Consider the following 230686-nt stretch of genomic DNA (forward strand, 5'->3'; position numbering starts at 1 on the left):
TGGTGGGGGTGAATTCGGGAACCCGCAAAGGCGAGTTCGAACACCGAGAGGGTCAGCTTTGGCAAAGCCTGACCTACCGACGCCGGTAGGTCGGTGTTTCGCCGAAACCGACCCCTGAGATCTCGTCCGTTGAGGGTGGGCTCATTCGCCTGCGATTGTTGGATTCGAGCGCGGGTTGGTGGGGGTGAATTCGGAAACCCGCAGAGGCGAGTTCGAACACCGAGAGGGTCAGCTTTGGCAAAGCCTGACCTACCGACTGACGCCGGTAGGTCGGTGTTTCGCCGAAACCGACCCCTGTGATTCCGTCCGTTGGGGATGGGCTCATTCGCCTGCGATTGTTGGATTCGAGCGCGGGTTGGTGGGGGTGAATTCGGGAACCCGCAGAGGCGAGTTCGAATACCGAGAGGGTCAGCTTTGGCAAAGCCTGACCTACCGACCGACCGGTTCATCGCCGTTGGCCCGCTGGGATTACTTTTTTGAGCTTGTCCTTAAAAAGGGCACCGACAGCAGCGCGAGCATCACGACGACAAGTCCCAGCACACTGAGCAGATACCACGGATGGGGGCCGAGGTGATCGTAGAGGGAGGGGTTCTCGGGCTTGTGCATCACGAAGGCATAGTTGGTGCCGAGTGCGCTATTGATGGCGAACACGGTCAGCAGATAGCCGCAGATGATACCGAAGATCTTGGCGGTGGTTCGGAGGAGGGGGCGGCGGGGTTTCCATCCCATCCCGAGCGGCAGCAAAAGCGCGGCGATGACGACGAAGAGATGGAGTTGAAAGAAGGAAAAATAGGTGGGGTGGGGAAAGTCGTAGTGCAGGTTGGGGGTAATGAGCCCTTGCAAAGTCCCTCCCAGCCCGAGGTAGTAGGTCAACTCGCAGAGCAGGGGCTTCCGCGTATAAAGAGCGGCTGCTGCCACAAGAGAGGTGAGGTCGCAGAGATGCAGGGGCAGCACATGGTTGAGGTCGGTGACCCGCCCGGAAAAGTAGTGGGAGGCCGAGGTGTGAAACACCGAGGTGAGATTGGCGAGAATGATGAGCCAGACCGCCCCGCGAGCGAGCTTCCCCTCGGAGGCGCGACGTTGGGCAATAATGGCTACCACGAGGACCACCAGACCAAAGAGGAGCGCCATCCCATGACTGGTGGATCCCAGAGTGAACTTTGAGGCGAGGAGAAAGGGCATGAATATGAGCCTGCTTAGGCAATGAATCAGAGTCACTTCCAAAAAATCGATTCCGCTTGCCCCTCGGGGAGAAAGCGGCACCTTTTTCGCGTGAACGACAAGCTTGGCCGCCCCCTGCGCGATCTCCGGATTTCGGTGACCGATCGCTGCAATTTTCGTTGTCGTTATTGCATGCCAATCGAGGTGTTTGGGCCGGGCTACAAGTTTCTCGACCGCGAGGAGATTTTGTCTTTCGAAGAGATTGTGCGGGTCACTCGCGCCGCGGTGGAGAGGGGCGCGTGCAAAGTTCGGCTCACAGGAGGTGAGCCTTTGCTGAGGCGCGGAATCGAGGATTTGGTCGGCCTGCTTGCGGCGGTGGATGGCGTGGAGGATCTCGCGTTGACTACCAATGGAGTGCTTTTGGCCCACCATGCCGAGGGGCTGAAGCTGGCAGGGCTCAATCGGGTCACGGTCAGTCTCGACGCTCTCGATAGTGAGGTTTTTGCCCAGATGAATGGGGTGGGGGCGAAGGTGGAGCGCGTGATGGCCGGCGTCGATGCGGCGTTGACCCATGGCCTGCCGGTGAAAGTTAATGCGGTGATTCAACGCGGGGTCAACGAGCAGGAGATTCTTCCTTTGATCCGTTGGGGGCGGGACTACGGCGTGACGGTGCGTTTCATCGAATACATGGATGTGGGCGAGACCAACGGCTGGAAGATGGACGAGGTGGTGTCCGCAAAAGAAATTGTGGAACTGGTGGCCAGCGAATTTGCGGTCGAACCGGTTCAAGCTGGCTATCGGGGGGAAGTGGCGGGACGCTGGCGCTTTGCCGATGGCAAGGGCGAGTTCGGAGTCATCGCTTCGGTGACCAAACCCTTCTGTGGTGATTGCACGCGAATGAGGCTTTCGGCGGAAGGACGGATTTTCACCTGTCTCTTCACTGGGGAGGGACGCGATTTGAAGAAGGCGCTTCGCGAGGGAGCGTCTCAGGCTGAGATCGAATCTCTTCTAACAGCCAGTTGGCAGAGTCGTACTGATCGCTATTCTGAAGAGCGTGGTAAAGTCGCGGTGAAGAAAGCCGAAATGAGTTACCTGGGCGGTTGAGCCAGCACTACGTGAGTTCTGTAGCCTTCTCGGAGTGCGGATAGCTTGCTTCCGCTTTGGTGGGGATAGGGAGAGTTGAGGGAGGAACCCGGGGCCGGGCAAAGCTTGCTTGCCCGCCCGTTTGCAGACGTCGATCGCGGGAGGGGAGATGGGGAAAAAGTCGAAGAGCTTTCGAAGCATCTCCTCGATTCGAACGAAGAGTATCTCGGAGGTTGATGGGCGGTTCGGTTGTCTCCTCTCCACGAGTCCGCAGATCCAAATAGCTCCGAGCAAGCAAGCTTTGCTCGTCACGGGAGCGTCTTTAGCGAGGAAGACATCAACCCCAGAGCGGAAGCTGCGCTGTCCGCGCTCCAAGAGATCCTCCCGCAAAACAGGACGCGTGATTTTGTCGCAGAGAGTTCTGTAGCCTTCTCGGAGTGCGGATAGCTTGCTTCCGCTTTGGTGGGATAGGGAGAGTTGAGGGAGGAACCCTGGGCCGGGCAAAGCTTGCTTGCCCGCCCGTTTGCTGACGTCGATTGCGGGAGGGGAGATGGGAAAAGGCGAAGAGCTTTCGACGCATCTCCTCGATTCGAACGAAGAGTATCTCGGAGGTTGAAGGGCGTTTCGGTTTTCTCCTCTCCACAAGTTCGAGGATCCATACAGCTCCAAGCAAGCTTTGCTCGTCACGGGAGCGTCTTTAGCGAGGAAGACATCAATCCCAAAGCGGAAGCTGCGCTGTCCGCGCTCCGAAAGATCCTCCCGCAAAACAAGACGCGTGATTTTGTCGCAGAGAGTTCTGTAGCCTTCTCGGAGTGCGGATAGCTTGCTTCCGCTTTGGTGGGGATAGGGAGAGTTGAGGGAGGAGCCCTGGGCCGGGCAAAGCTTGCTTGCCCGCCCGTTGGGTGACGTCGATTGCGAGAGGGGAGATGGGAAAAAGTCTAAGAGCTTTCGAAGCATCTCTTCGCCTCGAACAAGGAGTATCTTGGAGTTTGCTGGGCGATTTGTCGATCTCCTCTCCACGAGTTCGTAGGTCAAAGAAGCTCCGAGCAAGCAAGCTTTGCTCGTCGCGGGAGCGTCTTTAGCGAGGAAGACATCAACCCCAAAGCGGAAGCTGCGCTGTCCGCGCTCCAAAAGACTCATCTAACAAGACAAAACCCGAGACCTTGCGGCCTCGGGTTTTGGGGGTGGGGGAGTGCGTTGAATCTTTATTCAACCGGCAACTCGATCAGCGCATACTCACCGTCTTTGCGACGGTAGACGAGCTGGTTGATATTGCGGCGGGCGTTCTTGAAGAGAACGAAAGGTTTCTCGGAAAGCTCGAGCTCCATGATGGCTTCTTCCTTGAACAAGGTGCGCAAGCGGTAGCCCTCGCGGTGCACGATAAGGGGCTCGGGGTCGATGGTGGATTCCTCCGGGTGGTCCAGGACGGCATCGTTATACCACTTCTCCTCGAGGTGTTTGATGGTGTTCTCCGGCTTCGGACGGTGCTTCTTCAGAAGGCGGGTCTTGTGCTTGCGCATGCGACGGGCGATCTTGTCGATAGTGAGGTCGATGCTCTTATACATATCCTCGCTCTCACTCGAAGCCTCGATGACGATATGGTCGGCGCAAAAGAGAAGGATCTCCGCGATATGGCGGTTCTTCTGAACGTCGAGAATGGCCTTGGCCTCGATGATGCGGGGGTAGTCCAACGAAAGTCCGTCAATCTTGCTAGTGGCGTATTCCCGGAGGGAATCGGTAGATTCTTCGTGACGGACGGTTACAGTTACGGGTGCATCAGCGTTTGCAGTTTTCATGAATTACGTTCTACGGATTAAAAATCCACTCCGAACCTAGATCACGTTTCGGGGTTCCGCCAAGCATGAGTTTGGAAAAGTGCATTTTTCCTGATTTTCAGGGGCTTAGGGGAGGAAGTTTTTTGACTTGGAGGGGCTGTCAGGGGCCTTCCAAGGAGCGAAAGATTGGGAATTCACGATTTCGGACCCTCACCCCTCGATAGCCTTGCCCCAGCGCTGATTTGGGTCAGAGTAGAGGGGTAATGTCACGACGACGGAGAGAGCGGCGACAGGCAACTGCGCCAAAAAAAGCCAGTCCTTCCCGCAAGCCAACCAAAGCCTCAAAAAAGGCGGCGAATGGGTGGCTGGGCAAGGGAGTGTTGGTGGCTTTCGCGCTTCTCTTGCTGGCATTTTTAGGCGGATACTTGTGGGTGCAATCCTACCTGCGCAGTGATGAGTTTCGCCAGCAATTGGCTCAGCACATCGGCAGCGCGGTGAAGGGAAAGGCTACGGTGGGCGAGATTGAGTGGCAGGGCGCGGCCATGGAGGTCGAGGAATTGGGCCTGCTCAGTCGTCAAGCGGGAGACTGGGAGATTGCCGATGTCTCAACGAAGATCGACCTCGGGGGCATTTGGAATCGAACGTGGTTGATTCCGGAGATTCGAATGCGTGAAGCGACCAGTCGTTGGGACTTTCGCCAGGAGATTGCAAAGCCGGATGAACCGGTCGCCAAGCCCGCAGTGGCCAAGACGACCTCCGCAGGGAAAGGGAGTAGGCTACTGCCCAATCGCACCGAAGTCCACCAGGTGCGGGTGGATGACTACGCAGGAGAAGTTCTAACAGATGGCGGTTCTTACCGGTGGAAAGGGATGACTCTGGAATGCGAACCCCGGCAACAGCTCTCCACGCTGGTGACTCTAAGAGGTGGTCGATTGCTGACTCCGCACAAGGGCTTTGAAGAACTGGAACTGAAGTCGGCAGACCTCGCGATTCGCAAGGATGGTATCGAGATGACGCGGAGTGACTGGTCGGTGGATGGCATGGGGGAGTTAGGTCTAACAGCTGGCGTCGATGACGAGGGGAGAAAGCTCAAGGCTGAGTTTGAGGACTGGCAGTTTATCCAGATGTTGCCGCCTGAGTTGGCTCCTTTTTTTGCCGGCACCCTCAATGGAGAAATTCTCTGGATGCAAAACCTCGATTCGGAGCGCGATACGGTCTTTGGTGGGGTGGAGCTGAAGGATGGAGTGATTCAGGGAGTTCCGTTCATGAACCGTCTCGCGGCCTACGCCGGGAGCGCGCGTTTGCGCAAGCTGACTCTGGAAGAAGCCCGAGCCACTGTGCACAAAAGCGGCGACCGTTGGGAGGTGAAAGACCTCGTGCTTTTTGACAAAGGCCTTCTCCGGGTGGAAGGGCAGTTGACGACCGAGGGGGAGGCTCTCTCGGGGCGACTGCACCTTGGGGTTCCTCCGGGGCTGTTAGCCCACATCCCGGGAGCGGAGGAGAAGGTCTTTCTCCGTGAGAACCAGGGGCTGCTTTGGACTCCGGTGGAAATTTCCGGAACGCTCAAGCACCCGAAAGAAGATTTGAGCGAGCGCATGATTCGAGCGGCAGGGGAGCGGATGTTCGAGATGATTCCCGAGACTGGATTGTGGGCTCTTCGCTACGGAACCCAAGCCATGGATGAGAGCACCGCAGTCTTGTTAGAAAATCAGGGGCTCATTCTGGAAGAAGGAACCCGCGCAGTGGAAGAGGTCATTGAGCAAGGAAGTGGCGTGGTGGAAGAAGGAGTAAGAACCGGCTTCGGGATTCTCAACGGGATTCTTGGAGGGGAAGAGGAATAAAACTCTGCTTGCTGAACTTCAGGCTCTCTATCGTGTCCGCTCTCAAACGGTAGCCAATTCGTGGCTGTTAGAGTTCTTGATTCAGTATCAGTCAAAGATGGTGCGGATCAAAAAAGCGACCCCTCGGGAGGGGCCGCTTCTTGAAAAATTTGAACTAAATCGGTCTGTGGTGAGCGCCTAGTTTCTCAGCTGAAAACTACGCCGAAGGGGTGTCTTCCTCTGGAGGGGAAGTCTTAGGTTCTTCGGTTTGCTCGGCTGGGGCTGGTGTGGCCTCGGGCGCTTTTGCTTCAACCGGTTGTTCCGCTGTCTGAGCTTCCTCGCTTTGAGGGGCAGCTTCGGGCTTTGGTGCCTCTTGAGTCTCCTCCGCTTGGGGTGCCTTCTTCTCCTCTTTCGCCTTTTTGGGCGCTTCAGGTTTGGGCTTGTTCTTGGCGAGGTGAATGGTGCTGTCGGCCATCAGGAGGACGAAGCCTTGATTGAGAAGCCAGTGCAAATCGTGGTAGTAGCTGCGCTTGGTGTCGGCATCAGCATCCTCGGGCAAGAAGACCTTCCAGAAGTCTTCGAGATTCTTTCCGCTGTTTTCCTCGATCCAAGAAAGCATCTTCTTGGGACGCTCGGCGAGGGTCAGATCTTCGGGGACCGCGTGCGGGCGGGCGGGGCCAGCCTTCAGCTTTTTCTTCCACTTGAACACCGCGAGATGGCGACCAGATAGCTGGCGGCACAGGATGGGGGTCAGTTTGGAAGGGTAGCGGCGCTCGTCTGCCACTGTCGCCTTCAAGAGAGTCAGAAGGGCAGGGGAGAGGAGTTTGGCCGGAACGTTGCCGGGCACCCAAGCGCGGTCGACTTCGGCGAATATGTGCTTGAAGTGATGGTCGGCAAAGTGGCGTTCGACATCGCGGCGTGTTTCGAGCAACTCGACTTCGGCAGCGGGCTCGGCTTTCTCTGCTGCTGGCTCTTCGGCTGCTTCGGCAGGAGCTTCCTCGCTATTTGCTTCGGGCTCGGGAGTTGGCTCCCCAGTTTCAGCGGCTTCTTCGGCCACGGGTTCAGCGGGAGCATCCGTCGCAGTTTCTTCTGCGGGACTTTCGCTCGGGGTTTCATCGGCCGCGGGCTCGCTGACGCTTTCGGCGGGAGTTTCTTCTTTAGCAGCTTCGGCTTGTTCTGCTTTTTTCTCCTCGGCGGCAGCGGCTTTCCGTTTTTCGCGGAGTTCGAGAATCTCTGCGGTCGAGAGGGGACGGAAGCGGGTTTGCTTGGTCTGGCTTTCCAACCAGGCGGCAACGACTTCTTCGCCATTTTCCACCCGGATGCGACGCTTGTAGTCCTCGAGCGACATGTGGGAAAAGCGCTCGGCGTGAAGCTGGGCGATGGAGGCCTGATAGCTGTGATAGTTGGGCGGCGCGAGCCATTCGCCGGAGAGACCGCACTTGGCAACCGAGGTGAAGTTGCCCTTCGGCGGGTCGACTTCGGTTTCGATTTGCTCGTAGAGTTCGGAGAGGAGCTCGGCGTCCCAGAAGTGGCGCACGGCTTCGTCCTTGGTCAGCCACACGGAGCCATCGCTCTTGCAGCGGAAAAATTTGGTGCCTTTGGGCGCCTCGAAGGTCACGTTGAAACGCTCGCGAGCGCCCATTACAACGCGGGCCAGGTCAAAGACGGAGTAGGTCCGGCCACCGCCTTGGATTTCTTTGGAAAGATTGTCGAGTCCCTCTTCCACCGGCATGACACCACCGACAAAGCCCTCTGGAGCAGGGACTTCAACACGGGGTTCGCGATGCTGGTTGCGGCGGTCACCACCCCGGCGATCCGGTTGGCGGCGATCTCCCCGCTGGTCGTTGCGCTGATTGCGGCGGTCGTTGCTTTGGCGGCGATCGTTGCGACGATCTCCACCGCCACCGCCACCTCCTCCAGAGCGGCGGGGGCCACTGCCACGGCGGTCACGACCCTCGCGAGGACCGACCTCCTTGGAGTAGTCGCGGGCAGGGGTTTTGTCTTTTGCCCAAGCTGGGCCAAAATCCAAACCGGTCAAATCGAGGGGGCTTTTTTCCGCATCACTCATAAGGGAAGCATCTGGCTACCAGAAAACCGGGCTTTGACCAATCTTTCTCAACCGGAAATTCACGCTAGCCCATGGGATAGCGGATTTCGGTGCTGACTTCGTCAATTTTGGAAAGGACTTCGGGACTCAATTTCAGGCCCGCGGCGGCCAGGATGGGGTCCAGTTGATCGGCGTTGCTGGCTCCGATGATGGTGGAAGCGACGAAGTCGTGTTGCTTGCTCCATGCGGTGGCTAGAGTAACAGGCTCGATACCAGCCTCTTGGCCAATTGCCATGAAGCGGCGGGTGCTTTCCAGCGAGCGCTCGTTGACGAACCGGGCAGCCATGGCGGCTTGGCGAGGCCCGGCTTTCAGATAGGCGGAGAAGCGCGCGTTGTCCGGGGTGCCGTCGTTGTATTTGCCGGAGAGCACTCCACCGGCCAGGGGCGAGTAGGGGAGCAGGCTCACTTTCTCGCGACGACAGATTTCTGCCAGTTCGTCTTCGAAGCGTCGGTTGTTGAGCGAGAAGTTGTTCTGGATGGTGTCGTAGCGCGCAAAGCCGTGCACGTCGCTTTTCCAAAGCCCTTTCATGAGGCCATACGAGTCCTCGTTGCTGATGCCGATGACGCGCACTTTTCCCTCGCGGACGAAGTTGTCCAGCTCCTCCAAGGTGTCCTCCGCGCGCATTCCGTGGTCGGGCCAGTGGACCTGATAGAGGTCGATGTAGTCGGTTCCCAGACGACGCAGCGAGCCCTCCAGCGCCTTGCGCAAATGCACGCGGTCCAGCGCGGCCTTGTCATTGCGGATGGGGGGATTGAACCAGCCGTGGGCCGCTCCCGCGATCTTGGTGGCGATGATGATGCCTTCGCGGGGCTTGTCCTTCATCCACTCGCCCACCCATTGTTCTGTTAGACCGGCCAGTTTGGCGGTGGGAGGGACGGGGTAGACCTCGGCGGTGTCGAAGAAATCGATTCCGGCATCGACGGCCTTGTCCATGATTTTGAAGCTCTCGTCCTTATCGGCCTGGGTGCCGAAGGTCATGGTGCCGAGACAGATTTCGCTCACCACTACTCCACTTTCTCCGAGTCGTCGTTTTTCCATAGGGAAAGACTAAAGGGGCGCAGGGAGATTTTGCAATCTACAAGGCGGGAGAGGGGGCGGAGTTTTCGGAACGGAGGAATAAAGAAAGCCCCGGTAGGTCATGCTTTGCCAAAGCTGACCCTTTGAGTGCTCGGGCTTGCCTTTGCGGGTTGTCGAACGCTTGTTCGGGGCGAACCGGTGTTGGGAGCCTGGAATCGGATGTGAAAGAGCCCACCCTTGAACGGACGAGATCACAGGGGTCGGTTTTGGCGAAACCCGACCTACCGTGTTCACCGTTCCGGTCGGTAGGTCATGCTTTGCCAAAGCTGACCCTCTTGATGTGGGAACTTGCCTTTGCGGGTATTCGAATGGTGGTGGGGGAACCGGTGTCAGGGGCTTGGAATCGGATGTGAAAGAGCCCACCCTGAACGGTCGAGATCACAGGGGTCGGTTTCGGCGAAACCCGACCTACCGGGTTCGCCGTTTCGTTCGGTAGGTCATGCTTTGCCAAAGCTGACCCTTTGGGTATTCGGGTTTGCCTTTGCGGGTATTCGAATGGTGGTGGGGGAGCCGGCGTCCGGAGCCTGGAATCGGGGGTGAAAGAGCCCACCCTGAACGGACGGGATCACAGGGGTCGGTTTCGGCGAAACCCGACCTGCCGGGGTTGGTTCACCCGGCATTTGGTAACCACCTCTTGCCAAGTGAAATCCTCCTTCAGCATTCTTTCCAGCCAAGGGTCGGAGGCGGGAAGTTGGGTGGCTCTAGCGATGGCTTGGGGGGAGGTGATGCGGGTGAAAAGGACGCGCTTGCAATCCGCGCGTGGCACCGACTTTTCGCCGAAGCCGCCCGGCTGGTTGCTGGACCAGAAGCGCACTGTCAATTGGTCGTGGCCGAGGTAGACCACGTGATGGCCGCGCTCTTTGCCGCCGATTTCGTTCGTCCACCAGATTTTGAGAAAGTCGCCCGGACGCGCGCTTTCCCAGGAGGTGAAATTGACTCCGCAGCCCAGGTCCGCAACCAGCTTGGCGCATCCTGGGCCATTCGCATTCCAGCGTCCGAAGATGCCATGCCCATCCTTCTGATCGGGAGCGACTACCAATGTCTTGGCCAAGGCGGGCGATGGGCGGTGGCTCTCTTGGAGGGCTTTGAGAAAGACCAGATAGGTGGCCCCCGAGCAAAAACTAGGTCGTGCCGCTGTGGGGGAAAAAGACAGGCCGCCATCGGTCGCCGTGCAGGCGAGGGTCAGCTTGTTTTTGGTGGCATCGCTTCCCGAGTAGCCTCCGCCGGTGGGCATGTCGTTGATAGCTGTTAGAGTGAGGGTGTTAAAGTCGTGTGCGGGACCGGTCTGGGACGGGGCGGAGCAAGCGAGCAAAAGAATGGGGAAGAGGGGAAGGAGCGCTTTCATCATCGGGCTGTCCCACCTTGGCACAAAATTAGAGCGCGACAATTCCCGAGCTGGCGTATTCTCTCGCCGAGATGGAGCCAAGACGAGGACGTGTCGCAGAGGTCGAGATCGTAGGACGGGGATCAACGGGGTCGCCGGGCCGACGCTATTCCCGCCAAGTCTCCCGCCCGGGCTGCGGGCTGCTGCTGGGGATCGTGTTCATCGCGTGGGGAGTGGAGATTGCGGATGTAATCTTGCGCAATATTGGTCTTCCCTTGGACTCGCTGGGAATTCATCCCCGCCGGCTCTTTGGACTCATTGGGGTCTTTTTCTCTCCTTGGCTGCATGGGGACTGGGGGCATCTCATCAACAATACGGTGGCGTTCCTGGGGTTGGGATTCGTGATGCTGATGGCGGAGGGAAAGCGCTTTCTGCACACCACCTTTTTACTGGTGCTCATCAGCGGCTTGGGGACTTGGTTGATTGGACGCGGGGGCAGTGTGCATATTGGGGCCAGCGGCTTGATCTATGGCTACTTCGGCTACCTCATCCTGCGCGCGTGGACCGAGCGTCAGCCGCTCTGGATTGCGGTCGGCGTCATCGTGGCACTCTTCTATGGGGGAATGGTATGGGGAGTCTTGCCCACGGACCAAGGCGTCTCCTGGGAGGCCCATCTTTGCGGATTCCTGGGTGGTCTTTGGCTCGGTCGCAACCACGGCCTTTTATCCCAAGCCAGACGGTAAGAAAGAAAGCGGGCGTGCCCGCAAACTGCTTCACTGCACCTGCTCGCGCAGAAGTTCGCCCAGCCTCACGATGGCTTTTGGAATCCGTTCATCGGAAGCAAAGCCACAGTTCAGCCGGAGGAAGTTGCGCAGGCCTTCCGAGGCCGTGAAGATGGTCCCCGGGGCCACGCTGATGTCCTCGTTCAGCGCATCTTTCGCCAGCTGTTCACAGTCATATTGGAGCGGCAGCTGCACCCAGAGGATAAAGCTCCCCGTCGGGGCATTGACACGGGTTCCTTCCGGGAAAGCAGCGAAGACCGCCTCCCTCATTTTCATCGCCTGGTCCTGATAGAGTTGCCGCACTTTCCGCAAGTGTCGATCGAATCCGCCGTCGGCGAGAAAGCTCGCCACCACGATTTCGGAGAGCGTTGAACTGGCGCTGAACGACACGCTTTTGACCGCCTTCAGCTCCTCATAATATCGCTTGCTCACCAGCCAACCTACCCGCAGGCCCGGGGACAGGCTTTTCGATACTCCGCCGCAATGGATCACCCGTCCGTCCTTGTCGTGGGCGAGCAGGGAAGTGGGGCGTTTGCCCTCGTAGACCAAGTCGCCATAGAGGTCGTCTTCGATGATGGCGAACTCCCTTTGCGCCGCCAGAGTGGCCAACCGTTCGCGGTCCGCCCGTCCCATCACCGCGCCGGTGGGATTGTGGAAGTTCGGCTGCACCACGCAGGCCTTAATCTCGTGTTTGGAGGTGACCTCGTCCAGAAAGTCCATGTTCATGCCTTGGATCGGACAGACCGGCACCTCCACGACCTTGAGCTTGAGCGACTCGATGATGCGCAAAATCCCGAAAAAAGTGGGCATCTCCACCGCCACCAGATCACCGGGTTCGGTCACGGCGGAAAGAGCAACCACCACTGCCTCGGTCACGCCCGTGGTGGTGATTACTTCGTCCTCCGTGACATTGGCGCCCGAGCTCAGGAGTCGATGCGCGACCTGATGCCGCAGGTCCGCGCGACCGGGGCAGATGGTGTAGCGAAAGATTTTGGCCCCATGCTTGCGCAGGGCGGCGTTGGTCAAGCGGGCGAGGGTCTTTTCCGGATAGACCTCGTCGCTGGGGATGGCGCAACCCAGCGGAATGATTTCGGGATCGTTGATCGCGGTCATCACTTCTTCGTAGAAGTCCGGTCGCTCCACCCGTGCCGCGCGCTTGCGGCCCTGCTGCATGGAAGGAAGGCGTTCTTCCACCCGAATCCGCGGGCACACGAAGAACCCGGAACGCGGGCGGGCCTCGATCAGACCCCGGTTCTCCAGCACTTCGTAGGCGCTCTGAACAGTGGTCAGACTCACCCCGCGGTCGGTGGCAAGCTTGCGCAAGGAAGGCATCCGATCACAAAGACGCAGCGTCTTTTTCTCGATGAGCTTCTGCAGGTCATCGGCCAACTGGCGATAGGTCGCTTTCTCCGGTTCCGTTTTCATAAGGTCACTATAGTCCCGAAAGGGTGGGGTGGACAGATACAGATAAGGCCAGATCGAACCATAACAGATTCAACTGTCATGGTGAAATTTCAATTCTTCTGCATCTGTGCAAGCGGGAAAAGACGCGCCATAGTTTATCCGATGAAAGCAACAAAATCCCATTCCCCGTTTCAAACCTTCGCCAACGCGCTGAAGACCTTTGCCAAAGCCTACTTCCGCACCCCCTTCGGCTGCGCCCTCTACGCCGAATACTATGCCCGGGAGCGTGGTTCAACTTGTTAGCGGAAGAGGGTCGTCCGTCCAACTTCCGGCGGTGTGAAACTGTGGAGAAAGGTCTGCCTTCTTGTCTTCGAAAGAGGGACGAGTTTTCTTCCCTTGGAGTTGGTTGCGGGGTCGTTAGACTGCGAGCATGTCCGACGGTTCCGTTATCGCCATGCAGCCGATTGCCTACCTCCGCTCGCCTTGGGTAGAGAAGTTCGGGGTACCCCGGCAGCCGGGATTGATTCGCGAGGCTTGGGGAGAAGTGGAGTTTGTGGAGGAGTTTGCAAAGCCGGAGGCTCGCGAGGGCTTGGAAGGGTTTTCCCATCTTTGGGTCACCTTCTTGTTCGACCGCGTGCCGCCTGACGAGACTCGTCTTCGGGTGAGGCCTCCTCGCTTAGGAGGGAACGATAAGATTGGGGTCTTCGCCACCCGGTCACCCTTTCGACCCAATCGCATAGGTCTCTCCGTGTGCGAGATCGAATCGGTCTTTCCGACTCTTCGCTTGCGTGGCGTCGATATCGTGGATGGGACGCCTATCTTGGATATCAGGCCCTACGTTTCCTACGTGGACGCGGTGCCGGATGCGGTGGCGGGCTTTGCTCCCGATCCGCCCTTGCGGGTTCCTGTTTCGATCAACCCGATGGTCGCTGAAACCTGGAATGCGATGGATGAGGAGGAGCAACGCCTCATCGAAGGAATGATTTCCCTCCGCCCGGGCCCAGCCTACCAAACGGGTTCGACGCGAGTCTATCGAGCTCGCATCGGGAGCCGTGAGGTGGCGTGGGCAATGGGGGATGAAGGGGCGGAAGTGAGAGAGCTCACTTAGACTTGGAAGTGCCAAGCCGAGGAGGACTTGATGTCCTTCCACTTGGGCTGACGGCCGAGCGCATCCTGGAATGCCTTGACCCGCTTCATGCCTGCTGTGCGTAAAAAGTTCTGGGTGTCGACTTCGATGATCTCGAGGCCCATGTAGTAAAGATTTTTCAGGCTTCTCACCGCTTCGCAACCGAAGGCGGCACCCAAGTGGGCGCGCAGAAGGCCAGCCTCGTGATGTCCCAAAAAGAGGAAGGCCGGAGTGCGACCGACCGCCGACTTGGTGGTGATGAGATTGCGGATGGCCGCGGTATCCCACTCGATCCCGAGTTCCAGCTCGGAGGAAACCTCTTCCTCTCCGATGGGGTCGTTGTCGTGCCAGCGGGGGGAAAGGTTATTCTCCAAGGGTGGGAGATCGTCCTGGGGTTGAACGCGGACTTTTTCGCCATCAATGGCAAGAAGGTGCTCGGCGTCCTCTTCCTGAACCTTGAGGCCCAGATAGTAGGTGTCGGTGAAATTGTTGGGAATGGCGCCTTCGAAGTTGTCTCCGAGGTAGCGGCGCAACGCGCCTGCCTCACAGTGACCTAACAACAGACGGCTGGGGTGATGGCCTTCCATTTGGGCCTTCTGGATCAAATTACGAACTGGTGCGGGTTCCCAATCGATGGGGCAGTTCTCGATGATGTATTTCATTTGGGGTGATGTCTTTGGACAAACGGCCCCTAGCAGCTGGCAGGCCAGCGTTAGAAATCAACGGAAATTGAAAGTGAAATTTGGAGGTTTCTAGCAGTTCTCAGAAGTGTAACTTATTAACTGAGAGAGGTTTTTCTTTTTCTTCTTAAAATGCCTAAAAAACAGCCCAAACCGGCGAGGAGGGCCGAAGATGGCTCGGGGATAGCGCCGATGGCAAAGGAAAGGGAGTCCCCAATCGGGATGGCGTTGGACCCTGAGATTTCGAGCGTGAGAGCGGTCATCCCAGTGTTGGGAAGCTGGAACCAGGCAAGGCCCGAGTCGTTGCTCGTTCCACTGGAGACGGTGAGGGTGTTCGTTCCGGCGTTCCAATTGAGAGGCGTGTCGTAGGGCGAGAATCCCGCATCCCAGCTCCGCTCTTGGAGGAAAAGCAGAGGGGTTGGCAAGGGCGAGGCCGTGGCGTCAATGGGGAGAATCCGAATCGTGGTGTCGGTAAGGGGGGAAAGATTGCCGATGGCAAGATGCGCGTTGTTGAGGTGGGTAGAAGAGATCGTCAGCGTGTAACTGAACCCCGAAGCAGAAGGAACTGCGAGGAAGTCGTAACTGGGGAGGGTGCTGTCGGCGAGGCTGCTATCGATGAACTCCGAGGGGCTGTTCCAATAGCTGCCGTTGTAGGGGTGGGCGAGAGGGTGGGCGGAGGAGAGCTCGCCCTCGGTCGCAGTCAGGCTGTAGGTGCCGACGACCGTGTTGGCATCGTCGAAGAGTTCGCCGCCGGTCATGCTCCACCAGTCAATGACGGTCGCAGCCGGACCCTGAGCTACTAGAGAGATAGTAGCCAGCAAAGCAGAAAGAATGACGGACGCGCGCATTAGGGTTGTTGGTATTCGGGAAGAGGAATGCTGTTCAGGCGATAGAGACCGGATTCGGATTCTGCCGGAGCGAGAAGCTGTAAGATGATTTGCTGGGTCCCCACGTCGTCATCATGGTCTCCCTCGGGATCGACAAGAGGTTGATACTGCCAGGCGGGCACCTCGTCCCAATTGATCATGTCGGGAGAGAACTCTGGGACAATAGTCACAAACTCCGAGGCGTCCGGGTGGCGTAAGAATTCCAGCAAATAGACATTCCAGAACGGATCCACTTCGTCCAACTTGGAGAATTCCACCGGCGTAAAGTCAGCCACGAGTGGATCGCGCAGGAAGATGAATTCATGCAGGTTGTTGGCGTCGTCGCCGTCGGGGTTTCCGAACATGCCGTAGTCCCCGGGGTCGGTGAGACCCGAGAGATTGTTCGCCGCCCACTCGGAAAACGGGCTAACCTGATCGACGCGGATGGTCAGGGTCGCCGAGGTGGTTTCGCCCGGAGTCTTGGCCGTGAGGGGAATGGTATAGATGCCCGACGGAACTCCGGAGAGTGTCCACTGGAAAGTGCCTTCGCCGCTTCCTGCCGTGGCGGTGAAGTTCGCGAGACCCGGCAGCCCGCTCGTGACAGCGCTGAGGGTCACGGGAGTGCCATCGGGATCCGAGGCGCGCAGGGTGAGGCTGTGGCTCGAATTGCTGAGCCAAAGGTAAACTGGCAAGGTTTCGAAAGTGGGCGGCCCCAAAGGAGTCTCGCTCACGGTGACGAGGAAGGTGGCGGAGCTTTGGCTGTTAGGGCTTCCATTGTCGGTGACCACCACTTCGGGTTGATAGCTCTGGCCGCTGTCACTGGCTTCAGGAACCCAGGAGATAAGACCAGTGGCTGCGTCGATGCTCATCCCGGCGGGGGCACCGGCTCCGAGGGAGTAGGTGAGGGTCTGCAGGGGGAAGTCTGGGTCGGTGGCCTTCACCGCGACCCCGGCGGATTCGCCCACGCTGACTTGCAAGGGAGTAATGTCCTCGATTTGGGGAGCTTCATTGAGGCCGGCAACACTCACGCGCAGGGCGATGCTGGAGGTCGCGCTCGGGGTGGCTGCGTCGGTGGCGGTGAGGTTGACATTCACCACCCGGCCCGCGTCGGAAGAGCTGGTCAACCAAGTGATGAGGCCGCTCTGGGGATTGATGGACATCCCCGCCGGTTGGCCGCTGAGGGCGAAGCGCAGCAAGTTGTCCGGCCCGTCGGGGTCAGTGGCCTGAGCCTGATAGCGGAAGGCGGAACCTTCGACCACGGTTTGGTCGCTAATCGGGGTGACGATGGGGGCGGCATTGGCGAGGGTCGCTACGGTGCTGGCTTCTGCAGCAGCAGTTTTGCTTTCCACGTTTCCAGCCAAGTCGGTGGCGATGCTATAGAAGCGGTAGCTGACTCCGTCGCTGCCCTCGAAGATGGCGGAGGTGCGCTTGGTGTCATTGAGCCAGAGCTCCCACGGTCCGTCATTCGCCGAGGCAAACAAGTCGTAGGAGGCAATCCCCGAGCTGGTGTCCTGGCCACTCCAGGTGACCGGAAAGGCGAGGGGAGAACTGGCTGCGAGACTGGCCACGGAGCTGGTGGGTAGGTCGAGGTCACTGTCCGGCTTGGGCTGGAAAGTGATTTTGTAGGTGTAAGGAGTTCCCGAGGTGTTGCAGTCGAGCAGGTGGAGAATGTTCTCGCGACGCGGGCGCTTGCCCAACCCTTCGAAGGTGCGGTCGGTCAGCCAGACATTGGTTCCGGCCAAAAGGTCGAGTCCGTCTTCGCAACGCTCGGCCGCGGTCAGGAAGTAATCCCCTTCGCCGGGATCGAGAATGCGCAGGTAGGACCAGCCCGAGGTGGACAGCTCCGCTCCAATGGTGGCCTCGAACCCACCCCCAGGCAGGGGATTGGAGGTGATGTAGGTGACCTGCTGATAGAGATTGACGTCCTCGCTGCCACCGTCCGAGAAGTGAATGGTGTCGGGGAAATCGTTGAAATCTTCGATGTCGTTGGTCAGGAAGTCGGGGAGGCCGTCGTCCTTGTCGCCAAGGGCTTGCACGAGGTGATTCATCTCGAAGATTTCCACTTCCTTCAGCAAAGACAGACGGGGGTCGTTGAAGCTGTCGAGGTGCTCGAAGGACGCTTTGTAATCAATGAAAAGACCCTGTAGGCTGGAGGTCAGGGACCAAATCGCGATTTCGCTGGCCCCTGGTGCGACTTCTCCAAAGTTGGCGCTGAGGTCCGGGGTCTGATTCTGTCCCGCGACCTGGGTGGAGATCACTTCGAAGTCGATGAGGGCGCCTTTGTCGTTCTCCACGATTTCCGGCTGGGCGGAAGTGATGGAAAGATTTCGTGCGGAACCCGCGCCCCGGTTTTCGACTAACACGGCGAGCTTGTAGGGGATGCTGGGCTCGACCTCGGGAGTGAAAGGGTCATCCGAAAAGACGTCGCGCTGGTGGAAATACTTGAGGTGGAGTTGGGCATCGGGGCGGACAGTGATCTGGACGTTGTCGACCGGGATGGTGAACTCGACCCCATCCTGCAGATAGCGGATTTGCCCTCCAACAGTGTAGGTGGTTTCGGCCGTGGGAGCTGCGGTATCGCGGGGGATGAGGCTCCACTGCACCGAGCCGGATTGATTGGGGCCGATGGAACCCGAGCCGCCGATGTCACCCAATCCCGTGAGCCGATCCACCCGGATATTGAAGTGCTCGTCGGCGGGAGTGCCTGCGAGGTCGCGAATGTCGAGGTCGAAGGCGATCCCGGTTAGCGATTTGCTCTCCTGCTTATTCGCGAGTTCCAGATTAGCGCGGAAGGCACTGCGGGTCATCACCGCACTTTGCGAAAGCGAGATTTTCACTTTGGCACACACCCCATTGTTATTGAAAAGCTCCTGGTAGTTCTCGAAGAGCACTTGGGCATCCGACTTGATGAAGTCGTTCATGGGATAAATGTCAACGATGGGGTCAGGGATGTTGACGTCTTCAACCTTAGCTCCTTTGCCTGATTTTTTCCCGCTGAGCCCAGAGGCCTTTCCGCCGCAGCCCACGCTGTATTTGGGAAGTTCCAAAGAACCGCCCACCACTTTCTCGTCGCCATCGGCATTCTTGAGGGTGAATTTGAGAGTCGCTTCGGGTTCCAAGCTACCGCAGGCCGTTAGCTTGAATCCGCCATTGCTACAGCCGCTGGCGGTCACACTGGCAGTGCCGTTGATGCCGAGCTTTCCAACGGCTTCTCCCGAGTAGTCAATGAGGTCACCGCCCGGGCCTTTCAATTTGGCGGAAGCTTCACCCTTGATATCGACTCCGGCAAAGCCTTCCAGCTTGAGCGAACCGGTGGCGCACACGACCCCTTCGTTGAGGCAGAAGGGCTTGTCGAAATCAACTTTGACCGAGCCCGTGATGGTGGTTTTGGCTCCCGCGAGAGCCTCGATGGATGCGGAGACTTCGGTCCACTCGGGCGAGTTGATGGTGGGCTCGCCGCTGCCCGAGAGACCGGCCACGAGGTCCACCGTCACGGTGGCGGAACCGGTGCCTTTTCCTTTCAAGCCATACTCCCCGTCTTCGCAGCACACGCAGAGTCGGCCTCCGCCACTGAGGTTGACCTTTACGGAGTCGACTTTGATGTAGGAGGGCAGGACTTTGCCGAGTTGGGAGGCGATGAGGCTGGCGAGCGCTCCCACTTCCGCCTTCTTGCTGCCGTTGACGCAGAGCTGACTGAAGAAGGGGCAGTCACAGGTGGTCGGGGTGGCGAAGGTGACGGTCTGGGCGACGGGGACGGTTCTCCGGTAGGGTTCGTCCACTGCGGTGCCAAAGCCCCGGCTGGGCTTGGGATCGCCATCGAGATCGGGATGGGTATTGGTGACACTGTGGCCATTCAGCACGGGGCAGTTTCCCTGCACATTGCTGGCGGGGATGGGTATGTTCTTCTCCACGTCGTTCTCTGCGCAGAAATATCCGTAGTTGTAGTTCCCGTTGAGAGCACAGGGAACTTCCGCCGAGCTCTTGAGCTCCTTGCTGTTTTTACTCTTAATTCCATTGGACTTGTTCCCCAAAGTGACGATTTCGCCGTTGCTGTCGAAGACCCCGATGCGGGTGACGACCACGGGGACGACGAGTTTGGATTTGGCGGGAAGAACGCCGACCTCGCTGATGAGTGGTTCGATTTTATAGAAGGGGTGTTCGTCCCAGCTGAAAGCCCCCGAGGAGGTGCCGATGAGCCCATGGTTCTCGAGCGTGATGTTGATGACTCGGGTTTGACCGAGAGCGTCCAGCCCCTCCAGTTCGAGCTTGGCCGGGGAGGCTGTAACTACCGGAGCGGGCACGTTGACCTCGAACTCGGTCTCGACCGTGATCTCGTAGCGGTCCTCGATTTCGACCTCTTGCACCGTCCAGGTGTAGGTCACCAGATTGCGGGAGATGAAGATTTGCGCCGGAGTGGTGGTGCCAGCATTGACGAGGAGGTTACGTCGTTCGAGGCTATGGTTGGGGCTTGAGACCTCGACCTGATAGAAGGCTTCGGGTAGGCCCGCGAAGACAACCGAGCCGCTTTCGGGGGTGGTGGCGCGGGCGATTTCTTCGGCCGTGATGGGGTCGCGGATGATGACGAGGGCATCGGCTACTTTGGGAGCGTCCTCGGTATAGAAGAAATATTCGTCCACGACCTCGACTTCCAAGTCGCCGGTCAGATCGCTCACCACCCGGAAGGCGAAGGGGATTTGGCGGTCATCGCCTTGGGTGGGGCGCAGCACGAGATTGCCGGTCGTTTGGGTGAGGGCCTGGGTGCTACTGGGTTGCAGGAGGAGGGAGACGCGGGTGCTCTCGCCTGGTTGCAAAGAGGGAATCGCCTGTGAGGAAAGACGACTGATCCAGCTGAAAGACGGCAGGATGACGTCGATGGGGCCGGTCTCGGAGCCGCCGGTATTTTCCACCAGGAAGGAAGTCAGTTTCTGGGAGCCGCGTAGAACAGAGCAGGTGAGGGACTCGGGATTGACGGTGAGCTCGGGATAGAGGCGCAGCACTTCGATCTCGACTGGGATGGTGACCGAGACCCCTTGCTCGCTAGTGGCCTGAATGTTGATGATGCCGCCACCGGCAAAATCAGGAGCGGCCCCGATCTCGAAAGTCAGGTCGAAGCTTTGCCCGCCGGGCAGGGTGGTGTCGGGGAGGGTGACATTGAGGGTGAGCCCGTCGGGAAGGTCGATGGCCTCCAGAGTGATGTCGGTGAGGGCGAAGGAGGTGGGGTTGGAGAGCTTTCCAAAGAAGTTGGTGGAAGAGCCTTCGTTGAGAAGAATGGAGGTGTTTGCAAAGTCGTTCTCAAACGTGAGAATGGAAAAAGTGTCTTGGGTAGGTGCCTGCGAGACCCCGGGATGAACGGCGCCCACCTGGTAGTCTCCGCCTTCCCCGGGAAGGGGAATGAAGGTGGTGGCGAAGTTGCCGACCGCGTTGGTGATGGCGGAAATGATGCGCTCCGTTTCTTGGGTGCGGACATGGATGTTCACGGGGACAAAGGCCGCGGGCTGGGAATTCGGTCGGCTGGCGGAACCAGTCAGTTGAATGGGTGTGCCCACTGGAAAGGCGTCCAGAGTGGCCGCCACGGTGGCGGTGTAGGCCGGGCTGATAACAACCGGGAGGTCGTAAATCACGAGGTTGTTGTCCTCCGAGATTTCGTTGACTGCTCCGCTGCTGTCGGTCACCGCGAGGAGATGGAAGGTTCCGGTCTCTGTGGGGGCTCGCAGGGTGAGAGTGCGGTCAAAGTAAGCTCCTTCCGCGAGAATGCCGGGAGAGGGGCTTTCGCGCAGCAGGGTGTCCTCGGGATCTAACAAGGTGTCCTTTGAGAGGTAGAACGACTGGGTGAAGGAGACCGGGGTGTCGGCGCGCCCTTGGTTTTCGACCTGATAGGAAATCTGGAAGTTCTCGTTGGAACGCAACTCGACTTCGGAATTGAGGTTGTTGATGACGAGGTCGGGGAGAGTCTGGTCGACGACCAGAATGGGGAGCTGCGCCAGCGAGTGGTCCGTAGCTGTAGCGGTGATAGTCACCGGAATGGAATCGAGCGCTTCTTCATCGATGGGCGACTGCAGGTTGGCAATTGTCGAGGGGAGGTTGGCTGGAATCGAAACCAGGGTATCGACGGTGAGCTCGCTCGCGTCGGAGGAAGTCAGCGTGACCTCGAGCGGCACGGTTTGGTCGCCGCCCAAGCGGGTGACGGTGAGGAGGTCGCTTTCGCCTTCGAGGAGATAGGACTTGTCGAAGGCGAGTCGGAGAGCCGGGCCTTCGTCATCGGTGACGGTCAATTGCAGGGGATTCGATTGCGCGGCTACTTGACCCGAACTCAGGATGAGGGAGGCGCGCACCTCGGCGGTCTGGGTGCCGTCGATCTCCGAATCATCGACCGTCGCCACGGGAATGGTGACACGGTTTTGCCCGGCGGCGAAGGTGGCTTCGGCAGGCAGGGTGAGGGCGGTGATGTCGCTGTTAGAAAGCGCCACCTTGAGCTGGTCGGTCCCGATGTCACGCGTCAGCACCAAGTTGAAGGCTCCTTCGCCCGCGCCTTCGGAAGCTGCGGTTTGGGTGCTGGTGAGGGCGAGCACGGGGATGTCATTGTCCAGCAAGGTTCCGCTGGTCCGCCGGGGAGTCGCGCGGGGCGCAGAGGCTTCGATTTGGAAGGAAAGGGGAGCCTCGATGCGCTTGTCTTCGATGCCTTTGATGAGAAAGGAGGCGGAAGTGCTGCCCGCCGGAATGGTGACCGGGGGACCGGCATCGACCTCGTTGGGACGGGTGCTGGACAGGGTCACGATCAGATCGTCGGGAAGAGAGCTCTGCAAGGTGACGGTGCCCGCGAGGTCTTCATTTTCGATCAAAGTCGAAGCTGCCAGACTGATCCCCAACACTGGGGTGCGGCGTTCGCGGGTGACGACTGCCGGAGCGGAGGGCGCGCTGACCCCCGCCCGGTTGGAGGCCGTGGCGGTGAAGGTGGATTCGCCCAGAGGCAAATCGGCGGTGAAGGTGAGAGTGGAGCCATTGGCGGGGCGCCCGGAACCGAGCAGTGATCCATTCTGATAGAGTTTGACCAAGGTGCCATCCGCGGCCTGAACCCGGACGGTCTGGGTGAGGTTCTCCGTGGTGTTGGTTCCGGTGGGAGAGGTGATCACCGGCGGCATGGGGAGGTCCAGCGCCACGGTGACGTTGTAAGTTTGCTCAGTAAAGTTGGCCCCGTTGTAGAGGCGGGCGGTGAGCTCGTAGTTGCCATCGGGAACCTGCGAAATCGGCCAGGTGGCAGCCAGGCCGTTGGCGGTGCGGGTGTCTTGACCCAGCACCGTGAAGTCAGCGGCGCCCGCTCGGCGATAGGCGAATTCGGCCGACCCGATGCGCGAAAAGTTGTCTGCCGAAACCGCCAGCGCCACGTCGCTGCGGAAGGTTTCTCCGCCGGAGAGCTCGACCCCATTGGCGGTGAAAGAGTTGATCGCGGGGGGGAGAAAAATGTTTTCCACCAAACAGATATTGTCCAAAGCCACAAAGCGCGCGGTGGTGGCAGTGTTGCCAGAGGAGGTGTAGCGAAAGGCGACCCGAACATTGGATCCATCGACCCCCGAGATGGTGAGACCGGGGATGCTGTGCCAAGTGTTCTTGGACAGGCTGGTGAGGTTGGAGGGGGTGATGTCGGTCCAGCTCACTGCATTGGGATCGCCGCTGCTGTAGCTGTTGCCAACCAAGACCGTGAGCCCGTTGTCGACATCGCTTTGGCGGTGAAAGTAATCGAAGTTGAGAGTGAGATTTTCCCCAGCAGGCACACTGGTGGGGGAGCCGATGAGCCAGCTCTCGGTGGACCCGGTGCCGTCTCTGCCGTCGATGCGCACCGCGTTCTGGGAGGCCACCACATCTAGTCTCCAGTCCGCACCTGTTAGAGAGTTGGCTGCAAAGGGGGCCAAGTCGCTTTCGAAGGTTCCTTCGCAACGGTCGATGACGACCGACGGGCTGGCAAAGTGCGTGGCCATTCCCGTGGTGACATTGGGGCCCGATCCATTGATGTGCACCGTGGTCGGTGGGGAGGAGGCGTAGACATTGCGTCCCCGTTCGCTTTCCTCGAAGCCCAGGCGATAGACCGATGGCGTGGGATTGCTGGCGACAATATCGTGCCCCACCGAGGTGTACGCGAAGGCCAGGTTCTCGGCAAAGAGAAGAGGCTTGTCACTGGCGTCGTTCTTGTCGGTGCCCACGCTGTCTTCGTAGGCATCGCTGAAACCGTCGCTGTCGGAGTCCAGTGCGAGGGCGTTCGTCAAGAACAGCACTGGGGCAAGCAGCGAGAAAAGGATCGGGCGGTAGGTTTTCATGAGTCCGGATCGGCTCAAAGGATCAACGCGTCCAAGCATCCACCCGGGTGGAGGTGCCTGCTGGAATCTGCACAGTCACCGAGCCGCTGGTCGTTCCGCCAGCGGTGTTGTCGATGGTGGTGTCGTAGGTCGCCTTTTCCCCTTGTTCGGGAGTGACGGTTACGCGGAGAGGAACCACGGTTCCAAAGTCGGAGACTGAAAGGGTGACCGTTTGTTCCGAGGGCGCGCCTACGGGCAGCAGGACAAAGACGGGGTCGGTGACTTCCGGGGCAATGGTCCGTCCCGCGGCCTCGGTGATTCGGATGGAGGGCTGCTCGGGGGGGAAGACCACCAAGTTGTTCCCGAAAGTGATGTAGGAGTTGCTGTTGCTGGCGGCGAGGCTGAATTGGCTGGGATTGAGTGAGTCGATTCGCGCCCGACCATAGCCGGCATAGCTCGTGTTTCCTCCGGACAGGTTGAAAAGAGCAGTCCCGCTGACATCGGGGGCCACCAATCTCACCGCGCCACCGCTACCCGAACCCGTTCCTGAATTGCTCGCGCCGCCAATGGCATAGAACAGGGGAACTTGGTAATAGCTATTCCAATTGCAAGTGATCTTGGTGGTGGAAGCGATACAGATGGCACCTGCTCCTCCCGCGCCGCCAAAACCATTGGTCGAACCTCCTCCGCCTGAACCGCCAATCAGTGGGATGAGAAGAGGATTGCCATAGATTTCGCCATTGGTGGTCAAAGTTTGAGCTACCGTCCCTCGGGAGGCGTAGCTTCCGCTTCCACGATAGACCGAACCGCTCCCTTCCGTGCCTCCTTTTCCTCCGCCGGGGCCGAGCCCGTCGCCGGGGTTCTCACCGCCCGTTCCGCCCGCAAAGCCTCCGCCTGGTGCGCCCAAGCCAGCTTGGGGCCGGTTCATGTTGCTGGGCGCCGAGACATGAATCCTCCCTCCCAGATTGACATCGCCTTCCGCCAGAATGTAGATGGGCGTATTGGCCCGATTGGCGATGAAGTAGAGGTTGGAGCGAGCTCCCAGGGTAACGGTTCCAAAATTAAAGATACCGTCTTCCGGCACCTGCAGGGTTCGACTCGAGTCCGTGCCCAAGCTCAAGTCCCCGTCGGAGCCATCCGAGCCCGAGGTGAATTCTTGAGAAAAGGCGAAAGAAGAAAGACCGACTAAAAGAGCGGCAGCTAGTTTCATATGTTTGAGCGTTGTTGTTGGCTAAACGCTGAATGAATGGCTCGTCGGTAGTCAAAAACTTTCCACGAAAAGTCCGCCCCGTATGACTTTCTGATTACTTACTAAGTTAAAGAAGAGTTAAGGGTTTTGCGGTGTTGCTAGAATGCTGTCTCTGAGTATGTTGCGCTTCTCACCTGTTCGGGGGAGGCGTGGGATCACATCTCGAGATAGGGGCCGGTTCGCTGAGAATTCATATTGGAATAGCCTCTCGCCATCAGCAAGGTGCTGTAGGTTTGATTTCCTTCGCGAGCAATTCCGACTCCGGCATAGTTATAGGATCCCACTAGATTTTTGCGATGGGGAGGAGACTCAATCCATTGACGGACAATTTTTTCCGCGCTTGGATTGTCGCTCCAGTAATGGTGTAGGTTTTCGGACATCGCTGGCAATTGATACTTCTTGTTGGCATAGGCGGCCCGACTCTCGAAACCGAAATGCTCCATCTCACCACGCTTTAGCATCGCTAGCGAATGCTCTTCGGCCAGTTTCTTGAGACCCGGATGGCTCTTGAATTCGATGAGTCCCTTGGAGTCGCGGAACCCATTGACGTAGTAGAAGGTCTCGTTTTCCAACTTGGCAGTGCTCTTGCTCGTGGCGGGAGAGCTGCCGCTCGCCGGAGGCGAAGAGGTGGGGGACTGTGAACTACAGGATACCAAAAAGAGAGAAAGGAGGCCAATGAATGGAAAAGAGAAGACGGGGGACTTCATGCAGGAATAGAGAGAGAACAGGGTTGGGATTGGGGTGTTGAGTTGAATGAGACGGTCTTAAATCCGGTCTTCGCCGGGTTGGAGTTGGAGCTCTTTCTCCAAGGTCTCAAAGGGCAGGGACAGGTCGTCGTCCGTCCACAGGATCTGGTCCGGTCCGACGGAACGAATGTCCATGGCCTTCGTGGTGAGAGGGTGAAAGATGAAGGGGCTGCCCCAGCGATCCAGCAATTCATTCTGGGAGGAGAGGGCAGGGCTATCGGGGGAGAGAAAGGCGATTCGCTTCGGATTCTCGCCCAGCAGTTGAGCCAGAATTTCGGCGTTTTCGCTCCCAAACGGCTTTTCACGAAAGACCTGAAGGTAGTGGGTGAGAATATCGGCAACGATTTCCAAGTCCCGCTGCGGGTCGGCATCCTGATAGAGTTTCTTCGCTCGGTCGGCGGACGCGTTCAGGACTGTTCTTCCATCTGCCAGGCGGGTGATTCGAGGATCGACGGTTGGCTTGGGTTCGTCGTTTTGTTCGACGGTTCCCTCGGCGGGTGGAGTCGAGGGTTGCTCGGCAGTATCTTTGGCGTCCGGCTGAAATCTTCCGCTGAGAAAGGTGAGGACCACGAGGAAGACCACGGCGGCAGCGACGGCGATTCGTTTGTTGGTATTCATCGATTTAGAGAAAGTTGAGACCGCTTCCGGCGGAGAAAGGATCGGCGAAGCGATCGAGGTTGGGTAGAATGACTCCCATCTGAGTGCTCGCCGCCGGGACGCCGAACCAGTTGGCGAGCACCGCACAGTATTGGTCGACGGCGGTGGTCGGGATCCAGCGACCTCGACTGCCGCTGGGCACATCGACCAGACCGCCCACTGCCAATTCGGGAAAGGTTCCGTAGATTTGTCCGCCGTTTACCGCGCCGCCAAAGAGGAAGGTGTGCGTGCCCCAGGCGTGGTCGGTGCCCGCGGTGGTGGGGTCGGCGCTGTTCGGGGTCCAGGTGCGGTTGAAGTCCGAAGCTTGGAAAGTGGTGACCTTGTCGTAGGCAAAGTCGGAGTCGACCAAAGCGAGGGCTTTGAGCGCTTCGTTGAAGGCCCCGATGGCGTTGTCGAGATTACTCAGAAGGCCACCCAAGTCCGCGTTGATATCCTGATGGTTGTCGAAGCCGCCGTAGTCCACAAAGAAGATTTGGCGCTTGTTCCCCAGGCATTTGCGACCCGCGATGAGCTTGGCAATGGCCTTGAGCTCGTCGCCGATGCTGCTGTCGGCATTTTCGAAAAGAGCATCGAGGTCCAACCCGAGTCCCGTGGCCACTTCCGAGGCTTCGGTGACGATAGCCTCGTTGTCGCGCGCGCGTTCCACCACCGTGTTGTAACCGTCCTCCAGGATGTTGGCGTGACTGTAGGCCATGATGCGCTCGAGGGCTTTCAGGCGATTGCCAGTGGAATTGGTGCGATAGCTGCCATCGCCTTCCAACGCTCCGCCGTAGGGAGTCCCACCACTGCTAAAGCCCGCCAAGCTGATGGCACCGGCGGAGGTCACCGAATATTGGGCCAAGCTGCCGCCATTCAAAAACTGGTTGTTGCCCGCCGCGGTGATGAGCATGGAGGTCTGGCTCTGGGGATTCCAGTTGGCATGATAGAGATCCGCCACGCGCGCACCCCAGCCGGAGCGATAAGGTTGGTCGGCGATGCTGGACATCCACTCGGTCACTTGGTCGGAGTGGGAGAAGAGCTGTCGGGGGAGAGAGGCACTGGTGTAGGTGGTCGGGGTGGTGGGCTCGGCGAGGGTACCCACATTGCTCACAAAGGCCGCCTCGTTGGCATTAAACATGGTCTGCAAGTTAACCAGCGAAGGATGCAGACCGAAGGGGTCACCTGCGGCGGTGAGGGGCAGGGTGTCGTTTTCGCCCGCAGGATTCAGCACGGAATCGACCACCCCATTCCGAACTCCCACCACATTGCGATCGGCAGTGTAACCGGCCGCTTGGGGATTTCCAGCCACGGGGATGAGCACGTTGTTCATATCGCAACCGCCCCGCAGAAAGATGCAGACCAGCGCCTTGTAATCGTCGCCAACCACATCGCTTCCCCCGGGCCCCGAGGCGGCTGCTGCGGAGTTGATGAGTTGAAGTTGCGCCAGGGTGTTGACCAGCGAGCCGATGCCCATGGCCCCGCAGGAACCGGTGGCGAGGAATTTGCGGCGGGAGAGTTGATAGGAATCGGACATGGAACAGAGCGGCTACTTTTTAATCTGGAACTCGGGGCTGACACTGAGGAGGTAAAGGGCGTCGATGAGTTTGCCCCGCTTGTCGCTCTCATCGTTGTTCCCGCTGTAAGGATTGCCGTGGCCATCGGTGATGGCGTCGATGATGAGCTCGCGGGGATTTTTCAGAAAATCATCCTCTCCGGCGCTGTTGGGGTCATCGTCATCCGACGGGTCGTAGGGATATTTGGCTTTCAAAAAGCCGTAGGTCAACCGCCGGTCCAGCTCGTCAACCAGTTGCTCGTCCGCGAGGGATTCCGAGCTGCGGGTATCGGTGGCGAGGGGCTCGCTTGCGGGGTAGAGGAGAGCGACCCACTTGTCGCGGTCGAGACGAATGTTGTCGTTGTTGTTGACTGTCTCATCGGAGCCCAGGGCGTATTGTTGGGTCGCGCTCGATCCTCCCAGTGAATCCACGTAGAGACCATTGCCGCCTCGCAGAAGGTATTGCAGATAGTTGATGTTGCGGATGACGTCCGGCTCGTTGGCCAGCTGAAGCTCTGGCGCCACCAGACCGGCATCCGAGATGGGCCCGCTGGGGGAGTAGTCGGGGAGATACCAATTGAAGACCGTCTCCTGGCGGAAGGGGACCATCTGCAAGCCGGTCGTGCCTGAGGTGATGGTGTTGTTCTGCAGGAAGCGATGATTGCGTTCTTGGTTAGCCAGTTGCCCGGCGGAAAGACCAAAGTTGTCGAGGAACAAGTCGCTGTTGCTAAAATCACCGGGAGCGGTGTCGAAAGGATATTCGTTGGCGGGATCGACCAATGGGAGGTAGCTGACCACTTCCAGCGAACGGGCGAGTTGCAGGTAGGATTCCAGGGGAGAGCGCTTGAGTCCGAAGGTGGAGTTGGTGGGATCAAGTTGCCGCGCTTCGGGGTCTAACAGGATCGCTTTAACCGTTGCTGCCAGATCTCCTTCTCCCTCTTGAAAGGCAGTGGCTACGCGATGCAGGTAGTTGCGGGAGGGATTGGAGGTGGTGAAGCGTTGGATGAGGCGCAAGGAGATGAAGGCGGGCGTACTGCCATGGCTGTGGACCATGTCGAAGTCCGGATTTCCGTCCCCGGGCGTGCCCGCCAGCCAGTCGAGGGCGTCCTCGATGTCGGCGATTCCTTGTTCGGTCGGATCGGTGAGATCGGTGTTGTCGATGGTGACCCCGGCAAAGCTCTTGACCGAGCGGTCGTGGTAGTCCCCGAACATTTTCATCGGGTAGTTGTATTTGATCTCGAAGAGGCCGGCCTGATTCTGGTTGCGGGTGAAGTTGGTGTTTTCTTCCAGACTCTCGAAGGGGACTCCTCCCCAGGGCACTTCCCGGTCGTTGTCCACGGAAAAGCTCTGGCCGGTGAGGACCTTGGCGAACTCGCGAATGTCGTCGTTGTTGTAGGTATTGTTCGGGGCCCCGTCTGGACCCAGTCGCAGGGTTCCGTCGGGCCAGAGATTGAAGAGCCCGATGGAAAAGAGCTGCATGTTTTCGCGGGCGAGGTTTTCATCCGGCGAGATGTCGTCGGTGCCATCTCCATCGATATCGAGTCCTTTCTGATTGCCCAGACTGGAAAGCCATTTTCCCATGATGGGGCTCCAGTTCACATATCCAAGAACATCCCGATAGGGCCTAAAGGCGCGGGTGTTGAGCTGGTCCTGATAGTTGCTGGCCGCGTAGGGGCTGTTGCGGATGGCGGTGAGCTCAGCGCTGACCACCACAATCTGCTGGAGGGCAAAGCCGGTCTTTTGCCGCAGCTGGTCGCGGGCATTCAACATCATCTGCCAATGGGCGTGACGGCGTTCGCGGTTGTTGGGCTCCACCCGCAACTCATTGGCTTCCGCGAGCCGGACGTCGTCACGGGTGAGTGGGTAGGGACCACTGAGATGCCATTTCTCGGGGTCCGGATTGCTGCGATCGACGGTGGGCCAACTGGCGGGGCGGCTGGGGGTGGGGTGGGCTTCGACGGGGGGATTGCGCTCGGGGTCAAAGGCTCCGTTGAGCGCCATGAACTGGAAGTCCGTCGCCAGGTGATAGTCTAACAGATACGTCTGCTGCAGGCTCATCTGGTTGTCGATCCAGTCCTCGTAGGCGGTGGCCCGGTGATAGCTTGCGTCAGTCAGGCGGGCGGTCTCGATGATGGCGACCAAGTCCGCGACTTGCGCATCGGTGGCCCCAAAGGTGGCTTGATTGAGGAAGCGGCGCACCTCGGCTTCCAGCTCTTCGCCGAAGAGTTGAGGGTATTCGGTCGAACCGGCCAAGGCTGCCTCAGCGGGCGCTTCGGGGTCGGAGATGGAGCCTCCGGTGAGATTGAGAAAGGCCCAGATTTCGCCCGCAGGATTGTCGACGGTGTGGATGTTCAGGTAGAGCGGGGACTCGCCGTTCTGGGCAAAGAGGGAGTCGATGATGACTTGTTTGGAAGCGGCTCCTCCCGCAGTGGGAACCGCACCCGACGATTCGGTGAGGTCCCATTCGTAATCTGTTAGAAAGCCCAAGTAGGGGTCGGAAGCCGGGGCAGGAAGCGACTCCCCTCCGGGTTCGTTGGTGATGGAGTAGATGATGTCCCCGGGCGCTGGTCCGGAATTGGACTTGTGAACGTGGGAGTCCTGCTGGACGGAGGTCAGGTTGGAAAACTCGTTGGTGAGAAAGAGCTTGGTGCGGGGCCCATTGAGAATCGCGGTGGTGAAGCCCGAGCCCTGGGTGGCGACGACCGCGTTCCCATCCTGGCTAAAGCTGCCGGTGAAGATGGCGTTGTTGGCGGGATTGTCTGCGAGGTCGAAAAGCTGAATCGAGGCTCCGTTGAGAGTCTCGGAAATCTCGTAGCTGGCGTCCTCGCTGGGCGCGACCGCGAGGTTGAGGGTTTCGGGGTATTCGTTGAGACTATCCGGAGTGGCAACGACGGTGAGGGTCCTGCTCATTTCGCCCAAGGCAAAGTTCACGGTGTCGGTGACGAGATTGCCTTCGGCGTCGAGAAGGCGGTAGTCCTCGACCTCCGCTTCTTCATCGCCCGCACTCCCGACGAGGGAACAGCAGGTGCCATCGCAGACGGTCGCGGTGCCTCCGGTATTTTCCAAAGGAGCGACACAGAGCTGGATGGTCACCGGAGCCAAGGTTCCGGTTCGGGTGAGGAGAATTGAGCCGTGGTCTTCGCTGGTGTTCGGGCTGTTGTCCTCGAAGGCGGTGGTGTCGGAGGCCGCCAGCGAGATAACGGGAGTTCCGGTATTGTTAGCGAGCAGCGAACTCATCGCGGCGGAATCAGAAACTCCAGCGGTGGTCTCGGTATCGAAGAAAAGGAAGGGCTGGTGCTGGGCGAGGAGTTGTTCTTCCCAATCGCTCAAGCCATCGGCGTCCTGATCTCGGTCGTTGATTTGAAGCTGAAAAAACTGGCGCTCGGCAGCGAGGGTGAAGTCCGGGATGTTGCTTCGCAAAATGCCATTGCCCGCAATCTTGCCATCGGTGATTTCCCACGAATCCACCACGATGTTCGGGGTGCTCACTCCCACCGCCCGCATCCGGTCCATCGAGGTGATGACGTTTTCACCTTCATCCCGAAAGGTGAGGCCCAGCTCGCTGCCAACTAGTTTTCCCGTTGTGGTGGTAACATAAATGTCGAAGGTATCCGGCGCGACTGTTCGGGTGGAGAGGCCTTGTTGATAGGTAAAGGGGGTCTCGAGCGAGGCCACCAGTTCGACCCGATAGGTAGTGTCGAAATCGACCTCGATCTGCCGGACCCCATAGCTGCCTCCCGCGCGAACCGCGACGGTGGTGAAGTCGTTGCGCTCTTCCATATTGACGCGCGGACCTTCCTGGCTGGTGTCCGGTCCTTGGAAGAAAAGGTGCACGTCGTCATGGCCGGTCCCCATCCGAAAAAGCCAGGTGGCATAGAAGTGGTCGGTGACTGGTTGGGGGAAGAGAATGGATTCGGCGGCGAGGTTCCCCGGGTCATCGAGAATCTGTTCGGCATTGCCCTCCATGCCAGCGGGGGCGGGGACGATGCTGGTGTTGGCAGGCCAGAGGGGGCCGGTCTGGGTGTCGTAGTCGTGGAGGATAAGGTCTTCCCGACTGCTCGGTGCTGGAAGCAGCGGGAGAGCTGCTAAATAGTCCGAGGTGATGACTGCTGTTGCGGTGATTCCCGGGCCCGTCCACGCCAGTTGACAATGGTCCTCCGGCGCGAGGGAAAGGTGATGAATTTCCACCAAGTAGCTCTCGCCTGCCGTCAGAAGAACCGGAGCGGAGCGCTGCGAGGAATAGCGGTCCCACTGGTTGGGCAGGATGTCGTCTTGGGCGGGAAAAACCTCGGCCAAGTCCGCGAACTGGTTGGAATCGGTGCCGCTGCTCAGGTAGGCCTTGGCTGGGCTTCCGGCGGAAAGGGAGAAGGTGTAGTTCCCCGTTTCGGGCGGCGTCACCAGCGCCTGCAAGCGAACTCCGAATCCACTCCCTTTCACCGCTTGGGTTTCGAAGGTCGATCGCTCGTTGTGTCCATCCGGTTGTTCGGGAAAGGTGGGGAGGTCGGTGAGGGTGCTCAGCTCGGTGCCGCTGAGATTCGACCAAAAGCTCTGGAGGACCCGGCCCGAGCTTGTCGAGGGAGCGAGCCTTTGCAAAGTGACCGATTGCGCTTCGCCATCTCCCGCAATGGCAGGGCCAAAGGGGCGAAAGCTCAGCAGGTCTTCGGATTCGGTTAGCTGATAAAATTTTCCCGCCTCAGTCGGAAAGTCAAAGGAGAGGGGACTGCCGCCGGGGGCGATGCGGAAGGGGCCGAGGTCGGGGAAGCTGGTAGCGGAAAACGGGTCGGTGCCTGCGAGCGACTCCTCGGCGTTGGAGTAGCCATCGCCATCGGGGTCACCGTTGGCGGGTTCGTCTTCAGCCCCGAAGTTGAGCTCCCAAAGGTCGGAGAGCCCGTCGCCATCGAGGTCGACCGCCGAGGTATTCAAGCTTGTCACCAGCAGCATTCCCGCCGGAAGTCCAAGGTGTCGAAAGTTGAATCGCGTCTTCATAGGCCTGCGTCACGAAAAAAGCGCACCTAGCTTTAGCGCCTTGGCAAGCCGAAGGGAAAACCGGAAATCCCTTTTTTCTGCGTTATAGCCTAACTTTCTTTAGGTTGTCTTGAAAGTCGAAATTTCCGTGTTTCTCCCTCCGAGTTTCGGATGAAGATGCCGCGAGTCTCCATTTGGGGAATGTTTACGATATCGTAATTCTCTAAGCGAGAATAGGTTTCACGATGTCTCCGTGGACGTCGGTGAGTCGGAAGCGGCGGCCTTGGAATTTGTAAGTGAGGGCGGTGTGGTCAAGACCGAGGAGGTGCAGCATGGTGGCCTGAAGGTCGTGCACGTGAACCGCATCCTCGGTGTAGTGGTGCTTGGTGGGGGAAATGGGCACCCCATCGGCATTGACGATGTTGTAGCCGTAGTCATCGGTTTGCCCGTAAGACATCCCGCCTTTCACCCCGCCGCCAGCCATCCACATCGTGAAACAACGAGGATGGTGATCGCGACCGAAGTTATCTCCATTGAGCTTGCCCTGGGAGTAATTGGTGCGGCCGAACTCTCCGCCCCAGACGACCAGCGTGTCCTCCAGCATTCCGCGCTGCTTGAGGTCTTGCACCAAGGCAGCGGAGGGCTGGTCGGTTTCTCGACATTGACGGGTGATGCCGCCCTTCAATCCACCATGTTGATCCCAGCCCTGGTGATAGAGTTGGATGAACTTCACCCCGCGCTCTGCGAGGCGGCGGGCTAACAAGCAGTTGGCGGCAAAGGAACCGGAGTTTCGGGCTTCTTCTCCATAGAGATCGAAGGTCGACTGGGGTTCGTCGCTCATGTCCGCGACCTCGGGCACGCTGGACTGCATGTTGAACGCCATTTCATACTGCTGGATGCGGTCGAGAATGGCTTGTTCTTCGGCGAGGGCATGTTGATGGGAATGGAGGTCGGAGAGACGGTCAAGAAGCTGTCGGCGAGCTTGGGGCGAGACGCCTTCGGGGTTGTTGAGGTAAAGTACTGGGTCTTTGCCCGAGCGGAAACGAATCCCTTGATATTCGGAAGGAAGAAAACCCGAGCCCCAGAGCCTAGAGACGAGTGGTTGCCCGCTCTTGTTCTTGGTGACAAGCACCACGAACGCCGGGAGGTCTTCGTTGGTGGTTCCCAGTCCATATTGGGTCCAGGCACCCATGGAGGGGCGGCCCGCAATCTGGGAGCCGGTCTGGAGATAGGTCACGCCGGGGCCATGGTTGATGGCCTCGGTATACATGTTTTTAATCACGCAAATGTCATCCGCGATTTTCGCAGTATGCGGCAGAATTTCGGAGAACCACTGACCAGATTGACCGTGCTGAGCGAACTTGAAGGGGGAGCCGGCGAGGGGAATGGAGGATTGGTTGCCCGACATGCCTGTCAGACGCTGACCACCGCGGACGGAATCTGGAAGTTGCTCGCCGTGGAGCTTGTTGAGCAGAGGCTTGGGGTCCAGGAGGTCGACTTGGGAGGGGCCCCCTGCTTGGAAAAGGAAGATCACGCGCTTGGCCTTGGCCACCAGGTGGGGGAGCTTGTTGGGCTGGCTCTCGGCAGCAAGCATCGAGTTCAGGGCAAGGCTTCCAAAGCCCATGGTGGTGTTTCGAAGGAGTTCGCGGCGGTTCATGATTGGCTGGGTGGCGCGGCTTGGGAAGTCGCGGAATATTCTGAGGAAATGGGAGTCGTTTGGTTTTTGGAGTCGATGGGGAACTTATGATTTAATGTTCACCTCGTGCAGATTCATCAGGGCTTGCGTCAGAGCGGTCAGCGCTGCGAGTTCGGGAGTTGCTTCCCGGGGTTTGGCCTGACCTTGGTGGAGGAAGCTTTTGGCTTCATCGGGATGTTTGCGGTAGTGGGCGAGCTGCTCCTCGTAGAGTTGAGTCAGGATCTTGACTTCGGTCTCGTCCGGCTGGCGGGAGGTCAGAGTGAAGAAGATTTTCTTTACCCCTTCGGCGAAATCGGGTTCTTCCGCAAAGACGGTTTCCGCCAGATGGCGGGCGGCCTCGACGAACTGGGTTCCGTTCAGGAGCACGAGTGCTTGCAGGGGGGTGGAGGTGGTATCGCGCTTGGCGGCGCACACATCCCGCTTGCCGGCATCAAAGGCGGACATCGCGGGGGAGGGGGCGGTGCGTCGCCAGTAGGTGTAAAGCGAGCGGCGGTAAAGGCCTTCACCCGTGTCAGGCTCGTTCGGCTTAAAGGACTCGGAGAGGTCATAGGGCTTCACCGGCGGGCCACCCAATTTTTCAACTAACAACCCTGAGGAGTAAAGGGCCTGGTCACGAATGACCTCTGCGGAGAGACGATGACGTGGACCCCGGGCAAGCAGTTGGTTCTCAGGGTCGCTTTCCAATTCCGCAGCGCTGGCGAGTGAGGCCTGCTGGTAGACTTTGGAGGACACAATCTCTTTAACCAGTGCTTTGAAGTCCCAACCAGATTGGATGAAGCGGGCGGAGAGTTCATTGAGGAGCTCGAGATACTCCGGATACTCGCCCTGAATGCCAAAGTCTTCGGGAGTTCCGACGAGGCCGCGTCCAAAGAAGGATTGCCAGATTCGGTTGACGTTCACTCGCGAGGTCAGTGGGTTGTCGGGATGGGTGGTCCATTCGGCCAAGTCGAGGCGATTGAGAGGCTTGTCGGCCGGAGGTTCGATTCCCAAACTGGGGAGAAAAGCCGGGAAGGCCGGGTCCACGGGTTCGCCCCGATTGCTGTATTCGCCCCGATTGAGAATGTAGGCTTGCTTGGGCTCGGGCAGCTCAATCATGGTCATGATTTCGACCACCGAGTTTTGGGCCTGATAGAGTTCTGCGCGGGACGTCTGAAGTTCAGACAAAGCGGTCTGGTATTCCGGGGTGCGCGCGAGTTGAGTCTCGTGGTCCAGCGCAATCGCTTCGGTTCGTGCCAAGGCCGAGATTTCCATGGTAGTCAACTGGCGGTCGAATACCCGAAAGTCGTCGACGAGGCCTTTTTTGAATCCCCGATCGCGCATTCGTTCCCCAATGTGAATGTGGGGATTGCCGCCTCCCTTGATTTCCTTGGTTAGCTGGTCGCGAATGATTTTCGTTTCAGCAGCCTGGCCATCAATGAAGACCTGGAGTCCGGCCGCCTTTGAACTGCCATCATTGGTGACAGTGACGTGATACCATTGATTGGGTTCAAGTGCTTGTTCGGTCTTTACCGAGATCGCATTGCCGGGCCAGTAATGGATGAGTGACCATTGCAAATGATTGTCGATGAGGAGCAGTTCATAGCCTCGTGACGCCGCGTCGGTCCACGCCTTGGAACGGGAAAAGATGACCGCGCGCTCCTTCACGTCGGGAGTTTGTATCCAAGTGGAAACGGTAAAGGGTTGTTCGCGTGAGAAGTCTCCAACCTGAGTGGTGAAGGCATCATCGCCGGTGAGCTGAATCGCGTTCTGGTTCTTTCCCGGAACGGAAGAATTGGCACCTACCGTCTTGGGATCGTCGAAGGTGAGATGTAGCAGTTCATTGGGGAGGGGGAGCTGGATTGGATTACCGGGAGCCTCGGCCAATGATTGCGACTGAAGGGCGCTCACTTTCTCCTCTGCAGAACGCACGGCTGCTTCCAGGGCCGCCATCTTCTCTTTTTCTTCCTCCGTCAAGAGGGGGAGAGCGGGAGTGGGCACTGCTTCGGGGTTGAAGTAGGAGTAGAGTCCCGCCTCGTCGATATCGTCGAAGAAGGCGAAGAGAGAGTAATAGTCCTTGGCGGTGGTGGGATCGTATTTGTGATCGTGGCAGCGCGAGCATTCCATGGTGAGACCGAGAAAGGCGGTGCCGTAGGTCTGCAAGCGGTCTGCGATGTATTCTACCCGGAACTCTTCTTCGACGGAACCACCCTCGACCTTTTGCTGGTGCAGGCGGGAGAAGGCGGTCGCGAGACGGCTCTCATGGTCGGCATCGGGCAGAAGGTCTCCGGCGATTTGCTCGTGGATGAAGCGGTCGAAGGGTTTGTTCTTATTAAAGGCCTCGATGACGTAATCGCGATAGGGCCAGACAAATCGATCAAGGTCCTGTTGGAAACCGTAGGTGTCAGCATAACGGGCGATATCGAGCCAAGGCACCGCCATGTGTTCGCCAAAGCGGGGGCTAGCCAAGAGACGGTCGATGGCCTCCTCGACCTTGTTCGGGTCAAAGGCTTCAATCTCTTCGGGGGTCGGTGGGAGACCGGTGAGGTCGAGGGTGAGGCGGCGCAGGAGGTGATGCGGGTCGGCCTGGGGCTTGAGCTTCAGTCCTCTTTCTTCCAATCGATGCTCCACGATTTCATCGATAGAGCGTCCAGTGGGCTCGGGGAGGGGGGTGAAGGCCCAATGGTCGGAGTATTCCGCTCCCTCGCGAATCCAATTCTCCAAAAGGGTGATTTGATCGTCGGTCAGGGTGCGGTGAGAGCTCTTGGGAGGCATCAGATCCTCATGATCGGGGGCCAGACGCATGCGACTGACAATTTCCGACTTGGAGGGATCTCCCGGCACGATGGCACCGGCTTCGATGGCATCGTCGCGGATGTCCAGACGCAGATCGGCTTCGCGATGCTCGGGATCGGTGCCGTGGCAAAAGTAGCAATTCTCGGAGAGTAGCGGTTGGATATCGCGACTGAAATCGATCTCGGCGCCGACAGGGCTGGCGAGGGTCAATGAGAGCGGCCACAACTTGCAAAGTTGCTTGGCCCGGGTCTGTGAGTGAAATGAAAACAAAGCGAAAAACACGGGTGGGGTGGTATACAGGTATACGTCTCCAAAGCCGTGATTTTGCCATTTTAAGCACGTGTATTTCGCTAGCCTCTTGAAGTGAGAGGCTAGCGTAGGGCTGAAAATCAGTCTTTCGCGGCCTAGTTGGCCACGATGTTGACCAGCTTGCCGGGGACGATGATGACTTTGCGGATGGTCTTGCCGTCGGTGTGCACTTTCACTTTTTCGTCGGCGAGGGCCGCGCTCTCGAGGTCTCCTTTGCTGAAGTCAGCGGGGACTTGCAGCTTGGAGCGGAGCTTGCCATTGACCTGCACGATGATGGTGATCTCGGACTCGACGAGGAGAGACTCGTCATATTGAGGCCAAGTCTGCTCGCTGAGGAGCTCGGTGCCGCCCAGCTTCGCGTTCAGTTCTTCGCTCAGGTGGGGGGCGAAGGGGTTGAGCACTTTCAGGAAGTCGAGGAAGAGATCCTGCGGGATTTCCTTGGCACTGGTGTAGGCGTTCACGCACTCCATCATGCTGGAGATGGCGGTGTTGAACTTGAGGGCTTCGATATCCTCGCCCACTTTTTTGATGGTGGCGTGGGTGATCTTGGCGAGGTCGGGGGCTTTCTGATTCACAGGCGGGACGCCTGTGCTCCTTGAGACCTTGTCCTGCAAGCGCCAGACTTTGGCCAAAAAGCGGGAGACGCCTTCGACGCCTTTCATGGACCAAGGTTTGACCTGCTCGAGAGGCCCCATGAACATTTCGTAGAGACGCAGCGAATCTGCTCCGTAGAGTTTGACCACTTCGTCAGGGTTGACGACGTTGCCGAGAGATTTGGACATCTTCTGCCCGTCCTCGCCCATGATGAGGCCTTGGTTGACGAGCTTTTTGAAAGGCTCGTTGGTGCTCAGGTAGCCGAGGTCGTTGAGAACCTTGTGCCAGAAGCGGGCGTAGAGGAGGTGGAGAACGGCGTGCTCGGTGCCGCCGATGTAAAGATCGACGTGGGCGTTCTCGCCGCTCCAGTATTGCTCGGCTTCTTGAGATAGAAAGGCTTGTTCGTTCTTCGGGTCGCAGTAGCGCAGATAGTACCAGCAGGAGCCGGCCCATTGCGGCATGGTGTTGGTTTCGCGCTCGAACTCGTCGGAGTAGTTGATCCAATCGGTGGCGCGCAGCAGTGGCCCACGGGGATCGCCGGTGGGCTTGAAGTCTTCCATCTCGGGCTGGAGCAAAGGCAGTTCGCTTTCGGGAAGAGGGGCGTGGTCGCCGGTCTCCTTGTTCCAAAGCAGGGGGAAAGGCTCACCCCAGTAGCGTTGACGGGAGAAGAGCCAGTCGCGCAGCTTGTATTGAATCTTGCGCGTGCCTTTGCCTTCGGACTCGAGCCAATCGATGATTTTCGCTTTCGCTTCTTTAGTGGGAAGACCGTCGAGGAAACCGGAGTTGACGGCGAAGCCATCACCGGAGGTAGCCTCAAGGAGCGCGGGCGTCTCGCCTGCCGCAGGGTCATCCTTGTATCCGCCCTTCAAATAAACCTCCATTCCTTTCGCTTCCAGTCCAGCTGCCTTTGGGTTTGCCCAAATGTAGCTACGGACATTCCCCAAGTGCTCAGGCCCGCGAATAATTCGGTCAAAAACTTCTTCCTGCCAGAGCTGACCTTCCTGCCCGAGAACCTTGTTGATCGCTTTTGCGCTGAAGCTTTTCCAAGAATGGAGAAGCTTGGAAAGGTCTTCATCAGGGAAAAGTCTGACCGCGACATGAACATGGTTGGGCATCACGACGTAGCCCTCGAGTTCGTAGCGTTCGCCATCAAAATGCTTGAGGGCATCGGCGACTATTTTTGAGATTTCTTGATTTTGCAGGCAGCAACTTCCAGCTCCTTCATCAAGCCATTGATCGACTTTTTGAGAGAAGAGTTTGTGGAATTCTTGTTCTTTTTCCGGTGAGAGTTCGCCGGGGTTCTCCTTGAGCCAATCCGCGCGCTTGGTTTTGAGCTCGTTGAGTTTGTTTTGGGGCAAACTGTCTGCGAGACGCCAAGTGAGAAAGTAGTAGCGTCCGTCTTGTTGCCAGTGAGGGAGGTTGCGGGTGTGGGCTTTTGTTTCGGTGCGTTCAGGTTTGGGATCGTAGTAGGGATTGGTAGAGGCTGGTGGGTTCACAGGCGGGACGCCTGTGCTCCTTGCGCTGACCACTTGGGTGATGGGGAGGTCGAACTTCTTGGCGAACTCGAAGTCCCGCTCATCGTGTGCGGGGACGGCCATGATGGCACCGGTGCCGTAGCCCATCATCACGTAGTCCGCGATCCAGATGGGGATGGCTTCTCCGTTGACCGGGTTGATGGCGTGGGCGCCGGTGGCAACGCCGGACTTGTCCTTGTTCAGGTCGCCCCGCTCCATGTCGGACTTGCTGGCGCAGGTTTCCTGATAGGCTTTGACTGCGTCGGCTTGTTCGGGAGTGGTGATGTCGGCAACCAGCGGGTGCTCGGGAGCGAGGACCATGTAGGTGGCTCCGAATAGAGTGTCGGGACGGGTGGTGAAGACGGTGATGGGCGTGCCTTGCACGTCGAAGGTCACCTCGGCACCTTCACTGCGCCCAATCCAGTTGCGCTGCAGGGCCTTGATGGAGTCGGGCCATTCCAGGGGCTCCAGCTCGTCGATGAGTCGCTGGGCGTATTTGGTGATGCGCAGCATCCACTGGCGCAGCGGGCGGCGTTCGACGGTCTCGCCTTTCGCTTTCCATTCCTCCACTTCTTCGTTGGCCAGCACGGTGCCCATGCTGGGGGACCAGTTGACGGGGGCTTCGTGGATGAAGGCGAGACGGACCTCGTCGATCTGCTCGGCGGTCCAGCCTTTTTTCTCCAGTTGGGAGACGGGCTGGGCCTTCTGGGTTTCTTCGCAGAAATAGGATTTGTAGAGCTGCAGGAAAATCCACTGGGTCCACTTCACGTAGCCGGGGTCGGTGGTATTGACCTCGCGGTCCCAGTCGTAGGCAAAGCCCAGCGCCTGCAACTGGCGGCGGAAGTTTTCGATATTGGCCTCGGTGGTGACGCGGGGATGTTGGCCGGTCTTGATGGCGTATTGCTCGGCGGGCAGGCCAAAGGCATCCCATCCCATGGGGTGCAGGACGTTGAAGCCGTTCATGCGCTTGTAGCGACCGATGATGTCGGTGGCGGTGTAGCCCTCGGGGTGGCCGACGTGGAGACCGGCGCCGGAGGGGTAGGGGAACATGTCGAGGACGAAGTACTTGGGCTTGGAGGCATCAAAGCCTTCTTCGCCAGGACCGGCGGTGCGATAGGTCTTCTCATCGGCCCAACGCTTTTGCCAGCGGGGCTCGAATTCGTCGAAGGGGAAAGGTTTGGAGCGTTCTTCAGACATGTTGCGGGGGGAAGAAACCAGAAACCCGCGACCCGAGTCCAGACTTATGACCCCCGATTCAGTCCCAGGAGGGATTTTTGCCCACAAAAAAGCCGCTGGTCAGCGAGGACCGGCGGCTTTTGGGGGAAATGTGGGGAAAGTCGGTTAGTAGATTTCGCGTTTTCCGTTCGATCTCTGCTGGGATTGGGCCTTCCCGCTGGACCTCGAATCGCGTTTGCCTTGAGAGGCACTGGGAGACCTTCTCTGCGGAGTCTGCTGCTGTTTGGGGGAGGGTGCTGGCTCGCGCCGCTGCGGTCTTTGCTGCGGCTGGGTTCGGGTGCTCGGCACCGTTTGGCGAGGAGTGACCTGAGTGCGGGTTTGAGGAGTAATGGTAGGTCGACTCCGTCCCTGGGGGGCAACTTGGTCGCGGGTTGACTGGCGGGCCGAGCTGGACCGGGAGGTTTGACCGCGTTGGAAGATGGAGGGCTGGTTCGTCACGTTGGAACGGGTCCGGTAGCTGGGCGCGGTTGGAGCCGACCGATTGTAGGTGCGGGTGTTCGGGCTGGGTGCTTGATAGCGGTTGCTGGAACTGGAGCGCTGACTGCGGTAGTTCGTGTTCGAACGTTGATCCCGGGAGCGGTCGTGGGAGCCAGATGAATGACCTCGGTAACTGACATAGGGGAGGTTGGAGTGCAGTTGGACGGGCGAGCCCGAGCGGTGATTCCTGGGGTAGGAAGGGGAGGAGTAGCGCTTGGGTAGGGAGTTGTAATAGCTGCGGGAGGACGTGTTGTAATAGCGCTTGGTATGATTGTCGTAATAGCAGCGGCGGTAGGGATCATAGGCCCAGCGCGAGTTGCCGGTGCTTACGAAGGTGACGGAAGGCCGGGTGTAGCGGGTGCTCAAATAAGGAAGATTGTTCGGGCAACGCAGGGTCGAACCCCGACGGTAATAGCTTGGATAGTATGGCGAGTTGTAGCGGGTGGGTAGGCTGGTGTAATAGCGTCCGCGGTTGAGATCGTAATATTGTCCCAGGGAGTAGTCGTAGTAGGAGCGATAGTAGGGATCGTAGCCCCATCGCGAGTGGGAAGTGGAGATGATTCCCACGCTTGAGCCGTAGCTGGAAGCGGAACTGTAGCTACTTCCATAATATCCCGGGCTCACGCAGGATTGGAAGAGGGGGAGGGCTGCCAGAGCGAGCAGCAGGGCGAAATACTTTTTCATGACAGGAGGTAGGACCCGGAGGGGAGGTCTCTTTATTCAATAAAAAATGAGCCCAATTGCAAGAGAACCCTTCAGGCAAAAAAAGACCCCTGCTGAGGCCGAGGGGGCACTCAGAGGGGTTGGGTTCGCGTTTCAGGGGAAAATCTCTATTTCTTTGCCGACTGAATGTGGCTCAGGAATTTCTCAACCGTAGGGTGGGCGGAGGCAAAGAAGCGTTCGTATTCTTTTCCTTTGGAGTCGAAGAGAATTACGGTGGGGAAACCTTCGATTTTATACTTTTCAGCGTAGGGCTCGTTTTTCTTTTTGAGCTCTTTGTCGCCATTGGGGAAGTCCAGTTCCACGAGGATGAAGTCCTCGCCAGCCTTCTCGATAAACTCCTTCTTGGTGAAGACGTTCTTGGCCATCATTTTGCAGGGAGGGCACCAGTCGGAGCCGGTGAACTCGACGAGAACGGATTTCTTTTCTTTCTCGGCCTTCGTAAAGGCGGCTTCCAGATCGGTCGTCCAACCTTCTTTTTCCGCGAAGGCGAAGGTTGCAGTGAGAAATAAGGCGATTGTAGTGAGGATTGCTTTCATCCCCATTGAGATGGCTGGAGGGACGTTTTTATTTCCCAAAAAATGAATCTTCTGGTTTGAGAGTCTCCGTGGAATCTCAAAAGCAACTGACTAACAGGCTCATCGTAGCAACACGGAACCGGAAAAAAACTGTCGAGATTCGTGCGATGTTAGAAGGAATCTGTGAGGTCGTGGATGTCAACGAGCTGGAGGAAGAGGGGACCATTTTGCCCGAAATCGAAGAGACTGGAACCACATTCTCCGAGAACGCGACCTTGAAGGCGACCGGAATTAGCAAGGTGGTTGCCGGCTTGGTGCTGGCCGATGACTCGGGGCTCGAGGTCGATGGGCTGGGCGGTGAGCCCGGGGTCTGGTCGTCGAGTTATGGAGGGGAAGAAGGCAATCACGTGAAAAACAATGCCCGCCTGGAGCGCGAGCTCCCAGCTGTGCCGGAGGAAAAGCGCACGGGGCGTTTCCGCTGTGTGATGGTTTTGGCGCGGGACGGTAAGGCTTTGGCCGAGTTCGCGGGAGCGGTGGAGGGCCGCCTGATTGACAAACCTGCGGGGGAGGAAGGCTTTGGCTATGACCCTTACTTTATCCCCGAGGGATACGAAAAGACCTTCGCCGAACTAGGCGCTGAAGTTAAAAATGGGATGAGTCATCGCGGGCGGGCTTTGGCGCAGGTGGTCTCGTGGCTTGCCGAAAAAGATTTGGAGAAGGGGTGAATAAAATCCCGGGCTGGCGACTCCTAGAACCATGCAAGTTTTCATTCGCTTTGCCTTGGTAGCCGGATTTCTCTGGTGTTGGGCCTCTGTGGCCCAAGGGGAGACCAAGCCCGGTTCATCGCTCGTGACCATCGATGGCAAGGGCTTGGCCGTGGTCGCCAAGGACGCGCCAGAGATTGTGAAAAAGGTGGTGCAAGCGGCAAACAAGATTGTGGGAAAACCCTACAAGTATGGGGGTGGGCACGGATCGGCGAAGGACACCGGCTATGACTGCTCGGGCGCGGTGAGCTTTGTTTTGCGCGAGCTGGGCCATCTCGATTTTGCCCTGTCTTCGGGTGGCTTTTTGACCTTTGGCGAAAAGGGAGAGGGCGAGCACCTCACGGTCTGGGCCCGGAAAGGGCACGTCTTTCTCACTGTAGGAGGGGTCCGTTTCGATACCCAAGGGCAAGACGAAGAGGACGGGCCCCGCTGGACGGAGGAGAAGCGTTCAAAGGAAAAGTTCCAAGCCCGTCGGCTGAAGGCTAGTTAGTGGCCGCTTCTTCTTTTTTCTCAAGTCCCAGGTAGGCGATAAAGTCCTTTCCGGTGGTCCCAGCCTCGGTGATGACCTTCTCAAGAGCGGCGATCTCAGTGACCAATCCCTTGCTCTTGGCTGCAGTCATTTTGGCTTCAATTTTGCGGATGAAGGCCGCGCGGAGCTTTTCTGCCGCTGCTTCGCGCTCTCCTTCGTAGCGAACTTGATTTTGATAGTGGCGGGTGAGAATCTCGGCGCCTTTTTCAGGAAAGGAGACTTCGACCTCGTCCGGGCCGGGCAGATAGATGGCCTCGGGAGAGATGGAATTCTCGTAGAGGGCATAATTCCGCTCGAAGCGTCCGGCGTTCTCTCTCGGAATGCTGCGCAACCACTGCCGCATCGCCATTCCCTGGGCGGCGGTGTTGTCTTTCAAGCGCTTGATCAGGGTGATGTTGTCTTTCTCTAACAGGCGAACGGCCATGGCCTTTAACTCGCCAACTTCTCCGGTGTCGCGTCTCATGGAGCCTTCCTCCATAGGGGGCGCGTCCTTGGCATCGTCAGACCACTCGATGATGAAGCCGGAAGCGTCGCGGTCAGGATCCTGGTTGACCCAGCCCGAGGCGGTGATGGTCAGGCCGGACAGGTCAGGGTCCTCAGCGGGAGAGTCCTCGGCCCAGCGGGCAAAGTCCCAGCTTTCATTGGTCAACCAGCGCCATTGGCCATCGAAGTTTCTGCCACCCAGCCAGAGAGTCGGCAGACCTGATTCCGTCGCAATGTCGCGCAGGAAAGAAGCTTCCAGTTCGTCCGAAGCCACTGCCAGAACGCCTCCGGACTCGCGGGCGAGATCCTGGGCTTCCGTTTGGGAAAGCGGCTTGGCCAAGATGAGGTAGCGCTTTTCGTCCAAGGTGAGGGTGCCGGGGGGCCAGAGGGGGGCTTCCGAGTCCATGGTCTCGGCAATTTTGGCCAAGTGGCTGTCGCGCTGACCTGTCTGCGAGCCGTCGTCTTCCCATTGGATGAAGAAGGGCAGTGCGAGTTCCGGCTTGCGGGCTTTGATGATTCCGAGGCTGGTCACCATGGCAGCGGTGCCGGTGCTGGTGCGGGGCTGGGGAAGTTCGAACTCCACATCGCGCACGAGCCAAGCCCAGTCATTGCGGGAGATGGTGCCCGCTCCGAGCCAGACCTCCTTTTCATCGGGAATTTCAGATGACAGCCAAAGAACGTCGTCCTTGCTGGGAGTGATGGCTAGGTGACCACCGTGTTGTTCGGCGAACTCGATTGCCTCGTGCCAAGTGAGGGCTTCGTCGACAAAGAAGAAGTGGGAGCCGCCTCGCTTCAGGGAGCCGGCAGGGAACTTCTCTCTTTCGCCGGCCAACAACGCGGGGCGGAGCTCTTCGAGTTGTTCGCGAGGAGAAAGCGGGCTGGGTTCCTCGGGTTCGGGGGCCTCTCTAGTAGGGGAAGGGGCGGAGCCCAGTGTGATTTGCGGGGTCGTGGAGGTCAGGCCCGCGGCATCCCGTTCTGCTTGGGCGCGGGCTGCGGCGGCCGCGCGCTTGCGTTCGGCACGCTCTTTCAACTTATTCTCTTCCGCTTGTGCCTTTTCTTGCTCAGCGGTCTTTTGTTGCAGGGCGGTCCACGTGCCCCAGATGGCAAGGAGGAGTCCTCCGATGATGATGAGGTTGCGTATCAGGGCAAAATCCGTTCCGCCGGATCGCCGGACGCCTTTGCTTGCTTGCGGGGGAGGGCTGGAGGTTCCTGCGTGGGCCTCCCCTGTGGTCAATACGGCAGCTGATTTCGGCTCGCTGGATGCTGGTTGGGTGATGAGGGATTTGGCCTGGGTCGGCTGCACCTTCAGGGTCGCGGCGCCCGAATGAGCGCCTGAATTGAGAAGTCTGCGCCGGGGGGCTGCCTTCATGCTGTCACGGAGATTTCGCAAAGCGTCCGCCAACTCGGCCGCTGTTGCATAGCGCATCTCCGGATGAGGTTGGATCGCTTTGGCTATGACGGGATCAATCCGAGGGTCGGCCTGCACGAGCCGGGAAGGGGGCTGATATGGGTCGGAGGGAAGTTGGGTGGTGAGGAGTTCATATAGCAGCACTCCAATGGCAAAGATATCGGCCTTTTCGTCGGCAACCTCCGGATTGGCCATTACTTCGGGAGCGGTGTAGCCGGGCGTGCCAAAGACCAGGTTATCTCCAACGGCCCGTTCTCCTTCCTCCGCCAGGCCAAAGTCACCCAGCTTCGGGGTCCCATCTTGATTGAGAAGAACATTGGCCGGCTTGATGTCGCGGTGGAGAATTCCGTTCTGGTGGGCGTGGGCCAGTCCGTCGGCAACTTGTAGACACAATTCCACCGCTTTGTTTTCCTCCATCGCACTGCCATAGGCATGTTGATAGAGAGTTTCCCCCTCAACAAATTCCATAACGAGATAGAGCAGTCCTTCAACTTCTCCAAAATCGAAAATACTTACTAAATTCGGGTGATTGAGACGTGCCATGGCTTTCCCTTCCGCAACGAAGCGGAGGCGGAAAGACTCATCAGAACCAAACTCCTGCGGTAGAATCTTGATAGCTACGGGACGGTCGAGCGTAGTTTGCACTCCCCGATAGACAGCGGCCATACCCCCTTGAGCGAGAAAGGATATTTCGCTGTAGGAGGGCAGGAGGCGGGCGATTTCTTCCGCAGGAAGAAGCTCGAATGGAGAGGCATGTTCAGACATAGGCAAAGGTAAGTAGAGATAGAACGTCGCGGATGAATTGATTCTTTGGTAATTTGGTCGATATCACAAACAGTTCCGTCTTGCTGTCTTGTAAATCTTCTGTCACTGGCGAAAGTTGACTTACCAAGGGGTGAACTCCCCCAAAATGCAATCATGGACGAGGAAAAAATTTGGAGTGAGATTGGGCCTGATGGATTTGAACGGATCACAGCTGCCTTTTATCAGGGGGTGAGACGGGATTCCCTCTTGGGGCCCATGTACCCTGCTGATGATTGGGAGGGGGCCGAGCATCGTTTGGCCCTGTTCCTCAAGTTTCGTTTCGGCCAGGATCAAACCTATTTGGAGGAAAGGGGACACCCCAGATTGCGAATGCGCCATATGCCGTTCCAAATCGGGGAGGCAGAGCGCGATCGGTGGCTGGATTTGATGGCATCAGCGCTTGAGAGTGAAAATGTTGCGCCAGATACCAGGGAGGCGATGATGACTTTTTTCTCTGGAGTGGCGGACTTTATGCGCAACCGTTGAGAAATCCTTCGCAAATTTGATTAATTTTTTGATTCTGCCCGTATTTGGGACATCTTCAAACAGCTATGAAAACACTGATGATTGCAACCGGAGTTGCCTTGGCAGCCCAAGTATCGATGACCTTCGCCCAAGACGCGGCTACGAAAGAAGCCCCCGCGGCGGAAGAGGCAAAGAAGGCTGATGTCGAGGTCACTATCGAGGGCAACGACACCATGCAGTTCGACAAGAAGGAATTCACCGTCAAGGAGGGGCAAACAGTAGCCCTGACCTTCAAAAATGTCGGCAAATTGCCAAAGGCTGCGATGGGCCACAATGTCGTTATCGTGAAGCCCGGCACTGTCATTCCATCCTTTGCGATGGACTGTATGCCAAATGCCCAAACTACTGGTCTGCCCCAGAAGCAGGAGTATAAGGACGCTGTGGTGGCCTCCACCAAGATCCTTGGACCTGGCGAAAGCGAGACCGTAACTTTCACTGCTCCCGCACCGGGAAAATATGACTACATCTGCACCTTCACCGGTCACTTCGGTGTGATGAAGGGTGTGATGACTGTTGAGGCCAAATAAGGTCTAACAGAGATAACTTTTAGAGAGAAAAGGCGGCCGAACGGTCGCCTTTTTTTGTCTGTGAATGCTCGTGCGAATGACGTGTGGACGTAGTTCCTGGGGCGAGTGGGGCCAATCACGGTCGCGGCTTGCCATTATTTGCGGAACTTCGCGTAGGCTTCTTTCCCCATGTAGCGCGACAAAATCGCGGGCGGGGCGTCGTGTAGGTCGACGAGGATAAGCGCGTCGAGACAGTTCGAGAAGGCGGGGTCCAAATTGAACTCTAACAAGGTGGCATTGAGTTTGAGATATTGTTTCAGCAGCACGGGAATTCCTTTGCCATCGTCTTCTGATTCCGCAATGCGGGCCGAGACCTGATCGATGCTTTCCAGATGAGGAGATATCTCCGGCGATCCCGGAAAGGGATTGAGCGGGCGCACCAGAGGGCCCAACTCGCGGTTCCACTTGTTCTCACGCAGAAAGCGCACGATGAGGTCTTTGGAGAGGGGAGTGTAATCCTGTGAAATGCTCACGGGGCCAAAGAGGCGGTGATACTTGGGGTTGCGGGAGACGAAAGTGGCAATGCCTTTCCAGAGAGCGAGCAGAGGGGCGAGCGACTTTTGATAGGCCGGGGCGACAAAAGAGCGCCCGAGCTCCAAGGCGGGATTGAGATGCTCGAGAAAGGGCGCTTCAAACTGAAAGAGGGTCGAGCAATAGAGTCCCTCGGGACCTTGGCTGGCCATGACCTGATCGGTTGGCGCGAGGCGGTAGGCCCCCGCAATCTGGTGCTGGGAGCGATCCCAGAGAAAGAGATGCAGATAGTGTTGGTCGAAGCGATCGAGATCGATCTCTTGGCCGGTGCCTTCTCCCACGGCTTGAAAGGAGACTTCGCGCAGCCGGCCGATTTCGCGCAGGATGTGGGGAATCTGGTCTGCGGTGGCCAGGTAGACCTCGAGGTCGCCTTGTTCAGCAAGACGGCTCGCTTCAGGGAGCTCCGTGAGCTCGCGCAGGTAGTTGGCAGCGGGGGGCGCAATCATGCAAGGGATGGGATGGGATTAGGCCGAAAGCGCGGAACGGTGCCGAAGGGTGGAGGGGGCAATGCCGAAGCCATCCTCCAGCTCGATTCCCAGCTCGCGGCAGATGCCGCCAATCATGGCGAAGTGATGGACGGTGTGGCTGACCAGGAACTGCAGTTCACGGCCCGGGGAGGAGGGTTGCCAATCGTTTTCGCGGAATCCGCAATCCATCTTGACCTGCAGGGTGCCGGGGAGGGCGTCGCGGGTCACTTGTTGAAGACCCTCGCGGATTTCCGAGGTCTTGACCAAGGCGCTCGCGGTCTGGCTCTCCAATTCGGGCAGGCGCATGCGGGCGTCGTAGTCGACTTTTCCATCTGGTAGTCCGGTGATGAAAGAGTCGTAGTGGTCGAGGCAATGCCGGAGGTGACCGCCAATGGTTGAATGGTAAAAGCCGGCCGCCGAACGAGTGAAGGCCCCATCGTCCAGAAGCTCGAGAAGACGCTCTGCTTGGGCGAGGTAGGAGAGATTGGCGTCAATCAGAGGGGTCATAGCAGGCTTCATACTTTTCATGGGAGGGCTGTGGGGTCGATTTTATTTCGCGTCGCTTTGTTCTCCCCGGTTGGCGAGCTGCAGAACGTGCCTGCGAACAGTGTGGGTAAAGGCAAGGGGATCAAGTGGCAGATCGTCACACTTCAGAGCCCGGCCCGTCCGCACCGGGATGGTGTGGCCTCGCAAAGAAAGAAAAGCCCGGGGCAGGGCGAGTAGCCGCAAGGTGGGATGCAGGGCTCCGGGGAGATGGAACCACAAAGGATTCTCTCCGGGGAAAGCCAGAGGCAGGATCTGGGCCTGCGATTTCTGCGCCAGCCTGGCCAGATGGGTGGTCCACTGGCCTTCCTCGATGCTGAGGCGCGGCCATCGCCAGCGTTCGACTTCCCCTGCGGGAAAGATGAGCACGCAGCCGCCATTTTTGAGGTGAAGAAGGGCTCGTCGCATACTTTCCAGATTCAGCCGCCGGGCGGCAGGCGATTCGTCGAGAATTTCGAGGGGAAGAAACCACTCGCGATGAACCGGATGGGCCAAGACCGCATTGCCGAATACCAGAGTATCGGGCCGGGCGGCCAATGTGAGGTCGGACGCGATGAGGGCGTCCAGCGCACCATAGGGGTGATTGGCCACCACGAGGACGGGACCGCTTTTCGGTATTTGATTGGCAAATTCCCCGGCTCCTTCGATTTCGACATCCATGAACTGGCGTCCCGCCAGGTAGGGATTGCGATGGCCGATGGGGATGCTGGCGGGCATCTCGCTCAAGCCTGCCAAGCCGAGCCAGCGGTCCAGTCGAGCGGCCAGCTGCAGTCGACCGGGGCTCTTCGCAAACGCCGGATACTGTTTGGCGAGCGCAAAGAGCGGATCGGGGGATTCCGGGGCGAAAGGCTGGAGCACGGGGAATCCTGCGAGAAAAGAGCGTGCTTGGGAATCGCGAAGATTGCAGGCGGGCCGCGCACTTGGAGGAAAAGGATTACTCCTGAGCATTGGGCTTGCTCCAATCGAGTTCCTCGAAGGCGGCGCGTAGCCTTTCGCCCCGGACCGGATGCAAGCTCGCGATCCAAGCAATGCGGCCTCGCAAGTGGGCTTGGAAATCGGGGTGATGGGAGTGGTTTTGGCTGGAGACACCGTGCTTTCGGCAGTTGTGGAGAATCGCCTTCAGGGTATCGAATTCCCGGCGGGGGACATTGAGCTTTTGGTTGAAAACGAGACCGGCGGCGGCCTGTCGCTGACTGGCTGCCATACGGCGGGTTTTGCGGAAGTTGATCTCGAGGCCTTCTTCGCGCGTGATGATGATGACCCGGTTTTCGAAGCGATGGAGGCCACGTGCCAGCTCTTCGGTTCCTGAGAACAGCAGGTCGTCGGCGTATCGCGTATAGGAAGCGCCCGCGGATTTCGCCAGACCTGCCAGCCTGCAATCGAGGCGAAAGGCCGCCAAGTTGGCGAGGGCGGGAGAGGTCGGCGCGCCTTGGGGCAGATGATAGCGGGAATAGAGTTCTTTCTCGGTAAAAGTCAGGTCGGGGCTCGCGCTGCGGTGAGTTGTGAGAACGGCGAGAGCCAAGGCCACGCCTTCCCGATAACCCAAGGACATGAACAACCGTTTGATACGGGAACGGCCGAGAGAGGGGAAGAAGTTGGCCAAGTCCATTTTGAGAGCTATCGACTTGTTCGCGTGGGGCTGGGCAAAGTCCACGATGCTATGGCCGGCCCGGAATCCGGTGGCGCATTCGTGCGGCGGCACTTTGTCGAGAAGCTCTCTCAGCAGAGTTCGTTGAACCTGTTTTAGCAGCGGCTTGGGGCTTTCCAACAGACGGCGTCCGCCTTTGCGTTTGGGTAGCCACTGTTCGTGATAGTGCTGGGCCTTCGGGCTCAAGAGCCATCCCAAGTCATCGGGTTGCAGCGCGAAAAAATCAGCCAAGTCTCCCACGGTCGCGAGTTCGGGCAAGTGCCAGGCTGAGGTATCGAGAACTGGAGTTGCGGGGCCGACTATGAGGGCCGGGGGCAAGGGCGTGCGGGTCGCATACCATTTCCGCTGCCAATTCCAAAAGCGGCGGTTCTCGCGAAAGATTTGCTGGAGCTCACGGTTTTCCAAGACCGTCCGGGTCTTGGCGACCTTCCAAACCTCGCGGGTGATAATGAGAAAGTTGCGGCGTGGTTTGCCGGGAATGACTTTGCGGATGAGGGCGAGCCATGCGTCCAGCTGTCGCTCCTCCTCCAGCAACAGAGTTGATAGATTTTTGAGCCATAGGGTTGTTGGAGTCATGACCTGGCGGCATTCGCAGCGGGCTATTTTTTAGGAGAAAAGTAAGGGGAGCCGCCCATCCTGCAACCAGTCTGGTCATGCCTCGGGCAGCCTCACGGTAGGCCGTGAAAAGGCCCGAGGCCTCGAATCGGTTCGGTTTTTCTAGTCCCCGGGGTAGCCCCGGAGCGGTCATGGCTGACGCCACTCCCTGTCTTGCAAACGAACGACTCCTTGCTTCAAGACGATGATTCCCCCAGAGCGCGGGTCAAGCCAGGAACGGCTGGGGCTCAAAACTCTTTGTCTGCAAAGACGAACCAAGAGACCAGAGTGTAGGTCACCAGATAGGCGAGGGCCAAACCGACGACCTTCAGCGCGACCAGACTCGGAATAAACGTGCCCGCAATGGCAGCGTCGGCGAGGCCGAAAATGGAGAGATCGGGAAAGATGAGGGAGAGCAATTGGACCGCGGCTTTCCCGATGAAGGAGTCTCCCAAGCTGGTGGTCTGCAGCCAGTACTCCCGCGCTTGCCCCATGAAGAAACCGATGAAGTAGACCAGGATGGTGCTGATGATGGTGAATAGTGTCGAGGAGCTGAAGGTGGAGATCAGCAGCGCCACCGCCGCAATCACTGCGGCCTCCAGAAAGATGCCCAGGATGCCGTATTGCAGCGAGAGGGTGGGCCCGTGGCGCCGCACCTCGGCAACCTCAATGGCGATGTCGGACTCGGAGTAGTTGATACTCTGTAGGAAGGCCACTCGTTCCGCTTCCACCACTCCGGTGCGGTGATGCAGGACTGCGGTCATCAAGAGATCCATCGCGAGAAGGGCCACGAAGGTCAGCATCAGCACCCCTAACAGCTTGCCAATGAGGTAATCAAGGCGCGGAACGGGTTTACAAAGAATGGTGTAAAGAATGCGATCCTCCAGGTCGCGTGGAATGAGCAGGGCGGTGGCCGCGAGCGAGAAGATGATGGCAAAGAGCTTCATCAATCCGATGGTGCCCGACTTCCACAAGCGGAGCTCCTCCGCTGCGACTGCCTCTGGGCCGACATGATGCGGGAGTCGAAAGAAATTGAGCGCAATCGCGAGCACCACAAAGATGGCGAGAAAGTAGAAAACTTTCATCCGCACGAGCTGGGTAAAGGTGCCTAGGGCGATGGTGATGATTCGATGCACGGGGAGAAGCTAAACCCATCTGGCGGTGGAGTTGAACCGAAATTCCCAGCCAGTTCTCATTTCGGGTCGCTAGGGGCTGATGACCAGTCGGAAAAAGGAGCCGGCAGGGAAGCTGTCTCCGCTAAATCGATAGAGGTCCCATTCGGAGTCTAGCGACGAATGCAACTCGGCGGGAGCTTCGGTCCAGTGTGCGAGGTCGGTGCAGAACTCAAGTCGATAGCTGACCCCCAAGTTCTTGGCTGCTTTGTTGACGCGGAATTCTGGCACGCGGTCGGCACCGAGGATAAGCGCGGGTTCGGTTGTCGTGTGGGAGGAGGCGTCCTGTGGATCCGAGCCGTTGATGAACTCGACAAAGTTCGAAACCCCGTCCCCATCCGCATCGCTGTCGGGGTTGGCGGCCGAACCTTTGACCCCGCGCCGTATCATTTCGAAGGTCAGGAGAGAGGAGTCGTCCACGATAGGATTTCGAAGCAAAAGATAGCTGCTAGGACCGAAAAAGTCGTCACGGACAATGAAGTCCACGTCACTATCGCCATCAAAGTCCGCGAGAGCCCCGGTTTCTTCCTGTAAAGGGTAGTCGTTCGTGAAATTGTATTCGGCCGAGCTCTCGGGTCCGTGGGTGCTCGGGGCGAGGTAGCCCGTGAGGGAGCAGAACTCGAGTAGTCCGTCTCCGTTGAAGTCGTTGAACTCGGGGTGAAAGGATGGGGTTCGAGAGGGGACTTCGAACAGTTCAGCCGGCAAAGGATTGGTCTCTCCCTGACTATAGACCAGCACTCTTCCAATGATGCTCGGGTTTCCGTAGGCGTTCCGAGAGACGTCGGGCCCAAAAATATCGGCGAGTCCATCGAGATTGAGGTCAGCCAAACCAGTGCCTCTCAGAAAAACCGGGTTGCCGAAGGCATCAGAAAATGCCACCGAGATGGGGACTTTGATAGGAGCTGAGGGGCTTTGGGGAAAGCGATTCAAAACAACCACTCCGTAAGTTCCAGTAAACGCTCCGAACTCATACTCGGCTCCTGCCAATGAAGAATATAGGTCGGGAAAGCCATTGCCATCGATATCGCCGAATGAAAGAGCCGTTGGAGAAAGGGTGACGTTTCCAAAGGCGTCAGAAACAGGAACTCCTGGGGAGGCTAGATTTCGCGAGCTAGAACTGAAGTTCCCCTGACCATCGTTTTCCCTCCAACCAACGCTGGAATCAATCATGTCCAAGTCTCCATCCTGATCCCAGTCCACGAGAGCCACCGCACAAGTTTCTCGGGCCAGAATCCCACTGATAAAAAATTCGGGCAGCTCGGCCGGATGTTCGAGTAAAAGCTCTCCCTGATTGAGGGCTGTGACACACACCGCGCGGTCGTTCCCTGCGGAGAGCGGATCCGGGACGAGGTAATCGATGACGAAATCCGGTTCGTTATCCCCATTCACGTCTCCCATGACCATGTTGTTGATCTCCAGACTGGGGAACTCAGCCAGATAGCGCTCGGGAATCAGGTCGAGCTCCTGCCATGACCCGAACCCTCCGCCGCCATCATTTATGCGAACCCAATAAGCTCCCAGAACATCGGGTCCGATCACAAGGTCTGGAAAGGAGTCTCCGTTGAGATCTTCGGGCAAGAATTGGGGTGAGGAGAAGGATGGCGGAGAAATGATCTCATAGGAGGTGTGGATGTCTTCGGGACTCCAATGAACTTTGGCCAGATGGTAGCCCGTTTCCAAATACCGCCGGCCATCGGAATTGAACTTCAGGTAAAAGGTCACCCCATCGTCACCTACCATAGGGCTAGTTCGAAAGCCCGCATCCAGAAAGCTGGTGGTTCCTCGATGTATCGAATACGGCATGAAAGCCTCTTCCTGAATCTCGACGCGGGCTTGGGGAGAGGAAGGATTGCGGAGGCCTTCTTCGAATTGAAGGCTGGCCAGATGCCAGCTCTGAGAGGCCCGGTCTAATTGCAAAAGAAGAATCGTCGCGGTTTGGTTATCACCTGATGGAGTGGCTCCCAGAATGGTGGCTTCGTCCAGCAGGGGAGAATCGATCGAGCCGTAGTTGTGAAAGCTCTCTCCATCGGATCTTCGGATGAGAAGTTCGAGGTCGGTGTCGGAGACTTGGAATTCGGAGACCCAGAGATCGTCCAAGCCGTCTCCGTCGAGATCATCAACTCGAAGTGGTCGGTTGGAGCTTTGGAAAGCGCTGTCCCAACTGGGCGCCGCTGCAAATGCCGAATCACGAGTCCAGATGATCACTTTACCCTGATCTGCCGGAATCGCTAAATCAGGTTGACCTTGCCCATCGAAGTTTCCCCAAACGGCTTCGTCCAGTGCTAGCTGATAGATGCCATATGCCAGAGGGCTGGAGGCTAGGATTTCCCCAAACTCATCTCCCGGGGTAGCGTTGGTAATTTCCAGAATCTGAGTGTCGTCTTCGTCCGAAGCTTGTCGGGTGGAGAGGAGATAAAGCTGTTTCCCGTCTGAACTGGCGGTTCCAGAGCGTGGGAAAATCAGGCTCTCCGAAGGTTCTCTCGAATAAGTTCCTTCGCCGTCCGAGTGATAGGTTTCCAAAACGAGGCGATACTGATTGAAGGCATACTCTTCACTAACCACCCGCATGGGATCCAACCAGCCATCGCCATTGCAATCGCGCAGGGCCACGGAGCCCTGAGCACTTGACCGATTGTTGAGAAGAAGCAGTTTCGGCTCGCCTAAGGAACCGTCGGGCAATCGTTCAAGATAGTAGGAGATTCGATTAACGTTACTACTCGAATTGTTAGAAACACTGACCAAGTCCTCGTCGCCGTCGTTATCGAGGTCGAGAAGGCGAAGCTCGCCTCCTTCGTTTACCGTCAAATTGATTGTGAGGGCGTCGAAGCGGATTTCCGACTGGGCGGAGAGGAGAGGCGCGAGAGCAAATTGAGCGCTGAACCAAAAAGTAAACAGGCGATTCATCTCGCCGATGCTCGGTTAGATCGAGGGCATCGGCAAAACAAATTGCGAGCGACTTCTTGGACTTTCTGGACTCGCCGGAGTGATCTTTATCCTCCTTGAGCAAAGGAAGGATAGGCGGTCATTCCTCCATCGGCAAAAATTGTGGTCCCGGTGAGATAGCTCGCGGCGTCCGAAACGAGGAAGGTGGCCATCCGGCCAATCTCATCCGCGGTCCCGAGTCGGCCCTGTGGGATTTTTTGTAAGAGGTCTTCAAGGGAGTCGGGGTCTTTCCAGACATCCTGATTGATGGCGGTTTGAATCGCTCCCGGCGCGAGGTTGAGCACGCGAATCCCACAATCGCCCAATTCGAGGGCGAGGGAACGAGTGAGAATCGCGATTCCCGCTTTGCTTGCGCAGTAGGCCGCTTGCCCGGCCCAAGGGACGGATTCATGGACCGAGGTCACGGAGAGAATTACCCCACTCTGCTGAGTTTTCATTCTTCGAAGCGCAGCCTGAATCGCTCGAGCCCCGCCGGTGAGATTGATGGCGACTACCTTTTCGAACTCGGTGAAGTCGATTTCGGAAAGCGGACATTTTTTACCGTCAATCCCCGCATTGTTGACGAAGATGTCGAGGGAAGGGAATTGTTTGTCGAGTTCAGTGAAGCACTTTGCAATGTCCGCAGGCTTCGATACGTCACCTTGCAAGATGAGGGGAGGAGGACCGTTTATCTCCTGGATCCGGCGAGCTGTTTCTTTGGCGCCAGCCTCGTTACTGCGATAGTGGACCGCAACCCGGGCACCTGCTTGAGCGAGGGAAAGGGCGACCGCTTGTCCGATGCCGGAGCTCGAGCCCGTCACGAAAGCGCACTTGTTGGAAAGATCGATTTTCATGAGGAGCGGAGAGCTTCAATGAGTTCATCTTTAGTCATTTGTGAACGGTTTTCGATATCAAGCTCTTGAGCCCGGTCGTAGAGTTCATCCTTGGTCCACTTTTCATAGGGAGAGGATTTGCCACCTTTGCGCCCGGTTTTTTGCCGGTCGCCACCGTTGGCATTGGCAATGGCAGCTGCTTTTGATTTCGGCATGCCATCTTCTCTGAGCGCCTCGTATTGTTCGTTGTCTTTGATACTGGGTCCGTGGTCTGACATAGGGGAATGAATTCGCAATTTTCCGGCCAGAATCGGGGCTGGGAGCTAAATACAAAAAAGCCGTGCCTCGGGGAGGCACGGCTTTTGAAAATAAGTTGAGTCAGGACGCTTACTTGCGCTTGGCCTCTTCGCGCTCCTTGGCGTCCGCGATCACCTTCTCGGAGATGTTCTTCGGACAAGGGGCGTAGTGGTCGAACTCCATGGAGAACTGGCCACGACCGGAGGTCATGGTGCGCAGGTCACCAATGTAGCCGAACATCTCGGAAAGAGGCGCGTCAGCCTTGATGCGAACACCGGTAGGAGTCGGGTCCTGGGTCTTAATCATGCCGCGGCGACGGTTGAGGTCACCGATGACGTCACCGACGTGGTCTTCGGGAGTGAAGACGTCCAGCTTCATGATGGGCTCGAGGATCTGAGGACCAGCTTTTGGCATGGACTGGCGGTATGCGGCGCGAGCAGCGATTTCGAAAGCCACAGCCGAGGAGTCAACCGCGTGGAAACCACCGTCGGTCAGCTTCACCTTGATGTCGAGAAGGGGATAACCAGCAAGTGGTCCCTTGTCGATGGAGGTGCGGAAGCCTTTTTCAATCGCGGGGAAATATTCCTTGGGAACGTTACCACCAACAACCGTCGACTCGAACTCGAAGCCAACACCGGGTTCAGCGGGCTCGATGGTGTAGTCGATCTTCGCATACTGACCGGAACCACCGGACTGCTTCTTGTGAGTGTAGCTGTCGGTGACGGGCTTGGTGATGGTCTCGCGGTAGGCCACCTGGGGAGCACCTACGATGACTTCGACACCGTGAGTCCGCTTGAGAATGTCGACCTTAATGTCGAGGTGAAGCTCACCCATTCCCTTGAGGATGGTTTCGCCGGAGTCCTCGTCGGTTTCAACGCGGAAGGAAGGATCCTCTTTCACCATCTTGCCAATGGCAACACCCAGCTTTTCAGCCTGGCTCTTGTCCTTGGCCTCGACGGCGATGGAAATCACGGGATCGGGGAAGACCATTGGCTCGAGGGTGGCAGGATTGTCCTTGTCGGCCAGGGTGTGGCCAGTCTGGACGTTCTTGAGACCCACGAAGGCGATGATGTCACCAGCGGAGCAACCGTCGCGCTCTTCGGCGTTGTCGGCGTGCATTTCCACGATACGGCCGATGCGCTCGTTCTTGCCGGTGAAGGTGTTCACGACCGTGTCGCCCTTCTTGAGCGTTCCGGAGTAAACACGGATGAAGGTCAGGGCACCGAAGCGGTCGTCCATGATCTTGAAAGCCAAGGCGCGGAAAGGGCGGCTGGGGTCGACGATGGCGAATTCGCCAGTCTCGTTACCTTCCATGTCCACTTCGGGCTGAGGCTTCACTTCAGTTGGGGAAGGGAGGTAGTCCACAACGCCGTCGAGGACGTTCTGCACACCCTTGTTCTTGAAGGAAGAGCCACAGTAAGTGGGGAAGAAGTCGAGGGCGATGGTGCCCTTGCGGATGCACTTCTTGATGTCCTCGATGGAAGGCTCGTTACCTTCGAGGTAAGCTTCCATGAGGTCGTCGTCCTGTTCCACGGCGGTCTCGATGAGCTCGGCACGGTACTCTTCGGCTTTCTCCTGCATGTCGGCAGGGATGTCGGTGATTTCGTAGTTCTCGGGCTGACCGGAGTCATCCCAGATCCAAGCCTTCATGGTGAGAAGGTCGACGATGCCGGTGAAGTTTTCCTCGATGCCGATGGGCAGAACCATCACGAGAGGCTTGGCTGCGAGAACGTTCTTCACCTGGTCAACGACGCGGTAGAAGTCCGCACCCATGCGGTCGAGCTTGTTGACGTAGATGATACGAGCCACCTTGGACTCGTTGGCGTAGCGCCAGTTGGTCTCGGACTGGGGCTCAACGCCACCGGAACCACAGAAGACCCCGACACCACCGTCGAGGACTTTGAGAGAACGGTAAACTTCGATGGTGAAGTCAACGTGGCCGGGAGTGTCAATGATGTTGAAGCGGTGAGGCTCGAACTGCTTGTCGGAGCCAGCCCAGAAACAAGTGGTCGCTGCAGACTGAATGGTGATCCCGCGCTCAGCTTCCTGTTCCATGAAGTCGGTAGTCGACTCACCGTCGTGAACCTCACCTGTCTTGTGGATCTTTCCAGTGAGCTTGAGAATGCGTTCGGTAGTGGTCGTTTTTCCCGCATCCACGTGCGCGAAGATACCAATGTTACGGTATAAGGAGAGGTCGGTGGCCATGTTCTATTAAGGTTTCGGCGGGGGGTTTGGCTCAACAAAGCGGTTTTGTCGAGAATTGAGGGAGTTTTTTTCGAGAAAAATGTGGACATGAAAAAGGGAGCCGCATGGGCTCCCTTCGAAAATGAGTTCAGCTGGAGGAGCGTTTATTTCAGCTTTTCGAGGATAGCTTTGAGAGTCGCCTCGATGGATTCGAGCTTCTCGAGCACCTCGGCGCAGTTGCCGCATTCGGAGTCGCAAGACTTTTCGCAATCGCTACAGCCCTTGCCGCAATCCTTGCCGCACTTTCCGGCAGCTTCTTTCTTGCAGGCACCGTCCTTGCAGCACTCGCCGTCTTTGCCGCAGCACTCACCAGGCTTGCACTCGCCTTTTTCGCAAGCGCTCTTGGCCTCGTCGCAGGCTTTTGCACACTTTCCGGCAGCGTCTTTTTTGCAGGCACCGTCCTTGCAGCACTCGCCGTCTTTGCCGCAGCACTCACCAGGCTTGCATTCGCCCTTTTTGCAAGCGCTCTTGGCTTCGTCGCAGGCTTTCTCACACTTCTCGGTCGCTTCCTCCTTGCAAGTGCCGTTCTTGCAGCACTCGCCGTCTTTACCGCAGCATTCGGCTTTTTCGCCATCTTTTGCCTTGGCTGCGGCAGCGTGGTTGTGACCTTCCTTGGAGTGGTCATGGCCGTGATCGGCTTTCTTGGCGGGAGCGGCGGCCTTGAGGGCGGCGGCGCGGGAAGTGGGGCAACAATCTTTGGGTGCCTGGGCGCTGGCAGCTGCTTCGTTTGACTTATTCTCCTTCTTTTCAGCAGGAGCGGCCTTGGCCTTTTTCTCGTCGGCTTTCGCGATCTTAACTTCAACAGGCTTGGAAACCGCTACCGGCTTCTTTTCTTTGGATTCTTCCGAGGCGGGCTTGCTGGCTTCTTTAATCGCAACGGCCTTGGAGACCGCTTTCGCAGCAGGGGCGCTTTTTTCTGCAGCTTCTTTCTGCGGTTTGGCTTCGACGGGCTTGCTCGCCGCAGCAGCTTTCTTTGCTTTGCCTTCCTTGGCTTGCAACTGCTTCATGCGCGAGCGGATCGCTTCGGCTTCGCGGTCAGAGCCGGCCGCTTCGAGGTGGTCGGCGGCAGCGAGCCATTGTTCAATCTTGGCTTCAAGGGTTTCCGCTTTGTCCGTATTGGTGGGGTGGTCTGCGAGCAAGCAGCCGGCAGAGAGGGTGAGAACGGCAAGGAGGTTTCGGATTGCTTTCATAGGGGTGTAGTCGTTCGTATGCGAACTGCCTTTAAAGATGGCGGGATACGGCTCGTTTTCAAGGAAAAGCGGGTGTTTGCAGCGTTTTCTTTCCTAGCAATCTGGCGGCATAGAGCCTTACTTCAGGATAAAACGAGAGGAAGTGTTTCTCGAACTCTTCACGCTGTTCGGCGAGGTCCAGCACGCCGTTTCGGATGGGGTCGAAGCGATGGGAACGGCTCGCGACCCGCCCCAAGGTTAGGTTCAGACCTTCGAGGCTGCCGTAGGAAGCCAGCCAGTTCTCCGCCCGAAGCAGGGGGACGAGCGGGCCGAACTGTCTGCCCAGCCATTCCGGGCGGCGCCCGAAGAGTTGGTAAACTTCTTCAATAAAGTCCGTGACCGTTCCCGGGTGAAAGCGCTCCCAATGTTCATTGAGAAAGTGATCGAAGAAGATGTCCACGATGATGCCGGCAAAACGCCGCCGTTCGGGCGCGAGGAGAAGTTTGGTTTGGAGAAAAGCGGGGTGGTCGTCGGTGAAGCGGTCGATGCGTCGATGCATCATGATGCCGTCGACAATGGGGGCGGGCAGTCTGGCGCGAATGGAGTCCGGGGTGCCTTTCTCGAAGTCGCCCAGAATGTTGCCGATGCGGGAGGCGTCATCGGGACCGGCGAGCGCGAGGTGGGCGAGGAAGTTCATTTTTTGGCGAGATGGCCGCAGCGAAACGCGCTATAGCTGGCCACCGACAAGATGATGGTCTGGCTGAATGGTGAATGGAAGGAGGAAGGCGCGGCGTGTCTGGCAACCGACGATGGCGCTTTCCTGCGCGGGGAAGGGGTCTTCGAGACGATGCTGTCGCGCGGGGGAAAGGTCTTTGAGCTGAAAAAGCACTGGGCGCGACTGGGCGAGGGGTGCGGACGCTTTGGGTTGGGCCTGATGGGGGAAGGTGAGGCGGAAACGATTTGTGAAGAGTTATTACGGCGAAATTCTTTCACGAGCTCGGAGGAAAGGGTTCGGGTGAGGGTGACGCGCAGTGCGGATCACCTCTTGTTTACCGCAGCCAATGGCGGGAAGAGGGACGGGGGGCTTCGGCTGATGGTTTCTCCTTACCGGCGCAATGAGCACAGCGCTCTCGCGGGGATTAAGGCGATCTCCTATGCGGAGAATTCCCTCGCTCTCGCCGAGGGCCGTCGGGCGGGCGCGGATGAGGTGCTCTTTGCCAACTCTCAAGGTGAGTGGTGCGAGGGTGCTTGGAGCAACATCTTCGCGGTGGAAAAGGGGCGCGTTCTCACCCCGCCGCTAAGCAGTGGTTGCTTGCCGGGAGTGACCCGGGAGCTCGTGATTGGTTTGGCGAGGGCGCAGGGGCGGGAGGTCGTTGAGGTCCCGCTTGCAATCGAGCGGGTGGGAGAGGCTGATGAGCTGTTTTTGACCAGTAGTCTGCTTGGAATTGGGGCGGTCCAGCGGTTCGGTGAACAGATTCTTGCTGCAGGAGAGGTGACTTCTGCTTTGAAGGAGGCTTTGGCCAAATATGAAAAGGCTTCTCTCGGTTGCTAGGGCTCTAGCCGCTGGTTGCCTTGTAGTATTTTCGGTAGGCGGTCGGGGACATGTGCATCACCGAGGTAAAGGCACGGGTGAAGGATGCGTGCTCGTTGTAACCCAGCGATTCCGAGATTTCGCTGATAGTCATCGGGGTTGCCAGCAAGCGGTCGCAGGCCGCGGCGACCTTGGAGTGGAGGATGAAGCGCTTGGGCGAGGTGCCGAGGTGGGACCGGAAGCGGCGTTCGAGAGTAGAGACCGACATTCCAGCCAATTTGGCCAGCTGATCGACCGCGAGGGGCTCGGAGACGTGCTCGTGAACGTATTCCACCAATTTGGACATGGCGCGGTAGGGGGCCGGCAGGGGGTGTCCTTCCCGTTGGTCGAGGCGCCGGGAGACTCCAGCGGTTCCGATGAGCTCGCCGCTTTTGCCGTAAAGAGGGATTTTGGAGGTCATGCGCCACTCCACACCGCCGGCCTTGCGGGTGACCAACTCCATCTTGTTGTGCATGGGCACACCAGTCGATGAAACCTCCTCATCGTCTTGCATATAGACGCGGGCCAGTTCATCGGCATTGAGGTCGGCGTCAGTTTTTCCCACAAAGTATTCCGGCGGATGCCCCCAGAGCTCTCCGTATGCCTGGTTGACGAAAAGAAAGCGATGTGACCGATCCTTGATCCAAAAAATCACGTCTGGCAGGGCTTCGAAGAGTCCCAGCGCGATCTGGCCGGGTCTCATCTCTTTGACGAAATCCGAGAAGACTGACCAGTCCTGGGTTGCTTTCTTTACGGTGCGGTTATTCATGAGGAAGTGCCTGCCATTGGTATAACTGAGACAGTTTTGTGTATTAAATCAATTCAAAGCCGACTTCTTTACAGAATGCTCAATTTTGTTAATTATGAGCCGGAATTTTTCATAGTCAGTAATGTTTTTACCCGCTAGCCTTTCCGCCCGACGGTCCTTTGGCGACCTGACGAGAAACAACAAATACATTCATGGCTGAATTCTTTCCCAATGTCCCTAAAATAGTCTACGAAGGTCCCGGTTCCGATAACCCGTTTGCCTTTCGTCATTACAATCCCGATGAAGTTGTGGCGGGCAAGTCGATGCGTGAGCACCTCAAGTTCGCGGCCGCTTACTGGCACGTGATGCGCAATGAGTTGTCCGATCCTTTCGGTGCTGGCACGGCCTTGATGCCTTGGGATGATGGCTCCGATTCGATTGAAAATGCTCTCGCCCGAGTTCCGGTCTTTTTCGAGTTTTTGGACAAGATTGACATCGATCTCTACTGCTTCCACGACCGCGATATCTCGCCCGAGGGTTCGAGTCTGGCGCAAACGCACGAGTATTTCGGCAAAGTGGTCGACGAGCTTGAAAAGCAGCAGAAGGCGACTGGAAAGTCACTCCTCTGGGGGACTGCCTGCCTCTTTGGACATCCTCGCTACGCGCAGGGCGCTTCCACTTCGCCACAGGCTGATGTCTTTGCCTATGGAGCGAGTCAGGTGAAGCACGCGCTGGAGGCTACCCACCGTCTGGGTGGCACCGGATACGTCTTCTGGGGAGGTCGCGAGGGCTATGGCTCTTTGATCAATACCGACATGAAGCGGGAGGTGGATCATTTGGCACGCTTCCTCCACATGGCAGTGGATCACGCCAAGAAGATTGGCTTCGAAGGGCAGTTCTTTATCGAGCCCAAGCCCCGTGAACCGTCTACCCACCAGTATGATTCCGACGCGGCCGCATGTTTGAACTTCCTGCGGGAGTATGATTTGCTCGACCACTTCCAGCTCAATATCGAGACCAACCACGCGACCCTCGCTGGTCACACCATGGAGCACGAGTTGCAGGTTGCGGCGAATGCGGGAGCGCTGGGCTCCATTGATGCCAACCGGGGTGACGAGCTACTGGGCTGGGATACCGACCAGTTCCCGACTGACTACTATCTGGCAACCAAGATTATGGTTGAAGTGCTCAAGATGGGTGGCTTCACCAAAGGTGGGTTGAACTTTGACGCCAAGCGTCGCCGCGAGTCCCATGAGCCGGAAGACCTCTTCTACGCGCACATCGGCGGAATGGATGCCTTTGCCCGCGGGCTGAAGGTGGCGGCCAAGATGGAGGCCGACGGCAAGTTCAACGACTTCATCAAGGCGCGTTATAGCAGTTTTGATAGCGGAGTCGGGGCTGAGATCGAGTCAGGAACCGCGACTTTGGATTCCCTCGACGCGTATGCGCAGGGTATCGAGCCTCCCAAGTTGGAGAGCGGCCGTCAGGAGCGTCTCGAGAATCTTCTCAACGACTACCTCTAGAGGGAAACCTCCAGGCAAAAAAAGAGGCACGGAGGTCGAGGTGGAAAAACCCATGAAACCACTTTTGACCCCCGTGCCATTCAAGCAACACGGCATCGTATCGATAGCATCGCTCGTGCCAATTAAACGCCACAACTCGGTTTATTTTTACTAGAAAATAACAAAACCTCTTAAAAAGTCAGAAATTAAGGTGATTTAAGGGGGTGGCCCAACTAACTGTAATTGCAAAGTATATAGCATGTCTCTGATTTTAGGTTTGGATTCTTCCACGCAAAGTTTGTCCGCTTTGATAATTGATCCGGAAAGGGGCCAAATCGTGGCCGAAGAGAGCGTCAATTTCGGAAAAGACCTGCCCCAATTTGGCATGGAGTCCGGTTTTCTCGCCGGTGGAGTGGAGGGGGAAGTGCATTCCAACCCTCAAATGTGGCTCGATGCTTTGGACTTGGTTTTTCAGCGCCTGAAGGACGCTGGAGCTCCCTTGGACCAAATTGAAGCTGTTTCCGGCTCCGGCCAGCAGCATGGGAGTGTCTATTTGAAGGAAGGCTTTGGCCAGGCACTGGCTGAGCTTCGTCCTGATGCCTCCCTCGCCGACCAGTTGGCATCTATTTTTTCACGGTCCAGCTCTCCAATCTGGATGGATACCTCCACCGGGCAGCAGTGCGCGGAGATTACGCAGGCCGCCGGCGGGGCGGAGGAGGTCTGCCGCCGAAGCGGATCGATTGCCATCGAGCGGTTCACAGGCCCACAGATTCGCAAATTTTCGCAGATTGAGCCCGCGGCCTATGAGGTCACAGGGGTGATTCACTTGGTGAGTTCGTTTCTGGCCAGTGTGTTGGCGGGTAAGTCAGTGGCAATTGACACGGGGGATGGTGCGGGAATGAATTTGATGAATCTCGCCACAGCCGATTGGGACGAGGTTCTTTTGGGTGCGACTGCTCCGGACCTGAAGTCCAAGCTGCCACCCGTCGCCCCGGCGTCGTCGGTCGCGGGGACGATTTCCACCTATTTTTCCGAAAAATTTGGGCTAAACCCGGAATGTCAGGTCGTTCTTTGGTCTGGCGACAATCCTTGCAGCCTGGTTGGCATGGGAGCGTCCCAGCCCGGGAAAGTTGTGATTAGTCTAGGAACCAGCGATACTCTTTTCGCCGCAATGGCGGAGCCTCTCACCGATCCGCGTGGATACGGCCATGTCTTTGGCAATCCGCTGGGGGGAAATATGAGCCTCATTTGTTTCCGGAATGGTTCGCTGGCTCGCGAGGCGGTGAAAGACCGTTTTGAACTCTCTTGGGCGGACTTCGATGCCGAAGGGCTCGCCCGCACCGAGCCTGGCAACGGGCAGAAGGTGATTCTTCCCTTTGTGGGGGACGAGATCACCCCGCGTGTCTCATCGCAAGATTTCGTCCCCGTGGGATGGGCTGGCGAGCCGACTCCCGATGAGTGGGTCCGTGGGGTTCTGGAAGGGCAGTTTCTGAATATGAAGCGTCATTCCGATTGGTTGGGCGTGGAGACCGAGGAGGTGCTCCTGACCGGGGGAGCCTCCGAGAATGATGGGATTGCACAGATTGCAGCCGACGTTTTTGGGAAAAAGGTGCGCCGATTGTCGGTGGCAGGTTCCGCCGCGCTGGGGGCGGCGATGAGAGCCGCCGTGGCCATGGGGGCTGATATCGATAAGCTCGAAGCCGCCTTTTCCGCGCCAGCCCTGGGTCGTGACGTCCTTCCACGCTCCGAAAATGCCGAGACCTATCGGGATTTGGAGAAAGTTTTTGCACAAGCTCTTAAGAATAGCTTCAACCTCGCGTAGAACTTTTCTAGCATCAGACCGCAACCAACACAAATCAATGCCAAGACCTGTAACTCTATTCACCGGCCAATGGGCCGATCTTCCTCTCGCTGAACTCCTGCCCAAGGTCCATGATATGGGCTACGATGGAGTCGAGCTGGCCTGCTGGGGCGATCACTTTGAAGTTCAGCGCGCTCTCAAGGAGGAGGGTTACGTGGAAAGCATCTGGGACCAGCTGGCTGCCAACAACTTGGTCTGCTACTCCATTTCCTCTCACTTGGTGGGACAAGCGGTCTGCGACCTCATCGACGAGCGCCACAAGGCGATTCTCTCACCGGAAATCTGGGGTGATGGCGATCCCGAAGGAGTGCGCCAGCGTGCCGCTCAGGAAATGATGGACACCGCCAAGGCCGCCCGCAAATTCATGGATGCTGGGAAAAGCTACATGGCGGACAAGGCCCGGGGGACGGGGAATGTGGTTGTGAACGGCTTTACGGGCTCGAGCATCTGGCACGCGCTCTATGCCTTCCCGCCAACTGATCAGGCTTTTCTGGAGAAGGGTTATCAGGATTTCGGCAAGCGGTGGACGCCAATTCTCGACGTATTCGAGGCGGAAGACGTTTACTTCGCGTTGGAAGTGCACCCCACGGAGATTGCCTTCGACATCGCTTCCGCAGCCCGGGCTCTTTCTTCTTTAAACAATCACAAGCGTTTCGGCTTCAATTACGACCCCAGCCACCTTGGCTATCAGGGGGTGGATTACGTGCGCTTCATCCGGGAATTCCCAGACCGAATCTTCCACGTTCACATGAAGGACGCGTGGTGGGGACATGGAGACGGAACTGTAGGCGTTTTCGGTGGTCACACGGATTTCACCAATCCCGGGCGTTACTGGGATTTCCGTAGTGTGGGTCGGGGCGATACTGACTTCGAGGAAATCATCGTCGCGCTCAACGACATCGGCTACTCGGGACCTCTTTCCGTCGAGTGGGAAGATGGCCGGATGGAACGCTTCCACGGTGCGACCGAGAGTTGCCAATACGTGCGTTCGGTGGATTTCCCCCGCAATGAGGGGGGGATGTTCGACTCTGCTTTCGATAATGATAACCAGTAATTGATTAAGATTATGAGTTTGAAAATCGGAGTAATCGGAGCGGGCGGAATGCTGCAGTATCATGGAGCTGGCTTTCTGCAAGCTGGAGCCGAGGTTGCGGCAGTAGCGGATATGAATTTGGCTGCGGCAGAAGCTGCTGCGGCCCAGTGGGGTGGGGGAAAGGCTTTCGCCTCTGTGGAGGAAATGCTCGAGAAGGGGGACATCGATGCGGTGAGCGTCATTGTGCCGAACAAATTCCACGCTCCTCTTGCGATTCAATGTCTCGATGCCGGCAAGCACGTGTTTTGTGAAAAGCCTCCGGCATTGAATGCCAGTGAGGTGGAGCTGATGATCGCGGCTGCCGAGAAGTCGGGCAAGCGCCTGATGTTCAACTTCAACAACCGGGCTCGTCCCGAGTCCCAGGCGATGATGGGTTACGTGCGGGACGGGAGCGTGGGCACGATCAACTCGGCGCAAGCCCAGTGGGTGCGTCGCACGGGGATTCCCGGCTTCGGCGGTTGGTTTACGACCAAAGAGCTCTCGGGAGGTGGGCCGGTCATCGATCTGCTGCACATGATTGATTTGGCTCTCTACTTCATGGGCTATCCCGAGCCTGCCCACATGCTGGCGCAGACTTTTGACGATTTCATCACGAACAAGGATTTCAAGGGTCCGTGGGGAATCCCGGATCGGGCGGATGGCGTCACGGATGTGGAGGCTGCAGCTCATGGCTTCGTGACCTTCAAGACCGGTCAGGTGTTGAGCTTGCGGAATTCCTGGGCGGAAATGATCGAGCGCGAAACAGTTTCGGTCGTCTTCCAGGGCACCAAGGCTGGTGGTAAAGTGGAGCGCCTCTTCAATGTGGATGGATTCGACGAGACTGCGGTCGACACCTGCGAACTCTACGTGCAGGAGCAAGGCCAGTCAGTGGACCGGACAATCAAGACCCTGCCCTGCGAGGACATGGGGCGTATTGCTTCCGCTGCGAATTTCGTCCAAGCGGTCGAAGGCACCGCGGAACCTCTGAACTCGCCGCACGAAGCCCTGGTCCTGATGAAAATCATCGATGGCCTTTACCAATCAGCAGAAACAGGAGCGCCTGTTTCTTTTTAATTTTTTCAGAGAAAGTAGAATAAGAGAATGGCCGTGAAACGGAAATTGAGGATGGGTATGGTTGGCGGAGGTCGCGGGGCCTTCATTGGAGGAGTGCACCGCATGGCGTCAGCGCTTGATGGGCAAATCGAATTGGTGGCAGGAGCGTTTTCTTCTGATCCTGAGAAAGGTCGCCTGTCTGGCGAGGACTTTTTTCTCGATCCTGAGCGTGTTTACTCGAGCTATGCCGAGATGGCCGAGAAAGAAGCTGCTCGCGAGGATGGGATCGACTTCGTTTCCATCGTAGTGCGCAACGACCTCCACGCCGAAGTCGCCATCGCATTCTTGGAGGCTGGAATCAACGTCATCTGCGAAAAGCCCCTGTCCTATTCTTTGGAAGAAGGAAAGCGCATCGCCGAGGTGGTGGAAAAGACGGGGAAAGTATTCGCCCTGACCCACAACTATACGGGTTATCCGATGGTGAAAGAGGCCCGGGCTATGGTGCAGGCGGGCAAGTTGGGGCGCATTCTCAAGATCGTGGCGGAGTATCCCCAGGGTTACGCCATTAGTTCGCTCAAGGAAGCGTCCGAAGATGGATCTATCTCCAATTGGCGGATGGACCCTTCGGTGTCGGGAATTTCAAACTGCATCGGTGATATCGGAACTCATGCCGAGAACTTGGCGAAGTATATCACCGGCCTCGAGATCGAGGAACTGGCAGCGGAGCTCACGGCCTTCATCCCCGGGCAGGAGCTTGATAGCGACGGCAATATGCTGATTCGTTTCAAAGGCGGAGCGAAAGGCATCCTCTTCGCCTCACAAATCTCAACGGGCGATGAGAATAATCTCAATATCCGGATCTACGGAACCGAGGCTTCCTTGGAGTGGCATCAGGAGCATCCCAACGAACTGACCGTGAAATATGCTGATGCTCCCCGCGAAATTCACCGTCGCGGAAATTCATATAACGGGGAAGTGTGCGGGCAAAATACTCGTCTGCCATTCGGCCATCCCGAAGCCTTTATCGAGGCCTTTGCGAACGTTTATCTCAGTGCCGCTGAGGCGATTCGTGACGAAATCGAGGGGAATTACCCGCGCGAATCGGGCTATGACTTCCCCGGAATTGAGGAAGGCCTCGAAGGAATGGCCTTTATTGAAGCCGCGGTTGCCTCTTCAAAGAACAACGCGGCTTGGACCAAGCTGGGCTAGTCCGCGTTCTAAAGAAACGAGCAAACGTAGTGGCAGGGCTCGCCGTCAACCGTGATGGTGAAGCCCGAGTTCGCCGGGACTTGAAAGGAAGACCCGGCGGCGACGGCTACTGATTCTTCGCTGCCGTCGAGGACGTAGGAGCAACTTCCCTCTACGATTTCCATAATCTCTGCGGCTTCGGTGCCAAAGTGGTATTCCCCGGGCAAGATGACGCCGAGCGTCTTTTTTGCGCCTTCGGCGGTTAGAATGGCGTGGGAGATGACTTTGCCGTCGAAGTAGACATTGCCTTTGACCAAGGCGGTAACGTTGGAGAATTCCATGGCGATGATGTGATTTCCCCAAGGTCAATTGACAAGCGAAATGACCGCCATGGTGCCGCGATTCGGACTAAAGCTGCACATTGGGATCGAAGGTGTTCCCCTGATTGGGATCGCCAGATTTCAAGCCCTTCATGAACCAGCGCAGGCGCTGCTCGGAGGTGCCGTGGGTGAAGGAGTCTGGCCGAACCCTTCCGTTTGCCTGGCGTTGGAGAGCATCGTCCCCGATAGCTTGGGCCGCCCGCATGGCTTCTTCCACATCGCCTTCCTCGAGAAGGGGGACCCCATCTGTTGCCATCATCCGCTTGTTGGCATGGTGAGCCCAGACTCCTGCCAGAAAGTCGGCCTGAAGCTCGAGCCGGACCGAGAGATCATTGTATTGGCGCTGGGAGACTCGGCCGCGCTGGCCGTGGACCTTGTCGGTATACCCAAGCAGCTTTTGCACATGGTGGGCGACTTCATGCGCGATCACGTAGGCGGGAGCAAAGTCGTAGTCGCGAGTGCGGTCGCGGGCCATTTGCTTCAGTTGGTAGAAGAATTGGGTATCAAGGTAGATCGTCTCTTCCGCGGGCAAGTAGAAAGGGCCAGTTGCCGCTTGGGCCACTCCGCCTGTTTTCATCCGGGTCTGTCCGGAATAGTTGATCAGCTTCGGGTCCCGGTATTGCAGGCCGTATTTCTGGAAGATTTGGCGCCACTCGTCTTCGGTCGAGCCGACCACAGCCCTGACGTATTCGGCCATTTCGTCACTTTCCGCCGATGTCGGAGTTCCCTGGGTTTGCTGTGTGGGCGCCGTTTCCAAACCTCCCTGACTGAGCAGTTCCAGGGGATTGACCTTGAAGAGCAAGGCCAACACGAGAAGTAGAACCAATCCGCATCCACCGCCGGCAGCGGCGGGACGGCGCGTCACCGCCTGCCCTCTTCGGTCCTCAACATTGTTGCTTCTTCGTAATCTTTCCCAACGCATGGAGTCATTGTGCCGATTCAGGGTATTGAGGAAAAGAAATTTGCGAATACACGGGAGATCGTTCCGACTGCGGAGGTTCGGATTTCGAGTGGATTACAATATTCCAGTCCTTGTTTTATAAAAATAAATGAGATTTTAGCGGTTTTTGCAAAATATTTTAGTTTTGTTAACTGGTTTTCCTGTGCTGTTAGAGGGTGCGCAACATGCTGTAGGTATTGATTTTGCAGTATTCTTGATAATTTTCGTTAAAAGTTAGGAAGCTTAAATTGAAATTATTTCCGGAAAATTTATAAAAAGAGGCGTCCAGTAACTCTTGATTATGAAAGTCACCCAATCACTCATATTAGCTTCCCTCGCTCTCGCTGGCGGTGTTTGCGGGGAACAAGTTCCAGTCGTCCCCACCGGTTTTCTCGATGCTTCCGCCTTGATGGTCCGAGCCGAAACCAACGTCGATCTCAATTGGAAGGTCAATATTCCGGCAACGAAGGTCGAGGAGTTGATCGAGATTCCCGATGACGAACCGACGATCATCGCCAAGGAAGACGTTGCCTTCGAGGTGCGCATGCTTGGAGCGGAATACGCTTGGTCCGGCAACTACGTTCTAGCCTATGGGCAATACACCTATGGGGACTCGCCTTGGTATACCTTTTTCTGGGGTTATGGTGATGACGCCAATGCGCTAACCAAGAAGACCTGCGATATCCTTCGCAAGGGTGAAGAGCTTCAGTTCGGCTTCCGCGGCTCCAAGAACGGCTTCCGCAATATGCCTTGGCAGCACCGCAAGTGGCACAACTACCGTTGGACTGGCACTGGTCCGTCTTGGTATCAAAACGACAACCCGGCAATCATTCTGAAGGACGGGGACAAGTTGCCCAAGCGTGCCACTCCCGACAGTCAGGTGGACATCTCGACCTTTCTCGCCCCGTATTTGGACGAGTCCGGTAAGAAAGTCGATATCGGTCCCAAGGATCTCATTATCCTTGCCGAGTTGAATCGTGACTATGGGGACAAGGAGGCCGACTATCAGGATTTCGTAATTCTCGTGACCTTCACCGAGGCGGAGAACAGCACCTGCACCCGGCGCTGGAATGGACCTCCACCACCGTCTCCTCCTTCCACCCCTTCGACTCCCTCGGAGCCTGCGCCCATCCCTCCCAAGCCAACTGTTCCTGGCATCCCAGAGTAATCAAATTTCAGCAGCCCCCCCAATTTCAATTGCTACCCACTTCCTTTGCTATGAAGATTTCCGACTATCACTTCCTATCCCTCCTAGTCCCCGTCACCCTCGGTGCGCAAACCGTAGTTCCTGTCGATCCCAACTGCTGTGGCAACGATCCCGAGGGAACCGTGCTCGAGATTCGTCAATCCGCCACTGCGGAAGCCGTCAATGCTCGGCGGGTCGCGGCGGCAGAGAAGGGATACCAGGCAGCCAGCGTCGAACAAGCTGATGAGAAGGTCTCTATCCGAAGCGAAAAGAAGAGTTTTCTGGCGGGAAGCGAGTTTCTTGTCGGAGCCCATGGTTTCGCCATCGTTCCCAAGGGGAGCACGGTGACTCCCGGCCGCGGGCTGACTGTAGCCAGCGAGGCTCCCACCGGCACCAAGCTGCAATCTTGGATGGAGTTCCAGCACAGCAATCCTTCGGTCTTGCGCCTGCTTCCGGTTACCGAAGCAATGTTGGCAGGTGATGAAGAGGCACTGGAGACCCTGGCTGCAAAGGTAAAGGCCCTGCAAACGGGGGGAATTGCCTACGTGACTAGTTTGAATGGAAACCCTGTTTGTCTGCCTTCCTTTGGCTCTCTGGCTGCCAACTAATCTTAATCCCTCAATACGAAAACGATGCGTTTCCCATTTTTGTTAAAAGGTCTTCTGGCTGGAGCGGTTATCACTACCAGTGCTTCAGCGGACGATGAGTGGACGGTGACCTTGGTCCAGAAGCACCTTGAGTCCTCCGGAGTTTTTCAAGGCTCCGTCGCCCGCGAAGGGAGTCGAGTGTCCTTCGCCCCCATCCCCGAAGGCGGTTCCGAATTCAACCTGTGGGCCTACCGGAATGGTCCCTTGGGCTTGGAAGAGCATCTCGTGGATACCGAGACCGTTGGAGCGTATTTGCCGAAAGGAACGCTCTGGATCACTACTGCCGATCCTTATGCCGGGGGGATTCCCCGCACCCGTATCGATCAGGGCTTTACCTTGAACTTTGAGATAGAAGGCTTGCGGAAGGGGGGAGATGCTCCCAAAGCGGCCAAGAAGGTTCTGTTAGACCACAATGTTGCCGCAGCAACCGGAGATCCGAAGACCTCGAATCTCGGTCCGGAGGAAGACTTTGGGCAAAGCTTTCTGACCCGCAATGGGACCGGCGCGATCAATTTTTCCGCGAGTAATATTCCCGGCACGGACCCCTATAATGATTCAGGAGTCGAGACCTTCCGGCTCTTTGCTCTTCCCGATGGACAAACTGCCGAGCTGGAGCTCTCCAAAGCTGAAGTGCAAGTTTGGCCAATGAGCAAGGCTACTATCTCCGGGGTGACCAAGTCATCCTATACCATCGCTCCGGAGGTCACTGTTGATCTCGTCAACCTTTACCCCGAGAGCGAAACTTGGGTTCAGGTCTATCCGGGCCCGGAAAGTGTTGGCACCAACGGAACGCGTCTGACGGAATCCTTTGCGCTTGTCAGTGATGTGAAGCCTCGCGATAGCGTTCTGCGTTTTACCAAATTGGACTCGGTTCTTTTGGACTCCGGCGAGTGGACGTTGGAAGTAATTACCCGGACTCCGTTTGGTATCGAGCGCATTGCCCATACCAGTATCAATATCGACCGTGATTTGGCCTTGCGGGGATCCTTTCAAGCGCTCTCTGATCAATAGAAAAATTTGTTACTACAACCCCCCCCGAAAAGCCGCACCCCTGTGAACGCAAGGTGCGGTTTTTCTATTTTGAAAAAGAGGTCTCAAAGTTCGACCAAGCACGGGACGCGGGTAAAGAGAAGCCGGGTTTTGACCTGGGCTGTCGGTAGGCCGAAGAGGAGTGCAGCCGCCGCCCGATAGGTATCCATCTGATCGCGATACTTGCTTGCGCGGTCCTGTGCGTCCTGTTCGGTCTCTACTTGGTCGGTTTTGAAATCCAGCACTTCGGCAGCCACGACTTTACCCGTGGAGTCAGAGTGGAGGGTCACACGGTCGAAGGTGCCCGAGGTCCAGTGGTCGTCCAAGAGCACCTCGAAGTCCTGCTCCCGCCAGACCTTGGCCGGACTAGAGGGCTGTTTGAGTGCCAATTGACAAGCCGGATCGGAAAGTGTTCCCTCGACCTGTTGCAGGGCTTCCCGCGGGTAGTCTGTTCCCGCAGGCAGTTCGAAGCCGGGTTGCCACCATTGGATTTGCTTGAAAAGGCTGTGAACAGCTGTTCCGAGCTCGAGGGCCGAGCTCTCTTGACGGGAAAAGAGTTGGCGAGCATTGCTCCAGTCCGCCTTGCGAGATGGGGTGCGCCGGGCGGGGCGCGGGCGTGGGGTGGGAGTCGGGCGTTCAGGTTCGATTATTGGGATCTCGTCAGGCTCCTCTTTTTTCTGAAGATGCTTCCACCAGTCCTCGCGGGTGTGGGGGCAGCTGCTCTCATAGGCGACATTGAAGCTGACGTCGCCGAGCGATTTTTTAGGTGCATCCTCTTGTTCCAATGTGTCCTCCAGGAGCTTGATGAAGTTCTTTTTCCGCGACTTGGGACCTTGCACGGGCGCGATGAGGTAGTTGGCGTAGCGCGCCCGAGTCAGCGCGACATAGAACTTGCAAAGCTCCTCATAACCGGCTTCGGCTTCCAGTTCAGTGAGATAGTTGCGCAAGGTTTCGTCGGCTTCGGTAATCGCCTTTCGAGGAGTGTCGAAAACCCATTGGACCGACCGATTGACAGGGGAGCGCTTCACGCCGATCGCGCGCCTGGGATTGCTCAATGAGTCTCCCCCCAATTGCGGCAGAATCGCCATGTCGAAGGTCAGGCCCTTGGATTTGTGGATGGTCATGACCTGAACCGCGCTGCTCGAATTCGGCTCGCGCAATGTGTAGGACCTTGCGAATTGGAGAAAGCGATCAATGGAAAGTTCTCCCGACTGGTCGAAGAGGCGGGCGGCAAGGGCGAGCTCTTGCAACCGTTGCTTGGAGAAAGCATCGTCCAAGAGATTCAGTTCCTCGGTCGCTTCGACCCAGTGGCGCAAGGTGCTCTCAAAGCCCTCTCGATGAACCTGGGTCAGAATCCTTTTAGAGAGACCACCGGTTGATAGCTTCTGAGAAGCCATCACTTTCGCAAGGGGAGAAATCTCGAGATGTCCTTTTGCAAAGTCATCTCCGGGATGCGCCGCCAATTGGAAGAGGCTAAGGAAAGCCAGGGTCACGGGGTTGTCCATCGCGATGGCAATGTCGCTCTCCGATACGACCGGGATGCGCGAGGGAGAATGAGCGCGGATGTAATCGACGACTTCTCGACCGGCCTTGTTGTCTTGCACCAGAATCACGCAGGACAGTCCGTTGGCAATGGGCTGGATTTCTTCCAGAATAGCAAGGGTCAGCTCATAGCAGGCTTCGGTGGGATCGTTTCCTTTTGGTTGGTAAAAAGCGGTGAGGCCGGGCTTTTCCAGATTGGCTTCGGCAACCTTGTGATGCGCCCAATGCCAGCGGTCCAGCGCAGCTGGTGGTAGTTCGAGATTTGCAAGAGCGGCTTTGTCTCCGAATATGTCGTTGAGTGGTTCGATGACGTCCAATCCCGAACGAAACGATACACTTAATTCCCGCTTCTTTAGGGACGTGATTTCGTCTCCCTGGTAGCGGGCGTATATATCATCGAAGAGCCGCGTGTCGCCGCCGCGCCAGCCGTAGATTGCTTGCTTGATGTCGCCCACTTGGAAGAGGGAGCGATCCGCGGACTGATCCTGCATGGCCTCGTCGACCAGATTTTCGATGACTGACCATTGGAGGTAGGATGTATCCTGAAACTCGTCTAACAACCAGTGATGGAAGGTCGCATCCAAGCGGTAGTCGATACGCAGGCGGCTATCCTCGTCGGGCTGTTGGGTTAGGATGGGGGCAGGGGAGTCGGGAGAGCCTGCCAGAATCACTTCCAGATCGTGGAAAGTGAGATGGCCGCGCCGCCTCACCTGCTTGGCGTAAGTTTCCTCAAATTGATGGAGCAGGGCCCAGAGTCCACGGGTCCTGGTCAGGTGATTCTTAAGCTCGTCCCCAACGATGCGAATTGTGAGCTCCCGGATGATTTTGCAGGATTTGGCTCCAAGCTTTTGTTTGGAACGATTGACCGCAAACTCGGCTTCGCCAGCATTGATTTCATCCCATGCTCCGAGAAATTTAGTCAGGAAAAAGTCCACTCGCTTTGGCAGGGAGTTGCCCGGGCTGTGGGAGAGGAGTTGCGTGCGAAATTCCTCCCAGAACATCATTTGTTTCTCCGTCACCTTTTCCGTCGCGAAGACTTCGAAGAGTTCGGTGAAGTCATCGTCGTGACTTCCGCGAGCACTTAACCAAGCTGTGCCAGTCGGCCAAATCCGGTCCGGGTTGCCCCAGAGGGCCGGACTTGCGGCCGATAGAAAGATGTCGTGATGCTTGGTGATGAACTGGTCCAACAGATATTGCACCGAGGCCTCCTCGCGCCCGAAGGTGGCGAGCCGAAAGGCTTCGAGGAAATCGGATTCTTCTCCAGCTTCGCTCGAGAGCTCGAAGACCCGGCGAAAGACCTCGTTGCGGGCCAGCGAGGCCTGATGTTCATCCAGGATGTCGAAGTCGCCTGAGAGACCGAATTCCGCGGGGAAAGTCCTCACAATGTTGGCGAAAAGAGAATCCAAGGTTCCGAGGAAAAGTCGCGGCATCCGTTGGATAAAGATGAGGAGCAATTGCCGGTAATGCGCTTTCCTCAACTGACTGAGAACCTCATAGAGGGGGTTCTGGATCTCGTCGGGGACGCCGGCTAGTGAGGCGGCAGCCTCTTCGGAGGAAGCTCCTTTGGCGAGCTTCTTGAGGATTTCGTCAAAGAATTCTCCGGCTGCCTTTCGGGTGAAAGTGACAGCCAAGATTCGTTCCGGTTTGGGCTCGATACCCGCGAGAAGGTCACGCGCCATGATGGCGATGTAGCGATTGGTCAGCTGCCAGGTCTTACCCGAGCCCGCTGAAGCGAGAATCATTTCATTCTTCATCGTTAGCCTCCTTTTTTAGGTTTACTGCATTGATAGCGGATTTGGGGTCGCCGAAGAGGAGGTCGGCAAAGTCGTCGAACTTTGATTTCTCCGCCGGGGGCCAGAAGACCTCGTTCTGAATATTCTCAATGATTCCCAGAGCACAGTTCCCAGCTGATTCCAAGAGTTCGGCATCGAGCTCCTCCCACAGATTCAGGTGGACGTCGCCCATCGCGGCCCCCAACTGGACGTAGCCAGCGGTGCGGGGCTGATTGGGATAGCGGTCTCGCAATGCGAGGAGATAGAGAGGAATCTGCAGATTGGTCCAGCACTTCTCCTTGCCCTTGTAAGTGGCTTTCATCCAGTCGGGCAAAGCTGATAGATCCTCATCGCGGCGAGCATTGCGGAGGTGGGCTTCGTCGACTGGAGTGGGCTTCTTCTTTGTCTTGAAGTCGAGAATGCGCAATCCCTCATCCGGGTGGGACTCGATGCGGTCGATCTTTCCTTTGATGATCATCCCGCCGATTCGGAAGGGGTCTTCCTTGGGGGCCAGATAGGTTTCGGTTTCCAGAATGCTCCAGCCGGCCTGGCGCTGTTGAGCCTCCTGATGCGCCCACCATCCCAGGCGTTGTCGCATGGAGCTGGCTTGAATCAAGAGGGGCGCGGAAAGTCGGGTGCCGTATTTTTTGGTCAGATGGTCGCTCAACAGGTCTTCGAAGCATTCCGCAATTTCCCTGGCAGACTCAGAATTCGCGGCTCCTCCCTTGGCGAACTCTTCCAGCACGTCGTGCATCACGTTCCCGAAGTCCCGCGCGTTGAGTTCCATTCGCTCCAGATCCAAGGCGTTCATCTTGAGTCCATGTTGCAGATAGAAGCGGAAGGGACAGTTGAGATAGGAGGAAAAAGCCGTTACTGAAATCCGCTGAAATTGCTCCGGATCCGGCGCTGGAGGAGTGAGTTGCCAGCCCATCTTCCAAGGGAGTGGGTCGGTTGCGGAGATAGAGTCGCGAAAGAGCAGATTGACCCGTTCGTGCAGGACCTCTGGAGGAGTGGCGAGCAGCAGTCGCGACGGGCGCAAGGGATCGCCCTTGCTATTGGTGCGGCCAAAGATGAGGTCGACCTGACCGTCGTTCTCGCGCGAGGCCAGAAGTGATGCCAGCAAGTAGGCGTCGCGCGCTTGTCGGGTGGCATTGTGGCGTAGGCCCAGGAGTCGGCGGGCTTGGTCGGGCAGCCAGGGGTGACCCTGAATGGTCTCGGGCACCAGGCCGTCGTTGCACCCCGTGACGACCAAGTGGGGGGCGTCTTCCCATGCGAGCTCCAGCCATCCGGGGAGTTCAATGGCATCGGCATGGCGTTTGGATGCAAGGACTTGTTCTTCCAGAATGGTTAGAAAGAGTTGAAAGCGTTCGGTGGGGCCTTGCCCTGCGAAGGACAGCGCCGCAACCTCATCAAGCACACGGTGCAGGAGCTGGGCCGCTGCGGAGAATTCCTCGTCCTTGGCAAGATTGGTGTGTTGATAGATGTCCTCGAGAACTTGCGGCAAGGCCTTTTCCAGTGGTTCATACTCCAGATTGCGGAGAGCTTCTTGTGTCCACTGAAGGGTGCGGGTGAGGGGGCCCTTGTCATCCTTCACATGCTCCAGGATACCCCAGGCCTCGTCCATTGTGCTGCAGAGGTGGGCCTCGTGGAACTTGTCAAAGGCTTGCAGAATGGCGGTGGGAGGATAGGCAGAGCTGCCATCCGGCACTTGGAAGGAGCCCGCAGCCTCAGCAACCCCCGGGATGCGGAGAAGTTCTCGGAGGGTTCCGAGCGAGCGACTGCTGACCAAGTCTCGCAGAGTGCGCAGCAGGTGGCTGAGACCCTGGCGCGACATCGCTTCACCCGCGGGGTCGAAGCTCGAGAGGCCCCGAGCGGCGAGACTCTTTTGCAAGGGGGCCACGACTTCGGCGTCGGGCACTCCGACTGCGGCCACGAGGTGGGGCTGCTCATACCTAGCCAGTCGTTCGCAGACCTTTTCCGCCTGCTCGGTAGGGTTGGCTCCCTGATGGATGGCGTGGTCGGGGATCTCCTGGTGGCGATCGTTCCAGATCGCGAGAGGTCTGCCCCACTCATCGAACTGCGGGGCCGATGGCTCCGGGGCATGGACGATCACCTGGACCGGAAGCCGTTCGGCGATCTTTTCAACGAGAGGAATGAGAGCGGGCGGGGGATCGGGGAGCCCGATTAGGAACAGCTGCGTGCACTCAGGAGGGAGCACGGGGCTTTCCACCGCCTGTCGTCGTAGCATGGCCCGCGGAAGCCGCCCTTCTTTTTCCAACTGGCGGAAAAAGGCGCGCTCCAACTGCGAGAATTCTTCCCATCTTTCGGGCTCCAGATCGTGACTGGCGAGAACTTTGGCTGCATAGGAAGTGTTATGTGCTCCTTCACCTAGCAGAGATTGCACTTGCATCAGTTCCCGGGCTGTCCGCAGGCCCCACGAAAAGTTCTTCTCGACTGGCTCAACGGGAAAAAGATTCCGGACGGTCTCCAGGTCAGTATCCAGCAAGACCTTGATCCAAGCCAAGAGTGATTCGGCTTTGCTTGCGGTGGCCGGAGGGGGCACGGGCGACTCATCTTGCGGAGAAGCTCCGGAGATGAGGCTGAGCAAATCGTCGGGATTCAGGATGACTGGCGGGAGCACTCCCGCGTTGCGGGTGGCTGCGAAGAGAGCCAAGCTTTCCCGCAGTCGTCTCGAAGCATTCCGGGTTGGCACCACCACGGCGAGATGGGTCAGGTCCAGTGGTCCTTCCTGCCAGCCTTGTGCCAGAAACTCCACCGCCAGAGGCAGAAGTGGGCGGTCCCAACCTAGAAAGTGAATCCCCACATCCCGTCTGGGACTTGCGAAGAGATCGAGCTCGGATTGCTGTTGTGCGGCCACACTTCATTGAAGGGTGAAAGGGCCTGCTCGCAAATAGCGAAATCCCACATGTACTCATCTTGTCGGTAGAAGTCAGCGCGATGCAAATATCAGTCGAAAGATAGTTGCTGAATCTTGAACGGGAGATTTCATTTTTCTGTCTCTATCCATCATTTTGTTGTGTTGCTTTCTGGAAGGAGCCACGGTTCACCATGCGCAAATTCTCGACCCTAGCCTGCCTCCTCGGTCTAGCTCTGAACGCCTGGGGCCAAATCGGAGAGAACCGGGAGTGGACTTCGTCCGACGGTCGAACCATCGAAGCCGAGTTGGTTTCGGTATCCGAGAACAAGGTGGAGGTGCGAAAGGGAGGGAAGCTGGTCAGCATCACCCTGGACATGCTCTCGCAGGCTGATCGTGATTTCGCGCTCGGTATTTTGACCGAGCAGAAGAAGGCCGCAGAGCGAGCGGATGCCTTGGAGAACGGAAAGCATGCCGACGCGATGAAGAGCGAGTGGATCCGGTATGATGCCGATGAGGGCGGCCTGATCTATCAGCTTTTTGTGGGAAAGCGGGTAAAGAAGGATGATAGCATTCCTCTCTTCGTTCACCTTCACGGGGCTGGTGCGCGGGCTGAGGATGTGAAGGTTGGGCACGTGGAGATTGCGGCGAAGACCGTGGCCTCGGAGGAGTTCTATCGGTCGGGAAAAAATCAGTGCGTGATCTGCGTTCCTCTCTGCCCGCCCGAACCGGAGACTTGGCCCAAGCAGGTCGCCAAGTTGGAGGCGTTGATCGACAACCTCATCGCCACTTTGCCCGTCGATACCAGCCGGATCTATCTTTCAGGTTACTCCCAGGGAGGACAGGGGATTGGCAAGCTGCTCCAGAGTCGACCCGACTTTTACGCGGGAGCCATCTTTGCTGACGGGGGGCCGGCCGACAATTGGATCGGAAAGGTCAAGACCCCGATGTGGAGCTACTTCTCGCCAGAGAGGGATAGCTCGAAGGCGGAGGCGCAAAAGGAGAAGTTCGCCGCCGATGGCGTGGAGTATCGCTTCGATGTGTTTCCGGATAGTGTGCACAACAATATCCACTGGAAAATGGCCAAGTCGGAAGAGGTCTTCGAGTGGCTCTTTGAGCAGAAGAAAAGTTGAGCCCTTAGTCGTAGTCGACCGAGGACTCGTCGAGGTAGGAGCCACGCTTGCGGGGGGCAATGAACCAACCCAGAGCTCCCTGAAGAAATTGCCAGGTACCAAGAACGACTAGACTGCACACCACGACGAGAACGGTATTGTTCTGGAAAGAGAGCTGCACCCAGAGGCTGAGGAAGATGCAATAGGCCCCGGCGAGGAGCAGGACGCCAATGAGCAGGTGATTGCGGCTTTCGGCGCGAATGGTTCGGACGCGTTCTTTGCGAGCGGATTGAAAAATCGCTTCAGCTTCGTCATCGGGAACATTGTTGATGGCGAGTCTCTTGCGTATTCTCTCTTCCTCTTCGTCCCGAAGCACTTTCTCGAGGATGAGGTCGTAGAGCCGGTGCTCGGTGGGCGAGGGCATCTTGAAAAGTCTTACTCGATCATTTCTTTCGCTTCCAGCTCCGCCATCCGCTGTTGTTCTTCTTCAACGGAATGGATGCGAAGGGTGACCTTGATATTGTCGCGGGCAGCCACGCTGTTGACGACGTTGCGGATAGCGCTGGCAGTGAAGCCGTTGCGGCCAATCAGTTGGGCGACGTCCTCGTGGGCGAGAATGAGGCGAAAGCTGAGATGCCCTTCTTCGGGCTGACCGACACGGAGCTGCGCCTGGTCGGGGTGCTCGATGAAGCTGAGTGCGATAAATTGGAGGAAATCGCGGATCTGTGCGGTGGCTTCTTGCATAGGAGTAACTATGCGGAGAGTGAGGCGACTGTCTAGCGCTTAGTTTGGAGGGTGGGAATTCGAATGGAAGTCGGCTTTCAGGGGAACGAGTGATGCGGGGATTGGTTTTTCTTTGGGCAAAAAAAGACCGCCCTGTTTCCAGAGCGGTCTCTCTCACCAATCAATGAACCTTAACCATGAAAAATTAGTTCAGCTCGATGTGGCGAGCGATCTGGGAGTCGGGGGTGAGCTTGGGAATGGTGACCTGGAGGACGCCGTTCTCGAGCTTCGCTTCCAGCTTTTCGGCATCGGCTTCACGTGGGAGGCGGACCCGGTATGTGGCTTCGCTGCGGGTAAAGTCACGCTCTTCGCCCTCGGCGAGCTCCGGTTGCTTGGCTTCGATGAGGAGGACGCGCTCTTTGTCGAGCGAGACCTTCACTTCCTCTTTGGCGAAGCCGGGGAGGTCGAGCTCGCCTCTCCAAGCTTCGTCCTTTTCGACCCAGCGCCAGGGGGTCACTGGACGGGGTGGGGCGAAGTTGCGGAAGAGTTCGTTGAAGACGACAGATGGTTGAGTTGTGCTGTTTCTAGTAGTCATAATGTTGTTTTCGTTTTTAGACGGAAAGGAGAATGCACGTGGCGGACCGATTGAGTTTGTTTGGTTGTATGATGATAAAGATGAGTGCTTTATGGGGTTTTCGGTCTTTCGTGGGTGGTTTGGGATTCGGGACAAAATGACTCGATCCGAGCGAGACTGGGACGATTCGTCGGGGAGCTTTGTCACGCTGCCAGGAGGTGGGAAAGGGCTGGTCTCTCCGGTCCGGTTTCGCTTTGACTCGGAAGGGGCTCGCACTTTTGCTGAAAGAGATTTAGGTTTTTTCCGTGAGAGAGTTGTTGGAATCCGGCGGACCTGTTCTTTGGGTGCAGCTGGTCTTGGCTTTTTTGGGCCTGGTTTTGATATTGGAGCGCCTGCTGTTTTTTCAGACGGTGAAGTCCAGCGTGCCTGATTTGCTACGTGGATTGCAGGTGCATATTGCCAAGCAGGCTTTCTCGGAGGCTCTCTATGAAGCGGGTCGCGAGCGGGGACCGGCGGCGCGAGTCGCCCATTCCGTCCTGGTCCGGCATTCTTTGCCTCGCACGAACTTGTGCGAAGTGGCGGAGGAGTCGGTGAAGATCGAGGTCCCGCGTATCGAACGGAATCTACGCACCTTGTTGGCGGTGGCGATGATGGCTCCATTGACTGGGCTCTTGGGAACGGCTTTGGGATTGTTGGATGTCTTCGGCAATGTGGTGGAGGTTGGGTCCACGGTGGCACAGGCGACGCTGGCCCGGGGCATCTTCGAGAGTTTGGTCACCACTGTGGTGGGGCTTGCGATTGCGACGGCGAGCTATGGATTCTATCTGGTGCTTTTGGGCAAGGCGCGCAGCCTGTTGGGTGATTTGGAGCGGACCGGAATTGAGATGGTCAACCTCATCATGGACGCTCGCGAGCAGGTGGATGTGGTCTTGATGCGCGAGCAAGTGGCCGAGTCCGTCAGCCGTCGCGCCAGCAAGCAATCTTAGTTTCCGCGCAGTGAATGTTTCCCTAACGATTGATGAGAACCCCGGGCCGCTGCATGCGCTGGCGGTCCTGGATATTTTGGTCCTCATTATGTTGTTGGGTTTTGTCTCCGCCACGCTGGTTCATCGGGCGGGGGTGGCAGTGCAACTCCCGCAGAGCCAGACACGCTTTCCTGCTGACAACGAGGCGCTGGTGTTGACGGTCAAAGGGGCGTTGGAGCCCGTAGTCTATCTGGGTTCACGCCCGATTGCGGAAGAGGAGCTGATTGGCACTTTGCGACGCAAGCGGGACGAGGAAGGGTTGCGGATGGTGCTTCTGAGATCTGATCGACGACTGCCGGCAATGATGCAGCTTCGCTTGAGCGAAATCATCGTGGCCGAGGGGCTGGATTGTGGATGGCTCGCTGAACCAGGTCCGCCGCGGCCAGAGTAGAGGAAGGGATGAACAAGCGCGATCATTCAGAGCTTTCCCGGCAGCCCAAGGAGCTGACTTTTGCTTGGATTCGGGGTGATGAGTCCTTGGTCCGATTCTGGTGTTCCTTGGTGCTGGCGATGATCATTGTGGTGGTGGCCTGGTTCTCGTTGCGGGTTGTGGTGCCAGTCTCGGTGGCAGCAGACCGGCCCCGGGTGAAGATGGCGCAGTTGGTGATGCTCGATGAGAACAGTCATCCTTCTCTCCAGCGACTTTTGGCGAGTCAGAATTTACCCAGTCTGGGGTCCGGGACGCTGCTGGATGAGACCCCGCCGCTGGAGGATGTGCTGGCCCAGCTGGGCTTGGAAGAACAACGGGACTCGGAAATGAGTCTCTATCCGGCTCCGGAGGTCTCGATGCGATTGAAGTGGCCGAGTGAGAAAGACGTCGAGCTGGCCCTGCCGCCGCTTCCCGAAATTTCGGTGGACTCTTGGCCAAGGGCTGCGGAGGGCGAGCCCGTTGAGTGGGTCTTGCGGATAGCTGGAAGCGGGCCCTTGGGGAAATTTGTCACCGGTCATTCCTTTTCATGGAAAGGGCCGGTCCCGCTCGCGAGGAAGTCGACCTGGTTGGTGGCGACTGATGGGGAAGGGAAGTTGGCGCTCGTCGTTCCAGCAGGGACCGTGGAGAAAAAAGTGGAGCAGCAGGTCCGTGGTCTATGGCAGCGCTTTTTCGAGACAACCCAGGGCGCTCCGGCACAGATTGCGGAGCAGCTGGAGCTGACTTTTGTGGAAAAAGGAGAGGAATGAATCCGATCGAATTAACGCTGCAGGAACTGGTGCAATGGAGTCTGTTGGGGGCTCTCCTCTGGGGGATGGTGTTGATTTTTTTTCGTGTTTTGGCCCGGAGAAAGACGAAATGTGAGCTTCGTCAGCATCGTCGTCGTTGCGCACAATGCGGGCTTTTGCAGGAGAGTCAGCCCGGCGAGCCCAAGTATGGGACCTGTGAAATGTGTGGCGGAGTGACCAGCCGAGGGCGCTCGCGCAAACTCGGATGAGACTTGCTAAGAGTCATCTCCATCGTAGGCTGGCAGCCTAATTAACGACATGACCGAGCGACGAGTGGTAATTACCGGGATCGGGGGAGTGACCCCGATGGGAAATGATTGGGCTTCCAGCTGGGAAGGACTCAAGGCAGGCAAAAGCGGAATTGCACCGATCCAAGGCATGGATGCAACCGATTATGTCTGCAAGATTGGTGGCGAGGTGCGGGACTACGATCCGCTGCCCTACTTCAACAATCCCAAGGAAGGCCGCCGGGTCGACCGATATGCCGCACTGGCCATGGGCGCGGCCAAGATGGCCGTTGTGGACTCGGGAGTGGAAGTTGACAAGTTGGACCTCACCCGTGTGGGGGTGATGGTCGGAAGCGGAATCGGTGGTCTCGCCACTTTGGAGAAAAATCACCAAGCGTGCATGACCAAAGGCCCATCCCGCGTTTCCCCGTTCACGATTCCCATGATGATTTCGAACATCGCGAGTGGTCTCATCTCAATGGAATACGGGTTCGGGGGACCGAACATGTCCATCGTTACGGCTTGCGCGACTGCCAATAACTCGGTGGGCGAGGCTTGGCGGATGATTAAATTCGGAGATGCCGATATGTTTGTCGCCGGTGGTTCCGAGGCCAGCTTTACCCCCATGGGATTGGCTGGTTTTGGAAATATGCGGGCCTTGAGCACGCGGAATGACGAGCCTACCCGCGCCAGCCGCCCCTTCGATGTGGGTCGTGATGGATTTGTGATGGGTGAGGGAGCGGGGGTAGTGGTTATCGAGGAGCTCGAGCATGCCAAGGCGCGTGGAGCGACCATCTATGCCGAACTCGCCGGCTATGGCGTCAGTGCTGATGCCTACCACCTCAGTGCACCTTCTCCCGATGGCACGGGCCCAGCCCGGGCGATGGCGATGGCCTTGAAGCATGCGGGTCTGAACCCCGAGGACATTGCCTATCTCAATGCGCACGGCACCTCGACTCCGCTCGGTGATATCGCGGAGACCAAGGCCATGAAGATTGCCTTTGGTGACCATGCCAAGAATGGGTTGATGGTGAGCTCGACCAAGTCCATGACCGGTCACCTGTTGGGTGCGGCTGGAGCGGTTGAACTGGCCGCGTGTGTCATGGCGGTGAAAGAGGGTATCGTGCCTCCGACAATCAATTTGGAAGATCAGGATCCTGAGTGCGACCTCGACTACGTGCCGAATGAGGCGCGCGAGCTTGAGGTCAATGCGGCAATGAGCAACGGCTTCGGTTTCGGCGGGCACAATGCCACCCTGGTGGTGCGGAAGTTCGTCTAATGGCTTGGAGCTATCGCCGCCAGGTTACCTTCCCCGAGACCGATGCCTCGGGGAGGGTCCATTTCACCTCAGTATTGAAATGGGCGGAGGAGGCCGAGCACCAATTTCTGGCCGAAAAGGGAATCGCAGTCCTCACTCCCGAGGGGGGCTGGCCGCGTGTCGGGGTGCAGTGTGATTATCGGCTGCCTTTCGCCTTTGGCGATGAATTCGAGGTCGAGCTGGTCCTTGCCCAGATGGGGCGAAAGTCGTTGCGGTGGTCCTTTCGAATTCTTAATGTCAGTAGCGATGTGGCTGCGGAAGGGGAGATGACTACCGTCTTTGTGGAGCAGGGGGAAGCCACTGAGATTCCCCAAGCTGTTAGAGCCCTCCTTGATGAGTAAGGGCGCAGGAAGCCACGTGCTCCTACGTGCGCTTTCGCAAGAGGAGGAACCAGAGAAGCCCTGCAAAAAGGATGGCTACCGAAGACTCCGGCACCGCGCTGGCCGAGTGCTCGTGAGTGGTTCCGATTTCCTCCGAGCTTGCCATGACTTTGCTGCAAAATACAGCAGCGCTCAGAAGGGCGAAAATCGATAATCTCATGGCTATCAATGTTTAATCACAAATTGAGCCAATAAAAAAGAACTACTTTGTTCCTCGGTCCCGGTTATTTGACATGCTTGAAAGTATTCACACAGTGAAAATGCCATTGGTCTAAAGGATATCTTTCCGGCGAGATTGTGATTGAATTTATTGGAGCTTCAAGAGCTCATTCTTAGCCATGAGCGAAACCCTCAAGTTGGAATTCGAATCTGGAGTTTTCTTGCACTCACTCTTGGGTGGGGAAGAAAAGTCCTTGGCCTACCTGCAGGAAAAGCTGTCCCTTGCGAAGGTGGTCACTCGCGATGCCTGGGTCCTGTTGGAAGGTGAGGCCGAAGCCTTGGAGCTGGCGCGGAAAGTCTTTGAGGATTTGGAAGAAGCCCGTCGTGGGGGAGCGCTCCTGACGGTGCGCGATTTCAAATTGGCGGTCGATATGGTTGCAAGCGCCTCGGACCAAAGCGTGACCAAGATGGTGGGCATCAAATTGCTGGGAGCCCGGGGAGGAAAGGCCGTGGTGCCGAAGTCGCCCGGGCAGGCGGAGTACATTTCCGCAATGCAAAGCCACGATGTGACCTTTGGATTGGGGCCTGCGGGCACTGGGAAGACTTACCTCGCGATGGCGATGGCCTTGTCCATGCTGAAGGCCAAGTTGATCCACCGGGTGGTGTTGACACGTCCGGCGGTGGAGGCGGGCGAGGCCTTGGGCTTTTTACCCGGAGACCTGAAGGAGAAGGTCGCGCCCTACCTCCGTCCTCTCTATGATGCGATGTACGACATGCTGGGACCGGAAGAGGGGCAGAAGTTGCTGGAGGATGGCACCATAGAAATCGCGCCGTTGGCCTACATGCGGGGGCGAACTTTGGGGCGAAGCTTTGTGATTCTGGATGAGGCCCAGAATACCACTCCAGAACAAATGTTCATGTTCCTGACCCGGCTCGGCGAAGGCTCGCGTTGTGTCGTCACTGGCGATAGCAGTCAGGTCGATCTCAAGGACGGGCAGTTATCTGGTTTGGCAGAGGCTGAACGTGCTTTGAAAGCGGTTGAGGGTATTGCGCTGGTGACCCTGAGCGGCGAAGACGTAGTCCGTCACGAAGTCGTCGGGCGCATTATCGCTGCCTATGATCGAGCGCGCGCTTAGGCGAAATGCAGGCGTGCGTCGTGCGCCCGCAAGTTAGTGTTCTCGGCGATTCTGCGAGATATACTCTCCTTTTTTTGCCAACCAGATGGTGTGAAAGCGGTTTTGCTTTCCCTTCTTGGTGGCGGGAACTTTTTCGCAGGTGACCTCGAAGCCGGCCTTGATGAGTTTCTTCTCAAAAGCCTTGTCGTGCCTGACTGACCATACCGCCAGCACGCCGCCGCTCTTGAGCGCGCGTTTGGCCAGATGGAGCCCGTCCAGTGAATAGAGTGCCTCGTTGGCTTCGTCCTGAAAAGCCCAGGGCCCATTGTCCACATCCAGCATGATGGCGGCAAAGGTCTCCTCGTTATCCTTGATGAGATTCTGCACCGGAACCGGTTCAATCAGGATGCGGTCGTCTTCCCACAGGTTGGGGTGAAGGTCGCGGAGGTGAGTCTGGTTCCACTCGACAATGGCGGGCGTTTGTTCGGCCACCACGAAGCGGGCGCCCTTCTGGGGAAGAGCTTGGGTTGCAGAGGCCAGGGTGAAGCCAAATCCCAATCCGCCGATCAAAACAGTGGGCTGCCGGGCCGGACGCGAAGGGGCACAGGCCAGGGTGGCGAGCTCCTCCTCGGAGCCATGGGAGAAAGTCGTCATCAGCTTTTCGCCGCGCGATTGCAGGTGAAAGTGGCCGTCGTGGCTGACGAGGGTCAGGGGCTCTCCCTCGGGGGAGGTGGTTTCAGCTAGGATGATTTGTGGTTTCACGGTCGGAGGGGCATTCTTTAGGGCTTGGCAGAGGTTTTGGCAAGGTGGGGAAGGAAAAGGAGGCGATGAACCGTTGAAAGATTGAATTTTTAGCAGGGTGAAGCAGTTAAGTATGGGTGTGAGGAGAGTGTTTTACATTTTGGCTGCCGTTCTGGGGCTTTGGTCTCTGGTTAGCTGCGGGGTCTCGAGTCCCCAGCCTCTCGGGGCGGGTTCGGGTGACGCCAATGCGGCCTTTGCGGCGCAAAAGGTGGACGTGGATTTCGTGGCGGCCTGGTCGCGCTATCAGCGGGGTGATCGTACGGGCTCGGGTCGATATCTGGACAAGGCGGCCGCAACCCTCAAGCAACAGGGAGGAAATACCGGGGCGATCAAGAGTTTAGCCCAAAGAGTGAAATCCGGAGACTCGGTGAGCGAGAAGGATTTCGATGAGACCTTTGCGGGGAGTCACCGGGCGATGGCTCAGTATCACCGCGGACAGGCCGATCGTTTGATCGCCGGGCAGCAGGAGCAAGCTGCCGGGGCCTCGATGGAGGCGAGTGCCTATCACTTCGAGCGTTCGGCCCAATGGTCAGGTCAGCCCCTCAGTCCGCAAGAACAACAGGAAGTATCTAATTTGCGACGGGTCGGTGATGCGCTCCAGACCGGTTCGGGCTATCTTGTGAAAGGCTCCGGCTATCTTGTGGAAGGGACCGGTTGGGTTCTGGGCAAGGGTTTCAATCTCTTGACCCGGGGAGGAGAGCGCACCCAGGGGACCGCGGGTAACGTGATGTTCGGAACGGGGCGCGGAGGCGAAACGGGTTCGCGTTGGATCGAGAGTGCCGGAGGTGGGATTCGGCGTTTTGGAGACTGGATCCTCCGCCGCTAACAAAGCGATTCGTTCAATTTCAGAGAGACGGCTATTGATCGACTTTCTCGAAGGCTTTCTCAGGATGGTGTAAGAGTCGACCTCCCAAGATGATGGATGCGATGCCGAAGATGATTGGTCCGCGTCGAAGGCCATCGTCAGCATCGTCTCCGGCAAAGGTCAGGACGATAGCGATCAATCCCCCTGCGATGGCGAGGACGCCGACAAAGCGGGCCGCTTTCTTTGTTCCGTTTTTAGGTTTGGCGATTTGATAGGCTGTGCGGGCGCGGTAATACTCAAAGGCGAGGTCGTCTGCGGACAAAGCACCATGTAGACGGCTATGGGCGAATTCCCGCTCGATGGCCTCGAGTTCTTTTCCCTCGAAAACCAATTGGTTCACGCGATCAGTCGCTTCTTCCTGACGGGTCATTTCACTATCGTGCGAGTAGTGGTGGGTGGGACTCACCTCTCTATTCAGTCAGCAAAACCTGGCTTGCCGATCTGGCTTTTCCTCTTGGGAGAGAGATTTGGGCTTGTTGTCGATGGGCTCTTGGGAAAAGCTACCTCCATCATGCGCCTGAATCATCATTCCTGATTAGCAACGGCCCGGAGGATTTCCGGAGCCGTGCCAACCATGATCCAGGCTTCCAAAAGTGAGGAAGCCAACCGGGAGCGAGGTCCGTCACGCAACGGACAGTCGTGCTCCCTTTCGAACAAGGGCTCACAAGGAGGAGCCCGAAGTCCTCCTTATTTTTTTCAGGAATGAAAACCACAGAATTACGCGAGGTGATCGCGTGTTTGCCGAAGGGGCGCACCCTCTATCGGTATGCGAAAGATGATTATGCCTTCCGGTTGTTAGGTCGTGCGGTGCAGAGCTGTGCCACCTTGGAAGAGTTGCGAGCTTCGCCTTATGGCAAGCTCTTGGAGAAGCCAGTGGTGAAAGACTGTATGGCACGGGGAAGCTCTGCCCAATGGTTCGGGCCGGGCTTCGGAGCCTATCGCGAGGGGCAGCAAACTTACCGCTTGTCTCTCGACGAGTGGGGCGGGGATGGTCAGCAGTGGAGCTGGCGACAGACGACCCGCCCTGGCAAGAGCTTGGTGCTGCAACTCAATCTAACAGGACGACATCATGAGTTGATGGTCGGGATGCTGGGGGACAAGGAATACGATCCTTTTCACTTCAGCTGCCATCCCGCGCGAAAGGGGCGCAATGCCACTTTGGCGTGGGCGCGTCTCGACTTCGACCTGGAGACACGGGAAGCGCTCATTGAAGAGATTCAGACTGACCGCTTGCGGGACGTCAGGGCTCTGATGCGTGAGCGCCCCTGCAAAGAGTGCGGGCGAATCCACTGGCACGGATATCGTCTCGATGCCCGCCAGGTGAAGCGCTTTTGGGAAGAAGAAATGAAGCACCATGAAGCCATCTGGTCCGAGGCGATCCTAATGGCGTCCCTCGAATTTCTCTTTGGTGAGATTGGGGTTGAGAAGGTCTTCTATCATACCTTCGAGTTGGGTTGCCGCTTGAAGGGAATTACCGAAACCCGCCCTCCCAAGTCCCTCTACACCTCTTTGCCCAAGAAGTTCTGCTTTCGCGAGACGGGGGAGATTCCAGCCTTCTTGCGAGGGTCGCGCTTTCGCCGGAGAGAGTTGAAAAAGGTGGCGGAGGATTCCCGGTTCTTCGTGATGGATTAGCCAAGGTGGCAGGCTGTCGAAGTCGCGGACTGGGCAGAATGTAAGCAGTGAAGCTTGCAACACGATTGCACAATGCGGTCCCAACCCTCGGCAGCCTGCTTCCGCTTCGCAGTGGAGAACTGGAAACACTGCAGGCAAAGAAAACACTTGTTCAAAGGGTCAGAAGGGGTATTGTTCCTTCGAACGTTGTTCAAATTATGGCCCAAGCACTCACTGACAAACAACAAGCCGTCCTGGATTTCCTCAAAGCCGAGCATCGCCGTTCCGGTTTGATTCCGTCGACCCGCGAAATCCAAGCCCACTTTGGGTTTGCCAGTCAAACTGCTGCGATGAGTCATTTACGGGCTTTGGAGAGAAAGGAAGCGGTGGTCCGCCTGCCCGGAAAGGCTCGTGCGGTCATGTTTCCAGATGAAATGGAACGTGAAGAAATCATCGATATCCCAGTCTACGGTTCCATCGCCGCTGGTATGGCGGAAGATCAGGTTCAAGATCAGGAAAGTTGCCTTTCCATTGATATTTCCAGTCTCGGACTTCGAGGAAACTCCAAGACTTTTGCCTTGAAGGTGAGAGGCGAGTCCATGATCGACGCCCATATCTGTGATGGCGATACCGTAGTTCTTGAATTTCGCGAACCCAAGAATGGGGACATCGTGGCGGCCCTGATCGATGGCGAGACGACCTTGAAGCGCTACATTGTGAATCGCGGCAAGCCTTACCTTCAGGCGGAGAACGAATTGTATCCCGATCTCATACCTGCCCGTGAACTCGTGATTCAAGGCGTGATGGTCGCGTTGCTCCGGAACTCACGCTAGTAGGGGGCAATAAATAGTCGTGGGAGTTGGGAAGGTTTTCCTGCTTTCGTTTTTTAGCCTGCTTCTCTGGAAGGAGACAGGGAGCAGGGAAGCTGCCCTTGGAAGTTGAGTCTGTTGGCAAATGAACTAGCGATGCCGTCTGCCAATTTACTCTTTATCTCGGTTTCCGATGAAGTGAGTGAAGGCGAGACTTCAGAGTGAAGGAATCAGGGAATTGAAAAGCGTTGGAGCAGCCTTTTTGCTCCGTCTGGTCGTTGGATGTCTGGGCTGGGAGGTTCTGCTTTTGGCAAAAGATTATTCTTCGCCAAAGGGCTTAATAGCCTTTTGGTAGGCGAGTGCGGCTTCGCTGGTGGATTGGCCGTGTGCTGCCCGTGGAGTGGCAAAGGGAGGGACGAACCAAGGGTAGCTACCAAGCAAGTCGGTAATTACCGCGATTTCTCCGTGGGTATTACCGTTACCACAACCGATGCCGATTGTGGGTACTTCGAGTTGTTCGGACAGCTTGCGTGCCACTGAGGGAATCACGGACTCCAGGACCAAGGCGTCGATTCCAGCCTCTTGTAATGCGAGTGCCCCTTCCAAGAGCGCGGCAACCTGCTCTTCCGTTTTCCCCTTTTTCTTGTAGCCGCCCTCCTCTTTGACTCGTTGGGGGAGCATCCCGAGATGCCCAACCACCGGAATGCCATCCTCGGTAATGGCGCGCACTTTTTCCGCCTGTCGGATTCCGCCCTCCAGCTTCACCGCTTCAGCTCCAGCCTCAACGAGACGCCGGGCGTTCCGGACCGCTTCCTCGGGAGTGGTGTAAGAGTGAATGGGAAGATCTCCGAGCAGGAGTGCTTTTTTACAACCTCTTGCCGCTGCCGCTACGTGATGCAGCATATGCTCCATGGTCACGTGAGTGGTATCGGGATAACCCAGAACTACCATTCCCAGAGAGTCGCCCACCAACAAGAGATCGATTCCGGCCTCGTCGAGGAGACGGGCAGTCGGGTAGTCGTAGGCGGTCAATGCCGAGATGGGATTGCCGGGAGTCTTCACGCGCGCCTTGAGCGCCGCGGCTTTTTCGAGTGCGGTCACGGAGGGAACTTCGCTGCCCGATAGGAAAAGGGCACGAAGATTTTTCAGTTCAGTCAGATTCCTCAGTCCGGGTGAAAGCTGGTCTGCGCAGCTTCTCCTTTTAACCCCCGAATTGGTCTTTCAGCAATCCACGACTTTGGAGGGCAGGGGGGCCATGTTGGAGCCACCGGTAGGCCAAAAGCCATGCGAGCCAAGTGAGAGGGACGGTGAAAAGGAGTCCAACACAAAGTGCGACAGCCCCCGCCACATTGATGAGAAAGAGGAGAACCCCGAGGCCCAGGAGATTCATTTTGTTATTTTGCGTGATACTCGAGCTGTAGCGGAAGGCCTCGAAGACCCCCATGTTTCGATCAACAATCGCATGCTGGTATTGGCCAAAACGGAGAGCGAGGTAGACGCCCGGAACGATTAATAGAATCGATCCTGCCGCGACCATCAGCCAGTAAAGGATCGAAGCCCCGAAGGCTCGCAATAGCTTGGAGCCTTCACCAAACATCATCCCAATCTCAGCTGGCTTTCCTGAGATGAAATTCAGTCCGAACCGAGTGATGCCCAAGGTCAGGAAGATGGACACGACTTGTGAAATCAGATTCGTCACAGCGCTAACTGCTAAAGCCCCGCCGGTGCTGGGGCCAGTCTGTTGTCCCGGGAATGTCGAGCTGCCCGAGGAGAAATCAGGTTGGTTGACGCCACCACCTGCGAAGGCCTCGATGACGCCAAGAACCATGCCCAAGCCAAAGCTGATCGCGAAGTAAATGACCCAAACGGCCACTAGAATTCCAAAGTGTTTTTTCGTGAGGGTGAATGCCCGGTCGATGCACTCGGTGATGCCCAGGGGAGAGCTGCCGGGTTCGATCTCCGGTAGGTCGTCGCCGGAGTTTTCGGGGGTGGGGTAGGAGCTGGCGACGGGTGCTTGATAGGGATCATGACTACTGGTTGGACGGGCGGCCGGCTGGTTCGCCGCTTCATTTGGGGGCGTCGGATTGTTGCTTCGAGTGAGATTGAGCTCAGGGACTTCTGCTACCTTTTTCCAATCGGCCATCCCTTCGCTCCACACGAGATCTTTGGTGGGATTGAAGTCACCGCTTGCGGCCAACCGAGCTAATTCTTCTTCGCTGACCGGACCTTTTTGTTCGCCACTGTGGGCATAAAACCAACTGTTCATCTCGCGCAAAGCAGTATCAGGAAAATGAGGTCGGTGGCAAGAGAGCTTGAGGTAATGCTGAATTGAAGAGTTCGCCATTTTGCGAACCCCGCGAAATCCCCGTAGCATGAGGGATTGCCGCATTGACACTTGCAAGTTCGTTGGTAAAGTCCGCGCCCTTGCGGCGAGGCGAAATCCGTTCACCCCGCCCAACCTCTGAAAAACCACTCGCGCAATACGATGGCAACCGTAAAAAAGAAAGCTGCTAAAAAGGCAGTGAAAAAGTCGGCAAAGAAGGCAACTAAGAAAACTGCAGCGAAGAAGTCCGCTGCAGCAAAAGCCAAACCTGGAAAGTATGTTTACGTTTGGGGTGACGGCAAAGCCGACGGCGACGGCTCCATGAAAGCTCTCCTCGGTGGTAAAGGTGCGAACCTTGCTGAGATGAGCAACATTGGTGTTCCTGTTCCAGCTGGTTTCACCATCACGACCGAGGTCTGCACTTACTACTATGACAATGGTAAGAAGTACCCCAAGACTCTCGACGCGCAGATCGAAGAGAACATTGCCAAGGTTGAAAAAGTCATGGGCAAAAAGTTCGGTGACCTCGAGAACCCTCTTCTCCTTTCCGTCCGTTCCGGTGCTCGCGAGTCGATGCCCGGCATGATGGACACCATCCTCAACCTCGGCATCAACGACGAAGTTGTGGAAGCTCTCGCGACCAAAACTGGCAACGCCAAGTTCGCTTGGGACTCCTACCGTCGCTTCCTCCAGATGTATGGTAGCGTGGTGATGGAAGTGGAAGCCGAAGCCGGCGAGCACCATGACCCCTACGAAGTCATCCTCGACGAAGCGAAGGAAAAGGCTGGCGTGAAAGATGACTCCGGTCTCTCCGCTGACGACCTCCGCGAGGTGGTTGAAAAGTTCAAAGCTCTCATTAAAGATCGCTCTGGTAAGAATTTCCCTGAAGACCCCCGCGCCCAGCTCAAGGGTGCCGTGAACGCGGTCTTCAACTCTTGGAACAATGACCGTGCGATCGTTTACCGTCAGAAGTATGGTATCCCAGCCGCATGGGGAACTGCCGTGAACGTGCAGGCCATGGTTTTCGGAAACACCGGAAAAACTTCCGGAACCGGTGTGGCATTCACTCGCGACCCCGCTACTGGCGAAAACGTTTTCTACGGTGAGTATCTCATCGACGCACAGGGTGAGGACGTTGTTGCAGGTGTCCGTACTCCCAAGCCTATCGCCAAGATGGCCAAGGACCTTCCCAAGTCTTACAAAGAGCTTCAGGTGATTCGCAAGAAGCTCGAGAAGCACTTCCGCGATGTGCAGGACGTTGAGTTCACCATCGAAGAAGGCAAGCTCTGGATGCTTCAGACCCGTAACGGCAAGCGCACCGGTTTCGCCGCTGTGAACATCGCCCTCGACATGGTCAAGGAGCGTCTCATCAAGAAGGAAGAAGCCATTCTCCGCATCCCCGCGGATGACTTGAGCCACCTCCTTGCTCCTATCTTCGACTCCAAGGCTGAGAAGGCTGCCACCAAGGTGGGCTCCGGTCTTCCTGCTGGTCCTGGTGCTGCATCCGGTAAAATCTACTTCTCTGCTGAGGAGTCTGTTGCCGCTGCTGCCAAAGGTGAGTCTGTAATCCTTGTTCGCCAGGCGACCTCTCCCGAGGACCTTCGCGGCATGATTGCGGCGGAAGGAATTCTCACTACCGAAGGTGGTGCTTCTTCCCACGCGGCATTGGTTGCTCGTCAGATGGGTAAAGTCTGCGTTTGCGGTGCTCACAACATGAGCATCGACTACGACAAGAAGACTTTGACCGGTAACGGCGTGACTTTGAACGAAGGCGACGAGCTTTCTCTCAACGGTTTCGTGGGTAGCGTTTACGCGGGTGAGATTCAGTCCTCTCCTTCCCAGGTCATCCAGGGTCTCCTCGAGAACAAGGCTGCGGCCAAGCGCTCCGACACTTACAAGAAGTTCATGGAGCTCATGTCCTGGACCGACAAGCTTCGTAAGCTGGGCATCCGCACCAACTCCGATACTCCCGAGCAGGTGGAGCAGGCCATCAAGTTCGGTGCCGAAGGCATCGGCCTGACCCGTGCCGAGCACATGTTCTTCGAAGGCAACCGCATCGACTCCGTCCGTGAGATGATTCTCGCTGACGACGACGAAGGCCGCGCGAAAGCTCTCAAGAAGATCAAGGTCTTCATGAAGAAGGACTTCAAAGGCATCTTCAAAGCACTCGACGGTCGCCCCGCGACCATCCGTCTGCTGGACCCACCACTTCACGAGTTCATCGGCACCATGACCGACGAGCAGAAGCAGGATCTTTCCGAGAAAATCGGCATGAGCGCTTCCGACATCACCAAGCGGATTCACTCTCTTCACGAAGAGAACCCGATGCTTGGTCACCGTGGTTGCCGTCTCGGAATCAGCTACCCAGCGATCACCGCGACTCAAGTGGAAGCCATCCTCGAAGCCGCTGCTGAAGTTCAGGCCAAGGGCACCAAGGTTCTCCCCGAGATCATGGTTCCTCTCGTCTCCTATGCTCGTGAGCTGGAAATCCAGAAGCAAGTCATCGACGAGACTGCGGACGAAGTGCGCAAGAAGTTGGGTCTGAAGAAGAGCCAGTTGAAGTACACCGTGGGAACCATGATTGAGATTCCTCGCGCTGCCATCACCGCTGATGAAGTGGCTGAGCACGCTGAGTTCTTCTCCTTCGGAACCAACGACCTCACGCAGACTGGCCTCGGTCTTTCCCGTGATGACTCCTCCAGCTTCCTTCCTGCTTACCAGGATGCCGAAGTCCTCAGCAACAACCCCTTCGCCAGCCTGGACCAAGGCGGTGTTGGCAAGTTGGTCGAGATGGGTGTCAAAGGCGGACGTTCCGTGAAGCCCAAGCTTAAGCTTGGTATCTGCGGTGAGCACGGTGGTGACCCTGACTCCGTCAAGTTCTTCCACCGCGCTGGACTCAACTACGTGTCCTGTTCTCCGTTCCGTATCCCCGTTGCCCGCCTCGCTGCTGCGCAGGCTGCCCTCGAGGAAAAAGGATTGGCTCGCGGTGAGGTGAGCTAATCGCTGCACCCAAAAATTCTTTCAAAGCCCCGTCGGAGAAATCCGCCGGGGCTTTTTTGTGGAGCATGGAGATTCCCGTCCATTAGCAGAGCCCTGGTTTGTCAGAGCTCAAGTCAAAAATAGTCGCGCCGCTCCAAGTGCACGTGGGGGTCGCGCTGTTCGTCAATTTCCCCAGAGCTTACGTTTGGGGTGGCTTTCGGGGTCTTTTTGGCTGCGCGCTCCGGCGGCAACTCTGGCTATCAGTTGATTCGATTCTTTATGAGGCCCGCTCGCCAAGCTGATTTTGTGAGTCCGTGAATCGGGGTGAGCATCCAGACGATGTCTCCCTCAACGTCTGAATTCCCAGGAAGCCCTTCTTCATCAATTTGGTTTCTTCCGACTGACCAGAGGTGTGGTGTTCCGTCGTTCTTCAGGCGGTATTGCAGGATTCCATCCGAAAAAGGATCATTCAAATCTTCGCCCAAGAGTTCGGTTAGGGCTTTGGGGTAGTTACCATGGTCAATTCGATGGCGTTCAAGTTTGAGTCCGATTCTAGCAACTTTGATTTTGGCGGCCAAAGACTTCTGTTTTAAAAAGAAGGTTGCCGCAAAATTGATGGGTTGTTGAGCTGGTTCGAAAAAGAGTCGCTCTAGGCATTCGGGCTCAGATAGGTGCATGCGAGGGTCGTATTCTGAATTCTTCCACGCTGAATCTGCATTCAGCTGAAACTGTATCAAACGAGCTTTATCGAGGTCGAACCAACCGCTCGGGAAGGCGCGGTGTCTCAGCTTTTCACATTCTTCACTGATCGCGTCGAATGCGGGAACCCCAGTATAGCTGTGCAAGCTCATGCCATCAAAACCTCTGCTGGAATAGATTTCATTGATTCGGTTACGGTGAATTTTGAATGTTTCGAGATTATGGATGGTTGCCACGGCTTCTCCCCAGAGGGCTCTTTTGAACTGCTCCTGTGTCGGAGGGTTCTCTAAGACCTTTAAGAGGGTTCCGACTTGTTCGCTGGTCAGGAGCTGGCTTTGAACGAGCTCCCAAATTGAGCCTTCCAACAGCAACCATATTGTCCGGGAGGTTGAAAGGCTCGAGTAGCAGGGAAAGCACTCTCGATTGGCCAACTTGAGTAAAAAGAGAATGTTCTCAATGGCTCGATTTGGATCCTCTTGGGCAATCGCGAGTGCAATATCGTCATTGGTCAATTCGGCCGCCTGTGTGACATTGGCCCATAAGGAATTGTGATGATAGAGGGCTCCACTTGGAGGAGGGAGGACTAGAGGCACTCCTTCCAACTGGTGCTTGAGTTCATTCAGCAACTTAAGTTCCGCACCCAAAATAATCTCCAGCTCTCTTGCTGCTTCAATTTCAGTTTTGGGAGGAAGGGCCAGCAAAGAACGGAAATCACGTCGCTGTCCTTGCCAGCGTTGATAGAAACGAGTTTCTCTGGAGTCTTTAGAAAGCTTAATCTTCAAAGGTCCATGTCCTGAACGAGAGTTAGAAATCAGATTTCTAACAGAGTGAATTCGGCGAGAGTCGAATCCGGCTAGGGAATGGAGAGGAATGGTTTCAGCCGTGATTTCTGGCAAGTAGTCTCTTTGGTTTAAGCTGATGCCAGAGTCCTTCGCGTCCTTTTGTGCTTTCTCCCAGGCTCTGGCACCTCGCCAGTTTTCGATTCCATAGAAGGTCAGAGTAAGTAGAGCGAGCACCCACGGCCCCCAAATCAGAATTGGCTTCCAAGGGATCTTGTGAGCAACGAGCCAAAGAGCTTTGTTGATGAAGCGGCGCATGGATGCGACCACGATATCCAAGTTCCAATCATTGGCGAGCATCGGAGCAGGGACATTTCTGTCCATGAGCAGAGCCCCGGAGTGTCAGAGTCTCCCTCAATGCTTTGTGGCGTGCATTGTGACTCTGTGCGCCGCCAGTAAGAATTTGTGCGGACGATTCGGTGCTCAGGGACAGGAATGTCCCCGCTCCAAGCGGAGGCTTGTTTGATGAAGGGTCGGCTCTTGGGCGAGGTCGGGGAATTCCTCCCAGTAGTCCCAGAAGATTTCGGCCGCAGTGATAGTGAGGTGAGAGCGGGACCAAGTTTGGGCGTCGGGTCGATTCATGCGCACGGTGTAGGCGCTGGAGGAGCCGTGTTTGCTGCTTTGAAAATCTTCAAGTCGCTTGGCATGGGCAAAAGCTTGCTCTCGGGCGGTCTTCACCTCTTCGAACTGATAGGAGGAGCTGGTCAGGGGCATGCGAGGCTCGAACGCGGTGAGCTCTTTTCCTTTCCAAGAGAAGCCACGGACTTGGCCGCTGGCGAAGGCGATGAGGTCAAAGGGTTTTGCTCCTTGCGAGTTGTCTGGAAGAATTTGGGCGAGATCGACGAGAGTCGGACAGTCGGCCAACTCGGTCACGACGCTGCCCCGGCTTTTTTGATAATGGAGAGTTGATTCCTCATGCCAACGATTGAGAAGGCAGATCACGATCCCATGCCCGTTGGCCAGCATCCAAGTGCCGCCCGCATCAGGGTCGATGGGGGAGAGGTAGCGGGTGCCTTTTTCACTCAAATGGGAGCGAGGAGGCTCAGCCCGGCTGCGTGTCTTGAGCTCGTCTCGATTGAAAAAGACCTCCAAGGCGTTTCGTTCGCCCCGCCACGTCAGGGTGCACATCTTGGGAAAACGTTCATTGCCCGAAAGGGTCCTCCACCTCGATGGTGGGGATCTCTTCGGGGGACTCTTTTTCGTCCACGGGACAAGATTCGTCTGGGCTGCCGACCGGCAGCGCCTTTCCTGTCACTCCTCATGTGCTCCCGCCCGGGGAGTTGCCTGAGGACATTCATGTTTCCACTCCCATCGAAGGGAGGATCCAAAGTTGGGCCGCAAAGTAGAGCCCGACAAACGCAATGACTCCCATCACGCTGGTGAGGGTGCTGCCCTTTTTATTTGTTCGATTCATCAAGGGTAAGATAGCTGGCTTTGGAAAAAATTCCGGTAAAATTTCACCGACAATCTGAGCAGGAGGCTGTTAGGCAGCGGTTTTCTTGCTATAGCGCAGGTCCAGACTCCAAGCTCCCGCGCCTTTCCAGATGACATAAAGCGAACCTAAAATCAGTGTGATGGGAAGAATGACCGGTGGCTCGTCGGCCCAGTCATAGACCGCATGTGCGTAGAGGGCCATGGCCATGGTTGGAATGGTGAGAGCGGCTCCGGCCCGGGCAAAAAAGCCAGTGATGAGGAGGGCGCCCGCGAGAATTTCGGCCCCTGTGCCTATCACGTTGTTGAGCTCGGGAAAAGGGATCCCCGCTCCGCGCAGGATAGGTTCCAAGGGGGCGGTTCCGATGAGGTGTTGAATCCCGATGCCGAGCAGGGGGAGGGACACCAGAATACGGACGATAGCGGAGGATTTCTGGTTTGTGGTTCGGGTAATCTGTCTCATGTTACTAAGCAAGACAGTTCAACAGCGGCGTTTATTCCCTCGGAGACTCCAGCCTTGCGAAAAGTTGGTGTTTCGGGCACAGTCGTTTTATTAAGCAGTTATGGAAATTTTAGTAAACCTAATCGCCATTGTGGTGGTCGTCCTTTTGTTCAATTTCATGATTTTCATCCATGAATTGGGGCACTTCCTGGCAGCCAAATGGCGGGGGCTGGCGGTTGACAAATTTTACATTTGGTTTGGCAAGCCGATATGGAAAAAGACTATCGGTGGGGTTGAGTATGGAATAGGTAGTATCCCTGCGGGAGGTTACGTGGCCCTTCCCCAGATGGCGCCGATGGAGTCTATCGAGGGTGGAGACAGCACGCGGCGCAAGGAGTTGCCACCCATCACGCCGCTGGACAAAATCATTGTTGCCTTCGCGGGACCTCTTTTCAGCTTTGGATTGGCATTTGCGGCTGCCTGCTTGGTTTGGGTTGTCGGTAAGCCCCGGGGAACGGTCGATACAACGGTAGTCGGCTATGTGCAGGCTGGAAGCCCTGCGGACCAAGCGGGTATTCAAGTCGGGGATGAGATCGTGAGCGTCGACGGCAAGGAAGTAGATAAGTTCTTCGGCGGTCTGTCTGGTTTCTCCGAACGGGTGATGTTGAGCGAGAACAAGACCGTTCGGGTGGGCGTCAAAAGAGGCGAACAAGAGCTGACGCTGACGTCCGGGTTTTTGTCAAAAGAGAACTCCTGGTGGCAGCGCAAGGCGATGAGGGAAATCGGGGTGAGCTATGCCTCCGATATGGATGTGATTTTTGTCCAAGAGGAGAGCCCTGCCGATCGGGCTGGTCTGAAGGTGGGAGACCGGGTGCTTTCGATTTCCGGAATTGCAGTGAAAAGCCATCTGCACTTGGGGGATATCCTCAAGGAGAATTTGGGGAAGACTCTTCCGATGACCATCAAACGCGGAGAGGAAGAACTCGTCCTGCAGGTGGACTCGGTGATCCCCATCGACAAGGTGACCAAGGAGCCACAACCTGATGGCCAGCCGAAGATTGGGGCCGGCTTTTCCTCTCCGGTGGATCAGTCTCTGGTGAAACCCAATCCATTCGTGCAGGTGAAGGAAAGTGTGGAGCTGATGGTGAGCACTATCCAGGCAATCGTCGCCAAGGATTCCAATGTGGGGATTCAGCATTTGAGTGGTCCGATTGGAATCGGGGGCGCGATGTTCGACTTCATTCGGAGTGACTATGCCATCCAGCTGATCCTTTGGTTCATGGTGGTTCTCAATATCAACCTCGCGATCATGAACCTTTTGCCGTTTCCCGTTCTGGACGGAGGGCACATCGTCTTTGCGATTGGGGAGTGGATCCGTGGACGTCCTGTGAAGCTCCGTATCCTGGAAGTGGTGCAAACGGGCTTTGTAGTCGTTTTGCTATCTCTTTTCGTCTACATCACGACCAAAGATATCGGAGACCGGTTCTTTGGAGGAGGGGATCAGTGGGGTGCTGGCGGATGGGCATGGCCCGAGCTGGCCTCGACTTCCGAACCCGCCACTCCCTTGGAGCCAGCTCCTGTCCCGTAACCTTCCCCCGTGAAACCAATTAAAATTCTCCGATCCCCTTCGTCGGTCAATGTCGCCCGCTTGGGCTTTTTGCTCCTTTGTCTGTTGACGGGAGTCGCACTTCACTACGGCTTTGGGGCTGATAGCGACGCACGCGACCTGTTGCCCATTTCCTCCGCCATTGGAGGGGCGCTAGTCATTGCCTTTCTCCTGATCTGGGTGGAAACTCTGATTCGCGATGTTTCTTTGCGGGAGTTTTCCACCGGAACCTTCGGTCTTGCGGTGGGCGTCTTTTGCGGCTGGCTCTTGACCCAGCTCAAGGTCGAGGAGGTATTGTTCAAGTTGATCGAGGTCAATGCCGGGGCCGATTCGCCCTATATGGATTCGAGCGTGCTCGACTTGATTACGCTGGCCTTTCGCGTGGTCTTTATCGGTGGCATGGGGTTCATTGCTTCCACGCTGGCTCTTCGGAGTGGCAAAGAGGATTTCGCTTTCGTGGTGCCCTATGTGCGCTTCCGACAGGATGGAACTTCAGGAGCTCCCATCGTGGTTGACCGCGAGGCGGTACTGGATGGGCGCATCGAATCGGTGATGAATTCAGGCTTTCTGGCGGGGAGAGTGGTCGTGCCACGTATGGTGCTTGATGACTTGCAGAATATGGTCGACTCGCCCGAGGCCCACGACAAGCAGCGTGCCCAGCGGGCCTTGGATGCGCTGGCGCGGATGAAGTCGGATGGCAAATATCGCCTGACGGTCCATGAGCATCCCGCCAACACTTCCACGGATGACCCGATGAGCCAGTTGGTCCGGATAGCCCAGATGCTGGCTGGCCGGGTCCTCACGGTGAGCGATGAGATCGCCCGAATCGCGGAGGTTCAAGGCGTGGATGTCCTGAACCTGCACGAATTGGTGGAAGCCTTGAAGCCGCGCGTGGTTGTGGGTCAACAGGTTCGCCTGGCCTTGGTCCGTAGTGGTCGGGACGAGCATCAGGCGGTGGGCTATCTCGCAGATGGGACGATGATCGTAGTCAATAATGCCGCGTCCCGCTTGGGGTCGACCCAGGATGTGGTGGTGATTTCCAAGTTGGAGACGACCAGCGGCGAGATGGTCTTTGCGGAGCTTGCCTAAGGCAAAAGTTTGGCGAGACGCTATTTGATGGGGTCAGGGTCTAACCTGCACCATCTTTCTGATACCACGCAGGGTGAGACCGATTCCGGGTATCTCGGCGTAGACACCTTCGGCAGCATCCCAGTAGTCTCTCTGGCTGGTGACTTTGCCTTCTTTGTTAAAAGTGAAGTAGCTGACTCCCGGCAATTCCCGCGCCTTTCCGCGAAAGCGGTAGCGCATCACCCACTTGAGAAAGGCGGCTTGTTCGTCGCCCCGGGAGTCGGTGATATCGAGGGAGATATTCTTGAGCTGTTTGAATAGGTCCTCGAAGATGACGCGAAGGTCATCCAGGCCGTGACCCTCGTTGATGGGGTCATCGAACTGAACGCGTTCGCTATAGTGTTCGCCGAGCTGTTCCAAGGACTCGGGTTGGAGATTTGCCAGAAAGTAGGTGATTCGGGCAACCGGGTGAAGGGTTTGCGCGTTGCGGTGCATTGTTGTTATGAAAGCTCGTACGCTATTTACTTGGCGCAAGTCAGATTCTTGCGTTTTCGTATGATCTTCCGTGGAACCTTTTCGCTGAAGAGGGAAACACTAGAAGGTGCCGTTCAGCTTGCGACCGGTCCAGAAGAGACCGAGGAGGCTGATGAGCACGATAGCCACTGCCGGATGGGCCCAGAGCCGGAGAGGGATGACCTGTGGGCGAGGGGTCGGCAAGAGCTGCAATTCCTTAAGTAAACCTGGCAAGTCGGCCGCTTCGGCAACTTGCCCGCGGGAGATGGAGGCCAGCTCTTCGAGAACGTCAAGCTTGGCTGGTTGTCCGACTTTTTCGAGCTGTTCGTCTTGAGCCAGAATGACTGTGCTCAATTGCGGGGCGTCGCTACTTTCACCGGGAAGATAGGCATCCACTTTCCATTCTCCCGCTTGATTGACCGCGAACTGTGCGTTGAACGTTCCCCAAGTGTTTTCGGCTTCGGTGGACTTCAGTTCGATTCGGGTGGTTTTGCCCGAGGGTTGGGTCAGGTCGAGAGGAATGGGTCCCTCTTTCAATGGCGCACCGTTGGCATCGAAGACGTTGGCTGTGAGGGTGACGCGGTCGCCGGGTTTGGGGCGCTCGGGGGAGAAGTAGAGGCGGATCCGTTGGTCGGTGGCGATGTTCCGTTGGTATGACATCCAGCGGGCAACCTGACCCCAGAAGCGATAGTGATAGAGATCTTCCACCCCGCGGCGCCAGCGCCAAGCCGAGTCGTGCCCGAGGAAAAGAACTTTGCCGCTACCCACCCGATTGGTGACTAGCAGGGGGATGCGTCCGTAATCATTGCGACGGTTCGAGTGGACGGCAAGGACCTCGGTGCCAGACTTGGCTCGCAGCACGGGGGCGTGCCAGAAAAAGCCGGGGAGGGAGGACCAGACCGCGGGATTCTGGTCTTCGCTATCAGCCAGCATCGTGAGAAGGGAGGAGCGCCCCTCGGTCGTGAGCTCGAGGGGAGACGCGGTTGCTTCGGCAAAACCGGAAGGTTGAGTCTTGTCCAACAGGACCGGCATGAGGTCGCCGAGGGGAGAGTCCAAGAGGCTCAACCAGTTGCCCTGACTACCGGGAATGAAGACGAGTCCGGAAGCTTGGTTTTCGACCAGGCCTTTGAGTAATTCGGCTTGTTCGACAGTGAGCTGGTTCTCCGCGATACCGATGTCGCCTAGGAAAACGACATCATACTTTTGCAGGTCTTCAGTTTTTTCCGGGAACTCCTGGATATAGTCCGGTCCGTTGCCAGCTCCCAGTTTCGGGTGGAGGAGCAGACAATCCACCTGCACCCCGGGGTCGCGTGAGAGGGCGTTGCGAATAAAGCGGTATTCCCAACGGGGCAGGGTGTCGATGACGAGGACCCGAATGTCCTCGGGCTTGCCAGAGAGGGTAAACTGGCGGCTGTTGTTGTCGGGAAGAAGCTCTCCGTTGGCGGGCGGAATGGTCAGGGTCAGCGTGTTGGAGCCTTCCTTTTGCAAGCGATAGAGGATGGACTCGTAGACGGTGCTGCGGGCTGGGATGGAGAGGTCTTTGGAGATCTCATTTCCACTGGAATCCCGCAGACGAACGATGGTCCGAAGGTCGCGGTCGAGTGAGGAGCGGATGGTAAAGGGGATTTGCACATTCTCTCCCACAATCCCGTAGGTCGGGGCCGAAACCGCGACGAGGTCGAGGTCGGGGAGGCGAACTTCAGACCCCATGGGCACGCTGAAGATGGGGATATCGCGCAGACGGAATTTTTGGGCCGCAGTCACGGGGGGCTTGCCTTGGTTCCATTCGCCATCGCTCAGGAGAACAACCGATCGCAAGTTGGGTCGGTTCTCAAGCAGGCTGGATAGGGCGCCTTCCAGATTTGTGCCAGGCTGCATCCCGGGTTCGGGATTTTCGGGAGGAATGCCGAAGGTCTCGATGTTGACCGTGGTCTTGCCGTCTTCGAGAAGAGGGAGGTAGAATTCGGACTCGAGTACTTTCTGAGTAAGTTCTGCCCGGGAGATGATCTTTGGTCGGGCTCCATCGGGATTTTCCGGCGCATCTACGGTCGTCATCGAACCCGATGCGTCGGCGAGAATCACGATTTCCGGTTCATCGGTGGGGTTGATGACCCGATGCCATTCCGGTTGCAGCAGAAGAAGGACGACTAGGGACGCGATGAGAAAGCGCAGCAGTTCCAGAGAGCCGGTCCTCACTGGACGGGTGGCTCTGCGGAAAGCGGTCCAGCAATAGAAGCCAATCGCTACAAGAAAAAGCAGACCCAGCCAGACGAAAACGCTGGGAGCGGCAAAATGAAGTTGGTTGATTTGAAATTGCACCCGTTCGGAGGGAAGAGCTTCTCCGCGATTCCCATTTAGTCAACGCTTCGTCGTCGGGAGTTTGTTCAGCAACTCGGACTTATTCGCTGCCGGCGGAGTCATTTTTTGCGCAGCGAGAAGGGAGGCGATTACGAGAGCTCCGCCAAACAGGAGGCCCCAAGTGGCTTTTTCTCCAGGGATTAGGAGCAAGGATTCCGCCACTCCGCAGATCGGAATGATGAAGCGATAGCTCGCAAGCAGATTGACCGGGTGCAAAGTCGATAGATGATTCCAAAGGGTGAAAGCCGAGGCTGAAACGAAGGCCAGCCAAGCCGTGAGGGCCAAAATCTTGGGGCTGAGCAGCTCTGCGGCATGCCCGAAGGCGGGTGCTCCGACCGTGAGGAGAATCAGGCCGCCGGCGAAAAGCGAGCTGCCGGTGGCGGCCCGGGGACCAATGGTGGGGCGAAGTTTTGAAAAAATGATCACTCCCAAAGCGCCCATCAGCGTGGAGGCCAACAAGCAGAACAAGCCCAAGGCCGAAAAGTCTCTTCCGTCGGTTGGAGCACTGGTGGCGAGGCTGACGCCAACTGCGCCGACGAGCAGGGCCAGCCATTGTCCCCGCGAAGGCCAAGGAGTGCGCAAGATGATGGGGGCCAGTAGCATCCACCAGAAGGAGCCCGTTGCGACCATCAGGCTGCCCAGGCTGCCGCTGGCCAAGGAAAGTCCCAGATAGAAGAAGAGGTATTGCCCGGTGGTCTGAGTCAGGGCGAACAAGGCCACCAGATGGAGAGGGCTCGCGCGCAGGTCCTTGATGGGTTGTTTGGAGATGAGCAGTAGTGCGGCACCGGCCAGAGTGAAGCGCACCCCGGCAAACCACCAGAGGTCGGTGAGTCCCGCTTTCACTCCCATTTTCTCCCACTCCAGATACACCAGCTTGATACAAGGGAACGCACTCCCCCAGAGCAGGGCGCAGATGAGGATTGGAGGAAGAATCCGCATCCAATGATTTTCTCCTCGTTCGGGCATGTCCTTGCCTATGGGGCCGAAAGTCGCCTTTGGCAAGATTGGCCTCGGCTTGGCCTCCCCGATTGGGGGGGGAACAGTTCGCAAGTTTCCGGGTGGTGGATTCGTTCTTTATTAGAATCACTTCCTGATTATTTTCTTCTCGTGAACATAAAATTGCATAGCAGATTGGGCTTCGTTGGTCTTTTGGTTTCACCTTTTCTGTCGGCAGCCGAGGGCTTTGAAGCTGCGATCGAGGACGCGACCATTCAGGTGCCTACGGGTCTGACTCTCAAGAGGTTCGCCAATGAGGAGCAGGTGCTCAATCCCACCGCGCTATGCATCGATGACCAGGGCCGAGTTTACGTGGCGGAGACTCACCGGTGGCGGGTGCAGGTACAGGATATTCGCGGAGGAGGAGAGTTTCTCAAGGAGCGGATTGAGGATGATATCACCTGTTGGACCACCGATGATCGCATCGCTTTTCATAAAAAATGGTCGGGAGAGAAATTTTTAGAATGGGAATACTTCACCCGCGAGGCGGAAAAAATCCGACTGCTGGAGGATCGTGATGGTGATGGTCGCGCGGACCGGGCAGGCTACTTTCGAGATGACTTCAATGACCCGCTTTCCGGGACTTCCGGAGGAATTATGGAGCGCGACGGCACGGTCTACTTTGCCAACATTCCGGGTATTTACTCACTGCGTGATTTGGATGGGGATGGAAAGGCAGAAGAGGTCAAGACTCTCGTCGATGGCTTCGGGGTGCGGGTCAGTTTCTCGGGCCATGATCTCAATGGGTTCGCCTTTGGACCGGATGGAAAGATATATTGGTCAGTCGGCGACCGGGGATATCACGTTGAACAGGATGGCAAGGTCTTCGCTTCGGCTGATACCGGTGGGGTTTTCCGCAGCAATCCCGATGGTTCCCAGTTCGAGGTGGTTTACGATCGGCTGCGCAATCCCAAGGAGATCGTCTTTGATGAGTTTGGAAACCTCTTCACTGTCGACAATGATTATGACCAGGGGGACAGCGAGCGCATCGTCTACCTCGTTGAGCACGGCGACGCAGCTTGGCAGATGGGACATCAGACCCAGACTTCCTTCGGCAATACTGTCTACAAACATCGCAAGCCGAACTCCAGGGAGCTGCACGAGCGTGAGGATCCTTGGATGGCCGAGGGAATGTGGAAGACCCGCCACGAGGACCAGCCAGCCTATTTGCTGCCGCCGGTTGCCTTGACGGTGAATGGTCCCGGGGGATTGGCCTATCATCCGGGAGTCACCTCCTTGCCCGCCCGATATGAGCGCACTTTTTTCCTCGCGAGTTATGTGGGAGCTCCCGCGACTTGCAAGATTGAAGCCTTTCGGTTGAAGCCTGAGGGCGGGGGATTTGCAGTGGAATCCAGCGAGCCATTCCTCAAGAGCATGGCTGTCACCGACCTTGATTGGGGCCCCGAGGGCAAGCTCTACATCAGCGACTTCATCGGTGGCTGGGTGAAAGCGGAGGCGGGCAATGTGTGGACCATTGCCGATGAGAGTGGACTGCGAAAGCCCGAGGTGCTGGAGGTGAAGGAATTGCTGGCGACCGGGATCACCGGGCGTAGTCCCGAGGAGTTGAGCGAACTGCTGGCTCACGCCGATGTCAGGGTGCGGCAACGGGCGCAGTTTGCCATCGCGAAGCTTCCGGAGGCTCGCGCAATATTCGAAGCCGCTACTTCCAGCGAGGCGCCTTTACTCAAGCGCTTGCATGGCATCTGGGGTCTGGGTCAGTTGGCTTTTGCCGATTCGGAAAATCTCCACATCTTTGAGGAACTGTTAGAGGACCCTGAGATGGAAGTTCGGGCCAATGCTGCTCGCACCTTAGGTTGGCATCCCGAGGCGGTAGCGAACTATCACGATGCTTTGGTCAAACTCTTGCAGGATTCTTCGCCCCGCGTGGTTTCCCTCGCAGCGCTCGCGCTGGCCAACGAAGGCTCGTCTTCCTCGGTGGAGGCGGCGCTGGCAATGTTGATCGCCAATGAGGATCGCGACCTCTATGTCCGCCATGGCGGAATCATGATTCTGACCAAGGGTGCCAGCGCCACAGAGTTGGGGGTCCTTGCCAGCCATCCTTCCAAGTCGGTTCGAATCGCGGCTGTGGTGGCCCTGCGCCGGCAGGGCGCGGCAGAGATTGAGCGCTTCTTTGATGATGCGGATCTCTTTGTTAGAAAGGAAGCTGTTCGCGGAGCCTATGATGAGAATATTGTAGAGGCTTTGCCCGCACTTGCCGGTCGGGCTCAGATGATTTCGGCTTCAATCAGCGAGCAAGACAAGTTCTATCCCCTCACTGCCAAGCGGGCGATTTATGCGGCATGGCGCCTTGGCCGCCCGGAGGATGTTGCGAGAATTTTGTCCATCGCGAGTGACACTAATGTCGATTCCAGGGTTCGCCGTGATGCCTTGGTGGCGCTGTTGGATTGGAACGAACCTCCAGTGGCGGATCCGGTGGTTGGAACCGCGGTGCCTCTTCCCGAGGGGCGGAGCGAGATTGCCGCGCGGGAGTTGGATGCGCTCAAGGACTTGATTGCTTCACTGGCTAGCGCATCCGGGGAAGGAGACTTGTTGGAGTTGGGGCTCAAGTTGGCTCGTCAGTCCAAGGTGGTTGTTCCCAACGGAACTTTGTTCGAGATTTTGTCCTCAACTCAACTCGCGAAACCGGCTCGGCGCTTGGCGGCGGAACTCTTTGGCCAGCAGGAAACGGATTCAGTTGCTCTGAAGGATGCAATGGCTGTTCTCCTGAGGGACGAGAGTGCTGATCTGCGAAGCTATGGCCGCGAGTTTTTAATGAAAACAGACCGACCTGCCGCGTTGTTGCTGCTGGGTGAGGCTTTGGTGAGTCCCAAGAGCACGGTCGCGGAGAAGCAGCAGACTCTCGAGATTCTTGGAAAAGAGCGTGGCCCGTCTGCCGAGAAGGCACTGGTGGAAACCTTGAAGAGGCTTCAGGAGGGGAAGTTGGCCAAGGCGATCGTGCTGGACGCCATCCTCGCGGCGGAGAGTTCTCCCTCCCCCGAGGTCGCGCGGGCATTGGCTTCTTATCGCGAGGAATTATCGCAGAAAGATCCTCTCGCGGAGTGGTTCGCTGCCTGCGAGGAGGGAGGCGACCCGAAGAGAGGGGAAGAGGTCTATTTGAACCATGGCTCAGCCCAGTGCGCGCGCTGCCACGTGATCGATGGCGTGGGGGGGAAGGTCGGTCCCGATCTTTCCGCGATTGGAAAGGATCACTCTCGTTCCTACCTGCTCCGTGCACTGATCACTCCGGGTAGTGAAGTTGCGGTCGGCTACGGTATAGGGACCGTCGTTCTGAAGGATGGCTCTACCATCAGTGGTTTGATCATGGCGGACGATGAGGAGGGCAATGCGGTGGTCAGGGTTGGGGAGGACGAACGGGTCATTCCCAAGGAAAGTATTGCCACTCCCGCCGCACCGGTATCCGCCATGCCGCCAATGTCTGGTCTCCTTAGCAAAAAAGAGGCCCGCGATTTGGTCGCTTATCTTGCTGGTCGAAAGAAAGACGACTCAGCTGAGAAGCACAAATAGGTCTCTAGTCGAGTTTGAGCATAGCCTTCTGCGGGGAGAGGAGGCTTCCGAACCTTAAATATCTTAGGCGTGGAAGGCACGAGGAGAGTCAGGCGACTCCTTTTCGAAGTCAATCTGTTCGACTTCAGGAGTTTGGAGCGGTGCGGTCTCCTTTTCTTCGTTCAATGTTGAGGCAACAGTGAGCGAACAAAAGAAGCCAGCGACAGCGAGCAAGACGATGGGCTTCATACGATGTGGGATGCGTTGTTAAGGCGAGTCGGAATTAGCAGTTGTTAGGCCAAGTGAAAGAAAATTAGAAGGTGAATCAAGTCACCTCGAAGGGACGAAAAAACCCGTGCCCTCGCAGAGGAGAGCACGGGTTGTTGGTGGGAATCGGCGAGAAACCTTATGGCGCGGGCGTGGCCTCGGTCAAACGAACCAAGGCGGTGGTGCCAAGCGGTGCGGTGGGAATCGAACGGGCTTCCACTGCTCCGGCTGCGGTGAAGGTCGAGCCAGCAACAGTCTCCCAAGACGAAGTCGTGGTATTGTAGCTCTCGAACTGATAGTCCGCTCCTCCCGTCAGGCCCTCCGCGCTGACGTTCAGGTTTCCACCGGAGTAGTCAACGACGCTGAGGTTGAGCTCGGCTGGAGCTTCCAGAACAGTTGTTATATCAGGGCCTGCAGCGTAGGCGGCACTCGCGTCCGCATCCGAGAAGATACCGCAGTAGACGTTGAACTCGTTGATTGAGAGGGTCGGGAGCGGGTCGTTCCACTGAGCCCGGCCCAGCCAATTGTTAAAGTCGTCCAAGGTGCTGAGAGCTTCTGTTGGGAAGTCAAAGTCGACCAGGAATCCGTCGACGTAGAGCTTACCAATTCCGTTGTCCGTATCATAGGTCACCACGAAGTGGGTCTCTGTGGTTGGCATGGGCAGGGTGTCTTCCAGCTTCATGGTCTCTCCGCCTGAACTATTGGTGGTGAAGGACGAGCCGGGGGCTCCCGTTCCCCCTTTCTGTGCAGTGAGGTAGAGGTAGGTCAGTCCCGTGCCGGAGAAGCCTTCCCCGCCTGAACTGCTGCCGAATGAGAAGAGTCGCTCCCAATTGGATGTGCTCGTTCTGGTGACCCACATCTCGAAGGAGTGAGCGTTTCCATAGGTTGTCGTATCGAGTCCCGAAATCATGCCATTCGGAAGGTCGACGAAGGGAGCGGTGGTATCACCTGCAGCGACCGCTCCACCCGGTAGGTTCAGCGCTCCGCCAGAATAGGAGAAGCCCGAGTTGACCACGACGCCATCCATACCACCAACACTGTCGGGGACTGTGGTGGGAGTCGAACCATCAGGATAGTTGAAGGTGTAGTGATGCTTCTGGATAGGCGGCTTGGCTGCGAACTCAGCAACCGTGATTTCCACCCCATCACTCATCCCGCAATATTCTGCAGAAATCGTCGCGGTTCCCGCGGCAACAGGGGTGACCAAACCAGTGGCGAAGTCCACCGTGGCAACGGTCTCATCTGACGAAGTCCAATCGATATCTAAGGCGTTGGTCACATCCAATCCGGTGAGAGAGCCGAAGTCGGCGCTGGCCGTGAATTGGACGTTGGGCTTCGCCTCGCCATCAAATCCGATCGTGGTCGTCGGGGCGGCCACGGTAACGGCGGTGATGTCCTCGATGGTGACTGGGACGACCACCGACTGGGTTCCAGAGGAGTGGGCATAAGTCACCGTGATGTTCGCGGTGCCGGGAGCGGTATAAACAATCTGACCATCTTCATCGAACTCGATGACATCGATGTCGTCAGAGGAGTAGGTCACCGCGCTGAAGTTGGTGACCTCGAAGGTGCTGCCGCCGTCGAAGGTCGCGTCAATCTTGAGCTGGTAATCCTCGTCAGGAGAAGCCTTGGACAAGACCAGTGGATTGGGAGTGGATGCGAGGCTGACCAGATTTCCCGGATCGACCAACAGGTCTTCGTTGGGCGCGTCGGGACCTGCCGCGTAGCTCTGTGCGATATCGAGCTCGTCCATCACCCCGGTAAAGAAGCGAACTTCATCGAAAGAACCCCCAAAGAGAGCGTTCCCTGACCAGGAGGGGCGGCCGATGTAATTATTGACGTCGCTGATCGTGGCGAGGTTTTCACCGCTGATTCCGCCCGTCGTTTGCCAAATCTTTCCGTCTTGATAGAGAGAAATGACGTTGCAGTCCAAGTCGTAGGTCATGACCCAGTGGATCATCTCGTTACTTGGGAAAGCGATTTGGTCGAAGAAGACGGTTGAACCACCAGTGGTATCATTGACTTCGATCCGTGTTTGACCCGCATTGCTGCGCTTGGCTACGATATCGAAGAAGTCGGCTCCGTTTCCTGTATCCGTATTGCAGTTCACATCGCTTTCACCCACTTCCAATCCTGGAGTGGTTCCGGTCGCGGTCGAGCGTCCAAAGGCGAAGAAGCGCTGCCAGGATCCGCCAGTGCGGCTGGCGCTGGCCCACCACTCGATACTGAATGATTGGCCCTCGGTGCCTGCTGCGTTTTTGGCAAAGCCGCTAAAGATTCCGTTGGGCAAGTCCACATGGGGACAAAGCAGTTCGGCGGGGTCGGTGCCAGGGACGGTGGCTGTATTGTTGAAGATGAGTTGGCCGTTCCCATCGTAGGTGGCGTCGTAGACAATCCCATCAGCGGAACCGACGAGGTCGGGCTCGATTGCCCCGCCATTGGCGAGAGAGGTGTCGGTGGAAGCGTCCGCATTATTGAAGGAATAACGGTGCACGACCACTGGCGCGGGAGGGAAGGCCTGCGTGACGGTTACCGGAATGCTCGCAGTCAGACCCTGGTAGTTGGCCGTGATTGTGGTCGTCCCAAGTCCGGTAGGAGTTACAAATCCGTCAAAGTCAACGGTGGCTACCGACTCGTCTCCGCTGGAATAGGTGATGTCGAAGTCATTTGCCGCTACTGGAATGGAGCAGGGCAATCCCGCGAATGTCGCTTCGAAGGATGGAATCTGAGTTCCCAGCGCGGGGAACTCACAAGCAGCGGAATTCACCTCGAAACCGTTGACGGTGAAGTCTGTGAGGGCTCCGGGAGAAAAGGTTGTTTCCACCGTGGGGCCGGTGATGGCGAGGGCGGGCATCCCTGCATAGCCCGCGGTGCTGGCCGGGCCCTCAACCGCCCGATACCAGTCGAACTTCAGAGAATCAGGGAGCGTTGCCGGAGTGGTGAAGGTGTAGGAAACGACAGGAGGGTCGGTGAGGTCGGGGTCATCCGCGGTTTTAAGCTCCACGCCCGCGGTGGGGTCGGAGATGTTCGTGACGTCAAAGACAAAAGCCGATCCTTGGTTGGGCTGATCTCCCTGACCCCACAGATAGATGGTGTATTCAGTGCTGGGAGAGAGGATCGCCGCGAGATTGCAAATCTCTACCGTAATGGCGGGATCTCCTCCATTCGGGAGGAAGATGTAATCGTTCTCCAAGTTGTTGATTGTCAGCGCGGAGTTGAAAGAGTTGACCCCGTTCAAGTTCGTCGTCCCCCGGTCATAAAAATTCAGAATCGAGTAACTCGCTCCGATCCGGGCGCTGGGGGCAGGTCCACTCACCTCGTAGATGGTGCCACTTGCGGTGCCAGTGGGGATTGAGCCCACCGCGCTTTCAAACTCAGATTCGACTGCCAGAATCTGGTTGGCTTGTCCGAAGTCGATCAGGACGTCGGCATGGGATGTGCTACCTGCTGCTAGGCCGAGCAGAATAGCGGTTATATATTTAGGTTTCATGGTTTTTATTCTGATAGAACACTATCAGACTGAACGTCCCCTTCCCTGAATCAAGACCTAAGCTGCTTCCTGCAGAGTTCGGGTTCTCCTTTGACTAATTTTGCCAAGTCTCCAGTCGTTTGTGGGAGTTGTTAGCGATTTTTTCTATATCGCTAAAATGGAGGGAAAGAGGGCTAATTTTCCTCCTTGAGCAGAGCTTCAATCGCTTCTTGTTGCCGGAGCTGGTGGATCTTTTTTAGCCCAAATATCAGGATTGGCGGGCAAATCAGCCATGCGGCCAGGCGGTAGGGATCTCCTTGAGAGTGGTCGCCCACGGCTTGGTCGACTGGTTTGAGATCTGCAAAACTACCGACGATTCGAAGGTTGATGGCAGCAAGGGTGCTGCCGAAAAAGGTGAAAAAGGCGAGGGGCCAGAAGCGGTGGGAACGCGCGATTCCGATGATGAATCCGACCGGTGGACCGAGAAGGAAAAGGGCTTGGGGAATGACCGCAAAAAGTTCCACGAGATATTACAAGCGGATGAGATCCAAAGTCTTGGGAATGCCGCCTTTTTCAATCTCTACCTTGACGGCATATCTTTGCTCACGCTCGATATTGACCGTATTCAGGGAGTTCGGAACGACTACGAAAATGTGCTGATCGGGGCCGGATCCTTCGACTCGCAGATGCACGAATTTGGCTTCGTCACGCGGCCGAATCGAGTTCACCCGTCCTTCCACCGAGTAGACATTACCACGCAGTGAATTGGCATTGTTCAGAAAGGCTTCCACCGGTAGAGGAGGAGAGGAGAAGCCAGCCGGCTTGCGATTGAGCAGAAAGTAACCCCCTCCCAGAAGTAGCAGAACGGCTACGACGATGCCAATGGTGGCAGTGGGGCTGGATTTGGAAGAAGCGCGACGGGCCATGGAATTGACTATGGGTGATTGGGTGGGTGGTATGAATCTAAATCTGTCTCTTAATCCCAGCGGGGCTTTTGCATCCCAATCAGAGCGGCTGCCAGGCCGATGACGAGATGAACCAGGAGCATGAAGATACAGGTGTCGCTCTGGGAAAGACTTGTCTCGGTGACCGCCTTGATGGCATTGAATTTTTCCTCATCAAGAGAATCCACCGCACCCGACCAGGCCCAATAGGCCGCGATGAATGGGCGGGTGAGGGGCTCGAAGGCCTCGGGTAGTGCCAGGACCGCGCCAGAGAGGGGCAGCTGGAAGCCCACCAGATAGATGGACAGCAGGGAGGCTTGCTCAGCATTTTTCGCCAGCGACGAGATGCCCAGGCAAACCGCAGTCATCGCCGCATTCACCATCACGAGAAAGGCCAGGTGGCTCGCAAAGTTTCCAGTGAACTTCCAGAAGATCTCTACAAAAAAGCCCATCCAGAGGGACTGCACGAGCACGAGGACGCTGAGAAAGAGGAGTTTGGAAGTGAGATAGGACAGAGATGAGAGGCCTCCGAATTTTTCCTTTTCAAAGATATTCCGTTCCGAGGCCACCTCCCTCGCGGCGTTGTTGGAGCCCATCAGACAAAGGAGAACGACTTGGAACATGATGATTCCAGAATTTGCCGAGCCGACCTTCAAGCGCGATTCGCGCACCTCGGTCCGGTTGATCAATTCCACGATCTTGTTGTCAGCCATGGAGTCCGAGAGCTTTTGCGACTGCTCATTCGCCTTGGGGGAGAAGAGCGAGACGAGCAGAGGAAATCCAATGATGAGGGCGAGCTGAAGGATGATTTGACCCTTGTCCCGGAAAAAAATTCGCGCCCGACGGGAGAGCAGGGTCGCGGTTTGTGCGAAAAAGCCGGGAGCTCGCACTTGGGGTTCCGTGGACTCATCTTCCCCGGCCTCTTCGGCTTGAGGCGTGGGGTTGTTGGCGGAGTTGGCGATGAGCTTGTCCTCGTAGTGCTTGCGATGCTTGTTCCAAGAGGACTGCCATTTGGCAGAGGGTTGTTGGGACAATGCCGGATAGATTTCTTCAGTGTCTTTCACCGAGAAGTAGTGCGTCACTCCCGAGGGGGGGCCATGATAAGCAACTCTTCCCTCATGCAAGACCAGAAGGGAGTCGTAGAGTTCGAGATGGGCCAGGGAGTGAGTAACGGAAATGATGATGCGGTCTTCCTTGCGTGAAAGGTCGTGCAGGAGATGGACAATCTCGCGCTCCGAGCGAGGATCGAGACCCGAGGTGACCTCGTCACAGAGCAGAAGCTTGGGAGAGGAGACGAGTTCCATAGCGAGACCGAGCCGGCGCTTTTGACCTCCTGAAAGGACCTTGACCGGGCGGTCGGCGATCTCGGTCATTCCCGTTTCGGCAAGAATTCGGTCCAGCCGCTCATCCAATTCCGTAGTGGTCCGGGACTTGATCCGCAGCCTGGCAGCAGCTTCCACTGACTCGTCCACAGTGAGCTCGTCGTAGGCGACCGAGAATTGCGGAACGTAACCGATCTCGTGTGGTTCGAAGTCCGCTTCTTCCGCCAGATCCCTTCCCTGATACCGAAGAGAGCCCGAGGTCTCGGGGTTGATTCCCGCAATGGTCTTCAGCAAGGTGGTCTTTCCGCAGCCTGATGGACCCACGATTGCCATGAAATGGCCGGTTGGGATATCGAGCGAAACTTCATCGAGAAGCGGAAAGTCTTCGCCATCTTTGGCGATATGGAAGCTAAGGTTGTCGAGCTGAAGCATAAGAGAACGTCTCGTGCAAACGAAGGGGAAGGAAGGCTTCTTTGAGAAAACTTGTCTTTCGCCGATTGATTGGAAGTTCAGGCTAACATCAGAGCCGGAGGGTGCCGAGGGGGTGCTCTGCTAGATCGAGTTCTTCCACAATGTGGAAGAGGAGAATGAGAGAAGCCGCAGCATCGAAGAGCGCGTCGTGCCAGTCGCGTCCGGGGACCAGTTCGCGCAATCGGGGGGTCAGGCCAAGAGCGTCACAGAGGCCCCCGAGGCGGTGGGACTCGGCCTGGGGATAGACCTTGCGCGCGAGCTTGAGGGTATCGAGCCAAGGACCAAAGGGATGGCCGGGCAGGGAGGCGAGAAAGCGTTTTTCGGTCCCGTGGGCATGCGCCACGAGGGGGCAATTGCCGAGGTGTTGCTTTAAGGTGGGATAAAGTTGCAGCAAGGTCGGTGCTCCTGCCAACTGAGCATCAGTGATGCCGTGAACGCGTTGAGCTCCGCGCGTGACAGGGCGGTCGATGGCGAGAAAGCTGTCGTAGAGAACCGGTTGCTCGCCCAGACGCCCTGTAGCAATTCCGATTTGAATGGGTACGTCAGGCTTGTCGGGCACGGCTCCGGCAGCCTCGAAGTCCAAGGCTGCGAAGGTGGTCTCGGCAATCGTCATGAGAGGTGATCTTCTGTCATGAGCCCGCTGTTTGACCAAGGTTTTCCCCGCCATCAGAACGCGAATCCTATTTTTTTGAGTAATCGGGGGATCTGTCTCGTAGTTCTGTCCATGACTATCCGCAAAACCGTCCTTACTGCTCTTGTTTTAGGTTCTTCCTTGGGATTTGCTGAGCAAGTCTTGGTGGAAGCCGAATCTTTGAGCGAGCGTGGGAACTGGAAGTTAGATACGCAGTTCATTGAGTTAATGGGGTCGCCTTATTTGTTGGCCCACGGATTGGGGGAGCCGGTTGGCGAGGCGACGGGTAAGTTCTCGCTCGGAGATGGGGGAGAGTATCAGGTGTGGGTGCGGACCGTGGACTGGTCCGAGCAATCAGGTCGGGCCGGAGGAGCGGGTCAGTTCGAGCTGCTGATTGACGGGAAGAAGGTTGGCGAAAATCTGGGTGCCGGGGAGCCGACCTGGAATTGGGAGTCGGTGGGGAAAGTGAATTTAGAGGAGGGGGAGCGCACGATTGCGGTGAACGATTTGACGGGATTCGATGGCCGCATTGACGCCATTTATCTCACCAACGAGAAGGATTCGGAGCCGACCAACGATTCTGCTATTTTGCCCGAGTGGCGTCGTGAACTGTTAGGCTTGGACGAAGAGCCGACTGAGGCCGGGAAGTTTGACCTGGTTGTTGTGGGGGGCGGCTATGGAGGCTTGGGTACGGCGATTTCTGCTGCTCGTAATGGATGCCAAGTGGCTCTCATCGAAAGCCGGGAAATGTTGGGAGGGAATGGCTCCTCGGAGATTCGAGTTTGGGCGAAGGGGGACTTTCCGCCGTCCGACTACCCGTTGGCCGATATTGTCAAAGAGTTCATGGATGAAGCCAAGGCTTCGCCCGCACCGGCGGAAGAGTTTGGTGATGCGAAGAAGGCTGCGGTGGTGAAGGCCGAGGGCAACATCACACTCTTTCTCAATCAACATGCCTTCGCGGTTGAGATGGAGGGCGAGGAGATCGCGGCGGTTCATGGGCTGGATACTCAGACCAGCGAGGTTCGACGTTTTAGCGCTCCGCTCTTTGCCGACTGCACGGGACATGGCTGGATTGCCGACAAGGCCGGAGCGGATACTCAAATGGAAGAGAAAGGCCGCATGGGAATGAGTAACATGTGGATGTGGGGCAACGGGAAGGAACCGGTTGCTTTCCCTCAGAAGGACTGGATGCTCGAGCTAACTGAGAAAGACTTTCCGTTCCCAGTTCGCTTTCATGGCCAGTGGTTCTGGGAAGGGGGCTTCGACCAGCACCCGATTCAGGACTTGGAGAAGATTCGCGACTGGAACTTGATTGCGGTTTATAGCGCCTGGAATGCGATGAAAAATGGTGGTGCCTATGCCAAGAGAGATCCCAAGAAGAAAGAATTTGCGAATGCAGAGTTGAGCTGGCTGGCCCACATCGGTGGCACTCGCGAGACCCAACAGGTGCTGGGGGACGTCATTCTAACAGAGGAAGATATTGTGAGCGGGAAGGAGTTTCCTGACGCCTGCGTGCTGACCACTTGGTCCATTGACTTGCACTATCCGAACCAGACTTACGCGAAAGGCGCACCCGAGAATCCCTATATCTCCAGAGCGGTTCACAATCGGGCGGTGGATCGTAAGATCGGTTACGCCATCCCTTATCGCTGTTTCTATTCTCGCAACGTGCCCAACCTGTTCACTGCTGGTCGCAATATTAGTGTGACCCACGAAGCTCTTGGGACGACTCGGGTGATGAATACCATCGGCATGATGGGAGTGGTGGTTGGAAAGGCGGCTGCGATTTGCACCGTGAAGGATTCAACGCCTCGCGAAGTCTACGAAGATTATTTGCCCGAGCTGAAGTTCCTCATGCTTCAGCCCGGGGAGAACCGTTACGCGACCATCGAGGAACTTGAGAAGGCCCTCGAAGCTGCCGACAAAGCCAGCTGAGTCAAAACGACTTCCGGAAAAGTGATTGATCGAAAACGGCAGCTCTTTGTCAAAATGGAGCACGACCTAGTGAAGTTTCGTCGATGCGGGAAATTGAATTGTCGGATCTCAGTCGAGAAGGAACACTGGCACGCTCGCAATGAAACGTAACCAACTCTTCATCTGGGCTCTGACTTCCGCGTTGGCGGGTTTTCTCTTCGGTTTTGATACCGTCGTTATTTCAGGGGCGGAGAAAACGATTCAGGATCTGTGGGACCTGAGCGGCTCCCAGCATGGTCTCGCTCTTTCGGCCGCCCTATGGGGGACGGTCCTGGGATCGATGTTCGGGGGGTGGCCCGCCAATCGATTCGGGCGAAAGGGGACGCTTCTTTGGATCGGAATCCTTTACTTTGTCTCCGCAATTTGGTCGGCGCTTTCCAATGACCTCATCCCCTTCGCCATCGCTCGTTTCATTGGTGGGGTCGGGGTCGGGATCTCCACGGTGGTGGGCCCGATGTATATCTCGGAAATCGCTCCGGCGGAAAAGCGGGGACGCCTGACCGGGATGTTCCAGTTCAACATCGTGTTCGGGATTCTAGTGGCCTTTTTCTCCAATTGGTTGATTGGGAAGGCTCTGGATGAAACCGCCTGGCGCTGGATGCTGGGGGTGGAGGCGATTCCGGCCGTGATCTATGCCGTGATGTGTCTCCGCATTCCGGAAAGTCCCCGCTGGCTCATCACTCAAAAGGGCGACCGGGCAGAGGGCAAGCGCGTGCTGGGGCTCTCGCGACCTGAGGCCACGGAGGAAGAGCTGGAGGCGCTGGTCCACGAGATCGAATCCCATAGTGGAGCAGAAGCCAAGACCGGCAAGATTCCCTTCAAACGCCTGCGCATTCCTCTCATTCTCGCGTTCCTGATCGCGTTTTTCAATCAGCTCTCGGGCATCAACGTGATTCTCTATTTTGCTCCCCGCTTGCTGGGGTTGGCTGGAATCGAGGATCCGCTGGCTGCTTCGATTTGGCTGGGGATCGTGAACCTGATTTTTACTTTCGTGGGGCTTTATCTGATCGACCGCCTGGGACGCAAGAGTCTGCTCTTTATTGGTTCTATTGGTTACATCGTCTCGTTAGGCGTTTGCGCCTGGGCCTTTCTGAGCTTCCCGGGGTTCAAGGTCGTATCGACCGCTATCGACTATCAGGGGGCGGCCGAAAAGGTGGAGAAACTGGCGGTCGCCGAGCGCACGGTGACGCAGGAAGAGAAAGAGTCTGCTGCAGAGGCCCTGAAAAGCACGGGAGAAGCGCTGGTGGCGGCAACCAACTTGCCCAACTATGAGGGAGAGAAGCTGGAGGCGTTGAAAAGCCCGGGCACTGTGGAAGCGATCCAAATTGCGGACAACGCGAAGAAGGATGCGTCGAAGGTTCTGGGTGGGTTGAGTCTACTGGTTCTCGTTTGCCTACTGGGTTTCATCGCGTCGCATGCCATGGGGCAGGGGGCGGTGATTTGGGTCTTCATTGCCGAGATTTTTCCAAATGCGTTTCGCGCCGCCGGTCAATCCTTTGGGTGTGCCACTCACTGGGTTTTTGCAGCGCTGTTGTCCCAGCTCTTTCCCATTGCGATTGGGAAATTTGACGCCGGATTCATCTTCGGATTCTTCGCCTTTATGATGGTCCTGCAGTTGCTGTGGGTGTTGGTGATGGTTCCCGAGACCAAGGGAGTCCCGCTGGAAGAGATGGAGAAAAAGCTCGGCATTTCCTAGTGGAGAGAGCAACCGCAAGAACAAGAAAGGGATGGGTCGGGACTTACCGGCTCGCCGTTCTTGCCGCGATTTGCGGAGCTCTATTCTACGCGATCCAAGGGAAGGAGTCCGCGCCTTGGGAGCCTTCGCGTGTGCTTTTGGAGGCCCAAGTGGTCGTTCCCGAGGCCACTGCACTAGGCGAAGCAAAGGAAGGCCTCGTCGAGATCTTGGGCGAGGGCGAGGCGGTGTTGGGATGGGTGACGATGACCAGTCCGGCTTCCGATGGGGTTGTGGGTTATTCTGGTGCGACCAATCTACTGGTGGTCTTCGATACCGCAGGGGCCATTCAGGGGATGCGCGTTCTGGACTCAGCCGACACCGAAAGCCATCTCATTCGCATTGAGCGGGAAGCTGATTTCTGGAAGCAATGGAGGGGGCGCAGGGCCAGTGAGAGTCCAAGCGAACCGGTGGTGGTGAGTGGCGCGACCCTGACTAGCGAGGCCATTGCCAAAGCGATGCGAGCCCGCTTCTTGGGGGAGTCGGATGCGGGGTTCTACGATCAAGAGCCAAGTCTTTCCCTCATTCAGGAAAGCAATGATGAGGTGGAGCGACTACGATTTGTTCCAGAGCGGCGGGGAAGCTACGAGTTGTTAGATGGGGCTGGTCAGCGAGTGGGCTACCTGCTGCGAAGCGGCAATCGCGCGGGACAAGCCCGGGGCTTCAATGCCACGCAGGACGTCTGGGTCCTGCTGGATGCGCGGGGAGAAACGGTGGAGGATGTCCGCCTGCAGGGAACACGTGACAACGAGCCTTACATCCTGGATGTCCAAGAGGAGCTCAAGTGGACGGAGGCCTATCGGGGAAAGGTAGTTTCGGAGTTGGCCTCGGACCCAAGGGGTGGTGACCTGATTTTTCCGGTTAGTGGAGCGACGGTGACGGCGGGTTCCATCGCCGAGACGGTGAGGGGCCTACTACGCGAATGGCAGCGCGAGCCGACAAAGACATCATGGTGGCAGGGGCGTGATTGGTCGGTGGTCGCTTGGATGGCTCTTGCGCTGGGCTTGGGATGGAGCCGATGGAAGGGACGCAAGTGGGTGCGCTGGGTGACGGAGGCTACCGCCATCGCAGTCGGAGGTTTGTGGCTGGGGGTGATGATTGGCATGGGCTCGCTGGTGGGATGGAGTCGGGGTGGGCTCCCTTGGGAAAGTTTTCCGGGCTTGGTGTTGGTGGCAGCGGTGGCGGTCTTGGTGCCCGTAACCACGGGGAAAAATGCCTACTGCGCCCGGTTGTGCGCCCACGGAGCGGCGCAGGGCATTCTCTTTCGATTGACCAAGTGGCGCTGGGTGCCGGGAGCGCGCACCCATCGGGGCTTGAAGAGTCTGCGGTGGTTGCTTCTAACGGCAGTGGTGTTATTGGCCGCGATGGGACTGCGACGAGACTTTTCGGCGGTGGAACCCTTTGATGTCTGGAGTGTCGGTTTTTATGCCCTTATCCCCAGTGTGATTTGGGTTCTTGGACTTGTTCTGTCTCTCTTTGTTCCGAAAGCCTACTGTAAATACGGATGCCCGACAGGCTACCTGTTAGAGCATCTCACGGCCAGTCGGGGGCGATTTCAGCCAAGGGATGGTTGGGCCGGATTGCTGGCTCTGATCGCATGGCTGGGAGTATGGGTAGCAGGGAGGATGGCTTGAAGTTCCTTTTATTGGCTGTCTTCGCAGCGCTACTTCTCTCTTGCCGACCGTCGCAGAGTGAAGCGGAACTCTCGGTGGCCCAAGGCTCTGCGATGGGGACAAGCTGGCGGTTGGTCGTTCGGGGAGGGGATGCGCCTGAGTGGCAGAGCGAAATTGAGAGTCTGTTGCTCACGCAGGAAAAGCGTTTCTCCAACTGGTCGGAGGTGAGCGAAGTCTCCCGAATCGAGCGCGGAGAAAGCGAGATGTCATCCGAGATGCGAGATCTACTGACCCTGAGCGAACAAATCCGCGAGGCAAGCGACGGGGCCTTTGATATTGCTTGGGATGGCGGGCTGGACTTGGGCGGCGTGGCCAAAGGTTGGGCGGTCGATCGAGTGGGAGAATTGCTGGGTGAGGTTGGTCTGAGCGACTTTGTCTTCGAGCTCGGAGGGGAGATTATCGCGCGGGGAGACGGGCCTGACGGAGAGGGGTGGCAGGTGGGAGTGGAGAGTCCTGACCCGACCAGCGCAGACCTCGCCCGCACCCTAACCCTCCACAATGAATGTCTCGCAACGAGCGGAAATTATCACCAGCCAGGCCACCTGAAAGATGGGAGAACCGGACAGCAGGTCGGTGGCGAGTTCCGCTCAGTAACGGTGGTGATGCCTACGTGTGCGGAAGCTGATGCGTGGGCGACGGCTTTGTTTGTATTGGGCGATGAGCCGTCGGGATTCGCCGGTCGGGCCTATCGGAACCGCTGAAAAAGGAGCCTTAGGGATGGCTCTTTTCCGTGAGGGAAATCTCTTTCTTAAGGAAGCGACAGACTCCTTGCTCGTCTTCACACAGGGAAAAAAAGAGGACCAAGCGACTGTCTTCGTCAGGCTTACGCGAGAGGTCGGCCTCCAAAGTGCGGGCTTCGCTGGAGGTGTCTTTGCCGTTGGTGAGGGGGCTGGGTTGATCAGTCAAAAGGATCGGTTCTCCCTCTTGGGGAACCAACCAGAGGCTGGCCTCCTGCGCGTCACTCGACCAATGATTGCTGCCAGTTGGCTGCAGTCGGAGGTGCAACCTGCGCTCCTCTTTCTGATCGGTGTGCGGGATGAGGGTGACGGACACTTGCAGGGCTGTTCCTGAATCCGGTAGGCGCTGCCCTGGGTCAGGAAATGTTTTGGGTGAATCCGCTTGTTCGTTTTTTCTGCGGGGCGAAGAGACTTCGGAACCAGACGGCTCGACGAGCAATGGAAAGGGGGCTTCGTCCCGAGCTGAGATTTCCCCACGGGCCTCCTCGATCCAATTGTAGAAGGGGTAGGGCTTATCGAGGCGGGGACCGAATTGCTGGATTCGTCGTCGCCAGATGTATTGGCCGGGAACCTCTTGCAAAGCGGCCTGCCAGTGGTCGACCGCGTCTTGAAATTGGGCGCTGTCACTGGGATCGTGATCGTAGCACCAGCGGTGCAGAACCCCGAGGTGAAAGAGGTCTGCGGGGCTCGCCTTGTTGGCCTCAACGACCTTCCGATAGGAGGCCATCGCTTCTTTGACCTCGGCAATTTTTCCGCTTTGCAGGGCTTTCAGCGCCTGTTCGATGTGAGGCGCTCGTGCGGGTGGCTGACTGCTTCGTTTGGTCTCGGGATAATCGGTTTCGAGGAAGGTTGCGAGGTCTTGGGGCTTGGGTCGGAGGTAGCGAATGACGCCACTTTCATCGACCAGGAGAGTGATGGGTACTGCGGTTACTCCCAAGACGTTCAAGGGATCCATCAGCACGGGAAAGTCCATTTTCTTCCACTGCAGGAAGAGCGCCATGCGGTCGCCATATTGCTCTGGCGCAATGCCAAAGACTTGCAACTTTCCGTCCGCGACGAGGTTCTTCGTTCTGTCGTGCCACCCGGGCACGTGCTTGCGACAACCTGCTCACCAGGAGGCAAAGAAGTGGACGAGCGATTTTTTGCCGAGAAAGGAGTCGGTGCTCAGGGCGCTGTGGTCCGTTGCGGTTGGCAGGGTGAGGGAGGGAAACGGTTGGCCCGGGGAGAGGTTAGCTTCTTGCGCGTTGAGACTCAGGAGGCTGAGCAGAAGAAGCCCGATCGTGGTCAGTTTCGTTCGCATAGTTGTCGTAGAGACTAAGCCAGAGTTCCCGCAAGTTCCCATTCTTTTTCCGGAAAATGGCGGGAAGACTCTCGTGCAGTTCGCGGGAAGCTGCGGGTTCGATTTTTTCTAACAGGGTCTGGGCCAGCAGGGGATCGCTTTTGAGATGGAGAAGGGTGGGAAGACGGGAAAGGTGATGACGGGCCGCGAGGTAGCCACCCAGGGTGAGGCTCAATTTGCGCAAAGCCTTCCGCTCGGAACCAGCAAGGTGCCCCTCGCCATCGACAAAGAGAATGACATCCTGTTGACCGCGAATGGACTCTAACAGTTGTCGCTGTTCCTGATCGAGTTGTCGTGAATCCCGGTGGAGGAAAAGGCGTTCCACTCGGAAGCGGGGTTGCAGGCGCTGGGCAAAGGCATCGAGAAAAGTGGTTTTTCCGCTGCCGTGATGTCCTCGCACTGCCGCCCTGCGGGAAAGCTTTTCCCAACGACTCTCGATGGCCTCCCACGTGGTGCCCGAGAGAGTGGGATCGAAGGGGAGCCGTCGTTGAATTCGGTCGGGAGCGAAAGGATTGAGGTGGGCCTTCATGAATTCCTCTCGACCGAGAAAATGGCGACCTTTCCCTTGGGAGTGGAGTCCTTGAGAGCCTCGAGTTGCATCTCTTCCCCGCTGGGAGAAAGGAGAAAGGGCACGAGGTCGAGGGATTGCTCTTTCTCATCCACCACCTCCACGGCCCACGCCAGCGTAATCAGCTTACCCGCGAAGCTGTAGGGCGCGGGCGGGAGTTTCCATGCGAAGGGAACGAGCGAGTCGTGGGGGCTGATTTCCTGCCGGTGAAGAACCTTGGCCTCCTCGTCGCCACGTCCTCGGGTGAACCAAAAGACGCGCAATTCCATCTTCTTGGCCGGGAGAGATCCGGTGATGCGCACCCGGCCGGTGAGTTCTTGAAACGGTTGGTGGTGAAAGTGATCGAGCTCGATCTCGACGCCTGGGGATGGTGTGCTCATCGGAAGTCGGATTCGGTGAGAGGGTTCAGGATCAGGTCAATCCGTTCGCGGACATCAGGTCGTGATTTGACCGCAGCGTGCATGCGGATATACCAACGGATTCTGTTGTGTTCGCCTTTGAGAGTGGGCAGGGCATCGTGGGGGAAAATGAGGTCGCACTCGCTCTGCAGCATGGAGGGCAGGCTGGTGGTGGTGAAGAGGTCCTTCTGATAGAAGATGGAGGTTGCGGTGCTGCGGTCGGTGCCCCGTTGGTAGGTGGCCTCTTCTTGACCGACGAGGGTGATGGTCATCTCGGTGAGCTGGCCGCTGCCGCCGGTCTGCTTCCACCGGAACTTGGTCGCGATGCCCGGGCGCAAATCCTCATCTTTGACCGAGAGGTCGAAGCGGGGAGAGAAGATGGCGAGGAAGGAGTAGGGGAGGCTGAGCAGGGCGATGAGGCCGACCAGAATAAAGGGAATGAGGAATATATTGAGAAACCATTCCGGGTGGCCGCTGGCCCACTTTCCCCAAGCCACCACCACAAAGACGCTCACGATCCCACACCAGAACAGAGCGAAGATGAGGTGCCCGAAAAAGTTCATGCTCCGGTTGCTGGACTTGAGCTTTTGGTTGCCTTTGCCCGGTTGCGAGCGGGCGGGAAGATGACCTTTTCGTTCGGGCAAGGCCGGTGACTTGAGCTCCCGGCTCTTCTTGAGTGACCACCAGACTCCTCCGAAACCCACCGCGAGGAAGGGGAGGGGCAAGAGCATAATGAGGACGGACCATCCCAGCTTCGGCTGCCCGACCGCTTGCCAAGGCTTCTTGGGGTTCACGTAACAGGTGAACTCCTTGCCTCGTGGATATTGGTCGACGATCTTTTGCTTGCTGCTCCGTCCACTGGAGCTCCCTGAACTCAGGCTAAACGTGTTGGAGCGGTGTTCCTGGTCCTGATAGCGATAGCGGTAGAAGATGTCGGGGCTGTAGGTGGTGCCGTCGTCGGAATCGTGGGAGCGGACTCTACTCCAGATGACGGTGGCAGGGGTCGGCTCCCAGCTCCGCAGCGAAAGAGCTTTACGAGCCATTGGCAGGGTGCTGCCGAAGAACACCCCCACGCCGGCCAGGGCAAAGATCCCGAAGAAAGCAGCTGCAATTGTGCCTCTGTGTTTGAACTCTTTGCTGCTCCCTTTGGCCGAGAGGGCTTTGCTTTCATCTTTGGAGGCCTTGATGATGAAGACTCCAATCGCGACAAAGAAGCTGCCAAAGAGGGTGAAGGCGATGCCCCCCCAGACTGCTCCGCGACTGCGCTGCAGAATGGATTCGGAAGGCTGATCAGGGTTGAGAAAGCAGGTGCCGCGCGCTCGGACTTCTTGCTCGAGCTCGACATAGTGTTCGTAGTCTTCGTGCCGGCCTTCGTTGGCGGTCAGGCGGTTGCCGGTGTATTGCTGCCCGTTGTGTTGATAGGTGAACTGAACGCGGGCCGAGAAAGGCTCGTCATTGGAAGCTTCGTCGAGAATCTCGAATTTCTGCACCTGGCAGGGGACCTCCTCGTAGGTCCAGAGCCTGAGCTCCTGAAAGGTCATCCAGAGACCCGCTAACACAAAGATGGAGCTAAAAGCGCACCAGCCCCAGCCAAAGCAGCCCGGGGTCTTTTTTTTGTTATTGGCGGGTTGTTTTCCGGAAGGAGGGTTCATTTTACGACTTCATCGAGCACCGTCACATTCTTGAGGTGAGCGGTGTCGCCCCAAGTGCGCAGGTTCCAATTGTGGTTATCGTAGTTGAAGATATTGAGAGCAGTATTTGGCAATTGGAAGCGGCGCGGCGGCAAGAGGTTGAGCCCAAGAGCGTCGCGCAGAGCCATGCCGATCACTCCGCCGTGAGAGACTGCGAGAACCTTTTGGCCATCATGACGGCGCGCGATTTTGCGCAGCGCTGCCGAGGAGCGGGCGAAGGTGTCAGCCCAGGATTCCCCACCTTCCGGGGCGTAGTGAGGGTCGCCGGAGGCGTGCAGCTCGGCGTCGTCAGGGAATTGTTCCTGAATCTGCTCGAAGGTGAGCCCTTGCAGGGGACCCAAGGCCCGTTCGCGAAGTCCGATGTCGATTTGAATCTCGTCGAGTTGGCCGAGAGGCTCGACCAGCAGCTTACAGGTGTTGTGGGAGCGTCCCAGGTCGGAGGTGTAGATGGCATCGAAGCGGATGCCTTCTTTGGCAAAGCGCTCGCCAAGGCATTCGGCCTGCTCGACCCCGTTTTCGGTGAGAGGGGAGTCTTCGTGTCCCTGCCAGAGTCCCGCGCGGTTCCATTCCGTTTCGCCGTGGCGAATGAGGTAGAGTTCGGTCATTTGAGGGGTTTCCTTTAACCCAACCCAATGGGGGATTGAATTACCAATCGTGTGATTTTTTGTAAGGAGTCTCCGCTTGGGCTCAAGCGTTCTTGGCAAAGAAGCTGATGATGAGACACCAGATTGCGAGGATGAGGTTCATCAACGGGAGCTGTAGGGGGAGGGGAAAGAGGTAGATCAGAGCCACCGAAGGAATCCAGACCACCCAGTTGGTCAGCAAGAGTGGAATGAGGCGCTGCAGGAAACTCTTGCGCTGCAGGGCCAGCTTGAAACGGCGCGCCGAGTGGTCTTGCTCGCTAAAGAGATAGAAGAGTAGCACCTGGGGAGTCGCGAGAAAGGGGCTCCAGAGAAACTGATCGACTACGGTCTTAAAGAAAATGGTGGAGGTCTTCAGCTCGCTGCCGAAGACCACGGACTGCAGTTCATAGAGCTTGTCCACTTGCCAGCCATGAATGGCCCAGAAGAGGAAAAGGAGGGGCACCCGCCGGATGGGGAGCCTTTTCTCTTTGGGGAGAAAGAGAGCACCTACTAACCAGGGAACCAAGCTGCCAAAGATCGCGGTCGAAATCATCGCGAACCAGGGCGAGGTGCGGTCCTTCAAATCCCCGATGAGGTCGAAGGATTGAGCTACGGGCTCGAAGCGATAGTAGCAAATGACGAGGGCGAGTCCGACGACCCAGAGGGCCAGTCCCGGGAGAATATTCTCCTTCGCGCCACCCCAGCCCAAGTGGACGGCTTCTCGAAATAGGTTGCGACGTGGGGAAGGATTCATGGGACTGACAGAGCCGTCCATGCCTCTCCGAGAGGGCGGGGTCAACCCCGTGGAGCAAGCTTGGCAAAAATGATTGAAAATAGGGTTCTCTTTGGTCTTGCGGAGGTCAAAAGAAAATGCATACTCCCCGCCCCCGAAAGGGATTCTCGCAAGAGAAGTGGCCGGCTTAGCTCAGTTGGTAGAGCAACTGATTTGTAATCAGTAGGTCAACGGTTCGAATCCGTTAGCCGGCTCCATTTTCATCCTTTCTCTCCCTAGTGTTCGATGAAAAGGGATGTGTTACCAATTCGCTCCCTTGGTGTGAATTTCTATGTTCTGCGCGATTCGCGGGGACTTTTTCTCATCGACGGAGGTTTCGTTGGTGGACCGGCGCAACTCCGAAGGGGTTTGCGGAAGCGAGGTTGGGAAGATGAGCCCGTTGTCGGTATCCTTTTAACGCATGGTCACCTCGACCACATTCTCAATGTCGCTCAACTCGTTAAGGATACTGGGGCGTGGGTGGCTGCTCCCAGGGCTGATCAAGCGCACTATCAGGGCGCTGCGAGCTATAGAGGCCCGGGGCGGGTGACTGCTGCTCTTGAGGCCTGCGGGAAACGGGTCTTTGGGTTCCGCCCCTTTGACTCGACTCACCTTCTCGAGCCGGAGGATGAACTCGATGTTTGGGAGGGGCTTCGCGTGATCTCATTACCGGGTCATACCGCAGGGCATTCTGGCTTCTATTGTGCCCAGCGTAAGCTCCTGTTTTGCGGGGACCTCTTTGCTAGCTTCGCTGGTTTTTCCCATCTTCCCCCGCCATTTTTTAATGAAAATTCCCGTTTGGCGCGGAAAAGCATCGAGACCGCTTTGGCCCTGGAGCTGGAGGGAGTGCTTCCCAATCACTGCGACGGGGCTGAACCAGAGGTGCATCTAAAGCGGTTGCTCCTTCTGCGTGAGCGCTGGTCACAGCCCTAGCGAAAAGATGGTTTTCGCTGCCTTGGTGCTGATTTTCTGGTTTTTGGCGTAGGCGGCAGCTGCTGCTTGGAGGTAGTCGTCCGGCTTGCCGTTTTTCAGCCAAACTTCGATGGCATCGTGAAGGATGAAAGAACCGGGATACATCAATTGGCTGGTGAGAAGCAGGGGATTTGCCTGATAGCGTTGAAAGTGGGGGGCAAAGTAGCGGTCACTAATGCAACAAAGAACAATTGTTGGGGTTTGCTTTTTAGCTGTTTTGGTTTGTTCGGGAAGAGTGGGAGAGGTGTCCATCAAGCCGTTGTGGCCAATGAAAGCGACGAGTTTGTCGGGGCCGCCCGACTGGAGGGCCGCAAAGTAATCTTCGAGACACTTCTTCATCTCGCTGCCCCGATAGGCGTGCGCCGTGAGACGGGTGTCGGTCCCAATATGTTGGAACTCCAGGGTCTCGATGAGATACGTTTTGTCGGGATTGGTGGAGCTGAGTAGTTTCCACTTTTTGCTCTTCTTGAAGTATCTGCTCATGCCGTCCGAGCAGCCCCAGTAGAGATTGTTCGGGGCGTCATCACCATTGCCGATCTTGGCTCCCACGGGAACGATGCCTTGGGTCTTGTTGTCACAAAGGGCCACGAACACCTCGATCGTTTTGGCTGGAAGCAGGGCGAGGGTGGACAGGTAGAGGAGGAGAAACCATTTCATCTCATTGGGTTAGCGGCAGGGAGGTTTGATTTTACCGAAAATCTTCTCTTTTGGGATTTTTGTAAACGGAAGGTTGGGGAGGAGCTTAACGTGATTTCAAATATTTAATTAAGAGTTCTTGATATTTTTGTTAACTTATTTAAAGTGCGTGCACTTGCTACTTGCTTCTAACCTATGAACCATATCGTGACCCTATTCTTGGCTATTTCCGTGCCCGCGGGATATGTTGCGGTCTCCAAGGTAAAGAAGGATAACGAAATCCGCAGGATCAGCGCGGAAGAGCTCGCAGAATCCCGTCGAACCCTGAGTGATCTCAAGGGAATCGAACGGGAGGGGGAGCGAGCGAAGCTTCCGAAAGGAATTCAGGTCATTCCTGTTTCGCGCTGATCCCTGCCGGATGGGCCTTTAGGTCGCCGGATGGGCTTTTTTGTCGCCGGATGGGCTACTCGGTGCCGTAGATGCGGTCTCCGGCATCGCCCAGACCCGGGAGGATGTAGCCCTTTTCATTGAGTTCACGATCCAGCGCGCCGGTAAAGATGGGGACATCGGGATGCGCGCTTTGCAGGGCCTCCACTCCCTCGGGAGCGGCCAGGAGGGAGAGAAAGACGAGATTTCGCACGCCCTTTTCGCGCAAGCGGTCGATGGCGGCAATGGTGCTGCCTCCCGTGGCCAGCATGGGATCGGCGAGGATGACCTGGCGCTTTTCGATCTCGGAGGGCAGCTTGCAGTAATACTCCTCGGGTAAAAGAGTCTTGGGGTTTCTAACGAGGCCGAGGTGGCCGACTGCAGCCTCGGGCATCACGTCCATCAAGCCATCGACGAGGCCATTGCCCGCTCGTAGAATTGATATGAGGCAGGGAGCGGGGTTGGGCAGGCTATGCGCAGTCATCTCCTCCAGCGGGGTCTCCACCGTTCCCGACTCGACCCGTAGATGACGGGTGGTCTCGTAGGCCAGCAGCCACGTGGTCTCGCGGAGCACGCGGCGAAAGGTGGGGAAGGGGGTGGCGACATCCCGGAGAATGGTCAGCTTGTGTTTGACCAAGGGGTGGTCGATGACTGTGAGTGTGCTCATGCTTGGCTGTTTTCTGATTCGGCTTCCGCGAGCTTTTCCTCCATCTCGGCCTTCTGCAGAGCATCGGTAAACTCATTGATTTGTCCCTGCATAATGCCTTCCATATTGTGGGAAGTGTAGTTCACGCGGTGGTCGGTGACCCGGCTTTGGGGAAAGTTGTAGGTGCGGATCTTTTCGGAACGGTCGCCGGATCCGATAAGCGAACGCCGGTGGGAGGCATGCTTCTCGGCTTCTTCCTGCACTTTGATTTCGTAAAGTTTCGAGCGCAGAATTTCGAGGCCCAGCGCCTTGTTCTGTGCTTGGGAGCGTCCGTCCTGACATTTGACCTGCAAGCCGGTGGGCAAATAGGTGATCTGGACCGCGGAGTCGGTGGTATTGACGTGCTGACCGCCGGAACCGCCGGATCGAGTAGCCTGGATGTGGAGGTCCTCGGGCTTGAGCACGACGTCGACCTCCTGCGCCTCGGGCATGACGGCCACCGTGCAGGTGGAGGTGTGGATGCGCCCCTGGGTTTCGGTCGCAGGAACCCGCTGAACCCGGTGAACGCCGGATTCATACTTGAGATAGCGAAAGACCTCTTCGCCGGTGACCTTGATGACGACCTCCTTGAAGCCGCCAACGTCGGAGGGAGAGGAGTCGAGATGTTGGGTCTTCCAACCCCGGCTGGAAGCGTAATTTTGATAAAGGCGGAGAAGTTCACCCGCAAAAAGGGAGGCCTCGTCGCCACCGGCACCGGCGCGAATCTCGAGAAGGGCGTTGCGTTCCTCGGAGGGGTCGCGCGGGAGAAGGGCGTATTGCACCTCCGAGCCAAGCCGCTCGATGTCCTTTTCCAACTGAGGAATTTCTTCAGCGGCCATTTCGGCCAGTTCATCAGTGCCCTTGGCGAGCTCGCGATTGTCCTCCAGTTCAGTGAGGAGACGCTGATATTCCTCCCACATGCCGAGAACCTTTTTGATCGACTGATGTTCGCGCGAAAGGGTGGTTGAGCGCTCTTGGTCCGAAAAAAAGTCTGGCTCGGACATTGCTGTTTCAATTTCGTCGAACCGTGCGCGCCGCTTGGCGATGAGATAGCCGTAATCCATGATTTGCGGGCAGGTTCTGGCCTTCCGCCCGTAAGGTCAAGGTTTGTGTGGGTAAGGATGAGGGGAGAATGTGACGCGAATCGACGACTTTTTGTCAGCGAGTTTGCGATTGAGTGCATTTCGTAGTTGATTCTTGTCGAGGATTCGGTAAATCCCTCGCCCCGCGTTGAGAAACGCTTTTTAGACAGCCCCATAGTGTAATTGGTAACACACCTGATTTTGGTTCAGTATTTCGAGGTTCGAGTCCTCGTGGGGCTACTCTCTCTCTTTTTTCTTTCGTCCGCTCGTTTCTGCGGGCTTTCCGAACGGCCGCTCAAGCTTTCCTGCCCGACTTCTGCGCCCATATTGAATTCGAACTGCCGCACCTGAGCGTTGAAAAGGACTTCTCTCGCGATTGTATCTCCCGAACCTTGAGCGAGAACTTGGCGACAGTATCGTCGCAATTCGAGCATCGTTTGCATTTCTGTGACTTGTTTGATTCGAGGGATGCCCGATTTTGCAACGCTTGATAAACTTCTGCGCCAGGATGGTGCTTTTTCCCGACGTCTTCTTCTTTCCTACGGGGCCTCTTTGGCGGCCATTCCTCTTTTGGGTCAGCGCGCTTTTGGTCAGAGCGAAAAGACTCCCAAAGACTACCCTTTCACTCTCGGAGTCGCTTCGGGTGATCCGGATCATCGGGGAGTGGTGCTGTGGACGCGTTTGGCGCCGCGCCCACTGGAAGATGGAGGGGGAATGCCAAGCCGTCCGGTTGAGGTTTCTTGGGAAGTTGCCGACGACGAGGCCTTTCGCTCCCTCGTCGACTCCGGCAAGGTCCTAGCCACTCCGCAGCTGGGTCACTCGGTGCACGTGGAGTTGGAGTCTCTCGCCCCTGATCGCTGGTATTACTATCGCTTCCGCAGTGGTGATGCCACCAGTCCGGTGGGTCGCACCCGCACCTTGCCGCGCCCCGATGCCAGTCCCGACAAGCTGCGCTTCGCCTTTGCCTCCTGCCAGAACTTTGAGCAAGGCTACTTCTCCGCCTACGATGATATGGCCGAGCAGGAGGTCGACCTGGTCTTTCATCTCGGGGATTACATTTATGAATACGAGGCGGGGCGAAACGGAAAGGTGCGCACCCATCAAGGAAAGGAAATTGAGAGTCTCGACCAGTATCGGGCTCGCTACGCGCAGTACAAGAGCGACCCGTCCTTGCAAAAGATGCATGCCGCCTGCCCGTGGTTTGTGACTTGGGACGATCACGAATTCGATAACAACTATGCGAACCTAATTTCCGAGGAGAAAGGGATTCCCGCCGCTCATTTCCTCGCGCGGCGTGCGAACGCTTATCGGGCTTACTACGAGAACATGCCTTTGCGTAAGCGCTCTCTTCCGCAGGGCGCCCATCTCCAGCTTTTCCGCAAGGCGTCTTTCGGTCGTTTGGCGGAGTTCAATGTCCTCGATACCCGCCAGTATCGCAGCGATCAGCCAAATAGGGATCGCAAGTCCCCGCTCAATGCGGAGGCCTTCGGACCGCGTAATACCTTGTTAGGGGAAAGGCAGTTTGACTGGTTGACTGCGTCCTTGAATAGTTCGCAGGCAACCTGGAACGTGCTGGCCCAGCAGGTGATGATGGGGATGGTCGGCTTCACCAAGGATGATGGGCAGCTTTACTCCATGGACCAGTGGCCGGGCTATCTCGCCGAGCGCGAGCGTCTCTTGCGCTACATTGCAGAGCGTCGGGTGCCGAATGCGGTGGTCTTGACTGGCGACATCCACGCGAACTGGGCCAATGAGCTGCGCTTTGACGACCGCAAGTCCGAGCAAGCGGTGGTGGCCAGTGAGTTCGTGTGCACATCAATCTCGAGTGGCGGAAACGGGGTGGAGGTTCCTAGTGATACGGAGGAGTTGTTCGGCAGTAATCCCTGCCTGAGGTTCTACAATCGCGAACGTGGTTACACCCTTTGCTCTCTGACTCAGGAGAGTTGGATTAGTGATTATCGCATTGTTAGCGACGTGCTGCAGCCCGGAGGCACAACGAGTTCGAGGGCAAAGTTCGCGCTTGAGGCCGGTTCCTCATTGATTCATCGAGCTTAGTGGAAAAGTTCCAGCGGAGCGCGAGTGCCTAGACTCTTCCCGCTGGCTAGCTCTTTGCAAGAAGGGTCGGTTGGGGAAGGACGGTTCGTTTGGGCGAGTGAGGGCACTCGCGGTCCTTCTTTTGAAGGAGGGGAGGAGGCTATTTTTTGACTTTCCCGCCGAGGGAAAGGATGCGGGCGTTGCCTTTGGCGAATTCCGCTTCTGCAATCTGCTGATCCTGGACATACATCTGCGAGAGAGCAGTCCAGGCAAGCAAGTCGTTGGGCTCGAGGGTGGTGGCTTGCAAACCGCAACCGATGGCCTCTTTGATTTTGCCCTGCTTCATGAGGGTCATGCCGAGGGCATGCCAACCGTCGAAGAATTCGGGGTCGGCGGCCACCGCTTCACGATAACAGGCCTCCGCTTGCTCCAATTCGCCAACCGCCAGATGGGTGTTGGCTTGGTCGAAGGCCGTGTCGCGCTCGCTCATCAGTTCTTCAGGGTGACCAGCTCCACCTCGGACTCATCGAATTGAGCGGTGAACCAGTGCTGAACCAGAGCCATGCGGAGAGCTTGCTGCTGGGTGGAAACCGCGCGGGTGAGACCAGCCTTGTTCTGTTCGTTCTCTTCGAAGGTGCGCTCTTTGACGAAGACGAATACGCCGCGGTCCATCAGAGGCTCGATGACCTCGGCTGAGGAAATCTCACCAGTCTTTGTCTGGGAGGCGAGACGGAAAATATCGCGGGGATTGGGTTCGCTGGGCACTTGTCCGTTGGCGGTGAAGGTGAGGTGCTCGGCGAGCTTCAGATTCTGCTCGGCAGCAGCTTCATTGAGGGGCTTGCCATCGGCGAGTGCCTTCGCAACCTCTTCGCGAGCAGATTCGATAGCAGCCTTGAGTGCTTCTTCAGCCTTCTTTTGCACCAAGTCGTTCTTGGCGTCTTCCTTGGCTTCCTCGAAGGTCTTTTCGGTGGGCTCGACCGCTTCGTCGACGCGATACATCAGCCAGCTTTCTTGTCCAACACCAAGGATTTCGCTGAGAGTATCCATCACGTTGTCGCTGTTCAGGCTCGCGTCGAGGAGTTCCTGCTCGACTGTGGTTTGCGTGCCTCGCACCGGACCGCGAATCTCGGCTGGGAGTTCGCTGATGGGGAGCAGTTCAGTGGTTTTGACCTCATAACCGAATTCCTCGGCAAGGGGTTCGATTTCGGCCTTCTTCGCGCCGTTGTCGATTTGTCCCTGGAGGACCACCCAGATGTTTTCCTCGATGGTGAGACCGAGTTCATCGACCAGCTTCTTGCGTTCCTCGGGTGTCAAAGTGAGATTCTCGGCTTTGGCCTTGTCGTCGGCAGCGATTTGCTCGGGAGTTTTCTCGGCATCGGCCGCTTCTTCGGCAGGAGTCTTTTCCTTGCCCGCTTCTTCCTCTTTCTTCTTGGCCAATGCGGCGTCGAAGTCGGGGGCTGCGGTGAAGTAGGTCAAGCGGCGCTTGGCCTCGGTCTCGTAGCGCCCTTTGTTCTCTTCCCAGTAAGTTTTGACCTCTTCATCGGTGGGGCTGATGTCTTTTTTGAAGTCGGCCAGGTCGAGGGAGAGGGTCGAAAGGGTAAACTGCTGGCTGTTGGCGATGAAGCTTTCTTGCGCGGCTTCCTCATTGGCGACTACGCCAGCACCAAGAATGTTGGTGAATTCCTTAAAGGCGAGGAGGTTGCCAATAAAGTCATTGAGGTCGTTGATGGTCATGCCGAGATTGCGCAGACCTTTGTCGGTGAATTGGTTGTAGGACTCGTCATCGAAGACTCCGTCGCGACCGGTGAAGACTTTCTCGCGTTGATAGAGGTCGATTTCTTCTTTGCTGGGGTAGAGACCGAACTCTTTCCGGGCCCGGTTGAAGTTTTCACGATGCACCAGATAGCGCTTGGTCATCTCTTCATTGCCGCCGCCTTCGAGAGTCCCCAGATACTGGGAAATGTCGCCATAGGTGTCAAAAGAGCCGTTCTGGATGGAGGTCTGGAGAATGCGTTGGCCGAGGCGAATTTCGTTTTCCGCCTTTTGCACGTCTTTGTAGGCATAGGTCTTATCCTTGGTCTTCACCATGATGGGCCCGCTGCTAGGACCTCGTCCACTCATGTTGCTTTGAAGAAAAACAAGACCAACAAAGATGAGAACAAGAACCACGATGAAGAGGCCTGTGTATTTTCTGATGTTTTCGAGCATGTTGCGGCGAACTGCTTAGCCTTGAGTGGGGCGCGGTGCAAGGCTGTAAGATGGAGATTTGGAAGGGTGGGGATTATTTTAAGGGTCAGGTCTCCAAATGCGAATCGCGGGAGGCCGAAGCCCCCCGCGACCGTGAGTTCATCAACTGGCCAGACGGACTGCTGGTCGTCTGGGGCTGAAAAACTACTGTTCACCCTTTGTTGAATGTCTCGCGTGAACGAGTGCATTCAGAAAAGTAGACCCTTTGCTCCTGCTATTGTTCACCGATGGAGGTAAAAAGATGAAGAAACTGTCTCATCTCCGTCACTTTGTCCTCTTTTCACTCCTCTTTGGAAGTCAGTCGGTTGCGGATGAGAAGCGTGAGCCCAACCGTCTGACGGGAGAAAAGACACCCTATTTCTTGTCGCCAGCGACAGAGGACTAGATTCTGGGGGGGACGGGTTGAGGAACGGCCTCATTGGCCGAAGCCAGGATGGTATTGCAAGAGGCGCGTTGCTTGGCCGCGGCGAACAGAGCCTTCGACACTGTGGAGGCTTCTTCGATGGGGAAGAGCGGAACCACTTCGTGCAGAGGTTGGAGGATGACTACGATTCGGTGATGCTCACTGTCAGTCTCTCGGAGTAGTGGAATTGGTCTGGTATGGCGAAAACGCGAAGGCAGTCTGATCGTGACTGGGATTCAGGGTTCAGTGAGCGAATTTACAGGCTATCTAGTAGTTGGTGAAGGAGTGATGACCTTTCTCGGCAAAGGAGCAAGTTGCCGTGAGCGAACTGACGATCCTGAGCAGATTTCTGCTTGGTTGTTGCAGAAAGATCGTGAGACTGCCGGAGATGAGTGACCGCATCACGATACCGCAATACGCGATGGCGTTGGCCGAGGTTGCCAGCCTGCGCTCGGAGGATCCGTTCCGCAAAGTTGGCGCCGCCGCGTTGGACTTTGACAACCGTGTCATCGCCACTGCCTATAACGGATTGGCCCCGGGATTTGATGCCCCCGAGGGTTTCTGGGATGATCGGGACAAGAGGCAGAAGTTCATGCTGCACGCCGAGATCAACCTTTGCAGTCTTTTCAAGCGAGGAGAGGCCAAGATCGTGGCGACTTCCACCATGCCTTGCACTGCGTGCATGCAGACTCTCTGCGCCTACGGAATCAAGGAGGTCTACTATCGCGAGGTGTATAAAGCGTCCGACGCTCCTGAAATTGCCGAAACTTACGGGATCAAGCTGGAGCAGGTGGTTGCTTAGTCTGCTGCCGGGATCCGAATGGATTGAGGTGAGCGATTTTTTAATGCTTCGGAGTTGTTCTACTTCTCGAAGATCATGAGGTGTTGCCAAGGGAGGTGGTGGAGGGTTTTGACGTGCTCTAGACCTGAGGCTTTCATTTCCTTGATTGCTTGAGCCTCGGTCATCTTGTGGAGCGGTTTGATAGGAACCTCGGGGTCTTCCCCTCGATACTCCAACAAGAAGAGTCTTCCCCCTGGTTTCAATGCCGAATACAGGGAGGCGAGCATCTCAACAGGGTGAGAGAATTCGTGATAAACGTCGACGAGAATGGCTGAATCGAGAGACTCGGGCGGCAATTCAAGAGAAGTGATGGTGCTGAGATGGGGTTGCACATTCTTGACTCCTTTGCCCCGGGCCCGGTTGGTGAGGAACTCAATCATCTCGGGTTGGATATCGATCGCGATCACCCTCCCTCGGGGAACGAGCGGAGCCAGTCGAAAGGTGTAATATCCCGAGCCTGCCCCAATATCGGCGATGACGTCGTCTGGCTGAATCTCGAGAGCGGAAATTGCGGCAGAGGGCGCTTCTTCAGCCTCGCGGTTGTCACGCTCCAGCCAATTGATCGCTTGATGGCCCATCACATGGGCGATCTCGCGCCCCAAATAGAATTTGCCGATGCCGTCGCGGGAAGCCGGACCGGTCGTGTAGGATTCCGGACGAGGGACAGTCGGTGTTGGAGAGGGAGGAGCCTGCCCTGTTGGCGGTTTTTCCTTTAGTAAAAAGAATCCACCCAAGACTGCGACAACCAAAAGGACGACCAGCAGGGCAAGCGAGCGATTCATTGTCGACAGGATGGCACCGGCCGGGGTGGGCTTCAATTACGGATTCTGGTCCTCGTCGAGAAACGACTTTTTCGAAAGCTCCCCGTAGAGCCCGCCCAGTTGGAGTAATTCCTCGTGCGTACCCTGCTCGACCACCCGGCCTTGATCCAACACATAGATACGGTCGGCATTTTTAATGGTGGAAAGCCGGTGGGCGATGACGAATACCGTTCGATTCTGCATGAGACGGTCCAAGGCTGTCTGAATGAGGTGCTCGGTCTCGGTATCCACGCTGGCAGTAGCCTCGTCTAACAAGAGGATGGGCGGGTCTTTCAAAAGTGCGCGTGCGATGGACAAGCGTTGCTTCTCGCCGCCGGAGAGTTTCACCCCCCGTTCTCCCACATTGGTATCGAGTTGTTGGGGCAAGGCCTTCACGAAGGACTCGCAGCAAGCGTTGGAGAGAGCGGCCCACAATTGCTCTTCGGTTGCATTGCGACGGGCAAGAAGGAGATTGTCCCGCACGGTGCCATTGAAGAGGAAGGCTTCTTGCGTCACGTAGCCGATGTTTTCGCGCAACGAGGATTTGTCCAACTCCGCCAGCTCGTGGCCATCGATGAGAATGTGGCCCTTCTGATAAGTGTAAAATCGTGGCAAGAGGTTCACGATCGTCGACTTGCCTGCGCCAGTCGGCCCTACCAGAGCGACCGTCTGACCAGGCAACGCCTGAAGATTGACGTCGGTTAGGGTGGGGGAGTCGTCGCCATACGAGAACGAGAGATCCTTGAACTCGACCTGTGCCGCGAAATCATTCGGGAGAGCTTTGGCATTTTCCAGATTGGGTTCGTTTTCAGAATCCAGAATCTCAAACACCCGATCAGCCGCTGCTCGCGAGGAGAGAAAGAGCTGGTTGAGTTGGCGGAGATTGTTGACGGGTTCATAGAAGAGAGAGAGCAGCAGAAAATACATCACCAGATCGCCCAACTCCATCTGCTCGTTGATCACTTCCCGACCTCCAAAGAAAAGCACGAGTGAGTAACCGAGCATTTGGATGAAAGACATGGAGGGGTTGTAGACCGCCCACCAACGCATCAAGCGCAGGGAAGACTGGCGCACCTTTGCCGAAAGCGAATTGAAGTGCGCCAGCTCGTCCTTCTCCGCGGCATAGGACTTGATTTGGCGAATGCCCGAGATGTTGTCATGGAGCAGAGAATTGAGGTCGGAAGTGGCATCGCGTTGGGCCTTGTGGCGGTAGCGCGCGTCCTTGGAGTAGATCCAAGCTCCGAGAATGAGGAACGGGATCGGGAGTGTTGCCCACAATCCCACCTGCAGATTGGTGTAATACATCACTGCGCCCACCGCCAGCAGCTGGATGGATGAGACTAGTCCGAGCTCGATCCCGTCAATAAGGACCCGTTCCATGGAGGTCACGTCCTCGGCAACCCGGGTCATGATGTCGCCAGTGCGCCGGGTATCGAACCAACGGAGGGGAAGGTTCTGAATCTTGCGGTAGAGATCGGAACGGACGTCGTAGATTACATTTTGTTCGAAGTGATTGTTCACCAGGATACGACCGCAATTCAGAAAATCTTTTAGAAAGAAGCCCCCAACCCCGAGGAAAACCCACTTGAAAAGTTCGTCGTGTCGAGACGGGTCGGAGAGGATCTCATCGGTGACAAATCCTGCTATAGAAGGGAAAACGATGACCGAAAGAGCCATCAAGGAAGCGCAAAAAAGTTGAGCGGCAGCCAAGCCGGGGTAACGCTTGAGGTAGGAAAAAACGCGAAGAACTGAATTCATGAACGGGCGCACCTAGGAGTAGGAAGCTGCTTTTGTAAAGACGTGTGCGGTTTGGCCACATTTTTCTATTGTCGGGTGGGGTGAATTCTCACTACAGTGTCCAAATCAATGGGAGTTGTTAGTAGGCTCCCTGAAACGCACACACGTTATGGCAAACGCTTTTGGAATTATTGCAGCACTGGTCTTGGCGGCAGCCGCTTATTTCGGCTTCACCAATAAGAAGGCTCTCGAACATCAGCGCGCCGCGCTGTCGTCCGAAGAGCAGAAACTCGAAATCAACACCAACGAATTTGAGGAAAAGAAAGAAACCCTGATTGGTCTGCAAGATGATACCAAAGCAGCTAACGAAGAGAACGCCACTCTGACTGAGCAGCTGGAAACGCAGCTTGCCACCAATAAGTCTCTTCAAACTGATATCGACGACAAGAAGTCAGCAGTCGAGTCCAAGAAGGCCGAAGTTGAAGAGGGACGCGAGAAGTTGGCCCGTTTCGGCGACCTCGATAACCTGAAGCGCAACTTGGAGAAACTCAGCACCGACCTTGCAACCCTGAAGGGCGAGCTCCTTCTCAAGGATACCGAGATTCAAACTCGCAAGGCTCTCAGCGATTCCCTTGGAACTGAGAACGAAGCCATCTCTTCTGTGCTTGAAAACTACGCCAAGAAGCAGTCTCTCTCCAGCCTCAACGCCAGCGTCTCCCGAGTCGTGAACGACCTTGGATTCGTCATTCTCTCGGGTGGAGACAATGCTGGAATCGTTCGTGACTCCATCCTCGATGTGAAGCGCAATGGACAAACCATCGGGAAGTTGAAGGTCACCGGGACCGAGCCTTCTACTGCCGCAGCTAACATCATCCCCGATTCATTCGAAGATGGCATGACCGTCCGCGTTGGTGACACCGTGGTAGCCTCCTCCAAGTAAATTAATCCTTCTCTAGCCACACACAGCACACACCAAAATGATTAAGAACATTTTCTACATCCTGACCATTATCCTTTGCGGGGCGGCGGCTTTCTTCGGTTATCAAACCAAGAATACTCTGAGCGATACAATCGGGCAGACCATTGAGACCTTCGATAATAACGAGACCGTTGCTTCAAATATCGATGAGAAGAACTCGGAAATTAAAGTTGCCAAAGACGAGAAGAAAACTGCCATCGACGCACGCAACGAAACTTCCGCCAGCTTGGAAAACGAGTCTTCGAAAGAAAGAGGTTTGAAAACTTCTTTGGCTGAGCTCGAGGGGGAAATCGAGAGCTACGATGCTGACCTCGAGACCATTCAAACCAATATCACCATCGCTCAAGAGCTCATCGGCCAGATGATTCCTGACGCGGGTGGAAATCTCAGCATTGATGATGTTGTGGGTTACATCGAGGACTTGGAGAACGAGCGTAAGGAAAAGGAATCTGAACTGGAAGAGAAGACCGAGATTGCCGGCAAGTTGGCTAAGACCGTTGCTGCAGCTTCTGACCGTAAGGAAAACCTTCAGGGTCGCCTTGGGAAGGTGAAGTCCCGCATCGCTCTGAATGGAGTGAGCGCGAGCGTGACTGCCGTTTCCAACGACTATGGCTTCGTCATCATCAATCGGGGTTCCAATAACTCTAACATTGATGAGCGCAGCGAGCTGTTGGTTAGCCGCGGTGGTTCATTGGTTGGTCGCCTCAAGGTTTCTGCCGTCGAGCCCACTCAAACCATCTGTGATATCATTCAGTCCAGCCTCAAGCCTGGTCAGCGTATCCGTTCCGGTGACCGTGTCGTGGTGAAGGTGCCTGCTTCGAACTAAGCGCGACCGACTCACTCAGATTTTTAAAAACGGCGGGCTTTCCCGCCGTTTTTTTGTGCTCGTGAGGCAAGCTCTCCTTCCCGTTGCCAAACAACTTCGTCGGTAGGGCTGTTTTGACAAAACAGCCGCGAATGTTGGTGGAAGGGCCCTCGGCTATACGCGTCTCGTCCGCTTATCGGTCTCTCGAGGGGCGATGAAAGTTCGGTGAGCTTGCATCACGGGGGCATTGGGGAGTTTCTCCGGTGCGGGGGAAAGAGGAAGCCATTCGAAGAGTGTTGGCGCTCTTTGATTCGAAGTGACAAGGAGGGCGAGCAAACAAGCTTTGCTCGACCCGGGAGCGACTAAGAACGAACTTATTCAACCTGAGGGCGGCAGCAAGCGGCAGGCACTCCAAAAGGCTCTCTCCGGCCAGGGCAGTCCTTACAAGGTGGAGGCGGTCAATCCTTTCAGTCGCCTGAAGAGCTCGGTGAATTCCGGCTTTTCTATCCGAAGAACGCGTAGGCGACGAAGATCGCTGCGAGAATTCCTGCAAAGTCGGCGGTCAATCCAGCCGTGAGCGCATAGCGGGTTTTTCGGATTCCGACTGAACCGAAATAGACAGCAAGGACATAGAAGGTGGTTTCGGTCGAGCCTTGAAAGGTGCAGGCCAAGCGTCCTTGAAACGAATCGACTCCATAGTTTTCCATTGCTTCCGAAGCCATACCTCGTGCTCCGCTTCCGGAGAGGGGTTTCATGAGAGCAGTTGGAACGGCGTCCACCCAGCGGTCATCCGTCCGGGTTATGCCCACGCCAGCCTTCAAGCTATCGGTGATGCCGTCCAAGCTGCCGGAGGCGCGGAAGACTCCCACTGCGACCAGCATGGCGACGAGAAAGGGGATGATTTTCACCGCGACTCCAAAACCCTCCTTAGCTCCCTCAACAAACTCCTCATAAACATTGATGCCCCGCATCACTGCAAGAACAAGAAAGCCGACGATAATACTGAAAATGAAGAGGGCGGCAAAGACTGCTGACTGGGCCTGCATCGCTCCTTGGGTGAGGCTTTGAAAGTAAACGGCCGTGCCCGTGATGAAAGTGGTCATTCCAATGAGCCACAGGAGTACTGGTCCTTGGAAGAGATTGATTCGCTGAATCAAGCTTGTCACGAGTAGTCCGACAAAGGACGAGCAATAGGTCGCGATGAGAATGGGGATGAAAATGTCGGCTGGATTGGGCGCGTTGAAGGGGGGAGACGACCGGAGAATCATCACCGAAACAGGAATGATGGTGAGCCCGCTAGTGTTGAGCACAAGAAACATGATCTGGGCATTCGAAGCGGTGTCTTTGAGAGGATTCAATTCCTGCAACTCCTTCATGGCCTTCAGGCCGAGGGGGGTGGCGGCATTGTCCAAGCCAAGGAGGTTGGCTGAGAAATTCATCACGATGGAGCCGTGGGCGGGATGGTCCTTGGGAACATCTGGAAAAAGGCGAGAAAAGAAGGGTGCGACCAAACGGGACAAGATGGCGACCGCGCCGCCCTTCTCTCCAATCCTCATAATGCCGAGCCAGAGAGCCATTCCACCGATAAACCCGAGTGAGAGGCTGGCCCCGACCTTTGCCATTTCGAAGAGGGCTTCGGTCATGGCGGGGAAGACGCTGAGGTCGCCCCAGATGAAGGTCTTGGCCAGCGCGACGAAAAAGGAGATTACGAAGAAGCTGAGCCAGATGTAGTTGAGCGCCATGGAAGAAAGACTCGGGATTCACTCTCCACGAGTCAAGAGGCCCGGGTGTTCGCCGGGGCTCAGTCAACCGGTCTGAGGGGGCCTACTCCGCAGGCTCGTCGGCCGTGGGCAGACGATCGACCTCTTCCAGCAAGTTGACGATATCTACCCCGCGTTCTGCGGAGACGTCATGCCGGAAGCTGAGGACAGGGGTGTTGCGCAATTTGACCCGTCGCATCACTTTGCTTTGAATCATTCCGTGTTTGCGCGTGAGTTTTTCCAAGACGGGTTCTGGCTCGCCGCCTAGAATGCCAACCCAAACCTTGGCCTCACGAAGGTCCTTGGTGACCTCTACCGCATTGACTGATACGAGTTGGCCCTGCCACTCAAAGTCCCGCTGGATCACAGCTGAGATTTCTCGCTTGAGGAGCTCATCGACACGTTGGAGACGTTGGGACATGGGTAGAAGATAGCCCGTTTCGCAACGGGCGCAAATGGGGGATTCCTAGAGGGTGACAGGGATGCTCTCCAGATTGTAACACTGGATGATGTCGCCTTCCTCGTATTCGTTGAAGGAGCCGAGGCGGATACCACATTCGATGCCTTGCTTGACCTCTTCCACCTCGTCGGTGAAGCGGCGCAGGGTAGACATCTTTCCGTCGAAGACAGGAGTTCGGCCGCGCAGGACGCGGGCATGGGCTGTGCGGGAGACTTTTCCTTTTACAACCACGCAACCGGCCGCCTTGCCGCGCTTGACCTTGAAGACCTGCTTGACCTCGGCGGAGCCGATGACGTTTTCGCGGGTTTCCGGGACCAACAGGCCGAGCATGGCTTCGCGCACTTGGTCGAGCAGTTCGTAAATGACCGAGTAGAGTTTAATCTGAACTCCTTCGGATTTTGCCGCTTTAACCGCTTTGCTTTCCACCTTGGTGTTGAAGCCCAGCACGACGGCGTCGGAGGAGCTGGCGAGTAGAATGTCGGACTCGCTAATGGCTCCAGTCGCGCAATGAAGGAATTTGACGTCCACTTTCTCGGACTCGATGTCTTCCACCGCTTGCTGAATAGCCTGCACCGATCCTTGCACGTCGGCGCGCAGAATGAGGTTGAGAGTGGTCTTTTGACCGGTCTCGACGAAGGAAAGCATGTCTTCCATCCGGCTTTTCTTGGGGCGGACGAGACGCTTTTCGCGTCGTTCGTGGATGCGTTCGTCGCTGAGCTTCTTTGCGGCGCGTTCGCTCTCCATTTCGACCAGCTCGTCTCCCACATGGGGCGCTTCCGAGAAGCCGAGGACCTCGATGGGATAACCCGGAGGCACTTCCTTAACCTTTTCCCCGTGGTCGTTGATGAGACCTTTGATTTTACCGGAATAAGGACCGCAAATAAAGGGTTGTCCGACCTTCAGGGTGCCGTTCTCAACGATCACACTGGCGGTAGCTCCCTTGCCGGCCTGAATACGGGATTCGATGACGATGGCGCGAGCGTTGGCCTTCGGGTTGGCTTTTAGTTCGAGAACTTCAGCTTGAAGGGCCATGAGTTCGAGCAAGTCATCCATGCCTTGGCCCGTAGTGGCCGAGACCTCCAGGCATTCGATGTCGCCACCAAAGTCCGTCGGAGTGAGTTCATGCTCCATGAGCTGGGTCTTGACCCGAGTGGGATCAGCCGCTGGCAAGTCGCACTTGTTGATGGCAACAATAATGGTCTTGTTAGCCGCTTTGGCGTGACTGATTGCTTCCTTGGTCTGGGGCATGATGCCGTCGTCCGCGGCGATAACCAAGACGATGATGTCGGTGACATCCGCGCCCCGGGCACGCATTGCTGAGAAGACGGAGTGACCGGGAGTATCGATGAAAGTAACGGGACGGTCGCCGTGGTCGACTTGGTAAGCTCCCACGTGTTGGGTGATGCCGCCGGCCTCTCCGGAGGTCACCCTGGAGTTGCGCAAATAGTCGAGTAGGGAAGTCTTGCCGTGGTCGACGTGGCCCATGAAGGTGATGATGGGGGCGCGGAGCTGCATCTTGTCCTCGGGCTCCTCGATTTCAATCTCGGGCTCCTCAATGACTTCTTCCACCTTGTGGACGCCGCCGCCTTTTTCGCGTTTCTCACGCTCGAAGACAAAGCCGTGGGCTTCGCAAACTTTTTCCGCAATCTCCGGTTCGATGGCCTGCTTGGGGCTTACGAAGATTTCCAGGGCAATGAGATCCTTCATGATCTCGAATCCCTTCAGTCCCATCCGAGCCGCCAAATCCTCGACGATGATGGGGGGCTTCAAAGTGATGCGCTTGCCGTCATCAGGATCCTCGGGAGCTTCTTCAGCATCGGATTCCTGTGGAGGGGCGGGAGAGGAAGAATCGGCAGTCGCGTCGAGAGATACCAGCTCGGCATCAGTCTTGATCTTTGAGATGGGGGCCAGGATATCTCTACCAGATCTCTTGGTTTTCTTGATTCCGGACTTCGGAGCGTCGTCGTCATCAATTCCCAAATCGAGAGCGGCCTTCTTTTGCTTCTCAACGGTGGGCTCAGCTGCTTCTTCGGCAGCTTGCTTTTCACGCTGCTTCTCGCGGCGCGACTTTTTGGGTGCTTGATCCTCGTCCAAGAGGCTCAGCACTTTCTTTTTCTTTGCGTTCTTCGATTTTCCGTCGTCTGCCATGCAATCTTTCCTTCGTTTTCACCGGCCTGCCCCAGATCTTTATTGTTGTGCCTCTTCCGCTGGAGCGGAATCTTCACTAGCTTCAGGGGTCGGTGCTGGGTCCTCTTGGGGACTTTCCGCACCACCGATTTTTTGTTGGGCTTTGCCCAAAATTTCTTCCGCAAGCTCGCGGTCGCCTTCCAATGCTGATTCGAGATACTCAATGGGCATCTGGGTCACCAACTCTGCGGTTGCTCCACCAGCACGGAAGATTTTGTCTGCGATGAGAGGGTCGATCCCGAGTTCATCAGCCAGAGACATTGCCGCACCAGCCACGCGGGCTTCAAATTGTTCATGCTGGGACTCGTCCTTGCGGACTTGCACGTCCCAGCCAACCAGCTTGGAGGTCAGGCGCGCGTTTTGACCCCGGCGACCGATAGCCTTGCTGAGATCTTCCTCATCCACGGTGACGTGAATGACTTTGTCTTCTTCGTTTGCCTTGAAGCTACGAATAATGGCAGGTTTCAAGGCGTCGGTGACAAAATCCTGTAGATTTTCGCTCCAGCGGATGATGTCCACTTTCTCGTTGTTGAGTTCGCGAACGATGTTTTTCACCCGGGCACCCCGGAGGCCAACGCAAGCGCCGACGGGGTCGACTTTGTCGTCGTTGGTGCCAACGGCGACCTTGGTGCGGTAACCAGCCTCGCGGGCAATGGCTTTGAGTTCCACGGTGCGGTCGGAGATTTCTGCAACTTCCGCTTCAAAAAGGCGTCGCACGAAGGCGGGGTGACTGCGGGAAAGGATGATCTCCGGGCCGCGGGTGTCGTTATCAACTGCTACCACGTAGCAACGAATGCGGTCACCGACATTGTAGTCTTCGGTGGAAACCCGTTCGCGGGAGGGCATGCGGGCTTCGAATTTGCCCAAATCGATCATGACGTCGTTCTTTTCGAAGCGACGAACCGAGCCGCTGACGATATCGCCGGCGCGGTCCTTGAATTCATCATACATCATCTCCTTCTCGGCGAGTCGGAGGCGTTGCATCATTGTTTGCTTCGCGGTTTGGACGGCGATGCGGCCAAAGTTCTTGGGAGTGACGTTGAACTCCATCCGGTCGCCGACAACGGCTTCCGAGTTGCGTTTCTGCGCCAGGGAAAGGGGGACTTCGTTGAATTTGTCCTGATGATCATCATCGGCAACGACCTCGAGATCGGCGAAAATTTTGGTTTCGCCTTTCTTGGTGTCGATTTCCGCACGGAGAATCTCGATGGCATCAGCACCTGGCACCATGCGGCGGTAGGCCGAGGTGAAAGCGTATTCCAAAGCCTCGACCACTCGCTCGCGAGTGATGGCTTTTTCCCGTTCGTAAAAATCGATGAGGGCAACGATGTCGTTGGTCATAAGGTCTTGAGGTTAACCTCAGGAGACAGAAAAGAGCGGGTCCTTAGAACCCACCCTTGGCCATTTCAAGAGATGTCTTCGGGCGAAGTCTTAGGGGTGGGGGACAGTCAAAGCAAGTGCGAAATCCTTGCTGGCCTCTATAAGTCGGCTTGGGCACAGTGAATGGGTGCAAGCTATCTTCCTCGATGCCGCCGGAACTCTCTTCGACCTCGCCGAGCCGGTGGGAGCGGTTTATGCCCGATTTGCCGACCAGCATGAGCTCGCATTGACGGAGAAAGAGGCGGAGTTTCGATTTCGAAAAGCGTTTCAGAGTCTTCCCGCGCCAGTGTATCTGGACGGGCAGGAGGGTCATGAGAGTGAACGCCAGTGGTGGCGGGATTTGGTTGGGGTGGTGGTGGAAGGTGTTGAAGGCGAGAGGTTTGAGGAGTTTTTTGAGTCTCTCTTCGCTTACTATGAGAGGCCGGAAGCTTGGCGGCTTTTTCCTGAGACTCTTTCCTTTCTGGACAGGTCCAAGGATCGCTTTCGTCTGGCGGTGGTGTCGAATTTCGACGGACGGCTTCACACCATCTTGGAGGGGCTGGCGCTTTGTGATTACTTCGAACTCGTGGTTTCATCGGCAGATGCGCGGGCGCGAAAGCCGGATGAAAAGATTTTTCAATTTGCGCTCGGAAAGATGAATCTTTCTCCCTCCGAGGTAATGCAAGTGGGTGACTCTCGAAAGGCGGACTACGAGGGGGCCTTGCAAATGGGCTTGAGGGCCTGGCACCTGCAGCGGGGCAAAGGCGGAGACCTGCTGCAGGTTTTCGAAGAACTCGATTAAGACTGCTCTATCGCGCTGGCAATCTGCAGGACCAGATCGTCGCGCAAGTGGGGGGCCATGATTTGAACGCCGACCGGCAATCGCGTTCCGTCGCCCGAGTCCATTTCGCCACAGGGGAGGGAGATGGCCGGGAGTCCGGCGAGGTTGGCGGAGATAGTGTAGACGTCGGCGAGGTAGTCTTGGAGGGGATCCTCGTCCGCGACCCCGATTTTCCGAGGAGGAGAGGGAGTGGTTGGGGTCAAGATGGCATCGACTTGCGCAAAGGCGCTGGCGAATTCCTGTTGAATGAGGGTCCGCACTTTCTGTGCTCTGGTGTAGTAGGCGTCGTAGTATCCAGAGGACAGAACGTAAGTGCCGAGTAGAATCCGTCGCTTCACCTCTGGTCCGAAGCCTTCTTCGCGCGACTTGCGATAGGTGTCGATGATGTCCGTGGCGTTTTCACTGCGCCTTCCGTAGCGGATGCCATCGAAGCGAGAAAGGTTGGAGGAGGCCTCGGCCGGTGCGAGGATGTAGTATGTGGCTACCGCCGCGTCGGTCAGAGGGAGGTCGATGTCGACGAGCTCGGCGCCTTGTTCTTCGAGGCGGGCGGCTGCCGCGCGGACCAGCTTTTCGATCTCGGGATCGAGCCCTTCGGCAAAGTATTGCTTGGGGAGACCGATGCGCAGTCCTTTGACGGATTTGCCGAGGGATTCAGAGAAATCCGGAACGGGTTCGTCAAGAGAGGTTGAGTCCAAGGGGTCGTGGCCAGAGATGATTTGCAGGAGGGTGGCGGCATCCTCGACGGTGTGGGTGAGGGGGCCGATTTGGTCCAAGGAGGAGGCGAAGGCAACGAGGCCGTAGCGCGAGACTCGTCCGTAGGAGGGTTTCATGCCCACGATTCCGCAAAAGGCCGCGGGCTGGCGAATCGAGCCCCCGGTGTCCGAGCCCAAGGAGGCAAGCGCCATTTCCGAGGCCACGACTGCTGCAGAGCCTCCGGACGAACCTCCGGGAATGCGGCTGGGGTCGTGGGGGTTGACGGTTTTTCCCAGAGCTGAGTTTTCCGTGGCGGAGCCCATTGCGAACTCATCCATATTGGCGCGGCCCAAAAGAATGGCGCCGGCTTCGCGCAGCTTGCGAGTGACGGTGGCGTCGTAGGGGGCGGTGTAGCCACTTTCCAGAAAGCGGGAACCGCACGTGCAGGGTTGGCCGAGGGCGTTGATGTTGTCCTTCAGGACGATGGGAATGCCGCCCAGAGGTTTGCTCAAATCCGCGTTGGCGGCGTCGGCGAGGGCTTGCTCGGTATTGAAGGAGAGGAGGGCGCCGATGGATTCATTCTTCGCCTCCATGCGTGCCACGAGGTCGGCAACGAGGGAGGGGGAGTCGGTTTCGCCGGACTGAAGGGCAGCACGGGCTTGCGAAAGAGTAGTCATGAAAGGTCTTTAAAAATAGAAAGCGAGGTTAGGAAGCGTCGACAACTTTGGGGACGCGGATTTGGTCCTGCGCGGATTCGGGAGCGTTCTGGAGAACGGCTGCGGTGCTCAGGCCCGGACGGGTGGTGTCAGCTCGCATGACGTCGTAGACCGGTGTGGGGTGCGCAGTGGGTTCGACTCCATCAACGTCGATAGCCGAAAGGGTATCGATGTGCTTGAGGATGGGAGTCAGCTGGCTTTCGAAAGTGGCCAATTCCTCATCGGTTAGGTCGAGGCGGGCCAGTTCTGCAATCCGTTTCAGGGCAAGTTCGTTATCGGGCACGCAGCGTGTCTAGCGCGTTGCCGCTGGATTTTAAACCCTTTTTGAAGGCTTTGCCAAAGTGGCTCAGGCGAGGGTCTTGATGAACGAGAGAATCCAGCCCGCAACCGAGAAAATTGCGATCACAAGGAGGACGAAAAGAAAGGTCGAGCGGGCTTGGTAGCGGTGCTCATTGCGGATTTCTCCCTTGGAAAGGTGGGCGTTGAAGCGTTTGGCTCGCTGGCGATCCTCCCAGTCATCGGGTGGGGGCATCAGGCTGCGGCTTTCTTCATACTCGCGGCGAATCCGGTCCGGAGCGCTCGAGATCATCTCCTCCATTTTGGCGATTTGTTCCGCCACGGCGCGTTCCTGCTCGGCCAAGGCGGCCAATTCGGAGGCTCCGATGGGAGGTTCTTTCTTCTTTTTACGCATCACTAACATGGCAGTGGACGGTCAAAAACACTAACGGCTGAGATAGACAAGGAGGGCAATGGAGCCCAAGACAATAATAGGAAGATTGAAGGCCAGACCCTGACGCACGGTACTCACGAAGGAGTCTTGGGCGGCGGACTTGGGAGTTGAGAGGAATCCTCTTCGTCGTCCCTCGCTAATGGTGGCAACGACTTCTTCGTAATCATTTTCACACGCCTCCAGGATGTCCATCGCGTTTTGAACCTCCTCTGGCATTTTAGTCTTTTTCCACTTTCGGGGATCGATGCCCTGCAGGGTTTGGAGGTGGGAAGCGAAAGTCTTGCGGGCGTCCTCGAGTTCCTTGAGTCCCTGGCGGGCTTCAAAGATCTCCCGGTCAACAGCTTGGACCGAGTGGTCCAGGCGTTCGAGAAGTTCGATTTGCCCGTCGATGAAATCTTGTCGCTGATGCGTAATCTCTTCGGCCTCCAGTCGCTTGCGCTCAATTTCTTCGCGTTGTTGTTGGAGCTTCTGAAGCTGTGACTCAGCCTGTTCCAACTGGCGATTGTACTCGTCTCCGACTTTGGGGGTGGCGGAGGCGACGTTGAGGTGTTGTTTACGCGTTGTAGACATGGCAAGGAGGGTCTCGGAGACTACAAAACTGACAAACTTTTGGCTACTAGAATATTAAGATAGTTTAAGGTTTTAGTAACTCATGTCTTAACCAAAGGACGGAGATCGTTCAGAATCAAAGCGGATTCAGCGTTAGAAGGAAGTCGTTCGATTGTTTCGCGGGAAGGTGTATGGTCGAGAGAGCGGGAGCTTGAGTCCGCGCTGTTCTTTTTTAAACAAACTGTTACTGCTCGCTCGCTGTGCCTGATGACGAGTCAAATAATGTGATTGCAGCAAAAGCACAAGATGTCGGGGCTTTGACCCTGGACTGGCAAGGCTGGCTGCGGGTTAACGGCCCGCGGCTGCTTCTATTTGCCCGTCAACAAACGAGGAACGGTCAAGATGCCGAAGACGCGTTGCAAGACGCGCTGGTGAAATTGGCCAAAAAAGTCGACGAAGGAACTTTCGTTGGAGGCCAGGAGGCTTGGATGCCTTTTCTCTATACCCAAATTCGCCGCGAAGCGATCGACCGTGGACGCAAAGACGACCGGAGACGCAAGCGGGAGGAGCACGTGGTAGAGGATGCCAAAGGCTTGGAAACTACGGAAAGCGGAAATTGGTTCCTCGATAGTAATGCCGACGGAGAGCAGGCCGAGTTGGTAGAGCAGGCTCTCAAGGAGCTACCGCCCAAGTTTTCAGAAGTGATCGTGATGAAGATTTGGGGGGACCGAACTTTTGATGATATTGGGAAAGCCTTGGGCATTTCCCTGCACACCGCCGCGTCCCGGTATCGCTATGGCTTGGACGCCCTCAGAAAGAAACTTGCAGCAGCCCGCATTCGAGGCGATATATAACGACCCAAAGTAAGATGGATTCAGAACTCAAACAGTTGGAAGAAGAGCTTCGCGGATTCGCGCCGAGCCCCATGTCAGGCGATGTCTTGGCAAGAATGGTGGAGGCGATGGACCGTTGGGAGGAGGCAGAGGGTGAGACTGTTGAAGAGACGAGCGGCAAGGTTGTTCCTTTTCCCCGTGAGGAAAAAAGCTCCAGTTGGAGGCCCATGTGGGCGGCGGCAGCAGCGGTGGCAGTGCTTGGCGCTGCCATGGGTGTTCTGCTCCCCGAGGGAGAGTCCCCGCAGGTGACCGCGATGAGCAACCTGGGTCCCGTGCCAGTTCTGAGGCAGGCCTCCCTGGTGCCAGTTAATGTTCAGCGCAAAGTGCGCTCGATGGATGCGGGGATGGTTTCCAACAAGGATGGGATGGAGTATCAGCTCATCCGGGTAGTCCGTCAGGAAGAAGCAGATTTCAAGGGTGGGGGAGATGTGGGCTTGAAGATTTCGCGTCCCAAAGTGGACTATTATGTTGTCCCTGTCTCTTACTAACAGGCAGGGATAAAGCTCGAATTCTTTAGACAAAATTGAGAGATTTGTTCGCTCTCTTTGCACAATGAAAATGATGAAGATTGGTACAAATAAGATCGGCTGTTCGATTTTGTTTCTGGGGCTAGCCTCATCGCCGCTGCTGATCGCTGTGGAGCGCCCGGCAGAACTCGATGAGAAGCCGCATCAGTTAAAAAATGAGGCGGCACCATTGCCAGCCCCCGAACCGCAACCGGAAAAGAAAATCGCGGTGGTGGAGGCCATTCCTGGAGAGAAGGAGCAGGCCCAAGATGTGATTCCCTACTTGGGAATCGGGAGCACTCCCGTGGATGAACTGGTTTCCGGCCATTTGGGAATCGACCATGGAGTGGTGATTCAGCAGGTTCATCAAGGGAGCGGAGCCGCCAAGGCCGGCCTGCAGAAGAACGATATTTTACTGAGCTTTGACGGTCGTAAAATTTCAACTCCATTGGATCTGCGCGATGCGGTGCAAGGTCGCGAAGTTGGAGATGAAGTTGCAGTGAGCTTGATTCGCAAAGGGAAGGAGCAGGAGCAGAAAGTCGTGCTCGAAGAGCGGCCGGCAGGGCTTCCTGGAATTCCACGGGGAGTTCGCGGCTTGGGGCAATTGCAACAGGTTTGGCCGGGTGACGGTGAGATTCCTGCCGAGGCCCAAGAGCAAATCGAGCGCTTTCGAAACATGATCGACCAAGAGTTCGACGGGGTTGCCCTGGGGCTAAAGCTCAATGAGCTCTTCCACGGAAATCTCCCCGAGGGCGATGGCCAGATTGACCTCGATATGAATACCGAGAGCTCGGTGACTTGGTCAGATGGAGATGGAACCATCACCATGAACATGAAGAACGGGCAAACCGAGGTGAAGGTCAGAAACAATGCCGGTGATGTGGTCTACGAAGGGCCTTGGGAAACACCACAGGATAAGGAAGCAGTCGACCCCGAGATTCGCGAACGAATCGAAAATATGGGTGTTCAGCGCCAAGGTAACCAGCTGAAGTTCTGGATGGAAGGTCTCCCGGGAGGCCGCTAGAACCCAACGATTTTATTCTTAGCCCGCAGTGATTCGATTCGCTGCGGGCTTTTTTTGTCCCGATATCTGAGGTGCCGCGCTGAGTGCTGCCTGGGGTGATAGGTTGGTCGCGGTCGAGTGCAGAAGGGGAACGGTGAGAGCTCCACGGAGGTTCCCTTGGTTTGTGAAATTGCTTCAAAAATGAAAAAAAGCGATGGGTTTCTGCGCTGATGCTGCTACCAAACTCACGATGTCGCGACCGGGGGTGAGTGTAGAAGCAGAGGCTCGGTCGCAAGGTAAGCTGGGAGGTCGTTTGGGGAGGCTTTCTTTGAAACGGCAGGTAGCCTCGTTGGCGCTTTGGCCATTTTTGGAGCAGATTCTGGGGTTTCTCGTGGCGACGGTTGACCTCATTTACACGGGTCGATTGGCCGAAGGGGATTTGCGGGTGGCGATGCTGGATGCCATGGGCTTGGGTGGTTACACGGCCTGGCTGTTGATGATTTTTCAAGGGGCGGTCGGAACCGGGGTGATGGCTCTGGTCTCTAGGGCGACGGGGGCGCGTGATGGCGATTTGGCTCGCAAGGGCCTGGTGCAAGGTCTCTTGCTCGGGGTGGCTACGGGGCTGGTGGTATCGGTGGCGATGTATTTTTTGCTGCCTGTAATCATCTCGGTTTTCGGGCTTTCCGGGGAAGCCGCGCGACAGGCCCACCGTTATCTGGGGGTGCTGGTTTGGAGTGCGCCATTGTTGGGGGTAATGTTTGCCGCAACCAATGCGCTGAGGGGATCGGGTGATACGCGGACGCCATTTTTCGCGATGGTTTTGGTCAATGTGGTGAATATTGGCTTCAGCTGGTTGTTCGTCTTTGGTCCGGAAGGGGTCGGGGGCATGGGGGTGGCGGGGTTGGCCTTGGGCTCGGTATTGGGGTGGGCCGCGGGTGCTCTAGCGATGGTGGTTTTCCTTCTGGTTCGAAAGGAAAAGGACGTTGAAGAGACTTTTCTCAGTCTGCGCGGGTGCCGCCTCGAGCCGGAACGGGATGTATTGGATCGAATCGTGAAGGTCGGGCTCCCGCAGGCCTTCGAGATGGGCGGGATGTGGGCGATTCAAGCAGTGATGGTTCGTTCGATTTCCAATTTGCCTCAAGACGGAACCTTGGGCGCACACATGATTGCCATTCGGGTGGAGTCGATGAGTTTTCTCCCTGGCTTTGCCATTGGCTCGGCTGGTGCAGCCTTGGTGGGGCAGTATCTGGGGGCGGGAAACCCTGAGATGGCGATGAAGGCAGCCCGGTTGTGCTGGAGGTATGCCGCCATTTTCATGGGCTTGCTGGGGATGCTGTTTCTGGCCTTTCCGAGGGAGCTGGTCGGCTTGATTGTGCCCGACGGTCCTGACTCCCTGCTGTTTCAGAATTTGGCTGGTCCGTTGGTCTTTCTTTGCGGGATGTCGCAGCCTTTTCTGGCGACCGCCCTGGTGATGAAGACCACGATGCGGGGCGCGGGTGCAACCCGCTTGGTGATGCGATATTCCTTTTCCTGTATGCTGTTTTACCGGGTGTTGGTCGTGCCTTTGGGAGTAACCTATTTTGGAATGGGGTTGACCGGAATTTGGATCGTGATGTTCGTGGATGTGGGAACTCAGGCGTTCCTTTTTGCCCGGCTGCATTTCAAGGGTGATTGGTTGAAAGCAAAGGTTTAAGAGAGTGAAATCCTTTCGAAATGCTCGTGAGATAGAGATTGACAGAGGGTGGTCACTTTCCTAGCTTCCGCGCCCGCCCGAGCCGTGATGGCTCTGGTAGGAAATGGTCTAAGAGCCCCTGCTCCCATTCAAATATGAAAACATACTCAGCAAAAGCCGAAGAGGTCGAGCGCGCGTGGCATCTCATTGATGCGACCGACAAAGTGCTCGGCGATGTCGCCGTCGAAGCCGCCCGCCTCCTGCGTGGCAAGCACAAGACAATCTTTACTCCCCACGTTGATACCGGTGACCACGTTGTCATCATCAATGCGGAAAAAGCCCGTTTCACTGGAAACAAAGAGTGGCAAAAAATCTATACTCGCTACACTGGTTTCGTTGGTAATCAGAAAGTTGAGACTCCCCGCAAGGTGCGTGAGCGTCGTCCCGAGCTGCTCCTCGAGCGTGCTGTCTGGGGGATGATTCCCCACAACAAGCTGGGCCGTCAAATCATCAAGAAGTTGAAGGTATGTGTCGGACCTGAGCATCCCCACGAAGCCCAGAATCCTGTTCCTTACGAGGTCAAGTAATCCTCCATTTTCCTAATACTTTTACACTTTTAATCTGATGGCAACTGCTACTGAATACACCGCTACTGGCCGCCGCAAGACTGCCGTAGCTCGCGTCTACCTCACTGAAGGTTCCGGCCAAATTGAAATCAACGGCCGTGGTTTCGAAGAATACTTCGCGACCCTTCCTCTCCAAGGCATCGTTCTCGCTCCTTTCCAGGTGGCGAACCTAATGAACAAGTTCGACGTCCGCGTCGTGGCCAAGGGTGGTGGACTGCACGGTCAAGCTGGAGCGACCAAGCTCGCGATCGCGCGTTCCCTCCTGCAAGTCGACCCCGAGCTTCGTCCTGCTTTGAAGGCCGCTGGTCTTCTTCGCCGTGACCCACGTGCGAAAGAGCGTAAGAAAGCTGGTCAGCCTGGTGCACGTAAGCGCTTCCAGTTCTCCAAGCGTTAATCTCCCGATTCCATTTTTCAAAAAGCCGCTTTCCTGTTCAGGGAAGCGGCTTTTTTGTTTCCTCCAACGCGCTCATTCGAGTGTTTGGGGAATGTCTTGAACTAGAGTGCGGTCCTCTACCAACGCCAAGGTTCCGCCGCCCAGCGGTAGCCCGGGCCGGTCTCGATGATGGTGCCAATCCCGGGGAAGGGGAGGTGGAAGCCATAACAACGGGTTTTTTTAGCCGCGGCCTCGCTCCAGAAGACCTTGCGGGTTTCGACCGACTGCTTGGGATGGTGGTCGAAGGCGATGGTCCAATTGGGGTCGGCAAACATGAGCAGGTCGTGATGCGCAAGGTCCATGAGATGGAGAAATTCTTCGCCACCGGAACGGATGCGAAAACAAGCATGTCCGGTCGTGTGGCCGGGAGCGGGCTCAATGGTGACAAGTCCTCCCAAGAGGGTGGTGGTTTCCTGCTTGTGCGGAGTAAGAACCTCTTCCAGCATATCAAAGTGGTTGCGAACGGTCTTGATCATGTTCGGGAGGTTTTTCCGATTGCGTTTGGTTTCGGAAAAATCTGGTTCAGGGCTCCGCCAGAAATCGATCTCCGATTGCAAGAGATGAATTTCGGCGTTGGGAAATGCGGGCTTTCCCTCGCGTGCGAAGCCATTGAGGTGGTCGCTGTGGGAGTGGCTGAGAAAGGCCGCAGTGATGGATTCAGGAGAAATACCGGCCAAGGCGAGTCCGCTCGTCAACCAGCCCATGCGCTCGTTTTCCTTTCCGCCGAATCCGGCGTCGAAAATTACGGTCTCCTTGTCCGTGCGAACTACGAGGATGTTGACGTAGAGAGGAACGGCATCCTCCTTTCGGCGTCCCTCCTCCTGGAGCAGAGCGTCCATTTCGGGGCGCTTTTCTTCCGGCCACATCAGTCCCAGGCCTTCGCGAAGGGGAAAGTAGGCGTCGGAGATCGACCAAGCCTCTGCATCGCCAATCTGAAATTTATAAACGTGTGGCGCGCGTTTGAGAGCCGTGGGCTGGGGATTGGATTCCGGCTCTTGCCCCGAGGAAAGGGCGGTTAATCCGATACTGGTGCCCAAGGCGGAGGAGAGGAATCGGCGGCGGCTGGGTGAAAGGTTTTCAAGAGACATTGCGTGTCTACGAACAAGCTTGGGGAGATCTTCCGCCACTTTGACAATGGACAGTTTGTAGGCTTGTTTCGTTGCCGCCTTCGCTAGAATCAGCAGCATGAAGTTGATCTCTTGGAACGTGAACGGAGTGCGTGCGGCGCTGAACAAGGGGCTCGCCGATTTTGTTGCGGCCGAACAGCCGGATGTCCTTTGTCTGCAGGAAACCAAGGCGCGCGAGGAGCAGGTGGACTTGCCGTTGGAATTCGGGGGATATCAGCCTTTTTGGAATAGTGCGGATAAGGCGGGGTATTCAGGAGTGGCTATTTTTTCCAAAACCGCGCCAATCGCGGTGACTCCGGATTTGGGGATTGCTCATCATGATACCGAGGGCCGGGTTTTGACAGCGGAGTACGATGAATTTTACCTCGTGACTGTGTATACTCCCAACTCGCAAGACGGGCTCCGACGTTTGCCCTATCGCCAGCAGTGGGATGTGGACTTTCTGACGTTTTGCAAGGAGTTGGAGACTCGCAAGCCTGTTATCTTTTGTGGCGACTTGAACGTGGCGCACACGGAGATTGATCTCGCCCGACCCAAGGCAAATCGAATGAGCGCGGGCTTTAGCGATGAGGAGAGAGCGGGGTTCGATGCCATGATGCGGGCGGGGTTTGTTGATACTTTCCGGGCAGCTCATCCGGGGGTCGAAGGAGCTTACTCCTGGTGGTCGTATCGGGGCGGCGCGCGATCGCGGAATGTGGGATGGCGTCTGGACTACTTCAATGCTTCGGACGCTCTTGCATCACGCGTCAAGGACCCCAAGATCTACACTGAAGTGCTGGGTTCCGACCACTGTCCGGTTGGGATGACCTTGGGTTAGTTCCCTGCGGCATCTGGGATGAGTTCTTGAGGTGGCAGCATTAGAGAATGGCTTTTCTCACAAAGCGAATCACCGAAAATTCCTCGTTCTCTTGGAGAGTTTCCGCCTCAATGAACTGTTCTGAATATTCGGGAAAGTATGTATCGCCTTGGTAAATTTTTTTGACCGAGGTGACCATTAACTCATCGAGAAGGGGTAAGAATTGCTGGTAGACCTCGGCGCCTCCAATAATGAAAACAGGGTCTGGCTTTTGCCAATCAACAGTATTCAAGGCAGCGGGCGTATGAATGATGGTGACTCCCTCCGCCTGCCAGTTGTGGTCTCGAGTGAGGACGATATTTTGCCTCTTTGGGAGGGGGCGTCCGATTGATTCAAAGGTTTTGCGACCCATCACGATGGGATGTCCGCTGGTGGTCTTTTTGAAAAAGGCCAAGTCTTCCGGCAGGTGCCAAGGAAGGTCTCCATCCGCACCGATGAGGCGATTGGGGTCGTGGGCAACGATGGCGATGAGTTTCATACCCGATTGATGCAGCGGATCGCCGCGCAAGGCACGAAATTTCTCACTTTGAAATTGCTAGCCAGCGGAAGAATTGAAAAGGCTGGGAGATGAAGGAACCTCGGTCCGAGCAGCAGGAGACGGCTCTTCGCAAATATAATGCCAGCTTGTTTCTTTCGATGATAGCGGGGGTGGTCGCATCAGGGAGCGTACTTTTCGGGCAGTCCCTCGAGCTTTCGCTGATGGCAATCATCTTCGGAGTTGTGGTCGGGTCTGTGACTTACATCTTCTTTCTTTGCCTCATGATTTTACTCGGCTTTTTCCTGCGAGGAAAATTCGGGCAAGCGATTTCCAATCCGCTCTGTTGGGCAATGCTGCTGCTCTCCCCCGTGGTGACTTGGTTTCTGACCACGCAAGTGGCGGGGCGCTTTTGAATAAAATGAATCACACTGCCACCGGAGCCTTGATGCCAGGGTGGGGATCGTAACCGGTGAGGGTAAAGTCCTCAAAAGAGAACCCGTCGATGTCTTTAATCTGAGGATTCAGTTTCATTTGAGGAAGTGGCCGGGGTTCGCGACCCAGCTGCTTGCGGGCTTGTTCGAGGTGATTTGAATAGAGGTGCAAGTCTCCGAAGGTATGGACAAAGTTCCGAGGCTCATATCCGCAGACTTGAGCGATCATCTGGGTGAGCAGGGCGTATGAGGCGATATTGAAAGGGACTCCCAAAAAAAGGTCCGCCGAACGCTGGTAGAGCTGGCAGGAAAGCCCTGGTTTATCGGAGTCGATATCGTGAACATAAAATTGAAACAACAGGTGGCAGGGAGGGAGGGCCATCTCGTCCACCAAACCCACATTCCATGCCGACACCAAGTGGCGCCGCGAATGGGGATTGTTTTTAAGTGAGTCCACTAACCGCGCAATCTGGTCGATTGTCGTTCCGTCAGGTTTTGGCCATGAGCGCCACTGTTGCCCGTAGACCGGGCCGAGATCGCCATTTTCGTCCGCCCATTCATCCCAAATGGACACTCCATTTTCTTTCAAATAGGAGATGTTGGTATCGCCCTGTAGAAACCAAAGAAGCTCATGAATGATAGAGCGGAGGTGAAGCTTTTTGGTGGTCACGCAAGGAAATCCCTCGCGAAGATCGTAGCGGTTCTGGTGTCCAAAAACCGAAATCGTTCCCGTGCCAGTGCGGTCTGTGCGGGGTTCACCGTGGTCCAAAACATGTTTTAGGAGATCGAGGTAGGCACGCATGGTTGGGTTGGGGGAGATTGGAGAAAGACCGGTTGAGAGTCGAGGATGAACGGCCGGTTCCTTTCTTGGGCTGGAGGGCAGCGCTGTCATCACTTTGTCTTGGTGTGGACTCCTGGCTCTCTTTCGTCTAACCTCGCTCACTCTTAACGAGCGTCATGGAAGATCCCCCAAGCAGAAGACCCAAGAAAAAGTTCCTCACTTTGTTGATGGAGATTGTCGTTTTGCTTTGTGTGGTCGCAGTTGCGGGTGGCATGGGGTGGTTTATCGGCAACGGGGACGTTAAAGATGTGAGGGCTGTCAATCGGCAGCTCCAAGAGGAGCGGACCCGTTCTGCCGAACTGAGAAAGGAAAGGGCCGCACTCCGTGAAGAGTTGCGAATTGCCAAAGAAGGGGGAGTGGAAAAGAAAGAGACGGACTTGGACAAGTTGCTTGCTCGCAAGGAGGCCGAGTGGAAGAGAAAACTCAATCAGGTGCGAATCGAGGCTGAAGTTGAGAAAGTGAAACGAGTCGAAGATTTGGAGCGGGAGATTCGCCTCCTGAAAATGGACGAGCGCATGAAGAAGGAAATGGCCGAGGGCGATGATTCTGCCGTTCCCGAAGGGGTCGCCCAAGGTTTGACGCCCCGCGCTCGACAGGTTTGTGCCGAAATGCTCGCGTGGGAAGGGCTTGAGTCCGATGCTTTGGCAGCCGCGAGGGAAAAGTTGACTCGTGAGTTGGGCGCGCGCTCTTTGGTTCGGGTGAAATTTGGGAGCGGAAGTGCTCACGTCGGGAGCGACGACCTCGATGCCATTCGTGTCGCGGTTGCCGACACTCAAGACTACTCCTTGCTCCTCGCAGTTGGATTTGCCGACACGGGAGGCGACGAGGAATTGAACAGGGAGTTGGGTAGCCTCAGGGCCCGCAATACAGCGGACTCAATGCAAGGATTGATTCGAAGAGGGCAGATAGTCGAGTCCGTGTATCTCGGCGAGACCTCTCGGTTTGGAGCTAAGGCCGAAAACCGTGTGGTCGAGATTTGGGAGCTTCAGCGGTAGCCTCGGAAGCTGGGTGGGGTTGTTGAATTTGGCGAAATTGCTATCGCCACGTGAGGTGTTTTTGGCAGTATCCCGGCCATGTCCGACTACTCAATCTCACTTCTCCGTCAACTTACTGAAGCTCACTCTGTCCCAGGCTTTGAGGATGAAGTCAGGGCTATTTTTCAGAAAGAACTCTCCGAGTATGGGGAATTGGGGAGCGATCGTCTGGGTTCAGCATACTGTCAATCTAGTGCTGCCAAAAGCGGCCCCAAGATTCTTGTGGCAGGACACATGGATGAAGTTGGTTTCCGTGTTCAGGCAGTCAATCCGGCGGGTTATTTGACCTTCGTTCCGGTGGGAGGGTGGTGGGGTCACAATTTGCTGGCTCAGCGCGTCGAAGTGAAAACCCGTTCCGGACGCAAAATTCTCGGGGTTGTTGCCTCCAAGCCGCCGCACTTTTTAACAGCACAAGAACGCGGAAAGGTTCAGGACCTGGACGCAATGTTCATCGACGTAGCGGCCAGTTCTGCGCAGGAAGTCGCAGATTGGGGAATACGGGTTGGTGATCCGGTAGCTCCAGTGAGTTCCTTTCAGCCCACAGCTCACAAAGATCGCTATTTGGCCAAGGCTTTTGATAATCGGGTCGGGATGGCTGGTGCAATCGAGGTTGGAAAGGCCTTGATGAAGAGTTCGAAGGGCAATCTGGTAGTCGCGGGGACAGTTCAAGAAGAAGTCGGTCTTCGGGGCTCCCGAACCTTGGCCAATGAGCTCGAACCCGATGTCGCGATCGTCCTCGAGGGCCCGCCGGCGGATGATACCCCGGGGCAGGATTTATCAATGAGCCAAGGAATCCTCGGGGGAGGGGTGCAAATTCGACTTCATGATCCTTCCGCAATCATGAATCCTCGACTAGTTGATTTGGCGTTGGGTATCGCAGAAAAGCGTGGAATCAAGCATCAGGTCACGGTGAGAAGAAGTGGTGGAACTGATGCGGGCGGATTTCATCTCTCGAATACCGGCGTTCCCTGTATTGTGTTGGGGGTCCCTGCGCGCTACATCCATTCGCACAACGGAATTATGGACCTCAACGATTACCAGGCAATGGTGGCATTGGCTTCCGCGCTTGTTGAGGAGTTGGAGCAAAGTGGCGGTAGTCATGCGGCCTACTAAGAAAGGCTCAAAGCGCATTCCGTCTTTTGCCACGTTCTATAATAGGAAACGGTTCGGGAATAACACGACAAGAGGAACTCGTGGAAGCCGCTTTTTTAGGAAAAAGTAGGGACCGTGGGGCTTTGGAAGCGGGGAGCAATGAACTCGCTGCAGAGTGCCTAACTCCCGTTATTTAAGGCAAATTAAAGAAAAAGTTTTTCAGTTCTTATCCAAAAAAAAATTGACTCGTTGGCATCACGGTAGCTACAGTGCCCGTGGATTGCCTGCGGAATACAAATAAGACCACCCAAGTCCAGAATGATTCTGGCAAAAAATTACGAATAAAAATCATGAAAATGACTACACTGAAATCAGTGGCCATCGCAGTGGGCCTTTGCTCCTCTGCCTTCGGTCAGGCAACAAGCCCCGTTGTGGGTTATACTACCGAAAATCTTCAGACTGGATTTAACCTGTTTGGTGTTACTCTCCATAGTAAGCCTGTGGCTAGTGGTACTTTCGAGTCGGATTTGACCGACGATGATGCGGATTTCGCCGCTGTGTTGGTTGATGCGGAAGCGACCTACTTGCTAGAGGTTGAGTCTGGTGCTCAAGCTGGTGCTGTTGCTGAAATTTCCGGTAATACTGCCACTTCGTTGACTGCGGGAGGGTTGGTTACTGGCGCAGCCGAATATTCCATCAGGGAGGCTCTTACCCTCGAGGATGTTTTTGGTACGAGCCTGACTGGTAGTTTCAACGCTACTGCTGCTGATATTGTCTGGATTCCTGATGGGCTGGGCGGATTCAATCAGTATTTCTATTCTACTACCGGAAGTCAGTTTCGTCCTACCAATGCTCCATTCGCGGTAGCAGAACCTGTGCCTGTTTTTTACCCAGACGGGATGTTTGTTGAGGTGAAGTCGGGAAGTCCTTCAGTGACTGTTTCGGGTGATCTCAAGGAGGGTGCTACTGCGGTATCGAACATGCAGGGCTTCAATGTTGCTGCGAATCCAGGGCCTGTTGGAGTTACGCTTGGTACAATCGGTTTGGAGGCGACTCTCACTGGTAGCTTTAATGCTACTGCTGCTGATATTGTCTGGCTGCCGGATGGCGCGGGTGGGTTTAATCAATACTTCTTTAACTCAACTGCTAGCGTTTGGCGTCCGACTTCTTCTCCTTTTTCCGGCGACTCTTCAGAGGTAGTTGTGCCAAGTGCATTCTTTATTGAGCGCAAGACTCCTGGCACTACGGTTGTTGCAAATACTCCAAGCTACTATGCTGGGCTTTAGTTGCCTGGGGATTATTTAAATTATTCTAACACACAAAATATATGAAAATTAGTCTATTAGCGTTTGCAATCTTCGGAAGCTCTGTTCTTTCCGGTTTTGCTGCCTCCATTACATTTGATAACATCTCGTTCGGAGGTGGAAATAGCGTGTTGCTGTTTGATAATTCCGGAGCTCCTTTGGCTTCCGGCGCGATTAGCCTTTATTCTGGAGTCGCCCCGACTTCCTTTGACGAGGCTTTGACGCTTTCCGCAACAGCCCCTCTTGATCGTCTTGTTTTGGATGGCTCGACAGCTCTTCCAGGTGGTCTTATTTCGGGTTCTTTCGATACTCCCAACGCGGGCGAGTTAACTGGCGTTAACCTCTTTGTATTGATTTCCGATGAAAGCGGCACTCAGTTTGGTGCATATGACCTAGTAGGGACGTTCACGAAGGCTGATACCCCTCCTCCAGCAAGTGCTTTTACCGAAACTTTTAATAATTCGAGTTTAGTCACTTTGGCTGCACCAGAGTCTGGCAATGTTCAAGGCGATTTTTCCGCGATTGCGGGACCTGGCGCAACTGATGGTGCGTATGGACTACGACTGGCTGCTATCCCTGAGCCATCTTCGGCTCTTCTTGCGGGTCTTGCGCTCGTTGGTGGACTTGTTCGCCGTCGTCGCTAGTCTTCTAGCAATCAACTGATTTCAGTGCCGCCTGCTTCTTCGGAAGCAGGCGGTTTTTTTGTGATTATCTCTTGGGGGGGGAGAATCGAAATTTATTGGAAACCGTGACGAATTTTGTTAAGTTTCGTCCGCTAGTTTTCTGAGGAATACTGCGTAATCTCTGACAACAAATGGCAATTAGGAAAATTTTACTCTTCAGTTTGATCGGGTCATTCAGCCCATTGACCTTCGGAATGGAGGGAAAGGCTGAATATGAGATGTTTTGTGGTGCTTGTCACAATCCAGACGGCAAAGGCGCTGGCGAAGGAGCGTTTCCTCCTCTTGCGGGCAGTGAGTGGGTCAAGGGGGATCCAGAAAGAATGATTCAAGTTGTTCTTCATGGCCTGGAGGGCCCCGTGAGCGTTTCTGGGAAATCCTATAATCTCGCAATGCCGCCTCAGGGAGGGGTGCTAAGTAACGAACAAATCGCTGCAATCGTCACTTATGTTCGTGGTTCTTGGGGAAACAAGGAAAAGGGAGTGGACGCTCAGTTCGTAAAAAAGGCTAGAGAGCGCACCGCGAGTCAGCAGAAAATGTGGAAGGCCAACCAGCTGCTCGATAAGTGGCCGCTACCTTCGCAAAAGGGGCCGGTGGAGCATCTGATAGCGACCGTTTATAAGGGGGAATTTAAATCGATGCCCGACTTCTCAAAGTTGGAGCCATCAGCTGTTGAAGAAGAGGCCGAGGGGTATTTTGACCTCAGTAATTTGGGGGAAAAGGATCATTTTGCCGTCGTTTGGGAAGGAGAATTCAATGTCGAAAACGGCGGCGACTACACCTTTCAGTTAGACTCTGATGATGGAGCTCGTCTCTTCGTAAACGGCGAGAAGGTCACTGAGGTGAAGGGCATTGGTGCGATGGGTCGCACACGGGAGGGCCGCGTGCTTTTGGAGCCGGGAGTTTCCAAGATTCGACTGGAATATTTCGAGTACAAGGGGGAAGAGGGGATTGCTCTAGGGATGCGAAAGGGCAAGCAATGGGTCTATTTTACGAAAGATAAAACCAAGAAATCGTCCGCACCGCCTTCCATCCCACTTGTAGTGAAGGATGAAGCGCGAATTTATCGCAACTTTATCAAAGGAACGACAGCCCGAGCGATCGGGGTGGGTTATCCGGGGGGAGTGAACTTGGCGTTCAGTGCTGATGAGCTCGGACTGGGGCTTGCTTGGACCGGGGACTTTATCGACGCTGGTCTGCATTGGACCGGTCGCGGGCAGGGCTTTCAATCACCGGGTGGGCGGCGTGTTCTCGGCTTCGGGGTTGGTCCGGCTTTCGCTCTCTCGGCCGGAGAGCTATCTCAATGGCCGAAGGCTTGGCAGAACGAGCTGAAGCCACGCTTTCGCGGGTATGTGCTAGACGACAAGCGGCAGCCCGAGTTTCGCTATGAGGTTGCGGGGATTCAGTTCTTCGATAAACCCGAGGCGGTTCAAGGGCGTGAATTGGTGCGCAACATCAAGCTGCTTGCTGGTGACAGTCCGCCTCAAGACATCAGAATGAGGTTGAGTGCTGGAGGAGCCAAATCTCTGGGCTCCCACTCGTTTGAACTCGGAAACGGGGTGCGATTGGAAGTCGCCAAATGTGATTCAGTGCAGACGAAGGTAACAAACGATGGGGTGATCCTGGAGTTGAAGCTAAAGCCCGGTGAAAATCGGATTGGATTGCGTTACGTTTGGAAATAGTGGGAAAAAATTGAAATTTTGAAGAGGATGAAAAGAGGATTGTTAGGAGCCTTCGCGGTCATGAGCGGTGGATTTGTATCGGCCGAAGAGTATTATCAGACTGAGGTCATTCCGACTCCGGAGGGCGAATTTCTTGAGTTGGGCTCGATAGCTTTGTTACCCGAACGGCGTGTTGCAGTGTCCAGTCGCCGGGGAGATATTTGGATTTGTGAAGGGGCTTATGAGGAGGACCTTTCAAAAGTCAAATGGACCAAATTTGCTGAAGGTCTTCACGAACCTTTTGGGATGTTTTGGCGTGATGGCTGGCTGTGGCTCACGCAGCGACCAGAGGTCACCAAGATCCGCGATTTGGATGGAGACTGGCGGGCTGACGAGTTTGTTACAGTGGCCGCTCCCTGGGGAATTAATGGCAACTACCACGAATACGCCTTTGGAACTGATCCTGACAAGTACGGCAATGTTTGGGTGGCCCTGTGTCTAACGGGATCCGGCGCTGCAGCTGATGATTCACCTTTCCGCGGTTGGGGATTTCGTATTACTCCCGACGGGGAAGCGATTCCAACGGTCAACGGCATTCGTTCGCCAGGAGGAATCGGGTTCAATGCGGCTGGAGATACCTTCTACTGCGACAATCAGGGCCTGTGGAATGGGAGTTCCTCGTTGAAGCATATGAAGATTGGCGGCTTCATGGGCAATCCAGTCGGAAACAAATACGCCTCCCTCCAGAATGTGCTCAAGGACCCGGGAACCCCGGAAAGTGGGTCAAGAATTGAATCTGAGAGAAAGAAAATCAAAGAGCTCGTCCCGCCAGCTGTCGTTTTTCCTCATGGTTTAATCGGGCAGTCGCCTACCGGGGTGATTCCCGAGCAAACGGGTGGTCAGTTTGGACCTTTTAGCGGCCAGACGCTAGTCGGCGAACAAACTCATTCTCAGGTTCAGAGAGTCTTCTTGGAGAAAGTGAATGGAGTTTATCAGGGGGCGGTTTGGCATTTTCTGGAAGGCTACCGCTCTGGGATCGTTCCACTCCGTTTGAGTGAGGATGGAACTCTCTTTGTTGGTGGGACCAACCGGGGCTGGGCCGCACGAGGAGGGAAACCTTTCACCTTCGAGCGGACCCGTTGGAAGGGCAAGGTCCCTTTCGAGATGAAAGAGATGAAGCTCACGAAAGACGGTTGGGAGCTGACTTTTACTAAACCTGTAGATGCTGCCACGGCGGGGAATCCATCTTCCTATCAAATGGCCGCATGGACATATATTTACCAAAAATCCTACGGAAGCCCTCAAGTGGATCAAGCCGAGCCCAAGGTGGTGAAGGCGGAGGTCGCCGCGGACAAACTTTCCGTGAAGCTCACCGTAGAAGGGCGAGTGAAAGGTCACGTCCACGAGTTGGACGCATCCGGCATCAAAGGCGCCGAAGGTTCTGCTCTCTGGCACCCCAAGTGTTACTACACCATCAATGAGTGGATCCCGTAAGTCGGGATGGAGGATTGGCAGGTGGGAGACTGCCTGTTTTCCCGCTTGGAAGGAGGCCGGATAGCCGCCATGTTTAGGCCATGAAGAAATGCTTGATGCTCTTGAGCCTGGGTGTGCTGACAAGTTGCAGTTCGTTCAAGGGGGATGCACCGCCTCTGCAGGGAACGGTCAGAGGGGATAATCCTCAGGCTGCCACGTTGTTCGATTCCGGACGAGGGTGGGAAGCTGCAGGGGAGTCCAAAAAAGCGTTGAAGAACTATCGTGCTCTTTTGCGCGATTATCCTGCGGACAAGCGGGCTGCGGAGTCTCGTTTTCGCGAAGCAGCTATTTTGACGGCGATGGGAAATGAAACAGACGCTTTCGATTCCTATCAATTGTTCATCGAACGCCATCCCGGCGATCCGCTCTACGCTCAAGCGGTTGCGCAGCAGGAAGCGGTCGCGCATGCGGCGGCGAAAGGGGACATTCGCACGAGTTTCTTGGGGCTTAAGTCTAGGTTGGAGCGAAAAACCATCGTTGAGATGTTGGAAAAGGTTCGGGACAACGCGCCTCGCGCCAATTCAGCACCTCGAGCCCAGTATATGATTGGACAGGTCAATGAGTCTCGCAAAAATCCGGTGGCTGCAATTGCGGCCTACGAGAAACTTGTGGATGATTACCCCAACTCGAGCGTCGCACCGGACGCTCAGTTCCGCATAGGAGAAATTCTCTTGAAGCAGGCTCGCGAGGGCAATCAGGATCAGGCCAACTTGGAGCGAGCCAAGAATGCATACCGCGATTTGCTTTTGGCTTATCCCAATTCACCTTCGACTGCTCAGGCCAAGCAGCGCATTGCGACCATCGGCTCTCGGGATCTGCAGGCTTCATACAATGTGGCTGAATTCTATCGCAAAAAAGGCGAACTGGATTCTGCCTCCTACTATTACCAGGAGGTTGTCGATGGAGCGGCTCCCAGTGACTTGCGCAACCGTGCGGCAGCCCGCTTGGCTGAGCTCAAACGTTAGGGGATGAGAGTCGTCCTTTCATTTATTCTGTTGGCTGGGACTCTCCTGTTGAGTTCGTGCACAGGCTATCAGCTCGGGGGAACGAAGCCGGATGCCATGGCGCATGTGGAAAGAATTCACGTTCCTTTGGCGAAAAATTTAACTCAAATTCCCCGCGCGGGTGCATTTGTCACCAATGGGGTGGTCGATGCTTTAGTGCGGGATGGATCCTATCGCCTTGGCACAGCCGACAATGCGGATGCGACTTTGGAAGTTGAATTCTATCAAGTCGACTTCGATGCCATCCGGACCTATGAGGCCAATCGCCTTCGTCCTGAAGAGCTATCGATGAAGGTGAGTTTGAAGTGGAAGGTTATCGACTCAGCCAATCCGCTCAAAGTGCTGGATTCCGGAGTTTCGTCAGGCCGAACCAGCTTTTTCGTCGACCCTAATCTGCAAACAGCCCAACAGTCTGCGATTAATGACGCCATCCAACGGGCTTCCATCTCATTGGTCGCACGCTTGGCCGACGGATTCTAACAACTGCTATGCTGACCGTCGTTCCCACCCCTATCGGCAATCTTGGCGATATCACTCTGCGCGCTCTTGAGGTTTTAAAATCTGTTGATTGGATTGCCTGCGAAGACACCCGTCATACCAAGCGCTTGTTAGATCACTACGAGATCAACGCCCGCTTGATGGCCCTGCATGACCATAATGAGGAAAAGCAAATCCCCGAGGTCTTGAGCAAGCTTCGCAATGGCGAGACCATGGCTTTGGTATCGGACGCGGGGATGCCGCTGGTCTCGGACCCGGGCTTTCGCGTGATGCGTGCGGTGAAGGAAGCCGATTTGCCGGTGACTGTTCTGCCGGGGGCATCGGCTCCCATCACGGCTTTGGTTGCGTCCGGCTTACCTCCTTATCCGCACCGATTCGGTGGCTTTCTTCCTGTGAAGAAGGGCAAACGTGGGAAAGAGCTTTCCGCCGCATTGGCAAAAGACGAAACCGCGATCTATTTCGAATCTCCCCACCGGGTGATGTCTACCCTCGAGATTCTGTCGGAGTTGGCACCCGATCAGCATGTGGTGGTTGCGCGTGAATTGACCAAAAAGTTCGAGACCATTCACGCCGGTCCGGCGAAAGAAATGTTCGAGCACTTTCGTGATCATCAGGCCAAGGGGGAGATCGTCCTCTTGTTTCATCCCGATTCTGCATAATATTACCTCATGAACTACATTGAACCTCATGCCCATATGGTCAGCCGCACGACAGCGGATTACCAAGCGATCGTCCAAGCCGGATGTGTCGCCCTCTGCGAGCCCGCCTTTTGGGCAGGATACGACAGGGCCTCGGTTGATGGCTTTCATGATTATTATCGGCAACTGACGGAATATGAACCCGCGCGGGCGGCCAAATTTGGTCTGCCCCACTACACTTGGCTTTGCATCAATCCCAAGGAGGCGGAGGATGCTGGTTTTGCCCGCGAGGTGATGGCGATCATCCCGGAATTCTTGGACAAGCCCAATGTGCTCGGGATAGGCGAGATTGGACTCAATAAGAACACTCGCAACGAGTTGGCGATCTTCGAAGAGCATGTCGAAATCGCGAAGAAGTATGACCTGCCGATTTTGATTCATACCCCTCATTTGGAGGACAAGTTGAAGGGCACGAAGATGATTCTCGACGCCTTGAAAAATGCGCAGGTCGATCCCAATCGGGTGATCGTCGACCACGTCGAGGAGCACACTGCAGGACTGGTCTTGGATGCGGGCTTTTGGGCGGGAATGACTCTCTACCCAGAGTCCAAGTGCACCGCTGCCCGTGCCATCGACATTTTGGAGACGTTCGGATTGGAAAAAATCTGGATGAACTCGGCCTGTGACTGGGGGATTTCAGATCCTCTGGCGGTGATCAAATGCGCCGTCGAGATGCGCAAGCGGCAACATGCCCAGGCCATTATTGACAAGGTGATCTATGAGAATCCCCACAAGTTTCTCAGTCAAAGCCCCAACTTCAAGCTCTAGCCCGAAGGAGGCAAACAAAGAGAACTCTCTCTCCATTGTTCCTCGGATTCCCGCTTGCCCAGCGGGACCTCCGCTTTAGTCTTTGGCCGTGCGCTTCGACCAACATCACCTCGCCTATTGCACCAATATTCACCCTGCTGAAAGCTGGGCTGACACTTTTCATGTCCTTGAAAGCGACGTATTGGCCGTTCGCGATCAGCTGCAGGAGAAAGGGGTGATCGAGGGGCCTTTTTCCATCGGATTGCGTTTGTCTGCTCGAGCGGCCAAAGAGCTGTTAGAGGGGGGAGGATTGGCGGATTTTGCGAGTTGGCTGGGGAAGACTCAGACCTATGTCTTCACCATCAACGGTTTTCCCTATGGGGACTTCCATGGCACCCGGGTGAAGGAGAAAGTCTATCAGCCGGACTGGACGACGGTCGAGCGCCTGAACTATACCAAACAACTTTTCGATATCATCGCCGTGTTAGCTCCTGAGGATTGCGGGGGCTCGGTCTCCACCTTGCCGGGCTCGTTCAAGGAGTTTGGCGCTGACGAGGGGGTGATCTTCCGACACTTGGAGGAGTGTGCTGTCTATATCGATGCTCTTGCTCAAAAGAGCGGAAAAGACCTTCATCTGGGATTGGAGCCGGAGCCTCTCGGTCACTTTGAGAACACTGCGGAGACTCTCGCTTTCTTCGAACGATTTCTAGCCACCGTCAATGATGTCGATCTTGTGAAGCGAAGGATTGGTCTGAATTACGATTGCTGTCACTTCGCGCTGGAGTTCGACCAATGCCGCCCTTCGTTGGAGGCCTTCGACAAGGCGGGGATTCGTATTTCCAAAGTCCACCTTTCCTCAGCTCTCACATTTGATCCGAACGATGCTGACTCTTTGGAATCTTTGAAGCGTTTCGACGAGCCGACTTATCTCCACCAGGTGATTGTCAGTGGCAAGGATGGGCTCAAGCGTGTGCGCGACCTTCCGGAGTTTTACCAGAATCTGGAATCCGGCGAGTGGACCCTGGATGGGCAAGATCAAGCGCGATGTCATTTCCATGTTCCGCTCTATTCGGAGGCGGCGGCCCCGTTGGGAACGACCCAATCCCATGCCGTCGATATGCTCGCTTACCGTCGGGAGCATCCCGATTTTTGCAATCACTTCGAGATTGAAACCTACACTTGGGGAGTTCTGCCAGATGGGCTGCAAAGCGATCTGACGAGCCAGATTGTGCGGGAGTTTCAGTGGGTGCTCAACACCGTGAGCTCGCAATGAGAAAGCAAACCATCATCGACCTTCTCGCGGCAGGTCGGGTCGCGAACCTTCCCTCTGTCGTTAGCAACGTATTGTTAGGCTGTGGACTGGGGATGTTTTTGCGGAACTTCGGACAAGATCCGGTTTTCCTTTTTCCCTGCTTGGCTGGGTGTTTTCTTTATGTAGGAGGATGCTTCTATAACGATTGGGCGGATCGCAAGTGGGATGCGGAGAATCGACCCGAGCGCGCCATCCCATCCCAGCGGTTGAAACCGCTGGCGATGTTGTTGGCATCTCTGGCTTTGATGTGCCTTGGGGTAGTTTGCGCCTTTGTAATTGGAACTGGGGCTCTCTTCATAGCGGGGTGGATCGTTGCATCCATCCTCGTCTACACTTGGATTCACAAGAAAACGGCCTGGGGAGTTCTCCCGATGGGACTTTGTCGAGCCTTGCTTTACCCTCTGGGTTTTGTGGCTCAAAAGTGGGACCCCAACTCGTGGTCGAATCACTTTCAGATACTAGGACTGAGAGAAGGGACCGAAGACAAGGCGGAGTTGGCCCCGAAAGGAATGTCCTACGATTCCGAGGTTTGGTTTCAGACTCAGACCGTTTCGATCTTCGCGGTCGGACTGCTTTTGTATGTGGCCGGACTTTCGCTTTTTGCGCGAGCGGAGTCCAAGCCCGTGGTGCCACAACTGAATCGCGTGTTGGGAATCTTGTTTATGTCTCTGGTGGTGATCGGACACTCGCACTTTCTGGTCTTTGAATTTCCGGCTTGGAGCGCTCTTTCGTTGGTCCCGTTCTTGGTTCTTCTCATTACGGGAATTCTGGCCATGAAGAAATCGGTGGGAAAGGGAGTTTCGCTTCTTCTCGCCAACATTTGTCTTGTTGATTTCATCTTCGCGCTGCCGCTGGCGATTGGCTTTACACAATGGGATTTTGCACTGACCACCTCGCAAGCTTTGGTCTTTCCGCTGGTCTCTTTTGGCGGGTTTCTTCTGGCACTTCTGCTGCAGAAGATTGCTCCCGCTACCTAGGTGAGCGCTTTTTGCTGAAATATTTTGGAGAGGGGCTATCGTGTTGCGATAGGCCATGAAGATTTCTTTGCTGCTCCTTACCGTTCTTCTCTTTTCCCCGTCGCTTCAGGCGATTCCCAATTCGGTCTTTGGCGGAATCGCGAATGTGGAGAGTCCGTTCAATGGGCGAGATTTGACCGATTCTTTGATTGCGGCAGCCGCCGGTGGGGTGGGGGAGTTGCCCGGGGAATGGCAGGACGAGGCCTCGGTTCCGGGGACGCGTTCGGCCTATCTGTTGGCGCGGCCGAAGGTCTTTGGTCAAGAGGCTTTGCTCGTGAGAGGTCTCTGGCGGAAAGAGAAGCTGGAGGAAATTCAGATCACCTTTAATGATGCGGGATCCTATTTTGGCTACTTCAGCGAGGAAGCTCCTGAGAACTTGAGTGCTCGAGCTAAAGTGGATTTTTTCCGCGAGAAAATGGCTCTCCGCCAACAAGAATTCGCGGAACTTCATGAGAAGAGCTACGAGTCGATTCGAGAGCAGTTGGAGCAGCGGGGGACGGGACGAACTCGCGAGATACGCTTTGGGAAGAGTCGGTCGATTCGTGCCGAGGTGGAGCAGTTCGAGTGGGATGGGGTGACTGCACGACTCTTTCATGGCAAGGACCGGTTGGTGCGAGTGTCTCTGTCGTCGAGTGAATCATTGCCCGAGACCTGGATGGACCGCGAGGTGGCCGAGCTCGATAGCCGGGCCTACTCCAACTGGTTAAAGGACCGAGTGGAGAAAAAGCAAAACGGTGATCTGCTTCTCTCGGAACTCGCGGTGGTTCCCCAAGGATATCGACCTTATTGTGGTCTCAATACCCTCGTGATGTCAGGGCGTTACCTGGGACTTCATCTGGACGAGGACTGGTTGGCTTGTGCTGGTCAGTTCCAGAACACCGGCTCGGCGGCGGGCTCCCAGATGCTTTCACTCTATAATTCTGTGGCCAGCGAAGCGGGGCTGAAAATGAAGCGCTTGAATCGCTTCGATACTGCCATGGTCAAGCGCAGCTTGCGCGAGGGCCTGCCGGTAATCGTTTGGCGTCGTTGGGATCGGGAGCGTGACCAATTGCACTCTTCCATCACTCGGCAGGTCGCGTCGGGGGCAGAGGCCGACTGGGGACCCATTGAACCTTCCGCTTTGCCTACCGAAAAGGCACCCCTCCATGCTTCTGTGATTGTCGGCTTCAATGACGAACGGGAGGAATTTCTCTTTTTGGAAAGTTGGGCTGGGCTTGAAACGCCCCGACGAATGCTGGTTCGCGAACTAGATTCCACTGCCTACCTGACTTTTTGTTTTCAGAAATAAGGTTGGCTTATTCTTTCCTGAAACGAATCGAGAGTCCCTTTGGTTTCCAAAACTTGGCCAACCGCTCTTCCAAATCATTGGCGATGATGGGAGGGGGATTCGTTTGGATCCTTGGATTGGTTAGTTTTTCAGTGAGGTAGTTGGAGAGTTCGTTTCTCCGTTCCGGGCCTCCTTCAAGATGGTAGTGGATCAGGAGAAGCGCCGTTGCATACGGGCGGTATCGCTCGTTTGCATCCATTGTATTGTTGGACCGAATCCATTCCCGTGAAGTCAGGGAGGTGAGAGCCTGCAGAGATGGGAGTTCGAGGATGGGGAATCGTTCGACAGGATAGAATTTGCGAATGTGCTGTGGGATTCGTCTCGTGCTCTCTGAAAAGTTGAAAGCCCCCTTGCCGAGATGACTACAGGAAAAATATTCGGCGAGTCCCTCGGAAAGCCAAGGGGGAAGGTTGTGGTAGCGGTGCATTGCGAGATGGCAGAGCTCGTGCACCAATAGGTCTCCGTCAGGTCCGATGCGTAGTCTTGTGGCCCGGGCCTGTGGCGGGTTAAGGAGCAAGTCGCCACGGATCAAGACCGTGGCTTGCCTTCCGTGATAGAAACCTGCCGCTCCAATTGGCCCTCCACGAGCAACAAAACTGGTCTCGTCTTTGCAGATTCTAATCTCTGCTTTACCTCCCTTTGGCGGGGCCCAGAGGGGAAGGGGCAGTTGACGAAAAAGGAGAGGAACGCTTTCAGCAACGCGAGCGAGATCGTTGAGATGGGGGCGAGAGACCTCTCCCTCCCAGCTCATCAGGTAGTGGGCTGTTTCCCAAGCTTGCACACCTTCCTTGTCAGGCAACTGCTTCAAGGCGGGTTGAGGCGCTTGCAATCGGATCGGCCACTTTTCCTGAGCTGTTAGAGTCACGGCGGTGAGAAAAAAGAAGGCAAGGATTGCTGGCACGTAGCCAATTTACATCAAGAAGTCTCCATTGAAAATTCGCCATTTTCTCCTCTTCTCCCAGAGGGAACACACGAAAAAAAAGATGAAAATAATCTGAATAAAAGAATCCCGAAATTTCTGCGACTCCCCATTCAAACGGTTGTTTGATCCTCTGCAACCAAAGCAAATAAAGATGAACAAATACCAAACTATAATCGCTATCGCAGTCTCCGGAATCTTGAGTGCAAGTGCACAAGCCCGGCATGACGACAAGGACGTTCGCCGCCACGACAACCGTTCAACGAACAAGGTAGTGGTGCAAAAAACAATCCATCACGGAAGCCATGGATACCGGGTGCAAAACAGCAAGAAGGTGGTCAAGTTGCCTCGCAACCACCGCCGGGTATCCCATCGTGGAAAAACCTACTATGTTGTGGGAGGGGTCTGTTATCAGGCTGTCCGATCCGGCTTCATCGTGGTGAAGAAGCCATGGTAGATTGGGATTTCCAGCTAGCTGGAGAACTTCTTTCCGTATCCCACCCGGTTCCGCGTTGCGAAGCCGGGTTTTTCTTCGTTGGTGGTTGAAGGAGAGTTTTTCGCTCTCGTTGAGGTAGGTTTAACTGTCTAATCCTCAGTTTTTAAGGGGTGTTTTGGCGAAGCGTCCGAGGGGAGGAGCTTTGATTTTGAAAAACTCCTGTTCCTTGCAGTTTCGGATTGCATCGGGGTGCATTCTACGCTTTCTTCCGTCCTCCCCGCACAAAGGGCAGGCTGGCAATTCCGCTGGCTTGAAGCGTACGACTCAAGATGAGCGAAGTAAAAGATAACAAAGCAGCTGCGAAAGCAAAGATCCTGGCGGAAGCCGTGGATACCTCTTCCTACAAGCAACACGAGAACGATACTGGTAGCGCCGACTTCCAGATTGCAGTTCTTACTGGCCGCATTCGCGAGCTGACCGAGCACCTCAAGTCCCATCAAAAGGACCACTCGTCCCGCCGTGGCCTTCTCAAGATGGTGGCCAAGCGCCGGAAGCTGCTCGACTACCTCCGGGCGAAGTCCGAGGACCGCTATCAAGCCTGCCTCAAAGGCTTGTCACTGCGCCGCTAACCCCTTTCAGAACGGCTCCGATTCAATCAATCGGGGCCGTTTCTTTTGGCACCAAATTCATGGGCGAGCCGTTGGGCTCGCCTGTTTGATTTCGGCGGCCTTCTGAATGACGAACGAAAACAAGAAGATGAACATAGAAAAAATTGAAATTCCGGTGGGTGAGAATCCCATGATTATCGAAACCGGAAAACTGGCCAAGTTGGCCGATGGCGCGGTTACCGTGCAATGTGGCGAGACCGTAATCCTGGTCACCGCTGTATCCCAAACCAAAGTGCGTGCCGGGCAGACCTGGTTCCCACTTTCCGTTGAATATAAGGAAAAGGCCTCCGCTGCGGGCGTCTTTCCTGGTGGCTACTTCAAGCGTGAAGGCCGCCCTACTGAGAAGGAGATTCTCACTTGCCGCATGACTGACCGTCCGCTGCGCCCCCTTTTCCCAAAGGGTTATCTCTACGACACCCAGATTGTCGCCCTTCTGCTCTCCGCCGACGGCATCAATGACGCCGACGTTTTGAGCATGAACGGTGCCTCTGCCGCTCTCAGCCTTTCCGACATTCCTTTCGCTGGCCCTATCGGTGCCGTGCGCGTGGGCCGTGTGAATGGTGAGTTCGTCATCAACCCGACTCACGAGACTCGCGAAGAAAGCGACCTCGACCTGGTCTACGTTGGTAACAAGACCGACGTCATCATGATCGAAGGGGCTGCCAACGAAATTCCTGAAGAGGACTTCAAAGCCGCTCTTCGTTTTGCCCAAGAAGCAGTCACCAAGATTGTGGCTGCTATCGAAGAGCTCACCGCCAAGGCTGGTAAGGCCAAGCGCGAATACGAAGTCTGCGTTGCAAAAGAAGACCTCCTCGAGATTGGCTACCGCGTTGCCGGTGACCGTATCGAAGACGCCATCTACGCCGCCTCCAAGGTTGAGCGCGGTAAGAAAGTAGGAGCCCTTCGCGACGAAGTGGAAGCTGCCATCAAGGCCGAGCATCCCGAAGTGACCGAGTTCGAAATCGAGCAGGTCTTCGAATACATTCAGAAGAAAGCGTTCCGAATTTCCATCATGGAAAAAGGTCTTCGCGCCGACGGCCGCAAGCCGGAAGACCTTCGTCCTCTCTTCGGTGAGGTCGGCAGCCTTCCTCAGGTTCACGGTTCTGCCATCTTTGCCCGTGGTGAGACCATGGCAATGGGCATCGCGACCCTGGCTCCTGGTGACGAGCGCCAGTATCTCGACAACTACGCCGGTGGCGAAAGCGAGAAGCGCTTCATCCTGCACTACAACTTCCCTCCTTTCTCCGTGGGCGAAACTGGCCGCATGGGTGGTCTCAACCGTCGCGAGATTGGTCACGGCGCGCTCGCCGAGCGTTCCATCGTTCCCGTCCTTCCCGACGAGGACGACTTCCCATACGCCATGCGTGTGAGTTCCGAGGTCATGGAGTCCAATGGCTCGACCTCGATGGCAACCGTTTGTGCGGGCGTCATGAGCCTTCTCGACGCGGGTGTTCCTCTCAAGCGTCCCGTAGCAGGCATTTCTGTCGGCCTCGTGACCGAGACCACCGAAGACGGAGCAATCCAGCAGTACAAGACCCTCCTCGACATCATCGGCAGCGAGGACTTCTACGGCGATATGGACTTCAAACTTTGTGGTTCCGAAGCCGGCGTTACTGGTTACCAGCTCGACCTCAAGCTTCCCGGTCTGCCTCTAAGCATCTTGGAAGAAGCCATCGACCAAGCAATTGGTGGACGTGGACTTGTTCTGGCGAAAATGGCGGAAAGCATCAGCGCTCCTGGTGAGCTTGCTGAGAACGCGCCTCGCATCGAGTCCATCAAGATCGACCCCGATCGGATTGGCGAACTCATTGGACCTGGCGGAAAGAACATCAAGGGCATTCAGGCCGAGTCTGGCGCCGACCTCAGCATCGAGGACGACGGCACCGTCCGCATCTACGCGAGCAAGGGCGAAAGCCTCCAGCGCGCGAAGGAAATGGTCGAGCGCATGTTCAAGGAAATCGAAGTGGGCGAGATTTATACCGGCCGCATCGTTTCCACCAAGGACTTCGGAGCGTTCATGGAAGTGTTGCCCGGCAAGGACGGTCTTATTCATATCTCCGAGCTTGCTGAGAAGCGTGTCGACAAGACCGAGGACGTTTGCAAGGTGGGCGACATCGTCACAGCCAAGTGTATCGGCATCGACGACAAGCGTCGCGTGAAGATGTCCATCAAGGCTGCTCTTCGTGACGGGAAGGGAAGCGCTCCCACCAAGGAGCAGTCCCAGCCTTCCAAGCCAGCTGGAGATATCCCCGCTGATGAAGAGACTTTCACCCTAGGTTAATTCTCTCTGTTCAATCGAATTTTCAAAAGCGGCTTCTCGAAAGAGGAGCCGCTTTTTTTCGGGCCTCGTGAGAGCTCCTGTGCCGAAAAGTTTTCTGACGGGGTCGACTCGCTGGACCTCTCGACTCCTGCACCGCTGGAAATGTCCTTGCTCTTTCTTGTTCCCATTCGGTGCGGAGATACCCTCCGCAATTCATGCCCGCAGAATATCACCAAACCCAAGTCGGCTCGGATCGCTTTTGGCTCATGAACCTCGATCACCCGGCTGTTGAACAGAAAGTGATGGCTGAGATGGAGGCAGGGGTGGAGGTCTACTATGACCGTCGTTGGGGAGCCACCGCTGTGCTCACAGACTGGCTGGCGCAAAACCTTTCGCTCGTCACCGACCAGAACATTCTCATCCTTGGTGCCGGAGTTGGAGCCGAAACTCTTCTGTTAGGTAATTATGGAAAGCATGTCTGGCTCAATGACCTTGCTCCTACCGCACTGGAGCTTTGTGCGGAACAGATGACCCGCAACAAGCTGTCAAATTTCACCCTATTGGAAGGGCGATACGAACAACTCAATCTACCCAAGGTCGACCTCGTGGTTGGGAGTTTTCTCATTTACAACGATGAGACTCATGCCGCGATGGAGAACTTTCTCCGCAAGCACGAAGGCCGGGTCATTTTGGTCAACGAACGCCTCGCCCCATTTCCCAAATTTCTTAAGAACCACGACCACGAAATTGTCTTTGAAGACGAATCCGGTGCGGTCGGGGTTCTTTGTTAGAAGTTGTCCAGCAGCGTTTACTCGGGCTTGAGTTCGATCTGAATGGCGCGGTCTTTGGTTAGAAACTTGTCTGCCAGGGCATTGATCTCTTCCAAAGTGATGTCGCCATAGTCCTTGTTGCGACCACGGGCCCAATCAATACGCTTGGGCTCCGCCTGCGAGCGGGACAGGACCGTGCCGAGCCAGTAGCCATTGTCGCGCTCGACTTCCTCCAGTTGGGAGAGCACGGGATTGAGTGCGCGCTCCAGTTCGTCCTCGGTTGCTCCTTTTTCTGCGAGTTCCGCACCGAGGTCCAAAGTGATGGTATTGATTGTTTTGAGATCCTCGGGCTTGGCGATCGAGTATCCGAGGAGGAAGCCGAAGTCGGGCATGCTGTCGGAAGGCTGCGACTGGGAACTTGGCGAATAGGTGGCTCCCAATTCTTCCCGAATCTTTTCCCGCATCCGGTTTCCCAGGATGTCGGCTAGAATGTTGAGGCGTCGGGCAGTGGAAATATCGTCGCCGACTCCTTGGGTCTTCCAGAGTAACATAGCGGCCGCTTTGGGGATTTGGGACTCGTAGGTGAAAGCCTTTTCCTGAGGGGTGTTGGGGAAGGCGATATTCATCTCCGTCGAATAGTCTTTGGCCTGCTCCGCACGCTTGGGGAGAGCTCCAAAGGTCTTGAGAAGAGACTCACGCAAGGACGCAGGGTCAAAGTCTCCCACGATGCTCAGCTCGAGGTAGTCTTCCTTGAGTTGCGTCGTGATCCATGACTTCACGTCTTCTTCCGTGTAGGAGAGGGCTTTCTCGAGGGGCGGGATAACGTAGCGTGGATCGTCCCCATGCAGCCATTGGCTCATCTTGGCCTGCGCGCCGCCCATATCATGGCGCAGTTGGTCATACATGTCGGGAAGGGCCTTACGGAACTGTCGGAGGGCTTCCTCGCGGTAGCCGAGGTCGGTGAGGTAGGCGCACATCAGCTGCAGCTGCAACTCGAGGTCTTCGGGGGTCGCGCGTCCGGACAGCGCAAAGGCCGTCTCGTCGATTCCGAATCCGGCCCCTACATTGCGCCCGGCCAGGATGCGCTGAAGGTCATCCTCCGAGTGCTCGCCGAGGCCACCGGCATTGAGAAGGGCTCCAGCAAGCTGGTCGAGACCAGGCTTGTCCTTGGGCATGGTTGCCTTGCCCCCTCCGAAGCGGGCGACGAGGCTGATGGAGTTCTTTTGAAACTCGGTGCGCTTGAAGTTGACGCGCACCATGTTGGAAAGAACCAGTTGGGTCACGTCGAGATCCTCGATGCGGCTTTCGGAGACCACTGTGCCGGGTTCTCCAAAGTTGGTGTAGGCAAAGGCGACCATTTCTTCCTCTGCTTTGGGCTCAACTTTCTCGTTCTGGCTTTGCTCATAGAGCCCGAGAAGCTTTGCCTTCGTTTCGTCGGATTCTTTGGCAGTGGTCAGGATTAGGGTGAGGTCCGGAGTGTCCCAGAATTGCTTGAAAGCTTCGTGACAAGCCTCGGGGGTCAAGGTCAGGAGGCCGGACTTGGCAATGCGGAGATCGACTTCGGGGGAGGAAAGGGACTTGAGGTCGTTGATGGATGAAATCACTTCCATGGCCAGCGCGGACGATTGCTTGGTTGCCTCGCGTTCCACTGCCTGCTCGTAGGCGTTCAGGAGGTTGGCCTTCACTTCCTCGAATTCAGATTTGGTGAAGCCGTGCTCAAGGGCGCGCCGGAATTCCTGCTCCAGAATGGAGACCGCATCCTCCCAACGGTTCTCGGCGGCGGTCACGTCGATGGACCCAAAGTCGAGGGTCTGGAACCAGATGCCGCGCGAGGCACTGCCGTTTTGGATAGGAGAGTTTTCTTCTTTGGCCAAAATGGAAAAGCGGCGGGAAAGCATCGCGTGGGCAATGGCCAAGGGCTGCTTCTCCAGACGAACCGCGATGGAGTCCGACTTGGGTTCAGCAGCTTCAATCTTGAGAAGTGACAAGTCATCGCTAGGGACCTCGGGGTCAGAAAAGACCACGGCGCGGAATCCGGTGCCGCTGGGAATCTCGCCAAGGTCGGGTTCTGGAGCAGGCTTTTCTGGGTTTTTCAATCCCGCGAAGGTCTCTTTAATACGCTTCTCCATCTCCGTGATTTCGATATCACCGACGACCACAAAGGTCATTTTACTAGGAACGTAGTAGTCGTCATAGAAGGCGACAAAGCGTTCGCGGACTGCGTTCTTAATGACCTCCTCGATCCCGATCGGGAAGCGGTTCGTGATGAGAGAATTTGGCATCAGAAACTCGAACTGCTGTTCCATCAGGCGAGTCTGAATCGAGTCGCGGGAATTCTTTTCCGACAAAATCACGCCGCGCTCTTTGTCGATTTCCTCGCTCTTGAGAAGAGCCCCGTCAGCGAAATCCTGCATTACGGTAAAGGCCAGTTTGAGAGTGGGCTCCGCAAGGTTGGGGAGGTCGAGCATGTAGACCGTTTCATCGAAAGAGGTGTAAGCATTCGCGTGGGCCCCAAAGGCGATTCCGAGTCGCTCCATCTGGGGGATGAGCTGCTTGGGGTCCGGGAAATTGCGTGAACCATTGAAGACCATGTGCTCCAGAAAGTGGGCCACACCGCGCTGGTCATCGGCCTCATAGAGTGAGCCTGCGTCGATGTGCATCCGGAGGGAGACGCGCTTGGGAGGTTCCGCGTTTTTGACGATCACATAGCGCATGCCGTTCTCTAGGGCGCCAAAGGTGAAGCGGTCGCTGGCAGGAATGTCTCCGGTTTCGTGAGGCCATGCGGCGCGGGGGGCGGTGGCGAACTCTTTCTTCTCATCTGCCGGCAAAGAGCTGGAAAAAGAGAGAATCGTGGTCAAACAGAGGGCCGAGAAGCTCGGCAGAATCGATTTCATGGTAGATTTCTAGCCCCAAGCGACACCGAGCGCACGAATCATTTTTTTGATTCGAAAAATCCCGTGCTGTTCCGCTCCAGCAGGATTGAGACCGGAAACTCACAGAAATCAAGTGGCAGCGTGAAAGGGCCGGAGGGCCGGAGGGGCGGGGGGAGGGCGAGAGTTCCCTATATTCGGCGACGGCAGGTGCCTCATTCAGTAAATTCTTGGGACCCCCCGATGATTTCAGGTTGATTCGTGGGCGTAATCATGATTCTTTCCCCGCCTACCTGCAACGTGCGCACGTGGCGGAATTGGTAGACGCGCTGTCTTCAGGCGGCAGTGCCCTTTGGGCGTGGAGGTTCGACTCCTCTCGTGCGCACTTTATCTTCAATGGGTTACGAATATTTCGCCTTCGAAATTGGCGAGTGACAACACCAAGTGACAACACCCCTTCCCTCGAAGAGCTGTTAGATTTGCCCTGAGGTCGAACCTCTACGCTTGAGGTTCGAGGTTTCAGCTCGAAAAAGCCCGCTTAAGATTACGTGGAAGATTCGCAATTTTCAGGTGTTTATCAGCAGATTGAGCCGCTCACAATCCGGCTCCCGAGAAGCGGCGAGCGTTGCCCTTGGACTGGCTTGACTCGCTCTGCTCTCAATGAGCTAATTTTGCCATGTAAAGCCAATGGGTATTCACCTCCCGTCAAATCCAAAGTCATTAAAGCTGCTGGGCGCTCAAGAGGAATTCGTCTGGTGAGTTTTCAAAGCTTGAAATCCTATCTGGGTTGCTAACATTCGTTGGAAAGAATGAAGCTACCTCCTCCCTCGGCAGCGTTCCTCGATTATGCCGAGGATCATGGCCCTGTCGTAACGGAGTTCGATCAATTCACACAGGTGATTTCTCTTCCTGCTTTGATTGCAGCATCAGGTCGGGCGAGGAGTTTTAAGGAGCATGTGAATAGCCGTGGTAAGGAATTCTTATCTGCCGGATGCCACTATATTGAAAACAATGTAACCGACGCACAGGCGGCCCAGAGTGATGAGGGATTCTGCTTCACTATTTTTGATGTCGTTCCTTTTCAGCTCATCGATATTTTTTCTTTGGCTCTCTCTGCGCCGTCCTTCTTTGCGGAGATCGGTGACTCAAAGCTCGAGGATTTGGGGAGAGTGCGTGCTCGCGAGAAACCTGCGGGTTATGGATTTTTTCGGAAGAACCCTGAGGAAGCTCTTCTCGTTCGTTCGGAGCTCGCTTACCCACTTTGTCCCGTTCGAGAAGAGGCTGCACTCTATTTCACAGGATTAGCGTTGGATGCCATTTGGTCGCACGAGCTGTCTCATGCATTTATGGGGCATCTCGATTATGCTTCCGAAAATCTGGGAGTCCGAGCACTCAACGAGCTTCCAGATGAGAACGGTAGTCTTCGACAAATGCCTTTGGAGGCTGAGGCGGATCGGTTTTCGGCACAGACTATTTTACAAGGGTCTTTTGGATCGACTCCCTATTTACCTCTCAATTTGCGAGGGTTGCCAGTTGAGAGTCGTGTGAAGGCGGCGTTCGTAACCTCAGCGGTACTCACTTGGTTTTGGGCCTATTTGCAGCGTATTGACCGGACTTTTGATGGTTTCGACCCTTACGAAAGGGGAGGTCACCCTCCTCCGCTCGCACGTTTGCATCTCGCCTTCGAAGGGAACCGTGATTTTCTGAAGTTACTAGGTTGGAAGACAAGCTCCATCGAAGAACTTACTTTGCAGGCCATGCAGGAGCTAGAGAATCTAGCTTCGTCTAAGGATTGGTTTGCCATTTTGCATCCAGAGACAGTTTTCTCCGAGAAGGGCCGCCAATTTAACAAAGACATTAAAGAAATCATGGGACATGAATTTCGGCAGATGCATCAGGAGCTTGAGACTTACCGTTACCAACCAAAGGATAAGTGAATGGGCTATCGTGTTGTAGATGCTTTCTAACCGTGATTCGGGATATCAAAGAACCAGACTTTCTTGGCTAAGCCATCAAGGTCACGGGCTAGGCTTTCTTCCCACGTTCTTCGGGGTGTGGGAGCACGAACGTTAAGTGATGTGATTTTTTTGAGGCGTTCCGGTTTGTAGGAGTTCATCGACAAGATCTGTTTGGGGAATGCTTGTTTGCGAGAACTCAACTTGTCTTCTAGCAAGCTCATTATTTCTTCTCTGTCGTCTTTGAGGTAGGCCTTGTCCCGAATTGCTACGAAGCAGGTATCGATACCAGGTCCACGATCTACTTCAACGTAGCCTTCTTCGGGAATGGTGATGACTTTTTTTCCTGCATCCAAATTATGGCCCGAGCTTGGGTTCTTTAATTTGAGAGAGTTCACAGGGTAGAGTTCAACTGGCTTTTTACCGAGACAAGTTAGCCAAGCGACAAAAAGGTGTTCGTCCTCCTTGCAATGCATCTCGATTTGCAGGGCTTCTCCTTCTTCGATACTACCCTTCCTTTGCAGGCTTGAGATAATGTCCCAAGGAGTGATGAGGCGGATTTCAAATCCGGCTCTCATTTGCTGTTCGTGGCGTTGTAAAAACTGCTCAGTAATTTCCTTGAGAACCTGTTCTAACTCTTCCTTCTTGCCTTTGGGGGGCAGAAAATGAATTTCAATATGCTCTGCGAATTTGACCGATTTTTCACGTTGGATTTTGTATTCGATGAGGGCTTCATGAAAGCCTTTTGGACCAAAGAGTGTTTTGAACCACTTGTTACCCTTTCCGTTCCAGAGCGGGCTGAGCAAATCCGTGACTTGCCTCGCAATGGTTGCGGCTTCTTGATTGGGTTTGTCGAGGTAAGTGGCCACGGCAAGAAGGCAAAGTGCGTTAATGCCAGCTGTCCCATTTCGGGGCAGTGCTGAGTCCGAGAGGTCAATAGGAAGTAGACCGCTTCTATCGTAGCCGATACTTTCGAAGAGCCACCCTTCTTCAAAGCGGTCCTTTGCGATCTTAATTTGCAAAATTTTCTTCATCTAATACGTCCTGTGTTTCTCTCTAAGAAGTCTACGGGAAGTTCACCGGAAGTCTAGGGTGAGGTCGTGTTACGGAGTCTGAGCAGTCTCGACAGGCTCTCCGTTGCAATGAAGAAAACAACTGGAGACGGAAACAATGTTGCTGAAGAAGAGGAAAAGGGGCTTCCTGTGGATGATGCGTTTTGGATTTATTTCACAGACGAAGAGAGCCAGAGTTTTCTCAGAAATTTCCTGCGGAAGACTTTCCCTAGACTCACTGAGGAGGACATCGAAGACGTTGTAGCTGACATCAAGCTAAAGTATGCGAAGTCAGGGGCGAGGCGTCATGAGGTGCTCGGCTTTTCTGTGCTGGCGTGTCTTGCTCGGAGGGCGGCTATCGATTATGTGCGTCGTCTTAACCGGAAGAGAGCTGGAGGAGGAGTTTTCCACGACTCAATCGAGGATTCTGAGGGGATTCTCAACTTGGCGGCAGATCCAATTGTGGACCAAAACCGTTTAGATCGATTGGAGGAGTTCTCGAACCTCTTGGGGTTGGCCAAGCCTCAGTGTAACGGAAAACCGCTGATGGTTGTGAATGCTCTTCAGCGATGGCTCCAAGGAGGTTGTTCGTCTGATTATTGGACTGATTTTTTGCTTCCTGAAGAAGTGGAAGAATTCATGAAGCTGAAGAAGGGGGTGAGTCTTGCCGGTAAGGCTTCGCCTGCTTTTTGCGCAGTGAAGAAGATTCTTCGAGAAATTTTGGAGAAGAAGGGGATGAGCGAGGATTCAGCCGCTTAGGAGAGTATGGGCCTGTATTGATGGCCTGAGAATAGAATACTATGAATACAATAATTGAATTATTCTTTGACCCTAGCTTAGCGCTTTTGGCGCAGGCGCAGGCGGAGTTGGAGACTGGACTGGGTGGAGTTCTTCGCCTGTTGAGAATGGTTAGCTATCTGTTGTCAGTAATGGCGCTCATTATAGGCGGTATTATGTTTGGAACGGGCAGGACTGAAGCAGCACTGTTCGGAGTAACAGCATCAGGGATTTTGGCTCTGGCTCCAAGCATCGTGAACTTTGCTTTTTCTGAAACAGACGGAGAACTCGCAATTCCTGACTAGGAGATGAAAAGCTCGATTCAAGTTCACCCGGTCATTTCGGGTGAGAGCCAAGGCCCCACTGCGTGGGGCCTTTCTGTTCGACAGACCTTTGTTTTCGGTGGCTCCGTTGCCGTCGGGTTTGTCGCCTACTCGCTTCTCGCGAAGCTGGGTGTTGGGAGCATGATTGCTCTCATTGTCGCGGGTCTATTCCCGCTGATTGTCTTCCTCTACTTCCTAACCTTGGTGGTGAGGAAGCCTGCCACTTACGCCCGAAATTGGCGGGAGTGGCAACATCTTCGGCTTTCTCAAAAGCCACTTCTTGAAATTCAAATTCATACGCAGAAAAATCATGAAATTTAACGACGGTATCATCAGCAATAATCTGATAATTTTTAGAAATGGACGCGCTCTTGCGGATGTGAGCTGCGGGTTCTCAATTGTAAGTCCGGCTTTGCAGAATGCGCCGCTTTCGTTTTTGGCACAACTGGAAGCTGAAGAGCGGGTTTTCTTGCAAAACTTAGCTCCCACTGAACGTTTGCAACTTCGGTGGTGGCAGGATGGGGATTTTAGCGAGCCCCTTAAGAGCTACTACGAAGACACTGAAAGGTTTGCCGATAGTGAGTGGAGTCGGCATCAGCGCAATGCCAAGTTTGTCTTCAACACCGAGCTTCAGGAAGACGGAAGACTTCGTAGTGAGAGAGTTTCTCTTTTTCTTTTGAAAAAGAATGTCGAGTTGGGACGAGCTGATAAAGACCAAATGGCTTCCTTGGAGACTGTTGGAAATAGCTTCCAGCTTCATGAGCGTTCTCTTCGGGACATGGTGAAACGACTGGGTGGAGAGTCAGCGAGGTTGAGTAATAGTGAGCTTTTTGAAGAGAGCTATCGACACTTCAATCCCTTGGCAAAGCCGCCCTCCTCCGACTTCTTCGAGAAGAGTCTACGTCCTGAATCGTCAGTTTTAGAAAACTGCTTGGACGGTGATCTTGTCTCCGTTTCAGGGCAGCCTCATTGCTTCTACAATAGCGGCTGCTTTCATGGCTACTTGGCACTTTCAGCTCCACCCTTAAATACGTTTAGCGGACTCATTGCTCAGCTCACCAGTCTATCCGAGCGGAAGTTTGCTCTTGTGGTGAACATTGAGGCTTTGGACGTAGCCAAGGAGATTGAGAAGGCGGAGTCATCAGTAACCAAGTTGCGGCGGGCGGCTCGTAGTCATCCAAAGGCGACCATGCTGCAACAGATCGAGAAAGCAGAACAGCGGGTACGGAGACTGACTTCACGTGAGCAGTTTCCTATGAAGGTTCAAGTGCTCATTCACGTTTGGGCTGAATCCGCTGAGGAGTTGCAGCACAAGTTGGCTTCCTTACGGGTGGGTTGTCAGTTGATGCAAGGAGCCAAGGCCTACGAAGTGGCACTGCCTACCATGAATCGAAACCTTCATCTTGCCGCGATGCCGGGAGCATCCTTTAGAGATGATTCCTTTTGGTTAAAGGTTGGCGACCACAATGTGGCTAACCTACTTCCTTTTGTGGGAGACTCGGCGGATTCGTTGAAGGGTGCTCATGCTCTCTATCATGGCTGGCAGGGGAATCTAGTCGGGGTAAAAATCTTCAAAGGTGAGCCGGGACATGAATCTCCACAGCTCGCGACTACAACCGGCAAGGCTGGCGGAGGAAAGTCAGCTTTTCTTGTTGACGCTCTCACTCAGACCGCTCCTCATATTGACTTTGGAGTCATCATCGATGAAGGGAATTCGCATGGAGCGTTTCTTGAGGTGAATTCCAACCGTGCGAGTCGGACCTTCACCGTTGATGTCAATGGTGGAGAAAGTTTGAATTATCTTTCGACCGGTGGTCTTCCCTTGTCTCCCTTCCATCTCACTGATGTGGTGAGCATTGCCAGGTGCATGGCGGGGGAGCGTCAGGATGAAGATGCTAACAACCGTAGACATGCAGTTCTGGGTCGCGTGTTTCATGAGTTTTACCGAAGTTGGTTTGAACGCTGGAAGGCGAATCATCCAAAGAAGATGGTTGAGCTTATCCAAGCCTTGGCAGCGATTCGTTGCTATCAGAGGCTTTTTAAGAAGGATGAGGCCTTGGCTGAGTCTTGGAGTGATTTTAAAGAATGGCAAAAGAGCGAGCCAGAGGAAATCGGTTTAGATTCTGAGGACTCTCGTATTCAGTTGAAGAAGCTCTCAGAGAACCCTGATGATCCTGAGTTGGTGTTTATCGCCTATGCTTTTATGGAGCGTGAGGAGTATCCGGTTCATTCTGATTTCCATGATTTTTTGGAGGAATATGAAAAGTGGGCAGAAAGGGATCGTGATGAGGTGACCGCTCTAGTCACTCTGCTAGAACCTTGGAGAGCAGATCGGGGAACCAGAGGTCGACTTTTCGATGGCCATAGCACCATCGATTTTTCGGCCAAGTATGTTCATATTGAACTTGGGCGAATGCAGGATGCGGACCCGACTCTCAAGGCCCTCGTTTCTCGGGTCGTATCGGGAACAATCCGAAATGAAATCATGCGTCGTTCTCGTGCGGAGAAGAAGCTGCTCATCATCGAAGAGCTGGGAGCCTTTCTCACCATTAAGGGTGGCAAGGAGTTGGTTCAGGATATGTATCAGCGGATGCGGAAGCACAACACTTGGGTTTGTTCCGTTATTCAGCAGATCAGTTCCTTGCCTCTCGACTTAGCTCGCAGTGTGGTGGGAAATTGTCGTCAGGCTTATCTTTTCCGACAAAAAGAGGAGCGTGATTTAGAAGCTCTTCAGAAAGCCTTTGATTTGCCGGATTCTATCGTCGAGTTGATGAAGCAGTTCCCCGAGCCGAGTAAGGAGAGAGGGGCACCTTTTATCTTATGGGAAGACTTAGGAGGAAAAACGCGGGCCACGCCGTGTTTCAATCATGTCAGTCCCGAGATGCTCTACGTCGCTGGCACGAGCGGAACCCACTTTGAGACGAGAAAGCAAAGGTTGGCGACTTACGAATCCGCTTTCAAAGGGGTCTTGGAGGAGACTGCGAAATTGATGGAGGAGTAGGTCTATCACGCAGGGCAATGCGTTCTTATTGAAATCCTGATTTCTGCGAGGGCAGAGGTCAGGATTTCTCGCTTTTAGGACTAGAGGTGGGCGAAGCCCGCTCAAACAGAACTCAGAAATATGAAATCGAAATTATTGTCATTGTTGGGGGCTGCTCTGCTACCGCTGATGCTTCCGAGTTGTTCCTTGTTAGGGATTCCGACCATGAACGACTTGAAGCGTGTCGAACAGTCCTCGTTTCAAAGAGGTCAACAAGCAGGCCGTGCCACAGAAGTCCGGCGCGCCTATCACCAAGCGCAGTTGGAAAAAGAGCGCCCTGAACCACCTGTTCCCACGCGCTACTACGAAGTGGATGTTCCAGCACATACAGCCAGTGATGGAGTGAAAATCGAGGCCCACAAACTCACCCTTGCTGTTGTTCGATGAAAGCGATTTTCTTTATTCTATTTTATCTCTTTTGGTTTGGCGTAGTTCCCACCGTCAACGCTGCTATTTCAGTAGTTGATGTCGGGTTGATTCAGACAAACTTGTTCAATGCGAAGCGAGATTTAGCGGAGCAAATCCTCCAAGGACAGAGAGCCTTGGAGCAGATTCAGCACCTTCGTTCACAGATTGAACAGGTCGACGATTACCTCGACCGTTTTGGTGATCCTGAGTCGATCACGATTGAAGTCTTCAATGAGGTGGTCGGCTTTCTTAAGGAGATCGAACTCGCTAAGACGACTGCTGAAATTCAGAAAGGAGCGACCGAGGATGAGGTTTTTCAATCTCAAGGCTCCTCGCCCTACTCTGAGGTCTCAACCGAAATCGTTGTTGATGGTGAAAGTGTTTCTTCTCGAGATGCCAGGGTCTTTGCTCCTGAGGTCGCTGCGAGGCGTGCCTTTGCTCACTATCATTCAGTTCAGGAATCTGTCCTGCAACGTCGTGAAAAGTTAAAGGCAGAACTTGAGCGGAATCTTCAACAGGTCAAACAGGCGGCGACTTCCAGTGAGGTGCAGAAGCTCGATATCATCACGCGTAACCTTGAAGCTCAGTTGGCTCTTGTAGACCGTGAACTTCAGTTTGCTTCCAATGAAGTTCTCATCCAGTTCCATCGGAACGAAGTCGAAGCACAGGTTCAGGCGAAAGCCCGTGTGCAAGAAGAGCGGGCTCGTCACCGAGTGGCCGAGCAACGTAATGCTCAACTCTATCAGCTTCCTAACTCTCCAATTTATTTCAAGCGATGACTCCAGATTTCACACAGCTCAATGGTCTCTTTGAGACCATGCAAGTTGAGGCTAACCAACTCTATTCGGTAATGACCGGAGTTGCTATTTTACTCATTTTGGGAAGTCTCATCGCGAGGGCTTCTCAAGCGGAGAGCAATCCAGCTCAATTAGTGCGCTCTATTTTAGCAGTAGGCTTAGTCTCCTTCAGTATTCACTCCTTTCCTGATTGGGTAAATCAAGCTCAGTCTCTTGCTCAGGGGTGGGTGGAGGAGTTGGATGCAGATCCCTCGCAAACTCATCAAAAGTTTTCAGCTCTTCTTTCTGGAGCAGCCAAAGGCGACGAACGTCCCGGAATTTGGGATGTCTTGTGGTCTCGAGACGGTGGTTTAGGGCATGCGGTCCTCTATGCCATTGTTCTCCTCGCGGCCAATCTCGCCATGGTCGTGATGTGGATTCTCGCCTTCGTGCAGCAATTCATGGTGCTACTGCAAACTTCCTTGGCTCCTCCATTTTTGGCGATGTTCCTCATTGGTGCTCTTTCTTCTAGAGCGTGGGGATATCTACTCAATTTGGTTTCGGTCACTCTCATCCCTCTTGGATGGGCTATCATGCATATTGTTACTGTTGGATTGATGGGATGGGCCGAGGCAAACCAAGTTTACACGGTCGAGAATGGTTCGGTCGTTGTTGGAGCGCAGACCGTCTTTTTCATTTTGTTGATAAGCGTCTGGATTGTGATCGGAACGATTGGGGCTCCGTGGATGATTTTCAAACTTCTCACAAACGGCGCTAATGTTGGCGCGACGCTTTTGTCTCAGGCAGGAATGGCCATTGGTGGGGGAGTGGGGGGCGCAGTTTCCGCTGGAGCAACGGCTCATCTCACTGGTGGTTCGGCCGCAGCGGTCGGCACTGCCGGAGTTCTTGGCGGCGCAGCCGGGGCTCTCACCGGAGCTGCCGGAGGGTCTTCAGTCGTGATGCCCGCTCTTGTTGGTGCCGGAGCCAGTTTAGCCATGCCCTCCTCTGCTTCCACTGGCGAGGGTGTGAATGCCAAAGCCCAAGAAATCGCAAAGAAAGGATAAATGATGAACAATTCAACTAACCCCGCTATCGCCGGACTTTTGACTCAGAACCGAGGAGGAAAAATCTGGCCCATACTCTACTTCACGACTCTCGTCGTATTCGCGACGCTTCAAGTCATCCAACAGAAAGCCTTCGAGCGCAAACAGCGCTTTATCGTTGTGGATGACCAAGCCTACTATGTGGTTAAGGAAGTCGGCTTCGCTGAGGCCAAGACCATGCACCTTGACCAGGCCGAGCTGGCTTCTTTGTCGCTCTTGAATCGGAATCCTTCCGGTTTTGATTCTGAGCGTCGTCTTAAGTATCTCTTCAACAAGCCTTGCTTTGAAAAAGCGGTCACGCTTGCGAAACATGATGCTGGTGCCTTTGAGGAAAAGTCCCTTCATCAGAAGGCCGAGATTCTTGAGACCAAAATTCAGAAGATGAGCGGTCGCTCGGTGCAAGTTCTCGTGAATGGACAATTGATCCGCACCGGGATTTTTGAGCGAGAGGTTTTCAACGAGGTTCTTCGCTTTCAATTACGGATGACCTTTGTTGCCAATCCTTCTCTTGTGGAAAATGGACGTTTTCCAACCGTCGTCACCGACTTTGACCTCCAAGTAGACCCCTCATGAAACTTCTTTCGAAAAGCGCTCTCGTCGCTCTAGCTTTCCCTTTGATGGGGGAGCCCTTGCCTCCTATCGAAGCGAAATTAGATGCACATAATATTCTGCAAATTCCTATTCACCCAGAAGTGCAAACCTTGTTGTTTTTTCCTGAGCCCGTGGCGATGGCGACTGGCGAAGGAGTCACGAGCGGAGCCAAAGATGGTCAGGTTTATGTTCAGCCAGCCGAGGATGAGCGTGTGCTCATTGTGAAGCCACTCAAGGCAGAGGCCGAAGTCCTCATGCATGTTCTCGTGGGCGGCGAAGCTTATGTCTTTCGTCTTAAAGAGAGCAACCGCCCGGCCAGTGTGGTGAAGTTCGCGGGCAAGGTGAAGTTCTCCCCAGCCCGCGAGGTCTCGCGAGCACACTTGGAAAAATCGGAAGGCATTCCTTCTGAAGAACGTCAGCTCCAATTGGTGCGCTTTGCTCAAAATGCAGAGGTTCTCAAAGAGCAGTTGCCCGAAGATTTTAAAAACTACGATTCACGTAATTTTAATAAAGTGCATCACGGAGGGAGCTTCTCGACACAGCTTCTCCACATCGCCCGATTTCCGAATGAACGCACCATGGTTGTCTTTGGGCTGGTCACAAACACCAGCAATCGGGCTCGGCGACCAACTCCACTCTTTCTCGAAGTCGGTGGCGTTCGGCGCTATGCGCTGCCGTCTCAATATTTGGTTCAGGACAGCTTAAAGCCAGGGGAAGAACATCGCTGCATCATGATCTTAACCGGCGAGGAAGACCAACGGCCTGCTAATCTCAGCTTGGAGAATGACTTCAAACTCGTCTTTTAAATCTCACCACAGACAAAATAATGATTTGGTATCGCGCACTCGATTTTTTCAAAACTCGCAATGGTCAGATGGTCCTCTTCGCATTGGCACTAACAGGTCTCTTTCTGGTTGCTGCAAGAGTTCACAAAGCACGGCAGCAAAAAAAGCAAGAAGAGGAATCTCACCTCCCTCGTCTGTCTCAAAATGAGTTTTGGGAAGGCAAAGAAGCAGGGGACCACTTCGGAAGGAAATTGGAATTTGAAGTGGGTGAAGTAAAGCCCATTACTCAACTTTTTCGACTTCCTCCGAAAAAGGATCAGCCTTCACCGCAGGTGAGAGTTCAAGAGTCACCAAAGCAAATTGAGGAATCCTTCATCGCTCCTCTGCCGATGATCGCTTTCCAACGTTCAGTTTCTCCGATTGCTGTCCCTGAAGAGCCTGAGGAAGAATCTCTCGCCAGTGAGTCTGGCATAGAACTTGAACCCGGTCGTCTTCTTTATTGCCAGCTTCTGGCTCCTGTTTTCTCCGGACAGGGAAATGCTCCTGTTCTCGGTCAGCTTACCCGCTCCTATGTTTCCCAAGGTCGAGTCATTTTACCAGCAGGAACAACCGTGACCGGGCAGTTGCAGGGGGCAACCGCTGAGCGACTCAATTTCAATAGTCAGTGGATCGCAACTTTACCTACGGGACGGCGAATTGATTTCTCTGCCCAGCTTCAAGAGGCCGCGCGGAACGCTTTCACGGGGGAATATGCAGTAAATGACGGTCTGGCAGGTTTGCCTGCACAGATTTCCCAACAAGATGACGAGCCAAACCGCTGGGGAGAAATAACATCGACTGTGGTCGGCGCAACAGGACGACTTGCGCAGGATAGGTTCGAGACCGAAATTGGAGAAATTGTTCCTTCGAGTGGCCGAAACACAGCTATTAAAGCTAGCACAGCGATTCTGGAGGAACTTTTCGAAAACGGTAATGGGTCAGGTGAGAAGAATGCAGCGGGTTTGGCTGTGCCAGCAGGGGAGTGGTTTTACCTCTTCATCACGTCTAGTCTGTAGTCTGAATCTCACTCAAAATTTCCCTAGAAATTTTCACCTCGTATTTATTGTTTATAAAATAGGCTACGCGCAATTCCCCCGCGCCAATCAAATTGAGCTTATAACATCCCAAAAAACAAAAAACGACTCCTGGCCTTCGAATAGGATGGAGCTGTCTTTCGACGGTTTTTCAAGCCATCAGCCTTCGAAAGACCTCTCCACCAAGGGCTGTGAGCGGTATTCTGCAAACTCGATTGACAGCTCTCGGCGATAACTCGAAAGAGTATTCCAGCCATTCATTCCGGAGCGGTTGGGCTACAACGGACAATGGCTGCAAGCGCGGGTGTCTCAATGCAAGCGATCATGAGTCAGGGAAAATTGGTCGTCAGCGACGATTATGGTGCGATACATTCGGGAGGGTTCTCGAGGGAGTAACCTATCGGTCTATAAACACATCGCTGCCGCATTTCGCTTTGTATTTTTCCCTTCTGCGGAGCCTTTAGATATGGCGTTTCCAAAATCCAGAATTTGGAAAGCGATGTGATGCTTTTCGATAAGTGTCAAGGCACAGCTGGAACTCTTGCTTGTGTGCTTGTTGAATCCAGCTTTCATAGGATTTTAAACCTTTTTCTGTATTCAGAATACTATGGAAAAGTATCGCTGCGCTTTTGATAGCCAACAAGGAACCCTGACCTGAAAGAGGATCTAGAGCCAGAGCAGCATCACCAACTGCAACTGTTCTGAGATTGATCGGGTTCTCTAGAGCTGCAAATCGTGCATCTACACCGTAGACGGAGTTCCAATCTGGGTCGGTATCAAGAATATCGCAAATAGTCTCAGATTTTCGGAGTTGCGCTGAAAGCCAGTCAGAACGTTTGCAATTTAGCGATCGAAGGGTCTGTTTATCTGTCACAAAAACCAGATCTCTCCTTTTCCCCGTTGCTGGTGACAAATACCACCAGCCGTCTTCGACGGCATCAATTAGAAGCGCTTCAGCATGTGAAGTCGCCTGAATAGGCAAGGCCAAAGCTATATTTTGACTGAAAGTAATGCGCTTGGACCGAGTGATGTAGCTAGTGGAGTGACCACGACCTGTCGCATCAATCATCCAATTACCACTATGTTTTTCGCCGTCTAAGAGTATTTCTGGACCTGAACGAGATGTCGATGGACTAAGAAGTTTTCTTTTTGAAATGGTTGCGGTAAAATTTTGAACACCAGAGCGTTCTGCCTCTATCTGAAGTGCTTGATGGAATGAGCTCCGGTTGACTGCTAGGCCATGTTGGCGATCAATCATTGTCAATTCGTTTACGTCCGCTTCTTCACCAGTCCAACTAAAGACTACTCGATCACATTGACCAATGCCAAATCCGGGTTCGCGAAAACCCAAGCCATCCAATAATGAGCGAGTGCTAGGTAGCAGCAGCTCTATTGGACCGTCCCGATCGGGGGCTGAGCGACTAAATTGAGCCACGCTGAGTCCGGCTCGTGCTAAGAGAGACCCAAGAACGGCTCCAGCCGGACCAGCACCAACTATTATAACATCCCAAAGATGTCTGCGCATTTAAGATTCTTCTAACTGTGGATCACGCTGTTGTTCGAAAATTGTTCCATCGTTACCTGCGTGTATCACACCAAGCCGCATAATTTCGTCAATTAGGCGTTCATGATCCATTGAAGGTCTTAACCAAGGTTCGAAACTTCCGTCACGCTGAGGGGCTCGGTCGGGTCTTTGGGCGGGCCACCAGTTATTGTTGCATTTAAGAAAGTCAGCCTGCCAAGGGAGTGCCATGAGAGCGGTCAAATCACCGGCTTCGAGCTTGGAGTGATCTAATCGATACTCGAACTTGGGGCTGTCTTCATATATTTCAGAAGCCAACATGTTGACTCCTGCCTCGATACCTGGGAAAAAGCCCTGCCCAATGGCTGTATCTAAAACCGCTCGAGTCATTTCATCCGATTGATTTACTTGTGGTAAATTTGCTGTATCGAAATCTCCAGAAGCCCAGAGGGCCAACGCATCATTTTGCCATTCACGGAATGTAAAATTCTGTAGAGCTTCGAACTGTCCAATAGCATCGAGAATTCGTTTAGTCTGTTGACGTAAGCCTTGCGCAGCTGGCGAAGGATCTGACAGCTGTTCCCAGTCTTCGCTAATGGCTCCCCACAATGGAGAATTGTTAACATGTTGATGACTGACTGCCCGTTCAATAATGGGGCGAATATCGGCTTCAAAATTTGGCCTTTCTGTGCGATTAATCCATCCTTCGTCTAGAGCTACCTGCTGAATGACATCGTATAATGTGACAATCGGGATGGCTGCTGGGGCGAAGTCAGGTGGGCCAATAATTACCCAAGAGGGAGATGCTGTCTCTTGGGTTCCATCTGCAAGCTCAATAATAGCCGTAACAGGGCCATCGCACGTGTCATCTATCCAGCCTGGATTGTTGTAAAAATCTTCGATGCGTTCCCCAGGTGTTCCAGCTGCTTCAGCCACTCCTTCTCCGCCAAGGACAACTAGGCGCCCTTGTGAATCAGAAAAAATCTCGCCCAATTTAATAGGGGTCTCTTGGTAATTTCCTTTGAGCTCGGCTGAAGTTGTCGTACCATCCACGTTTGCCGAAGCTTTGATTACTCTGTCGTCGCGTCCATCTGCCACCGGGATCGGCATTGAAGCGGGAAAGTCTAAGGGGGCATTTGGCCGTTCGACAGCGTCCTTCTTGTTAGTCAGAGAAACGCTCCACTTGACGATCGCTCCGGCAGGAAGTTGAGCAGGTCTAGGATCCCCCTCTTCAGGAATCTCAAACAAAGTAAATCGTGAACCTTGTCGTTTTACTTTATACTCATCGTCTTTAAATTTGGTGACTGGAGTATCTTGGCCGTCATTGTTAACCTCAATTCCAGTTAAGTCTTTAGTTTCTGGACTGAGAAAATAACTATCTGCACTATTTCCTAAGCGGGAAATACCTATTGGTGGGTAAATTGCATATTTCATATGATGTTTTCTTGTGGTTGAATTATTTCAGCCCGTTTTTGAGTGACTCCCTCAATGCTCTGCAATGGAATTGTTGCTAGGAAGTCATCGGGGAAAGTAGGGGATTGCTTAATTTCAAAAATTGCCGAAAGGCTTGTTGATTCAAGCTGTTCGTATCGTTGTAAAAATTCTGAATCAGATTGAGGCATTAATTCATTGTCGAGCCCATATGGAGGTCCCGCAAAAGAGTCGGAATTTTCACTTAGTGGAAGCTCTGATATTTTCTTTGTCAAGACCCCAATAACCTTACTCATCTGCTCCCTACAAACATCAGAGATCATAGCTTGTCTCCTAACGTCAGCAACTGGTCTGCTGATCGCATAGGCAATGTCGACAAGCATCAATTCATATTGGACATTAAAAAGTCTTGCCCAGCTAGCTGCGTATGTTGCACTTATTCTCGTAGCGTTTGGATCCTCTGGAGCCATTTGACCATTTACGAATGGTGTACGAGGCAAGTCTTTAACATCTGAAGCGCCGTTCTCTAGGAAATCTATGTATGCGGTATAGAAACGGCTAAAATGAGAGTCCGAATCATCTGCACTAGCGGGGCCTTCTCCCTGCTCTGTTATGTCATCGAGTGCTTCTATCGCTTCATTATGATTTCTGACTTTTTTAATAATAAGGTCTGCGGAAGCGGTCCACTCGTTTTCGTTGCTCACATAGCGGTCGATTGTTTGCGTATCTGCAAAATCTTCGGCTTTAAGATGATGCCCTGGCTTAAATCCCATCTCCACTGACAATGAAACTCGACCAATGGGAGCATCACTAGGTTGAAATATCCAACGGATGGCTGCATACAGAGCAAAAACTGGGTTGGGATCGATTTTATCAGCAATGAGGTCATTCTCCATCTGCTCAACCTTTTCTCGAATTGTTTGATCGAGAATTTTTTCTGGTTTTTCAACGACTGTGAATTTTGCCAGAGTAGTCTTAGACACTTTTTCCAAGGTGAATGGCAAAGGATTGAAAGAGCTTTGCCTCCTTAGAAGATCGCGTCCCAAATGAATCTGAAACGGTGTTGATGACCCTTCGCGGCCAGTGAGAGCAAGTAGAAGATTTTGTACAGTAAGCAGATGGGCCATTTCTTCAACAGCGATATCGGTAATAGTTTTTCGTAACGATCCGACAACAGAGGCAGATGCATAGAGATACTGGACCATGAGTGCGTGTTCTACTTCGGCGGCTAACATTAGTAAACCGATTGCTTCTTCCTTTGGTGTTTTGGCTCCTTCTACCGTAGGGATTCCTACGGTAGCCAATACTTGGGCAAGGTGCTCTTCGTTACCGAGGAGAAATTCATTCTCTTTGATCGTCGGGCCAAGGTCATTTAGCGCTTTGAACTGATCAGGCTGACGCCATTGAACTCTAGGTATTACCATTGCTAGAAATAATGAGTTATAAGAACGGGTAGTAAAGGAAATTTACGCAGATCTTGCCCCACCTCATTAGCGGGATGAATACTCTCGATGAACCTTGAAAGCCTCCATGAGAAAGTCGAAATCGTCATAACTTCGCATAAATAACATACGTAGCGGTGAATTTTTCTATTCAGTGAACCAACTGGGAATCGATCCACTCGGATTTCTTGGGCTCAATTTGATTTTCTGAAATCTCTTGCTGGGGTGAACGATCACTGCTTGATGAGGGGCGAGTGACTCCAACTTTGTAGGATGAATTTTGAACTCTTGCTCCCGTCGTCGCGAAGTCGTTCGGGTCCCAAACGTCTTGCTGGAAATTGTTCGTTTCCAAATCCGCTTTTTTCCAATGAAATTGGCGCTCAGAGTTGCTCCTTCGTTTTCGGCAGCTGCAAAGATAAGGCGACTGCGGAGGTTAAGAGTGAGAACTTTTCGTTTTTTTTCACCAAGAATGGGGTCGGCTGAGATTTCCGACTGCATTCCGGCGATGATGCAGGCTCCGGCTTCGCGGATGCGGTCGGCGGCTTTGTGGTCGCTGAAGCCGTCTTCGGAGGCCGTGCAGAGGTCTTGGAATTCGTCTCCGACGAGAAGGAGGAGATTGTCTTGTTGGCGTTGTTCGGCGGTTTTATCGAAGCGGCGCAGGACGTGAAGATAGAAGAGAATCTTGAGGTAGGTCTGAAGATAGCGGCGTTCGGTGGCGAGAGCTTGGGGCATTCCCACCGTAAAGATTGTTCCTCTGTCGAGAGCGGAGAGGGAAGTCGTATTGGGCTCGTCGCTTGAGAAGACCTGGGCTAAGTCGGGGTGAATGAGAAATCCCAATTGAGTTTGTAGGGTGCCGATCACTCCGTCTCGCTGTTCATGTGATTGAGTGCCGGTGAAGGTTGTTTCAAAGAAGTCGATGAGTTCATGTTCTTTCTCGGATGTGTCTCGACTCTGAAGCTCTTTGATGGCGGAGAGCGCAGCTTTGGGTGTGGTGAGGAGCTCGTAGGCACGTGTGATGGTGATTTTTTTGCCCAAGGCATCAAGTAGCTCAAAGGCATTGGCCAAAGCCAGCTGAGCCATGGGGCGAAAGAAGGCATGTTGTTTGCCTTCGGTGAGGCTGGCAACGATGTCGGATATGATCTTAGCGTGTGTTGTCCAAGAGAGGGATCGGTCGGAAAGGAGGTTGTAACGGTGAGTGGGTTTCCACTTGGTAGATGCATCTGCGGGTTTAGTTGCGAGATGAACATGGTCGGTAGCTCGCCCATGGTGAGTGAGGAGTTCTCGGATGAAATGATGTTCGGTTCCCTTGCTTCCTAGCACAAGTCCGCCCCAGTCAGGAACGTTTTGGGTGATTTGAACTAAAATGGGGTTGAGACCCGAAGTTGTCTTGCCGGATCCGGTGTCACCAGTAATGAGAAAGTGTCTGCAAAATTCCTCACGAGTCCAAGTGAGAGAACCAATACGCAGGATAACCTTGCGCTTCTTTTTCCCGATGAATTGCAGAAACCCGAGTCCTGCTCCAGCTGCTGCAGAAACCCAATGATAGGGCGGGGGAAGGTAGAGTGATCCCCCTACTCCCACGCTGGCAAAGGTGATTGCTCGGCAAAGGCGTTTCATAGCGTGAAGAAGGAGAGTCCATAGCCGACTGCTCCACCCACGAGAAGAATAGTAGCCAGGAGGAGCCTTAAGCTTGGCCAGTTCTTGCTAGGAACCACTAAGGCCTGCAAAGTCTGTTTGAGTGCGAGTTCGTGATTTTCGAACCGTTCGGAGATACGCTTGAGATCTTCGTAAGAAGGGATGCTCTCCGAAACTGCTGCTTTCACCAACTTGCTCAAGCCCTCGTGGGTTTCGTTGATGGGGTTGGCTCCTGCCAGAATTTTCGCAATCTCGTCAGGAACCTCCTTGTAGAGCAAAGTCATGAAGCCAATCGCTTCCAAGATGAGCAAAAACTCATCGTCATCAGGGACCGATTGAAAGCGAGCGACCAAGTGCAAAAATCGCTCCCGTCTTTCGACTGGAAGCAGTTCAGAGATGGACTCGAGTGTTGAAGTGTCAGCCATCAGTCTTGTGGAGGCAGTAGAATAGAAGACGCTTGTTCGAACCCTTCGTAGAGTTCGCGCTGATAACGTCTCGCTCGAACACGGTTCTTAGTGAGGCGAAGAAAGTCAGTTTTTACCTCGCCTTGAATCACCTTCTCAAGAGTGGCCGCTTGATTGCGAAGCTCGGCCTGAAACTCCTGAATCCGCGCCTGCATAGTCATGATGTGCGGAGAGAAAATTTCTTTGAATTCCGCGACCTTCGGTTCAGCGTGCCAATACTTGAAATCGGAGCGAGGATTGAGTTGCTCATTGAGCACGATGAGATATTCGACGCGGTCTTGGAGCTGTGCTCCCCAGGTGAGAATCGATTGCACGGCACCCGCGTCTTCGGTTGTCACTCCCACGGAGGTGAAGACGATGCCCTCCTCCTCGGCTTCTTCAAAGGCCTCGTCAAACCACTGGTAGGTGACCTCGCCAGCCCCTGCTCCCAAATCTGCTACCACGAGGTTCGTAGAATCCTCTCCGCAAATATCGAAGAATTCGTCCAATGCGCCCTCGCGGTGAACATCTAACTTGAGCGCCTCCGGAAAGAAGTTCTTCAAACCGCTCTTGTTCGTGTTCTCGATATCAAAATCGAGCAAGACAGGAGCGATGCCCTTTTCGTGATACCACTTGATGAGAGAATTTAGAATCTCCGTCTTCCCAACCCCGCCTTTACCTCCTTGCGTGAATACAACTCGCGTTTTTTCCTTCATGAAAATCTCCTTCTTCCTTTGGAAGCGGGAAAACACATGCGGAACCTCAGTGAGCGAAGTATTTGTCGCAATTTGACACCGAAGGACAAATCAGGCTGAATGCAGAGAGAAAGGATTTTTCAGATGAATTGGAGTCTGACAGATGCCAAGCATCACCTTGCCGAGATTGTGAGCCTTGCTCTGACACAAGGTCCGCAGCGAGTCAGTCGGGGTGAAGACACTGTTGTCGTGATGGCTTGGGATGAATACGCGAAGTTGATTGATGAGAAGCCAAGCTTCAAGTCGCTCCTCATGGATGGTCCGGATTTTGAAGGGCTGGATCTCGAGCGTAGTCAATCGACTATGAGAGAGATCGAAGGAGCAGTGAACTGAATGGAGTGATGGAAGTAGTCCTCGGAGGCGTCATTGAGAGTTGAAGGAGAAAATTTGCTTTTTTGTGTCCCATTTGGTAAAATAGGGGAGAAAAACGAAATAAGGAGAAATCATGGAAACTTTGACCCTCAATGAAAAAGGCCAGATCACCATTCCTGCGTCCTTGCGGAAGCAATTGGGAATCAGTGCAGGGAGTCAGATTCGGCTATTCTCAGAACCAGGCGAGAAGACGCTTCACCTCACTCCGACCGGCTCGATTAAAGATGCGTTCGGAATCCTTCCAAAGCCTAAAAAGGCGCTCACGATTGAGGAGATGAATGAGAAAATGGAAAAGGCCGTGGCCGAGGAGGTGATGAGCTATGAGAGGGATTGATACCAATGTTCTCGTGCGCTTTCTCATCCGAGACGATGAGAAGCAGGCCAAGCGCGCAGCGGAAATTTTGATGGAGGAATGCACTCCTGAGAGTCCGGGTTTTCTAACAAACATAGTATTGGTGGAGCTTGTTTGGACCCTGTCCCGCATCTACCAATACACTCGGCCTCAAATCGTTTCCGCGATGCGTGCCCTTCTGAATTCCAAGGAGCTTCGCTTTGAGTCTCCAGATGAGTTACGTGCAGCATTGGAGCATTTTGAAGAGGGGAGAGCTGATTTTGCAGACTACCTCATTGGCTCGCTTGCCGTGAAGAATGGTTGCGAGGATACTCTAACTTTCGACAAGAAGGCCGCGAAGTTACCCTTCTTTTCTCGTGCTTAGACACAGTCCTTCCGCCTCCGGCGTGTGACCACTGGCCTCCGGCCTATGGTCAACTAGGAAAATCACATGGGTCTTTTCTTACCCCGTAGAAAGACTCAAAAGTCATTTGGAAATCTCGTTTGAGCCGATTGAAGGGTGTATTCGGCTCAATAATCTTTGTTTCATGAGCCGATTAGGTCGGAGGATCGGCTCACAACCTCCACTCGGTGGCTCTTTAGCATCCTCGAACACTGATCCGAGGCTCCTCTACCATCCAGTGTTCGGAACCGAACTCCCTTCTATGGTAAGCAGCCTCACCTCATCCTGCCCTTTGTGCGAACTACGTCCGCACAAAATTGGCCCTAAATCAATTCTCAGACCTGTGGTCATCAAAGCCGCCTCACTCTAGAAATTTCCTCCGCTTTGCCTGCTTGGGGGCAGTCTACGGAAATTTCCTTCACGAGTAAGGCGGGTATGCGTGAGTGGAAACTCAGCACCCAGCGTCGAGTTCGGCTCGGATACTGTGGTTATGGGAATGGTCTCAGGCCAAGACACAATACCCCAAGCGCTCACGCGCTTGGGAAAGGGCGAAAAGATCAATCTCTCTTCAAGGATCCTTCAAGGAAATTTCAAGTCGTTCTCAAGAGCCCTTCACCTCGTCTTCAAATGCTTTTCAAGACGATTTCAACGGGGCGGCGAGCGTTTTTCTGCGCTTCCGATGGCAGAGTGCAGGAAAACTTCCAACCCTATCAGGCGATCAACAAGAGCCGTTTGGAGCCGTGGCGAAATCAGATTGCCCAGATGCGTGGTCTCAACTGGCCCTATCTGAAGATCGCGCAATGGTTGGCTCAAAATACGGAAGTCTCCGTATCTTTTCAGGCCGTTCAGCAATTTTGCAAAGTGCGTGGGATCTTGAAAGGGGAGCAGTCTAAGCCCCCTCCTCCCGCAAGAACCACTTCAGTTCCTCCCAGAAGAATGCGCAAAAAATCCGCAACGAAGCTCTTTGAATACAACGAGTCTGACCAACCCATCGACCTCTCCAATCTAAAGCGAGAAAAATGATCACCGTCAGTCAAATCCGAGGAGGCAAGGGTTATATGTCCAAGCACCTCTCTGCTAATGATTACTATTCTGAAAACGAAACCGTTATCGGTCACTGGCACGGGAAGTCAGCTTGGGCTTTGGGGTTGGAAGGTCAGGAAGTCACCGCGCAAGCCTTTGATTCCTTGGCCATCAATCGCCATCCTCATTACGGTGGCAAGTTGAGGCCTCGAGATTCCAAGGTGTCTTTCCATGACTTTGTGGTCTCAGCTCCTAAGAGCGTCAGTGTGGTAGCCTTAGTGGGAGGGGACGAACGCCTTCGAGAAGCTTATGACCACTGCGTCGAGAAAGCTTTCGCTCGTTTAGAAAGCTTCGCCGCGCGACGGGAACGAAAGGGAAAGTTTCATGGCAGTGAAGAATACGTCCGCACTGGAGATACGGTTGCCGCCGTATTTAAGCATGATGCCAGCCGCCTTCTCGATCCGCAGCTTCATACCCACCTGGTTTTTGCCAATCTCACTTGGGACCAAAAGACCGGGCAATGGTTTGCTCTCCAACCCAAGTTGATGGCGGAAGAAAGCAAGGCTTGGATTCGAGGCCGCTTCTATCGCGACTTAGAAAAAGCCTGCCAGCAACTGGGTTACCGCACGCAACGCGATTATGAGGGCTTCCGCCTTCTCGAAATGAGAAAATCTACCGAAGTGGCCATGAGCCAGCGAGCCGTTCAGCGACAACGCTTTGAACAGCGATACACGCAAACCTTTGGACGGCGGCCGAGTAAGAAACGAATCGAGTATTTCATCAAGGACCGCAAAGGCGCAGCCCTGAAGCGATTCCGCGATGAATTCGAGGTTGCGTTTGGCACGAAGCCGTCGGCCCAACAGGTTTCCGAGTTCGTCGTCGATTGGCGTTCAGATAAAATGGCGACATCCTCCAAAGATCAAGTCGCTCAAGTCCGTCATCACCGTCTCACCGTAGAACAACGAAGCGAAGTGCAGTATTTGGTGAAGCAGGCGCAAGAGAGGGAAAGGGAGTCGCAGCAGAAAACAAATGCTCAGGGAATTGTTCCCGACAACGAGCCTCTCTCGATGACCCCGCCTTCGATCTCTAAAGCGAAGCCATTCAAGGCGGCAAAGGAGAAATCCATGCCACCTCGTGTAGTCAAATCAAACCAGCGAATCGAGGCCATTCGACGAATGAAGCGAGGAGTTGCAGTGGCACGGGCTTCGCAAGGGCATCCGGCCAGTCTCCTAGCGGCACAAATCAGATTAGTAGCGAAAAAGAACAATGCGAATCAAAGACGAATTTGAAATCAGGGAGTGTTTTGAACTGGAGCCGGGTTGCCCTACTCTCACCGTCTCCACTCCCTTCCGTGAAACGATGCTTCCTTGGAGTTCGTTCACTTCAGGAGAATGGGTGCGGGATAAAGTGATCTTGGAGTTCGGACAACAGGGGGCGGTTCAAATTGTAGGTCAGAACTTGCGCGAAATTTGGAGAGCGGCACAGATGCAAGAGCTTCGATTGATTCGCCCGAGTCGGGATACGGACAATGGGAATTGTCGTATTGAATCTCTTTCAAATGTGGCATTTGAACTCGAAGATGACATACCGTTCTAAGGTTGTGGAAATCTCATCGACTCCCTCTTTGCAAACAAAACGCTACTTGCTAGAAATCGAAGCGTTCGACTACGAGGAGCGAGATGTCTCTATGCAACCATTGCTGCGCATGTTTCGCATAGAATCACTCGCAAAGGGGAGAACCCCGTTTGATCCCCTCCTCCCGCCTGCGTGTTTACTGTGTTTCTGAGTTCGCACCCACAAACAGAGGAGAACCCTTGCCCATGAAAACCTTCAACCGCCAAGCCACTCCCCGGCGACGCCACCAGGTCATTTTTCGGCTCAACGACATCGAGTATGAACCCTTGCGGGTCAGAGCCGAACAATGCGGTCTCACCGTTAACGAGTTTGCCCGCGCCTTAGCGCGCACCTCGGACGGACGGGTGACCCTTCAGGTCGCGAACCGATTTGACCCGCTTTACATCGCGCAAATCAAACGCATTGGCAATAACCTCAACCAGCTTGTGCACAACGCTCACATCTTCGGACGCTTGAGCCCTCGGGTGGAAATGCTCTGCAACGACATTCACGACATCGTCATTCATGCCGCCAAGGAGCAATTGCCATGATTCCCAAAGTCTCGCGCTGTGGCCGCAGCTTCAAAGGCGTCTTTGCCTACTGCATGCACGATAAGGATAGAATGGGGAGCGACCGCGTCGTCTGGTCCAAGGCGCTCAATCTTCCCGACCTCGGAAAAGAGACCTGGCGTCTCATGGCTCACACCGTGCAATCCGCCGAACTCCTCAAGCGAGCGCACGGAGCCAGCCGGAGCGGACGCAAGCTCGAGCGTCCCGTCTTCACCTATTCTTTATCCTGGGCACCCGACCAAGATCCAGATCAAGAGCACATGGAAGAAGTCGCCCTACGCTCTCTTCGGGCTCTGGGCTTGGAGGAGCACGAGGTTTGGCTGGTCAGTCACAACGATACCGCACACTCTCATTTACACCTGATCGTCAATCGCGCTCATCCTCTCACCGGTTATGCCGCTTCGGTCGATTGTGCTGCCAAGAGGCTTCAGAAATTTGCTTCTGACTACGAGCGCGAAACCAAGCTCTACTGCTTCGCTCGTGAACAAAAACGAACCCAAACCGAACGCGCAGCCCCTCCTCGGCTGGCTGAACTGCAATCGTTCTGGGAATCTGGTCTTGCTGGGGAACTTCTTCTCTCCGCAATTGAAGAGCTTGGATTTCGTCTCATGAAAGGTCGCAAGCGTCTCGTCTTGGTCAGTTCATGCCAACAAGCGTTCAATCCAGTTCGTATTTTGAAAGGAGTCACCTCCCGTCAGTTTCGGGCCCGGTTGGGAAAGGTTACTCTCAAGAATTTGCCGGACGAGAAACCATCTGTCGATTTCCACCAAAGAGCCGTTCCCAGAACGATTTCTCACGCTCCATCTGAATGACTTTCTTAAGGCGAAGGTTTTGTTTGCGCAGCTTGAGAGCCAGCTCCTTCTCTTCCTGTAAGCTGAGTTCTTGTTGGTTCATTCGTTTTTCCAAGCCATCCAGAGCTGTTTGCAGGGCCCCTCCTCCCGAGGAATTGTTTTCTAGCAGTAAGGTCGCTCGGTTGTGTCCTTCTTGAGCTGCTCCCAAAGCTTCCTGCAGATGCTCAATTTGATTGAGGTATTGTGTCCTCTCGCGCTCGCGTTCCTGGCGCTCATTTTCGAGCTGTCGCTTGATGAAATCGGATTCTTGTGGAGATTGCTCCGATGGAGTTGGCAGAAGCGTTGTCTTCTTTCTGGCCACTCGTTCGAAGTCACAATCGCTTCCGTAAACTCTCATCAGCTCCGCTGCATCAATTAGTTTCTTGTCGCCTTCCATTTCGTAGGAAAGTTTGCCCTCCTCCATGTGCTTGCTAATCGTGGTGCGGGATTTTCCCGTGATACGATGAACTTCAGAAATTGAGAACTTGGATGAGGACATGAGTGGACACCTGTGCAGAAAAAGTTGATCAGTGAACACGATTCTAACAGGTTTTCTCCGTGTTTACAAGAGGTCGAGGCTCTCCGTTCACTGTTGAACAGGTGAATCAACTGCTGAACAAGTTTCTGTCCATTGTGGAGTCGAGCAGTCTTTTGCGCAGGTGTTCAACGCTGAACAGGCCAGTGTGCACCGCAACCCCTTGATTTCATTGTCAAAGTGCAAAGGTGTTCAATGTCCAATGTCTGTGCACTGGTCACCACTGAACACGGGCTGTGCGATCAGATTCTGGGCACAGGTTGTGTAAAACTGTTCAATCAGGTATAAAGGAGAAGAGAATCGATGCCGAATCTGCATAGGCTCTCAATCTGAGTCGGAAATTCTTCCGGCTTTCTGAAAAACCAACTATCAAAGGAGGAGCGAGAGACTTCCAAAAGAAAACCGCCGTTGGCGCGGCGGTTCCTCAAAGGCTTTGATTCAAAAACTAAAGCCATCGTAACAGAGTTTGATTTGTCCTGCAAGTTTCGTGGATTCTTGCAGCGGCTTTTTACAACCTTTTACACAGGGGTTTTTGGAGTCGTGCTGAAATACCCATGGAACATAATTTCAAAACAATCAGGTCTACCCAAGAAGAGGAGGGCGGTCTGCTGGAAACCGCCGATCGTTACCATCTTCTCAAACTTGTCGAGCGAGTAGGGAAGGGGGCTGGCTTTACACCTCGTATGGTCGATCTCCTCGCTTATTACCTTCGCTTCACTCGTGAATGCGATTGGGAGGAGGGGGCTCGTCCCGTGGTCTATCAATCCCTTTCCAAGACTGCTTTGGATATCGGTGTCAGTGAACGCCAAATTCAGAAGCTAGAAAAAGCTCTCTCAGAAGTTGGTGCTCTCACTTGGAGAGATAGCGGTAATCTCCGTCGCTATGGGCAACGTTGCACGCAGTCAGGAAAAATCCTCTACGCCTTCGGAGTGGATCTCTCTCCTTTAGCCGAAAGAGAAGAGGAACTCACTCAACTCTTGGAGGAGAAAGAGGCCTATGCGCGTTCATGGATGGAAGCGAAGCGTCAGATTTCCTTCTATCGCCGCCAAGTGAAGGCCTTGTTAGCCGAGGCAGCCGAGCAATCCTCACACTTAGAGGTTGCGAAGCTGGAGGGATGCTATCAGGCCATCGCGATTCAGATTCGCACTCATCTCAAGCTTTCGCGCTTGAAGACGATGATTATTGAACACCGGGAACTGTATCTTGCCACCAAAGCCTTGGCAGAGCAGGGGAGAAGCGTCGCTCAGGACTGTGCACAAACGGAGAAAGAGACGCCTAAGAACGAAGAAAAGTTCGCTCACAACAAAGATACAAATCAAATCCCATTCAATAAATTGAATACAAGTAGGGCTGCGCCCAATCGCTTGGCGAGGGGGAGAAAAGGAGAAGCCAGTTCTTCAAAGGAGACCTCTTCACCTACCGACAGTCCATCAGCCCAAAGGAGAGCAGGGGAGACTCAACCCCATTCCACTCCAACCGAAACCTCTCAAGGTTCAGGAGCAGGGAAGATTTCTCTCAATCAAATTCTCAATGCTTCCTCCTCTCGCTTTCGCGAATACCTGCCGCGCACCCTCAATGCCGTGAACGAATATCACTTGGTGGATGCCGCTGACCGCTTGCGCACGACCCTCCAAATCAGCAAAGGAAGTTGGAGCCGAGCTTGTCAAACAATGGGGAGGGTGGGAGCCGCCATCTGCCTCATGCTTACCGATCAAGCTGCCTTGCGCGAAATCAATCCAGCCCGCATCCCCGGCGCTTACTTCAATGCTCTCATCAAACGCTCACAAAGCAGCGAACTCAACCTCAAGCCTGCCATCTTCGCCCTCCTGAAGCGTCAGAAAAGGGCTGGGATTTGCTCCTGATGATCGGGATTTTGAGAGTTCGGGAGAAGAATTGCTTAGCGAGACGTGGAGTTTCGGAATTGGTTTTTCCTAATGAAATCAATCACTTGCCTGCCCATATGAAAGCAGTATCTGAAACTACTGGAGTCACAATTCTAAGGCCGGTTTCCAATCAGCCCCTATTGCGTGTGAAAATGGTCTCTGGTATATCGGGGGAATTGAGACGATTCGAGAGGATGAGGAGTGAGGAATGGCCGAAGAGACGGCACTACGTCAACCAAAGTATGAGTTTAGAAAGTTCTTAGAACCGATTGCCCGTCGTAAGAGCAGCCCCTTGGAAGTCTTCCGCGACTTCGCAACCATGGCCGCTTGTTCTTTAGCGATGCAGACTCGCGAAGAAGAATATCTCCAGATTGCGGGGAAGTATGAGCGCAAAGAGTTGGGTGATATCGCCAAGGCTCTGGGAGCCCTTGTTGTCGAAATGGAGGAGTTTCCCTTCACCGATCTCTTGGGTCATTACTATTGCGAGGTGAACGCTAAGTCTGGCCGCGACCAAAGAGGGGAGTTCTACACCCCAAGAGAAGTCAATAAGCTCATGGCGCGGATGTCCGTGAATACGGAAGAGATCGTCGAGAAGGGACTTCCTTTCACCATGAATGAACCAGCCTGCGGAAGCGGTGGTATTGTACTCGCTCTAGCCGAAGAACTCGCCCCTCACAATGCCGTCGATCTGATGCGCGTCACCGCACAGGACATTTCCAAAGTTGGTTGCGACATGGCCTACGTGAACCTCACCCTCTGGGCCATTCCCGCTCACATCATTTGGGGAGACACCTTACGAAACACCGTCAATGAGTCTTGGAAAAACATCCATTGGGCCCGAGTAGGCGAAGATAGTCGCTTGGTCATGAAGCAAGCCTTTGACCTCGTTAGGAAAGGAGTAGCTTCAAGTCCGGAGGAGCCAGAACCAATCAGCGAAAGCACCTCATCAATACCTCCGGCAGAAGAAGTGAACCAACAATGGCTCTTTGGAGGCCCTGATGTATCGTGAAACTGAATGGAGAATGCGGGTCCTGCTTTCAATCGTAACAGCCCCCGGACATCGCTGTGAAAAACAGAAGATCGACGGCACCGTCTACCACTGCAAGGCTGTCCACTTCGACGGGGAAGGACTTGTCGAAGTATTTCGCAAAGCTACTGCCGAGTCAGACGACCTCAGTATTCAATTTTCCATCTACGGCCAAGCCCTTGCCATTTTGCAAGTCGAAGGCGAGCGAGAGCGCCTCCTTTTCGAGCGTGATATGAATCTCGGCAATCGCGAACAAGCTGATGAGTTAGCCCTTAAAGTTCTCCATGAGTTGGAACCCACCATCACCCACCAAGAAGCCATGGCTTACTACCTGTGAGGAAGCATGAAAATCCACGAACACCGCATCAAAATCCTGCTTAATACGGAAGAGTTTTCTCAGTTATTCCAATACCACAGCGAGGGAAAGCTACTTGGGAGCCCAGTTGATTTGGAAACCGACTTAGAGAGCTATTTTGAAGGAGTTGGAGTGGAAGACTTAAGCGGATGTTTTGGAATGGCTGCAGGTGACTTAGTAGAAAAGTTGCAACTGTTTTCTGGTCCTTTAGTGGAGACTGAGTTGGTCTTCGATTTGATCGTCTCTCATTGAAAAACGAACTTTTAGGTGGGATTCGTAGTAGAATTTGGTCGAAACAATCCGGCTTCCTCACAGGCTTTTAGAAATGGGCTTTTCAAAAAGTTAGCTTCCGCCTCAGGATATTTTTTTGCGTTCTCGTGAACTTTCTTTGCGATCTCTTTTGGAGAAGCGTCGCATTTTTGCGATTCATCGAAAACTTGTTGGAGCCAGTATTTTCCATCGTTTTTTCCGCAGCAAATTGCCTTGTAGCGTTCTCGAATATTGAAGGTGTCATCCCAAGCTTCAATTTCGGTTTCGTATCCAGATGCTGAAAAATTCAAGTCAATTTCGCTCGGCTTCAGGCAACTGATTTTGTTGCTGCGAAGGGTGAGAGAGCATTCTAGGTCGGGATGATTTGTTGCGTAAATGTAGAATGATTTGCGATATTGGCGGCTATTTCGGCGCTTAAGTGGGTCTTTGGTGCCTTTGTAGGTTGAATTACAGTCGTGGCAGATCGGAGCGAGATTGTGGAAGTTGACGGTGTTGAATGGGTATTTTGCTTTGGGGAGAAAATGATCATAAGCCTCCCGTTTTCCCTTGTTGTATTGGTTCTTCAGTCTTTCGATACCGCAACATGGGCATCGCTCTGCGTCGTTCGTTTCGATGAATTGTTGAAAATGGTCGGAGACGGATCCGAACTCTCGTCTTACAGCGGAAAGGTTCAGAACGTCGGGGTAGAGCATTTTGAAAAAGGCTTTGAGTTTTCTTGATAAATTTGAATCAAGTTTTGTGATCTGAGAGTAAGTCACGGGTTGCTTCTCTGGATCCGCTTTACAGAGAGCTTCAATATCGTTGTTAGTTTCGCACCAATCTTGAAACTGGGATTTTTGCTCAGGGTCGAGAGTTTTGAAGAGGTCGAAGATTTCTTTGATCGGCTCGAAGAGTTTCGTTTTCGTGACTGAGTCATCGTGGAATATCTCTAAGACGATTTTTTTGAGTTCAGGATGAAGAAGCTCAATGTCGAAATCGCCAGAAGCTTTGCACCAGACTTCTTGCACGAGGTGCTTTATACACTCTTGAAGCCCTTCAAGTGAGTGGGGAACGTATGTGTAGGTAAAAAGCATTTTTCCTATTTAGAATTTTCTGTGTTCGCTGCTTCATTCACAAAAAGAACTTTTTCGACTGAGTCTCCGAGAAGTTTGTTAGCCTCTCGGATGAGAAGATCGGGAGATTCTCCTGCTTCGAGTCGAGCGCGGAGTTTTTCTAATTGAGCGAAGGAGTAGTCACCGATGGTTTCTCCCTGCCCAAAGACTTTGATGGTAATTTTGTTTGCTGATGCGCCGAAGGTGTTGAACTTCGGTCGGTCGTAGCTGACTTTTCCTGTCTCTTCATCTTTCTCGAAAACTAGGACGTTATCCTGTTTGCAATCGGAAATCACAAAGGGCGAGTGGGAAGTGAGGAGAACTTCCCGCATGACTGGGGGGTGGTTGGGGTCATTGACTTCCATAGCATCTCTTAGGGTGGAGATGTAGGAAGCGCGCCAATCGGGGTTGAGGTGGGTTTCTGGTTCGTCGAGAAGGAAGAGGCAGGGTTTGTGGCGGAAGAGGAGGCAGAGGCCGATGGTGTGGATGAACTGGTATTCTCCATCAGAGAGGGACTTGATATAGAGCTTCTCTTTGAGTCCTGTCTTTTTCAATGAGCCGTCTTTGAATCGCATGATGCGTTCATGAGAAGCGGGTGTTGAAATCGTTTCGTTTACGTAGAGACTGGCTGATTCGTAGACCTCTCTTTTTGTGATTGGGTCGATTTCGTAGGTATTGAGAGTGAGGAGGGTCTGGAAGGCTAGAAAGAGATTCAGGGCTGAGGCGGCATTGGCGTGGTTGTTAGATTCGTTGGAGCCGGCAGCTCCTTCTCCGAAGTGGAGGGCGAAGGCGTCCTGCGTGGCTTCATTTATCCAATAGTCAAGGTAGAGGTCATAGCTGTCGTCATCTTCGTGGGCACTGTAGTCCTCGTAGTGGGTGGTGGAGCATTTGATGAATTTCTCAAGGACTCCGAGTTGAGAGTTTGAATCTGTTTCTTCTTTTGCAAGCAGGCTGGTGAGTTCTGGGTGAGTGAGGAAGGAATTTTCTTGTTCCGCCTTGCTCATCGTCTTTCGACGCTGCTCGGAGACTTCGATGCGTTGGCAGCGGCGGATGATGATGCGGAATTGGGTGATTCTTTCGATTTTTATTCGTTCGCGGAAAACCTTTTTGATGGCCTCGGTCGGGAAGAGGTAGTGGCAGAGAAGGATGGCTTGGCTGTATTGCTCATCGAGATAGATCATTCGTCCTTCTGGGGAGCCATTGTAGGGTGTCGACTCGCGGAGGTGATGGCAGTATTCATCGAAGTGGATGAAGCGCATCTTTAGGAAGGGCAGACTAAGGATTTCGTTGTGGCCGGAAGAGTAGCCGAGGATGAAGGTGGGGAGGTAGGATTTGATCTGGACGCTATCGAGTTCTTCTCCGTCCGAGAAATCGGGGAAACTGGGACTATGAAAGACTTTGGGAGGCTTGCCCTTCTCCTTGACGATCCGGATGTGCGCGAGAAGTTGAGCCTTGTAGTAGTTTAAGGCTGATCTCTTCTGGGTCTGATCATCGGGGATGAGGTATTCGAGTTCAAAGGCGTTGGGGGTGCAGACGCTGGAATCGAACCCTTTGGATTTGGTTTCTGGGTCTGGCTCGAACTCGGCAGGTTTGACGTCGAGATGTATCGCTTCGATATGATAGAAGATCGCAGCGAGCGCTTCTAGGACGTTGGATTTGCCCGAGCCATTGAGTCCGGCAAGACAGTAGGGATTGAATTGGTCGTAGTCCTCGAACTCCCACTCGCGAAGGAAGTGGATTTCGAAGCCCTTGGTGAGGCTGCGAAAGGTGTCGTTGAGTTTGAGGCGCAGGAGTTTCATCTAGGCAGGCTGGAGGATGATTTCCTTGCGATTCTCGTCGAAGGTTTGGGTGAGAAAGGGTGCGCCTTGGGCGGGATCGAGGCAGTCGAAGAGAATGTCGCGGATGGCGTCGTAGTTCGGCTCGGTGAATATACTTTCTGCCTGAGACATGAGATTCGTAATCGAGATCTCTTCTGTTTGTTTCGCGAGGAGCCGGAATTTGAAATAGTCGGGTGACCAAGGGATTTGCTCGTTCTCCTCGATGACTTTGTCTTGGCTCTTGAGCTTTTTCTCTACGGATGCAGAAGGCTTGAGCGCCTTCAGTGAAATGCCACTCCCGACCGTCCTCGGAAGCGTTTCGTGGACGAGTTCGTTGAGTTTGTCGGTAGCTTCGATGATTTCTCCGGCTTCCTCTTCGAGAATCAGATTCCTGAGGTCGAGGTCGCCACGGAAGGCGCGTTGTTGAAGAGAGCGAAAGAGTTGTTGATCGAACCCTGAGGCCCTCTGCAATAAACCTTCATGATCTCGAATTTTTCTTTCTGCATCAGAGAACTCTTGCTGGCGCTCTGGCGGAGGGATGGGAATGTCCAAATCATTCAGCATCTGCTGGCTGATGTTTTGGATATTTGCGCCCCTTCCGGTGCTCAGCATGTAGTCGCGGAATGACTTATTCCTAAAGAGATGGACGACGTAGGAGGGGTTCAATTCATCCGACGTGATCCGGTATCGAATACAGAATCCGCTATATGACACGGTTTGCTCTCTAGGGTAGACACTCAAGCATCTTCCAACAAGTGCACGATTGCCGTTCGAGCGAACTAGTAGTAGGTCCCCATCCTCTAGGAAGTAGTCCTTAGACGGTGCTTCCTTTAGCTCTAGCTCAAGAATCTCAGATACGTCTTCAATCGTTGCATGATTCTGGAAGTCACCCACTCCTATACATCGTATCCGAACACCAGAATCTCCCTTTTTGTAATTAAGCCCATTTTTGAAGCTCCCATAATCTTGGAGTGATCCTGTCTGCCATTTGTTCGGATTTCTCACGGGATCCCCAAACATGTCGAGGAAGGTGGATTGGATGAGTTTTTCGGTGAGGTTGAGGGATTGCTGGCGGAGGCGGCGGAGGGCATCCGCCTTTTCCAAGACCGCCGCGATCCGCTTTTGTTCGTCGAGGGGTGGGAGAGGGATTTCTATGCCTAAGAAGACGTCCTTCTTGATTGTCCTACGACGAGCGACGCCACCCTGCATTTTTGACGCGTAAATGCTGCGAGCTTCGTCTGAGCGTAAATACCGTTCAAGGTAGGGAATGTGGACTCTGTCAGGATGTTTTAGGCACCATATACCATAAGCCGGGCTGACTATTCCAATCGGATATAGCTGCTGGAAGCCGAGGACACCTTCATCAATTGGGAAGCCCACAACGAGCTCGTCACGATGAACAATTCGATAGGTTGATGTGTTTGAACTGGCTATGCGCTTTTTGAATTTTTGTGCCTGATCCACCAAGCCTTCGCGCATGGTGATCGAGAGAATCGGAAACTCGCCACTACCTGCTCGTTGAGTTCCAGAAGACTCTAAGATATTCCCTAGGGATTCCATGTTCATTTCAAAATTCCCTCCAGTTCTTCGATTCCGGCCTGAATCTTGGTTTCTATCTTTTTCAGTTTGTCCAGAATGACAGCGGGCTCTTCATACTCTGTTTCCTCGTGTTCGACTTTGGCGTAGCGGTTGAAGGAGAGGTCGTATTTCGTCTCCTTTAGTTCTTTGACAGGGACAAAAAAGTGATTGGCTTTGCGGTCGCCGACACATTTCTTCGGGTCACGAGCGTTCCATTTCTCGACCACGTCAGGAAGCTCGCTGCCTTCGATGCGTTGGCGTTTGTCGTCGAGGGAGAGGCCGTCGTTTTCGAGGTTGTAGAACCAGGTGTTTCTGGTCTTGCCGCCTTTGGTGAAGACGAGGATGGCGGTAGCGACTCCGGCGTAGGGCTTGAAGACGCCACTGGGAAGTGAGATAACGGCTTTGAGTTCGGCCTTATCGATGATAAGTTTGCGTGCGTCGACGAAGGCTTTATTTGCACCGAAGAGGACTCCTTGAGGAATGATGATGCCTGCGGTGCCACCCGTGACGAGAAGGGTGTGAATCCGTTCGATAAAGAGGAGCTCGGTCTTGGTGGTCTTGAGCTTGAGGGATTCGTTGATGTCGCCCTTGTCGATGCTGCCGGTGAAGGGCGGATTGGCCATGATGATGTCGTAGCCGCCTTCTTCGGTGAAGCTTTTGCTGAGGGTGTCCTTGTAGTCGACGACAGGATTGTCGATGCCGTGCATCATGAGGTTCATGAGGCCGAGACGCACCATGGTGGTGTCGATATCAAAGCCGCGGAGGCCTTGCTCAAGGATGTCTTTGTTCTTCTGAGTGAGGAGCCCGGCGACGCTGGTGCGGACGAAGCCATCATCGTCTTTCTCGAAGGTTTCGCCTCTCTTCGCCTTGCGGATGGCAAGCTGGGTGATGATGTATTGATAAGCCTCAAGGAGGAAACCGGCTGTGCCGCAGGCGGGATCGCAGATGCGATGGCCAAGCTGAGGATTCACTAATTCGCTGACGAGCTTGATAATGTGGCGAGGGGTGCGGAATTGGCCGTTCTTGCCTGCACTGCTGATTTCGCTGAGAAGCATCTCGTAGACGTCACCCTGGATGTCTTGGAAGAGGTGCCCTTCCTCTTTGGCGTCGCGCTCTATCTCCTCGTAGATTTCCTCAATATCAGCGATGGCTTTGCTGAGAAGTTCGGCCTTGGGAATGATGAAGACGGCATTGGCCATGTGCCGAGTGAAGGCAGAGGTCTCGCCATTGAGGGTCTTGATGAAGGGAAAGACCTTTTGCTGAACATGAGGGAGCATTTCATCAGCCTTCCAGTTGCGAAAGTGACTCCAGCGAAGTGTCTGCTTGTCGATGGCCAATTTCTTCAGTTCAGCTTTGTTTTCTCTTTTCGCCTTGGCGGTTTTGTTGTTTTTGGGATCAAGGAGTTCGTTCGCCTTGGCTTGGTCGTGTGGAAGATAGAAGTCGCCCTCAAAGCGTGAGGTGAAGGTGTCGCCGGTGAACTCGGCATCGCTCTGGCGCTTGAGATCGAGTTCATCGATCTGCTTCATGAAGAGAAGGTAGGTGATTTGCTCGATGGCAGAGAGCGGATTCGAGATGCCTCCCGCCCAGAAGCGATTCCAGAGGCGGTCGATGAGGGCTTTGAGTCTTGGATTTAAATGCAGCATGGCTTAGGCGATGAGACGTTCGGTAAGAGCAAGGATTTGGTTGATCTCGGAGGGAGAAAATACCCCGCGAATTCCGTTGGGGTGGATAACGGTGAAGGGTGCTTGGATGAGATCTCGTTTTTCAACGCCTCCTCGGTCGATGAGAACATCGCGAAGCAGGTTAAGGAATTGAAGTTGATGACTACTCAATGAGGGGTGTTCGACCATGAATTGGTCAATAGAGCGTGAAACGGTATCCGGGAAGCTTTCGAGCACTTCGATGCCAAGGATGTGACGGATGAAGCGAAGGAAGGAGGCATGTTGATGGCTGTAAACTCGACGGAGGAGCTTCAGGGTGATGTGGGGGTGTTCATCGTGAAGTTGAGCGGCAAGGGTATCAGCTTCTTCCTCGGTGACAGGGAGTTGTTGGCGGATTTTTTGAAGGATGGGATTGCTCGCAGTAAGTTCGTTCACCTTTTCCTCAACGAGGGCTCGGTATTTCGCGATACTGAGGGATTCATGCTCGGGCCCGAATTCTACGGTTTCCTTGGTAGCAATGAGATCTTCGAAATTGAAGCGAGCAGGGCCACCTTCTCCTCGGCTGTCGCGAAAGCTCATGAGCGGAGCGAGTCGCTTGGTAAGGTCGTCGAATGTCTGGTCGGTCATGTTTGACCAGTAGTAGGGAGTTTGGGCTTTTTGAATGAGGCCTGACTCTTCGGAGACGGTATTGACGGATAGAGGGAGTTGGGCGATCTGTGCGGTGAGGTTTTCGGCGAGAGAATTGTATTTATCTTTGTCCTTTTGCATGTGAGCAAGGGAGGCTTCTAAAGCGTCTTTCTCAAAACGCATGGCTTTGAAATCGACTTGTGAGACGACTCGGAAGAGCGGCTGAATGGCGTGGCGTAGGAAAGCAATTTTATCGGCGTCGAGGGTGCTCCAGAATGATTCGTCTTGGCATCGTTCGAGGTGCTTGCGGGCTTCGGTGATGGTGACCGATTGTGAGGGGAGAGCCTCGATTTGTTTGAGGATGGTGGCCGCCTCCTTGGATGCGACGTTTTCTTCAGATAAGGCGAGAGCTGCTTCGATTTTGTCGATGCGGACGGCTGCGAGACGAACGGGAAGAGGAATTTGGGCCTTGGGTTCTTTGCCCTTAGGGCTGAGCTTGAAGTATTCGAAATTGTCCCAGCAATCGATGATCTGGAAGCAGTCTTTCTCGGGGCACCAGGCTTTGATTTTGTTTTCTTCGAGGAGGCGGGTGCCGCGACCGATCATTTGCCAGAACTTGGTGTAGGAATAGACTGGCTTAGCGAAGACGAGATTCACGATTTCGCGGACGTCGATACCGGTGTCGAGCATGTCGACGCTGATGGCGATGCGCGGCATATCACTGTGGGTGAATTGGCTGATGAGGCCGTCTTTACCATGCACTCGGGGATCTTCGGAGACGATGACTTTAGCAAGTTCGCCGTTGTACTCGGGATAGAGAGAATCGAAGATTCTTTCTAGGCGACGAGCATGATCTTTCGACATGCAGAAGAAGATGGTTTTCCCTGGAAGAACGCCGTTTGGGTCCTTGATGGCCTCTTCCATGAATTGTTTCACGATGAGGGCGTTGGTGGGCTCATTGATGACGGCTTTTTCTAACTGAGAGCCTTCGAAGGTGATTTCATCGACCTCTTTTCCTTCGAGAATGAGTTTCTTCTGATCTTCGAGAGAAATGGTGCGCTTGCTGATCCCTTCTTTCTGAAATTTGGTTTGGATTTTCAGAACGCTAAAGTCGCAGAGGTAGGGAGGAACGTGATCGATGGCTTCGTCATAGGAGAAGGCGAAGGAGGGGAGGCCGTCTTCGCATTCGAAGAGTTCGAAGGTGTTCCGATCGATGATGTCTCGAGGAGTGGCTGTGAGTCCGAGTTTGATAGCGTGGAAGTAGTCGAGGACGTCGCGGTAGCGGTTGTAGATGGAGCGGTGGCTCTCATCGATGATGATTAGGTCGAAGAAGTGTGGGGAGAGGGTTTCGTCGTTCGACTGCACGATATTGAGCATCGTGGGATAAGTAGCAACGTAGATTCGGCGATTTCCTACGATGGACTTTTCTCCTAGCTCCGGCCAACGAGGTTCGTCAGGAATGTGCTCTTTGAAGGCGTCGAGTGCTTGGGTGCGAAGTGCAATGCGGTCAACAAGGAAGAGGACGCGCTGAACATGGCCCGCACGCATAAGAGCATCGGTGAGAGCAATGCAGGTGCGGGTCTTTCCTGTCCCCGTTGCCATGACGAGGAGGAAGAGGCGTCGATTGCGTTCGATGCCTTCCATGACAGAGCGGATCGCCTGCATCTGGTAATCACGACCGGCGATGTCGGTGTTGATGAGTTCGTCAGTGAGTGATTTCTTGTGCTCGCGAATATGGAGGAGGCGTTCGAGGTCTTTTCTGGACGGGAAGCCGTGGACTTTCTGAGGAGGAGCGTGACCAAGATTCCAGAAATAGATGTCGTGGCCGTTGGTGTAGAAGCAGAAGGGCAGGGCGTCTCCCTCCTGTTTTTGGATGCGCTCGCAGTATTGTTTGGCTTGTTCTCGACCGAGTTCGGCGTCTTTGGAAGTTTTTTTAGCTTCAACGACAGCCAAGGGTTTACCACTCTTTCCAAGGAGAACGTAGTCGCTGAATTCTCGAGTGCCGTATGTTGTCTGACTTTCAGCCAAGACGGAGCCTTTTGGTCCGCTCACGAAGTATTCCTCTACGACTTGAGTCCGGTCCGAAAGATCCCATCCCGCGCTCGCCAAACGGCGATCTACGATTTCTTTTCGGGTTTCAGATTCAGAAGAGGACAAGGAGGAAGGTTTTGCTGAGCAAATTTCTATCGAGACTTCGTAACGAAAGGAAGAAAATAGGTTCTGAGTTCAAGGGTATTCAGCAAGTACCTATAGGCTCTTTGAAGCCTGAAATTGTGAAAGAGTTTACCTGACTGCTACCGGACGAGCTTTGTCGATTGGAATGTGAGAAAGTGGGTTCCGAACTTGGTTGCAATGTGGACACTCAAATTTAGTAAGAATGGCCTCAGAAATCGAGATAGGTAAATAAATATTGAATATGAAACAGAATAGACCATTCTGTTTCATTTCCTTTTTACTAGTCTTTAGGAGCTACTGGAGCAAGGAAAAGGATCAAAATATGCGGCTGCAGCGGTTCTGTGAGATCTCGTTGTCAGCGGTCTTCTTTGAGCCAAATTCGACTGGCGAGTTTGCGTTCTTCTTTCCCTAAAACATCGATGTAAATGGCGGTATTACTGAAGTTCTCGTGGCCCATCCATCGTTGAATTTTTGGCAGGGGAACGCCCAAGCAGGAGTGGGCAGTGGCAAAGGCGTGGCGGAGACCTTTCGAGGTCGCTTGAGGGCCTGTGATTCCGGCTTTTTTCATACAGGTTTTAATGGTGCGCCAGCTTGTCGTCCGGCTGAACTTCCAGATTTGGTCTTCAGCTTGCAAGTCGTGAGTAAGCTGAGCCACTCGCGATGCGAGTTTGTTGGGAATGGGGAGGATTCTCAGGCGATGGGCCCCACGTTGTTTAAGAGTCTTGATGACGACTGATTTTTGCGAGAAGTCGAAATGCTCTTTGCGAAGATTGGCCGCTTCGCTTGGGCGACAGCCAGTGTAAAGGATGGTGAGGCAGAAGGCTTGCTTGGCCGGGCATGTCAAACTCGAGACCGCTTTGCGGAAATTTTTCCTCTCCTGTTCATTGAGATAGAGACGCTTACCTTGTGTGTCGAACAATCCTGGGCCTGACCTTCCTGCGACCACCTTGGGAAACAAAATGGTCTATTCTGTTTCATTTTAGCAGATGCCGAAGATCGGCGCAACCTACCTAAAATTATGACGATACAGAAAATTATTGGAGAGAATGGTCCTCAACAAAAAATGTGCAGCGGAGGAGCCTGCCCGGCTGCCATCGTGGGCAGCGACGGCAATGTCTACGTGCAGGGCTACCTGCCCACCAGCGAAGCCGAACGAGCTCTCAAGGCACCGAGCGGGGAGGGTTTTGTGAGTATTCCTCTCGAAACCGCCAAAAAGATCGCGGCTCAAGTTTCCGAACTTTGAGCCGCCTTCAGCGAGGCCTCCGGCTTCGGTCGCGAGGTCTCAGCTTTCCCCGACATATCATTCTTCTTCATCACCCTTTTCTCCACCTTCTTCAACAACACATCCTTCTCCATGAACTCCCGAAAGTTCGCCGAGTAGAATTCCCCATAAGTCGCCCAATGAGATCTCATGTGCGGCATCTCCATAAAATCCCGCACATCATTCAGCGTGCCCTGCCAGTGAGCCTTATCGAACAGCTCCCGCTGCCGAAATATCATTTCAATATGGTTCAGCCAAAGCTGCCGATACCGCCGCTGCTTCTGGCCTTCCTCCGAACCACCCCCAATGGCCCCCAAAAGATCCGGGTCATCCAAAGCCGTCAGTAACAAAGTCCGCGTCCCCTCATGCAACCGCACCTTCGAGTCCATCCGACTCTGTTTCCGTGTCAAATGCTGCTGAATCGCGAATGATACAAAGGCGATAATAACTGAGATGAGGGCAACAATCTCTGTGATGCTTATCATCGTTTTCTCCTCGTGAAGCTTCCTTTGTATTAGAGGATCAGTGACTTATAATCAAGGAGGCATCGAAAATTTTTCTAGGAAAGCGGGCCATCGCCAGCCGTCATGTCGACTCGTTCTGCACAATGCGGCAGGGTTGAACCCAATTGTGGGGGGCATGTCCCTTGGGTGAAGAGATTCGTTGTCAGAAGGCCTAGCGTCTGTAGCTTTAAAATTTCATTTTGCCTACAGATTCTGCGGAAAGGGCATGAGTATTTGGTCTCCGCTTTAATGGTCGACAACAGTTTCACCACAGTTTGTGATTCTCATCCCACGTTTTTTCAGTTTTCTTTCCAGAGGATGTTAAAAGGTAGAGGTTCGTATCGATTTTGGTTACCAGCGGCTGTAATATTGGGGGTAGTCTATTGTCTGTGGAGATTTGGAGAAAGGAGAGTTCAGGATTCATCAGAGCGATCGGATACGAAATCGAGCCGTGAACATGTGGAGCAATCGTTCTTGTCGCGAATTCAAAGAGTTGCGTCGGCTCGACTTCCTCAGTATCCGTTTCGCGGAGCTGAGACTTTGGTGTTTACTCAGATTAGCGAGGACTTCACCGAGTTGCAGACAAGGGAATTGATTCTGGCTGTGGAAACAGAATTCAATGTTGACTTGGAAAACTCACAGTTCAATGAGCGTCTCGGCTCCGAGGCCTATGTGTTGAACTTACGGGATAATCTTACTTTGCAGATTTTAGCGGAGTTGGTGGAGTTGGAGCTGAAGTCCCGCGAAGAATCTTCCTAAGATTTTTGTAGTTTTCCGGTGAGGTGCGGTCTTCCGGCAATTGGTCGATCCAAGCCTTAGCTATGATAGCTCCTTCACCTTTGTAATTCTTTCGAAAGGCGTTAAATTCTTGTGAAGCATTCTCGTCAGCATTGTCGGAAATAATCCGAAAATGAACCTGATTGATTGGTTGTGATGTGAGACTTGTCATGATTCCTATTAAGTTCATATCTACCACCTGAGAGCCTGTGATTTTAGCTATTTCTTCTCTTTTAGTTGCGGACGCGATAAAAGCGTCTCCAGATGCTACGGATATAGGCGGGTGATCAAGCGGCGGACCAAGTTCTTCTAGTTGAATTTTCCATGTCGGTCTTGGCTTGAATCCTGCTTCAGTCCACGTTCCTGACTGCCAAGGAACAACTTTCTCAACTCGAAACCAATCACTCGTCAAGGCTTCCGAAATCGCGCCCACTGGGCCTATTGAAACAAGATGGTCAATTGGATATTTAGTTACAAGGGCCGTTACGTTTTTTGTCGTGGAAGTAGTTCCTGATCCCATGAGCATTGCGTATACCTTATGTCCGGACACGAGGTATTCTTGAACGGGCGTGCCACTAAGTTCAAATGATCTGATAGCCGGTCCGTTTTCCTTCTCAAATCGGGCGCCATCTGCCTCTAAAGCGTAAAAAAATGCAACCGAGCTTGCGGTCATCAAATCGAGGCCGCAGCTGCTGAATAGAAGAATCAATAATCGCAACATTGATTTGATTGTCGGACTTTCTCTCCCGCTTGGCTATCAAATAGTTTGGGGGTAACTGCAGAGAATAAAAGTTTTGTCACAGCTAATTCGTAAGACTAAAAAATATTAATTAGTTGTTTTGATCTTGCTAGTTGAGTGGGGTGAGTTAGTTCTTGGTCTGGTTAACGAAATGTCAGAGTAGAGAAGGCCAATGGATAGAAGGACGGTATTAAAGATGAGTTCGGCGATTGCGCTGACAGGAGGTATAAGCTTGGCGGCGAGGCCTTCGGGTCTTTACCGTATAGTCCCGGTCGAAGATCAGTATTATTCAGAGGCGTTTCTAGCTCGCATCTCAAATGCGCGATTCTCGACCCGTCAAAAGGCAATTCAATTTGTGAGCAACAAGAAAATTAAATTCTGCATTGACTATGTTGGCTAAAAAAGTTTTGTTTCGTTTAGGGCGCACAAAAAGTGCGAGCTTGTATCGGCCAGCCATCAGGCATCAAGGGGGCCGAGCGCCCGATTTTTTTCTGTTTGGAGGAGTTTGCTTTTCCGGCTGCGAGAAGGCCGTTGAGAGGAGGGGCCATGAGTGATGGAGCTTTTTTCCGAAAGCGGTCGATTCCTCAAAATCCAACTCTTGATCCGCTTGCCGCTGAACTGGCGGACCTTCAAGTTCGCGTCAACCATCGAAAAATTGGTCCGGTATTGACCCGACTTGATGAGTTGGCCCTCACACACTCGGGCGACTCGGTCGCCTTGGGGAAAATCGGTTCTCTTGCCGCTGACACCCAATTCCGTCTGGGCCGGTTTCACGAAGCTGCCGCTTACTATTCGTCCGTATTAGCAACCTTAGTTTCGATCCCGAATTTGCCTCGCGCCTGGTATCGTCCCGCCTTGGGCGAAGTGCGTTCTCTCGCCAAAGCGGCCTCCTTCGAAGAGGCTAATTTAAAGGCTGCAGCCTTGTGGCAAACTCGGGCTGACAAGGAAGTCGAATTTGATGCTCTCCTCGCAAGCTCCGACGGGACCGTCGTAATTGAGCAACAACCGGTGTTGGCCAGCGAGGCGGCCACTCAGCTAGGCAATCTTTTCCTGCAGGAGGGGCAAACTTCAGAAGCGAAGCAATGGTACGAGCAAGCAATCGGAAGTTCGCCCAAGGCTTACCAAGCACATCTTGCTTTGGCACGTCTCGCTTTGGCTGCGGACGATGCCGCTACTGCACAAGACCGGGCAGATTACGTGCTGACCGAATCAAATTTCCAAGCTGTAAGCGTGGCCGCATGGCCTCTCCTAATAACTTCACGGGTTCGGCAGGAAGCCCCGGCTTTTCCAGAAGCTCTCTATCAGTCCATGATTGGAACTGCTCGACAGAGTGTGCGGGATCGTTGCATTGTCGATATCGTAAAGACGCTCCGCTCTTTCGATGACCCAAATTGGAAAACGATTGCCGAGCATTGGCTGCAATCTGATTCAATGACTGATGAAGTCCCTGCGGTTGAGTTGGCTAAAATGGTTTTAGCTGACGAAAAGATCAATGGCGGCGCGCCCTCCGTGATTGCGCTTGCAGCCCATCGTGTTCTTCACTCGGACCGAGTCAGCCCATCGGAAGTGATTTCTTGCTCGAAGTCCATTGTAAGGAGTTTACTCCAGCAAGGTGAGCTTCTCCCTGATTTTGCCGGGCTTGCAGCTAAGGCCGAACGCCTTTTTGGGCTGGGGGCCAAGAGGGATGCCATCCACGGGATGGCGCTTTCTGCTGCCGGAGCGGGTTCCCTCGATCTAGCTCGTCCCATGTTTCAATCCATCATCGACGAGCCTGGCGACGGGGGCGCGGTCAGGAAGGGAAAAGCAACTTGGGCGCTTGCGCGCCTCGAATCAGAAGCTGGAAATCACCATCAGGCCGCACTGCTGTTTCTCTCCGTTTCCGAGGGGCCGGGGCAGTCTGCCCCTATCAGGATGCAGGCTCTTAGACTGTGGTTGGAAGAACTGCGCAAGACCGATTCTGACGTTGATGATAGCGAGGTCATCTCGCGTATCGACAATGTCCTTGCTGGCATCGCGCAACCCGCTCTCCTTCTTGATATCGGTCGGCAGCTTAGTCTCATTCCCGGAACGCAACTGAATGCTCTCCGAGAACATGTTTATGAGATTGCGGAGACATCAGCTTGGGAGGCTTTTCTTGAAATTGAACAGCCTTCGACAGCTCTCAAGAAACTCATCCATCTCACCCGAAGGCAGTACTTCGATTTCGTGCACACCGCAAAGATCGTTTCCCAGTGGCATTCTCTTTCGACTGAGAAGAGAGCTTGGTTGCGAAATGATGCCAGTCATTGGTGGGAGTATCTTTCTTTGGTCTTCCAATCTCTAATCGCTGAAGGGGACCGCTTGGGCGGCGAAGATTTGGCTGCCGGGCTCCTCAATAGTGATGAAGTCACTCCCGAGGGGTATGTTTGGCTGGGCTCGGCTTACGCCAATTGGAAGATTCGAGATGGTGATCGTCCAAATGAAGGCTTGTCCCACTTCGATTGGATCATTCAGGAGCAACCAACCCATCAACAGGCTTCCTGGGGTTACTACTGGAAAGGTCTTGCGGCATGGAAGGCTGGAAGGACAGCGGAAGCCGCTGAAATGGGTCGCCGTATTCGTCTTTGCTATGCTGGGAAACCAAGCTTCACCTGGCAGTGGATCCTCGATGCCGTTGGTTGCCTTCTGCAGTCGTCCTTTGATGTTGATACTGCGATGGAAAACTTTCCAGAAACTCACACACGAAGGTTCTTTGAGCAGTCAGCGACTGTTGCCAATCGCGAGATGAGAAAATTTTAAAACCTAAATCAATACTTCATGAAAATAATCCGAATGAATTTCTTGAAGCTTTCCGGAAGTTTGATTGCTCCCGTAGCTCTCTTCGCGACCTTGAGCCTCCTTATTGCAAGGCCTGTCCCAGCCGGACATGATGAAGATCACGATGGACTCCACACCAATTTTGAACTCTTGCTCGGTACCGATCCTTTTAACAAAGATACCGATGGCGACGGTCTCTCCGACGGCGAGGAAGTTACCAACGTTGAATACTATGGTGAAACAAATCTTGCTGCCATCAACTATGATGTCCTCTCTAACGCCTTTGAGGTTGACAGCGATTTTGACGGCATTCCTGATGGTGAAGAATTAGCTTTGAAAAGATTGGACGCCGTAAACTTTGATCTCAGTGGCACTGAGGTAACAGTTCTCACTCCTTTCGAATAATCGTCTTAATATTCGAAATTCTCATCCCAATTTTTTCTGCCAACTATGCTCTCCCTTCTTTACTTTAGCAACCTTAAGTGGGGAACTCTTTCTGGAAGCCTCTTAGGTTTGGTGGTTTTGTTGTGTTCGCAGAATCAAATGTCGCCAATGGCTGGTTTCAAGGTGGATTAGATAGCTAATATCCAAAGGTGTTACACCGCCAAGAGAAAAATTTACGTTTTAATACCTTCAGAAATGAATTTTAGATTTCTTCAATGCTCGAGCTTGCGGCTCCTTGCCTCTGTGTTTAGTTTGCTGTGTTCGAGTGCCCAGTCTCAAGAATCATGTGCTAGTGAATTTGAATGGACCATCACTTTCGACGGGCAAGAGCGAGGGAATATTTTTTTAGGGCCGGGAGATATCTGGGATGTTCATGGTGCCTTGGCAGGCGATTTGGCAGGCATAGGGCAAGGCGGAGGGGGGGGCTCTGGTAATGTTGGCTCTTCCAGCGTAGATGTGGGAGGATTTATCTACGAAATGCCGGAACTCTCATCCTGCCAAGCCGGAGCATGCGGGTTCGAGGCAGAGGAAAGTAATGGAGTAATCAAAATCGTTCCTGTTTCCAATAAGGGTGCCCAAAGCACTGGAGGAGGTGAGGACGAGGAAGGTGATGGGGGCAATAAGTCTTGGGGCGGTGGGGGCACTGCGAGCTGTTCTTCATGCCAAGGAAAATTGATTTCAGAAGCATCCACAAATACTACCGAGTTTCCGTCGATCTCACTTCCCCAGTTTTCTTCTTACGCCGTTTGTGGAGGGCGATTAATGCTTCTTTTTGATATAGACCCTACTCAAGCATCTCTTCTTGGCAATGCTGATTGGCTCAAGCATTTCCGGCTTTCAGAAGCTGGGAATTTGAACCTTGAAAGTCTAGCAGCTGAAACCTCTTTCTCTCTATCAAACGAGCAATATGTCATTGTTACTCCAGATTCTGGTCAGATGATGATTCGCGTATATGAGAGTCAAGAGGAAGTCGAACCAGTTTCGAGTCTCAAGCTTTCACAACAGAACGATACCGTTGTGGTAGAGGGATTCAGCGGTGATGTAGTCGGGGGAGAGCAAGATTTTGCATTTCATTTCTCATCAGCTCCTGACTTTGATGGTGAGTCCAATCTTTATGGGATGGTCGTTTCGCAAGGGTTGGAATTCACTTCTGTGCGTGGAGATGTGACTAAGGTTTCGCGTCATTATAGCCGTTCCAACGACAATTTATCGACCGACGATTCAAGTAATCCTTCAACTTTGGTTTCAAGACTTTCGGATTCTTGGTCACGGGATGAGTGGATCAGTGAGAATAGAGTTTCTGAAAAACTGGAGATTTTGAACATTGCCACCGATGGCACTGCTGCCAACGAGCGTTTCAAGATTCGTGCAAAATACGATTTGGTTGGAGGCCAGGAGATCCTAGTCAAATATGACCGTAACCTTTATGATATTCTCGTGCCGATGCAGCGGGCTGTGTCGGTCCACGAATTAGAAGAAATTCTTGCTGCCACTGGACTCTCAATAGTTAATGGCTCTGTTCTGGTAGGGAATGGTCAGTTTCATGAACTTTTAGTGGAAGAAGAAAGTAACGGCCGGTTGACTCGCCACTACTATGATGATTTTGACAATTCCCATTTCGGCCAAATCGATTACACCAGTGAGAATAATAGTAAAACTTATAATGCCGCATCTCAGGATCCTAGATATACTAAACGGATGGCAACGGTGTTTCCGGACGGCTCTTGGGAGCGGTATATCTATTCTTCAACTTTCGGCGAGAGAATTGCTATTTTGCGGCCCTTTTTGGACAATGGACTACTGACTAGTGAGGGTGGTAGTCTCCCAAGTCCCTTGAGTATTACCTATTTTCTTGAGGTGTTAGTTGGGGAAAACGGAGAATCGGAGATGCAAGAAATAGACCTTGGAAATGCTAGTCGATTTGTAGTTCCACTTCCGGCGTTATTGACGGCAGCGCATTTTCCCGACTATGATTTCGAAGCTGTCAGCGGCAGTGATGGCGTGTCTGAGTCTACGAATGATGGTGAAATATTGTTGGAAGTCCCATCACCATGGAGCGAAAATGGATTTGCGGAAAGGGTGGTAGAACGGGACTCAGGCTTAGGGGTATCCGATCTATTTTCTTATCAGTATGGCACGATTGCCGAAGGCAGTGGTTTTTTTGTTGAATCGAGTAGCGCCAGCGATGCGACCCATTACCGTGAGATTAGCTACATAAGAGCGGTTGGAAGCTCAGCTACTGAACTCGAAGATGCTGTTTCAACCAATACTCAAATCGATTATGGAAGTGATCGGTTTTTACGTGGTAAAACAACCCGGCGACTGCGGACTTTTGAGATTGAGAGCGATGAAAATCAGCTTACGACTGATTTGAATGAAATTTTCTCCTCGCTATCATATTGGAATGGGGTGATCTGGGCATCCCTTCCTGAATCTGATACCGTCCAAAGCGAGGATGGCGACGGCAATCAGGTATCGACCGTCTACTTCGGAGGACTGGTTCAATCACAAACGGTGGAAATCGATAGCACTACAACTGTTTTTACCGACCAGACTGGGCTCAAGACTACCAATAGTTACGACCCCGTTTCTCGAACCAGCACAAGTGTCACCGCTGCGGTCAACGACGGGGCTCCACAGCGTACTGTCACGGTGGTTTCAACTCCAGGGTTCCTTACTCTTCCCGTCTGGTTGGGTGGTGGGGATCTACCAGTTCGTACAACAATCACGACTGAGCAAGTGGGTGCCCTTTTTACAAGCTCTACTCAAGTGTCCGATTGGAACGGCCGTCTCCTATGGGAAGAGAGTGAAGGGGGCTTCATTCGCTCAGTGGCCTATGAAGACTTGGGTCGAACCACCAAGAACTATCGAGGAAACATCTACTTTGATGAGAACGCCATTCTCCTCGCGAGCAATGCCCGGTATTTGGACGGCAAGGCCAAAAGTCAGACTGCGGGGCCTTCGTTGACGACCTATTCCTACACTGTTGATGCCGCCACCTCTCAACTGACAACGAACATTAATCGCGATGGTGTGCTTTCAACAACCGTGACGGACGATGAAGGTCAACTCTTATCACAGTCGAGACCTTCGGCAGAGGGAGTGGGAGATGTGGTTATTACAGAAGTTGATTCGAATAACGATGGGGTGGTGGACCAGGTCAATTCCACGGATCCCTTGTCGCCTTCAATTTTTTATGGGAATGACGGTCAAGGGAATCAGCTCGTCGGGATAGATGTCGATGGTAGTGGCTCTCTCACTGCCGATTCGGCTGACCGCTATTCTTCATCTGACTCCATGTTTCAGCAAGACATTGGTATCCTTTGGAGAAAGACCGAGCAATTTCGCCTATCAGCTCCCACTGCTAAAAAGCCCTCTGATACCACAGTCTATTATTCCCGTGTCTCGTTGCCGGCGGCTGAATTTGGTCAGTTTCCCCGACTTATTGGTCACAGCAGGACTGAGTTTCCTTCCGGCGAGACCAGAGAGGTCGTTACTCAAGTCACTGCTGTTGGGGAAGTAACCACGACCACGACATCGTCTGCTGAGGAAGGTGCTGAGGTTGTTGTAACTCGTGGCGGGCAGGTTGCCTCACGAACCACCTCAGATGCGGAGGGCTCTGAGAATTGGGTTTATCGATACAATCCTAATGGACTGGTCACAACTTACACCGACGCCCGTGGAGGAGTCACCATCACCACCACCAACCGAGTAGGACAAGTGGTCAGCGTCGAGCAACCTGCGATAAAACAAGCTGTCAAATACCAATTTCATCCAGCTGGAATCAATGGAGAAGGGCAAGTCCGGTCTGTTACTAATAATGCGGGAGAGACCACATTTTATCAGTATAACTTGAGCGGTCGAGTTAGCGAGGTCAGTGGAGATACTTATCAGCTTTCGTATACTTACATCCCCGGTGGTCAGATGGATACCTTGACCACCTACCGCGACGAGGGCAATTCGACTATAACCAAATGGAAGTACCAGGCTGGCACGGGTCTTTTGGAGGAGAAGCTCTACGACTCGGATCCAACGGGGTCGACTGGTCAGGGCCCGCTGTATCGTTACTATCCCGGTGGTCAGTTGAAGGAACGCCTGTGGGTAAGGGGAATCAATCCCGACGGGTCCGGGGAGCGGATCAAGACAACTTATAGTTATTCCAATCTGGGCGATCTTGAGTCGATTTCTTATAATGACGGTGTCACCGCTGACGTCATTTATAGCAATCATGATCGCTTGGGACGCCCGATGAACGTGGCTCAAGTACTGGACCAAGTCACGATTCACTCAGCCACCTTAGCCTATTCGTCGGAATTCGGAGGACTGGCCTCAGAGGCTTACGGGGTCGGGTTTCTAGAGAATAAAGTGCTGAACTATCAGCGGGGGAGCCGTTCCCAGTCGGGATTTCAAGATGTCACTTCGGTCTTCGATGTGGGTAGCAATACTCCCGAGTATGAGCGGACTTGGACTGCGATGGCCACTCGCTCCGACTCTCCTGCCACGATTGCTTTAAGCAGAGGGCCTTCCGCTACTTATCACGAGTATCTCGAAGGCACTTCGCATCCTCGACATTATTCGGTTTCTCTCGGAACGGGATCGACTGACGTTCATC

General features: G+C 55.1%; 196 protein-coding genes, 3 tRNA genes and 1 pseudogene (1 of these 200 cut by a window edge). 100 read left to right on the top strand and 100 right to left on the bottom strand.

Annotated features, from left to right (window positions below; translation table 11 throughout):
- Positions 1-73 precede the first annotated feature (73 nt).
- Positions 74-325 (bottom strand): hypothetical protein, encoded by a 252-nt coding sequence (locus tag IE099_RS11095; protein WP_189570003.1) that lies wholly within the window; start codon positions 323-325, stop codon positions 74-76.
- 143 nt (positions 326-468) lie between these two features.
- Entirely contained in the window at positions 469-1182 is a 714-nt protein-coding gene (locus IE099_RS11100; protein ID WP_189570004.1) for a YwaF family protein, read from the bottom strand.
- A gap of 90 nt (positions 1183-1272) precedes the next feature.
- On the opposite strand from IE099_RS11100, the gene moaA reads away from it, so the two are divergent.
- Positions 1273-2265 carry a GTP 3',8-cyclase MoaA gene (gene moaA, locus IE099_RS11105; protein ID WP_229809489.1) on the top strand — a complete coding sequence of 331 codons (993 nt, stop codon included), beginning with the start codon at positions 1273-1275 and terminating at the stop codon, positions 2263-2265.
- A 1184-nt stretch (positions 2266-3449) separates the two neighbouring features.
- Here moaA and hpf read toward each other — a convergent pair.
- Complete coding sequence (gene hpf / locus IE099_RS11110; protein WP_189570006.1) at positions 3450-4040, bottom strand: ribosome hibernation-promoting factor, HPF/YfiA family; 591 nt, start codon at positions 4038-4040, stop codon at positions 3450-3452.
- A 242-nt stretch (positions 4041-4282) separates the two neighbouring features.
- Here hpf and IE099_RS11115 point away from each other — a divergent pair, with 242 nt between their 5' ends.
- Positions 4283-5860: a hypothetical protein gene (locus tag IE099_RS11115; protein ID WP_189570007.1), complete on the top strand. Its 1578-nt coding sequence runs from the start codon at positions 4283-4285 to the stop codon at positions 5858-5860.
- Between the two features lie 196 nt (positions 5861-6056).
- Here the strand turns inward: IE099_RS11115 and IE099_RS11120 are convergent, their stop codons facing one another.
- From IE099_RS11120 to IE099_RS11130, 3 genes are all read right to left on the bottom strand, one after another.
- Positions 6057-7907: a hypothetical protein gene (locus IE099_RS11120; protein WP_189570008.1), complete on the bottom strand. Its 1851-nt coding sequence runs from the start codon at positions 7905-7907 to the stop codon at positions 6057-6059.
- A 64-nt stretch (positions 7908-7971) separates the two neighbouring features.
- Positions 7972-8985, bottom strand: coding sequence for an aldo/keto reductase (locus IE099_RS11125; protein WP_189570009.1), 1014 nt, complete (start codon positions 8983-8985; stop codon positions 7972-7974).
- 604 nt (positions 8986-9589) lie between these two features.
- Complete coding sequence (locus IE099_RS11130) at positions 9590-10372, bottom strand: hypothetical protein (RefSeq protein ID WP_189570010.1); 783 nt, start codon at positions 10370-10372, stop codon at positions 9590-9592.
- Between the two features lie 68 nt (positions 10373-10440).
- Between IE099_RS11130 and IE099_RS11135 the strand changes: the two genes are divergently transcribed.
- Positions 10441-11091, top strand: coding sequence for a rhomboid family intramembrane serine protease (locus IE099_RS11135; protein WP_189570011.1), 651 nt, complete (start codon positions 10441-10443; stop codon positions 11089-11091).
- Positions 11092-11121: 30 nt separating this feature from the next.
- Here the strand turns inward: IE099_RS11135 and IE099_RS11140 are convergent, their stop codons facing one another.
- Positions 11122-12555, bottom strand: coding sequence for an aminotransferase-like domain-containing protein (locus tag IE099_RS11140; protein ID WP_189570012.1), 1434 nt, complete (start codon positions 12553-12555; stop codon positions 11122-11124).
- A 141-nt stretch (positions 12556-12696) separates the two neighbouring features.
- Here IE099_RS11140 and IE099_RS11145 point away from each other — a divergent pair, with 141 nt between their 5' ends.
- Positions 12697-12837 (top strand): hypothetical protein, encoded by a 141-nt coding sequence (locus IE099_RS11145; protein ID WP_189570013.1) that lies wholly within the window; start codon positions 12697-12699, stop codon positions 12835-12837.
- Positions 12838-12964: 127 nt separating this feature from the next.
- Positions 12965-13642 (top strand): tRNA (N6-threonylcarbamoyladenosine(37)-N6)-methyltransferase TrmO, encoded by a 678-nt coding sequence (tsaA, locus tag IE099_RS11150; protein ID WP_189570014.1) that lies wholly within the window; start codon positions 12965-12967, stop codon positions 13640-13642.
- On the opposite strand, the gene IE099_RS11155 is transcribed toward tsaA, so the two are convergent.
- The 13 genes from IE099_RS11155 to IE099_RS11215 form a co-directional block, all read right to left on the bottom strand.
- Entirely contained in the window at positions 13639-14322 is a 684-nt protein-coding gene (locus IE099_RS11155; protein ID WP_189570015.1) for a hypothetical protein, read from the bottom strand. The genes tsaA and IE099_RS11155 overlap by 4 nt on opposite strands.
- A gap of 116 nt (positions 14323-14438) precedes the next feature.
- Complete coding sequence (locus IE099_RS11160; RefSeq protein WP_189570016.1) at positions 14439-15188, bottom strand: PEP-CTERM sorting domain-containing protein; 750 nt, start codon at positions 15186-15188, stop codon at positions 14439-14441.
- A complete protein-coding gene (locus IE099_RS11165; RefSeq protein WP_189570017.1) occupies positions 15188-23515 on the bottom strand; it encodes a putative Ig domain-containing protein in 8328 nt (2775 codons plus the stop codon). Before IE099_RS11165 ends, IE099_RS11160 begins: the two co-directional genes overlap by 1 nt.
- 22 nt (positions 23516-23537) lie before the next feature.
- Entirely contained in the window at positions 23538-24704 is a 1167-nt protein-coding gene (locus tag IE099_RS11170; RefSeq protein ID WP_189570018.1) for a hypothetical protein, read from the bottom strand.
- Positions 24705-24898: 194 nt separating this feature from the next.
- Positions 24899-25450, bottom strand: coding sequence for a CAP domain-containing protein (locus IE099_RS11175; protein WP_189570019.1), 552 nt, complete (start codon positions 25448-25450; stop codon positions 24899-24901).
- Positions 25451-25507: 57 nt separating this feature from the next.
- Positions 25508-26107: a hypothetical protein gene (locus IE099_RS11180; protein WP_189570020.1), complete on the bottom strand. Its 600-nt coding sequence runs from the start codon at positions 26105-26107 to the stop codon at positions 25508-25510.
- Positions 26108-26111: 4 nt separating this feature from the next.
- A complete protein-coding gene (locus IE099_RS11185; protein WP_189570021.1) occupies positions 26112-27659 on the bottom strand; it encodes a DUF1501 domain-containing protein in 1548 nt (515 codons plus the stop codon).
- A 12-nt stretch (positions 27660-27671) separates the two neighbouring features.
- Complete coding sequence (locus IE099_RS11190) at positions 27672-32663, bottom strand: DUF1800 family protein (protein WP_189570022.1); 4992 nt, start codon at positions 32661-32663, stop codon at positions 27672-27674.
- 202 nt (positions 32664-32865) lie between these two features.
- A complete protein-coding gene (locus tag IE099_RS11195) occupies positions 32866-34299 on the bottom strand; it encodes a DUF1501 domain-containing protein (RefSeq protein WP_189570023.1) in 1434 nt (477 codons plus the stop codon).
- An 84-nt stretch (positions 34300-34383) separates the two neighbouring features.
- Positions 34384-37392 carry a DUF1553 domain-containing protein gene (locus IE099_RS11200; RefSeq protein WP_189570024.1) on the bottom strand — a complete coding sequence of 1003 codons (3009 nt, stop codon included), beginning with the start codon at positions 37390-37392 and terminating at the stop codon, positions 34384-34386.
- Between the two features lie 122 nt (positions 37393-37514).
- On the bottom strand, positions 37515-40724 hold the full coding sequence (locus IE099_RS21045) for a class I tRNA ligase family protein (RefSeq protein WP_189570025.1): 3210 nt from the start codon (positions 40722-40724) through the stop codon (positions 37515-37517).
- 144 nt (positions 40725-40868) lie between these two features.
- Positions 40869-41924 (bottom strand): hypothetical protein, encoded by a 1056-nt coding sequence (locus IE099_RS11210; RefSeq protein WP_189570026.1) that lies wholly within the window; start codon positions 41922-41924, stop codon positions 40869-40871.
- A 146-nt stretch (positions 41925-42070) separates the two neighbouring features.
- Positions 42071-42499, bottom strand: coding sequence for a thioredoxin family protein (locus IE099_RS11215; RefSeq protein WP_189570027.1), 429 nt, complete (start codon positions 42497-42499; stop codon positions 42071-42073).
- A 68-nt stretch (positions 42500-42567) separates the two neighbouring features.
- Here IE099_RS11215 and rdgB point away from each other — a divergent pair, with 68 nt between their 5' ends.
- Positions 42568-43203 (top strand): RdgB/HAM1 family non-canonical purine NTP pyrophosphatase, encoded by a 636-nt coding sequence (gene rdgB, locus IE099_RS11220; protein ID WP_229809490.1) that lies wholly within the window; start codon positions 42568-42570, stop codon positions 43201-43203.
- Between the two features lie 31 nt (positions 43204-43234).
- A complete protein-coding gene (locus IE099_RS11225) occupies positions 43235-43732 on the top strand; it encodes a C40 family peptidase (protein WP_189570028.1) in 498 nt (165 codons plus the stop codon).
- Here the strand turns inward: IE099_RS11225 and IE099_RS11230 are convergent.
- Positions 43725-46427, bottom strand: coding sequence for a protein kinase domain-containing protein (locus IE099_RS11230; RefSeq protein ID WP_189570029.1), 2703 nt, complete (start codon positions 46425-46427; stop codon positions 43725-43727). The genes IE099_RS11225 and IE099_RS11230 overlap by 8 nt on opposite strands.
- Before the next feature lie 153 nt (positions 46428-46580).
- Here IE099_RS11230 and IE099_RS11235 point away from each other — a divergent pair, with 153 nt between their 5' ends.
- Both IE099_RS11235 and IE099_RS11240 read left to right on the top strand, forming a co-directional pair.
- Positions 46581-46952, top strand: a complete 372-nt coding sequence (locus IE099_RS11235) for a globin domain-containing protein (protein WP_189570030.1) — start codon at positions 46581-46583, stop codon at positions 46950-46952.
- A gap of 65 nt (positions 46953-47017) precedes the next feature.
- Positions 47018-47518 carry a plastocyanin/azurin family copper-binding protein gene (locus tag IE099_RS11240; protein ID WP_189570031.1) on the top strand — a complete coding sequence of 167 codons (501 nt, stop codon included), beginning with the start codon at positions 47018-47020 and terminating at the stop codon, positions 47516-47518.
- A 134-nt stretch (positions 47519-47652) separates the two neighbouring features.
- Here IE099_RS11240 and IE099_RS11245 read toward each other — a convergent pair whose 3' ends face one another.
- From IE099_RS11245 to IE099_RS11295, 11 genes are all read right to left on the bottom strand, one after another.
- Complete coding sequence (locus tag IE099_RS11245; protein ID WP_189570032.1) at positions 47653-48534, bottom strand: GNAT family N-acetyltransferase; 882 nt, start codon at positions 48532-48534, stop codon at positions 47653-47655.
- A gap of 18 nt (positions 48535-48552) precedes the next feature.
- Positions 48553-49062 (bottom strand): DinB family protein, encoded by a 510-nt coding sequence (locus IE099_RS11250; RefSeq protein ID WP_189570033.1) that lies wholly within the window; start codon positions 49060-49062, stop codon positions 48553-48555.
- 42 nt (positions 49063-49104) lie between these two features.
- Complete coding sequence (locus IE099_RS11255) at positions 49105-49956, bottom strand: 1-acyl-sn-glycerol-3-phosphate acyltransferase (RefSeq protein ID WP_189570034.1); 852 nt, start codon at positions 49954-49956, stop codon at positions 49105-49107.
- 76 nt (positions 49957-50032) lie between these two features.
- A complete protein-coding gene (locus IE099_RS11260) occupies positions 50033-51322 on the bottom strand; it encodes a reverse transcriptase family protein (RefSeq protein ID WP_189570035.1) in 1290 nt (429 codons plus the stop codon).
- 266 nt (positions 51323-51588) lie between these two features.
- Positions 51589-52476, bottom strand: a complete 888-nt coding sequence (locus IE099_RS11265; protein WP_189570036.1) for a hypothetical protein — start codon at positions 52474-52476, stop codon at positions 51589-51591.
- A 69-nt stretch (positions 52477-52545) separates the two neighbouring features.
- Positions 52546-55416, bottom strand: coding sequence for an FG-GAP repeat domain-containing protein (locus IE099_RS11270; RefSeq protein WP_189570037.1), 2871 nt, complete (start codon positions 55414-55416; stop codon positions 52546-52548).
- A gap of 86 nt (positions 55417-55502) precedes the next feature.
- Positions 55503-56288: a glucose 1-dehydrogenase gene (locus tag IE099_RS11275; protein ID WP_189570038.1), complete on the bottom strand. Its 786-nt coding sequence runs from the start codon at positions 56286-56288 to the stop codon at positions 55503-55505.
- Complete coding sequence (locus IE099_RS11280) at positions 56285-56545, bottom strand: DUF7218 family protein (RefSeq protein ID WP_189570039.1); 261 nt, start codon at positions 56543-56545, stop codon at positions 56285-56287. The genes IE099_RS11275 and IE099_RS11280 overlap by 4 nt, the downstream gene beginning before the upstream one ends.
- A 109-nt stretch (positions 56546-56654) precedes the next feature.
- On the bottom strand, positions 56655-58769 hold the full coding sequence (gene fusA / locus IE099_RS11285) for an elongation factor G (RefSeq protein WP_189570040.1): 2115 nt from the start codon (positions 58767-58769) through the stop codon (positions 56655-56657).
- 143 nt (positions 58770-58912) lie between these two features.
- Positions 58913-59998: a hypothetical protein gene (locus IE099_RS11290; RefSeq protein WP_189570041.1), complete on the bottom strand. Its 1086-nt coding sequence runs from the start codon at positions 59996-59998 to the stop codon at positions 58913-58915.
- 58 nt (positions 59999-60056) lie between these two features.
- On the bottom strand, positions 60057-60674 hold the full coding sequence (locus tag IE099_RS11295; RefSeq protein WP_189570042.1) for an acyl carrier protein phosphodiesterase: 618 nt from the start codon (positions 60672-60674) through the stop codon (positions 60057-60059).
- Positions 60675-60725: 51 nt separating this feature from the next.
- On the opposite strand from IE099_RS11295, the gene IE099_RS11300 reads away from it, so the two are divergent.
- Positions 60726-61529, top strand: a complete 804-nt coding sequence (locus IE099_RS11300) for an aminotransferase class IV (RefSeq protein WP_189570043.1) — start codon at positions 60726-60728, stop codon at positions 61527-61529.
- Positions 61530-61533: 4 nt separating this feature from the next.
- Here IE099_RS11300 and IE099_RS11305 read toward each other — a convergent pair whose 3' ends face one another.
- Positions 61534-62316 carry an AraC family transcriptional regulator gene (locus tag IE099_RS11305; RefSeq protein WP_189570044.1) on the bottom strand — a complete coding sequence of 261 codons (783 nt, stop codon included), beginning with the start codon at positions 62314-62316 and terminating at the stop codon, positions 61534-61536.
- 191 nt (positions 62317-62507) lie between these two features.
- Between IE099_RS11305 and xylA the strand changes: the two genes are divergently transcribed.
- The 5 genes from xylA to IE099_RS11330 all read left to right on the top strand — a co-directional run bounded on the left by xylA (position 62508) and on the right by IE099_RS11330 (position 68992).
- Positions 62508-63818, top strand: a complete 1311-nt coding sequence (gene xylA, locus IE099_RS11310; protein ID WP_189570045.1) for a xylose isomerase — start codon at positions 62508-62510, stop codon at positions 63816-63818.
- A 316-nt stretch (positions 63819-64134) separates the two neighbouring features.
- Positions 64135-65619, top strand: a complete 1485-nt coding sequence (locus IE099_RS11315; protein WP_229809491.1) for a xylulokinase — start codon at positions 64135-64137, stop codon at positions 65617-65619.
- A gap of 37 nt (positions 65620-65656) precedes the next feature.
- A complete protein-coding gene (locus tag IE099_RS11320; RefSeq protein ID WP_189570047.1) occupies positions 65657-66712 on the top strand; it encodes a sugar phosphate isomerase/epimerase family protein in 1056 nt (351 codons plus the stop codon).
- A gap of 12 nt (positions 66713-66724) precedes the next feature.
- Complete coding sequence (locus IE099_RS11325) at positions 66725-67804, top strand: Gfo/Idh/MocA family protein (protein ID WP_189570048.1); 1080 nt, start codon at positions 66725-66727, stop codon at positions 67802-67804.
- Between the two features lie 27 nt (positions 67805-67831).
- Positions 67832-68992: a Gfo/Idh/MocA family protein gene (locus IE099_RS11330; protein ID WP_189570049.1), complete on the top strand. Its 1161-nt coding sequence runs from the start codon at positions 67832-67834 to the stop codon at positions 68990-68992.
- 8 nt (positions 68993-69000) lie between these two features.
- Here IE099_RS11330 and ppnP read toward each other — a convergent pair whose 3' ends face one another.
- Both ppnP and ypfJ read right to left on the bottom strand, forming a co-directional pair.
- On the bottom strand, positions 69001-69312 hold the full coding sequence (gene ppnP / locus IE099_RS11335; RefSeq protein ID WP_189570050.1) for a pyrimidine/purine nucleoside phosphorylase: 312 nt from the start codon (positions 69310-69312) through the stop codon (positions 69001-69003).
- Positions 69313-69379: 67 nt separating this feature from the next.
- Positions 69380-70273 carry a KPN_02809 family neutral zinc metallopeptidase gene (gene ypfJ / locus IE099_RS11340; protein ID WP_189570051.1) on the bottom strand — a complete coding sequence of 298 codons (894 nt, stop codon included), beginning with the start codon at positions 70271-70273 and terminating at the stop codon, positions 69380-69382.
- 319 nt (positions 70274-70592) lie between these two features.
- Here ypfJ and IE099_RS11345 point away from each other — a divergent pair, with 319 nt between their 5' ends.
- Genes IE099_RS11345 through IE099_RS11355 form a run of 3 tightly spaced genes read left to right on the top strand, consistent with a single transcriptional unit; the run spans position 70593 to position 73135 of the window.
- On the top strand, positions 70593-71459 hold the full coding sequence (locus IE099_RS11345) for a hypothetical protein (RefSeq protein WP_189570052.1): 867 nt from the start codon (positions 70593-70595) through the stop codon (positions 71457-71459).
- Between the two features lie 50 nt (positions 71460-71509).
- On the top strand, positions 71510-72085 hold the full coding sequence (locus tag IE099_RS11350) for a hypothetical protein (RefSeq protein ID WP_189570053.1): 576 nt from the start codon (positions 71510-71512) through the stop codon (positions 72083-72085).
- 24 nt (positions 72086-72109) lie between these two features.
- Positions 72110-73135: a hypothetical protein gene (locus IE099_RS11355; RefSeq protein WP_189570054.1), complete on the top strand. Its 1026-nt coding sequence runs from the start codon at positions 72110-72112 to the stop codon at positions 73133-73135.
- Between the two features lie 83 nt (positions 73136-73218).
- Here the strand turns inward: IE099_RS11355 and IE099_RS11360 are convergent, their stop codons facing one another.
- Entirely contained in the window at positions 73219-76437 is a 3219-nt protein-coding gene (locus IE099_RS11360) for a UvrD-helicase domain-containing protein (protein WP_189570055.1), read from the bottom strand.
- 1 nt (position 76438) lies between these two features.
- Positions 76439-79345 (bottom strand): PD-(D/E)XK nuclease family protein, encoded by a 2907-nt coding sequence (locus tag IE099_RS11365; RefSeq protein WP_189570056.1) that lies wholly within the window; start codon positions 79343-79345, stop codon positions 76439-76441.
- Between the two features lie 191 nt (positions 79346-79536).
- On the opposite strand from IE099_RS11365, the gene IE099_RS11370 reads away from it, so the two are divergent.
- Positions 79537-80475 (top strand): carboxylesterase family protein, encoded by a 939-nt coding sequence (locus IE099_RS11370; RefSeq protein WP_189570057.1) that lies wholly within the window; start codon positions 79537-79539, stop codon positions 80473-80475.
- Positions 80476-80479: 4 nt separating this feature from the next.
- Here the strand turns inward: IE099_RS11370 and IE099_RS11375 are convergent, their stop codons facing one another.
- From IE099_RS11375 to IE099_RS11385, 3 genes are all read right to left on the bottom strand, one after another.
- Positions 80480-80878, bottom strand: coding sequence for a hypothetical protein (locus IE099_RS11375; protein WP_189570058.1), 399 nt, complete (start codon positions 80876-80878; stop codon positions 80480-80482).
- Positions 80879-80889: 11 nt separating this feature from the next.
- Positions 80890-81198 carry a KH domain-containing protein gene (locus tag IE099_RS11380; protein WP_189570059.1) on the bottom strand — a complete coding sequence of 103 codons (309 nt, stop codon included), beginning with the start codon at positions 81196-81198 and terminating at the stop codon, positions 80890-80892.
- Positions 81199-81382: 184 nt separating this feature from the next.
- A complete protein-coding gene (locus tag IE099_RS11385) occupies positions 81383-81772 on the bottom strand; it encodes an Hsp20/alpha crystallin family protein (protein ID WP_189570060.1) in 390 nt (129 codons plus the stop codon).
- Positions 81773-82056: 284 nt separating this feature from the next.
- On the opposite strand from IE099_RS11385, the gene IE099_RS11390 reads away from it, so the two are divergent.
- The 5 genes from IE099_RS11390 to IE099_RS11410 all read left to right on the top strand — a co-directional run bounded on the left by IE099_RS11390 (position 82057) and on the right by IE099_RS11410 (position 85877).
- A complete protein-coding gene (locus IE099_RS11390) occupies positions 82057-82737 on the top strand; it encodes a MotA/TolQ/ExbB proton channel family protein (RefSeq protein ID WP_189570061.1) in 681 nt (226 codons plus the stop codon).
- A 10-nt stretch (positions 82738-82747) separates the two neighbouring features.
- Positions 82748-83167: an ExbD/TolR family protein gene (locus IE099_RS11395; RefSeq protein ID WP_189570062.1), complete on the top strand. Its 420-nt coding sequence runs from the start codon at positions 82748-82750 to the stop codon at positions 83165-83167.
- A gap of 8 nt (positions 83168-83175) precedes the next feature.
- Positions 83176-83952 carry a hypothetical protein gene (locus IE099_RS11400; RefSeq protein WP_189570063.1) on the top strand — a complete coding sequence of 259 codons (777 nt, stop codon included), beginning with the start codon at positions 83176-83178 and terminating at the stop codon, positions 83950-83952.
- A gap of 297 nt (positions 83953-84249) precedes the next feature.
- Positions 84250-85497, top strand: coding sequence for a beta-ketoacyl-ACP synthase II (gene fabF, locus IE099_RS11405; RefSeq protein WP_189570064.1), 1248 nt, complete (start codon positions 84250-84252; stop codon positions 85495-85497).
- Positions 85497-85877: an acyl-CoA thioesterase gene (locus IE099_RS11410; protein WP_189570065.1), complete on the top strand. Its 381-nt coding sequence runs from the start codon at positions 85497-85499 to the stop codon at positions 85875-85877. The genes fabF and IE099_RS11410 overlap by 1 nt, the downstream gene beginning before the upstream one ends.
- Positions 85878-85899: 22 nt before the next feature.
- Here the strand turns inward: IE099_RS11410 and IE099_RS11415 are convergent, their stop codons facing one another.
- Positions 85900-86076, bottom strand: a complete 177-nt coding sequence (locus IE099_RS11415; protein WP_189570066.1) for a PEP-CTERM sorting domain-containing protein — start codon at positions 86074-86076, stop codon at positions 85900-85902.
- 178 nt (positions 86077-86254) lie between these two features.
- On the opposite strand from IE099_RS11415, the gene IE099_RS11420 reads away from it, so the two are divergent.
- A complete protein-coding gene (locus IE099_RS11420) occupies positions 86255-87211 on the top strand; it encodes a PhoH family protein (RefSeq protein ID WP_189570067.1) in 957 nt (318 codons plus the stop codon).
- Between the two features lie 33 nt (positions 87212-87244).
- On the opposite strand, the gene IE099_RS11425 is transcribed toward IE099_RS11420, so the two are convergent.
- The gene (locus IE099_RS11425) at positions 87245-87952 is read right to left on the bottom strand and encodes a spermidine synthase family protein (protein ID WP_189570068.1); all 708 of its coding nucleotides are present in this window, start codon (positions 87950-87952) and stop codon (positions 87245-87247) included.
- Between the two features lie 127 nt (positions 87953-88079).
- Between IE099_RS11425 and IE099_RS11430 the strand changes: the two genes are divergently transcribed.
- Positions 88080-88817 carry a hypothetical protein gene (locus IE099_RS11430; RefSeq protein ID WP_189570069.1) on the top strand — a complete coding sequence of 246 codons (738 nt, stop codon included), beginning with the start codon at positions 88080-88082 and terminating at the stop codon, positions 88815-88817.
- 31 nt (positions 88818-88848) lie between these two features.
- On the opposite strand, the gene IE099_RS11435 is transcribed toward IE099_RS11430, so the two are convergent.
- Positions 88849-89262 (bottom strand): DUF308 domain-containing protein, encoded by a 414-nt coding sequence (locus IE099_RS11435; protein ID WP_189570070.1) that lies wholly within the window; start codon positions 89260-89262, stop codon positions 88849-88851.
- Between the two features lie 296 nt (positions 89263-89558).
- Here IE099_RS11435 and IE099_RS11440 point away from each other — a divergent pair, with 296 nt between their 5' ends.
- Both IE099_RS11440 and lexA read left to right on the top strand, forming a co-directional pair.
- A complete protein-coding gene (locus IE099_RS11440; RefSeq protein ID WP_189570071.1) occupies positions 89559-90488 on the top strand; it encodes an OTU domain-containing protein in 930 nt (309 codons plus the stop codon).
- Between the two features lie 197 nt (positions 90489-90685).
- Positions 90686-91300: a transcriptional repressor LexA gene (gene lexA / locus IE099_RS11445; protein WP_189570072.1), complete on the top strand. Its 615-nt coding sequence runs from the start codon at positions 90686-90688 to the stop codon at positions 91298-91300.
- A gap of 294 nt (positions 91301-91594) precedes the next feature.
- On the opposite strand, the gene panB is transcribed toward lexA, so the two are convergent.
- Together panB and IE099_RS11455 are read right to left on the bottom strand one after the other, a co-directional pair.
- Entirely contained in the window at positions 91595-92377 is a 783-nt protein-coding gene (gene panB / locus IE099_RS11450) for a 3-methyl-2-oxobutanoate hydroxymethyltransferase (RefSeq protein ID WP_189570073.1), read from the bottom strand.
- 100 nt (positions 92378-92477) lie between these two features.
- A complete protein-coding gene (locus IE099_RS11455) occupies positions 92478-93620 on the bottom strand; it encodes a DUF4339 domain-containing protein (RefSeq protein ID WP_189570074.1) in 1143 nt (380 codons plus the stop codon).
- Positions 93621-93761: 141 nt separating this feature from the next.
- On the opposite strand from IE099_RS11455, the gene ppdK reads away from it, so the two are divergent.
- Entirely contained in the window at positions 93762-96599 is a 2838-nt protein-coding gene (gene ppdK / locus IE099_RS11460; RefSeq protein ID WP_189570075.1) for a pyruvate, phosphate dikinase, read from the top strand.
- 239 nt (positions 96600-96838) lie between these two features.
- Here ppdK and IE099_RS11465 read toward each other — a convergent pair whose 3' ends face one another.
- The 3 genes from IE099_RS11465 to IE099_RS11475 form a co-directional block, all read right to left on the bottom strand.
- Complete coding sequence (locus tag IE099_RS11465; protein WP_189570076.1) at positions 96839-98059, bottom strand: hypothetical protein; 1221 nt, start codon at positions 98057-98059, stop codon at positions 96839-96841.
- Between the two features lie 480 nt (positions 98060-98539).
- Entirely contained in the window at positions 98540-99244 is a 705-nt protein-coding gene (locus tag IE099_RS11470; protein WP_189570077.1) for an NRDE family protein, read from the bottom strand.
- Between the two features lie 355 nt (positions 99245-99599).
- Positions 99600-100010: a DoxX family protein gene (locus IE099_RS11475; protein ID WP_189570078.1), complete on the bottom strand. Its 411-nt coding sequence runs from the start codon at positions 100008-100010 to the stop codon at positions 99600-99602.
- A gap of 100 nt (positions 100011-100110) precedes the next feature.
- Here IE099_RS11475 and rseP point away from each other — a divergent pair, with 100 nt between their 5' ends.
- Together rseP and IE099_RS11485 are read left to right on the top strand one after the other, a co-directional pair.
- Positions 100111-101577: an RIP metalloprotease RseP gene (gene rseP, locus IE099_RS11480; protein ID WP_189570079.1), complete on the top strand. Its 1467-nt coding sequence runs from the start codon at positions 100111-100113 to the stop codon at positions 101575-101577.
- A 9-nt stretch (positions 101578-101586) separates the two neighbouring features.
- Positions 101587-102684: a hypothetical protein gene (locus IE099_RS11485; protein WP_189570080.1), complete on the top strand. Its 1098-nt coding sequence runs from the start codon at positions 101587-101589 to the stop codon at positions 102682-102684.
- Between the two features lie 33 nt (positions 102685-102717).
- Here IE099_RS11485 and IE099_RS11490 read toward each other — a convergent pair whose 3' ends face one another.
- From IE099_RS11490 to IE099_RS11500, 3 genes are all read right to left on the bottom strand, one after another.
- Positions 102718-103158 (bottom strand): nuclear transport factor 2 family protein, encoded by a 441-nt coding sequence (locus IE099_RS11490; protein WP_189570081.1) that lies wholly within the window; start codon positions 103156-103158, stop codon positions 102718-102720.
- Between the two features lie 99 nt (positions 103159-103257).
- Positions 103258-105495: a hypothetical protein gene (locus IE099_RS11495; RefSeq protein ID WP_189570082.1), complete on the bottom strand. Its 2238-nt coding sequence runs from the start codon at positions 105493-105495 to the stop codon at positions 103258-103260.
- Between the two features lie 39 nt (positions 105496-105534).
- Positions 105535-106500, bottom strand: a complete 966-nt coding sequence (locus IE099_RS11500) for a DMT family transporter (RefSeq protein ID WP_189570083.1) — start codon at positions 106498-106500, stop codon at positions 105535-105537.
- A 141-nt stretch (positions 106501-106641) separates the two neighbouring features.
- Between IE099_RS11500 and IE099_RS11505 the strand changes: the two genes are divergently transcribed.
- Entirely contained in the window at positions 106642-110055 is a 3414-nt protein-coding gene (locus IE099_RS11505) for a DUF7133 domain-containing protein (RefSeq protein ID WP_189570084.1), read from the top strand.
- Between the two features lie 63 nt (positions 110056-110118).
- Here the strand turns inward: IE099_RS11505 and IE099_RS11510 are convergent, their stop codons facing one another.
- From IE099_RS11510 to IE099_RS11535, 6 genes are all read right to left on the bottom strand, one after another.
- Complete coding sequence (locus tag IE099_RS11510; protein ID WP_189570085.1) at positions 110119-110283, bottom strand: hypothetical protein; 165 nt, start codon at positions 110281-110283, stop codon at positions 110119-110121.
- A gap of 157 nt (positions 110284-110440) precedes the next feature.
- Entirely contained in the window at positions 110441-113791 is a 3351-nt protein-coding gene (locus IE099_RS11515; RefSeq protein ID WP_189570086.1) for a LamG-like jellyroll fold domain-containing protein, read from the bottom strand.
- A 173-nt stretch (positions 113792-113964) separates the two neighbouring features.
- Positions 113965-114294 (bottom strand): hypothetical protein, encoded by a 330-nt coding sequence (locus IE099_RS11520; protein WP_189570087.1) that lies wholly within the window; start codon positions 114292-114294, stop codon positions 113965-113967.
- A 6-nt stretch (positions 114295-114300) separates the two neighbouring features.
- Positions 114301-114696 carry a hypothetical protein gene (locus tag IE099_RS11525; protein WP_189570088.1) on the bottom strand — a complete coding sequence of 132 codons (396 nt, stop codon included), beginning with the start codon at positions 114694-114696 and terminating at the stop codon, positions 114301-114303.
- 50 nt (positions 114697-114746) lie between these two features.
- Positions 114747-116468, bottom strand: coding sequence for an ATP-binding cassette domain-containing protein (locus tag IE099_RS11530; protein ID WP_189570089.1), 1722 nt, complete (start codon positions 116466-116468; stop codon positions 114747-114749).
- Between the two features lie 88 nt (positions 116469-116556).
- A complete protein-coding gene (locus tag IE099_RS11535; protein ID WP_189570090.1) occupies positions 116557-117120 on the bottom strand; it encodes a 3'-5' exonuclease in 564 nt (187 codons plus the stop codon).
- Positions 117121-117231: 111 nt separating this feature from the next.
- Here IE099_RS11535 and IE099_RS11540 point away from each other — a divergent pair, with 111 nt between their 5' ends.
- The 4 genes from IE099_RS11540 to IE099_RS11555 all read left to right on the top strand — a co-directional run bounded on the left by IE099_RS11540 (position 117232) and on the right by IE099_RS11555 (position 123218).
- Entirely contained in the window at positions 117232-119073 is a 1842-nt protein-coding gene (locus tag IE099_RS11540; protein ID WP_189570091.1) for an FAD-dependent oxidoreductase, read from the top strand.
- 139 nt (positions 119074-119212) lie between these two features.
- Positions 119213-120808, top strand: coding sequence for a sugar porter family MFS transporter (locus tag IE099_RS11545; RefSeq protein ID WP_189570092.1), 1596 nt, complete (start codon positions 119213-119215; stop codon positions 120806-120808).
- On the top strand, positions 120808-122478 hold the full coding sequence (locus IE099_RS11550) for an FMN-binding protein (RefSeq protein WP_189570093.1): 1671 nt from the start codon (positions 120808-120810) through the stop codon (positions 122476-122478). The genes IE099_RS11545 and IE099_RS11550 overlap by 1 nt, the downstream gene beginning before the upstream one ends.
- On the top strand, positions 122442-123218 hold the full coding sequence (locus IE099_RS11555; protein WP_189570094.1) for an FAD:protein FMN transferase: 777 nt from the start codon (positions 122442-122444) through the stop codon (positions 123216-123218). Before IE099_RS11550 ends, IE099_RS11555 begins: the two co-directional genes overlap by 37 nt.
- Positions 123219-123228: 10 nt before the next feature.
- Here IE099_RS11555 and IE099_RS11560 read toward each other — a convergent pair whose 3' ends face one another.
- The 6 genes from IE099_RS11560 to IE099_RS11585 form a co-directional block, all read right to left on the bottom strand.
- A complete protein-coding gene (locus IE099_RS11560) occupies positions 123229-124344 on the bottom strand; it encodes a TlpA family protein disulfide reductase (RefSeq protein WP_189570095.1) in 1116 nt (371 codons plus the stop codon).
- Between the two features lie 139 nt (positions 124345-124483).
- The gene (locus tag IE099_RS11565) at positions 124484-125122 is read right to left on the bottom strand and encodes a nucleoside/nucleotide kinase family protein (protein WP_189570096.1); all 639 of its coding nucleotides are present in this window, start codon (positions 125120-125122) and stop codon (positions 124484-124486) included.
- Complete coding sequence (locus IE099_RS11570) at positions 125119-125541, bottom strand: hypothetical protein (protein ID WP_189570097.1); 423 nt, start codon at positions 125539-125541, stop codon at positions 125119-125121. Before IE099_RS11570 ends, IE099_RS11565 begins: the two co-directional genes overlap by 4 nt.
- Positions 125538-127211 carry a DUF3592 domain-containing protein gene (locus IE099_RS11575; protein ID WP_189570098.1) on the bottom strand — a complete coding sequence of 558 codons (1674 nt, stop codon included), beginning with the start codon at positions 127209-127211 and terminating at the stop codon, positions 125538-125540. Before IE099_RS11575 ends, IE099_RS11570 begins: the two co-directional genes overlap by 4 nt.
- Positions 127208-127855 carry a histidine phosphatase family protein gene (locus tag IE099_RS11580; protein ID WP_189570099.1) on the bottom strand — a complete coding sequence of 216 codons (648 nt, stop codon included), beginning with the start codon at positions 127853-127855 and terminating at the stop codon, positions 127208-127210. Before IE099_RS11580 ends, IE099_RS11575 begins: the two co-directional genes overlap by 4 nt.
- Before the next feature lie 82 nt (positions 127856-127937).
- Positions 127938-128627: a hypothetical protein gene (locus tag IE099_RS11585; protein ID WP_189570100.1), complete on the bottom strand. Its 690-nt coding sequence runs from the start codon at positions 128625-128627 to the stop codon at positions 127938-127940.
- A gap of 160 nt (positions 128628-128787) precedes the next feature.
- On the opposite strand from IE099_RS11585, the gene IE099_RS11590 reads away from it, so the two are divergent.
- Both IE099_RS11590 and IE099_RS11595 read left to right on the top strand, forming a co-directional pair.
- A tRNA-Thr gene (locus IE099_RS11590) sits at positions 128788-128863 on the top strand.
- A gap of 64 nt (positions 128864-128927) precedes the next feature.
- Positions 128928-129578, top strand: a complete 651-nt coding sequence (locus tag IE099_RS11595) for an MBL fold metallo-hydrolase (protein WP_189570101.1) — start codon at positions 128928-128930, stop codon at positions 129576-129578.
- On the opposite strand, the gene IE099_RS11600 is transcribed toward IE099_RS11595, so the two are convergent.
- Entirely contained in the window at positions 129567-130274 is a 708-nt protein-coding gene (locus IE099_RS11600) for a hypothetical protein (protein ID WP_189570102.1), read from the bottom strand. The genes IE099_RS11595 and IE099_RS11600 overlap by 12 nt on opposite strands.
- A 174-nt stretch (positions 130275-130448) precedes the next feature.
- Here IE099_RS11600 and IE099_RS11605 point away from each other — a divergent pair, with 174 nt between their 5' ends.
- On the top strand, positions 130449-130661 hold the full coding sequence (locus tag IE099_RS11605) for a hypothetical protein (protein WP_189570103.1): 213 nt from the start codon (positions 130449-130451) through the stop codon (positions 130659-130661).
- 55 nt (positions 130662-130716) lie between these two features.
- Here IE099_RS11605 and upp read toward each other — a convergent pair whose 3' ends face one another.
- Both upp and prfA read right to left on the bottom strand, forming a co-directional pair.
- On the bottom strand, positions 130717-131346 hold the full coding sequence (gene upp, locus IE099_RS11610) for a uracil phosphoribosyltransferase (protein ID WP_189570104.1): 630 nt from the start codon (positions 131344-131346) through the stop codon (positions 130717-130719).
- Entirely contained in the window at positions 131343-132428 is a 1086-nt protein-coding gene (prfA, locus tag IE099_RS11615; protein WP_189570105.1) for a peptide chain release factor 1, read from the bottom strand. The genes upp and prfA overlap by 4 nt, the downstream gene beginning before the upstream one ends.
- Before the next feature lie 186 nt (positions 132429-132614).
- Here prfA and IE099_RS11620 point away from each other — a divergent pair.
- Both IE099_RS11620 and IE099_RS11625 read left to right on the top strand, forming a co-directional pair.
- Positions 132615-132686, top strand: a tRNA-Gln gene (locus IE099_RS11620).
- 228 nt (positions 132687-132914) lie between these two features.
- Positions 132915-134501 carry an alkaline phosphatase D family protein gene (locus IE099_RS11625; protein ID WP_189570106.1) on the top strand — a complete coding sequence of 529 codons (1587 nt, stop codon included), beginning with the start codon at positions 132915-132917 and terminating at the stop codon, positions 134499-134501.
- 139 nt (positions 134502-134640) lie between these two features.
- On the opposite strand, the gene IE099_RS11630 is transcribed toward IE099_RS11625, so the two are convergent.
- Entirely contained in the window at positions 134641-134970 is a 330-nt protein-coding gene (locus IE099_RS11630) for a tetratricopeptide repeat protein (RefSeq protein WP_189570107.1), read from the bottom strand.
- Positions 134970-136688 carry a peptidylprolyl isomerase gene (locus IE099_RS11635; RefSeq protein ID WP_189570108.1) on the bottom strand — a complete coding sequence of 573 codons (1719 nt, stop codon included), beginning with the start codon at positions 136686-136688 and terminating at the stop codon, positions 134970-134972. The genes IE099_RS11630 and IE099_RS11635 overlap by 1 nt, the downstream gene beginning before the upstream one ends.
- 50 nt (positions 136689-136738) lie before the next feature.
- Between IE099_RS11635 and IE099_RS21005 the strand changes: the two genes are divergently transcribed.
- The 4 genes from IE099_RS21005 (at position 136739) to IE099_RS11650 (ending at position 137932) form a co-directional block, all read left to right on the top strand.
- A complete protein-coding gene (locus IE099_RS21005) occupies positions 136739-136867 on the top strand; it encodes a hypothetical protein (protein ID WP_268244914.1) in 129 nt (42 codons plus the stop codon).
- Positions 136868-136968: 101 nt separating this feature from the next.
- Complete coding sequence (locus IE099_RS11640) at positions 136969-137112, top strand: hypothetical protein (RefSeq protein WP_189570109.1); 144 nt, start codon at positions 136969-136971, stop codon at positions 137110-137112.
- Positions 137113-137376: 264 nt separating this feature from the next.
- Positions 137377-137526 (top strand): hypothetical protein, encoded by a 150-nt coding sequence (locus tag IE099_RS11645; protein ID WP_189570110.1) that lies wholly within the window; start codon positions 137377-137379, stop codon positions 137524-137526.
- Positions 137519-137932: a deoxycytidylate deaminase gene (locus IE099_RS11650; protein ID WP_229809493.1), complete on the top strand. Its 414-nt coding sequence runs from the start codon at positions 137519-137521 to the stop codon at positions 137930-137932. Before IE099_RS11645 ends, IE099_RS11650 begins: the two co-directional genes overlap by 8 nt.
- A 59-nt stretch (positions 137933-137991) precedes the next feature.
- Here the strand turns inward: IE099_RS11650 and IE099_RS11655 are convergent, their stop codons facing one another.
- A complete protein-coding gene (locus IE099_RS11655; RefSeq protein WP_189570111.1) occupies positions 137992-138753 on the bottom strand; it encodes a class I SAM-dependent methyltransferase in 762 nt (253 codons plus the stop codon).
- Positions 138754-138789: 36 nt separating this feature from the next.
- The gene (locus IE099_RS11660) at positions 138790-140529 is read right to left on the bottom strand and encodes an ABC transporter ATP-binding protein (RefSeq protein WP_189570112.1); all 1740 of its coding nucleotides are present in this window, start codon (positions 140527-140529) and stop codon (positions 138790-138792) included.
- Positions 140530-140677: 148 nt separating this feature from the next.
- Here IE099_RS11660 and IE099_RS11665 point away from each other — a divergent pair, with 148 nt between their 5' ends.
- Complete coding sequence (locus IE099_RS11665) at positions 140678-141448, top strand: hypothetical protein (RefSeq protein WP_189570113.1); 771 nt, start codon at positions 140678-140680, stop codon at positions 141446-141448.
- A gap of 37 nt (positions 141449-141485) precedes the next feature.
- On the top strand, positions 141486-142313 hold the full coding sequence (locus IE099_RS11670; protein ID WP_189570114.1) for a hypothetical protein: 828 nt from the start codon (positions 141486-141488) through the stop codon (positions 142311-142313).
- Positions 142314-142795: 482 nt separating this feature from the next.
- On the opposite strand, the gene IE099_RS11675 is transcribed toward IE099_RS11670, so the two are convergent.
- From IE099_RS11675 to nusA, 4 genes are all read right to left on the bottom strand, one after another.
- On the bottom strand, positions 142796-144034 hold the full coding sequence (locus tag IE099_RS11675; protein WP_189570115.1) for a nucleoside recognition domain-containing protein: 1239 nt from the start codon (positions 144032-144034) through the stop codon (positions 142796-142798).
- A gap of 82 nt (positions 144035-144116) precedes the next feature.
- Complete coding sequence (gene rbfA / locus IE099_RS11680) at positions 144117-144473, bottom strand: 30S ribosome-binding factor RbfA (RefSeq protein ID WP_189570116.1); 357 nt, start codon at positions 144471-144473, stop codon at positions 144117-144119.
- 45 nt (positions 144474-144518) lie between these two features.
- Entirely contained in the window at positions 144519-146660 is a 2142-nt protein-coding gene (gene infB / locus IE099_RS11685; protein ID WP_189570117.1) for a translation initiation factor IF-2, read from the bottom strand.
- 39 nt (positions 146661-146699) lie between these two features.
- A complete protein-coding gene (nusA, locus tag IE099_RS11690; RefSeq protein WP_189570118.1) occupies positions 146700-148040 on the bottom strand; it encodes a transcription termination factor NusA in 1341 nt (446 codons plus the stop codon).
- Between the two features lie 166 nt (positions 148041-148206).
- Here nusA and IE099_RS11695 point away from each other — a divergent pair, with 166 nt between their 5' ends.
- Positions 148207-148860, top strand: a complete 654-nt coding sequence (locus IE099_RS11695) for an HAD-IA family hydrolase (protein ID WP_189570119.1) — start codon at positions 148207-148209, stop codon at positions 148858-148860.
- Here the strand turns inward: IE099_RS11695 and gatA are convergent.
- The 4 genes from gatA to IE099_RS11715 all read right to left on the bottom strand — a co-directional run bounded on the left by gatA (position 148857) and on the right by IE099_RS11715 (position 151608).
- Complete coding sequence (gene gatA / locus IE099_RS11700) at positions 148857-150269, bottom strand: Asp-tRNA(Asn)/Glu-tRNA(Gln) amidotransferase subunit GatA (protein ID WP_189570120.1); 1413 nt, start codon at positions 150267-150269, stop codon at positions 148857-148859. The genes IE099_RS11695 and gatA overlap by 4 nt on opposite strands.
- A 28-nt stretch (positions 150270-150297) precedes the next feature.
- Complete coding sequence (gatC, locus tag IE099_RS11705) at positions 150298-150591, bottom strand: Asp-tRNA(Asn)/Glu-tRNA(Gln) amidotransferase subunit GatC (protein ID WP_189570121.1); 294 nt, start codon at positions 150589-150591, stop codon at positions 150298-150300.
- A 63-nt stretch (positions 150592-150654) separates the two neighbouring features.
- Positions 150655-150999, bottom strand: a complete 345-nt coding sequence (locus IE099_RS11710; protein WP_229809494.1) for a hypothetical protein — start codon at positions 150997-150999, stop codon at positions 150655-150657.
- A gap of 30 nt (positions 151000-151029) precedes the next feature.
- Positions 151030-151608, bottom strand: a complete 579-nt coding sequence (locus IE099_RS11715; RefSeq protein ID WP_189570123.1) for a hypothetical protein — start codon at positions 151606-151608, stop codon at positions 151030-151032.
- 263 nt (positions 151609-151871) lie between these two features.
- Between IE099_RS11715 and IE099_RS11720 the strand changes: the two genes are divergently transcribed.
- The 6 genes from IE099_RS11720 to rpsI all read left to right on the top strand — a co-directional run bounded on the left by IE099_RS11720 (position 151872) and on the right by rpsI (position 156681).
- Positions 151872-152441, top strand: coding sequence for an RNA polymerase sigma factor (locus IE099_RS11720; RefSeq protein WP_229809495.1), 570 nt, complete (start codon positions 151872-151874; stop codon positions 152439-152441).
- A 14-nt stretch (positions 152442-152455) separates the two neighbouring features.
- Positions 152456-152968 (top strand): hypothetical protein, encoded by a 513-nt coding sequence (locus IE099_RS11725; RefSeq protein WP_189570125.1) that lies wholly within the window; start codon positions 152456-152458, stop codon positions 152966-152968.
- A 64-nt stretch (positions 152969-153032) separates the two neighbouring features.
- Positions 153033-154010, top strand: coding sequence for a S1C family serine protease (locus IE099_RS11730; RefSeq protein WP_189570126.1), 978 nt, complete (start codon positions 153033-153035; stop codon positions 154008-154010).
- 193 nt (positions 154011-154203) lie between these two features.
- Positions 154204-155682, top strand: coding sequence for an MATE family efflux transporter (locus tag IE099_RS11735; protein ID WP_189570127.1), 1479 nt, complete (start codon positions 154204-154206; stop codon positions 155680-155682).
- A gap of 134 nt (positions 155683-155816) precedes the next feature.
- Complete coding sequence (rplM, locus tag IE099_RS11740; protein WP_189570128.1) at positions 155817-156248, top strand: 50S ribosomal protein L13; 432 nt, start codon at positions 155817-155819, stop codon at positions 156246-156248.
- A gap of 37 nt (positions 156249-156285) precedes the next feature.
- The gene (rpsI, locus tag IE099_RS11745) at positions 156286-156681 is read left to right on the top strand and encodes a 30S ribosomal protein S9 (protein WP_189570129.1); all 396 of its coding nucleotides are present in this window, start codon (positions 156286-156288) and stop codon (positions 156679-156681) included.
- A gap of 116 nt (positions 156682-156797) precedes the next feature.
- On the opposite strand, the gene IE099_RS11750 is transcribed toward rpsI, so the two are convergent.
- Positions 156798-157808 carry an MBL fold metallo-hydrolase gene (locus tag IE099_RS11750; protein WP_189570130.1) on the bottom strand — a complete coding sequence of 337 codons (1011 nt, stop codon included), beginning with the start codon at positions 157806-157808 and terminating at the stop codon, positions 156798-156800.
- 97 nt (positions 157809-157905) lie between these two features.
- Here IE099_RS11750 and IE099_RS11755 point away from each other — a divergent pair, with 97 nt between their 5' ends.
- A complete protein-coding gene (locus tag IE099_RS11755; RefSeq protein WP_189570131.1) occupies positions 157906-158664 on the top strand; it encodes an exodeoxyribonuclease III in 759 nt (252 codons plus the stop codon).
- A gap of 40 nt (positions 158665-158704) precedes the next feature.
- Here IE099_RS11755 and IE099_RS11760 read toward each other — a convergent pair whose 3' ends face one another.
- Positions 158705-159181, bottom strand: a complete 477-nt coding sequence (locus IE099_RS11760; RefSeq protein ID WP_189570132.1) for a dihydrofolate reductase — start codon at positions 159179-159181, stop codon at positions 158705-158707.
- 89 nt (positions 159182-159270) lie between these two features.
- Between IE099_RS11760 and IE099_RS11765 the strand changes: the two genes are divergently transcribed.
- Positions 159271-159594 carry a hypothetical protein gene (locus IE099_RS11765; protein ID WP_189570133.1) on the top strand — a complete coding sequence of 108 codons (324 nt, stop codon included), beginning with the start codon at positions 159271-159273 and terminating at the stop codon, positions 159592-159594.
- Positions 159595-159604: 10 nt separating this feature from the next.
- On the opposite strand, the gene IE099_RS11770 is transcribed toward IE099_RS11765, so the two are convergent.
- Positions 159605-160414, bottom strand: coding sequence for a thymidylate synthase (locus IE099_RS11770; RefSeq protein WP_189570134.1), 810 nt, complete (start codon positions 160412-160414; stop codon positions 159605-159607).
- Positions 160415-160569: 155 nt separating this feature from the next.
- Between IE099_RS11770 and IE099_RS11775 the strand changes: the two genes are divergently transcribed.
- The 13 genes from IE099_RS11775 (at position 160570) to IE099_RS11835 (ending at position 174320) form a co-directional block, all read left to right on the top strand.
- Positions 160570-161448, top strand: coding sequence for an OmpA family protein (locus IE099_RS11775; protein WP_189570135.1), 879 nt, complete (start codon positions 160570-160572; stop codon positions 161446-161448).
- 78 nt (positions 161449-161526) lie between these two features.
- Complete coding sequence (locus IE099_RS11780; protein WP_189570136.1) at positions 161527-162600, top strand: M42 family metallopeptidase; 1074 nt, start codon at positions 161527-161529, stop codon at positions 162598-162600.
- A 329-nt stretch (positions 162601-162929) separates the two neighbouring features.
- Positions 162930-163865, top strand: coding sequence for a hypothetical protein (locus IE099_RS11785; RefSeq protein ID WP_189570137.1), 936 nt, complete (start codon positions 162930-162932; stop codon positions 163863-163865).
- 41 nt (positions 163866-163906) lie between these two features.
- Positions 163907-164527, top strand: a complete 621-nt coding sequence (locus IE099_RS11790) for a PEP-CTERM sorting domain-containing protein (RefSeq protein ID WP_189570138.1) — start codon at positions 163907-163909, stop codon at positions 164525-164527.
- Positions 164528-164697: 170 nt separating this feature from the next.
- Positions 164698-166245: a c-type cytochrome gene (locus IE099_RS11795; RefSeq protein ID WP_189570139.1), complete on the top strand. Its 1548-nt coding sequence runs from the start codon at positions 164698-164700 to the stop codon at positions 166243-166245.
- A 27-nt stretch (positions 166246-166272) separates the two neighbouring features.
- Positions 166273-167718 carry a DUF7133 domain-containing protein gene (locus IE099_RS11800; RefSeq protein WP_189570140.1) on the top strand — a complete coding sequence of 482 codons (1446 nt, stop codon included), beginning with the start codon at positions 166273-166275 and terminating at the stop codon, positions 167716-167718.
- A gap of 80 nt (positions 167719-167798) precedes the next feature.
- A complete protein-coding gene (locus IE099_RS11805; protein ID WP_189570141.1) occupies positions 167799-168722 on the top strand; it encodes a tetratricopeptide repeat protein in 924 nt (307 codons plus the stop codon).
- Positions 168723-168725: 3 nt separating this feature from the next.
- Entirely contained in the window at positions 168726-169241 is a 516-nt protein-coding gene (locus IE099_RS11810; protein WP_189570142.1) for an LPS assembly lipoprotein LptE, read from the top strand.
- Positions 169242-169249: 8 nt separating this feature from the next.
- Positions 169250-169918, top strand: coding sequence for a 16S rRNA (cytidine(1402)-2'-O)-methyltransferase (gene rsmI, locus IE099_RS11815; RefSeq protein ID WP_189570143.1), 669 nt, complete (start codon positions 169250-169252; stop codon positions 169916-169918).
- A 9-nt stretch (positions 169919-169927) separates the two neighbouring features.
- Positions 169928-170725, top strand: a complete 798-nt coding sequence (locus IE099_RS11820; protein WP_189570144.1) for a TatD family hydrolase — start codon at positions 169928-169930, stop codon at positions 170723-170725.
- An 88-nt stretch (positions 170726-170813) separates the two neighbouring features.
- Positions 170814-171977, top strand: coding sequence for a metabolite traffic protein EboE (eboE, locus tag IE099_RS11825; RefSeq protein ID WP_189570145.1), 1164 nt, complete (start codon positions 170814-170816; stop codon positions 171975-171977).
- Positions 171974-172993 (top strand): UbiA family prenyltransferase, encoded by a 1020-nt coding sequence (locus IE099_RS11830; protein ID WP_189570146.1) that lies wholly within the window; start codon positions 171974-171976, stop codon positions 172991-172993. The genes eboE and IE099_RS11830 overlap by 4 nt, the downstream gene beginning before the upstream one ends.
- A gap of 55 nt (positions 172994-173048) precedes the next feature.
- Positions 173049-174320 (top strand): cysteine peptidase family C39 domain-containing protein, encoded by a 1272-nt coding sequence (locus IE099_RS11835; protein ID WP_189570147.1) that lies wholly within the window; start codon positions 173049-173051, stop codon positions 174318-174320.
- 7 nt (positions 174321-174327) lie between these two features.
- On the opposite strand, the gene IE099_RS11840 is transcribed toward IE099_RS11835, so the two are convergent.
- Positions 174328-175260, bottom strand: coding sequence for a DUF1570 domain-containing protein (locus IE099_RS11840; protein WP_189570148.1), 933 nt, complete (start codon positions 175258-175260; stop codon positions 174328-174330).
- Positions 175261-175432: 172 nt separating this feature from the next.
- On the opposite strand from IE099_RS11840, the gene IE099_RS11845 reads away from it, so the two are divergent.
- The 4 genes from IE099_RS11845 to IE099_RS11860 all read left to right on the top strand — a co-directional run bounded on the left by IE099_RS11845 (position 175433) and on the right by IE099_RS11860 (position 179433).
- Complete coding sequence (locus IE099_RS11845) at positions 175433-175735, top strand: hypothetical protein (RefSeq protein ID WP_189570149.1); 303 nt, start codon at positions 175433-175435, stop codon at positions 175733-175735.
- A 308-nt stretch (positions 175736-176043) separates the two neighbouring features.
- Entirely contained in the window at positions 176044-176343 is a 300-nt protein-coding gene (gene rpsO, locus IE099_RS11850; RefSeq protein WP_189570150.1) for a 30S ribosomal protein S15, read from the top strand.
- A 127-nt stretch (positions 176344-176470) separates the two neighbouring features.
- A complete protein-coding gene (locus tag IE099_RS11855; RefSeq protein WP_189570151.1) occupies positions 176471-178663 on the top strand; it encodes a polyribonucleotide nucleotidyltransferase in 2193 nt (730 codons plus the stop codon).
- Between the two features lie 194 nt (positions 178664-178857).
- The gene (locus IE099_RS11860) at positions 178858-179433 is read left to right on the top strand and encodes a class I SAM-dependent methyltransferase (protein WP_189570152.1); all 576 of its coding nucleotides are present in this window, start codon (positions 178858-178860) and stop codon (positions 179431-179433) included.
- A gap of 17 nt (positions 179434-179450) precedes the next feature.
- Here the strand turns inward: IE099_RS11860 and IE099_RS11865 are convergent, their stop codons facing one another.
- A complete protein-coding gene (locus tag IE099_RS11865; protein ID WP_189570153.1) occupies positions 179451-182306 on the bottom strand; it encodes a M16 family metallopeptidase in 2856 nt (951 codons plus the stop codon).
- A gap of 278 nt (positions 182307-182584) precedes the next feature.
- Between IE099_RS11865 and IE099_RS11870 the strand changes: the two genes are divergently transcribed.
- Positions 182585-182667: transfer RNA gene (locus IE099_RS11870), tRNA-Leu, on the top strand.
- 424 nt (positions 182668-183091) lie between these two features.
- Positions 183092-184219 carry a hypothetical protein gene (locus tag IE099_RS11875; protein WP_189570154.1) on the top strand — a complete coding sequence of 376 codons (1128 nt, stop codon included), beginning with the start codon at positions 183092-183094 and terminating at the stop codon, positions 184217-184219.
- A 26-nt stretch (positions 184220-184245) separates the two neighbouring features.
- Here the strand turns inward: IE099_RS11875 and IE099_RS11880 are convergent, their stop codons facing one another.
- On the bottom strand, positions 184246-185271 hold the full coding sequence (locus IE099_RS11880) for a hypothetical protein (RefSeq protein WP_189570155.1): 1026 nt from the start codon (positions 185269-185271) through the stop codon (positions 184246-184248).
- A 108-nt stretch (positions 185272-185379) separates the two neighbouring features.
- Here IE099_RS11880 and IE099_RS11885 point away from each other — a divergent pair, with 108 nt between their 5' ends.
- The 10 genes from IE099_RS11885 to IE099_RS11930 all read left to right on the top strand — a co-directional run bounded on the left by IE099_RS11885 (position 185380) and on the right by IE099_RS11930 (position 194147).
- Positions 185380-186048 carry a sigma-70 family RNA polymerase sigma factor gene (locus tag IE099_RS11885; RefSeq protein ID WP_189570156.1) on the top strand — a complete coding sequence of 223 codons (669 nt, stop codon included), beginning with the start codon at positions 185380-185382 and terminating at the stop codon, positions 186046-186048.
- Between the two features lie 41 nt (positions 186049-186089).
- Positions 186090-186371, top strand: coding sequence for a hypothetical protein (locus IE099_RS11890; RefSeq protein WP_189570157.1), 282 nt, complete (start codon positions 186090-186092; stop codon positions 186369-186371).
- 3 nt (positions 186372-186374) lie between these two features.
- A complete protein-coding gene (locus IE099_RS11895) occupies positions 186375-186710 on the top strand; it encodes a hypothetical protein (RefSeq protein WP_189570158.1) in 336 nt (111 codons plus the stop codon).
- Positions 186700-189390, top strand: coding sequence for a hypothetical protein (locus IE099_RS11900; protein WP_189570159.1), 2691 nt, complete (start codon positions 186700-186702; stop codon positions 189388-189390). The genes IE099_RS11895 and IE099_RS11900 overlap by 11 nt, the downstream gene beginning before the upstream one ends.
- A gap of 120 nt (positions 189391-189510) precedes the next feature.
- Positions 189511-189816 carry a hypothetical protein gene (locus tag IE099_RS11905; protein WP_189570160.1) on the top strand — a complete coding sequence of 102 codons (306 nt, stop codon included), beginning with the start codon at positions 189511-189513 and terminating at the stop codon, positions 189814-189816.
- Positions 189813-190616: a hypothetical protein gene (locus tag IE099_RS11910; RefSeq protein ID WP_189570161.1), complete on the top strand. Its 804-nt coding sequence runs from the start codon at positions 189813-189815 to the stop codon at positions 190614-190616. The genes IE099_RS11905 and IE099_RS11910 overlap by 4 nt, the downstream gene beginning before the upstream one ends.
- The gene (locus tag IE099_RS21010; RefSeq protein WP_189570162.1) at positions 190613-191677 is read left to right on the top strand and encodes a type IV secretion system protein; all 1065 of its coding nucleotides are present in this window, start codon (positions 190613-190615) and stop codon (positions 191675-191677) included. Before IE099_RS11910 ends, IE099_RS21010 begins: the two co-directional genes overlap by 4 nt.
- Positions 191678-191680: 3 nt before the next feature.
- Positions 191681-192289 carry a hypothetical protein gene (locus IE099_RS11920; protein ID WP_189570163.1) on the top strand — a complete coding sequence of 203 codons (609 nt, stop codon included), beginning with the start codon at positions 191681-191683 and terminating at the stop codon, positions 192287-192289.
- Complete coding sequence (locus tag IE099_RS11925; RefSeq protein ID WP_189570164.1) at positions 192286-193113, top strand: hypothetical protein; 828 nt, start codon at positions 192286-192288, stop codon at positions 193111-193113. The genes IE099_RS11920 and IE099_RS11925 overlap by 4 nt, the downstream gene beginning before the upstream one ends.
- 20 nt (positions 193114-193133) lie before the next feature.
- Complete coding sequence (locus IE099_RS11930; protein WP_189570165.1) at positions 193134-194147, top strand: TraB/TrbI/VirB10 family type IV secretion system protein; 1014 nt, start codon at positions 193134-193136, stop codon at positions 194145-194147.
- A gap of 478 nt (positions 194148-194625) precedes the next feature.
- Here the strand turns inward: IE099_RS11930 and IE099_RS11935 are convergent, their stop codons facing one another.
- The 7 genes and pseudogenes from IE099_RS11935 to IE099_RS11960 all read right to left on the bottom strand — a co-directional run bounded on the left by IE099_RS11935 (position 194626) and on the right by IE099_RS11960 (position 201354).
- Complete coding sequence (locus IE099_RS11935) at positions 194626-195423, bottom strand: NAD(P)/FAD-dependent oxidoreductase (RefSeq protein WP_229809496.1); 798 nt, start codon at positions 195421-195423, stop codon at positions 194626-194628.
- A gap of 171 nt (positions 195424-195594) precedes the next feature.
- Positions 195595-195690: pseudogene (locus tag IE099_RS21150) on the bottom strand (FAD-dependent monooxygenase); the annotation flags it as partial.
- Entirely contained in the window at positions 195691-197121 is a 1431-nt protein-coding gene (locus tag IE099_RS11940; protein ID WP_189570167.1) for a LodA/GoxA family CTQ-dependent oxidase, read from the bottom strand.
- Complete coding sequence (locus tag IE099_RS11945) at positions 197118-198542, bottom strand: ferritin-like domain-containing protein (RefSeq protein WP_189570168.1); 1425 nt, start codon at positions 198540-198542, stop codon at positions 197118-197120. Before IE099_RS11945 ends, IE099_RS11940 begins: the two co-directional genes overlap by 4 nt.
- A gap of 165 nt (positions 198543-198707) precedes the next feature.
- Positions 198708-200177 (bottom strand): type IV secretory system conjugative DNA transfer family protein, encoded by a 1470-nt coding sequence (locus IE099_RS11950; RefSeq protein ID WP_189570169.1) that lies wholly within the window; start codon positions 200175-200177, stop codon positions 198708-198710.
- The gene (locus tag IE099_RS11955; RefSeq protein WP_189570170.1) at positions 200174-200620 is read right to left on the bottom strand and encodes a hypothetical protein; all 447 of its coding nucleotides are present in this window, start codon (positions 200618-200620) and stop codon (positions 200174-200176) included. Before IE099_RS11955 ends, IE099_RS11950 begins: the two co-directional genes overlap by 4 nt.
- Positions 200620-201354, bottom strand: a complete 735-nt coding sequence (locus tag IE099_RS11960) for a nucleotide-binding protein (protein ID WP_189570171.1) — start codon at positions 201352-201354, stop codon at positions 200620-200622. The genes IE099_RS11955 and IE099_RS11960 overlap by 1 nt, the downstream gene beginning before the upstream one ends.
- 123 nt (positions 201355-201477) lie before the next feature.
- On the opposite strand from IE099_RS11960, the gene IE099_RS11965 reads away from it, so the two are divergent.
- The 7 genes from IE099_RS11965 to IE099_RS11995 all read left to right on the top strand — a co-directional run bounded on the left by IE099_RS11965 (position 201478) and on the right by IE099_RS11995 (position 206517).
- Positions 201478-201726: a type II toxin-antitoxin system Phd/YefM family antitoxin gene (locus tag IE099_RS11965; RefSeq protein WP_189570172.1), complete on the top strand. Its 249-nt coding sequence runs from the start codon at positions 201478-201480 to the stop codon at positions 201724-201726.
- A gap of 112 nt (positions 201727-201838) precedes the next feature.
- The gene (locus tag IE099_RS11970) at positions 201839-202099 is read left to right on the top strand and encodes an AbrB/MazE/SpoVT family DNA-binding domain-containing protein (RefSeq protein WP_189570173.1); all 261 of its coding nucleotides are present in this window, start codon (positions 201839-201841) and stop codon (positions 202097-202099) included.
- A complete protein-coding gene (locus tag IE099_RS11975; protein ID WP_189570174.1) occupies positions 202086-202481 on the top strand; it encodes a type II toxin-antitoxin system VapC family toxin in 396 nt (131 codons plus the stop codon). Before IE099_RS11970 ends, IE099_RS11975 begins: the two co-directional genes overlap by 14 nt.
- A gap of 1037 nt (positions 202482-203518) precedes the next feature.
- On the top strand, positions 203519-204811 hold the full coding sequence (mobF, locus tag IE099_RS11980) for a MobF family relaxase (protein WP_194598387.1): 1293 nt from the start codon (positions 203519-203521) through the stop codon (positions 204809-204811).
- A complete protein-coding gene (locus tag IE099_RS11985) occupies positions 204789-205118 on the top strand; it encodes a hypothetical protein (protein ID WP_189570176.1) in 330 nt (109 codons plus the stop codon). The genes mobF and IE099_RS11985 overlap by 23 nt, the downstream gene beginning before the upstream one ends.
- A 224-nt stretch (positions 205119-205342) precedes the next feature.
- Positions 205343-205687: a plasmid mobilization protein gene (locus tag IE099_RS11990; RefSeq protein WP_189570177.1), complete on the top strand. Its 345-nt coding sequence runs from the start codon at positions 205343-205345 to the stop codon at positions 205685-205687.
- Positions 205684-206517, top strand: coding sequence for a relaxase/mobilization nuclease domain-containing protein (locus IE099_RS11995; protein WP_189570178.1), 834 nt, complete (start codon positions 205684-205686; stop codon positions 206515-206517). Before IE099_RS11990 ends, IE099_RS11995 begins: the two co-directional genes overlap by 4 nt.
- Here the strand turns inward: IE099_RS11995 and IE099_RS12000 are convergent.
- Complete coding sequence (locus IE099_RS12000) at positions 206432-207034, bottom strand: hypothetical protein (RefSeq protein WP_189570179.1); 603 nt, start codon at positions 207032-207034, stop codon at positions 206432-206434. The genes IE099_RS11995 and IE099_RS12000 overlap by 86 nt on opposite strands.
- A gap of 590 nt (positions 207035-207624) precedes the next feature.
- On the opposite strand from IE099_RS12000, the gene repC reads away from it, so the two are divergent.
- The 4 genes from repC (at position 207625) to IE099_RS12020 (ending at position 210587) form a co-directional block, all read left to right on the top strand.
- Positions 207625-208932 carry a plasmid replication protein RepC gene (gene repC / locus IE099_RS12005; protein ID WP_189570180.1) on the top strand — a complete coding sequence of 436 codons (1308 nt, stop codon included), beginning with the start codon at positions 207625-207627 and terminating at the stop codon, positions 208930-208932.
- A 229-nt stretch (positions 208933-209161) separates the two neighbouring features.
- Positions 209162-209962, top strand: a complete 801-nt coding sequence (locus IE099_RS12010; RefSeq protein WP_189570181.1) for an N-6 DNA methylase — start codon at positions 209162-209164, stop codon at positions 209960-209962.
- Positions 209952-210317, top strand: coding sequence for a hypothetical protein (locus IE099_RS12015; protein WP_189570182.1), 366 nt, complete (start codon positions 209952-209954; stop codon positions 210315-210317). The genes IE099_RS12010 and IE099_RS12015 overlap by 11 nt, the downstream gene beginning before the upstream one ends.
- A gap of 6 nt (positions 210318-210323) precedes the next feature.
- Positions 210324-210587 carry a hypothetical protein gene (locus IE099_RS12020; protein WP_189570183.1) on the top strand — a complete coding sequence of 88 codons (264 nt, stop codon included), beginning with the start codon at positions 210324-210326 and terminating at the stop codon, positions 210585-210587.
- Positions 210588-210598: 11 nt separating this feature from the next.
- Here the strand turns inward: IE099_RS12020 and IE099_RS12025 are convergent, their stop codons facing one another.
- The 6 genes from IE099_RS12025 to IE099_RS12050 all read right to left on the bottom strand — a co-directional run bounded on the left by IE099_RS12025 (position 210599) and on the right by IE099_RS12050 (position 220473).
- Positions 210599-211678 (bottom strand): hypothetical protein, encoded by a 1080-nt coding sequence (locus tag IE099_RS12025; protein ID WP_189570184.1) that lies wholly within the window; start codon positions 211676-211678, stop codon positions 210599-210601.
- A gap of 5 nt (positions 211679-211683) precedes the next feature.
- On the bottom strand, positions 211684-213495 hold the full coding sequence (locus tag IE099_RS12030; protein ID WP_189570185.1) for a restriction system-associated AAA family ATPase: 1812 nt from the start codon (positions 213493-213495) through the stop codon (positions 211684-211686).
- Positions 213496-215079, bottom strand: coding sequence for a restriction endonuclease subunit S (locus tag IE099_RS12035; protein WP_189570186.1), 1584 nt, complete (start codon positions 215077-215079; stop codon positions 213496-213498). It abuts the gene before it with no gap.
- Positions 215076-216734, bottom strand: coding sequence for a class I SAM-dependent DNA methyltransferase (locus IE099_RS12040; protein WP_189570187.1), 1659 nt, complete (start codon positions 216732-216734; stop codon positions 215076-215078). Before IE099_RS12040 ends, IE099_RS12035 begins: the two co-directional genes overlap by 4 nt.
- A 3-nt stretch (positions 216735-216737) precedes the next feature.
- Positions 216738-219536 (bottom strand): DEAD/DEAH box helicase family protein, encoded by a 2799-nt coding sequence (locus IE099_RS12045; protein ID WP_189570188.1) that lies wholly within the window; start codon positions 219534-219536, stop codon positions 216738-216740.
- Positions 219537-219909: 373 nt separating this feature from the next.
- The gene (locus IE099_RS12050) at positions 219910-220473 is read right to left on the bottom strand and encodes a tyrosine-type recombinase/integrase (RefSeq protein ID WP_189570189.1); all 564 of its coding nucleotides are present in this window, start codon (positions 220471-220473) and stop codon (positions 219910-219912) included.
- Between the two features lie 99 nt (positions 220474-220572).
- Between IE099_RS12050 and IE099_RS12055 the strand changes: the two genes are divergently transcribed.
- Positions 220573-220797, top strand: a complete 225-nt coding sequence (locus tag IE099_RS12055) for a hypothetical protein (RefSeq protein WP_189570190.1) — start codon at positions 220573-220575, stop codon at positions 220795-220797.
- On the opposite strand, the gene IE099_RS12060 is transcribed toward IE099_RS12055, so the two are convergent.
- Both IE099_RS12060 and IE099_RS12065 read right to left on the bottom strand, forming a co-directional pair.
- Positions 220779-221300, bottom strand: a complete 522-nt coding sequence (locus tag IE099_RS12060; protein WP_189570191.1) for a DUF6082 family protein — start codon at positions 221298-221300, stop codon at positions 220779-220781. The genes IE099_RS12055 and IE099_RS12060 overlap by 19 nt on opposite strands.
- A gap of 712 nt (positions 221301-222012) precedes the next feature.
- Positions 222013-222816: a phosphorylase family protein gene (locus IE099_RS12065; protein WP_189570192.1), complete on the bottom strand. Its 804-nt coding sequence runs from the start codon at positions 222814-222816 to the stop codon at positions 222013-222015.
- A gap of 564 nt (positions 222817-223380) precedes the next feature.
- Here IE099_RS12065 and IE099_RS12070 point away from each other — a divergent pair.
- From IE099_RS12070 to IE099_RS12080, 3 genes are all read left to right on the top strand, one after another.
- Entirely contained in the window at positions 223381-225612 is a 2232-nt protein-coding gene (locus IE099_RS12070) for a tetratricopeptide repeat protein (RefSeq protein WP_189570193.1), read from the top strand.
- 18 nt (positions 225613-225630) lie between these two features.
- Positions 225631-226035: a thrombospondin type 3 repeat-containing protein gene (locus IE099_RS12075; RefSeq protein WP_194598388.1), complete on the top strand. Its 405-nt coding sequence runs from the start codon at positions 225631-225633 to the stop codon at positions 226033-226035.
- 234 nt (positions 226036-226269) lie between these two features.
- Positions 226270-230686, top strand: the 5' portion of a protein-coding gene (locus tag IE099_RS12080; RefSeq protein WP_189570195.1) for an RHS repeat domain-containing protein. The gene runs 2015 nt beyond the window's last position; only the first 4417 of its 6432 coding nucleotides appear in the window; its start codon is at positions 226270-226272; its stop codon lies beyond the right edge, outside the window.

Source organism: Roseibacillus persicicus (assembly GCF_014651675.1).
Taxonomy (GTDB): domain Bacteria; phylum Verrucomicrobiota; class Verrucomicrobiia; order Verrucomicrobiales; family Akkermansiaceae; genus Roseibacillus; species Roseibacillus persicicus.

Bases quoted from the DNA above. Each gene is read 5' to 3' on its own strand.
- IE099_RS11990 (WP_189570177.1), top strand. From the start codon at position 205,343: ATGAAAACCTTCAACCGCCAAGCCACTCCCCGGCGACGCCACCAGGTC.
- IE099_RS11790 (WP_189570138.1), top strand. From the start codon at position 163,907: ATGAAAATTAGTCTATTAGCGTTTGCAATCTTCGGAAGCTCTGTTCTT.
- IE099_RS11370 (WP_189570057.1), top strand. From the start codon at position 79,537: ATGCGCAAATTCTCGACCCTAGCCTGCCTCCTCGGTCTAGCTCTGAAC.
- IE099_RS11935 (WP_229809496.1), bottom strand. From the start codon at position 195,423: ATGATTGATCGCCAACATGGCCTAGCAGTCAACCGGAGCTCATTCCAT.
- IE099_RS11580 (WP_189570099.1), bottom strand. From the start codon at position 127,855: ATGACCGAACTCTACCTCATTCGCCACGGCGAAACGGAATGGAACCGC.
- IE099_RS11195 (WP_189570023.1), bottom strand. From the start codon at position 34,299: ATGAACCGCCGCGAACTCCTTCGAAACACCACCATGGGCTTTGGAAGC.
- IE099_RS11820 (WP_189570144.1), top strand. From the start codon at position 169,928: ATGAACTACATTGAACCTCATGCCCATATGGTCAGCCGCACGACAGCG.
- IE099_RS11930 (WP_189570165.1), top strand. From the start codon at position 193,134: ATGATTTGGTATCGCGCACTCGATTTTTTCAAAACTCGCAATGGTCAG.
- IE099_RS11750 (WP_189570130.1), bottom strand. From the start codon at position 157,808: ATGTCTCTTGAAAACCTTTCACCCAGCCGCCGCCGATTCCTCTCCTCC.
- IE099_RS11535 (WP_189570090.1), bottom strand. From the start codon at position 117,120: ATGACGATTGCCGAGACCACCTTCGCAGCCTTGGACTTCGAGGCTGCC.
- IE099_RS11575 (WP_189570098.1), bottom strand. From the start codon at position 127,211: ATGAACCCTCCTTCCGGAAAACAACCCGCCAATAACAAAAAAAAGACC.
- IE099_RS11355 (WP_189570054.1), top strand. From the start codon at position 72,110: ATGCGTTTCCCATTTTTGTTAAAAGGTCTTCTGGCTGGAGCGGTTATC.
- IE099_RS11295 (WP_189570042.1), bottom strand. From the start codon at position 60,674: ATGAACTTCCTCGCCCACCTCGCGCTCGCCGGTCCCGATGACGCCTCC.
- IE099_RS11965 (WP_189570172.1), top strand. From the start codon at position 201,478: ATGAATTGGAGTCTGACAGATGCCAAGCATCACCTTGCCGAGATTGTG.
- ppdK (WP_189570075.1), top strand. From the start codon at position 93,762: ATGGCAACCGTAAAAAAGAAAGCTGCTAAAAAGGCAGTGAAAAAGTCG.
- IE099_RS11475 (WP_189570078.1), bottom strand. From the start codon at position 100,010: ATGAGACAGATTACCCGAACCACAAACCAGAAATCCTCCGCTATCGTC.
- IE099_RS11290 (WP_189570041.1), bottom strand. From the start codon at position 59,998: ATGAAAGCAATCCGAAACCTCCTTGCCGTTCTCACCCTCTCTGCCGGC.
- IE099_RS11785 (WP_189570137.1), top strand. From the start codon at position 162,930: ATGAAAATGACTACACTGAAATCAGTGGCCATCGCAGTGGGCCTTTGC.
- IE099_RS11650 (WP_229809493.1), top strand. From the start codon at position 137,519: ATGAGTGACCGCATCACGATACCGCAATACGCGATGGCGTTGGCCGAG.
- IE099_RS11600 (WP_189570102.1), bottom strand. From the start codon at position 130,274: ATGAAATGGTTTCTCCTCCTCTACCTGTCCACCCTCGCCCTGCTTCCA.
- IE099_RS11960 (WP_189570171.1), bottom strand. From the start codon at position 201,354: ATGAAGGAAAAAACGCGAGTTGTATTCACGCAAGGAGGTAAAGGCGGG.
- IE099_RS11835 (WP_189570147.1), top strand. From the start codon at position 173,049: ATGAAGATTTCTTTGCTGCTCCTTACCGTTCTTCTCTTTTCCCCGTCG.
- rbfA (WP_189570116.1), bottom strand. From the start codon at position 144,473: ATGTCCCAACGTCTCCAACGTGTCGATGAGCTCCTCAAGCGAGAAATC.
- IE099_RS11170 (WP_189570018.1), bottom strand. From the start codon at position 24,704: ATGAAACTAGCTGCCGCTCTTTTAGTCGGTCTTTCTTCTTTCGCCTTT.
- IE099_RS11240 (WP_189570031.1), top strand. From the start codon at position 47,018: ATGAAAACACTGATGATTGCAACCGGAGTTGCCTTGGCAGCCCAAGTA.
- IE099_RS11675 (WP_189570115.1), bottom strand. From the start codon at position 144,034: ATGGCGCTCAACTACATCTGGCTCAGCTTCTTCGTAATCTCCTTTTTC.
- IE099_RS11890 (WP_189570157.1), top strand. From the start codon at position 186,090: ATGAATACAATAATTGAATTATTCTTTGACCCTAGCTTAGCGCTTTTG.
- IE099_RS11885 (WP_189570156.1), top strand. From the start codon at position 185,380: ATGAAGAAAACAACTGGAGACGGAAACAATGTTGCTGAAGAAGAGGAA.
- IE099_RS11995 (WP_189570178.1), top strand. From the start codon at position 205,684: ATGATTCCCAAAGTCTCGCGCTGTGGCCGCAGCTTCAAAGGCGTCTTT.
- IE099_RS12020 (WP_189570183.1), top strand. From the start codon at position 210,324: ATGAAAATCCACGAACACCGCATCAAAATCCTGCTTAATACGGAAGAG.
- ypfJ (WP_189570051.1), bottom strand. From the start codon at position 70,273: ATGCGTTGGGAAAGATTACGAAGAAGCAACAATGTTGAGGACCGAAGA.
- IE099_RS11300 (WP_189570043.1), top strand. From the start codon at position 60,726: ATGATGGTCTGGCTGAATGGTGAATGGAAGGAGGAAGGCGCGGCGTGT.
- IE099_RS11715 (WP_189570123.1), bottom strand. From the start codon at position 151,608: ATGTCTACAACGCGTAAACAACACCTCAACGTCGCCTCCGCCACCCCC.
- IE099_RS11095 (WP_189570003.1), bottom strand. From the start codon at position 325: ATGAGCCCATCCCCAACGGACGGAATCACAGGGGTCGGTTTCGGCGAA.
- IE099_RS11655 (WP_189570111.1), bottom strand. From the start codon at position 138,753: ATGAATCGCTCGCTTGCCCTGCTGGTCGTCCTTTTGGTTGTCGCAGTC.
- IE099_RS11585 (WP_189570100.1), bottom strand. From the start codon at position 128,627: ATGAATCCTTCCCCACGTCGCAACCTATTTCGAGAAGCCGTCCACTTG.
- IE099_RS11275 (WP_189570038.1), bottom strand. From the start codon at position 56,288: ATGAAAATCGATCTTTCCAACAAGTGCGCTTTCGTGACGGGCTCGAGC.
- IE099_RS11670 (WP_189570114.1), top strand. From the start codon at position 141,486: ATGATTAAGAACATTTTCTACATCCTGACCATTATCCTTTGCGGGGCG.
- IE099_RS11735 (WP_189570127.1), top strand. From the start codon at position 154,204: ATGGGTTTCTGCGCTGATGCTGCTACCAAACTCACGATGTCGCGACCG.
- IE099_RS11565 (WP_189570096.1), bottom strand. From the start codon at position 125,122: ATGAAGGCCCACCTCAATCCTTTCGCTCCCGACCGAATTCAACGACGG.
- IE099_RS11225 (WP_189570028.1), top strand. From the start codon at position 43,235: ATGCAAGTTTTCATTCGCTTTGCCTTGGTAGCCGGATTTCTCTGGTGT.
- IE099_RS11760 (WP_189570132.1), bottom strand. From the start codon at position 159,181: ATGAAACTCATCGCCATCGTTGCCCACGACCCCAATCGCCTCATCGGT.
- IE099_RS12015 (WP_189570182.1), top strand. From the start codon at position 209,952: ATGTATCGTGAAACTGAATGGAGAATGCGGGTCCTGCTTTCAATCGTA.
- IE099_RS11540 (WP_189570091.1), top strand. From the start codon at position 117,232: ATGACTATCCGCAAAACCGTCCTTACTGCTCTTGTTTTAGGTTCTTCC.
- IE099_RS11975 (WP_189570174.1), top strand. From the start codon at position 202,086: ATGAGAGGGATTGATACCAATGTTCTCGTGCGCTTTCTCATCCGAGAC.
- IE099_RS11190 (WP_189570022.1), bottom strand. From the start codon at position 32,663: ATGAAGACGCGATTCAACTTTCGACACCTTGGACTTCCGGCGGGAATG.
- IE099_RS12075 (WP_194598388.1), top strand. From the start codon at position 225,631: ATGAAAATAATCCGAATGAATTTCTTGAAGCTTTCCGGAAGTTTGATT.
- IE099_RS11360 (WP_189570055.1), bottom strand. From the start codon at position 76,437: ATGATTCTCGCTTCAGCGGGCTCGGGTAAGACCTGGCAGCTGACCAAT.
- IE099_RS11180 (WP_189570020.1), bottom strand. From the start codon at position 26,107: ATGAATACCAACAAACGAATCGCCGTCGCTGCCGCCGTGGTCTTCCTC.
- IE099_RS11780 (WP_189570136.1), top strand. From the start codon at position 161,527: ATGTCCGACTACTCAATCTCACTTCTCCGTCAACTTACTGAAGCTCAC.
- IE099_RS11925 (WP_189570164.1), top strand. From the start codon at position 192,286: ATGAAACTTCTTTCGAAAAGCGCTCTCGTCGCTCTAGCTTTCCCTTTG.
- IE099_RS11795 (WP_189570139.1), top strand. From the start codon at position 164,698: ATGGCAATTAGGAAAATTTTACTCTTCAGTTTGATCGGGTCATTCAGC.
- IE099_RS11605 (WP_189570103.1), top strand. From the start codon at position 130,449: ATGAACCATATCGTGACCCTATTCTTGGCTATTTCCGTGCCCGCGGGA.
- IE099_RS12025 (WP_189570184.1), bottom strand. From the start codon at position 211,678: ATGCTTTTTACCTACACATACGTTCCCCACTCACTTGAAGGGCTTCAA.
- IE099_RS11490 (WP_189570081.1), bottom strand. From the start codon at position 103,158: ATGCACCGCAACGCGCAAACCCTTCACCCGGTTGCCCGAATCACCTAC.
- IE099_RS11630 (WP_189570107.1), bottom strand. From the start codon at position 134,970: ATGAGCGAGCGCGACACGGCCTTCGACCAAGCCAACACCCATCTGGCG.
- IE099_RS11250 (WP_189570033.1), bottom strand. From the start codon at position 49,062: ATGACCCCTCTGATTGACGCCAATCTCTCCTACCTCGCCCAAGCAGAG.
- IE099_RS11555 (WP_189570094.1), top strand. From the start codon at position 122,442: ATGGCTGGGAGTATGGGTAGCAGGGAGGATGGCTTGAAGTTCCTTTTA.
- IE099_RS11905 (WP_189570160.1), top strand. From the start codon at position 189,511: ATGAAATCGAAATTATTGTCATTGTTGGGGGCTGCTCTGCTACCGCTG.
- IE099_RS11515 (WP_189570086.1), bottom strand. From the start codon at position 113,791: ATGAAACCTAAATATATAACCGCTATTCTGCTCGGCCTAGCAGCAGGT.
- rseP (WP_189570079.1), top strand. From the start codon at position 100,111: ATGGAAATTTTAGTAAACCTAATCGCCATTGTGGTGGTCGTCCTTTTG.
- mobF (WP_194598387.1), top strand. From the start codon at position 203,519: ATGATCACCGTCAGTCAAATCCGAGGAGGCAAGGGTTATATGTCCAAG.
- IE099_RS11415 (WP_189570066.1), bottom strand. From the start codon at position 86,076: ATGAGATTATCGATTTTCGCCCTTCTGAGCGCTGCTGTATTTTGCAGC.
- IE099_RS11175 (WP_189570019.1), bottom strand. From the start codon at position 25,450: ATGAAGTCCCCCGTCTTCTCTTTTCCATTCATTGGCCTCCTTTCTCTC.
- IE099_RS11115 (WP_189570007.1), top strand. From the start codon at position 4,283: ATGTCACGACGACGGAGAGAGCGGCGACAGGCAACTGCGCCAAAAAAA.
- IE099_RS11920 (WP_189570163.1), top strand. From the start codon at position 191,681: ATGAACAATTCAACTAACCCCGCTATCGCCGGACTTTTGACTCAGAAC.
- IE099_RS11500 (WP_189570083.1), bottom strand. From the start codon at position 106,500: ATGCCCGAACGAGGAGAAAATCATTGGATGCGGATTCTTCCTCCAATC.
- nusA (WP_189570118.1), bottom strand. From the start codon at position 148,040: ATGACCAACGACATCGTTGCCCTCATCGATTTTTACGAACGGGAAAAA.
- rplM (WP_189570128.1), top strand. From the start codon at position 155,817: ATGAAAACATACTCAGCAAAAGCCGAAGAGGTCGAGCGCGCGTGGCAT.
- IE099_RS11410 (WP_189570065.1), top strand. From the start codon at position 85,497: ATGGCTTGGAGCTATCGCCGCCAGGTTACCTTCCCCGAGACCGATGCC.
- IE099_RS12030 (WP_189570185.1), bottom strand. From the start codon at position 213,495: ATGAAACTCCTGCGCCTCAAACTCAACGACACCTTTCGCAGCCTCACC.
- IE099_RS12070 (WP_189570193.1), top strand. From the start codon at position 223,381: ATGAGTGATGGAGCTTTTTTCCGAAAGCGGTCGATTCCTCAAAATCCA.
- IE099_RS11145 (WP_189570013.1), top strand. From the start codon at position 12,697: ATGAAAGCAACAAAATCCCATTCCCCGTTTCAAACCTTCGCCAACGCG.
- IE099_RS11755 (WP_189570131.1), top strand. From the start codon at position 157,906: ATGAAGTTGATCTCTTGGAACGTGAACGGAGTGCGTGCGGCGCTGAAC.
- IE099_RS11210 (WP_189570026.1), bottom strand. From the start codon at position 41,924: ATGAAAAAGTATTTCGCCCTGCTGCTCGCTCTGGCAGCCCTCCCCCTC.
- fusA (WP_189570040.1), bottom strand. From the start codon at position 58,769: ATGGCCACCGACCTCTCCTTATACCGTAACATTGGTATCTTCGCGCAC.
- IE099_RS11770 (WP_189570134.1), bottom strand. From the start codon at position 160,414: ATGCGTGCCTACCTCGATCTCCTAAAACATGTTTTGGACCACGGTGAA.
- xylA (WP_189570045.1), top strand. From the start codon at position 62,508: ATGGCTGAATTCTTTCCCAATGTCCCTAAAATAGTCTACGAAGGTCCC.
- IE099_RS11810 (WP_189570142.1), top strand. From the start codon at position 168,726: ATGAGAGTCGTCCTTTCATTTATTCTGTTGGCTGGGACTCTCCTGTTG.
- IE099_RS11325 (WP_189570048.1), top strand. From the start codon at position 66,725: ATGAGTTTGAAAATCGGAGTAATCGGAGCGGGCGGAATGCTGCAGTAT.
- IE099_RS11570 (WP_189570097.1), bottom strand. From the start codon at position 125,541: ATGAGCACACCATCCCCAGGCGTCGAGATCGAGCTCGATCACTTTCAC.
- IE099_RS12000 (WP_189570179.1), bottom strand. From the start codon at position 207,034: ATGTCCTCATCCAAGTTCTCAATTTCTGAAGTTCATCGTATCACGGGA.
- rpsO (WP_189570150.1), top strand. From the start codon at position 176,044: ATGAGCGAAGTAAAAGATAACAAAGCAGCTGCGAAAGCAAAGATCCTG.
- IE099_RS11165 (WP_189570017.1), bottom strand. From the start codon at position 23,515: ATGAAAACCTACCGCCCGATCCTTTTCTCGCTGCTTGCCCCAGTGCTG.
- IE099_RS11420 (WP_189570067.1), top strand. From the start codon at position 86,255: ATGAGCGAAACCCTCAAGTTGGAATTCGAATCTGGAGTTTTCTTGCAC.
- IE099_RS11320 (WP_189570047.1), top strand. From the start codon at position 65,657: ATGCCAAGACCTGTAACTCTATTCACCGGCCAATGGGCCGATCTTCCT.
- IE099_RS11955 (WP_189570170.1), bottom strand. From the start codon at position 200,620: ATGGCTGACACTTCAACACTCGAGTCCATCTCTGAACTGCTTCCAGTC.
- IE099_RS11635 (WP_189570108.1), bottom strand. From the start codon at position 136,688: ATGCTCGAAAACATCAGAAAATACACAGGCCTCTTCATCGTGGTTCTT.
- IE099_RS12040 (WP_189570187.1), bottom strand. From the start codon at position 216,734: ATGCTGCATTTAAATCCAAGACTCAAAGCCCTCATCGACCGCCTCTGG.
- IE099_RS11305 (WP_189570044.1), bottom strand. From the start codon at position 62,316: ATGAATAACCGCACCGTAAAGAAAGCAACCCAGGACTGGTCAGTCTTC.
- IE099_RS21005 (WP_268244914.1), top strand. From the start codon at position 136,739: ATGGAGATTTGGAAGGGTGGGGATTATTTTAAGGGTCAGGTCTCCAAA.
- IE099_RS11525 (WP_189570088.1), bottom strand. From the start codon at position 114,696: ATGGCCCGTCGCGCTTCTTCCAAATCCAGCCCCACTGCCACCATTGGC.
- repC (WP_189570180.1), top strand. From the start codon at position 207,625: ATGGAACATAATTTCAAAACAATCAGGTCTACCCAAGAAGAGGAGGGC.
- IE099_RS11830 (WP_189570146.1), top strand. From the start codon at position 171,974: ATGAGAAAGCAAACCATCATCGACCTTCTCGCGGCAGGTCGGGTCGCG.
- rsmI (WP_189570143.1), top strand. From the start codon at position 169,250: ATGCTGACCGTCGTTCCCACCCCTATCGGCAATCTTGGCGATATCACT.
- IE099_RS21010 (WP_189570162.1), top strand. From the start codon at position 190,613: ATGACTCCAGATTTCACACAGCTCAATGGTCTCTTTGAGACCATGCAA.
- IE099_RS11155 (WP_189570015.1), bottom strand. From the start codon at position 14,322: ATGAAATACATCATCGAGAACTGCCCCATCGATTGGGAACCCGCACCA.
- IE099_RS11375 (WP_189570058.1), bottom strand. From the start codon at position 80,878: ATGCCCTCGCCCACCGAGCACCGGCTCTACGACCTCATCCTCGAGAAA.
- IE099_RS12035 (WP_189570186.1), bottom strand. From the start codon at position 215,079: ATGAACATGGAATCCCTAGGGAATATCTTAGAGTCTTCTGGAACTCAA.
- IE099_RS11875 (WP_189570154.1), top strand. From the start codon at position 183,092: ATGAAGCTACCTCCTCCCTCGGCAGCGTTCCTCGATTATGCCGAGGAT.
- IE099_RS11125 (WP_189570009.1), bottom strand. From the start codon at position 8,985: ATGGAAAAACGACGACTCGGAGAAAGTGGAGTAGTGGTGAGCGAAATC.
- IE099_RS11970 (WP_189570173.1), top strand. From the start codon at position 201,839: ATGGAAACTTTGACCCTCAATGAAAAAGGCCAGATCACCATTCCTGCG.
- IE099_RS11120 (WP_189570008.1), bottom strand. From the start codon at position 7,907: ATGAGTGATGCGGAAAAAAGCCCCCTCGATTTGACCGGTTTGGATTTT.
- infB (WP_189570117.1), bottom strand. From the start codon at position 146,660: ATGGCAGACGACGGAAAATCGAAGAACGCAAAGAAAAAGAAAGTGCTG.
- IE099_RS11400 (WP_189570063.1), top strand. From the start codon at position 83,176: ATGAACAAGCGCGATCATTCAGAGCTTTCCCGGCAGCCCAAGGAGCTG.
- IE099_RS11245 (WP_189570032.1), bottom strand. From the start codon at position 48,534: ATGATTGCGCCCCCCGCTGCCAACTACCTGCGCGAGCTCACGGAGCTC.
- lexA (WP_189570072.1), top strand. From the start codon at position 90,686: ATGGCCCAAGCACTCACTGACAAACAACAAGCCGTCCTGGATTTCCTC.
- IE099_RS12065 (WP_189570192.1), bottom strand. From the start codon at position 222,816: ATGTTGCGATTATTGATTCTTCTATTCAGCAGCTGCGGCCTCGATTTG.
- IE099_RS12055 (WP_189570190.1), top strand. From the start codon at position 220,573: ATGACGATACAGAAAATTATTGGAGAGAATGGTCCTCAACAAAAAATG.
- upp (WP_189570104.1), bottom strand. From the start codon at position 131,346: ATGAGCACACTCACAGTCATCGACCACCCCTTGGTCAAACACAAGCTG.
- IE099_RS11985 (WP_189570176.1), top strand. From the start codon at position 204,789: ATGCGAATCAAAGACGAATTTGAAATCAGGGAGTGTTTTGAACTGGAG.
- IE099_RS11135 (WP_189570011.1), top strand. From the start codon at position 10,441: ATGGAGCCAAGACGAGGACGTGTCGCAGAGGTCGAGATCGTAGGACGG.
- IE099_RS11800 (WP_189570140.1), top strand. From the start codon at position 166,273: ATGAAAAGAGGATTGTTAGGAGCCTTCGCGGTCATGAGCGGTGGATTT.
- IE099_RS11130 (WP_189570010.1), bottom strand. From the start codon at position 10,372: ATGATGAAAGCGCTCCTTCCCCTCTTCCCCATTCTTTTGCTCGCTTGC.
- IE099_RS11455 (WP_189570074.1), bottom strand. From the start codon at position 93,620: ATGGCGAACTCTTCAATTCAGCATTACCTCAAGCTCTCTTGCCACCGA.
- IE099_RS12060 (WP_189570191.1), bottom strand. From the start codon at position 221,300: ATGATAAGCATCACAGAGATTGTTGCCCTCATCTCAGTTATTATCGCC.
- IE099_RS11765 (WP_189570133.1), top strand. From the start codon at position 159,271: ATGAAGGAACCTCGGTCCGAGCAGCAGGAGACGGCTCTTCGCAAATAT.
- IE099_RS11725 (WP_189570125.1), top strand. From the start codon at position 152,456: ATGGATTCAGAACTCAAACAGTTGGAAGAAGAGCTTCGCGGATTCGCG.
- IE099_RS11140 (WP_189570012.1), bottom strand. From the start codon at position 12,555: ATGAAAACGGAACCGGAGAAAGCGACCTATCGCCAGTTGGCCGATGAC.
- IE099_RS11260 (WP_189570035.1), bottom strand. From the start codon at position 51,322: ATGACTCCAACAACCCTATGGCTCAAAAATCTATCAACTCTGTTGCTG.
- IE099_RS11880 (WP_189570155.1), bottom strand. From the start codon at position 185,271: ATGAAGAAAATTTTGCAAATTAAGATCGCAAAGGACCGCTTTGAAGAA.
- IE099_RS11910 (WP_189570161.1), top strand. From the start codon at position 189,813: ATGAAAGCGATTTTCTTTATTCTATTTTATCTCTTTTGGTTTGGCGTA.
- IE099_RS11545 (WP_189570092.1), top strand. From the start codon at position 119,213: ATGAAACGTAACCAACTCTTCATCTGGGCTCTGACTTCCGCGTTGGCG.
- IE099_RS11330 (WP_189570049.1), top strand. From the start codon at position 67,832: ATGGCCGTGAAACGGAAATTGAGGATGGGTATGGTTGGCGGAGGTCGC.
- IE099_RS11855 (WP_189570151.1), top strand. From the start codon at position 176,471: ATGAACATAGAAAAAATTGAAATTCCGGTGGGTGAGAATCCCATGATT.
- IE099_RS11950 (WP_189570169.1), bottom strand. From the start codon at position 200,177: ATGAAACGCCTTTGCCGAGCAATCACCTTTGCCAGCGTGGGAGTAGGG.
- IE099_RS11940 (WP_189570167.1), bottom strand. From the start codon at position 197,121: ATGAAATATGCAATTTACCCACCAATAGGTATTTCCCGCTTAGGAAAT.
- IE099_RS11895 (WP_189570158.1), top strand. From the start codon at position 186,375: ATGAAAAGCTCGATTCAAGTTCACCCGGTCATTTCGGGTGAGAGCCAA.
- IE099_RS11350 (WP_189570053.1), top strand. From the start codon at position 71,510: ATGAAGATTTCCGACTATCACTTCCTATCCCTCCTAGTCCCCGTCACC.
- rpsI (WP_189570129.1), top strand. From the start codon at position 156,286: ATGGCAACTGCTACTGAATACACCGCTACTGGCCGCCGCAAGACTGCC.
- ppnP (WP_189570050.1), bottom strand. From the start codon at position 69,312: ATGGAATTCTCCAACGTTACCGCCTTGGTCAAAGGCAATGTCTACTTC.
- IE099_RS21045 (WP_189570025.1), bottom strand. From the start codon at position 40,724: ATGTCTGAAGAACGCTCCAAACCTTTCCCCTTCGACGAATTCGAGCCC.
- gatA (WP_189570120.1), bottom strand. From the start codon at position 150,269: ATGACTACTCTTTCGCAAGCCCGTGCTGCCCTTCAGTCCGGCGAAACC.
- IE099_RS11345 (WP_189570052.1), top strand. From the start codon at position 70,593: ATGAAAGTCACCCAATCACTCATATTAGCTTCCCTCGCTCTCGCTGGC.
- IE099_RS11710 (WP_229809494.1), bottom strand. From the start codon at position 150,999: ATGCGTAAAAAGAAGAAAGAACCTCCCATCGGAGCCTCCGAATTGGCC.
- IE099_RS11775 (WP_189570135.1), top strand. From the start codon at position 160,570: ATGGAAGATCCCCCAAGCAGAAGACCCAAGAAAAAGTTCCTCACTTTG.
- prfA (WP_189570105.1), bottom strand. From the start codon at position 132,428: ATGGATTACGGCTATCTCATCGCCAAGCGGCGCGCACGGTTCGACGAA.
- IE099_RS11470 (WP_189570077.1), bottom strand. From the start codon at position 99,244: ATGTGCACCCTGACGTGGCGGGGCGAACGAAACGCCTTGGAGGTCTTT.
- IE099_RS11230 (WP_189570029.1), bottom strand. From the start codon at position 46,427: ATGTCTGAACATGCCTCTCCATTCGAGCTTCTTCCTGCGGAAGAAATC.
- IE099_RS11215 (WP_189570027.1), bottom strand. From the start codon at position 42,499: ATGAAAGCAATCCTCACTACAATCGCCTTATTTCTCACTGCAACCTTC.
- IE099_RS11805 (WP_189570141.1), top strand. From the start codon at position 167,799: ATGAAGAAATGCTTGATGCTCTTGAGCCTGGGTGTGCTGACAAGTTGC.
- IE099_RS11665 (WP_189570113.1), top strand. From the start codon at position 140,678: ATGGCAAACGCTTTTGGAATTATTGCAGCACTGGTCTTGGCGGCAGCC.
- IE099_RS11625 (WP_189570106.1), top strand. From the start codon at position 132,915: ATGCCCGATTTTGCAACGCTTGATAAACTTCTGCGCCAGGATGGTGCT.
- IE099_RS11900 (WP_189570159.1), top strand. From the start codon at position 186,700: ATGAAATTTAACGACGGTATCATCAGCAATAATCTGATAATTTTTAGA.
- IE099_RS11640 (WP_189570109.1), top strand. From the start codon at position 136,969: ATGAAGAAACTGTCTCATCTCCGTCACTTTGTCCTCTTTTCACTCCTC.
- IE099_RS11185 (WP_189570021.1), bottom strand. From the start codon at position 27,659: ATGTCCGATTCCTATCAACTCTCCCGCCGCAAATTCCTCGCCACCGGT.
- IE099_RS12010 (WP_189570181.1), top strand. From the start codon at position 209,162: ATGGCCGAAGAGACGGCACTACGTCAACCAAAGTATGAGTTTAGAAAG.
- hpf (WP_189570006.1), bottom strand. From the start codon at position 4,040: ATGAAAACTGCAAACGCTGATGCACCCGTAACTGTAACCGTCCGTCAC.
- IE099_RS11380 (WP_189570059.1), bottom strand. From the start codon at position 81,198: ATGCAAGAAGCCACCGCACAGATCCGCGATTTCCTCCAATTTATCGCA.
- IE099_RS11270 (WP_189570037.1), bottom strand. From the start codon at position 55,416: ATGAATCGCCTGTTTACTTTTTGGTTCAGCGCTCAATTTGCTCTCGCG.
- IE099_RS11730 (WP_189570126.1), top strand. From the start codon at position 153,033: ATGAAAATGATGAAGATTGGTACAAATAAGATCGGCTGTTCGATTTTG.
- IE099_RS11530 (WP_189570089.1), bottom strand. From the start codon at position 116,468: ATGCTTCAGCTCGACAACCTTAGCTTCCATATCGCCAAAGATGGCGAA.
- tsaA (WP_189570014.1), top strand. From the start codon at position 12,965: ATGTCCGACGGTTCCGTTATCGCCATGCAGCCGATTGCCTACCTCCGC.
- IE099_RS11510 (WP_189570085.1), bottom strand. From the start codon at position 110,283: ATGAAGCCCATCGTCTTGCTCGCTGTCGCTGGCTTCTTTTGTTCGCTC.
- IE099_RS11385 (WP_189570060.1), bottom strand. From the start codon at position 81,772: ATGACTACTAGAAACAGCACAACTCAACCATCTGTCGTCTTCAACGAA.
- IE099_RS11660 (WP_189570112.1), bottom strand. From the start codon at position 140,529: ATGAATTCAGTTCTTCGCGTTTTTTCCTACCTCAAGCGTTACCCCGGC.
- IE099_RS11235 (WP_189570030.1), top strand. From the start codon at position 46,581: ATGGACGAGGAAAAAATTTGGAGTGAGATTGGGCCTGATGGATTTGAA.
- IE099_RS11100 (WP_189570004.1), bottom strand. From the start codon at position 1,182: ATGCCCTTTCTCCTCGCCTCAAAGTTCACTCTGGGATCCACCAGTCAT.
- IE099_RS11440 (WP_189570071.1), top strand. From the start codon at position 89,559: ATGAAAACCACAGAATTACGCGAGGTGATCGCGTGTTTGCCGAAGGGG.
- IE099_RS11865 (WP_189570153.1), bottom strand. From the start codon at position 182,306: ATGAAATCGATTCTGCCGAGCTTCTCGGCCCTCTGTTTGACCACGATT.
- IE099_RS11945 (WP_189570168.1), bottom strand. From the start codon at position 198,542: ATGGTAATACCTAGAGTTCAATGGCGTCAGCCTGATCAGTTCAAAGCG.
- IE099_RS11280 (WP_189570039.1), bottom strand. From the start codon at position 56,545: ATGTCAGACCACGGACCCAGTATCAAAGACAACGAACAATACGAGGCG.
- IE099_RS11860 (WP_189570152.1), top strand. From the start codon at position 178,858: ATGCCCGCAGAATATCACCAAACCCAAGTCGGCTCGGATCGCTTTTGG.
- fabF (WP_189570064.1), top strand. From the start codon at position 84,250: ATGACCGAGCGACGAGTGGTAATTACCGGGATCGGGGGAGTGACCCCG.
- IE099_RS11845 (WP_189570149.1), top strand. From the start codon at position 175,433: ATGAACAAATACCAAACTATAATCGCTATCGCAGTCTCCGGAATCTTG.
- IE099_RS11160 (WP_189570016.1), bottom strand. From the start codon at position 15,188: ATGCGCGCGTCCGTCATTCTTTCTGCTTTGCTGGCTACTATCTCTCTA.